We start from the raw sequence: 229979 nt of genomic DNA on the forward strand, positions 1-229979 counted from the left end.
CATGACCGGCGAGCGGCTGGAGCGGCTCAACTCCCGGCTGTCCGGCTTCGACCCGGAGACCACGTACGACATCGAGGGCGAGGACGGTCTCGGCCTCGGCCTGTACGTCGTGGCCCGGCTCGCCCACCGGCACGGGGTGCGGGTCAAGCTGCGCGAGCAGAAGCAGGGTGGCATCGCCGCGGTCGTCGTCCTCCCCGACCCCCTCCTGACCGCCGCCGCCCCCGGTGCGGTCCCGGCCTCCGTCGCCACCCCCGCGTACTCCCTCCCGGGCGCCGACGCCGAGGCCAACTCCAACGTGCTGCACGGCCGCGCGGAGTCGGACGACCCGCTGGTCGCCCTGGCGGAGAAGGCGGTACGCCACCAGGGTCTCCCCGACACCGGGACCCCGACGGACACCCCCGCGGACGACTCCGCCCCGGCCCGCGCCGGCGAGCCGACGCCGGGCCGTGCGGACGCCGCTGCGCCGGTCCGCGCCGACGAGCCGGCGGCGACCCCCGCGGAGACCTCCGCGCGGGCCCACGCGGGCGACCCGGCGGCCGGCCTCGAGGACGACGCGGACGGCTCCGAGGTTTCCGCGGATGCCTCCGGGCCGGATCGTGCGGCGCCGGTCACTGCCGACGAGCCGACGGTGAGCTCCGCGAGTCGCGCGGGTACCTCCGGCCCGGGCCTCGCGGACGACGCGGACGTCACCGAGCCGGCCCCCGCCGACGAGCCGGCGGCGACCCCCGCGGAGCAGTCCGAGCGGGCCTCCGGTGAGGGTGTCGCGGCCGAGGGCGGGGACGAGCGCGGGACCGGTGACGCCGGGCGCCGGGACGTGCCGTCCGAGCGGCCCGCCGAAATGACGATGGAGCTGCTGATCCCGGTGCAGCCGGCCGCTCCGGAAGCCGCCCGTCCGGGCGCCGGTCACGCGGACGTGCGTGACACCGGGCCCGCCGACGCGGCCGAGCAGCCGTCCGGCGTGGGCGCCGACGAGGCCGTACGCCCCGGTGCCGGTCACACCGCCGAGGACGAAGCCGCTCCCGGTGCCGGTCACCCGGCCGAGGACGAAGCCGCTCCGCCGACCCCCGCGGGCGGGAGCCCGCTTCCGCGTCGGCCGGTCGAGACGGCAGGGCGGGACGGCGGTACGGAGCACGCCCGGGCGGCCGACGGCGACGAGGAACCGGTGACCGCCAAGGGCCTGCCCAAGCGCACACCGAAGATCACCGCGCCCGCCGCGGCACCGCGCCGGCGCGCCGGGGCCGTGGACGCCGACGCGCTGCGGCGCAGGCTGGGCGGCTTCCGTCGGGGGGCGGACGCCGGGCGCCGGGACGTCGAGGCGGAACTCGCCGAGCGGACCGGTGACCACCGGACACCGTCCGGCCCGGACGCCGCAACCGAAGAGACCACGGGGGGCACTGTCGAGGAGGCAAGCAGTTGACCGCGCCCAGTAGTGTCGGACTGAGCAGTGAGGCCCGCAACCTGCACTGGCTGCTGAGCAACCTCGTCGAGGAGGTGCCCGGCATCCTCTCCGTCGCGGTCGTCTCCTCCGACGGCCTGCTCCTCCTCTCCTCCGACGACAACCGCAACGACGAGGCCCGGGTAGCCGGCACCGGAACCGGGACCGGGACCGGGAAGCGCACCGGCCCCCGCGGCTCCGCCGCCGACCTCGCCACCGTCGTCTCCGGCATCGGCAGCCTCACCGTCGGCGCCTCGAAGCTGATGGACTACGGCCCGGTCAAGCACACGATGGTCGCGATGGACGAGGGCAGTCTGTTCGTGATGTCCGTCAGCGACGGCTCGCTGCTCGGCGTGCACGGCTCCGCGGACTGCGACATGAGCGTGATCGCCTACCACATGGCCCTCTTCGTCGGCCGGGCCGGCCACGTCCTGACCCCCGAACTCCGCAGCGAGCTGCGCCAGTCCCTGGAGAACGAGTCCACCGGGAGTCCCCGATGAGCGGTAAGTCCAGGAAACACCTCCCGGTCCGCGGCGGTGACCGCAAACCCGCCCGGGTCCGCCCGTACTCGCTCACCGGCGGCCGCACCCGCTTCGGCCACGTCCTGCTCGTCGAGACGTTCGTCGGCAGTACGAACCCGGCCGCGCTGGAAGCCGCCGACGAGCGCAGGGAACTGACGAACGGCAACCTCACCTCCCGCGTGATGCCGGAGCTGCGGGCCATCGTCGAACTGTGCCGCCGGATGCGCACGGTGGCCGAGATCGCCGCGCTGCTGAAGATGCCGCTCGGCGTGGTCCGCGTCCTGCTGAGCGACCTCGCCGACCAGGGAAAGATCCGTGTCTACGGAACGGGGACCGGCCACGGCACGGGCCGCCCGGACCGCGTGCTGCTGGAAAGGGTGCTGAGTGGACTCCGTCGTCTCTGACGCCGCTCATGGCGTCTCCCCGCTCGTCGAGGACGACGAGCCCCTGCTGCCCTGGCAGCAGGACCGCACCCGTGCGCCCATCGCCACGAAGATAGTGGTCGCGGGCGGGTTCGCCGTCGGCAAGACCACACTGGTCACCACCGTCTCGGAGATCACGCCGCTGCAGACCGAGGCGCTGATGACCGAGGCGAGCGAGGAGACCGACGACCTCACCGCCACGCCGGACAAGCAGAGCACCACCGTGGCCATGGACTTCGGCCGCATCACGCTCGACGACGACCTGGTGCTCTACGTCTTCGGCACCCCCGGCCAGCAGCGGTTCTGGTTCATGTGGGACGACCTGGTGCGCGGCGCGATAGGCGCCGTCGTCATGGCCGACACCCGCCGGCTGAAGGACTGCTGGCCCGCGCTGGACTACTTCGAGAGCTGCGGACTGCCCTACGTCGTCGCCGTCAACCACTTCGACGGCAGCGAGCGGTTCGAGGTCGAGGACGTACGGGAGGCGTTGACGATCCCCGCGCACATACCTGTAATGATCATGGATGCGCGCCGTCGGATCTCGGTCATCGAGACCCTCCTGTCCCTCGTGGGCCACGCGCTGGACGAAACCCCCGAGTAGTCCCTTAGGAGCTCCCCCGTATGCGGAAGATACTCGTCGTCGGAGCCGGTCAGTCCGGCCTCCAGCTCGCCCTCGGACTCCAGTCGCACGGGTACGAGGTCACCCTGATGTCCAACCGGACCGCGGACGAGATCCGTACCGGGCGGGTGATGTCCACCCAGTGCATGTTCCACACCGCCCTGCAGCACGAGCGCGACCTCCAGCTGAACTTCTGGGAGTCGCAGGCCCCGAAGATCGAGGGGCTCGGCGTCTCGGTCGCGGCCCCCGGCTCCTTCGACCCGGGCCCGTCGCAGCGCGCCATCGACTGGCTGGGCAGGCTCGACGGGTTCGCGCAGTCGGTCGACCAGCGGGTGAAGATGGCCGGCTGGATGGAGACCTTCGCCCAGCGCGGCGGCCAGCTGGTCATCCACGGCGCGGCGGTCGGCGACCTCGACTACTTCTCCCGCACCTACGACCTCGTGCTCGTCTCGGCGGGCAAGGGCGAACTCGTCCAGATGTTCGGCCGTGACGCGGAGCGGTCCCCTTACAGCGAGCCGCAGCGCGCCCTCGCGGTGGCCTACGTCCACGGCATGGCGCCGCGCCCCGAGCACCCGGAGACGGAAGCGGTCCGCTGCAACCTGGTCCCCGGTGTCGGCGAGATGTTCATCATGCCGACGCTCACCACCTCGGGCCGCGCCGACATCCTGTTCTGGGAAGGCATCCCCGGCGGCCCGCTGGACGCCTTCAAGGACGTCAAGGACCCGGCGGAGCACCTCGCGCTGACCCTGGAACTCATGGAGAAGTTCCTCCCCTGGGAGTACGCGCGGGCCACCAAGGTGGAGCTCACCGACGCCGGCGGCACCCTCGCCGGCCGCTACGCCCCCACCGTCCGCAACCCCGTCGGCCGGCTGCCCTCGGGCGGACTGGTCCTGGGCGTGGCCGACGTGGTCGTCGCCAACGACCCGATCACCGGCCAGGGCTCCAACTCGGCCTCCAAGTGCGCCGCCTCCTACCTCGCCTCGATCCTCGAGCACGGCGAGAAGGAGTTCGACGAGACCTGGATGCGGGGGACCTTCGACCGCTACTGGGACACCGCGCGGCACGTCACCAAGTGGACGAACACCATGCTCGCCCCGCCGCCGGAGCACGTCCTGAACCTGCTCGGCGCCGCAGGTCAGCTCCAGCCGGTCGCCGACCGCTTCGCCAACGGCTTCAACAACCCGGCCGACTTCGAGAACTTCTTCTACGACCCGGAGAAGACCGGCGCCTACCTGGCCGAGGTATCCGGCGCCTGACCGGCGTCGTACCCCTCGTCCGACCCCTCCGTCACGCCCTCGGGGAGCTCCGGCGGCACATACCGCCGTAGGGGCTCCCCGTCCGGGTCGGGGCGCACGGCGCCCAGCACCGGGTTGGCCGCGACGGGGGAGACCTTGATCCGCGCGCCGGGGCGGGGCGCCTGCACCACCATCCCGTCGCCGAGGTAGAGGGCGACGTGCGTGGCCTCCGGGAAGTACACCACGAGGTCACCGGGCCGCAGCTCCGTCAGCGGCACCCGCTCCAGCCGCGCCCACTGCTCCTGGCTGGTGCGGGGGATCGGCGTCCCGGCGGCGCCCCACGCCTCGGAGGTCAGCCCCGAGCAGTCGTACGCGGCCGGTCCCTCCGCACCCCACTCGTACGGCTTCCCGAGCTGCTCCACGGCGTACCGCACGGCCCGTTCGCCCGCCGCCGACGGCGCGCCGCCGGCGCCCAGCGCGCCCGACGTCACCAGCGCGTCCTGCGCCTCGGCCACGTTGGCGCGCTCCAGCTCCGCCAGCGCGGCGAGCTGCCCGGGGGTGAGCGAGGCGAGCAGCGCCTCGACCGAGCGGAGCCGTTCGCCGACCTCGTCCCGCTGCTCCTTGCGCCGCTCGGTGAGGGCGAGTTGCCTGGCGAGGGCCTCGCGGGCGCGGCGGGCCAGCGCGCCGGCCTCCTTCTCGTCGCCGGTCAGCCGGCCCACCGTCTCCGCCCGCTCCCGCGCCAGCCGCCCGATCACATGCCCCTGCTCGAGCGCGTGCTGCGGATCGCGGGCGAGCAGCAGCCGTACGTAGGGGGAGATGCCGGTGACGCTCTGGTACTGCTGCCGGGCCAGCCGCCCGGCCGCGCCCCGGCTGTCCCGCAGGGAGGTACGGGTGCGGGCGAGGGCCCGGTCCAGCCGCACCGTCTCGGCGCGCTGCCGCTTCAGCCGCTCCTCGGTGGCGTTGTACGTCTCGGTGGCCTTCTCGGCCTCCCGGTACAGGGTCTGAAGCTCCGTCAGCAGCTCGGCGACACCGCGCTCGCCGGTGCCGCCGCCCGGTTCCGGGACGGCCGCCGCGGGCACCGGCGCGAGGACGGCCCCGGCTGCCAGCGCCGTGCACACCAGACGCAGAAAAATTACTGACACTCCGTCACCTCCGACGCGGGGGCGGCTCGTCCGCTCCGCATCGCGAGCATCAGGGGGGTCCGCGGGGTTCGCGCGCCGAGGCGGCGCGTTCGGCGCAAGCCCGTCACCCGTCGGCGTCGTCCGGCTTGCCCTTCGGCGTGGCGTCCTGGTCGCGCACGGGCTTCGACCACGGCCACTTCCGGCCCTGGCCGGTCCGCCCCGTGGGGTCGTACGAGTACTTCCAGCCGCGGGTCAGCCCGGTGTGGGCGCCCCGGGCGCGGGGCACCCGCCGGTAGACCAGCACCGTGGGCGGGCCGCCGTCCGGGGCCGGGACGGGGATGCGGTACGTCTTCGGCGGATGCCCGGTGATGCCCAGCAGCACGGGCAGGACGCGCCCGTCCATGGGCCCGCCCTCGAAGGGGGTGTCTTCGCTCTTCACGCCACCAGTGTCGGCGATGCGCCGGCCGTCAGAAATCCATGGCGAGCGCCCGGACCAGCGCCTCGGTCTGCGCGTCGCGCCGCGAGGTCACCTCCAGCACCGCCATGAACTGCTCCACGAGCCAGTCCCGCAGCTCGTCGAGCGGCGGCTGCTTCTCCTCGTCCAGCCAGATCAGCGAGGCCGCCTCCACGGCGGTGATCCACATCCGGATGGTCATCCGGAGCCGGGGACCCGGTTCGGGGACCCCGAGATGGCTGAGGATGTGCTCGGCGGCGGCCCGCCGCACACCGTCCACGATCGCGGTCGTACGGGAGGTCTCCACGACGCTGCCGCCCTGGAGCAGCGCGCTGAACCCGGTGTCGTGCTGGTCGACGAAGGCGAGATAGCGGTCGACGGCCCGGGACAGCCGGGGCAGCAGCGGGCCCTCGTGCGGCTCGTCGAAGCAGGTCCGCAGCTCGTCGGCGGCGGACCTGAGGGCCGCCTCGTACAGCTGCTGCTTGCCGCCGGGGAAGTAACGGTAGACCAGCGGCCGTGACACACCGGCTGCCTCCGCCACGTCGTCCAGGGACACGTCCTCCGGGGCGCGGTGGGCGAAGAGGGACAGCGCGGCCTCGAGCAGCTGGCCGCGGCGTTCCTCGACACTGAGCCGCCGGTAGGCGGGGGTGGGGGCCTGCGGGGTCATGCCCGCAGCGTAACCGCCCGTACGGCGCGCCGGTCTACGCGAGGAGCCCCGAGGACCGCCACAGCTGCCGGCCGACCCCGCGCAGCACGCCGATGTCGTCCAGGAAGTCCGTCAGCCGCTTCGACCCCTGCCGCATCACGTCCCGCCGGTGCCCGCTCGCCTTGACCTGGGCGACGGCCGCGCGCCTGTCCAGGCCGACGTTGGTGTACACCTCGGGGTTCACGAACGCCACGGAGAACACCCGGGCGAACTCGCCCGAGGTGACCCGGGTGAACTCCTGCGACCACTTCGGCGCCGTCACCATCTGGCGCCGCAGCTCCTCACGGGCGTAGCGCACGTGCCGCGCCTCCTCGACGACGTGGATCCGCGTGACGCCCCGGACCAGCGGCTGGACCCGCTCGTCCGGGAACGTCAGCCGCTGCATCCAGTCGAGGACCTCCTCGCCGAGCAGGGTCGCCGTGAAGGAGCCGGGGGTGGTGGAGATCGTCTTGAACAGCCGGCCGAGGTTCTGGTGCACCCGGCTCACCGGGTACCAGGGGGTGCCGCCGTGGGTGATCAGCCGGGCGAACATCTTGGAGTGCCGGCACTCGTCCTCGATCTCGGTGAGGGCGTAGCGGACGTGCGCGCTCGTGGCGGCCTTGTCGTAGATGTGCCGCACCAGCAGCTGCATCAGGATCAGCTCGAACCAGATGCCGAGCGAGGCCAGCGCCGCCGCCTCGTGCCGGGAGAGCAGCAGGCGCTGCTCCTCGCTCATCCGCTTCCACATCGGGGTGCCGTAGAGCGACACCAGCTCCGGCGGCCAGAACCACTTGCCCTCCTCGAAGGGCGCGTCCCAGTCCAGCTCCTTGTCCGGGTCGAAGGAGTGCTTGGCGGAGGACTCGAGCAGTCGCCGGGCGACCTGCTCCCGGTCCTTGAGCAGCCCCAGCGCGTCCCGCAGACCATCGAGCGCGTCGGTTTCCGACAGGGTCGTCATGACGTTCCACCTCAGGGGCGTCTCGGGGTTACCGGCCGGTCACCCATTTATGAGACTCCCTGTCAGCAAGCCCGTCAATCCCCGGGAAGGGACTTGTTGACGCCGGGTTCCACCGGGGCCGGTCTAGGGCTTCAGTACCGCCTCCATCACCGCCCGGGCGATCGGCGCCGCCGTGCCGCCGCCGCTGATCGTCCGTCGGTTCGCCGCGTCCTCGACGACCACCGCGACCGCCACCTTCGCCTCCATGTCCTCGCCGCCCTGCGCCCAGGAGATGAACCAGGCGTACGGCGTGCCGGAGTTGCCCAGACCGTGCTGTGCGGTGCCGGTCTTGCCGCCGACGACGGCGCCGGGGATCGCCGCCTTCTTCCCGGTGCCGTCCTCCACCACCCCGCGCATCAGCTCCCGCATCCGGATCGCCGTCGCCGGGAACATCGCCCGCCGCACCGGACGCGATCCGGCCGTCGACACCGTGCCGCCGCCCGCCCGTGTGGTCCGCTCCACCAGATACGGCTCCCGCACCTGCCCGCCGCCCGCCACGGCCGCCGCGACCATCGCCATCTGCAGCGGCGTGGCCCGCGTGTTGTACTGCCCGATCGACGACAGCGCGAGCTGCGCCCGGTCCACCGAGGTGTCGAAGGTGCTGCCCGCCACCCGGAACGGGATCCGCACGTCGCCGTCGTTGAAGCCGAAGCTCTCCGCCGTCTCCCTCATCCTGTCCACGCCCGTGGCCACGCCCAGCTTGGCGAACACGGTGTTGCAGGACAGGACGAACGCCTCCCGCACGGTCGCGTCGGCGCAGCCCTTGGCCCCGTTGACCAGCCGGGTGCGCGTCCCCGGCAGGGTGTACGGGTCGGGGGAGTCGGTCCGCTCGTCCAGGTCCTTCACCACGCCCGCGTCCAGCGCCGCCGCCGCGGTGACCACCTTGAACGTCGAACCCGGCGGATACGTCCGCTGCACCGCCCGGTTCAGCATCGGCCGGTCCGGGTCGGCGTTGAGCCGGGCCCAGGCGTCCCGCGCTGTAGCTCCGTTCCCGGACAGCAGCGCGGGGTCGTACGACGGGACGGACACCAGCGCCAGGATCCGTCCGGTCGACGGCTCGACCGCCGCCACCGCCCCCTTCCGCGAGCGCAGCCCCTCGTACGCCGCCCGCTGCGCCGCCGGGTCGATCGTCGTCACCACGTCGCCGCCTGCGTTGCGGGAACGCGTGAACTCGTTCCACAGCGGCAGGGGCGCGAGTACCGGCGCGACGCCGGACAGCAGCCGGTCCTCCGTGTGCTCCAGCTGTGTCGTGCCGTACTCCTGCGAGGCGAAGCCGGTCACCGGGGCGTACAACGGCCCCAGGGGATACGTCCGTTCGTAGCGCAGGTGCTCTCCGGTGTCCCGTGAGCCGGTGACCGGCCGGCCGTCGACCAGGATGTCGCCGCGCGGCTGCTGGTAGCGGGCGATGGTGTCCCGGCGGTTGGCCGGGTTGGAGTCGTAGGCGTCGGCGTGCAGGACCTGGACACGGGCGGCGTTCACCAGCAGGGCGACCAGCAGCAGGGCGCAGAAGACGGCGGCGTGCCGGATGTGCCGGGTCACCGCAGGGCACCTCCGTCGCTCTCCCGGGCGTCACGGGGCACCGGGCGCGGGCCCCCGGCGTCCTGCTGCCGCGCGGAGTCGCTCAGCCGGACCAGCAGCGCCACGATCGCCCAGTTGGTCACCACCGACGAGCCGCCCTGCGCCAGGAAGGGCATCGCCATCCCGGTCAGCGGGATCAGCCCGGTCACCCCGCCCGCGATCACGAACACCTGGAGCGCCACGAGCGAGGCCAGACCCACGGCGAGCAGCCGCCCGAACGGGTCGCGCAGGGCGAGCCCCGCCCGGTAGCCGCGCTCCACCAGCAGCCCGTACAGCAGGATGATCGCGGACAGCCCGGCCAGGCCCAGTTCCTCCCCGGCCGTCGCCAGGATGAAGTCGGACTTGACCGCGAACCCGATGAGCACCGAGTGCCCGAGCCCCAGCCCGGTGCCGAGCGTCCCGCCCTCCGCGAAGGCGAACAGGGACTGGGCGATCTGGTTCGGGCCCTCGCCCGCCTCGATGGAGGCGAACGGATGCAGCCAGGTCTCGATCCGGTGGTGCACATGCGGCTCCAGCCGGCCCACCGCCACCGCCCCCAGCGAGGCCAGCAGCAGCCCGACGGCGATCCATCCGGTGCGGCCGGTGGCGACGTACAGCATGACCACGAACAGGCCGAAGAACAGCAGCGAGGTGCCGAGGTCCCGCTCCAGCACCAGGACGACCACACTGACCAGCCAGACGGCGACGATCGGGCCGAGCACCCGCCCGGTGGGCAGTTGCAGCTTCCAGACGCGGCGGCCGGCGTAGGTGAGGGCGCTGCGGTTGGCCGCGAGGTACGCGGCGAAGAAGACCGCCAGCAGCACCTTCGCGAACTCGCCCGGCTGGATGGAGAATCCGGCGACCCGGATCCAGATCCGCGCCCCGTTCACCGCGGGGAACAGGATCGGGACCGTCAGCAGGACCAGCGCGACGGTGACGGAGACGTAGGTGTAGCGCTGCAGCACCCGGTGGTCCCGCAGCACCAGGACGACGCCGATGAACAGCGCCACCCCCAGCGTCGACCAGATCAGCTGGGTCGGGGCCGCCGGGTCGCCCGGTGTCTCCAGGTCGAGGCGGTAGATCAGCACCAGACCGAGGCCGTTGAGCAGCACCCCGATGGGCAGCAGCACCGGATCGGAGCCCGGGGCGCGCCAGCGCACCGCCAGATGGGCGACCAGCGCGAGCACGCCGAGCCCGGCGCCGTAACCGGCGGCGCCGGGCGGGACGGTGCCGTTCCTGGCGAGGCCGACGGCGCAGTAGCCGTACACCGACAGCAGGACGGCCAGGACGATCAGGGCGAGTTCGACGCCCCGGCGCCCGGTGAGGCGGGCGGTGGGCGGGGGCGGATCCGCCGACGCCAGGGTGTTACCGGCCTTGCTCATGTCCGGAACTTACCCAAATAGGGCGCCTTGAGTGCTTCGTGCGTCAGCACCAGCGTGGCGCGGGGCCGATGTTGTCGATGTGGGCGGCGGGGCCCCACGCCCAGGTGCCGTCCGTGAGGAGGTACCAGAGGGGGTTGCCCTTCACCTTCTCGCCCGGGACCTTGCAGAAGATCGAGACGACGTCGCCCTTGTGGGCGTACCGGATGATCTGCGAACCGCGGTTCGGGGCGCTGCGCAGCGCCAGCGACTTCGCGGTGACGACACCCTTGAACTGGCCCTGGTTGCCGTGATTGCCACCGGCCTGGTTGTCGAAGTCACCCTTGCCGGCTTGCTGGTTGGCGTTGCCTTGCTGAGTGGCGTTGCCCTGCTGGTTGGCGTTGCCTTGCTGGTTCCCGCCGCTCTGCTGGTTGCCGTTGCCGTTGCCGCTCTGGTTGCCGCCGCTCTGCTGGTTGGCGTTCCCCTGCTGGTTTCCGCTGCTCGGCTGGTTGCCGTTACCGGCCTGCTGGTTGGCGGTGCCTTGCTGGTGGCTGTTCCCCGCCTGCTGGTTGGTGCTGCCGGTCTGCTGCTGAGCGTTGCTGTTGCCGTTCTGCTGGTTGGCGGCGCCGTTCTGCTGCTGGGTGTTGCCCTGCTGGTTGGTGTGGCTGCCCTGCTGGTTGCCGTTGCCGCCCTGCTGGTTGGTGTTGCCGTTGTTGTGATTGTGGTGGTGGTGGTGGCCGTTGCCGCTCTGCTGTTTGCCGCCACCCTGCTGCTGGGTGTTGCCGTTTCCGCTCTGCTGGGTGTTGCCGTTTCCGTTGCCGCCGCCCTGCTGGCTCCAGTGCCCCTGGCCGCCGCCCTGGTTCGGGTCGTCGGCGGCGACGGCGGGAGTGACGGCGGCTGCGACCGCGAAGGCCCCGGCGGCGAGAGCTATGGGCAGGCGGCGGGCGAGCGGGGGACGCAGGGACATGACGGTACCTCCACATGCGGGGAAATCGGATCGAAGGTGACTTATCGCCACACTAGGAGCGGCCCTCCGCACCCGCCCGCCCTGCTGCGCCATCGGAGCCCCCCGAAGGCGGCGTGACCCGTCGCGCCTAATCCGTCAGCTCCTCCAGCAGCCGTGCCGTGGGCAGCCCCGCCCGGAGGTAGTCGACGAACAGGTCGTTGTGCAACGCCCAGGACGAGCGGCGGGAGCGGATCAGCCGGATCGCGGACTCCGCCGTGCGGCCCCGCCGCATCAGCGCGTGCGCCACCACCAGACCCGAGCGGTTGTACCCGTGGAAGCAGCGCACGAGGACCGTACGGCCGCCGTCCAGCGCCTCGCACGCCGCCTCGGCCAGCCGGATCACGCCCGCGAGCTGTGTCCCGTCGAGCGGCCCGTCCGGGATCGGCCACACCTGGTGCTCGACTCCGTGGCCCGGTCCGTGCCCGGGCAGCCGCAGCAGAGTTTGCACAAGATCGAACTGCCGGTTCACCACGGCGGACTCCAGCTGCCCGGAGAGGCCCCGGAACTCGTGCCCGCCCATCCACAGACCGGGCGCGATCTCGCTCCACGGACTGTCCGGAGCCGGTACGTCAGGTTGCTTCCCGCGGGTACGCAACGGCGCCTCCCCACCCCCACCGTCCGACTTCTCTCCAAGGTAACCGGCTTCTTGCCCCCGGAGCACCCGCCTGTTCCCATGGACGTGGGGTGATGGTGCATGGACGGACTGCGCGTCATACCGACCTACCGGCACGGCCGGGAATGGCTGTACGTCTGCCTCCCGGACGGCACGAACCTCGCCTGGTACGACCGCGGGGCGGCCAGGGTGAACCTGCTCGGCGAGGCGGCCCACGGCCCTCACGAGGAGGACGTCCTCACCGCGCTGGGACCGTTCCTGACCGGCCCGGTCTCGGTCGGACCGCCCCCGGTCCCCACCCCCGCCGAGCTGGCACGTCTCGCCCTCCACCCCGACGACGACCTCGCGCCCAACCGCCCCGGCGAGGCGCTCCTCGTCGCCCTCGACCGCGACCCCGCCCCTCCCCGTCGGCTCCGCCCCGACCCGCGCCGCCGGGCGCTCACGGCGGAGCGGACGGTGGGGGAGGCCCTGGACCGCATGGAGGGCGCCGGCCGGCACGTCCTGCACTCGATCCCGCTCCCCGGCGGCGACCGCGTCCACCATCTGCTGATCGGACCCGGTGGCCTCTACGCGGTACACGCCCTGTACGCCCACAGGCAGCGGGTGACGGTCGACGGCCCCTCGGTCGCCCTGGGCCGCCACGCACCGCGCCCCCTGCTGCGCCGCGTCCGTGCCGACGCCGACCGCGCCTCCTACGCCCTGACGGCCGAGGTCCGTCCCGTGCTCGTCCTGGTCGGCGCCTCGGAGGTGACCGTCCACGTCCCGCCCCGCGGGGTGCGCGTGCTCACCGACGCGGACGTGCCGGGCCTGGCCCGCCCGGGCGGGGTGCTGAAACCGGCCGACGTGGAGGCCCTGCACGCGGCCGCCCGGGACCGGCACACCTGGTCGCGCCTGTGAGCCGGGCGGCCGCGGACGGGACCGCTCACGGCAGCCGGCCGGCGTGCCCCGCGTCCAGCAGCGGCGCCAGCAGATCGCCGTAGTCCCGCAGCCGCGGCGCGATGTCCGGCGCCCGGATCAGCATCGGGTCCGGCGCCCGGCACCCCTCGACCTCGTCCCAGGTCACCGGCGCCGACACCAGCGGCTCGGCCTGCGCGCGCAGCGTGTACGGGGTGGCGGTGGTCTTCCGGGCCGCGTTCTGGCTCCAGTCGACGAAGACCTTGCCGGGCCTGAGGCTGCGGGTCATCCGGTGCAGCACCAGCCGGGGCATGGCCTTCTCCGCCTCCACGGCCAGCTCCTTGGCGTACTCCGACACCCGTTCGGAGGAGGAGCCGCGCACCGCCGCGAGCAGGTGCAGCCCCTTCGACCCGGACGTCTTGGCGTACGCCTCGATCCCGTCCGCCGCCAGCCGCTCCCGCAGCCACACCGCGACCTCGCAGCACTGCACGATCGTCGCCGGCGCCCCGGGGTCCAGGTCGAACACGATCCGGTCGGCGTGCCCGGGATCCCCGATGAGCCACTGGTGCGTATGGAACTCGGTGACCAGGTTGGCCGCCCACATCAGGCTCGGCAGATCCTGCACCAGCACCATCCGGGCCGGCCCCTCGGTCCTCGGAACCTCGGCGGTGGTGACCCACTCGGGCGTACCGGGCGGCACGTTCTTGGTGAAGAACACCTGGCCGTCGGGCCCGTCCGGATAGCGCAGGAACGACACCGGCCGCTCCCGCAGATGGGGCAGCAGCACGTCGGCGACGGTCGCGTAGTAGTGCAGTGCCTCCGCCTTGGTGAACCCCGTGGCGGGATACAGCACCTTCTCCAGATTGCTGAGCGCGAGCCGTCGCCCCTCCACCTCGGTGATAGGCGCCATACGATGAGAATCCCACGCGAACCGTGACAAACACCCCGACTGCGATCGGCAGACGACCGGAAAGGTGCTGCACGTGAGATCCATTTGGAACGGCGCGATCTCTTTCGGCCTGGTCAGCATCCCGATCAAGCTCGTGAACGCCACCGAGAACCACTCGATCTCCTTCCGCCAGATCCACACGGAGGACGGCGGCCGGATCCGGTACCGCAAGTTCTGCGAGCTGGAGGACCGCGAGGTCACCGGCCAGGAGATCAGCAAAGGGTACGAGGACGCGGACGGCACGATCATCCCGATCACCGACGAGGACCTGGCCGGCCTGCCGATCCCCACCGCCCGGACGATCGAGATCGTCGCCTTCGTCCCGGAGGACCGGATCGACCCGCTCCAGATGGATGCCGCGTACTACCTGGCGGCGGGCGGGGCGCCGGCGGCCAAGCCGTACACCCTGCTGCGGGAGGCGCTGAAGCGCAGCAACAAGGTGGCCATCGCCAAGTTCGCGCTGCGGGGCAAGGAACGGCTGGGCATGCTGCGGGTGGTCGGCGACGCGATCGCCATGCACGGCCTGCTCTGGCCGGACGAGGTCCGCGCCCCGGAGGGGGTCGCGCCGGACAGCAGTGTCACCGTCCGTGACAAGGAGCTGGACCTCGCGGACGCCCTGATGGACACCCTCGGCGAGGTCGACCTGGAGGACCTGCACGACGAGTACCGCGAGGCGGTCGAGGAGGTCATCGCCGCGAAGGCCTCCGGCGAGGCCCCGCCGGAGACCCCCGCGCCGGAGCGGGGCGGCAAGGTCCTGGACCTGATGGCGGCCCTGGAGAACAGCGTCCGCGCCGCCCGCGAGTCCCGTGGCGAGGAGCCGGAGGAGGAGGCCGAGGTCAAGCGCCTGCCGCAGCGCAAGACGTCCCGCTCGTCCCCCAAGGAGACCGGCGGCAAGAAGTCGACGTCGACGACGAAGAAGACGGCCTCCGGGGCCAGAAAGTCCACGGCGAAGACCTCCCAGCCCGAAAAGAAGACCACGGCGAAGAAGACACCCGCGAAGAAGACCCCGGCGAAGAAGTCGGCATCCCGCAAACGCCCAGCCTGACCCAACCCAGGCCAGCCCGGAGACCCGGCTGTGGGCAGTCGTTCCGCAGGGCGGTGGGGGTACCTCCCATGCCCTTCAGGCAATGGGGGAGGGTGGGCACAGCCCAACAACGCCGGGCAACGGACCTCACCCCGGGCAACCGCAGCCCCCCACCCCGCCTACGCGACCCGCCTCAGCGCCAGCACCGCGTTGTGCCCCCCGAACCCGAACGAGTTGCTCAGTACCAGGTCCCCCGCCCCCGTCAGCACCCGCGGCTCCCCCCGCACCACGTCAAGGCCGATCGCCTCGTCGACCTCCCCGCAGCCGACCGTGGGAGGCACCACCCCGTGGTGCAGCGTGAGCACCGCCGCGACGGCCTCCACCCCACCCGCGGCCCCCTGAAGGTGCCCCAGGTGCCCCTTCAGCGCGGTGACCGGCACCTCCCGCCCCCCGAGCACGCCCCGCAGGGCCCGCGCCTCCGCGAGGTCACCGTCGACCGTGGCGGTGGCGTGCGCGTTGACGTGGACCACGTCCGCCACCTCGCCCCCGGCGTCCCGCACCGCCCGCCGCAGCGCGAGCGCGATGCCGTCACCGGAGGGATCCGGCGCCGCGACATGGTGGGCGTCGGCGGACAGCCCCCACCCGGCCGCCTCGCAGTAGACGCGGGCCCCGCGGGCGCGGGCGTGCTCCTCGGACTCCAGGACGAGCACCCCCGCCCCCTCCCCGTTGACGAACCCGTCGCGGTCCTTGGCGAAGGGGTGCGACGGCGAACCGTCGGCCGGGTCCCCCTCGGCCAGCGCCCGCATCGCCGCGAACGACGCCATGATCGCCGGAGTGACCACGGCCTCCGCCCCGCCCGCGAGGGCGACGTCGACCCGGCCGTACCGGATGCGGTCGACGGCCTGCCCGATCGCCTCGGTGCCGGAGGCGCACGCGCTGGTCACGGTGCGCGCCTCCCCGGTGATGTGCAGGTCGAGCGAGACCTGCGAGGCCGCCTGCGAGGGCACCGTCATCGGCGTGGTGAGCGGTGACACCCCCCGCGGTCCCCGCTCCCGCAGCTTCCGGTCCCCGCCGACCAGCACCGACGCGTCCCCCAGGATGGCGCCGAGGCTCACCCCGACCCGCTCCGGGTCGAGCCCGCTCTCGCGGGTGCCGCCGTCCGCGTACCCGGCGTCGGCCCACGCCTCCCGCGCGGCCAGCACGGCGAACTGCGCGGCCCGGTTCATCCGCCGCGCCGTCTGCCGGGGCAGCAGTCCGGCCGGGTCCACCGGCACGGTCCCGGCGATCCGCACCGGCATCCCGGCGAACTCCTCGCCCGTCAACTCCCGTATGCCGTGGCGTCCTTCGAGCAGGCCGTCCCACAGCTCGGCCGTGCCGACGCCCAGCGGGGTGACCGCGCCGAGCCCGGTGACGACCACGCGCCGCGCACCCGTCGCCTCGGCCGCCCGCACCGGGCGCGGCTCGTGCCGTACGAGGTCGCCCTCCCGGTCGGCGGCGGCGGCCCACCGGCGTACGTCGTCGTCGGACGCGGGACCGGCCGCGTCCCCCTCGGCGGAGTCCCGGTGCCAGGCGCCCCAGCGGCGGACGTAGGCGACCTCCTCGGCCCGCGGGTCGACGGCCCGCAGCGTCCGCAGCCGGTCCCCGTCCCGGAACTCGACCCCGTCGAGCGCGGGCGAGCTCACCAGCGGGACCGCCGCCACGTCCATCCGTCGCCCGGCGACGGTCACCCGCTGTTCGCGGCGCAGCACTTCCTCGTGGTCCACCCCGCCGAGCGGCGGCCGCAGCGTGACCCGGATCACCTCCGGGCTCTCGGGCAGCGTGTGCGTCACGACATGCCACCGGTACCGCACCGCGTCCTCGTGGGACAGGGCGAGCAGATCACCGGGGACGACCTCGGCGGCGGTAACCGCGTACGGGCGTATGGGTACTTCAGGCGTTTCGGGGGAGTGGGCCATGGCCATGCATGCTCTCTTTGATCCGAACTGTCGTACTCAGGGCGGTTCCGAGTGTTCTGTACGAAGTGCGAACGGACCATTGTTGAATCGCGGGCATGTCCGGTTTGCCACGTTCTACCAGGTGGGTGACCGGCGCCACATCCATCAAGTCCTCAACACCGTAACCGACTTACCAAGACGTAACCGACGTGTGGAAAACGTCACGAAACGACCGCCGGTCATCCGGTGCGTACGGCCCACCCGTGCGCGTGATCCGGCCCACAGTGCGGGGTGCCGCGTAGGCGGGAAGGTCGGCTTCGGCGTCTGTCTCCGGGGGTGTGCTTCGATGTGCGCGACCCGCGAAACCTGAACGCGCGGCGGGAACAGCCGGGTTGCACGGGAAGACCGAGACACCGGTGGAGGGCATGACCGAGGAAGAGTTCGACGCTTTCTACGCGGCCGCGTTCCCCCGCCTGACCGGACAGTTGTACGTCTTCACCGGTGACCTCGGCGAGGCCCAGGACGTCGTCCAGGAGGCGTTCGTACGGGCCTGGGACCGGCGCGGGAGGCTGATCGCCGACGAGGCGCCCGAGGCGTGGGTGCGCACCGTCGCCATGCGGCTCGCGGTGAGCCGCTGGCGCCGCGCGAAACGCTGGCTGGAACTCGTACGGCACTCCCCGCCCCCGGAGACGACCCCCGGCCCGGGCCCCGACCGCACCGCCCTGGTCGCCGCGCTGCGCCAACTGCCCGAGCACCAGCGCATGGCCGTCGTCCTCCATCACCTGTGCGACCTCAGCGTCGAACAGGTAGCCTCCGAGACCGGCGCACCCGTGGGCACGGTCAAGGCCAGGCTCTCCCGCGGACGGGCGGCACTGGCCAGACATCTGGCGGTGGACGAGGCCGACGAGTCGGCCTGGAGGGAGGGCGGCCGGGTCGGATGAACTCACCGGCGCCCTGCGCGAGCTGGCGGCACGACACGAGGCCCCGCCGCGAATCGGCGCCGCCGAGGTCCGCGGCCGGGCCGGACGCCGCTCCCGCCGCCGCAGGGCGACCGCCGCGCTCGGCACGACGGCCGCCGCGGTCTGCGCGCTGACGGCCGTCGCCTTCACCCTGCACACCGAGGAGCCCGGACCGCACCACCGGACGCCCGCCGCCGGATCCGGCACCCCGGCCCGGCCGCCGGGGACGGCGGCCCCCGCCTCCGCCTCCGCCGGCGTCCTCGACCTGAGCCGCCGCACCCTCACCGTCGGCGAGCGCGTCATACGCGTCGACTCGCGCTCCTTCCCCCGCTTCGCCCCCGGCAGCCGGATGAAGGTGGTCGCCAAGTCCACCCTCAAGGTGCTGCCCCTGGAGAACGGCACGAGGGCCGGCACCGAGGTCAAGGTCCCGTACCTGGTCCAGCTGAGCGCCCCCGGCCGGCAGCCGGTCTACGCCGGCGCCCTCGCCGTCGACACCAAGGCGCTCGCCGCCCTCTCCGCCAGGTCGGGCTGGCTGGGCATGAACGTCGCGGACGCCAAGTGGTTCTACGCCCGGGCGCGGGCGGGCGACCGCATCGAGATCACGACGACCGCCACCGCGCGGCCGGCGACGCCGGACGCCGTGGGAGGCGGGGGCGGCTGACCACCTCCTACGCCCCCACCTGGGATTCTTACCCTCTGGTGACCAATCCGCGCCGCCCGCGGCCTCGGATTACGCCCGGAGACGTCCCGACCGCGGAGGGCCCACGTGAAAGAAGCAGTCCACATCGGCAGAAATCCCTCACGGGAGCCGGATCTGCAGGAGCTGATGGCCCGGGTCGCCCTGGGGGACGAGGAGGCGTTCGCCTCCGTCTACGACAGGGTCGTGAGCCCGGTACTCGGCGTCGTCCGCTCCGTGCTGCGGGACGGGGCCCAGTCCGAGGAGGTCGCCCAGGAGGTCCTGGTGGAGGTGTGGCGCACGGCCCCCGGATACCGCGCCGACCGGGGGACCGTCATCAACTGGATCCTCACCCTGGCCCACCGCCGCGCCGTCGACCGCGTGCGCTCCGTGGAGGCCGCCGCCGCCCGTGACCACAAGGCGGCCGCCCTGGACCGGATGCCCGAGTACGACGAGGTCGTCGAGCAGGTCGAGGCCCGTATCGAGCGCGAGCAGGTGCGCCGCTGTCTGAGCGGCCTGACCGAGATCCAGCACCAGGCCGTCACCCTCGCCTACTACCGCGGGCTGACCTACCGCCAGGTGGCGGAGGCGCTGACGCTGCCGCTGGGCACGGTGAAGACGCGGCTGCGCGACGGCCTCATCCGGCTCCGCGACTGCCTGGGGGTGACCGCGTGACCACCGCCGACCCGCACCTGCTGACCGGGGCCCACGCCTTGCACGCCCTCCCGGACGACGAACGCGCGACCTTCGAACGTCACCTCGCCGACTGCGAGCCGTGCGCCCGGGAGACCGCCGAACTCCACGCCACCGCCGCCCGCCTGGGCCTCGCCGTCGCCACGGCGCCCCGTCCGGCGATGCGCGAGGAGGTGCTGCGCCGGATCACCGCCGTCCGCCAGCAGCCGCCCGGCCCGCCTGCCGCGCCCCGCCGGGCCCGCGCCGCCCTGCGGGCGCACCGGCTGTCCCGCTGGACGCTGGCCGCCTGCCTGGCGGCGGCCGCCGCGCTCGGCGGCACGGCGGTGTGGCAGTACGAACGTGCCGAGGACGCCCAGCGGCAGGCCCGCCGCGCCGAACAGGGCACGGCGGAGATCGCCGCCGTACTGGCCGCCCCGGACGCCACGACCCGGGCCGCCGCCCTGGGCGACGGAGCCACCGGCACCGTCGTCGTCTCCCGCGAGCGGGACGAGGCCGTGTTCGTCGCCTCCGGGATGGCGCGACCGCCCGCCGGGAAGGTCTACCAGCTCTGGTACGACGACGGCGGCACCATGCGGTCCGCCGGTCTGATGGACCCCGGCCGCGCCGACCAGGCCGTCCTGATGGAGGGAGCCGTCGACGGCGCGTCGGCCATGGGCATCACCGTCGAACCCGAGGGCGGCTCCCGGCGGCCCACCTCCGACCCGGTCGCCCTGATGGGGCTCCCCACCTGAATCCGTAGCCGGAGCGCCCGCGGATTGGTCGCGAAAAACATTTCACCGAATTCGGTGATCGACCAATCCGCCGGCCCATCGGGGCCGGATTCCCCACGTGACCGACGACGAGAAGAAAACGCGAAAGGCCCACGGCGCGATCCGCCCGGCGCTGGGTGCGCTGAGCGGCGCGCTGGCGGGATTCGCAGCCCTCGCCGTCGCCGAACCGGTGGCCGCGTGGGTACGCCCGCAGGCCGCACCCGTCCTGGCGGTCGGGGGCGCGGCGATCGACCGCACCCCCGCCGCCGTCAAGGACTGGGCGATCCGGGAATTCGGCACCGACGACAAATTGGTGCTGCGCGCCGGAATTCTCGCCGTACTGGCACTGTCCGCCCTCGCGCTGGGAATTCTGGCGCTGCGATTCCGGCGCTCCGCCGCGTCGGGGGTTCTGCTTTTCGGCGCGATCGGCGGAGCCGCCGCCGTGGCCCGCCCGGACTCGGCCGGAATCACCGACGCGCTGCCCTCGGCCGTGGGCGCGGTGGCCGGAGCGGCCGTGCTGTTCCTCCTCGCGGGCCGTCTCCGCGCCCCTGCCGCCGAGGGCGGATCCGTCCCCGGCGACTGGGACCGCCGGGGGTTCCTCCTCGCGGCCACCGCCGCTGCCGCCGCCTCCGCCGGAACCGGCGCCCTCGGCCGCGCCCTCCAGGGCGTCGGCAGCCGCAACGCGGCGGCCTCCCGTGACCGCGTCGTGCTCCCGGCCCCCGCCTCGCCCGCCCCCGCGGTCCCCACGGGCGCCCGCCTGCGGATTCCCGGCATCAGCCCCTTCACCACCCCGAACGGCGACTTCTACCGGGTCGACACCGCGCTCGCCGTACCCGAGGTGGACGCCACCACCTGGCGTCTGCGCATCCACGGCGAGGGAGTCACCCGCCCGGTCACCCTCTCCTACGACGATCTGCTGCGCCGCGAGCTGATCGAACGCGACATCACCCTCACCTGTGTCTCCAACGAGGTCGGCGGCCCCTATGTGGGCAACGCCCGCTGGACCGGCGTACGACTCGCCGGCCTGCTCGCCGAGTGCGGGGTGCGGCCGCCCTCCCGGGGCGGACCGGCCGACCAGCTGGTGGCCCGCTCGGTGGACGGCATGACCATCGGCAGCCCCGTCGAGGACCTGATGGACGGCCGCGACGCCCTGCTGGCCCTCGGCATGAACGGCCGCCCCCTCCCCTTCGACCACGGATTCCCCGCCCGCATGGTGGTGCCCGGCCTCTACGGCTACGTCTCCGCCTGCAAGTGGATCGAGGATCTCGAACTCACCACCTTCGACGCCTACGACGCCTACTGGGTCAGGCGGGACTGGGCGCGCGAGGCCCCCGTGAAGACCCAGTCCCGGATCGACACCCCGAAGCCGTTCGCCCGCCCGAAGGCCGGACCGGTCATGGTCGCCGGGGTCGCCTGGGCACAGCACCGGGGCATCGACGGGGTCGAGGTCCGTGTCGACGACGGCCCCTGGCAGGAGGCCCGGTTGGCGGCCGAGGGCTCCCGCGACACCTGGCGCCAGTGGTCGTTCGCCTGGCAGGCGTCCAAGGGCTCCCACACCCTCACGGTCCGCGCCACCGACGGCACCGGAGAGGTCCAGCCGGAGCGCCGTACCCGCACGGTGCCGGACGGCGCGAGCGGCTGGCACTCGGTGGTGGTGACCGTCGAGTGACCCCGTGAACCCCCCTTTACTTTCCGACCCTTTGACCTTGACCGCTGCTCCCTGAGAAGCACACCCCCGAGGAGAACCGAAGATGAACACCCGTATCCGCCGTGCTGCGCTCGTCCTGACCGCGGCCGTGACCCTTCCGCTCACCCTGAGCGCCTGCTCCGACGACGGCGGCGACTCCGCCGCCTCGGAGTCGTCCGGCAAGGCGTCCGCGTCGGCGCCGGCGTCCGACGAGGGCATGGGCAACTCCGGCAGTGCCGCCCCGGCCGACGAGCCGTTCGGACCGGCCTGTTCCTCCGTCCCGGAGGACGGCGCCGGTTCCTTCGACGGCATGGCCAAGGACCCGGTGGCCACCGCCGCGTCCAACAACCCGGCCCTGTCCACGCTGGTGACGGCGGTGAAGAAGGCCGGGCTGGTCGACACCCTCAACAACGCAGAGAACATCACGGTGTTCGCGCCCACCAACGACGCCTTCGCGAAGATCCCCAAGGACACCCTGGACAAGGTCCTCGCGGACAAGGAGCAGCTGACGAACATCCTCACCTACCACGTGGTCGGCGAGCGGCTCGCCCCGAAGGACCTGGAGAACGGCTCCTACGAAACCCTCCAGAAGTCGAAGCTGACGACGTCCGGCTCCGGCGAGGAGTACACCGTCAACGACACGGCGAAGGTGGTCTGCGGCAACGTCAAGACCGCCAACGCGAACGTCCACATCATCGACACGGTCCTGATGCCGGCCTCCTGACGTCACCCACCCCGCCCCGGGCGCCGCGCACCACGGCGCCCGGGGCGGTCAGGCGGGCCTGTCCTTCGCCCACCACAGGAACGCGGCGGCGTGCTGCTGATTGGCGAAGCCCTCGCCGGCCAGCGAGAGCAGCAGGTCGTTGCTCCAGAGGATGAGCCGTCCGAGCGTCCAGTTCACCGACTCCGGCGCCGGCAGCTCCAGCCCGTACACGGTCCGGGCGATCTCCCGCTTGCCGCCGGCCTCCGTCGTGTACTTGAGGATCGTGAGGAACCGCTCGGGCCGCACCACGCACAGCACCCGGGTGAGCAGGGCCTCCTTGAAGCCGGTCATGGCGAACGACTCGGTGCCGGCCAGCAGTCGCTGCAACCTGTCACCGAGCGGGATGTCGTCCGGGCCGTACAGGAGGTACTCGATCGTCCTGCGGGTCGACTCCCCGGCGGCGGCGTCACCCAGTTCGTTCCAGGCGGAGTTGAAGGTGGCCTGGTTGCCGGGGCGGGCGCCGACCTCGGAGTTGGCGAAGTCCTTGAGGCGCCGGGGATCGCACGTCCGCAACCCGTCGGGGGAGAAGATCTCCTGGTACTCCGCCCAGTAGGCCGCGACCCGGGGGTCGAAGTCCGGCCGGACGGCCAGGTACTGCTCCTTGAGCCGGGCCACCCGGCGCAGCACGCCGGGCTCGACGTCCTCGGCCTTGGGGAAGCGCGCGGCGAGTTCCCCGAAGGAGTGCGTGGCCGGTGCGTTCCGCCGGGCGGCGGGCGCCGCGTCCCGCCACTCGTAGCCGCACCGGTGCCGGACGACCCGGCCTCCGTCCTCCAGGCGCCGCACCACATCGACGTCCTCGTCGTCGCTGCACAGCGGACACATGACAACGGCCATGCCCCCCACCCCCGTTCCCCGCGGGACCCCGGTCCCGCCCGCAAGCCGACGTGCTCCCCTTGAAGGGCTCACCCTTCCACACCGGGTCGTGCGCGGACGCGGGGCCGTAAGACCCGTCGCGCGGGGAACACAGCGGCGGCGGATCCGTCGGCCACATCTGCAGGTGTCTGCGGCCGCCGGTGCGGCGAAGAGCCCCGCGAGACCGCCGAAAACCGTTACCCTTAGACAATAATTGACGGGTGCTTACGATTTGCACCGCGGGCTTCGGTCGGCCGTCCCTGTGAACGGCCCGGAGGGCGTGTGCCGCGTTTGTGGAAACGAAGACGACCGAACGGGCCGAACGGGGAGGGCGACGGGGGCGGTGCGCGGGTGGAGGGCCCGGCCGAGGGGCTGAGGGCGTTCGCGGTGGGTCAGGACGACATCCTGACCATCGCCCGGGTGATCGGGCACGCGGAAGAACTCCTGACGGCGCGCAGCGGCAGTGACAGGGAGACGATCCGCAACGCGAGCGGCGCCGAGCTGCTGTCGCTGCTCTATCCCCGCATCGGACTGGTGATCGCCCGCGGCGGCAGCGGAGCGCCGATGCAGGTCTCCGAGATCCGGCACCTGGAGGCGGCGATCATCAATCTGGAGTCCTACGGCGGCCACGAGACGGTCCTGTGCGACGGCTACGCCCTCCTCGCGCGCTTAAGGGCGCGTTCGGGGGAGACCCGCGCCGCACGGACGGAGGACGGGATCCTCACCCTCCCCGACCCCGCTCCCCGCGCGCCCTGTCCGTGACCTCGGCCGTGGTCCCGGGGCGGTGATCGGCCCCCGGGGTTCCCCGCGGGCGGCTCGGCTCAGTGAGAAGGGTCTCCCTGCCGGACGGCCGCGTCCATGTTCTCGGCGAGGGGCAGGTAGTCGGCGGTGCCCGTGACCTGGAACAGACGTGTCACGGCCGGATGGAAGGGCCCGGCCACCGCGAGCAGCCGGCCTTCGGCCGAGTACCGCTCTTGTGCTTCGAGGAGCAGGTTGAGGAGACTGGAGTCGGCGAACACGGTCCCCGACAGGTCCAGCACCGTCACCGCGGCGCTCGCCCGCCACGCCCGGGCCATGGCCTCGTCGAGTTCGCCGACCGCGTCGACGTCTATCTCTCCGGAGATCACTACCACGAACGCCTGTTCGCTCTCCCTGACCGCCACCGGTCGTCCGTCGCTCATACTCCGCACTCTGCCAGCTCCTGCTCGTCGGCTCCAGGAGGGCCCCCAGGAGTGAAGTCGCCGCTCATGGATACGGTGCCTGCCAGTGGGTACCCATCCCGCCGTCGGAGCGGTTGCTCGGATATCAGGATTGCGGAATAGTTGTCACTCGGCAAGTGATGCGAACTGTGATGTGAGGTGAAGGGCCGAGACAGGGCCCTGTCCCATGGCCACTCTCCCGGAGAGCGCCGGTACGGACGTCGCCGGCGCGGCGACTCCCGGCGCCGCTCCCTACCCGGTCGTGGTCATGGACGCGGCCGGCTGCGTCGTGGAGCTCAACGACGCGGCCTCGGCCCTCCTGCCCGGTACGCGTCCCCACGAGCCACTGTCCTCACCCGCCTGGCTCGCCGCCGCACACCACGCCGGGACATCCAGCGAAGTCGGCGGGGAGATCGGCGACCGCGTCTTCTCGGCGCAGCAGTCCCGCCTCCCCGACGGCAGGACGGCATGGTGGCTGGTCGACGAGACCGCCTACCGCTCGGTGGTGGCCGAACTCGCCGCGGAACGTGAGCGCACCCGGTTCCTCGCCGAGGCGTCCAGCGCCCTGCTGGCATCCCTGAACCTCGACCGCTGCATGGAGGCCACCGCGGCCCTGGCCGCCGAGCACCTGGCCGATGCCGCGCTGGTCATCGCCCCGGCCAGGCCCCGCAAGCTGCCGCTGGTCGTCTGCGACCAGCAGGGACGTCTCACCAGGGCCACCGTGTCGGCCAAGCCGGAGACCGTACCGGGACTGGCCGAGGCCCTGCGCGGCTTTCCACCGGTGCCCTCGCGCTGGATAGACCCCGCCACCGCCCCGGACTGGCTCGTCCCCGAAGGCTTCGGGGAGGTCGGATCGCTGGTCATCACCCCGCTGCCCGGACACGGAGTGCCGGCGGGCGCGCTCATCCTGCTGCGCCGGGCACAGCAGAACGCCTTCAGCGGCTCGGAGGAGGCGTTCGCCGGACTGTTCGCCGCCCGCGCCGGAGCGGCCATGTCCGCCGCACGGCTGTACGCCGAGCAGAACGCGGTCGCCGACACCCTCGTACGCGCCCTCCTTCCCCCCACCCTGCGGCAGGTGGAGGGGGTGGACTTCGCGGGCGGCTACCGGGCCAGCGTCGACACCGACCTGATCGGCGGCGACTTCTACAACGTCCACCCGCCCGGCGAGGACTGCCCCGAGACCCTCGCCGTGCTGGGAGACGTGGCGGGCAAGGGGATCGAGGCCGCCGTGCTCACCGGCAAGATCCGCAACACGCTGCACGCCCTGCTGCCGATGGCCGACGACCACGCCCGGATGCTGCGGCGGCTCAACACCGCGATGCGCGACGGCGACCGCGTGCGCTTCGCCACACTCGTGCTCGCCTCCGTCCGCCGCGAGGACCGCGACGTCCGGCTGCGGCTGACCTCCGCCGGCCACCCCGTCCCGCTGGTCGTGCGGCGGGACGGCACCGTGGAGGAGGTCGACACCGAGGGCACCCTGATCGGCGCCCTCCCGACGATCACCTCGCGCACCGCACAGGTGCGGCTCGCGCCGGGCGAGACGTGCCTGCTGTACACCGACGGCGTCACCGAGGCCAGGGGAGGCCCGCTCGGCGACACCATGTTCGGCGAGCAGCGCCTCAAGCGGGCCCTGGCCGAATGCGCCGGCATCCCCGCCGCGGCCGTCGTCGAGCGCGTCCGGATGCTCATCGACGAGTGGATCGGCGACGGACGCCACGACGACATCGCCGTCCTGGCCATCACCGCACCCCGCGGCGCGCACCTCAGCGCGGTGGACGGAACGACGCGAGGCAGGTACACCGCATGACGACCGCCCCCGCCCCCGGCCGCGACGAGGGGTCCGTCCACCACGACGACACGGCCCCGCCCGCCGCTCCCGACCGGGACGAGTGGGCGGAAGAGTGGGCGGACAAGCTCTGGGCGGCGGTCCGGGCGGCCGACGAGTACACGGCCGCCGATGTGATCACCAACGCCCTGGAAGCCGGCCTGCCGGCGGAGACGGCGCTGCTCGACGTGATCGGGGCCGTCCAGCGCAGGGTGGGCACCGAATGGGCCGCCAACCGCATGAGCGTCGCCGACGAACACGCCGCCACCGCCATCAACGACCGCGTCATCGCCCTCCTGCCCAGGCAACGCCCGGCCGCCCCGCTCGGCAGGGTGACGGTCGCCTGCGTCGACAAGGAATGGCACGCACTGCCCGCACGACTGCTCGCCGAGACGCTGCGGCTGCGCGGCTGGGAGATCGGCTACCTCGGAGCGCAGGTCCCCACCGCCCACCTGGTCAGCCAGATCCACCGCAGCGGGGCGACCGCGGTGTGCCTGTCCGCGTCGCTGCCCACCCGGCTGCCCCCGGCGCACGCGGCGATCACCGCCGTCCAGGCCATCGGCACACCGGTCATGGTCGGCGGCCTCGCCTTCGGCGCCGACGGCCGCCACGCCCGCAGCCTCGGCGCCGACGCCTGGGCGCGCGAAGCCCGCGCCGCCGCCGACCGGCTCGCCGCCGGCCCCCTGCCCCGGCCCAGGCCGCCCCACCAGGCCGTCGACGACCTGCCGCACCTGGCGGACCAGGAATACACGATGGTCTCCCGCACCGCGCGCAGCCTCGTACGCGAGACCTTCCAGCGCCTGGAGCAGCGCTTCCCCGCGATGCGCGACTACGACGACGCCCAACGCGAACGGACGGCCGAGGACCTCGCCCACATCGTCGACTTCCTGGCCGCCGCCCTCTACGTGGACGACGCCGACGTCTTCACGGGCTTCCTCACCTGGACCGCCGACGTCCTCACCGCCCGCGGCGTCCCGGCCCGCTCCCTGCTGCCGGGTCTCGACCTGATGGAGGAACAGCTCCACGACTTCCCCCGCGCCCGTGGCCTCATCGAAAGCGGCCGCACCGCGCTCGCCCCGCACTCCTGACCCCCGACGCTGGAATCGACCCGTGCCCATAGCCCCTGACGCAGGCCCCCTGCGCACCTTGCCCCCGACCGACCCGCACACGCTGTGCATGGCCCTCGTCGGCGACCTGGACTACGAGGTCGGAGACGAGGTGCTGCACCAGGTCCGGCGAGCGCTGCGCGCACGGGAGGACCTGCGCGAACTGCGACTGGACTGCCGGGAACTCGCCACGACCGACTCCACGGGCCTGAGCGTCCTGCTCCAGCTCCACCGCGACGCGGGCAGGGACGGCATCGGCTTCCACCTGGACAACGTAGGCCCGGTCCTGGAACGCCTGCTCCGCGTCACCGGCACCTACGAGCACTTGCGCACCGGCCGGCCCGACGAGCTCCCGGCCGACCCCGAGGCGACGGCCGGGGAATCGGGCGCTCTCCTCTGACCCGTCCCCTCGAACCGCCCCGCCGGACGCCCCGTACGCCAGCCGGCGATGCGGACGCCGCGCACATGACCACGCCGGGACAGGGCAAGGGAGTGAGCGGAGGCAGGCGAGCGCGTTTCCGTGTCTCGCCTCACGGGGGAGGGGCGGAGCGGCATGGCCGAGCAGGTCCGGGAAACGGTCCCCCCGGCCACGAGCGCGGGCGGGGGCTGACGAGGTCATGGCAGGAAAACAGCTCCCCCGCCCCCGCACCCCGTCCGCCGGCGCCCGCGAAAGCGCCGCCCGCACCAGGTGGCCGCGAGCGCTGCGGCGCACACCCGTGTCCCTGTGGACGGACGACGTCACGGACTGGGCGGCCGCCCTCACCTACTACGCGATGCTCGCGATCTTCCCCGCGCTGCTGGTCACCCTGTCGCTCGTGGGACTCCGCGACCCCGACGACGTGCAGAACCTGATCCGGGAGATCGGCGCGCTGGTACCGCCCGACTCGCGCGACATCATCGAGGAGACCCTGCGGTCGATGGCCCGCCGGCGTTCGGCCGCGAAGCTCCTCCTCGTCCTCGGCACCGTGAGCGCGCTGTGGTCCGCCTCCAGCTACCTCGCCGTCTTCCGCCGCGCCCTGTACTCCATGTACCGGATCAAGGACCAGCGGCCCGTGTGGCGCACGGCGCCGAGGATCGTCGCCACGGCCGTTGCCCTGCTGATGCTGCTGGCCATCAGCGCCCTCGCGCTCACCGTGACCGAAGGGCTGGCCCGCGCGGCCGGACGGCTCGCCGGGGCGGGGGACGCCGCGGTGGCGGTGGGGCTGGCGTTCCGCTGGCCCGCCCTGCTGCTGGTGGCGACCGTGCTCGTCATGCTGCTGTTCCGGGCGGGACCCGAATCGACGCGCGGCGTACGGCGCATGGCGCCCGGTGGGCTGCTGGCGGTCGTCCTGTGGCTGGGCGCCTCGGTCGGCCTGTACCTGTACATGGCGCAGGTCGGCACGTACGACCGCCTCTACGGCTCCCTCGCCGGCCTGATCGTGTTCCTGATGTGGCTGTGGTTCTCCAACCTCGCGCTGCTGGCCGGCGCGCAGTTCAACGCCGAACTCGCCCGGACGCCGTGACCGCGAAGTTCATCCCGGTCACGGATGAAGGCCGGCGGACGGGGTATCCGGCTTGCCGCGAGTTCGTAGAATTCTGAAGGAGATTTCGTGACCGAGGACGCAGGCCTGGGCGTCGAGGTGTTTCTCATCGGACCGGACACCGCGATCCTCGCGATACGCGGCGAGTTGGACATCAGCACGGCCCCGGTGCTGCACCACCGGCTTGCCGAGCAGGTGGCCCACGGACGGCGTCACCTGCTGCTGGACGTCACGGAGATGCCGTTCATGGACTCCTCGGGGCTCAGCGTCATCGTCCGGACCGTCAACGAGGTACGCGACGTCGGCGGCACCATGTCCCTCTCCGGGGCGAGACCGGTGGTGCGCCGTCTGCTCGACCTCACCGGGGTGGGCCTGACCTGCCCCCTCTACGACAGCGTGGACGACGCCCGCCGGGCCCTGGCCGGCGAGCCGGGCGACACGGCCGCGGCCGTCCGTCAGGACGCGGCCACCCGCTGACGGCCTCCGGCCACCCCTCCGGCGCCGGCGCGTCCTGGCGGCAGGGGACGGATTACGCCGACAGGTGGTACACCCGGGACCCGACGACTGCACGGGGATCGCGCGGGTAGCCGAGTGACAGCCCGGACGAACGCCCACTCACCGACGGTGCCGTGAGCCCGCTCCGGTGGAGGCGGCCGCAGTGGGCCCCGCCGCACGCCACGAGGCGGACGAGACGGGGCGCACGAGGTGGCGCCGGCCGGGCTCTGAGCTCGATGCGCCCACGTCAGCGCGGCTCTTCTGAGCCGTCAGCGTACAGATCGGAGTGCCCGTTGATCACGATGACGTCGGCCGACGGAGACATCGGCGATGCCCGGCGGGCCGCCACGGCGTTCGGCTCCCGCGAGTGTCCGGACGCCGACCTCGGCGCGCTGGCACTGGTGGTGTCCGAACTCGTCACCAACGCCGCCCGGCACACCGGTGGTTGGTGGCGCCTGACCGTACGCGGAGAAGGCCGGCGGCTCGATGTGGAGGTCGAGGACCGGAGCTCCGCGGTACCGGCTCCGCGCACCCCGAGATTCGACGGGCGGGGCGGCCACGGCCTGAACATCGTCGGCGCGCTCGCCGGACCCCTGGAAGTGCTCCCCGGACCTCACGGCAAGACGGTCCGGGCACGCTGGGTCACCGGCCGACAGACATCAGCCCGCCCCCTGCCGGCCCCGGAGTCCCACGGCACGTCCCCTCTCATCGGCTACGAGCCGTAGCCCCGCACGCTGTCCGACGGACGGTGCGCGGCGCGCACGGCACGTCCGGCTTGGCCCGTCGACACCAGCCACTTCCCGCTTGCCACTTCCGGCGCGGGCAGGCGGATTCCGCTAGCATCGGCGTGCTTCGCTCCGCATCTCAACGAGAGCCGACCCCCACCATGGCTGAGACCGCCTACCTGTTCGTCCTGCCCGACCCGGGAACCCCACTGGGGGCGCCGGCCGTCGCAGTGGGCGACCTCGAGTGCATGGAAACCCCCGCCGTGCTGGCGTGGCTGCACGCCCACGACGTCACCGCCGACAGCGACCTGCTCAGGGTGCTCCCCCGGGAAGCGGACGGCAGCATCCCCGAGGACGCCGAACGTCTGCCCATCCCGCTCAGCGCGGACGAGGCCGACCGCGTACGCGGAGCCTGCGCACCCCGCTCCACCGCGGAAGTCGAGGCGGAACTCCGCGCCTTCCGCCACACGAACGCCGACCGCGACCGCCTGATCAGCCAGGCCCTGGCACGAGGCGTCCCCGCCCACCGCATCGCCCAGCTCACGGGCCTCGACCCGGCCGAGGTCGCCCAGATCACCGGCGCCTAGCGTCCACCGGACCCGCCGTCCCGCCCCCGCCGGTGTCCATCCCGCCGCTGGGCCGGGGCGCGGAGAACGGCGGAACGTCCTGCCGGCACGTGGCCCCGGTCGGCGGGAGGACACCGTCGACGAGGTACCGGCTCTCGTACGCGTCGACACAACTGCTGGGATTGAGCAGCGCCGTGTGCCCGTGCCCGCTGAGCGTGAGCAGCCGGGCGCCGGCCAGCTCCCGCGCCATGGCCCGGGCGGCTGAGTAGGGCGTCGAGGGGTCGTACGTCGTGCCGACCACCAGGACGGGATGCGCCGTCGGCGTGTTCCACGGCCCCCGATAGCGGTTGGCGGCCATCGCCGGCCAGTCCGCGCACACCTCTGCGGCCCAGGTCCAGTGCCGCCCGGCGTCACCCGCGCGGGCGGCGGAGGCCTCCTCCAGGGCGTGATAGACGGCGGGGTCCCGCGGATTGGGACTGTCGCCGCAGAACACGGCACTGGCCTGCTCCTCACCCAGGTAGGGATTCGGCTCCGGCACCGGCGGCGCGGGCGGGAACACGGGCGGCGCGGGGACCCGCCCCCGCCACAGCTCCTGCAGCCTCGCGGCCAGGTCCGTCCACCCGGGATGAACGACGTACAGACCGTTCACGACGGAGTCGACCGTACGGGCGTACGTCCACTCGCCCACCGGACGCGCCCGCAGCCGCCGCATCAGCTCGTCGAACTTCTCCCGGGTCGCTTCCGCGCCGCCCGCGGAGAAGGCACAGTGGTCGGTCGTGACGGACCCGCACAGGCTCAGGAACTGCTCCACGGTCACCGCCGCGGTACGGTCCGCGCCCAGCCGCAGGAAGGCCGTGGACCGGGGCTCCTCGTCGGACCCGCTATTCGTCCACGCCTGCGGGTCCCAGTCGCTGTCGAGGACCATGGCGCGGACCTTGCCGGGGAAGAGGTTGGCGTACGTCGCGCCGAGGAACGTCCCGTAGGAGATCCCGAGATACGTCAGCTGCGCATCGCCCACCGCCCGGCGCAGCTGGTCGAGGTCCCGGGCCGTGTCCGCGGTCGACACATGACGCAGCAGCTGCGGATCACGCTGCTCACAGCGCCGCCCGAGCTCCTCGTACGCGGCGACGAAGTCCCTCCGCTCCTCCGCGCCGACGGGGAACCCCTCCGGCTTGCTCGCCCTCCACTCGGCGGCCTCCTCCGCACTCGCGAAGCAGTTCACCGCGGTGCTGTTGCCGACCCCCCGGGGATCCCAGCTCACGATGTCGAACCGCTCCCGCACCTCCCGCGGGAAGGATCCGTAGTTCTGCGGCATCTGCACCGACCCGGGCCCACCGGGCCCACCGGGATTGAAGAACAGCGTGCCGACCCGCTTGCCCGGCCCCGTCGCCTTCCGCCTGACGACCGCCAGCTCGATCGCCCGCCCACCGGGGTCGCGGTAGTCCAGCGGCACCTCGGCGGTGGCACAGTCGAACGGACTGCCCTGCACACAGGGCCTCCAGTCCAGCTCCGGCGCGGGCACCAAGGGCGCCGGCCCTCCACCGGCGACGGCGGGCCCCAGCCCCGTGAACGCGGTCGAGCAGGCCACCACCCCGGCGACCACCGCGGCACAACGCCGCCGCCCGCCTATCGGTCCAGGTATACGCATCCCTGTTCCAACCTCACGCTAGAGCGCCCGAAGCCACCCCGACCGCGACCCCGGCACGCCTCCGCGTCCACCCCACCCCGCCCCACCGCCCCACGCGACCCCACAGCGTCCGACTGGCGGACGGAGCCCCTCACACTCCGAGGAATGACCATGGACCTGTCCGACGAGGGCGAGCCCCTCGCCCCCGAATGGACCGCCCTGGACAACAACCTGGCCGGCATCCTCCCCGGCCACCGAGACGCCTCCTACGCCGCCGAACGCTTCGTCCGCGTCGGCTGGAGATCGACCTCATCCTCCTGGCACGGCTACGAGGTCACCACCCGCTGGTGCGAACTCAACCTCGACCCCACCGACGACCACGGCGTCCTCCTGAACGGAGTCATAGCCCCCGATCACCTCACCACCCTGGCAGCCCTCCTCGACCGCTTCGAGCTCCCCTACTCCCTGGAGCTCTACGACGAGACCGGCACCTTGACCCGCGAACTCAACTCCGCTTCCGACCAGACACGTTGAAGCGACCGGATCCCGTCCCGGGCTTCGGGCAGGCACCGCGGCGGGCCGTACCGGCCACCCCTTGCGCCGGCCGGTTGCTCGGTCCTCACTGACGCTGCCGAGCCATGAGCGCTGGAATCATGGCGATCTTCTCTGCCGTGAGAGCCGACCAGTCCACGCCTGACGGTCGGTGAGGGCTCGGGCAGGCGATGGTTTCGTCAGGGGTCACGATCAGGTCGACGCTGACGTCGTGTTCGGTAGTAGGGATGGCGGTCTCGGTCACCTGCAGTGCGTGGACGGTGGTGACGACGATGGTCTCAGGCGTTACCAGGCCGGCCTCGGTGAGCAGGGCGAATTCGATGTCCGAGTAGCCGGCGCCCTTGCCGACGCGGGAGCCGTCGCGGTTGACGGCGACGCTGCCGAGGATGATGAGGTCCAGCGGTCGGAGGGCGTCGACCTCGACGGTGGGGGCGATGGCAGCAGCGGTGCGGCTGGCTGCCGCCTCGGCGGGTGGGACGGTGAGCGCAGCCGGGTCGAGGAGGTAGAACGGCTTGAGGGTGGCCAACTTCGGGACGGCCATGTAGACGGTCTTCCTCTCCTCCAAGGCCCTTGTCCGGACAGGGTGTTGAGCCTTGTCCGGTACGGCCTTGACGACGCTCGCGCGCTGCCAGGCCGGTAGTTCCGCGAGTCGGGACGCAGCTTGCTCGGAGCCTTTGAAGTGGGGGATGCGGCCGTGAACGGAGGAGTCGTGGACGGCGTCGGCGGCGGTCAAGACGTCCCAGACCTGTGTGCGTACCGCCTGCTTGAAGCGGTCCAGGGAGTTGACTGCCACGGTTTTCTCCTTCGCTTTTCTACGCTGCCGTCATCAGGCCGAACAGTCTGTCGTGGACCTCTGCGACGAACGGTTCCTGTCGCCAGGGACGTAGTTCTCGGGCGGCTCCGAAGACGATGTTCATGCCCCCGCCCCCACGTGTGGTCTCCAGCTCGGTGATGGCCTCGGTGAGGCTGGCGACTCCAGCTTCGACGTCGCGTTGGCGGATACGGGCGAGCGTAAGGTTTCCCAGCACGATCGCACGGGACTTTCGTCTGTCCCCGAGCTTCTCCGCCGTGTCGGCCAGCAGGAGCTCGGCCCGTCTGTGGTCACCGAGGGACAGGTAACAGGAGCCCGCGAGTCGGCCGAATTGGGTGGGCGACACCAGGTCGGCGGCGGCGTCGCCCGAGTCCACGTGATCGAGTCGGCGTTCCGCGCTGGAGAGTGCACGTTCGCAATCCGAGGCCGATCGCAGTATGGCGTGTGCCTCCGCGACGTGCAGGAGCGCCAGGCCGGAGAGGGCGGGACTCGTGCGGGCGGCCCTTTCCGCTGCCTGTTCCGCGAGGGCGAGACCGGCCCGCGTGTCGTGGGCGCCGTACAGCGCGACGTAGCAGGTGCGCAGTAAGGCGTGGGCTTCGAGGGTGGTGTCCCGTAGGCGGCGGGCGAGGTCTGCGCTCTGTTCGTAGTAGGTGGTCGCGGTGGCGTGGTCGCGGCGCTGAGAGGCGTCCCAGATCAGCTGACCCATGAGGGTGCACGCGTCGGCGTGCAGGGCGTGCAGTTCCCTCTGGACACGGCCGCGGGAGGAGCCGGCGGCGAACTGATCGATGCGATTGAGCTGCGCTGCCGCCTCCGCGATCAGACCGGCCGAAGGCACACGGTCATATCGCGCGGCGCAGTCGTCGAAGCATGTGCGGAGTGTGGCTACGGCGCGCAGGTCGATGCGGTCCGGGTGCAGGATCGCGTAATCGAGGGAGTCCTCTCCCGGCCTGCCAGTTGACGGCTGTGCTGTCAACAGGTCGTTGAGGCCCTCGGCATCGACGCGCAGAAGGCGAGCCAGCCGTGGACGCATCCAGGGCTGCGGGGCGGTGCGGCCTGCTTCCCAGCGGGTGATGGTGGAGCGGTCCACCCGCATGTGTTCGGCAAGAGCCTCTTGGGTGAGCCCCACAGTGCGGCGTCGCGCTGCGAGGCCGTTGCGATGGTGCGCCATGAGATGTCTCCCGTTCGCCGGCCCTGCCAGGGACGTGCGGCTGCGCGACTCCCCAGGTGAGGCGTGGGTGTGACACAGGGATGCCGCAATGGTGCGTCCATTGTGCTCTGGGCGTTGTCGCCCGGGGGCGGTTGTGTGGAACTCCGACGCACCCCCGCCAGGAAGGTTCGCCCTCCATGTCGCTCCGAACGCCCGCCCTCAAGTCCTCGTCTCTCCATGTCCCTTCCGACACCAGTGTCGTGTCATCCGCTCGTCGCACGGTGGTCGCGATCGTCCGTGGCTGGGACTTGCCGCTCGCGGAGGACGTGGTGGAGACGCTGGAACTGCTGACCGGCGAGGTGGTCGCGAACGCAGTGGTGCACACCGGGGAGGGCTGCCGGGTCACGGTGAGCTGGGACGGTACGCGGGTGCGGCTGGATGCCGAGGACGCGGCCGCTGGCCGCCTTCTGCAGTGCTCGCCGGCTGACCTGGACGGGGAGAGCGGTCGCGGACTGGAGTTGGTCAACGCTCTTGCTCACGCGTGGGGGTGCCGGCCGACCGCGGACGGAAAGGCGGTCTGGTTCGAGATCGACGCCCGTTCGCCCTCAACCTCCGGTCCGACACCGGAAAGCCAGGTACCCAGCGGCTCCCGTACGCACGTTGTCACCAACTGACCACTTGACCACCTGACTCGGGAGGCGCAAGTCCCGAGTCAGGTTCAGGCGCCCCGCACTGGATTCCACTACTGGTGGGACAGCCGGCGACGCCGCAACCAGGGGAGCGAGCGCCCCGCTCGCTTCCCGCAATCCCGCCCACACTGAAGGAGACAAAGCCATGCCCGAGCAGCACATCACCACGAACGGCAATCAGGAAGACCAGGGCCTGCTGGTCGCCCGCCGTCGGATCGCCGCCGCGCGCTCGCGGGCTGAGCAGCCCTCGGACGGCGGTTCCACCGGGCGATCCGACGGCAACGACTGAGAAGGGCCGTATCCGATGACCACCGACGTACCCGCGGTGGTCGCGCACCTGGGCGAGGAGTTCCTCGCCCAGGTGTACGGCCGCACCTACCGCCACTTTCCCGGTGCTCCCGGCCGCTTCGCCGGCCTGCTCGGCTGGGACGACCTGAACGCCCTGCTCACCCACCACCGGCTCGAGCTGCCCCGCCTGCGCCTCTCGGCCGGTGGCGAGGCGCTGCCCCAGCACGCCTACTCGGCACCTGTCACCACCCGTCGGAGCACCGTGTGGCACCGGCTCAGGCCCGCCGAACTGCACCGTCACCTCGCCGAGGGAGCCACTCTCGTCCTCGACGCCATCGACGAGTTGCATCCCGGCGTCGGCCACCTCGCCCAGGAACTGGAACGGCACCTACGGACGGGCGTCCAGGTCAACGCCTACGCCTCCTGGACCCCCGAGGAAGGCTTCGGAGTCCACTGGGACGACCATGATGTGCTGGTCCTCCAACTCGAAGGCGCCAAACGGTGGCGCATCCACGGCGCCACGAGGCAGGCCCCGCTCCACCGGGACACGGACGTACCTGAACCACCCCCGGACGAGCCACTCGCCGAACTGGTCCTGAACGCGGGGGACATGCTGTACCTGCCGCGTGGTTGGTGGCATGCGGTCGCCGCATCCGAAGGTGTGCACTCCCTCCATCTCACCTGCGGCATGCAGACGACGACGGGAGCCGACTTGCTCCAGTGGCTCTCCGAAGATCTGCGCCGCGAAACGAACGTGCGCAGCGACCTGCCGCGCTTCGGTACAGAGGAAGAGAAGACCGACTTCGTCCGATCGCTCGGCGACCTCGTGATGAAGCAGTTCGAGGACGGGACGTTGCTCGACCGCTTCCTCACCATGCGGGACGCCACCGACCGGGCCCGCCTTGTCCCCTCACTGCCGTACGTCGAGGGCGTACCGCCTGACCCTTCCCTCGTCGTTCACCTGGTGACCGCTCGTGCTCGGCTGCACCGCGACAGGGAGGGCCGCGTAGTGCTGATGGCAGGGGGAGAGGAGTGGACCTTCTCCCCGCAGGCCGCGCCCGTGCTGGCCCTCCTCGTGGACGGAGGCCGTCACCGCCTGGACACGCTCGCCCGCGCCGCCGGTCTTCGCGTCGGGCAGGTGGCGCACCTGGTGAGCGCATTGGTGGACGGCGAGGTCGCGGCCGTGGGACGCGCAGAATGAGTGCCCAACTGGTGGCGGGGACGTACCGGTGCCGTGACGTGCCGCGCTCGGTGGCCGCGGCGGTGAACGCCGGTGTGACATGGGTCGATACGGCGCCGAACTACGCGGCCGGTACGGCCGAGGCGTCTATGCGGCCGGTCATCGACGCTTGTCCACGGGTACGGGTGTCAACCAAGGTCGGCTTCGTCCCCGACTCCGACCGGCAGGCCGCTCGGGCCGACGGAGGGTTGCCCCACGGCCACGATCAGGACCACTGCCTGGCCCGCCCTTACATCGCCTGGCAACTGGCTCGTAGCCGGGCTCGCCTGGGTCGTGTCCCGGACCTGGTCTTCGTCCACAATCCGGAATGCGGCCGTACGGGCAGGGCCGATACGTTGCGGACGCTGACCGAGGCGTTCGAGGAACTGGAGAGCATGGCGGACGCCGGCAGTGTCGGCGGCTACGGTGTCGCGACCTGGGCGGGCCTATCGAGCGGCATGCTCACCATCTCTGAACTCATGACACTCGCGGAGACGGTGGGCGGGCCACGCCACCACTTCCGAGCTGTGCAGTTTCCGGTCTCACTCATTCAACTGGCCGTGGTGGCACACGCGCTCGACGGGCGGGGCGCCTTGGTGGAGGCACAGGAAGCAGGACTCGACGTTTTCGCATCGGCTCCGCTCGGAGGCGGCGAACTGCTCGGCGCGATGACGGAAGAATTGGTGCGTGTCATCGACCCCGCTGTCTCCGCCGCACAGGCCGCCCTCTTGGTCGCCCTGTCGGCACCCGGGGTGTCGCATGTGCTGCTGTCGGCGAGCACACCGGCACACTGGGCTGACGCCCTGGGCGCCGGGGCCCGCGAGTCATTGTCTCCCGATCGCTTGCGGAAGGTCATCGATGTCATCGGAACCTGACGATCCCGATGTCACCGCGCGGATGCGCAAAGCGCACACCGTGGCGTGTGGCTACCTCGGGACGGTTGTCAGCTCACGACCGTCCGACGCTGGCCCGAAAGAGGCGTGGGGGTGGAGAGGGCGCACGTTGGGCCGTCCCGTCGCCGGCCCGTACGGGCCAGGGTGGCTGCGTGTTGTCCATAGCCCGTTGGACAAGGCGAGCGGCAAGTTGTGGACGGGGCCGGAAGACGCCGAACGGATGGTGCCCCACCAGGTGCCGCGCCCGCGTCTACGCCTCGTACGGCAGTGGACGGAGGGAGACGACGCGTACAAGGCAGAGCTGTACGACCACGTCACTGGCGAGACTGTGTCGCCCACTCCAGCCCTCGTGACCGCCGCCCCCTCTCTGTCAGCAGCATGGTGGAGTGACCTGCGCAGGGTCATGTCTCGCCTTCCGGCGATCAGCACCGACCGCACGGCCGTCCGCCAGGCATACCTGGACCGCGCCATGCCGAAGTACCTCGCCTTCCTCGGCGGACCGGTCCCCACAGTGCCTCCCTCATGGTGCACCGCGCACGGTGACCTGCACTGGGCCAACCTCACCGGTCCCGACCTCACCATCCTGGACTGGGAAGGCTGGGGGATCGCCCCCGCCGGCTACGACGCCGCCATGCTGCACGCCTACAGCGTCGAAGTACCGGAGACGGCGGAGCGCGTGCGGCAGGAGCTTTCCGAGGTACTCGACAGCGAGAAGGGGTGCTTCGCAGAACTGGTGGTCATTACCGAACTCCTGCAGAGCGCCGAACGAGGAGACAACGTGGACCTCGTCACCGGTCTGCAACGGCGCGCGAAAGAGGTCTGGCACCGGATGAGGGCCGCTGGGGTGTCAAATTCTTCGTCGTCTGTCTGCGGGAGCATCTGAAGCTCGCTAGAGGTGATGCCCACTCGGATGAGTCGTGCAGCCTGGGTCGTCGGCTTTGGTCGCGCCAGGAACTCTTGCAAGCCCTCAACGTCAAGGGCGCCCCCGGTGGTGGGCTTACCGCGGTAGTCAGGGGTGTCGTGTAGCGATGTCGAACGCCTTCGGGCTACCCCGTGGGCGTTTCGAAATTCTTCGTTGCGGCCAGACTCAGCGTGGATGGGCATGAGTCGTAGGAGGTCTGACAGCTCGACAACGCGGTAGTCGCTTGCGTTCAGGCCCTTCCAGCCGTTGTCTATCACCAGTTGGCAAACAAGGATGATGGCGTCGCGAGCCCACTCGGGATCCTTGAGAGCCTTGACCTGGAAGCCGAGCCGCTTGAGCCAGGCCACGGACACGCCCCGTATCCGGCACCAAGCGGACGGGCTCCGGAACCCGACGCGACAGGCGGGGGCTCAAGGCTCGGGAGGTCAAGACCGAACGGCCGGTGCCCATCCCGCCCTTGCTGGTGGCGATGCTGCACGCCCACGTGCAAGAATTCGGCACCGCGAAAGACGGCCGGCTCTTCCAGAACGAGCGGGGCGGGCTGCTCGGTACCTCGAGCTATCAGCGTGTGTGGCAGGAGGCGCGGTCCTATGCGCTTCCCACCGGACAAGGTGGCATCGCCGCTTGAGCAACGGCCGTACGACCTGAGACACACCTGCATCAGCAACTGGCTGAACGCGGGTGTACCCGTTGCCGAGGTGGCCCGCCGAGCTGGCAACTCACCCGAAGTCATCCATCGCCGCTATGACGGCTACATCGACGGCCACGAAGAACTCAATAACCGGGGGATTGAGCAAGCCATGGGGTGGGAGGAGAGCACCAGGTGGCCCGGCGCAGCACGGCGGGCCTCGATGCCCACTTGCATGCCAACTTGATGCTCGATCTGTGACCGTGAGCACGACAGCGGCGGGACCCGAACGGGGTCCCGCCGCCGATATTCTTCCTTGCGCGGCGACGAATCACCGGAGTGTCAGGGAGAGATCCAGCCCTTCAGCTGATGACTTCGAGCGCCTTATCCGAGAGCAGTGAAGCCCGGGCGTTGAAGAACGCGACTGGATCGTCAGACCACGTACTGTCAGGCAGCATGGCCCGTTCGCAGATGTCACCGAACCTACCTGCGTCCATTCGCTCCCTGTAGATGCTAGGAGCCGCTCCACTTATAATTTTATTGTCGATGGAGGAAATGAAGGCGAAGTTGACCAGTGCGTTTTCGTTCACCGCCGGGTGAGCCTTCAGGAACTCTCGCGGGTAGATGTGGTGGTATTCGCTCCTGTTGTAATCTCGCAAAACTTCATCTAGAGCGATCTGCTGGCCACCGACAAAGCTAATCGGACGTTCTCGGGCGAGCAGCAGGATGAACGTTTTCGTGTTCACTGTGCCGATGTTCAGCGAATTCTCGAGGAAAAAATCGGGTGTGACGTCGCAGGTGAAGTCGCCTAGCTTTGACTCGTCTGGGGTATGGCGCAACTTGAACATCTCTTCGATGTCGGTCTTAAGGTTCCTCAGCACTCCACTGCTGTATCGGCGGGCGAAGCAAGTCCGCCAGAACCATCTCTCAAGTCTTGCACGTTGCTCACCCGTGGTTTTTACCGACTTGGATCCCTCCGCCGCGAAGAAAACAGACAACGGCACTAGGACGGTGCTGAAGGGCAGGCTTTTGATGCTGGCGCAGTGGAAATTCGTTTTGACGAAGTCGATGGCGCCCTCGATTCCGTTTCTGATCTCTTGGAAGCGTTTGCGTACGGAAGCGCCGTTCAGGCTCATCAAGGCCGCCGGACTGGCGTCACCGGCAATCACAGCGGAACAGCACCGCAGGAGCAGGTTGGGATCCTCGGAAAGTGAGTCGAATCCGAAGGGGCGTAGCTCGCTCCCGAGATGTTCGAACTGCTCGCGCAGGTCGAAATCTTCACTCCAGGACCAAGCAGCCAGCAACTGTAGTGCATCAATTGGGGTTCCGAGTCGATTCACTCGCTCAAATACGATCGCCACTTGACTCGGGTCGTCAGTCTCAAAGGTCTGCAGCGGAAGTGCAACCTGTAGAAATCTCTTTTGTATCCTATCCAGTCTCTCGGCTGTCACTTCGTTTAGGGGGCGAGTCTGGGCGCGATACGCCGTTGTGTCGAATAGAACTTTGAGAGGGAAGTGGCGTTCTTGGTCGACCTCGTCGTCTTTGAGCGCGAGGAACTGAGATTCTTGTGCGTCATCCGCGGCGCCCAAGTCGAAATAGATTGGCAGCCAGCCCTCTGCTTCCATAGGTTCGAGAGAAGTCTGAAAAACCCCAAAGATTGAAGTCAGGCGCTGCTGTCCGTCGAGGACATAGTCAATTGGGTACTCCGGATCCTTCACGGGGATCTCGTATGGGCCGACAGCCCTTTCAGTTCTGAGGGGCTTCTTGGTACGCCAGAAAAGAAGGCTTCCGTACGGGTAGCCCTTATAAAGGGAGTCCATAAGGTAGGCGACACGGTCGGCGTCCCAGACAAAGCCGCGCTGGAACGCTGGGATCCGTATTCTGCCATTCACAAGGCCGTTCATTGCGTCTTCGATACCTAGAGATTCCACGTGCTCCTCCTGAACCCGTTGCCGCCTGCGGTGCAGGGCAGCATATTCACTGGCTGGGTCGAACGGGCGCGCTTCGGCTAGTTGGCGAGAAATTGCGTCAGCGGCAGACCGTCTCGATGCCGATGGGAGCTGGTGCTGGCTGCGGCTGGTTCTCCGTCGCGAGGAGGAGGCGAGGACGATGCCTGAGCCTTAGCTGAGAGGAGGTGCTGAGTCGGCGGTGCCGCAACTGCGGCGATCTGGCCGTCATGAGGGATGGCACTGCAGGCTGGCGAGCCCGCGTGACTGACACGCCATAGACGCGCGACCAGTGCGGGACAACGACAAAGGGCAGGACCCAGTGAAACTGGGTCCCGCCCTTCATGCTTGGCACACTCGCAAGTCAGGCGACTGATCACCGTGAAGTCTGCTGCGTGCCCCCGGCAGGATTCGAACCTGCGCACACGGCTCCGGAGGCCGGTTCAGGCCGGGGTATACGCGCAGGTCACGCGCTGCTGGCCGATCCAATGACGCTTCCCGGTCCGCGGATGGTCCACGCGTTGCGGTAGCCGGGGGAGGAGGCCAAGAGGCCGGGGGTGTGTAGGGCTGACCACGGATGTCGGATGGCAGTCTAAGAGGTCATCTCAATTGGTGTGGACGCTCGCCTGTCAGAGTGCGGCGCAGGCGTGAGGGCTTGACCGTGATGTGAGACTTTCGGCATGGACATGGGGCGTGAGTCGCGGTGGGAGAAGGACGCGATGACGGTGGAGATCGTCTTCGCTCTGGTGACTGCCGCCGTGCTGGCTGGGTTGATTTTTGCCGTCTCCTGGACTCTCGCCCTGACCCTTGACCTGTCGGGATCGGCAGAGAGACACGTACTCGCGGGGGGTGCGCTGCTCGGAGCGGTGGCCGGAGTGTGGCGTCTTGTGCGGGTGCTGCTTCGGTTCGACAAGCAGCGCCGCTTGGGCCGCTGACCACGGATCTTCCTGTTGGGGTCGGTAGCCTCTCAGCGTGGGGATCGTTGAGCGCCTGGTGCCGGATGAGCTGTGGGAGCTGTTCCAGCGGGTGGTTCCGGAGGCGCCGTCACGGCCGCAGGGAGGCGGCCGGCGCCGACATGGCGACCGTGAGGTGCTGGCTGCGATCGTGTTCGTGGCAACCTCGGGCTGCACGTGGCAGCAGTTGCCGGCGGCGTCCTTCGGGCCGTCCGGCGCGACGGCCCACCGCAGGTTCACTGAGTGGACGAAGGCCAGAGTCTGGGCCAAGCTGCACCGCCTGGTCCTCGACGAACTCGGTGCCCGTGGCGACCTGGACTGGTCGCGGTGTGCGATCGACTCGGTGAACATGCGGGCCCTGAAAAGGGGGACCTGACAGGTCCGAATCCTGTTGACCGAGGCAAGTACGGCTCGAAGATCCACCTGATCACCGAGCGGACCGGTCTGCCCCTGTCCGTCGGCATCTCGGGTGCCAACGTCCACGACAGCCAAGCCCTGATCCCGCTCGTGAAGGGCATACCCCCGATCCGGTCCCGCCGAGGCCCCCGCCGGCGCAAGCCTGCCAACCTCCACGCCGACAAGGGCTATGACTACCACCACCTGCGGCAATGGCTGTCACGGCGCGGCATCCAGCACCGCATTGCTCGCAGAGGCGTTGAAGCCTCACAGCGACTCGGGCGGCACCGTTGGACCATCGAACGCACCATGGCCTGGCTCGCCGGCTGCCGCCGACTCCACCGCCGCTACGAGCGCAAAGCCGAGCACTTCCTCGCCTTCACCAGCCTCGCTTGCACTCTCATCTGCTACCGCAGACTCGCCAAATGAGATGGCCTGTAAGAGGCCGTTCTCTTTCCGAACCTCATGTGGCATCTTCGCTGGTCAGGCATGAAGGAGCCGCTGTCGCGGGAGCCTCGGTTTGTTGCCGGGCGAGGTGTCGTGGAGGTGGCGGATGCCGTCGATGCGCACGGTTCTGGAAACGCGGCAGAAGACCGCAGCCGCGCAGGTGAAGCAACTCGAAGCCGAGCTGGAACGGGTACGGGCGGCTCTGGCGGACGCCGAGGAGGTGCACCGGCGCCGGGTGATCGGCCTGGAGCAGTACTTGGAGGCGCTGGCCGAGGAGAACGCACCCGCCGACGTGGCCGGCGAGGTGTCGCGGAAGAAGCCGGTCGGACCGCGCCGGGCGGTGCCTCACCGGCGACACGCCACCGAGGTGAAAGAACTGTCGCCGGACTATCAGGCGTTGATGACCGCCGTGGTCGATGCGGGAGGCGACGGGCTCGGTGCCCGACGGGCAGCGGTGGTGCTGGGCTGGGACAGCGCGTCCGCCTCCCGCGTCGAAGGGGCGAGGGCCCGGCTGAAGCGGCTGGTGGAACGAGGCTGGCTGGTGGAGCAGAAACCGGGCAGGTTCACGCTGCCTCCCCAGATGTCGGAGCACGACGCTGCTGGCGGTGGGCGCCCAGGCGGCGGCTCATGAGCATGGCCATCGACCAGCAGATGACGGCTTCACTGGTGTCGGTGCGCCGCTCGTAGTCACGGACCAGGCGCCGGCTGCGCAGGCACCAGGCGAAAGACCGTTCCACGACCCAGCGGCGGGGCAGCGCCTGGAAGCCGCTGATGCCGTCGCTGCGGCGGACGATGTCGAGAACGACGCCGAGCTGTTCCGCACTCCAGTCGACGAGGTGGCCGGTGTAGCCGCCATCGGCCCAGACCCGTGTCAGCCGTCTGAAGCGATCCTTGGCCGCCGTCAGCAGGAGGCGTGCGGCATCCCGGTCGGTGGTCGACGCCGGCGTGACCAGCACGGCCAGCAGCAGATCGAGCGTGTCGGTGAGCAGGTGCCGCTTGCGTCCGTTGATCTTCTTCCCAGCGTCGAAGCCCCGCGCGACCAGGGCGACGGTGGCGTCCGCCTTCACCGACTGCGAGTCGATGACCGCCGCACTCGGCTCCTGGTCACGGCCCTCGGAATCGCGGACGGCCTCGCGCAGCCGGTCGTGCAGCTCGGCCACGAGTCCCGCATCCCGCCAGCGGGCGAAGAAGGCGTACACCCGTGGCCAGGGCGGGAAGTCGGCGGGCATCGCCCGCCACTTGATGCCGTTGTCGACGAGGTACCGCACCGCGTCGATCATCTGCCGGTGGCAGTAGCCCTCCGGCCGCCCGCCCCGACCTGCCAGCCATCCCGGCACCGGCAGCAGGTCCCGCACCAGGATCCACTCGGCATCGCTCATGTCCGAGCCGTACCGGGGCCGGCGCCCCGGCCGGTCGGCCGCCGTTCCCGAACCTGTGGGCGAGACAGTCACACCCAGGAGTGGACGGACTGGACCCGGCAACCGTGACCACCCGACACTTCGACAACAGGGCCTCTTGCTCCTCGCTGGACTCGACATCCGCGAGCTACCAAGAGGCCCTTCTTCCATGCATCGGCACCGGCCGACTCACCCGAACCAGGCCCCTGTTCGAATCCCACCCGGCCACCCGAGCGGATAGAGAACAGCCAGTAAGGCGTTGCCAGAGCCTCCATACCAGTCATGCCTGCAGGGGCTGTTCCCTCCCTGTCACCCGTCACCTCAAAGAGTGAAGCAGGGGTCGTTTAATCGTGAAGATGTTGTAGGATCCACGCACTGCCAGGGGTGGGGACCTCTTCGATGGCGGTGCTGAGGGATGTTCTCTTGGTGGGGGCTTGGCAGTGGCAAGAGGCAAGACATCGCTCCGGGGCGCGTCCACACTGGTCGGCGACAGGTGGCAGAAGCTGCCTGAGTGGGCGGCATGGTTCTCGGAGGTCGGGTATTGGGCGGCAGGCCTGCACAAGGAGGGCTCAAACGCGGTAGTGGCGCTGTCCGTTCCGACGCGTGACTACCTCGCGGTGCTGCTGACCTATGGGGTTGTGAACCGGGCGTCCCAGGCGGAAGTGGTCCCTGCGGAGTCGGAGCAGAACTTCGAGCAGGCCGAATGCCTTCCTGTCGGCAACTGCGTTCGAGTCATCCCGGTCAAGGGTCCCGGGCAGGGGCGGCGCGTTTACACGGGAGTGTTCGGCGGGGCGATTCAGAACCATCATGGGCGGGTCTACGAACTCGCAGGCAGCAAGAGTCCTGGACGGCGTCCTGGACCCATTTCGTGGTTTCCGGCAGACGACTACCGGCTCCAACTGCTTCGCTGGCCAGACCTGCCGGAGGACTACAGGGGTAGCAACCGCTTCAGTGAAGAGCTTGAAATACCCGTCGGCGCTGAGAACCTGTTGGCCGGACAGATGACCGACTTCTACGGACGCTGCTCGCTGCACAGCGTCGTGGTGGGGGTAAGGAACACGGTCCTGGCTGAGGCCCAGCTCGTCGTCGGGGCAGCCGGAGGACCGGCATTGCCCCTGCAGGAGCTGCTGCGTCTGCGCGCAGTCCGCTCGCCTGGATCCCACTACCGCAGTGTGGTGCTGTCGAGCCGGGGCGATCCGGAGGAGTACCGCGACGTAGTGCGGTCCTGCCAGCCGGTTGTGGCCGTGCTCGACGGTGCGTCAACGGTTCGGCGGTGGCTTGGAGCAAGTCTCGCGAGCGTGACGGTGGCCGTGGTCGAGCGCACCAGCCCGTCAGCGCTGGCCGCTGCGGACGGGCTCTACGAGAACCGATGGCGCAGCGTGGCCAACGTCGACGTGCCCAGAGACCTCGGCAGCCGTATTCCTCCGGGCGTTGAACTGCTGGCATGGAAGAGCAGGGGGGCGGCACCATGAGTTTGTGGGAGGTAGACAAGGTCTACCAGCATGCGGGCTGCGCTATCGAGGAGCAGCCTGTGCACCACTCAGGTGTGCACTCGTTCATGCGGGTAGCTTCGCAGTTTCTGCGTGCAGTAGGGGAGTTGGAGAGCTCTGACCTGTGGAGGCAGGCTTGCGTCGAGATCCGGCGGGTCCGGTGGCTCCTCGGTACCGTGCCGGTGCCCCTCAATAGCTTGCAGCTCAGGCTTCAGGAGACGGCGCACAGTTTGGCGGGCATTAGCGCGCGTTTGCGGCAGGCTGCGGATGCCGACCTGGTGCGCCAGCTGTCCGCCGTCGCGCAGGCCTTGACTCGCCTGGGAGCGGACACCTCCAATCCCCTTATGGCCGGGGTTATGACGTTCCTGTCGTCTGGCCGCAAGGGCACGCCGCTTGTGGCGGTGACCAACCGCTTCTACCAGGACGCCGTTGTCCGCGCGTTCGGCGTGATCCACTACCCAGTTGAAATTGGCCTGGTCAGTGACCTGTTGGGGGCTGAGGTGTATGACTCGGCGGTGGTCGTGGGACCGATCGGCTGGCTTCCGCCGGGTGTGCTGAATGCTCCCCGGGCGGCGCGGCTCGGACTGGTCCACTATGACTTCTACCGTGAGCCGCTGGACGTACAGCCGCTGTTCGACGAGGGGCCTGTGCTGCGCGGCACCATGCCAACGCGCGTACGCCGCCGCGACACGAGGACAGTCGGAGCACCGTCCGAGCTCACGGGTGGTACGACGCCTGAGACGACAGAGTCCCTGCTGACGGATCTCGATGTCGCTTCCCTGGCGCAGGATGCTGTCGCAGGACTTCCCATTGAAGCTCTGCGGGACGGTGCCACAGGCGGTCACGAGGGGGTGGAGGCCCGCGCGGCTCTGCTCGCCGACGGCTCGTATGTCCTGCTGCCCGCGGAATCCAGCGTTCACAAGATCCTTTTGGTTGAGTCGGATCCGGATGATGAGCCCTCTGTCGAGGCCGTCGACGGGGCCTCGATTTCGGTCGGCGACTACGTCGTACTTCGCGGTAGCTCCTACTATCAGAGCCTGATCGAGCGGGCCGACGTCGTCTTGGGCGACGACGCACCCATGCTGCGGGCGCTACAACAGGGGTGGAAAACGCAGCTGGGCGATCGTATTGCCCATCACCCAGATGGCCGTCGGGGGGTTGCGAAGGACTTGGTGGCGCGCGGCGCGGTGACAACCAACCTGGACTACTGGACGAGCTCTTGGTGCATCAGAACGCGGCGTAGAGATGACTTCGCTGTTGTCATGGCCTATCTGGGCCGCAGAGGGGAGGCGCAGGACGTCTGGGCCGCCCTCGGCCGAATCGACCATGCACACCGCAGTGCCGGGCGGGGCTACGCCGAGGCTGTGCAGCGTGCTGTCTCCGGGGATTTGTGGCAGCGGCTCTGGGTGGACCGCTGGTGCGAGATCCCCTTGGACGATACGGACTCGGGCGCGCGGGTGGCTCTGGTCGACGCCGTTCTCCCCGGACAGCTGCGCGTTCCCCCGCATTACCTCTGTCGGCTCCGCACTTCGGAGGTGCCCTGATGGCGCGCATGATCCCGTCGGCCTTCGATCCGGAAGTCACCCCTAGTCCCGGGGAGAAAGAGGTGTTCCAGCGGCTCCGCGATGACCCTGGCACGGAAGGTTGGGTGGTGCTGCATTCGCTGGGGATCGCCAACCACCCGCGGCAGATCCAGGGTGAGGCTGATTTCGTCATCATCGTGCCTGGGAAGGGGATCCTAGTCCTGGAGGTGAAGGCCCATCTGCAGGTCAGGCGCCTCCCGAGTGGCGAGTGGCGGCTGGGCAGCCAGCCACCAACCTTGAGGAGCCCATTCCAACAGGCCGATGAGGCCATGCATGCGGTCAAGGAGAAGCTCATAGGCCACGGCGGTGGGCTGGGAGCCGTGCCGATGACCTCCGCTGTGTTGTTCACGCACAGCCGGTTCGCGGTGTCAGGCCCCATGGAGTGGCACTCATGGCAGGCGATCGACACAGTGGCCCTGCACAGCCGTCCCGTTTCCGCTCTGATCACCGGGGTCCTGGACGCCCACCGCGCGCACCTCACCTCGACTCCCACAGCAGGCTGGTTCAACCCCGCATCCGCCGCTCCCGACGCCGGCCAGACCGAGCGGATTCTGGAGGCGCTGCGGCCCTCATTCGAGTTTGCCGAACCGCCCAAGCTGCGGCGGCAGCGGATGGAACGGGAGACTCAGACCTTTACTAAGCAGCAGTACGAGGTGCTCGACATGATCGCCGCCAATCGGCGGTGCCTGGTCCGCGGCGCCGCAGGAACAGGCAAGACTTTCGTTGCCGTGGAGGCGGCGCGGCGGTTCGCCGGAAGCGGTCTGAGAGTCTTGCTGTGCTGTTTCAACCGGCAGCTGGGCCGCTGGCTCAAGGAAGAGACCGCCGGGGTGGAGGGGATCACGGCCGCTCACCTTCACTCCTACATGGCGGGGCTGGTTCCCGCTGCACGCCCCGTGGCGAGCGGAGGTGACGGGTTCTTCACAGAGGAGCTTCCCGACCTCGCCCTGGAAGCCCTGCTGGAGCGCGACGGCCCGACGTTCGATGTGCTGGTGATCGACGAGGCACAGGACCTGATGCGCGAGTCCTACCTCAACGTCCTCGACTCCTCCTTGCGCGGAGGTTTGTCTAGCGGCCAGTGGCTGGCCTTCGGCGACTTCACGCGCCAGGCCCTTTATGACTCCGGCGGTGAGGGAATGGAAGCCCTCCACAGGCGGACGGTGGGCGAGCCAGCGGTATTCATACTGCGTCACAACTGCAGGAGCGTCCCCGACATCACCTTCTACGTGGAAGCGACGTCCGACCTTGACCCGGGCTACACCGGAACGCTGCGGCCTTCGAACGACCGGACCGCAGAGCACCTGTGGTGGACGGACAGCGAGGAACAGCAGCGGCTACTGGCGGACAGGCTCAGCCAGCTCACCCGCGAAGGGTTCCGGCCCGAGGACATCGTCGTCCTGTCACCGCTGCGCAATGACCAGAGCGCGGCCGGCAGCTGCCGGGACCCCCGCTGGCAAAACCGGCTCGTGCCCTTCGGCTCCCCGCGGCCGGGGGCGGTGCGATACGGGACAGTGCACGCTTTCAAGGGGCTGGACTCCCCGGCGGTCATCCTCACTGATATTGCCTCTTTTGGGTCGGCGCGTGACCAGACGCTCTTCTATGTGGGCGCTTCCCGTGCCAGGGACGAACTCACGGTGCTGATGTCCCAGAACGCACGCCCTGGCTTCCGCAAACAGGTCTTCAAGGAGAAGGCAGCATGACCATCAGCGACCACCTCGGTCCGCGTGAGGACGTTATCGACGCCCTGAGGGCCGAGCTGCTCGGTCCTGCACCCGCCGGCAAGTCTCTCGACCGGGAATCATTCGACAACTGGGAGGAAGCCCGCGGCCCTTGGGTGGACCCCGAGTCCGGAGAGGAGATCCTCGACCGGGCCCCGCTGGTGCGGTACGGCGTCGGCGTCCTGTACCCCGCCGAGAGCACCGCGCGGCCCACGGACGAGGATCGCACGGTCGTTGCCGGTCTCGTGGACGGTGAGCTCGACGAAAAGGTCTTCGAGGGCCTGCAGGAAGCTGCACAGCGCACGGTCGGCGGGCCGCCTGAGGACGACGACTTCGACCTCGCCGGCGCGAACGACCGACGTCCCAGCACGATGGGCCTGTCGTTCATGCTGGCGGGCGGGAGCGGTACGGCTCTCCGCATCGTTTTCACAGGTGGCCGCTATCGGCATCAGAGCGTGTCTGTGGCGGGCGATGCGCGGCGGTGGTGGGTACGCAGCCCCGTTACGGCGGTCTGGGAGCTGTCTGCGGACGAGATCGCCACGGCCAACCGGGTCCTGCGGAAGTTGCAGCCGGACGCGGACGCCTCGCGCAGCATTGACGGGCTCGACCTGGAGCTGATCGTCAACGTGCGCAGCCACCAGGACGGCAGGCTGATCACAGTTGCCCTCGTCAACCGGACGGTCCCCGGAAGTAAGCCACTCGATGCTGTGAGCCTGTTCCAGGCCGAGATGACCGTCGAGCCGCAGGGCGGGTGGCTCGCGCCGTACCCGGAGGCAGCCGAAGCCGAGACCCACCCGGACGACGCCTCGTTCAATCTGCTCTACCGGGAAGCACGGACCTTCGCTGTGGGGCACGGCTGCGCCGCGGACTGGGCCGACCCCACAGAGGGCCGGGCCGCCTGGGCCAAGGCCGACCCGCTGCCCTGGTACGAGGCACCCAGCATCACTCCCGACATCCGGCAGAACGGCAGCCCGCTCACTGTCTCCATGGAGCAGCTCTCTGGGGACGGCCCTGCTGGTCCTGAGCGCCTCGAGCAGGTCGTCGGCGCGTACGCGGAGTGGATCGAAGGGCTCGAAGAGAAGGCTGCCGGCCTCGACGAGCGGTTCCGGCTGACCGCCGCGCAGCACATCGAAGGCTGCCGCAAGGCTCTGGGCCGTATGAGGGAAGGGCTCGAACTGGTCCGTGACGCCCGGAGCGACGTGGGCCGTGCCTTTCGGATGGCTAACCGTGCCATGTTGCGCCAGCAGCTGCGCTCCGGGGCCGACCTGCGCCAGACGCAGTCCGTCGACGGGCGGTACCAGGTGGAGGGAGCCCAGCCGGATGAGAACGAGGCTCGCCGCAAGGGCAAGGGGAACTGGCGTGCCTTCCAGATCGCATTTCTCCTGGCCGCCGTCCCCTCAAGTGCCGATCCCCTCCATGACGACCGTGAGGTTGTTGACCTCATCTACTTCCCCACCGGCGGTGGCAAGACTGAGGCCTATCTCGGACTGTCTGCTTTCACGATGCTGCTCCGTCGTCTGCGCAACTCCGATGACACGAGTGTCACCGTCCTCATGCGCTATACGCTGCGTCTGCTGACCGCTCAGCAATTCCTGCGCGCCGCCGCTCTCGTCTGCGCGCTTGAGGAGTTGCGCGCAGACGCGCCGGACCTTGGAACGGTCCCCTTCTCGATCGGGATCTGGGTGGGTGGCGAGACCACTCCCAACCGGCGCGCGGATGCGAAGTCAGCACTTGGCAGGCTCTACCGCGGAGAGCAGGAGAACCCGTTTCTGCTGCTGCGCTGTCCCTGGTGCTCAGCTCAGATGGGCCCCGTTACCAGCCAGGAAGAAGACACCGCGCCCGGGCAGCGCCGCCGTAGGACCGGCCGACGCACCGGAGCGGCGGCCCGCACACCCGTAGCCGGCTACACGGAGTACCGCGGAACCGTGCGCTTCATCTGCCCGGATAATGAGTGCCGGTTCTCCACGGAGGACTCGCCACTGCCTGTCTACGTGGTTGACGAGGACCTCTACGAGCACCGGCCGACCCTCGTGATCGGGACGGTGGACAAGTTCGCCCTCATTGCCTGGCGGCCCAAAGCAAGGGCCCTGTTCGGCTTCGGATCCGACGGGCTCGGTTCGGACGGCTCCCGGGCCTACTCGCCACCTTCGTTGATCATCCAGGACGAGCTGCACCTCATCGCCGGTCCGCTCGGCTCCCTTACGGGCCTCTACGAGGGCGTTATCGAAGAACTGTGCACCGACCGGCGAGGCGGCACGCGCATTCTCCCCAAGATCGTCGCCTCCACCGCGACGATCCGGCGGCACGAGGAGCAGGTCAAGGCCCTTTACGGCCGTGAGCAGGTGCACCTTTTCCCGCCGCACGGCATCGACGCCTCCGACTCCTTCTTCGCCGTCTACGACCGCGATCCGGAGACCGGCACTCTCAAGCCGGGGCGGCGCTACATCGGCGTGCACGCCCCTGCCCTCGGCTCCATGCAGACCACACAGGTCCGCACGTTCGCCGCCCTGCTCCAGGCAGCCAAGGACCTTCCCGAAGGCCTCCGCGACCCCTGGTGGACGCTGCTCGCCTTCTTCAACAGCCTCCGTGAGCTCGGCAACTCGCTGTCGCTCATGCAGTCCGACATCCCCGACTACCTGAGGACCATCAACAACCGCTCAGAGACGGACCGCACCGGGATGCGCTACCTCAACTGGGTCGAGGAGATGACCAGCCGCCTCCGGCAGGACCAGATCCCCGAAGCCATCCAGAAGCTCGAGCGGCAGCTCACGGACGAACAGCGGGCCGTAGACGCCTGTCTGGCCTCCAGCCTGATTGAGGTCGGCATCGACATCCCCCGTCTCTCACTCATGGCCGTTGTCGGCCAGCCCAAGAGCACCTCCCAGTACATCCAGGTCACCGGTCGCGTCGGACGACGCATTCCCGGACTGGTCGTCACCCTGTACGGGGCAGGCAAACCCCGAGACCGCAGCCACTTCGAGCGCTTCCGCAGCTACCACGAACGCCTGTACGCGCAGGTCGAACCGACCAGCTCCACCCCATTCGCCCCGCCCGCCCTGGACCGGGCCCTGCGCGCAGTCGCGGTTGCCTACATCCGGCAGACCGGACCGGAGGCGCTTGAGCCTCAGCCGTTCCCCGCCGAAGGCTGGGAAGCGGCCAGAAAGCTTCTCCTCGACCGGGTCGACTTCTGCGACTCCGAAGAAGCCGACCGCACAGCCGACATCCTGGACAGGATGCGCAAGGAGTGGGAGGCGTGGCAGCCCGGGCACTGGGGCGACTTCGGGCCCATGGTCAGCAGCGACCAGCTCCTGCGCCCCCTTGGCCAGTACGCGGACGAGCAGGCCCAGAGTATGACCTGGGCCATCCCCTCCTCCATGCGCGGCGTCGACGCCGAATGCCAGATCGAGGTCACCTCGGAGTACGCGATCCAGGAAGGACAGTCATGATCCGCGGCAAGGTCCGGCGCTCCCAGATGGTCGCCCCGTTTGGCCCCGGGGCCATGCACGTGCTGTCCGACGGGACGTCAGTCATCACGGCAGGCCTCGACCACTGGTTTCCGCGCGGAGACGACCGCAACCAGGAAGAGTTCCGTATCCACGAGTGGCGCCTGGAACAGCATCTCGGTGTCGACGCGCTCTACTCTCCTCCGGACTACCGCACCCGTTCGGAGGATGGGGTCAACACCGGTCTCACCGTCCCGGTCCTTCGGTTCCCCACCTGGGGCTTCTGCCCGCGCTGCCGCAAGCTGGCCAAGGACCGGCTCCACCAGGAGAACCGCCCGGCCTGCAAGGAGCATGAGTCCTCCGGCCGCAAGCCCTTCTTCGCCCAAGTGCCCTTCGTCGCGATCTGTGAGCGAGGGCACCTCCAGGACTTCCCCTGGTTCGAATGGACGCATAAGTCAGCGACGCCCTCCTGCCGGGGGCACCGCCTCTCACTGCGGTCCTCCGGCGGCGGCACTCTGGCCTCCCAACGGGTGTCCTGTTCCTGCAACGCGACCCGCAGCCTGGAAGGCATCACATCAACAAGGAGTAGTGCCGAGAGCGGCCCTTCCACGTTCCTCTCGGAAGAGCTCGAGCCGGGCGGGCCGGCGTACCTGTGCCGCGGCGGGGCGCCCTGGCTGGGGATCGACCGCGAAGGGGAGCCGTGCGGGAGCCCTCTCCGCGGCAGCCTGCGCGGCGCCGCGAACGTCTACTACTCGCTCCTGAAGAGTTCCATTTTCGTGCCAGAGATGGCCGCGTCGACCGCCGATCCAAAGGTCCTCGCTGTCCTCCAGGACGGGGCGATCGTACAGGCCCGGCAGAGGGCAGCAGTCTTCCTTGACAAGGGAGAGGCTTTGCCTGTCCACATGCTCCGGAAAGCGGCCCAGGGGAACGCCTTCCTCCTCGACGACTTCAGCGACGAGGAGATCGCCCGTGCACTGGCCGTGCTGCAACAGTCCGAATCCGAAGCCTCAGAGACAGAGGAGCCCGGCTCTGCGCAGGACCCAGCTCCATTCCGCGCCACCGAGTACCAGACGCTGCGCGGTGCGATCGAGTCTGAGGAACTGGTCGTACGCGAGCCCCGCGGACAGTACGCGCCCAGCATTGCCTCCGCCTTCGCCCGCGTAAGGCTTGTAGAAAAGCTCCGCGAAACTCGGGTGCTATGGGGCTTCAACCGCGTTTTCGCCGAGTCCCCTTATGATGACGCGTCCCGCAAGGCACTGCTGCGCCGCACACCTGCGCGCCCGGGTGGCAACTGGCTTCCCGCATACGCTGTCAGCGGCGAGGGCATATACCTGGAACTCGACACGGCGTCTCTGGGCGCGTGGGAGGAGCGTCGGGCAGTTCTGGCGCAGGCTGAACTACTCACACAGCGCTTCTCGGACCTAGCCGAACAGCGCGGCCTGACCAAGCGAGAGTTGTCGCCGCGCTTCATCCTCCTGCACACACTGGCGCACCTGCTCATCAACCAGCTCACCTACGAGTGCGGCTACAGCTCGGCCTCACTTAGGGAGCGCCTCTACGTGAGCCCCGGCCCGGACGGCATGGCCGGCATACTCATCTACACCGCCGCCGGGGACTCCGAGGGCACCTTGGGCGGCCTGGTTCGAATGGGCGAGCCCGGCCGACTGGAGGGAGTGCTGGAGAACGCCCTGGCTCACGCTGCGTGGTGCTCCTCGGACCCGGTGTGCATCGAGAGCAAGGGCCAAGGTCCCGGGTCCTGCAACCTTGCCGCCTGTCACGGCTGCGCGCTGCTTCCTGAGACGGCGTGCGAGGAGTACAACCGCTTCCTTGACCGTGCCTTGGTGGTCGGTGGGCTCGGGAAGAGCGAGCTCGGATTCTTCGCTAGGAACTGAGAGCAGGTCGATGGTGTGCGCGAGCATCCCGCTCACGCACACCACCTTGGTCTGACACTGTGACTGAGCGGGTCCGGAGGCCCCATGCGCTTAACGGAAACCCGCTGGTCAGGGGCCTCTATGAGTCAACCTCGACGAGAGCCCGTTACGAGTAGTCCACGGCGTGTTCCGTGACTGAAAGTACGCGCTGCGACGCAGACACCTTCTACCCGGCACGCACTCTGTCACTCATGGTGACGGGGAGGTCGCGTGCGGCGAGAACGATCGTATTGCTTGATGAATGACCGCCAGCAAGCAGCAACGGTTTCGGGACTGTGTCTCAGGTTGATTGGGCATCTCCCCGGCCTCCCCGTCACGCAAGACCCGAGATCGCTCGCAGTGAGCGGGAGATTGGTCACGAGAGGCCGGACTCCGGGGAAGGCGCCGCAGAACGCAACGTAGGATCTTCACCTCAGGGTTCGTTGGCTGCAGGTCTGTGGGCGGATGAACGGGGCTCCACGACACGGCCCCACCCTCACGGATCCTGCTGTTGGGTCGGCGGAGTATCCGGTGTGCACAGTACTGTTTGCCCCGCGAGGCCGTTGCTTCGAGTGGCTGTCTGTGCTCTCCTGGTGCTCGTCGATCCCGTCTATGTAGGAGGGCTGTGCGGTGACGAAGGGGAAGTACGGTGTTCCCCTGGAACGGTCTGACTACCTGCGACTCGACCCCCACGACGATCACTGCAACGAGGACGGTTTTTCCGAGTGGCTCGGTCGTCATCAAGATGACCTCTTGGCCGTGGACCTGTTCACCGGTGCCGGTGGACTGAGCCTTGGCATCCAAGAAGCAGGTTGGACCATGGCTGCGGGTGTCGACTTCGACGAACGCGCCCTGGAGACCCACGCCCACAATTTCCCTGGTCTCAGCCTGCGGATGGACCTGGGTGACCCGGAGGTGCGCGACCACCTGGTGGAGCTGCTGTCTCAGGCGAAGATCGACCTCGTTGCAGGCGGGCCTCCCTGCCAGCCGTTCAGCCGGGCCGGCCGGAGCAAGATCCGGGATCTTGTACGCAACCATGGCCGGGATCCGCAGGATCACCGGAAGCAGCTCTGGCAGGCGTACCTGGACATCGTGACGCGCGTCCGCCCGAGAGCCGTTCTCATGGAGAACGTCCCTGACATGGGGTTGGGTGATGACTTCGCCGTCGTGCGGATCATCGAGGAGAAGCTCGAGGAGCTTGGGTACGCGACGCAGGTCCGCCTCGTCGACGCCTGGCAGTACGGCGTTCCACAGCACCGCAAGCGACTGATATTGCTGGCCCGCAACGACGTGGAGCGCTTCGACTGGCAGCCGAAAGTGGAAACGGCCGTCAACCTTCAGCAGGCGATCTCCGATCTCCCACGGTTCCAGGTGGAGGCACAGGAGCGCGTTGGGGAGCGGGAACTGCCCTATGTAGAACCCGCGGATCTGTCCGAGTTCGCCGGCAGGATGCGGGAGGGTGCTCCGGACGGCGTCATTCATGACCACATGACTCGACGGGTGCGTAGCGACGACTTGGAGATCTTCTCCGAATACATGACGTCGAAGACCTTGTACTCGGACCTGCCCGAGAAGTTGCGTCGCTACCGTGCGGACAATTTCACGGATAAGTACAAGCGTCTGGCCTGGAATGAACTCAGTCGCTCGATCACGGCCCACATTGCCAAGGACGGCTACTGGTACATCCACCCCGAGGACCACCGAACTTTGACGGTGCGAGAGGCTGCCAGAATCCAGACGTTTCCGGATAGATTCCGGTTCGCTGGTACGCGGAGCGATGCCTTCCGGCAAATCGGCAACGCGGTACCACCCCTCCTCGGGCACGCGGCTGCCAGCGTGGTTCTCCCTATCGAGGGAATGCCCGAAGACTCGGGGCTGGTTCCGCATTGGCGGCAGGTAAGGGACGACCTCGGCAAGTGGGCCGATGCCGCGCGGGAGCAGGAGGGCTGGTATCAGTTCCCGGGGGACGAGATGGAGGCGCCCCAAGCCGCGGTGATGGCTCTGCTGGCGGGAAGTCGCATGAAGAGCAGCGAGATCCGCGACATCATGGAAGTCGTCCGCGGCAGGAAGGCCGTGACCAGCCGAGTATTCGAACAGATCATCACGAAGGCCACCACGGCGTCGGCTAAGGACAGACTGAGTCGTCTGCAACCACTGGTCGACGACCGGAATGCATGGAGTGAGGCGAAGAAGAACAGTGTTCCGGAGCGTCTCGGCTTCAAGCCCGCCGAAGAGGCTCTATACACCCTCCTCTTGGGAGAGCAGGACCTCCTGCTCATCACACAGGGCGCACTCCGGGTCGCAGCCAGGGTCAACGGCAGCACGGGTGACCAGATCAACAAGCTGACCGACGGCCGCGTCGACTTGATCCGCCTCGTCGGCGCAGGCAAGGACTCGTCGCTGCGTATGGCCGCTCTCCGCGTGATCGGCAACGCGTACTGCAAAGCCACTCAGCCCGGCTGCCCGTGGTGCCCGCTGCGCAAGCACTGCATTGGCAAGCCCCCAGCGGACGATCTGTACAGCCAGACCTTCATCGAGGAGGACGGCAGCCGGGTCGCGTCGTGAACAAGGAGGGCGAGAGCCTGTTCCCCGAGGCGTCTCTGCCTCGGGAGCAGGCCCGTCATTTGTCGGCCTACGGCGCGAACGCGCTGAAGCCCTCCTCGATCGCCCTGTCGTAGACCTCCAACGCCTTCCTGACCTGGGCCGCCGTGATGGTGCCATTGGTTGCCAGCTTGGCGGCGATCATAGTGGCGATCTGCTGCTCGGCCAGCTCCAAGGCGCGTGTCTCCCGGGCCCAGTCGGCCAGCATCTCCCACTCGCTAAGCTCAATCTGCTTGAGCCGGGAGAGTTGCTCCTCCTCTTCCTCCCGGGTGTCCACAGCGAACTCGACGGGCCGCGCCAGCAGTTCCTCGGCCAGTTCGTCGGGAATGGTCCAGGGGATGCAGGAGACCTCCTCCCAGCACTTGCTGCTCTTCGCCCACTCGGTGACGTGCTTGCCATCCTGTATGACGATGTCCATGACCAGCGGACACAGGTCGTGGGCGGCTTGGACGACCGCATCGCTCACCTTCTGCTCCCGCCAGATGCGGTCGAGGTCGATGCGCCGCCCGGTCTCCTCGCAGAGGCGGGCCGTCGTGTAGGCCGTGATCAAGGCCTTGTGGCTTCCTGCGTCGTGGACCTTGGCCACCCTGTCGATCGCTTTGAAGAGGATGCCCATGGCGATCGTCCGACGGCAGTAATCCGCGTCGATGACTGGGGGCTGCTTCTTGACGTTATCCTGGAAGGCGGCGAAGTTCTTCTGCGCTCCGCGGCTCACTAGGTGCGGCAATCCGTTCCACGCGTTGACGAATTTGGCCAGGTCAGACTTGGCGAATCGCTGGGCGGCCGGGGTCTCGGCCTTGAACTTGCGCCGCGCGGCGACTGCGGTGTGCTTCGCTTCCTCCACCGCGTACGAGCCACGGGCCCGCTCGTAGAACCAGCGTGTCTGGGGACCGCCGGCGGTGGTTGGGGGCGCCCACAGGGTGCGACTGATTCGTTCGAACTCGACATGGAACTTGTCGTTGGCCGAGAGATCGACCAGCGTGACCTTGTTCTGAGTATTCGAGTACCGTGAGATGCTCGGGACGATTTTCATTAGATCGTCCGAGCTCATCAGCGTCAGCTTCATCTGGACGCTGACGCCGGCCAGATCCCTCTTGTCCCGTTTGAAGACATGGTGGAGGGTGGCGGTGGTCTGTCCGCCGTTCACGATCTGAAGGCCGGTGAGTCTGCGGATGCCGACGCGCCTGCCTTCGGCGTCCTCGACGAACTCCGCGTCGGTCGCCGTCGCCGTGATGCCGTTGTTGTAGGCCAGGAACCGCCCCGGCTCATTGAGCAGGGTCAGGCGGATACCCCGGTTGACCGTGCTACGGGCCTGTAGAAACGCGCGCACGTTAAGTTCGAGAAGACGCGTGCGGTGCTCCTCGTACAGCTCGGCGAGATGGCGTCCGGGAACGACGGCGAGAGTGACGGAGAGATTGGGCTCGATGCTCTGCACCGACAGGCAGCTGATTGGTGGGTCGAACTCCACAACGATCGGCTCGCTGGCGGCACCGGACGTCTGATGACGGTAGAGCCGGGCGAGGTCCCAGAGGTGATGCTCGACGGGGAGGCCCTGGAAGTCGGTGGGCTCCGGCTGCGTGCGGGCCGTCGACTCGCAGTTGCTGAACAGGAACAGGCGCACCTTCGAGGCGTTGGCTAGTAGCTTTTCGACGCCCTCGCACAGTTGGTGCACCTCGGTTGGCTGATCGAAGTTGCCTCGGATGCTGCTGGCCTTCTGCAGGAAGGCGAGCAGCCTGCGGAAGTGCCGTGTCACGTCGGCCTTGGTCAACCTGTCGGCCATGGGGTCGAGGCTGAAGTCGGTGGTGTAGAGGTCGAGGACCGAGCGGTCGTCGCTGTATCCGAAGCCGTACACCATGACGCCGTGCCCGCTGTGGTAGGCGACCGTCATGTTGGAGACGAAGCCGGACTCCTCCAGCTGCTCCAGCACCCAACGGGTGAACGTCTTCGGGATGGAGCCGTCCTCCGCTTCTGCCAAGGTCTGTATGTCGCCCGTGAGCGTACGGGCGTAGTCGGCAAGGGGCAGCTCAGCCATCAGTACCTCTGATTACTTCGGTGACCTGTTCGGTCGTGGTGCGGTGCTTCTCAAGCGCGATGACGCTGATGTCGTAGGCGCAGTTGCCGACCCCGTTGGGCAGGTCGGTCTCCACGATGCGCGGAAATCCTTCGTCGACGGCCCACAGATCGGCGCGACGAAGGGTGTAGCGCGGCTCGTCGTAAAGGTCCCGCTGGTGCGGCAAATAGCCGGACTGGATCAGGCGACTCTCGAACAGGGCGGATGCCGAGGCGAGGTCGGCGGCGGCACGGATGTCGTCCACCACCGAGTTGAGGCTCTCGCCCAGACCACCTCGGCGCTCGTCGAGAGCCAGGTGTACGAGCACCAGGCGGCCGACACCACGATCGTCGAGTTGCCGTTCGTTGGCGATCCGGACGGTGCTCGCGTTCTTCTTGGCGGTAGTTTTGACCTCGATGGCGACGGACGGGAGCTGAAAGTCCTGGTTGCTGCCCTCTGGCCCAGTCCACGCCTCCACCGCCGCACGCGTTGGGAGAGCGGCGAGCAGGTGGGTGCGCAGGTAGCGCAGCTCCCCGTAGAGCCCCAGTCGGGCCTCTCTGCCCAGTCCTTGGGATCCGACACTGCGCATGAGCTGTTGCCAGTACGCGAACCGTCGGACCGCCCGCTCGAGGACGGTCTCCGACGAGGCGTCCTTCGAGGTACGTGCGATGTCCTCCGCGAGGGGAGTGAACACCTCCCGCAGTTCACCGGCGGTGAGGGAGATCTGAAGTTCGAACTCGCGATTGCTCACCGAATTGCAGGACAGGCTCAGGCCGTGGGTCTCCCGCAGGTCGACAAGGAGGGGGCGCGCACGGTCGACCGCACGGGAACCACCTCTCACCAGCAGCATGCGTTGCCGCCCCGGGTGAGACACGCCCACATGGATGTCGTGCCCGCTCTCGGGGAACAACCGCCGGGTAGAACGCCCCCGGTTCGTTTGCGGTACCTCCAGCTCCTGCCACAGCGCTTCGTCGATCATGCGTCCTCGGCCCCGTCCTCGTAGCTGAGGTCGTCCGAGTCGTCCTTCCACCAGGGAGCGTTCACGACGTACTCGGTCGCGGTGTGGGCCTGGGAGAACGGGAAGCTGGCGGCGAATCCGATCAGCGGTATATCGAGGTTCGCCTCCTTCGGCGGCTCCATCATGTAGATGAGCAAGTGAGCTTGGTCTGGGCGGCGCTGCCAGCGAAGCGGCTCACCCGTCGGCAGGGTGGGTGCGAGCGGTTCGCCGTTGCGGTTCTTGCGTCCCGCAGCGGCCTTCTTCGTCGCCTCCCAGGCAGCGGCGTACTGCTCCGGGTCGAGATCGAGCGACTCGTCCTTGGGGTTCAGGATGCGCTTGATGGTGTGCTTCGTGGGGTCCGGGCGGGCGGTCTTGGAGGCCGCTCGTGTGACCGCGCCCAGAGTGTGTCCTGCGAGGTCGACGGGCATGTCCGCTCGTCGGCGGGAGACGACCCGGACGGTCCACCTGCCGAGCTCCCCGGCCTTGGCACACTGCTGGATGTAGGCAGAGAGGGCGTCCGGACGGATCCGGTTCGCCTCCGGCGCAGACTTGTAGGGGTCGAAAAAGCCGGACGCCACCACTTCTGCGGGAACGTCCAACCACACGAGGCTGCCAGTCTTCAGGTCAACCTCCGGTGAAGCCTGCTCCAAGAGCATGCCTGCGAATGCCTGCAAGCTGTCGAAGTTGTGCTTTGGCTCTCCATTGGTGAGAGGGAAGATGGTCGTCTCGGCGAGTTCGCCGGAGAAGCTGAGCCGCACCCGCGTGCCCTGACGCATCTTGTTGGCGGCTGTGATGCTCAGGCCTAGAGAGGAGGTACGCACCTTGAGACCGAACTCACGGGGGGTAAAGCCGATCGCTGCCATCTCCTCGATGTCCCGGCGGAGTTCGTCGGTCGCAGCCGTGATCTCCTCGTAGGCACCCACCAACTGTGCGGTCGTGTAAAGCCGGCACAGGTCCTCGTAGCCGGGCCGGTAGCCGAACCAGCGGCCCATCTGCAGCAGGGTGTCGTAGGTCTTGGCGAAGCGTAGGTAGTAGCTCACCGAAAGGCCCTCAAGGGTGAGGCCACGCGACAGCTTCTGTCCCCCGACAGCGATGACGTACATGCCTGTATGCCGGTTCGAGTAGTAGTCCAGCACGTCCTTGGCCACCCCGTTGATGGCTTTGACCTCGAGCTTCTGAATCGCGGGGAGAATCTCGGCGGCAGTCTGTTCCCAGGACAGCCGTTCGGCCTCGTCCGCGGTAAAGAACGCGGTGGTGGGCTCGAAATTTTCTTCCCACAGCTCTTGCAGTTCGTTCATGTACGCACGGGACGCGTCCCCGTACCGGTCCCTGAGGCCGTTCCGGAGCAGCCTCACGTAGTCGTCGATCTGGTCCCGGACCTGCCCCTGCACCTTGGTGAAGCGGGTGACGTGCACCAGCATCGAGTTGTGGACATCCACCTGCCCCCGCGCGCGGCGGGCGGCACAGGTCAGGACGAAGGAATGGATGGCGCGCCGCAATGAATCCGGCAGGTCGGCGGTCACTGTGAAGCCGGACTTGTGCTTCTCGGGAACCCAGTGCTCGGTGTCGTCGACATGGTGCACCAGCGGCAGCGGGTCGATGTCCTCTTCTTCCGCGTGAGCACGCAGACCGAACAGACGCTCCGGACCGAGGTAGTTGGACGGTGCCCGCAGCGTTCGGATGAAGCTCTCGGGGAACAGGTCGCCGCCGAGGCTGTCGTGGTCAGCATCCGGGTCTATGTAAATGTTCGCGTAGGGAGTCGCGGTGTATCCCACATAGGACGACTTGTCGAAACTGGTCAGCAGCTTACGGATGGCGGCGTTGATACTGGTGGGGTCAGCCCCGTCACCGGCCGTGTTGACGGACGCGTTGTCGGCCTCGTCGTCGATGACGAAGAGCGGGATGTCCTGCACTACCTTGCGGCCCGTCTTGGGGTCCTCGACGCCGTGGACCTCCGTGACCCAGGTACGCAGGTAGTCGATGATCCTCGGATGCTTCTTGATTACGAGAACCACCGGGAAGTTGCCGATCGGCAGATTCGCCTTGGAGGCAGTCTTCCGATCGAAGTCGCCCTTCTCAGTGCTGTTGGTCAGCGACGCGATGTGGAGACGGGGCTCACCGGCCATGGCACCGACGCCGATGTAACGGTCGGCGCCCTCTTGGTCGGACCGGAGCTGATACTGAGTGTCGAAGCCTAGCAAGCCCTCATCGATGCGGAGTTGGGTCTGGGCACGTAGGTCGTTGAGGACACCGGCGAAGACGACGATCAGCCGGTATCCGGCGTCGGCAGCCTTCGCCGCCAGACCGATGAACTGGCCAGTCTTCCCGGACTGTACCTGGCCGATCACCAACCCCATCCGACGCCAAGGGCCGGGCCGGTGCGGATCCTCCAGCTCCCCGAGAACCTCGTCCGTCGTCCGGTCGATGCTGTTCACCACCTGGAGTGGCATGCCTCGTGAATGCTTCAGGAACCGTTCGTACCGGGTCCAGAAGGCCCACGAGCGATCGTTCTTGGCATCAGGCAGCCACCGGACGTGGTCCTCACTGTTGCTCAGCCCCGCTGAACTCTCCTGAAAGGTGGTAGTGCGGGACTCGACCAGCTTGCGTAGCTCGACGACCTCCACCGTCACGCCGTTGAGGCCGGCGACCATCTTGGCTGTCTCAACAGCCTTGGTCACCTCGTCTGTAGTAGCCTGCCGGTCCTCCGGCAGAAACTGAATGGCCACTTTCAGCGCAAAGGACAGATCCTTGCTGACCGCCGGATCCACGGATGCCTCCCCCTGGAGATACGCAACTTGATGGTCGGGAACAGGAGGGTACGCCCCGCCTTGGACAACCGGTCACTTGTTCCAGAATCCATTTAGTTGGTCAAATGGTTGCATTGTGCGGATGACCTGTCGCGCCTCATCCGGAGAGCGGCCTTGGGTGACGAGTACGTCGAACATGCACTGGGCCACTTTGGTCGCCTCCTCGGTGGCCTTCCCCGGACCACCGAAGGGCTCAGGGTCGTCTGCTGTGTCGGTCTCGTGCAGCACACGCAGCGCCGGCACAGGCACGGTCTCCTCCAACAGCCGCAGCAGCGCCCGGATGTTCGCCGGATCGCCGCCCCCCTCCCGTAGAACCGCTTGAATCATGGGGTGCTTCCGGTTGATCCGGCAGTGGACCGTGTTCTCGTCCCGCCGTACGCTCCACGCGAATGACAGATTCTCGGCGCGCTGCCGTGCCGCTATCTGACCCCGGTTGCGGACGGTCTCGGCTGCGGCGGACCGGACCGTGCGCGCTATACGCTGGAGATGCTGGCGCAGTGCGACCGGCGGCACCACTGTCGCCTTCCGAACATCGACCTGCCACTGGGCGTCGGTCTCCGCCGGAATGTCGACGGCGATGCGGGCCAGGTTGTACCTCTCCTCGCGCCGGAGCCCGCGTATGCCCAGCCAACTCCCTGCAAGGATCAAACGGTTCCGGCGGTACACGTAGAAACCTTGCTGCCGGAGCCACCCCTTGGGTCCTCCGGCACGTTCCGCCTCGGCAGGGGTCAGCCGCTGCAGCCCGGGCAGGATGAACGGCTCGACCCTGACCTTGTGCCCTTCGAGCGGCAGGTTCTCCACCGGGTGGTGCATCACCGACGGGTGGCTGGACAGGAACGGGTCCCACGGCTCGACGGGCAGGCTTGTGACACGCAACGTCAACGCGGCCGAACCAGTGAGGAAGCGGGCGAAGACGAGACCGAGGTGGCTGCGGACCTTCTCGGCCTCGTCGTAGAACTGCCGCTGGGTCCTGCGGTCGGCCGCGGCGATCCCCCGGTACCCAGCGATGCGGTGCCACAGAACGATTGTGCCGACGGACCGTCCGGCGGTGAGTTGCTCCAAGGCCTTCTCAGCCTCGGCTGGTGGCCGACGGAGCAACCGCCACTCACCGGTCTGCTCGACTACATCCAAGTCCCATGTTCGTGAGCGCCAGGGACCGTCGGCCTCCGCGGTGCAGACCGTCAGCAGACGGCACTGAGAGAAGGAAGCAGACTTCAGCCCCACTCCGTACCGGCCCAGGTCCGTGGATGTGCGGTCTGTTGCTGACCAGCGGGCCGCGACGGTCATCGCGGTAACCAAGGCCTCCTCCGACATGCCATGACCATCGTCGACCACGGCGACCCAAGAGGCGCGTCCGTCCCAGGTGAACTCCACATCGATCGTCCCCGCCTTAGCCGAGACGCTGTTGTCTACCAAGTCCGCGATGGCGTCCGGCAGTGAGTAGCCCAGCGAACTCAGGGAGGCCACCATCCCAACGGGCTCGGGAGGCGCGAGATCATACGCCATGTGGTACTTGGTCCTGCCCTTCCGGTCCAAGACGGTTGGTTAATGAAGATATCCCCTCGTGGCTGGTCATGGTGCGTCTGTATGCAAGGTGAACCTGAGGTGAGGGGACCAGCTGGGCGCATCCTGCCTACACACGGCGTTGTTGAAGGAGCGACTAACCATCATGTCCGGGACATGCAAGGACGTCCATAGGGTCTCTGCAGGTGCGGATGACAGGTGCAGTCACGCGGCTTGTAGGGCCGTTATGATCCTGACGATTCGAACTCGATGGGGGGCAGCCGGCCGAGCGAGGTTCGTCTCCGGCGGCGGTACGTACTCTCGATCCAGGTCACGACCGCGATGCGGAGCTCCCGCGGGTGGCTCACGTTCGGCGGTCGAGGGCGTTGTTCTGCAGCAACGACTCCATGGCCGTTTTGTCGCCCGCCGCCCCAACTCTCCCTATCGAACCAACGATCCGGTGCGGGTCAAGTGCCCGGACGAACTTCGGTGACCGGCACTGCGGCCCGCGATCGCTGTGCAGAACGCACCCAGCGACGTTCTCGCGTCGAGCAACAGCGTTATGAGCCTTGCCGTGAGTGCTGCAACAGGAGCTCAGGTGCTGGGCTGTCCTTCTGACGCGGTGGTGCTCACCGACGCAGAGCCTGCTTGGGACCGTTCCAGGCGCCGCTGACGGGCACGGGCCACGCGAGCCGGGGACTGAAACAGGTCGTTCAGCACCTCATCCATGAGTGTCAAGACCTCTTCGGCCCCCTCGTGATCAACGGGGATGAGATCGTCAAGGGATCGCGACATCTACTGGCAGGATCGGGCAGGAAGCAACGAAGATTCTCGTATGACTGACGCGGTGGGACTCGGGGAATGGCTTCAGTACATCCAAACAGGCCGGTGGGGGCGCGAGGGCGAACCTCCTCCATCTGTACATTTTCCCTCCGAGCAACTGAGGGATGAATACCTGGCAACAGCGCCTGAAAGGTCTGACGCAGAAGTAAAAAATCTGCTTCGCAAATTTCTCGTGCGCAGCGGGACCTACTTCGCGGATAGGGTGTACCTCGAATCGGCGTTGCAGGCCGCTAAAAGCGGTGACCGTAGCCTTGTTTCTCTACTCGGCAAGAGGGAATTTGGTAAAAGATTGATTCGCTGGGGAGCTCGAAAAGAGGTGGCCGCATGGGAAGGGATCACATGGATTCTTGATCTTGTTCCTGATCAACCTGAAGAGGCTTTGAGGGTTTTGTCGAACTTCTATGCCGTCCATGCTCAGGAGCTGCCGGACCCCCTTCATGCTTCTTTCAGTGATGCAGCTGCGCTCATTCGATCCTGCTGGATCGATGTCGGCGCCACTAGTGAAGATGCACTTCAGGTGCTACACGGCCTCTCTGATCGAGATTTCGAGAAGCTGACCGCAGCGCTTTGGGAAAAACTGGGGTACGACACCGAAGTTACACCACCCCAAAGGGACGGGGGGTGGGACGTTACGGCGACCCAGACGGCTCTAGGTCACCGAATTACAGTGATTATCGAATGTAAGAAATGGACCGCCAAAAAGGTGGGTGTTGAGATCGTTGACAGGCTGGCTGGCGTTATGAATATGGAAAGAAAGTCTCATGGTGTTCTGGTTACAACTTCGGAATTTACTGCGGGGGCTCGCAGAAAGGAGAGGGGTGAGCCTCGTATTGAACTTATCGATGGTCTCACCTTTGTCGATATGGTGAATGACAAGTTCGGCCCGAGATGGACCTCCAGGATTGAGTATCTAATCCAGCGCAAGTGACGGGTGGACAGCCTTGCAGCCTGGCGGCAGAAGGCCCCAGTCCGCCTGAGGAGGGCAGCGCAGACAGGCCCTCAGCTTGGGATAAAGGCAGCTGGGCTGAACTGCGGCGGAGCAGTGTCGGCGCCTGTCGGGCAGTCGCCGGCTTCCTGGTTTTCCCGTGGCCCCCATACGATCGGGCGTATATGGCACGACCTCTTCATCCGGAAAGCGGGAAGGTCGAAGCTTTCGCTCGACCTGGCCACGGCATGTGACTAGTCGACTTCGCTAATCTTTGCGTACCGCTCTCGAAGTTGCTTCAACTTATCTTCATCAAAAGGGAAGTCGGATTCTTCCAGGCCCCAGCCATGGCGCAACTCAAAGAGCATTTCGGCATTGGAGGCCGGGAAGATTCTATTCTCCACAAGAAGATCCCACAGAGGCTCAACCGTTAGGGCGGCTCCGTAGCCGAGCTCGGGAACAGCGTGATTTGTAAGAAGGGAAGAGGTGACGACTCCAAGCAGCCACCCGTCTTCAGTGAGCACCGGACCTCCGCTGAAGCCCCCACGAGCCATCGGGGAAATCACGAACAGAGGATGTTTGGAGCCCACGTAAGGGTCGATGATCGCATTTACCTCTCCTCTCACTGCTACGAGTTCTGGTCGTGGTGAGGTGGGGATAGGGGGGTAACCGAAGGCTACAACCTTCATTAGAACCAGTCCGTCATCGATCCAGTCGTCAAGGTGCCCGCCGATCTCCACGTGATCGACTTTGCGTACGTCATCTCGCCCCCAATACTTAACGTGTGTCATGTAGTAGTCGAGTGAAAAGTCTGTCTTGAGCAGGGCCAAGTCGACCGTCGGGTCAGACGGGTAGATTACTTCGACAGAATCTAATGATACTTTCCCCTCCCGTGCCGGAATGAGCTTGGTCAAGCGGCGGCCTTCGATGACGTGCCGAGCGGTTACGAGATACCCGTCTCCAATGTGAAACGCCGTACCGATCCCGACTTCGTCATTTTTGTCGCGTGTTTCCACGCACAGCAGGCAGGGAGAGTAAAGCCGGTAGAAGCCGAGTTGGGAAGGTTGTGGCCTGTCTGAATTGCCCACACTTGCGCCTTTCACTTTCAGTTCAAACTGTTGGTTAATTGGTGGATCATTCGCGCCAGGGCTTTGAGGTTCGGGCGATCCCTCAGGGGCACTCCAGAGGTCCTGGGGAGCTGCCTTGAGCCGAACCGTATGGCAAAGCGAAGGTCGGCGGAGCGGGTTTGGCCGGTGGCCTGCCCGGTCTGGGGTCGAGCATGATCAGGGGGCCGTACGCTGGTTGGCAACTCGGGCAGGCTTTGGGCCTGACCGCAATGTGCACGAGTGGCCCCCTGGTCTTGCTCGACACGGGACCCGGACCGGGGAGGTGGCTAAAGCCGCGGAGCCGACCGCCCCAGCCACGACGTACCCCTTCTTTGGCATCAGGCGGCTGATTGCCTTGAGCGCGGCACGGGCGCCGGCCGGGCTGGAGCGGGGCGGAGACAGACATCCGATGCGGTTGATCAGTCAAGCGGTGCTGGGGAACGCGGTCTGCTCGTCGTAGGGGATGCGGTGGGTGAGGCAGTGGTGCAGGCAGCCCAGGAGCCGGTTGAAGAGGTTGCGTTGGGCCGCGACGTGTCGGTCTTCGGCTGAGCGGCGGCGGTCGTAGTGGGCTCGTGCTCCGGGGGATGCGGTGAGGGCGGCGAAGGCCCAGATATAGCCGGCTGAGGCGAGACGCTGGTTCTTGATGTGCCTGGCCAGGACGGTGGTCTTTCGTCCGGAAGATCTGGTGATGGGGGCAGATCCGGCGTAGGCCTTCAGTGCGCGTGGGCTGGTGAAGCGGGTGTGGTCGTCGCCGAGTTCGGCCAGGACGCGGGCTCCGGTGAGTGCGCCGAGGCCGGGGAAGCTGGTGATGATCTCGGCGTCCTGGTGGGTGGCGAAGGCGGTGGTGGTGACTGCTTCCAGGTCGTCGGCGCTGGCGCAGGCCGCGTTGAACTGACGCAGCAGAGCGAGGGTTTTCGTGCCCATGGCCTGCTCTATGAGGGCTGGCTGGTGCATCTGCGGTTCGCGGAGCAGGGTGTGGAGTCGTTCGACTTCACCGGTGATCTCGCGCTGGCGTCCGGCTTTCTTCAGGATCGCTCGCAGTTGCGGGCGGGTGAGCTGGGCGGCCTGGGTGGGTGTGGGGGCCGCGGCGAGCAGGGTGCGGGTGACGGGTGAGGCGAGGCCTTCGCGGAAGTGGCGGAAGACGGTGAGGAAGCCGGGGAAGTACTCGCGCAGGTGGGAGCGCAGCCGGTTGCCGGTCTGGACGCGGTCCCAGACGGCGTCCTGATGGGCTCGGGCCAGGACGGTGATGGCCTGGGCGAGGTGGCTGTCCGCGGGCAGGGGCCGGTGTTCTGCGGGGTCGGTGCGCAGGATGTTGGCCAGGACCTTGGCGTCGAGATGGTCGGACTTCTTGCGGCTGAGTGCGTAGCGGTCGCGGTAGCGGGCTGCGGTGAGCGGGTTGATCACGTAGATGGGTCTGCCGGTGGCGCGTAAGCAGGCGACCAGGAGTCCGTGGGAGGTCTCGATGGCGACCGGGACCGGGTTTTCTGGGTTGTCGCCGTGCTGGGCGAGCAGGTCCAGGAGCTGGCTGAGGCCGGCGGGGGTGTCGTCGATGCGGAGCTTCGCGAGGAGGGTGCCGGCCTGGTCGAGCAGTGCGATGTCGTGGTGGTCGGTGGCCCAGTCGATGCCGCAGAACACGCTGGTCATGGCGGGTGTCCTTGGGTGGGTGACGGTGGTGTGAGGTCGTCGCCGTGGCGGGGTTGCGCGTCTCCCTAATGGCAGGGCTCATAGGCCCGTCATCCGATTAGCCGTTCGCAATCCCAGCGGTCGCCAGGGGCCTCGGTCAGCTGTGGAACTGGAAGTGTTCGCCGAGCGGTGAGAGGTGTTCCCTGGCGGCGGCTTGGACCACGAGAGCCAACGATGCCGCTGTTTGTGTGCGAGCGGGGGTGGCGGGGCCGGTCCGCGCGGGACGAAGGCAGGAGCGCGGACCGGCCCCGCCACCCCCGGCGCTGCTCCACGGAGCGGGAAGGCATGTGGGGCCGGCTCTGTCTTGAGAGGTCAGGCCTCAGGAGCGACTACGGATCACCACATGCCCACCCGGTTACGGCACCATTAGGAGCGCAGGCCCGGCCGGGGGCCGGGCCTGCGCGGTGAGCGGAGCGAGCCGCCTTGAACCCGTGGAGAAGGTTGTAACTCAGTAGGACGCAGGTGCTGGTTGACCGGTCGGTCCCCTGGTTGCTGTGATTCTGCGTGCTTGTTCTGCTGCGCGCTGAAGTGCCTGGGCCACTTGGTCGGCGTCGTCGGCGTTTAGCAGGATCTCTTGTCTCCAAAGGATCGAGAGCCTGACGGTGCCGTCGTGCAGGTGTACGGCTACGTCGACTTCTGTGTCGTGGCCGGCTGCGTCCCGGATGTCGTCCAGGCCTGGTTCGCTTGCGAACGCGCTCATGCTCCGATGTTCCACAGCGGGGCGTCGTACTGGCCCGGTCGGCTGTGGATGAGAAGCCGGCGCAGCTCGTCACGCTGGGAGCCGCTGAGGTTCAAGGCCTCGGTGATGTGGCGGAACGTCGTGTGGGTGACTCCGCGGGCTCGGGCCTCACTCTGGAACTGGTCGAGTCGGGACAGTACGTCGTCGGGGTCCAGCTTCGTCGGTGGCCGCTCAGTGAGCCATGCTGCCTTGTTGCGTTCGTAGTCGATCTCCGAGAAGCCGCAGATCTCGCGGCTGTGTGCCTCGGCCTCGTCCAGGGTGGCGGTCGTCATGATGGCGCGGGCCAGGCTGTTGCGGCCGACCGCGTCGTCCAGGTCGACTTCGTGGACCGTGGGTCCTTCGTCAGTGAGGGGGACGGGAAGGCCGGCGTCGCGCACCTCGCAGATGCCGCGGGCTCCTCGGGCTGTTGCGGCGAGCATGGCGGTGGCCTCTGAGGGGTGCCATTCCAGGATGCTGCCGATCGTCTCCACGTCCTCGGCCGTGAAGGTGTGGACGGGAGTGCCGAATAGAGGGCGCAGGTCGTCGGGGGAGATCTCACCGTCCAGTCCGGGGCCTGCGACCAGGAGCCGGATCGGGGCGTTGACCTGGCAGCAGGCGGCGAGGGTGAGGGCGTCGGCGAGGGGGCTCTTGAGGGTGGGTTCGTCGCCCTGGGCGAGGATGTCGCCGCCGACGTCGAGTAGATCGATCGAGGCCGGCGCCAGGTGGGACACCAGCTCTTCGAGCTGGCGGGTGATGCCCTCGGCGCCGTGGTGCGGGTCGAGCAGAGCCAGTGTGTGCGGGATCTCTGCCGCGAGCCGGGGGAGTGTGGAGCCCGCCGGGGCGATCGGCTGGGCCTCGGCCGGCACCGACCGGACGGACTGAGTGACGGGTTCGAGTCCCGTGAAGCTGTCGGCTCCTCGCGGTCCCGGGAGTGGGTCGATCAGGAGGCGGTCCCACGCGTACGTGAGGATCACCGCCTGGTCCTCGTCGCCGTAGAGGGCGGCGTGAAGCATGGCGGCGGCGACTGCGTCGCCCCCTCCTCCTGCTGCGACGATCAACCGCGTCATGCGATCAGAGTACGGGTTCACGGGTTGGCCACTCACCCTATAGTGGCAAAAGGCCATAGCCACTTGGACGAGGAAGGGAGGGGAGATGCCGCAGATCGAAGAGGCACAGCCGAAGTATCTCCAGATCGCCCACTACATCCGTGACCAGATCCTTCGGGGTGACCTGCGGCCGGGGGACGAGGTTCCCTCGGAACGGCAGCTCGCCGCGGACTGGAAGGTGTCCCGGCCCACGGCTGCGAGGTCGTTGGAGGCGCTGAGCCATCAGGGCCTGGTCGAGAAGCGTCAGGGCTCGGGGACGTACGTGCGCAGCCTCGAAGTGAACCGGCGTGCACGCGAGTTGTACGGACGCGCACGGCAGACCGGGAAGATCTACACGCCCGGAGAGTATGCGGTGATCACCTCGACCGGTTGGCTGGAGGCTCCGGACTACGTCGCCGAGGCGCTGGGGCTGGTGAAGGATCGCCGAGCCGTGCACCGCCGGCGCGTGACCAACAACCAGGACGGCCCGATCAACCTGTCCACTTCGTGGTTCGCTGCGGATGTCGGCCAGCGGGCACCCAAGCTCCTGGACCCTGAGCGGATCCAGGAAGGGACGCTCATGTACGTCGAGCGGATGACCGGGCGTCAAGGCAGCTACGCAGAAGACCGGATGTGCGCTCGGGCTGCCACGGACGAGGAAGCGGCCGACTTGCAGTTGGAGCCGGAGTCCGCGGTCCTCATCGTCCATCACGTCGTCTTCGACCTCCAGGACCGGCCCCTGGAGTTCGCCGAAGCCACCTACCCGCCGCACCGCTGGGCGTTCGAACAGGGCTACCCGCTCACCTGACGACGACTCGCCAGTTCCGGCGAACCGCTTGCACCTCTCAAGTGGCTAATGCCACTATCCAGGAAGTGGCTAAGGCCACTTGAGGAGAAGGGGGCACGACGTGAGGAGTCGGCGGCCGGTACAGGGCGCGCAGTTAGCTTGCCGGGGGTGTCGGGGGCGTGGATGGAAGCGCGTCGGCTCCCGAACGGCGCTGGCGCTCTCCACGGCCAATGACCGCGACCGTGCCACGTCGAAGCGGCGCTGCCTCGACTGCGACGGCAGCGGCAAGGAGTGAGCACGCATGGCCTACACGATCGACCGCCACCCCTGTGAGGATTCGCCGCGGCTCGGAGCGATGACCTTGCATCCGGAGCCTGAGTCCGTATCTCGTGCGCGGCGTTGGTTCCGGAAGTTCATCGCTCCGTACAACCCGGCCTGCTCGATCGACGACTGCACGCTGATGATCTCGGAGCTGGTGACCAACGCCATCTGCTACGGGAAGTCGGATGACCCGTGGCTGGTGCGGGTCGAGTGGTACCGCGAGGGAACCTCGCTCCGCGTCGACGTGCACAACCCGGGCTTCCCGGCGAACGTGCGGCTGCGGCACCCGGAGGCGAACGACGCCCACGGGCGAGGGCTGCTCCTGGTGGACTCCATCGCGGACTCCTGGCACTCCGGGCCCAGCTGCTTCGGCGGAACGGTCGTCTCCTTCGTGGTCGCTGATGCCTGGCCGGCGTGATGGGATAGCTCACCTCTCCTACTGCCGGTGTGAAAGTGTCGCTAGGCTGGTTGACCAGTTGACTTGGCCAATCCCGACAGGCGGCGTTCATGGCGTATGAAGTGGAGCCACCGAAGTACGTGCGCCTCGCACAGACGCTTCAGCAGCGCATCGAGGACGGTACGTACGCGCCCGGCACCCGCGTACCGAGTGAGAACCAGCTGGTGCAGGCATTCGGGATGTCCCGCCCGACCGTCGTCCGGGCGCTGGAGCTGCTGAAGCGGGACGGCTGGCTCGAGTCCCGGCAGGGGTACGGCACGATCGTCCGCGGTCGACCGGAAGTCGTCGAGCAGAAGGACCGGCGGGGGCGTGAGGCGCTGGAGCGCGATGAGACGCAGGGTGCGGGGCGGCTGATCGAAGTCGGGCGTGTACCTGTCCCGGCTCGGGTCGCCTCGGCGCTCGGCCTGCCGAAGAAGACCGAAGTCCTCATGCGTCGCTTCCTGGTCGAGGAGGACGGTGAAGCTGTCGAGCTGGTCTCGTCGTACTTCCCCGCCGGCCTGGTCGAGGGCACTGAGCTGGGGACCGACGAGCCTCTGAGCGGGAGTGTTCGCGAACACCTCGAAACGCGGAAGAAGGTCCGCTTCGACCATGTGGTCGAGCGTGTGTCGGCCCGGCTGCCCGAAGCGAGTGAAGCCGAACTGCTGGATCTGCCGGACGGTATGCCCGTGCTGAGTGTCCTGGTCGTCGCCTGTGACGCCTCCGGCCGGTCCTTGCAGGTCGCTGACGTGCTCCTGCCTGCTGACCGGCAGGAACTCGAAGACACCTACCGCCTGAGCTGAGCCCCGTCCGGGAGTGAAACCCCGTGATAGCAGCTTGACAAGTCAACCTAGCATCCTTAGCTTCGAACTTGCTAAGTCAACTTGTCAGGTCGACGAGTTGATCAACTCTCAGAAGGAGCAATCCCTGTGCGTGTGATCCGCGTTGACGCCTCGGCCGCCACGATCCTGCTCACTGAAGCTCCGGCGCCGAAGGTGCGCGACCGGCAGACCGGTGAGATCGCCAAGGACGCGATGACCGGTGAGGCGCTGATGACCGTCGGCGTCGTCTACATCGACGAGGGCGAGTCGTCGCTGATCCAGGTCACCGTCCCGGAGAGCGGCGTGACCGAGGGCCTGACGGTCGGTGCTCCGGTCTCGCTTCCGGGTCTGGTGGCGCGGCCGTGGCAGAGCGTCTTCAACGGCCGGGAGCGGCACGGCATCGCCTACCGGGCGACTGCCGTTGCTCCGGGCGCCTTCTCGATGGCTCAGGCGGGCTGACCGCCGTGACGGATCTGGTGACGTGGGCCGAGCTGGGCGGTTCGCTCGCTGCGATAGGCGGCGCCGCCTACGCTCGGCACGCCCACCCGGCGGCGTACTGGTCCACGGTCGGGCTGCCGCTCTCGGTGGCCCGGCTGTTGGCCTCGTACTCCTCGACCATGGACGCCTGCGGCCTGACCGTCGAGCCGTCCCGGTGGCGGGTGCTGGCTGTCCGGGCGACCACCCGCCGTGAGGTCCGGCCGGTGCCTCCTCGCCGGGGCGTCATCCGTCCCACCACGACCGGCCTGCGCATACGGCTGCGGCTGGCCCCGGGCCAGGAGCCGGCGGACGTGGCGGCCTCCGCCGAACGCCTCCGGCACGCCTGGGGCGTCCACGCCGTCCACGTGCGGGACGTCAAGCCGGGCGTCGTCGAACTGCGGCTCGTCGGCTTCGACGTGCTGCGGAAGGTGCGGATGCCCCGTCGGCTCGACGGCGGCTCGCTTCGGATCCCGGTGGCGTTACGAGAGGACGCGACCGCGTTCGTACGGGACTACCAGGCCGTGCCGCATGAACTGGTGCTCGGCGCAACGCTCTCGGGCAAGTCCATGTACCTGCGGAACCTGCTGACCGGGCTCGCCGCCCAGCCGGTGGCCCTGGTCGGCATCGACTGCAAGCGCGGGGTCGAGCTGGCGCCCTTCGCACCCCGGCTCTCCGCCCTGGCGACCGACCCGGACCAGGCGGCCGAGCTGCTTCCCGCGCTCGTGAAGGAAATGGAGGACCGATACGACCTGATCAAGGCCCGGCAGGGCATCGCGCCCGGCACCCCAGAAGAGCTAATCACCTCGGACCTCTGGGGACTGCCGGAGGACGAACGCCCGGCCCCGATCGTGCTCTTCGTCGACGAGGTGGCCGAACTCTTCCTCGTCGCCACGCGGAAGGAGGAGGAACGGAGGGACGAGATGGTCACCCACCTCATCCGGCTCGCCCAACTCGGCCGGGCCGCCGGCATCTACCTCGAAGTCTGCGGCCAGCGCTTCGGCGCCGAACTGGGCAAGGGCGCGACCATGCTCCGCGCTCAGCTCACCGGCCGCGTCTGCCACCGCGTGAACGACGAAGCCTCGGCCAAGATGGCACTCGGCGACATCGCCCCTGAGGCGGTCCTCGCGGCCTGCGCCATCGCCCCCGAGCTGCCCGGCCTGGCCGTCGTCGGCGACACCTCCGGCGGCTGGTCCCGCATCCGCACCCCCTACCTCTCCCTCGCCGACGCCGCGGCCACCTGCCGCGCGACGGCTCACCTCGCCCCAGACGTACCGGCGCTCCACCCCCTCCGGCCGTACGTCCAGCCGATGCCGGTAGAGGCGTACGGGCCCGTAGCCACGGCCCGCCCGGTCATCGAGTAAGCGCACCCGCCCACGGCCGGCACGGCCGTCCCGTGCCACGTCCCTACCCCCTCCATGCCTGGAACCGGAAGGAGCTGCGCCGTGCGTGCCCTGTCCGTCCGCATCGACGCCGTACTCGTCCAAGCGCTGATTGCCGCCGCGCTGTCTTTCGCCCACCTGCATGACCTGGCGCTGGCCGCCGGACAGGACGGCTGGAAGGCCTGGGCCTACCCGGTCTCCGTCGACCTGCTGTTGGTCGCAGCCTGGCGGCGGCTGCGCTCCGGTGAGGCGAAAACGGCCGGGTGGTGCTGGTTCCTCGTCGCCCTGACCGCCTCGCTCGGCGCCAACGTCGCCACGGCCGGACTCCTCGACCTCGACGACGTGCCGGACTGGCTGCGCATCCTCGTCGCCGGATGGCCCGCGATCGCCTTCCTGGGCGGAACGCTGCTCGCCCACGGAGCAACCGCGGACGCCTCGACGGAGCAGCGCGAGTCGGCCCCGGAACCCATCGCGTCCGAAGCGCGCTCCTCTGCACCTGAGTTGCCCGCTGCGGAGCCGGAGCCGGCTCCACCCTCCACGCCCCCGGTCCCGCCGGCGCTCGTCACGCTCGCACGCAAGGTCGCCGACGAGCACCGCGCCCGCACCGGAACGCCCATCGACACCTCGACCCTTCGCTCCCGGCTCGGCGTCCCGCTGCCGCTGGCCCAAGCCATCTCCACCCACCTGACCTGACCCGGAGGACTTTCCCCCGTGCGCCCGTCCACGCTCCGCGCGCTGAAGCGTGCCGCCGAGCTGACCCGACAGAACCGCCTCACCGAAGCCGTGCTCATCGCCGAGCCCGTGATCCTCGCCGCCGACAGCTACGAGGGCGACGAGATCTTGCGCTGGCTGGCCGAGCACGTCACCGACTTCACCGGCCAAGACCTCAAGGAGACCCCCTGATGACCGCCAACCGCCGCTTCCGCCGCGTCGTCCGCATCGGCCCCGTGCAGGTCGCCACCTACTACGACGACCGGGGCCGCGAGAAGCACACCGCCGCCTGCACGGCTCCCCGCTGCGGCTTCGCCACCGACTACGACAGCCGCGCCGCCGCCGAGCTGGCCGCCCGTACTCACCGCTGCGCCGTCCGCTGAAGGAGCTTCCGTGACCGTCTCGCTGCCGCTCGTCTTCGTCCTCGGTGTCATCGCCTGGGCCGCGATCAAGTTTCTCGGCGTCCGGCTCTGGGTCGCCGTCGTGATCGCGCTTTTCGGCTTCTGGCTCTCGCACACCTTCCTCGCCCCCGCCATCGAGTCCGGCACCCGCTCCGGGGTCGACGTCGTCAACGGCACCCACGAGTGACAAGGAGATCCGCCGTGTTCCGTCCCAAGCTGCCCGACGTCCCGACCCTGCCGACAACGGCCGTCACGCATCAGCAGACGCAAGCTCCGGTTGCCTCGGCCGGTCGTCCGGTCGCCCCGTACGTGGGCATCGGTGCCGGCGCGGTCGGCGCCGTGGTCGTCGTCGGGATCGTGCTCACCGCGCTCCTGGCGGCGGTCGCCGTCTCGGCCGTTTCCGTGGCCATCGCCGCCGTGGTCCTGCGCTCGCTCGTCAACGGCGCACACAAGCGCTGACCGGCCACCGGGGCGGCAACAAGCCGCCAAGCATCCCGCCGCCCCGGGGCCGTCCCTTCCGAACCGTCACGACAGCCGAAAGGAACTCCCATCATCACCCGGCAGACTCCGCCTCCGCTGGCGGAACTCTCCATGCTGGCCTCCCTCGGCACCCTGCCCGAGCTGGGCCGCCAACTGTCCGGCCTGGGCGGCTGCACCCGCCCGGTACGCCTCGACGGCCACCGCACCGAATACGCGGTGGACCGGACCACCGGGGAGATCGGCCGCGTCCTGCACCACCTGGACTCCTCCGCCCTCCCGGCCGGCCAGCTCCTCGTCCGCTGCAACAACCGCCGCGCCACCCGGTGCGCGGCCTGCGCCGAGACCTACCGCCGCGACACCTACCACCTGATCACCGCCGGACTCCGCGGCGGCAAGGGCACCCCCGAACGGGTCGCCACCCACCCGCGCGTCTTCGCCACCTTCACCGCCCCCGGCTTCGGCCCGGTCCACAACCGCCCCTCCGGCGATCGCCCCTGCCGCTGCGGCATCCGCCACGACGGCCAGGACCCGGCCCTGGGCACGCCCCTCGACCCGGACACGTACGACTACGAAGCGGCCGTGCTGTGGAACGCGCACGCCGGGGCCCTCTGGCAACGCTTCTCGATCTACCTCCGCCGGGAAGTCGCCAAGCGAGCCGGCCTCACCCAGCGGGCCTTCCGCGACCATGCCCGGGTCTCCTTCGCCAAGGTGGCCGAATACCAGAAGCGTGGCGCCGTCCACTTCCACGCGGTCATCCGCCTCGACGGCCCGGAAGGCGGCGAGACCGCGCCCCCGGCCTGGGCGACGGCCGAGCTACTGACCGACGCCATCCGCGCTGCCGCCGCTGCCGCTCGCGTCGACGGCCCGGAGGTCGACGGCCGGCCGCACACCTTCGTCTTCGGCCGACAGCTCGACGTCCGTACGATCCGCTCTGCCGACTTCGGCGACGGCCAGGACCTGACCGAGCGGGCCGTAGCGGCGTACGTCGCCAAGTACGCCACCAAAGGCGCCGAGACGGCGACCGGCACCCTCGACCGGCCGATTCGCTTCCTCGCCGAGCTGGCACAAGCGAGGATCACCGACCACGCCCGGCGCATGATCCGCACCGCCTGGACCCTGGGCGCACGCACCGAGCTGGCAGACCTCCGCCTGCGGGCCTGGGCCCACATGCTCGGCTTCCGCGGCCACTTCTCCACCAAGTCCCGCCGCTACTCGACCACCCTCGGCGCCCTCCGCGACGCCCGCGCCGAATGGCGCCGCGCCCAAGCCGCTCCGGCCGTCGACACCGCCCAGGAAACGACTCTCGTCCTCGCGCACTGGGTCTTCGCCGGAACCGGCCTCTCCGGTGCTGAAAGCTGGCTCGCCGCCACCCTCGAACCCGCTCCCGGAACGGAAGGAGAACCGACATGGACCGCCGACGCGACGAACTCATGACCGTTCCGCAGATCCTTGCCGAGCTGGGTGGGGTGTCCCGGCGCACCTTCTACCGCTGGCGCGAATTGGGCCAGGGCCCCGCTGCGTTCAAGTTGCCCAATGGGGAGCTCCGGGTGTGGCGGAGTGACTTCACAACGTGGCTCCGGCAGTTGGAGGCGGCGGCGTGAAGTCTCTCGATGTGAAGGTCTGGAGCGTTCGTAAGCGGGACACCAAGACGCCCTCATATGGAGTCCGCTGGTCTGTTGCGGGCAACGTCTTCTCGGAGTCCTTCCGGACCAAGGCGCTCGCCGACCACTACCGCACGAAGCTCATGCGCGCGATGCGGGACGGCGAGGAGTTCGACACGGAGTCGGGCCTTCCGGCCTCGATGGAAGAGAAGAAGTCGGCCGTGTCGTGGTACGCCTTCGCTCTCAGGTACCTCGCCATGAAGTGGCCCCATGCCGCCCCCAACACACGGGACGGGATCAACGAAGCCCTCACCAGCGTGACGCTCGAACTCCTCGACGAGCGTGCTGGACGGCCGTCCGACGAGGTGATCCGCAGAGCACTGCGCAACTGGGCCTTCGTGCTGCCGGGGCCGGATGACCGGGAAGTCCCGGACGACGTGCGGAACGTTCTCCACTGGGTGTCCAAGGCGTCCCGGCCGCTCGCCGATCTCGCAGAACCGGCCACGGCTCGCGCGGTCCTCGACTCGCTGAAGCTCAAGCTCGACGGCACGGCGGCAGCGGCCGAGACGGTGCGGCGCAAGCGTCGGACGCTCGTCAACGCCGCGAATTACGCCGTCGATCTGGGGGAGCTGCGGGAGAACCCGATCACGGCTGTCCGCTGGCAGAAGCCAAAGGTGTCCAACCAGGTCGATCCGCGGGTCGTCGCCAACCCGGAGCAAGCACGAAACCTGCTGGCGGCGGTTTCCTACGTGGGCGGGTACCGGCGTGCCCGTGGTCGTCGCCTCGTGGGTCTGTTCGCCGCCATGTACTTCGGTGGTCTCCGGCCGGCGGAAGCGGTCGGCCTCGTCGAGACGGACCTGAACCTTCCCGGGCAAGGCTGGGGCTCGGCGCTGCTCCACCGGACACGTCCGTCCGTCGGCAAGCAGTGGACCGACTCGGGGGAGACCCATGACGACCGCGGGCTGAAGAACCGGCCGACCGAGGACGTCAGGCGGGTGCCCATCCCGCCCCACCTCGTCGCCGTGCTCCGCGAGCACCTGGCCGCCTTCGGCACGGCGGACGACGGGCGGCTGTTCTTCAGCGAGAAGGGCTCGGTCGTCCCGTCCTCGACCTACTACCGCGTGTGGCAGGAGGCCCGGCTCCTCGCGCTTCCGCCGGCCGTCGCGGCTTCGCCGCTTGCAAGTCGGCCGTACGACCTCCGACACTCGGCGCTGTCGACGTGGCTCAACGCCGGCGTCGACCCGACCGAGGTGGCCGAACGCGCCGGCAACAGCGTCGAGGTCCTGCTGACCCGCTACGCGAAGTGCCTCGACGGACGGCAGGACGTCGCCAACCGGCGTATCGAGGACCTCCTTCGCGAGTACGAGTGAGGCACATCGCACCCCATCGAGGCTCCGGGCATCTTGTCCGGGGCCTCTCTCGTTTTTGAGCCCTACCTGCTGCGATGCTTCGGGCTGAGAGCGGACGAGGGGGGGCTCGTGGAGCTGAAGGTCACGCGCTGGAAGCGGTACGGACATGATCGCCTGTACGCGAATCTGCCCGATGGGACCTCAGTAGGCTGGGCGGACGTGCGGACGGGAGACATCACCGTCTTGGTCGCTGAGTATCGCGACGACATGATCGCTGTGCTGGCACACCACTTACGGGACAGCCCCGAGCCGGTCTTGCCGCAGGAGGCACCTGAAGCTGAAGCCCGCCCGATGCTGCCGCCACTGACGCCGGCCGACGACCTGTCCACCAACCGTCCCGGTGAATCCCTCCGCGACCTGCTCGACAAATCTGGCCCGGGGCTGATCGAGCCAGTGGTCTCATGGATCCTGCGGCGCCCTACCGAGTGGGACTCATGGCGTAAGGGACTGGCGGGGGAGAGGCGAGTTGGAGCTGAGCTGAACCGTTTGGAGCGTCACGGATGGCGGGTCCTGCATTCCATCCCCCTGGCCAACCAGGTGGATATCGATCACTTACTGATCGGGCCTGGTGGGGTGTTCAGCATCAATACGAAGCACCACCACAAGAGGGCCGTGTGGGTCGGGGACGATTCCGTGAAAGTCGATCACGGGAAACCAGCGCCCTACGCGCGCAAGAGCCGGGCGGAGGCCAACCGGGTCGTCCGGGTGCTTGAGCGTTACTGCGACTTCTCGGTACCGGTGGAGCCGGTGCTCGTCTTCGTCGGTGTCTCCGAGCTGAAGGTGGTTGCCACACAGCTCAGTGTCCGGGTCTACGAGGAGCGCCAGGTAGCGGCACTCGCTCCGCTCTCAGGCGTGCTCACGGCTGACCAGGTGGAGCAGGTGTACAGCGTTGCTCGTCATCGTCAGGCTTGGGCCCGGGCCTGAGCCGGCGGCCCCGCGGCGTGACGCCTATGGGGTGGGGCGACCGACATTGATGCGGCCTCGCCTTTTCCCGGACCTCACCTGCGGCGATGCTCCAAGATCCCGTCCACGCCTCGTCCACAGACCCCGACATACGCCCGCTCAGAGCGGCATACACCTGCGCATACGCGAAGACCCCGGCCTCAGCGTTTCCGCTGGTGACGGGGTCTTTGGGCACCTAGTCCAAGGTGCCCCCGGCAGGATTCGAACCTGCGCACACGGCTCCGGAGGCCGTTGCTCTATCCCCTGAGCTACGGGGGCGTGTCCGTCGCGTGGTGATCGCGGCGACGGGTAGAACACTATCAGTTCCGCCGGGGTGGTCATGACCCGGTTTTCGTGGTGGTCCCGCGTGCGAGGGGTCGCCCGTGCGGGGTGGAAGTGGGGAAACGCCGGACGCGGTGGCCGGGTCCGACCTACTCTCGAGGTGTGCCAGGCGCGTCGGGCCGGGTTCTTGTTGTGGACGACAACAAGGTCATCCGGCAGTTGATCAGGGTCAACCTCGAGCTGGAGGGCATCGAGGTCGTGACCGCGGCCGATGGTGCCGAGTGTCTGGAAGTCGTTCATCAGGTGCGGCCGGACCTCGTCACCCTTGATGTGGTGATGCCGCGGCTGGACGGACTGCGGACCGCCGCCCGGCTGCGTACCGATCCCCGTACCAGTGATCTTCCGCTCGTCATCGTCAGTGCCTGCAGTCAGTACGAGATCGACAGTGGGCTGGACGTCGGGGTGGACGCGTTCCTCGCCAAGCCCTTCGAGCCCGCGGAACTCGTGCGGCTCGTGCAGGGGTTGATCGCGAGGCCCCTCGGGCGGGTGCACGGGCCGGGGGACGCCGAGCCCGCCGCGGGGCACGCCGGGGGGTGACACCGGGGAACACCGGGGGCGTCCACATCGCGGGACCGCGTCCAAACCGGTTCGCCTACCCACCCCCCTCCTCCCCTACGCTTGTCCCGTGACTCCCGTCGAGCTCTCCCGCACCGTGCTGCGCGCGGTGCGCTGTGCTGTCGACGAGGGAGAGCTGCGGGTGGCCGTGCCCGAGCGGGTTCGCGTGGCGCCGCCGGGGCCCGGGGGGTGCGGGGACTACGCGACCAACGTCGCCCTGCAGCTCGCGCGGCCGGCCGGGCGTCCGGCGCAGCATGTCGCCGAGGTTCTCCGGCCGCGCCTCCTCCGTGACCCCGGAGTCGGGGACGTCGTCATCACCGGGCCCGGGTTCCTCAACATCAGCCTCGCCGACGCCGCGCCCGTCGCGCTCGTGCGCGAGATCCTGCGGAGCGGTACGAGCTACGGCCACGGTGACGCCCAGAAGGGCCGTACCGTGCGGCTGCGCGCGGTGAGTGAGGCGCGGGCCGTCGTGCACTCCGATGTCGTCGCGCGTGTACTGCGCTCGCAGGGTGCCCTGGTCCACCTCGACGACCCCGCGGGCGTCCTCATCCGTCCGGTGCCCGCCCCCGCCGACCCCGCCCCCCTCGGCCCCGACGCCGGACGCTGGGCGCTGCTGTATCCGGCGTCGCACGACCGGCCGCGGATCGGTGGCGAGCATCTGGTGCAGCGGGAGAGCAATCCGCTGTTCCGGGTGCGGTACGCCCATGCCCGGACCCGGGCGCTCCTGCGCAACGCCGCCGACCTCGGGTACGGCCCCGAGCCCGGACCGGTGAGGGAGGCGGAGGCGCAGTCGCTGCTGCGGGTCCTCGCCGACCACCCCCGGGTCCTCGCGGCCGCGGCCGCGCAGCACGCGCCCGACCGGCTCGCCCGGCATCTCGTCGCCGTCGCCGACGCCCTACCGCCCCTGCTCCCCGCCGTGCTGCCGCTCGGTGAGGAGAAACCCTCGGCCGCCCACCGTGCCCGGCTCGCGCTCGCCGACGCGGCCGGGACGGTGCTGGCCGGCGGCCTGTCCCTGCTCGGCATCGACGCACCAGACCACCTCTGAGAGAGCGCAGAGAGACACACGACATGAGCCGTTCCGCACACCCCGCCGGGCCCCGTCACGCCGACGTCCTCCCCGAGGGGCACTACTCCGCACCGCCCACCGACCTCAACGCCCTCGACTCCAAGGTGTGGGCCGAGACCGTCACGCGTGACACCGACGGTGTGCTCACCGTCGGCGGGCTCGACGTCAGGCGGCTCGCCGAGGAGTTCGGCACCCCCGCCTACTTCCTCGACGAGGACGACTTCAGGGCCCGGGCGCGGTCCTGGCGTACCGCGTTCGGCGACGACGCCGACGTGTTCTACGCCGGCAAGGCGTTCCTGTCCCGGGCCGTCGTGCGGTGGCTGCACGAGGAGGGGCTGAACCTGGACGTGTGCTCGGGCGGCGAGCTGGCCACCGCGCTGTCGGCCGGGATGCCCGCCGAGCGGATCGCCTTCCACGGCAACAACAAGTCCACGGACGAGATCCGGCGGGCCGTCGAGGCCGGGGTCGGGCGGATCGTGCTCGACTCGTTCCAGGAGATCGTCCGCGTCGCGCACATCGCGCAGGAGCTCGGCACGCGGCAGCGGGTGCAGATCCGCATCACCGTGGGGGTCGAGGCGCACACGCACGAGTTCATCGCCACCGCCCACGAGGACCAGAAGTTCGGCATCCCGCTGGCCGGCGGGCAGGCGGCGGAGGCGGTGCGGCGGGCGCTGACGCTGGACGGGCTGGAGCTCATCGGGATCCACTCGCACATCGGGTCGCAGATCTTCGACATGTCGGGGTTCGAGGTCGCCGCGCACCGGGTCGTCGGGCTGCTCAGGGACATCCGGGACGAGCACGGGGTCGAGCTGCCCGAGATCGACCTCGGGGGCGGCCTCGGCATCGCGTACACCAGCGACGACGACCCCCGTGAGCCGCACGAGATCGCCAAGGCGCTCACCGAGATCGTCACCCGGGAGTGCGACGCCGCGCGTCTCGCGACGCCCCGCATCTCCGTCGAGCCGGGGCGCGCCATCGTCGGCCCCACCGCGTTCACGCTCTACGAGGTCGGCACCGTCAAGCCGCTCGACGGGCTGCGCACGTACGTCTCCGTGGACGGCGGGATGTCGGACAACATCCGCACCGCGCTGTACGACGCCGAGTACAGCGTCGCGCTCGCCTCCCGGGTCTCCGAGGCGGAGCCGATGCTGTGCCGGGTCGTCGGCAAGCACTGCGAGAGCGGGGACATCGTGGTGAAGGACGCCTTCCTGCCGGGGGACCTGGCGCCGGGCGACCTCATCGCCGTACCGGCGACGGGGGCGTACTGCCGGTCGATGGCCAGCAACTACAACCATGTCCTGCGTCCGCCCGTGGTCGCCGTCCGGGACGGTGAGGCGCGTGTGATCGTCCGCCGGGAGACGGAGGAGGACATCCTTCGGCTCGACGTCGGGTGAGCGCCGGCTCGGCGAACCGGTGCCGGGTGAGCGGCGTCGGCACCGGTTCGCCGATGTCGGACGAGTGATGACAGGGCCCTTGATCGTGTGACGGAAGATCTTCTGTCTTTTCGGTCACGAAAATGAAATAGATGTCTCACGATCCGGACTTAAGGAAGAAAGTCCCGTCCGGTGAGTGAGACTGGGGCAACCGAGACGGTAATCAGGAATCGAGGTCGGATGATGCGTACGCGTCCGCTGAAGGTGGCGCTGCTGGGCTGTGGAGTGGTCGGCTCAGAGGTGGCGCGCATCATGACGACGCACGCCGCCGACCTCGCCGCCCGGATCGGGGCTCCGGTGGAGCTGGCGGGCGTGGCCGTGCGGCGACCCGACAAGGTGCGCGAGGGCATCGACCCGGCCCTGGTCACCACGGACGCCACCGCGCTCGTCAAACGCGGCGACCTCGACATCGTCGTGGAGGTCATCGGCGGCATCGAGCCCGCCCGTACGCTCATCACCACCGCCTTCGAGCACGGCGCCTCCGTCGTCTCCGCGAACAAGGCGCTGCTCGCCCAGGACGGCGCCGCGCTGCACGCCGCGGCCGAGGAGCACGGCAAGGACCTGTACTACGAGGCCTCCGTCGCCGGCGCCATCCCGCTGATCCGCCCGCTACGCGAGTCGCTCGCCGGCGACAAGGTGAACCGGGTGCTCGGCATCGTCAACGGCACCACCAACTTCATCCTCGACAAGATGGACTCCACCGGCGCCGGCTACCAGGAGGCGCTCGACGAGGCCACCGCGCTCGGGTACGCCGAGGCCGACCCGACCGCCGACGTCGAGGGCTTCGACGCCGCCGCCAAGGCCGCCATCCTCGCCGGGATCGCCTTCCACACGCGCGTGCGGCTCGACGACGTCTACCGCGAGGGCATGACCGAGGTCACCGCCGCCGACTTCGCCTCGGCGAAGGAGATGGGCTGCACCATCAAGCTGCTCGCCATCTGCGAGCGGGCCGGGGACGGGGCGTCGGTCACCGCGCGGGTGCATCCGGCGATGATTCCGCTCAGCCACCCGCTCGCCTCCGTGCGCGGCGCCTACAACGCCGTGTTCGTCGAGTCGGACGCCGCGGGGCAGCTGATGTTCTACGGGCCGGGCGCGGGCGGCGCTCCGACCGCCTCCGCCGTGCTCGGCGACCTGGTCGCCGTGGGGCGCAACCTGGTCGGCGGGACCACCGGTCCGGGAGAGTCCGCGTATGCGGCGCTGCCCGTGTCGTCGATGGGCGAGGTCGTCACGCGGTACCACATCAGCCTGGACGTGGCCGACAAACCGGGTGTTCTCGCCCAGGTCGCGACCGTGTTCGCCGAGCACGGTGTCTCGATCGACACGGTCCGCCAGCAGGGCAAGGACGGTGAGGCATCCCTCGTCGTCGTCACCCACCGTGCGTCCGACGCGGCCCTCAGCGGCGTCGTCGAGGCGTTGCGCAAGCTCGACACCGTGCGCGGTGTCGCCAGCATCATGCGGGTTGAAGGAGAGTAACCAGCAATGACCCACCAGTGGCGCGGAATCATCGAGGAGTACCGGGACCGGCTGCCGGTATCCGACACCACGCCGGTCGTGACGCTCCGTGAGGGCGGGACGCCGCTCGTGCCCGCGCAGGTGCTCTCCGAGCGCACGGGCTGCGAGGTGCACCTCAAGGTCGAGGGCGCGAACCCGACCGGGTCCTTCAAGGACCGCGGTATGACGATGGCGATCTCCAAGGCGAAGGAGGAGGGAGCCAAGGCCGTCATCTGCGCCTCCACCGGCAACACCTCGGCCTCCGCCGCCGCGTACGGCGTGCGCGCGGGCATGGTCTCGGCCGTGCTGGTGCCGCAGGGCAAGATCGCGCTCGGCAAGATGGGCCAGGCGCTGGTCCACGGGGCGAAGATCCTCCAGGTCGACGGCAACTTCGACGACTGCCTCACGCTGGCCCGCGCGCTGAGCGAAAACTACCCCGTGGCGCTGGTCAATTCGGTCAACCCGGTACGTATCGAGGGGCAGAAGACCGCCGCCTTCGAGATCGTGGACATGCTGGGCGACGCCCCCGACATCCACGTCCTGCCGGTCGGCAACGCGGGCAACATCACCGCGTACTGGAAGGGCTACAAGGAGTACGCCGCCGACGGGATCGCCGGCCGGACGCCCCGGATGTGGGGGTTCCAGGCGTCCGGCAGCGCGCCCATCGTGCGCGGCGAGGTCGTCAAGGACCCGTCGACGATCGCCACCGCCATCCGGATCGGCAACCCGGCGTCGTGGAACCTCGCGCTCGCCGCGCGGGACGAGTCCGGCGGCGCCATCGACGAGGTGACGGACCGTGAGATCCTGCGCGCCTACCGGCTGTTGGCGTCGCAGGAGGGCGTCTTCGTCGAGCCCGCGTCCGCCGCGTCGGTCGCCGGTCTGCTGAAGGCCGCCGAGCAGGGCAAGGTCGACCCCGGGCAGCGGATCGTGTGCACCGTCACGGGCAACGGTCTGAAGGACCCCGACTGGGCCGTCGCCGGCGCCCCGCAGCCGGTCACCGTGCCCGTCGACGCCGCGACCGCCGCCGAGCGCCTCGGCCTCGTCTAGCCTGCCCGTCCCGCGCGGGACAGATGCGTGTCTTCCCGCGTGGGCCACACGGGCCCCCGCGTGGTTCACGCGGGGCGGACCGTGCGGGACGCACCGCCCGTGCCTGCGCGAAACGGCAAAACCGGCGTAAGGGTGCGCTCCTCCGGGAAAGTCCTCTTCAGGGGGTGCACAGGGGGCTTGCGACACGCATCGTGCGCCTCCTGTGCGCCCTATGTCGCCAGTCAACCTTCCTTCGATAGGCTGTACTGAACCCGCCCGCCGCATATGCCGCGGTATCGCGTCGTCCCCGTGGTCCGGAAAGCGGCCCGGAGCGACCCGGAAAGCGGCCGGCCACCCCGGTCGGCCGTCATCCCAGGGGTTTTCAGCCCTCGAATGTCCATCGAGTGCCACTCGGGTGTCCGCCGGGTGTCGTTCGACAGTCACGCAGCTCAAGGAGAGTCTTCGAGCGATGGCCGGTCCCGCCTTCCGCGCCGCCGCCGTCCGGGTGCGCGTCCCCGCCACCAGCGCCAACCTGGGCCCGGGCTTCGACGCCCTCGGCCTGGCGCTGGGTCTCTACGACGACGTGGTCGTCCGGGTGGCCGACTCCGGGCTGCACATCGACATCGCCGGTGAGGGCGGCGAGACCCTCCCGCGCGACGAGAGCCATCTGCTCGTACGTTCCCTGCGCACCGCCTTCGACCTGCTCGGCGGACAGCCGCGCGGCCTCGAGATCGTCTGCGCCAACCGCATCCCGCACGGCCGCGGTCTGGGCTCCTCGTCGGCCGCCATCTGCGCCGGCATCGTCGCCGCCCGCGCCGTGACCATAGGCGGCGAGGCCAGGCTCGACGACACCGCGCTGCTGGAACTCGCCACCGAGATCGAGGGCCACCCCGACAACGTCGCGGCCTGTCTCCTGGGCGGATTCACCCTGTCCTGGATGGAGGGCGGCGCGGCCCGTGCGATCAGGATGGACCCCGCCGAATCCATCGTTCCGGTGGTCTTCGTACCGGGGAAGCCCGTCCTCACCGAGACCGCGCGCGGACTGCTCCCGCGCACCGTGCCGCATGTCGACGCCGCCGCCAACGCGGGCCGTGCGGCCCTGCTCGTCGAGGCCCTGACCAGGCGCCCCGAGCTGCTGCTGCCCGCCACCGAGGACCGGCTGCACCAGGAGTACCGCGCCCCGGCCATGCCGGAGAGCGCCGCCCTGGTGGAGCGGCTGCGCGGGGACGGCATCCCCGCGGTGATCTCCGGCGCCGGACCCACGGTGATGGCGCTGGCGGACGCGGACACGGCCGACAAGGTCGAGGCATTGGCCGGCAACGACTGGGCCGCCAACCGGCTCAGCCTCGATGTGCGGGGAGCGAGCGTGCTTCCGCTCGCCACCTGACACGGTTGCCGGATTTCGAGAGGGGGAATGTTTGTTGGATCCGGTAGTGTTAACCTCAAGTCTGCACCCGACCCCACCATGGCGAGGTGCCTCGTGTCCCCGTCCGGGACAGACATTCTTCCGGGAGCTCCCCAAGCCGCACTGTGTTCTCTGCGACGTACGCGGGCAGTACGCCGTACGCGGACACTGAGCGGCCCGCCAGCGGGGGTATCCCCTCTGGGGGAGCTTCGGAACAGGTGCGACCACGCCACGTGACACCGGATGCCACGGCTCGGGGAAGCGCCGTCACCAGAAATCTCTTCCGCCGCTCAGGCGGACAACCGCCCCGGCACGATCCGCACAGCAAGGACCGATGCCGGACAGCACAACCGGTCGCCGAGCCAGACAGGCCGACGTCCGCTCCAGGGAAGGACCCTTCGTGAGCGACACCACCGATCTGATGGGCGCACGTGTCGAAGAGACCGCTGCCGCGCCCGCCACGGACGCTTCCGCGCCTGCCACCGGTGCCGGCTCCCGGCGGCGCCGCGGTACCGGCCTCGAGGGCATGGTGCTGGCCGAGCTGCAACAGGTCGCGTCCGGCCTCGGCATCAGGGGCACCGCGCGCATGCGCAAGAGCCAGCTGATCGAGGTCATCAAGGAGGCGCAGGCCGCCGGTGGCGCCGCCCCGGCCAAGGCCGAGTCGCCCGCCGCCGAGACCAAGCCCAAGCGCCGTGCCACCTCGCGGACCCGTACGGGTGACTCCGCCGAGAAGAAGGCCGACGCCAAGGACGAGCAGGCCCCCGCCGAGAAGGCCGCGGCCCAGCAGCAGATCGAGATCCCCGGCCAGCCCTCCCCGAAGGCGTCCGGCCAGCCCGAGCAGGGCGAGGAGGCCGCCCCCGCGGAGCGCCGCCGTCGTCGCGCCACCGCCGAGGCCGGTGCCCCGGCCGGCGCCGCGACCGAGACGATCGCCGCCGAGGCCAAGGCCGAGCCCAAGGCCGAGAACCCCGCCCAGCAGCAGTCGCAGCAGCAGGGCGACGCCAAGTCCGACCACGACGGCGGCGAGGGCCGCCGCCGCGACCGCCGTGAGCGCGGCCGCGACCGTGACCGCGGGGACCGTGGCGACCGCGGCGGCGACCGCGGCGACCGTGGTGACCGCGGTGACCGCGGTGACCGCCGGAACAAGGGCGACGACCAGCAGCAGAACCAGGGCGGCGGCCAGGGCCGTCAGCAGAACCAGCAGGGTGGCGGCGGCCGTCAGGACCGTCAGCAGCACGACGACGACGACTTCGAGGGCGGCCGTCGCGGCCGTCGCGGACGCTACCGCGACCGCCGGGGCCGTCGTGGCCGCGACGAGGTGCAGGAGCCGCAGATCAACGAGGACGACGTCCTGATCCCGGTCGCGGGCATCCTGGACATCCTCGACAACTACGCGTTCATCCGCACCTCCGGCTACCTGCCCGGCCCGAACGACGTGTACGTCTCCCTCGCCCAGGTCCGCAAGAACGGCCTGCGCAAGGGCGACCACCTCACCGGCGCGGTGCGCCAGCCCAAGGAGGGCGAGCGCCGCGAGAAGTTCAACGCGCTGGTCCGCCTGGACTCCGTCAACGGCATGGCGCCCGAACACGGCCGCGGCCGCCCGGAGTTCAACAAGCTCACCCCGCTGTACCCGCAGGACCGGCTCCGCCTGGAGACGGACCCCGGCGTCCTCACCACGCGGATCATCGACCTCGTGTCGCCGATCGGCAAGGGCCAGCGCGGTCTGATCGTGGCCCCGCCGAAGACCGGCAAGACCATGATCATGCAGGCGGTCGCCAACGCGATCACGCACAACAACCCCGAGTGCCACCTGATGGTCGTCCTCGTCGACGAGCGTCCGGAAGAGGTCACCGACATGCAGCGGTCGGTGAAGGGCGAGGTCATCTCCTCGACCTTCGACCGCCCGGCCGAGGACCACACCACGGTCGCCGAGCTCGCCATCGAGCGCGCCAAGCGTCTGGTGGAGCTGGGTCACGACGTCGTCGTGCTGCTCGACTCGATCACGCGTCTGGGCCGTGCGTACAACCTCGCCGCCCCGGCTTCCGGCCGCATCCTGTCCGGTGGTGTCGACTCGACCGCCCTGTACCCGCCGAAGCGCTTCTTCGGTGCGGCCCGCAACATCGAGGACGGCGGCTCGCTGACCATCCTCGCCACCGCCCTGGTGGACACCGGGTCCCGCATGGACGAGGTGATCTTCGAGGAGTTCAAGGGCACCGGCAACATGGAGCTCAAGCTCGACCGGAAGCTCGCCGACAAGCGCATCTTCCCCGCGGTGGACGTCGACGCGTCCGGCACCCGCAAGGAGGAGATCCTGCTCGGCAGCGACGAGCTGGCCATCGTCTGGAAGCTGCGCCGGGTGCTGCACGCGCTCGACTCGCAGCAGGCGATCGAACTGCTCCTCGACAAGATGAAGCAGACGAAGTCGAACGCCGAGTTCCTGCTGCAGATCCAGAAGACGACGCCGATGCCGGGCAACGGCGACTGACGTACGCCGTCTCCGCACGTCCGCCGAAAAGGGCCGCTCCCGCGAGGGGGCGGCCCTTTCGCGTGCGCCGAGAACTTCACCACAGCGACGGGCACGGCGGCCGGGGCGTGACCGTACGCCGCACCCGGAGGAAACCCCAGGTCACACCGGTGAGCACGGCCCCCGGGGCGGACGCCTCGGTCCCTCGGCGCGCACCGGTCCGGCACAGGGCGCCGTGCGAGGCTGTGCCGGGTTTCCCGTCCCACCCGACGGCGAGACGATGGGGTCACACGGACCGGACCCGGCCGTGTCTGGCACCGAGTGCAGGGGGTAGACGACCGCGGAAGAGCTGAGGAGCACATGCCTGCCGAGAGCACACCGGGCGGCCGGGGCAAGAGCCGCCGCCGCGCACCGCGCGACACGAGACGCAAAGGGCTGAAGGTCGCCGCCTGGACCGCCGCCGGCATCGTCCTCCTGGGCGGCACCGGCGCCGGATACCTGTACTTCAAGCTCAACGGGAACATCCAGAGCCTCGACATCGACCAGGCCCTCGGCACCGACCGGCCCGAGAAGGCCGACGACGGCTCCGAGAACATCCTGGTCCTCGGCTCCGACACCCGCTCCGGCGGCAACAGGAAGCTGGGCGGCGGCACCGACGACGGAAGCGCCCGCTCCGACACCGCGATGGTCGTGCACGTCCACAAGGGCCACAAGAAGGCCAGTGTGGTCTCCCTGCCGCGCGACACCATCGTCGACCGCCCCGCATGCACCGACACCGGGGGCGGCAGCCACCCCGCCGCGAGCGGCGTGATGTTCAACTCCGCCTACTCCACGGGCGGGGCGGCCTGCACGGTGAAGACCGTCGAGTCGATGACCGACCTGCGCATGGACCACTACCTGGAGGTCGACTTCAGCGGCTTCGAGAAGCTCGTCGACGAACTCGGCGGCGTCGAGGTCACCACGACCGAGGACATCGCGGACCCGGACAGCCACCTCGACCTGAAGGCCGGCACCCACCGGCTCGACGGGGAGCAGTCCCTCGGCCTGGTCCGCACCCGGCACGGCGTCGGCGACGGCTCCGACCTCGGCCGCATCCAGCTCCAGCAGTCCTTCGTCAAGGCGCTGATGCGGCAGGTCCAGGAGGTCGGCGTGCTCAGCAACCCCAAGAAGCTGTACGACCTCGCCGACACCGCCACCAAGGCCGTCACCACCGACTCCGGCCTCGGCTCGGTCAACTCCCTGATGTCCTTCGCCGACGGGCTGAAGGGCATCCGACCCGGCCACATGACCATGGCCACCATGCCGGTCCGGTACGACCCCGCCGACCCCAACCGGGTCCTGCCCGTCGAGGACGAGTCCCGGCTGGTGTGGGACGCCCTCAAGCACGACAGGCCGATCCCGCGGAGCGCCATGGAGAACCCGTCCGCGGGGGAGGCGCGGGGCGTGATCGACGCCGGGTAGCGGCGCGGGACCGCACCCCTGTGCGGCACCGACGTCAGGGCGCGGAAATCACCTCCGGACCGCGGGAACAAACGACGGCGGCCCCCGGTTTTGGGAGAAGGCGCCAGTCCTGGCAGACTGGTACGTCGGCCCCGGTTCACGCTCCCGCACCGAGCGGTGGCGACCCGGAGCCCTCCCGGAACCTAGGAGACACCTTGAAGCGCGACATCCACCCCGAGTACGTCGAGACGCAGGTCAGCTGCACCTGTGGCGCGTCGTTCACCACTCGCAGCACCATCGACAACGGCACCATCCGTGCCGAGGTCTGCTCCGAGTGCCACCCGTTCTACACGGGCAAGCAGAAGATCCTCGACACCGGTGGCCGCGTGGCCCGCTTCGAGGCCCGCTTCGGCAAGGCCGCCGGCTCCAAGAAGTAGCGAGCCTCCAACCGCCGGTCCACGGCCGCGCCCCCGCCCGGGGGCAGGCCGGGACCGGCGTTTTTGGTCGCCCGCCCTTCACCCACGTACCAGCAGGAGCCCAAGATGTTCGAGGCCGTCGAGGAACTCGTCGCCGAGCACGCCGACCTGGAGAAGAAGCTCGCCGACCCGTCGGTCCACTCCGACCAGGCCAACGCGCGCAGGCTGAACAAGCGCTACGCCGAGCTCACCCCGATCGTCGCCACGTACCGCTCCTGGAAGCAGACGGGCGACGACATCGAGACCGCGCGCGAACTGGCCGCCGACGACCCCGACTTCGCCGCCGAGGTCAAGGACCTGGAGAAGCAGCGCGAGGAGCTCACCGAGAAGCTCCGGCTGCTGCTGGTCCCGCGCGACCCCAGCGACGACAAGGACGTCATCCTCGAGATCAAGGCGGGCGCGGGCGGCGACGAGTCCGCCCTGTTCGCCGGCGACCTGCTGCGCATGTACCTGCGGTACGCCGAGCGCGTCGGCTGGAAGACCGAGATCATCGACGCCACCGAGTCCGAGCTGGGCGGCTACAAGGACGTCCAGGTCGCCGTGAAGACCAAGGGCGGCCAGGGTGCCACCGAGCCCGGCCAGGGCGTGTGGGCGCGGCTGAAGTACGAGGGCGGCGTGCACCGCGTGCAGCGCGTGCCGGCCACCGAGTCCCAGGGCCGTATCCACACCTCCGCTGCGGGCGTCCTGGTGACGCCCGAGGCGGAGGAGGTAGACGTCGAGATCAACCCCAACGACCTGCGCATCGACGTCTACCGGTCCTCCGGGCCGGGCGGACAGTCGGTGAACACCACCGACTCCGCCGTGCGCATCACGCACCTGCCGACCGGAGTCGTCGCCTCCTGCCAGAACGAGAAGAGCCAGCTGCAGAACAAGGAGCAGGCACTGCGTATCCTGCGCTCCAGGCTGCTCGCCGCGGCGCAGGAGGAGGCGGAGCGGGAGGCCGCCGACGCCCGTCGCAGCCAGGTCCGAACCGTCGACCGCTCCGAGAAGATCCGCACGTACAACTTCCCGGAGAACCGCATCTCCGACCACCGCGTCGGCTTCAAGGCGTACAACCTGGACCAGGTCCTGGACGGCGACCTCGCCGCGGTGATCCAGGCCTGCGTCGACGCGGACTCAGCCGCCAAGCTCGCCGCCGCGTAAGCCCCGAAGACAGTCCGGAGGACCAGCGTGAACCTGCTGCTCGCCGAGGTGGCCCAGGCCACCCAGCGGCTCGCCGACGCCGGCGTGCCCTCGCCGCGCACCGACGCGGAGGAACTCGCCGCGTTCGTACACGGCGTCAAGCGCGGCGAGTTGCACGCGGTGAAGGACTCCGACTTCGACGCCCGGTACTGGGAGGTCATCGCCCGCCGCGAGGCCCGTGAACCGCTCCAGCACATCACCGGCCACGCGTACTTCCGCTACCTGGAGCTCCAGGTCGGCCCCGGGGTGTTCGTGCCGCGGCCGGAGACCGAGTCGGTGGTCGGGTGGGCGATAGACGCCGTCCGCGCGATGGACGTCGTCGAGCCGTGCATCGTCGACCTGTGCACCGGATCGGGCGCGATCGCGCTCGCCCTGGCCCAGGAGGTGCCGCGCTCCCGCGTGTACGCCGTGGAGCTGTCCGAGGACGCCCTGCGGTGGACCCGCAAGAACATGGAGGGGTCCAGGGTCGAACTGCGCCAGGGGAACGCCCTGACGGCCTTCCCGGACCTCGACGGACAGGTCGACCTGGTGATCACCAACCCGCCGTACATCCCGCTCACCGAGTGGGAGTACGTCGCCCCGGAGGCCCGCGACTACGACCCGCAGCTCGCCCTCTTCTCCGGCGAGGACGGCCTGGAGCTGATCCGCGGCCTGGAGCGCACCGCGCACCGGCTGCTGCGCCCCGGCGGGGTGGTCGTGGTCGAGCACGCCGACACCCAGGGCGGACAGGTGCCGTGGATCTTCGCCGAGGACCGCGGCTGGACCGACGCCGCCGACCACCCCGACCTGAACAACCGCCCCCGGTTCGCCACCGCCCGCAAGGCGCTGCCGTGACCGCCCCGCATACTTCATCCCCCCAGCAGCACCCGTACGAGGAGGCCCGTTAGATGGCTCGGCGATACGACACCAACGACGCCACCGACCGCGCGACCGGTCTGCGCGAAGCCGCGTCCGCCGTCCGCCGGGGCGAGCTCGTGGTGCTGCCGACCGACACCGTGTACGGCATCGGCGCCGATGCCTTCACCCCGGACGCCGTCGGCGACCTGCTGGAGGCCAAGGGCCGCGGCCGCAACATGCCCTCGCCCGTCCTCATCGGCTCGCCGAACACCCTGCACGGCCTGGTCACCGACTTCTCGGAGATGGCCTGGGAGCTGGTCGACGCGTTCTGGCCGGGCGCGCTGACGCTCGTCGCCAGGCACCAGCCGTCGCTGCAGTGGGACCTCGGGGACACCCGGGGCACGGTGGCCGTGCGGATGCCGCTGCACCCGGTCGCCATCGAGCTGCTCACCGAGGTCGGGCCGATGGCCGTCTCGTCCGCCAACCTCACCGGGCACCCGGCGCCGGAGGACTGTGACGCCGCGCAGGAGATGCTCGGCGACTCCGTCTCCGTGTACCTGGACGGCGGTCCGACGCCCGGCAACGTGCCCTCCTCGATCGTCGACGTGACGCGGCCGGTGCCCGTGCTGCTGCGCGAGGGGGCGATCTCGCCCGAGGAGCTGCGCAAGGTCGTACCAGACCTCGAGGTGGCGAATTGACGGCCCCTGGGGCGGGGCGTGGCATACGCATCGGGGAATCCAGCGCGGAGGTGACGACGACCTTCGGCTTTCCGCGCGACACCTTTCGCATCCTCCACGTCAGCACCGGAAACGTCTGCCGCTCGCCGATCACCGAGCGACTGACCAGGCATTTCGTGAGCCAGCGGCTGGGGATCCTGGGGGGTGGGCTGATCGTGGAGAGCGCGGGGACGTGGGGACACGAGGGCGCGCCGATGGAGGCCCACGCGGAGACCGTGCTGGCGGAGTTCGGGGCGGACACGGCGGGGTTCGTGGGGCGGGAGCTGCTGGACGACCATGTGATCCGGGCGGATCTGGTGCTGACGGCTACGCGGGACCACCGGGCGCAGGTCATCTCCATGGGGCACTCGGCGGGGCTGCGGACGTTCACGCTGAAGGAGTTCACCCGGCTGGTGAACGCCATCGACCCGGCGACGCTGCCTTCGCTGGACGAGGGGCTGGTGATGCGGGCGCGGGCGCTGGTGCGGGCTGCCGCGGCGCTGCGGGGGTGGTTGCTGGCGCCGACTGCGGAGGCGGACGAGGTGTACGACCCGTACGGGGCGCCGTTGACGTTCTTCCGGTCGATCGGGGACGAGATACACCAGGCGCTGGATCCTGTGGTCACCGCGCTGACCGGGGTGCCTGCTCGGGCCTAGGCGGGCGGCTGTCGGGGTGGGTTTCAGGGCCTCCGGCGTTGTTCCGCTGTGCCCACCCGTTCCGCCCTGCGGAACGACTGCCCACAGCGAGGTGGGGCGTGTGCCCGCAGCGAGGGGGTGGGTGAGGGGCGGGTTTTGGCTGCTCGGCCTACATTGGGGGACATGACGGTCGGGCATGCTCTTGAGAGTGATGTTCTTCGGCGGCAGGACCCCGAGGTTGCCGAGGTGGTGGCGGGGGAGGGGGAGCGGCAGGCTGGGTCGCTCCAGCTGAACGCCGCCGAGAACTTCATGTCCCCGGCCGTGCTGGCCGTCCTCGGCTCACCGCTGGCCAACAAGTACGCCGAGGGCTACCCCGGCAACCGGCACCACGGCGGCTGCGAGATCGTCGACGTCGCCGAGCGCCTCGCCGTGGAACGGGCCACCGCGCTGTTCGGCGCCGAACACGCCAACGTGCAGCCCCACTCGGGCTCGTCCGCCGTGCTCGCCGCGTACGCCGCCCTGCTGCGCCCCGGCGACACCGTGCTGGCCCTCGGCCTGCCCTACGGCGGCCATCTCACCCACGGCTCGCCCGCCAACTTCTCCGGCCGCTGGTTCGACTTCGTCGGCTACGGCGTCGACGCCGAGTCCGGGCTCATCGACCACGACCAGGTGCGGACGCTGGCCCGCGCCCACCGCCCCAAGGCCATCGTGTGCGGCTCCATCGCCTACCCCCGCCACATCGACCACGCGTTCTTCCGCGAGGTCGCCGACGAGGTGGGCGCGTATCTGATCGCCGACGCCGCACACCCCATCGGACTGGTCGCCGGGGGAGTGGCGCCCAGCCCGGTGCCCTACGCGGACATCGTGTGCGCCACCACGCACAAGGTGCTGCGGGGCCCGCGCGGCGGCATGATCCTGTGCGGCGCCGAGCTGGCCGAACGCGTCGACCGCGCGGTGTTCCCGTTCAGCCAGGGCGGCGCCCAGATGAACAGCGTCGCGGCCAAGGCGGTCGCGTTCGGGGAGGCGGCGACGCCGGCGTTCGCCGCGTACGCGCACCGGGTGGTCGCCAACGCGCGGGTGCTGGCCGCCGCGCTCGCCGCCGAGGGGCTGACCGTCACCACCGGCGGCACGGACACCCATCTGATCACCGCCGACCCGGCGCCGCTCGGCGTCGACGGACGCACGGCGCGCGGCCGGCTCGCGGCGGCGGGGCTGGTCCTGGACTGCTGCGCGCTGCCGCACGGCGACGACCGCGGGCTGCGCCTGGGCACGGCGGCGCTCACCACCCAGGGCATGGGGGCGCCGGAGATGACGTTCGTCGCGGGGCTGCTGGCGAGCGTCCTGCGCGGCGGCACCGGGCCCGGGCGGGCCCGGGAGGACGTACGGGAACTGGCCGCGGCGTTCCCGCCGTACCCGCGCTGAGCGGCCCCGCGGGGGGTGGGCGCACCAAAATCACAGCCGCGCGTGCAACCATCGTCGCTACCCGGAAGTCCCCACCCGTATGCGCGCCTCGCTAGGGTGTGAGGCTGTGATGGCCAGCGAGATCTGTGGGGAAGCCCGTGCGTGAATACCTGCTGACGCTCTGTGTCACGGCCGCGGTGACGTACCTGCTGACCGGGCCGGTGCGGAAATTCGCGATCGTGGCCGGGGCGATGCCGGAGATCCGGGCACGTGACGTGCACCGGGAACCCACTCCGCGGCTCGGCGGTATCGCGATGTTCTTCGGGCTCTGCGCGGGCCTGCTGACCGCCGACCACCTCACCAACCTCAACCAGCTCTTCGAGAAGTCCAACGAGCCGCGGGCACTGCTCTCCGGGGCCGCGCTGATCTGGCTGATCGGTGTGCTGGACGACAAGTTCGAGATCGACGCCCTGATCAAGCTGGGCGGCCAGATGATCGCCGCGGGCGTGATGGTCATGCAGGGTCTGACGATCCTGTGGCTGCCCGTCCCGGGCGTCGGCTCGGTCGCGCTCACCCAGTGGCAGGGCACGCTGCTCACGGTCGCGCTGGTGGTCATCACCATCAACGCGGTCAACTTCGTGGACGGCCTGGACGGTCTCGCGGCCGGCATGGTGTGCATCGCGGCGGCGGCGTTCTTCCTGTACGCCTACCGGATCTGGTACTCGTACGGCATCGAGGCGGCCGCCCCGGCGACGCTGTTCTCGGCGATCCTGATGGGCATGTGCCTGGGCTTCCTGCCGCACAACATGCATCCCGCGCGGATCTTCATGGGCGACTCGGGTTCGATGCTCATCGGCCTGGTGCTGGCCGCGGGTGCGATCTCCGTCACCGGGCAGGTCGACCCGGACGCGCTGAAGCTGTTCGCCGGTTCGGAGAAGGAGGCCGTGCACCAGACGGTGCCGGTCTACATCCCGCTGCTGCTGCCGCTGACCATCATCGCGGTGCCGGCCGCCGACCTGATCCTGGCGATCGTGCGCCGCACCTGGCGGGGCCAGTCGCCGTTCGCGGCGGACCGGGGCCATCTGCACCACCGGCTGCTGGAGATCGGCCACTCGCACAGCCGGGCCGTGCTGATCATGTACTTCTGGTCGGCGCTGATCGGCTTCGGTGCGCTGACGTACTCGGTGAACTCGGCGTCGATGTGGATCGTGCTGAGCGTGGTGATCCTGTCGACGATCGGCCTCATCCTGCTTCTGCTGCCCCGCTTCACGCCGCGCGCCCCGCGCTGGGCGGAGGCCGTCGTGCCGCCCCGGTACCGGCGCCGGAGGGCCGCCGCGGCCGCTTCCGAGGCTTCCGGGGCGACGGCCGCGCACGAGGCGGCGGAGGTGCCGGGGGAGGCCTCCGAGGACCGCACACCGGTCGCCGCGGGCGTCTCCGGCGTCAACGGCGCGACCGCCGTCGGCTCCCGCGCACGCCTGGCCGACCGGTCACGGCAAAGGTAAGAATCCGGCTAGAGCATTGCCAAGTCGTGGGGCCCCTATGGGGCGGTGTTGGGTATATGAACCGCCCCAATATCAGACAAAGTGGCCGCGTTTTCGCTCAGCCGCGCGGAATCACTCTCATGTGTGACTGCGAGCACACCCAGCAGGTAAAGACTGCATCAAATAGTTTGTGATACCGTTCACGAGAACCCCGGACAGAGCCGAAGAACCGCAGTGCGACGGTTCACCGGTGCGAGGAATTCACCCTCGATCCGGGGGTCTACGCTCGTCCATGACGACACCCTGCCCCCTGTGAATTGCGGAGTTGCCGCCATGCCGTCCCCTGACGTCCGGATCCTGGCCCAGGCCGCCGTGCCCACGGCTGCCGCCGGCGCTGTCGCCGCCGTCGTCAGCGCGGTGGTCGCCGGTGGCAAGGGTGCGATCGGGGCGCTCGTCGCGACCGCGGTGGTGATCCTCTTCATGGGGATCGGCCTCTATGTGCTGCAGCGGACCGCGAAGACGCTTCCGCATCTGTTCCAGGCAATGGGATTGATGCTGTACGCGGCGCAGATCCTGCTGCTGTTCATCTTCGTCGCCGTGTTCCGGGACACCACGCTCTTCCACCCCAAGGCCTTCGCCCTCACGCTTGTCGGCACCACGCTCGTGTGGATCGCCGCACAGGCGCGCGCGCACATGAAGTCCAAGATCCTTTACGTCGAACCCGAGTCGACGACGGGCAACAAGCCCGGAAACTCGGGGCACTCGTCGTGAGGGGTAGGCCCGGGATAAAGAGGCTTGGGAACTCCTGCTATCGTCCGGTGCCAACTGCGGCATCGCGGGCGCGGGCATCCGAGCTGACGCCTGCTCCATGGCGAGGCGAGATGCCCCCCAGCCGCCCTCACATCCGTAACACCAGTCCCGTGCCGAACCGCGGCCGCGTGCCGCGCCGACACAACGAGGTTGCCGTACCTATGCGCCACGATGAAGGAGCCCGCGGTGAGTGCTGACCCGACGCAGGTGCTCGCCTTCGAGACCGACTGCCACCTGTTCGACGGTTGTGGCTTCCCGGCTCCGGGCCTGCACTCGTTCCTCTTCGAGCCGCTCTGGGGCAACGCAGACGGCAACGGCCTGTACTTCAACAAGCCGATGCTGCTCGCGCTGCTGGGTTCCATCATCGTGGTGGGCTTCTTCTGGGCCGCGTTCGCCAAGCCGAAGCTCGTCCCGGGCAAGCTCCAGATGATCGCCGAGGCCGGCTACGACTTCGTGCGCACCGGCATCGTGTACCAGACGCTCGGCAAGCGCGAGGGCGAGAAGTACGTCCCGCTGGCCGTCTCCCTGTTCTTCTTCGTCTGGATGATGAACCTCTGGTCGATCATCCCCGTCGCCGCCTTCCCGGTGACCTCGATCATCGCCTACCCGCTGGTCCTGGCGCTGATCGTCTACGTCACCTGGGTCTCGCTGACCTTCAAGCGGCACGGGTTCGTCGGCTTCTTCAAGAACGTCACCGGCTACGACAAGTCGCTCGGCGCGGTCCTTCCGCTGTCGATGACCATCGAGTTCTTCTCGAACCTGCTGGTCCGGCCGTTCACCCACGCCGTGCGACTCTTCGCGAACATGTTCGCGGGCCACACCCTGCTGCTGCTCTTCACGATCGCCAGCTGGTACATGCTCAACGGCATCGGCATCGCCTACTCCGCGGTGTCGTTCGGCATGGTCCTCGTCATGACGCTCTTCGAGCTCTTCATCCAGGCCGTGCAGGCCTACGTCTTCGTCCTGCTGACCTGCACGTACATCCAGGGCGCGCTCGCCGAGCACCACTGAGCGCCCCGGTTCCACCCCCGTAGTCGTCCGGTGGCCAACCCCCACCGGTCCGTAAAGAGAAGGAAGAACTGGCATGTCCAACCTTGCTGCTGTCACCGGTGACCTCGGTTCCGTCGGTTACGGTCTCGCGGCCATCGGCCCGGGCGTCGGCGTTGGCATCATCTTCGGTAACGGCACCCAGGCCCTGGCCCGTCAGCCCGAGGCCGCCGGCCTGATCCGCGCCAACCAGATCCTGGGCTTCGCCTTCTGTGAGGCGCTCGCCCTGATCGGTCTCGTCATGCCGTTCGTCTACTAAGACGAGCACTGACGACCGACCCTTTCGACGAAAGGCACTGATGTGAACTCCGCCCTGGTTTTCCTGGCGGCTGAGGGTGAGAAGGAGAATCCCCTCATCCCGCCGTGGCCGGAAGTTGTCATCGGCCTCATCGCTTTCGTCATCGTCTTCGGTTTCCTCGCCAAGAAGCTCCTCCCGACCATCAACAAGGTCCTGGAAGAGCGTCGCGAGGCCATCGAAGGCGGTATCGAGAAGGCCGAGGCCGCTCAGACCGAGGCCCAGAGCGTCCTTGAGCAGTACAAGGCTCAGCTCGCCGAAGCCCGGCACGAGGCCGCGCGTCTGCGCCAGGAGGCGCAGGAGCAGGGCGCGACGCTCATCGCCGAGATGCGGGCCGAGGGCCAGCGTCAGCGCGAGGAGATCATCGCCGCCGGTCACGCGCAGATCGAGGCCGACCGCAAGGCCGCCGCTTCCGCGCTGCGCCAGGACGTCGGCAAGCTCGCCACCGACCTGGCCGGCAAGCTCGTCGGCGAGTCCCTCGAGGACCACGCCCGGCAGAGCCGCGTGATCGACCGCTTCCTCGACGAGCTCGACCAGAAGGCCGAGGCCGCGCGATGAACGGAGCGAGCCGCGAGGCCCTGGCAGCCGCACGTGAGCGTCTCGACTCGCTGACGGACTCCACGTCCGTGGACGCGGCCGTGCTCGCCGACGAGCTGGCCGCCGTCACCACGCTGCTCGACCGCGAGGTGTCGCTGCGTCGGGTCCTCACCGACCCGGCGCAGGCCGGTGAGGCCAAGGCCGACCTGGCCCGGCGCCTGCTCGGCTCGCAGGTCGGCGGCCCGACCGCGGACGTCGTGTCCGGCATGGTGCGGTCCCGCTGGTCGCAGTCCCGCGACCTGGTGGACGCGCTGGAGCAGCTGGCCGCCGTCGCCGACCTCACCGCCGCTCAGAAGTCCGGCGCGCTCGACGACGTCGAGGACGAGCTGTTCCGGTTCGGCCGGATCGTCTCCTCGAACACGGAGCTGCGCGCCGCGCTGACCAGCCGGAGCGCCACCGCCTCCGCCAAGAGCGAGCTGCTGCGCAGCCTGCTCGGGGGCAGGGCGAACGCGGCGACCGAGCGTCTGGTGACACGTCTCGTGACCGTGCCGCGGGGACGTAGCCTGGAGTCGGGACTCGAGTCCCTGTCCAAGCTCGCCGCCGAGCGCCGTGACCGCATGGTGGCCGTCGTCACCTCCGCGGTGCCGCTGAGCGACCGGCAGAAGCAGCGCCTGGGCGACTCCCTCGCGAAGCTCTACGGCCGCCGGATGCACCTCAACCTCGACGTCGACCCCGAGGTCGTCGGCGGGATCCGGGTGCAGGTCGGTGACGAGGTCATCAACGGCTCCCTCGCGGACCGGCTCGAGGACGCCAGCCGCCGGCTGGCGAGCTGAGCAGCACAATTCTTCATAGGCAGTACGTAATTACGGCCCTGGTTGGGCCGTGCAGAGGATTCACCTCATATCGGGGGGAGTCCCCATACCCCCCAAGTGAAACTTCGGGCCCAACAAGGAGAGCAGGGAACTCAGATGGCGGAGCTCACGATCCGGCCGGAGGAGATCCGGGACGCGCTGGAGAACTTCGTCCAGTCGTACAAGCCGGACGCGGCCTCGCGCGAGGAAGTCGGTACGGTCACCCTTGCCGGCGACGGCATCGCGAAGGTCGAGGGCCTGCCCTCGGCCATGGCGAACGAGCTGCTGAAGTTCGAGGACGGCACCCTCGGCCTCGCCCTCAACCTCGAGGAGCGCGAGATCGGTGCCATCGTCCTCGGTGAGTTCAGCGGTATCGAGGAGGGCCAGCCGGTCACCCGCACCGGCGAGGTCCTGTCCGTCGCCGTCGGCGAGGGCTACCTCGGCCGTGTGGTCGACCCGCTCGGCAACCCGATCGACGGCCTCGGCGAGATCGAGACCGAGGGCCGCCGCGCCCTCGAACTGCAGGCCCCCACGGTCATGCAGCGCAAGTCGGTGCACGAGCCGATGGAGACGGGCTACAAGGCCGTCGACGCCATGACCCCGATCGGCCGTGGTCAGCGCCAGCTGATCATCGGCGACCGCCAGACCGGCAAGACCGCCCTGGCCGTCGACACGATCATCAACCAGCGTGACAACTGGCGCACCGGCGACCCGAAGAAGCAGGTCCGCTGCATCTACGTCGCCATCGGCCAGAAGGGCTCCACCATCGCGTCGGTCCGCCGCGCGCTGGAGGAGAACGGCGCGCTGGAGTACACGACCATCGTCGCCGCCCCGGCGTCCGACCCGGCCGGCTTCAAGTACCTGGCGCCGTACACCGGCTCGGCCATCGGCCAGCAGTGGATGTACGAGGGCAAGCACGTCCTGATCATCTTCGACGACCTGTCGAAGCAGGCCGACGCCTACCGCGCCGTCTCCCTGCTGCTGCGCCGCCCGCCGGGCCGTGAGGCCTACCCGGGTGACGTCTTCTACCTGCACTCCCGTCTGCTGGAGCGCTGCGCCAAGCTCTCCGACGACATGGGCGCCGGCTCGATGACCGGTCTGCCGATCGTCGAGACCAAGGCCAACGACGTGTCGGCGTTCATCCCGACCAACGTCATCTCCATCACCGACGGCCAGTGCTTCCTGGAGTCGGACCTGTTCAACGCCGGTCAGCGCCCCGCGCTGAACGTCGGTATCTCCGTCTCCCGAGTCGGTGGTTCCGCGCAGCACAAGGCGATGCGTCAAGTCTCCGGCCGTCTGCGCGTGGACCTCGCCCAGTTCCGTGAGCTGGAGGCGTTCGCCGCCTTCGGTTCCGACCTGGACGCCGCGTCGAAGGCGCAGCTGGAGCGCGGTCAGCGCATGGTCGAGCTGCTGAAGCAGAACCAGTACGAGCCGATGGCCACCGAGGACCAGGTCGTCTCCGTCTGGGCCGGCACCACGGGCCGCATGGACGACGTGCCGGTCGCCGACATCCGCCGCTTCGAGAAGGAGCTGCTGGAGCACCTGCACCGCAAGGAGCAGGGCCTGATGACCTCCATCAAGGAGGGCGCCAAGATGTCCGACGACACGATCCAGGCGATCGCCGACGCGGTGGCGGAGTTCAAGAAGCAGTTCGAGACGAGCGACGGCAAGCTGCTCGGCGAGGACGCCCCGGCCGCTGCCGCCAAGTGACGTAAGGAAGGGACCTGACTCATGGGAGCCCAGCTCCGGGTCTACAAGCGTCGCATCCGATCCGTCACCGCGACCAAGAAGATCACCAAGGCGATGGAGATGATCGCCGCCTCGCGCGTCGTCAAGGCGCAGCGCAAGGTGGCGGCCTCCACGCCGTACGCGAGGGAACTCACCCGCGCGGTCACGGCGGTCGGTACCGGTTCGAACACCAAGCACCCGCTGACCACGGAGGCGGAGAACCCGACCCGTGCCGCGGTCCTGCTCCTCACGAGCGACCGCGGTCTGGCCGGCGCCTTCAACTCCAACGCCATCAAGGCGGCGGAGCAGCTGACCGAGCGCCTGGAGCGCGAGGGCAAGCAGGTCGACACGTACATCGTCGGCCGGCGCGGTGTCGCCCACTACAACTTCCGTGAGCGCAAGATCGCGGAGATCTTCACGGGCTTCACCGACGAGCCCTCGTACGCGGACGCCAAGAAGGTCGCGGCCCCGCTGATCGAGGCGCTCCAGATGGAGACGGCGGACGGCGGCGTGGACGAACTCCACATCGTCTACACCGAGTTCGTGTCGATGATGACGCAGACGGCGGTCGACTCCCGGATGCTTCCGCTGCGCCTCGAAGAGGTCGCGGAGGAGACGTCCACCAAGGGCGAGATCCTGCCGCTGTTCGACTTCGAGCCCTCGGCGGAGGACGTCCTCGACGCCCTGCTGCCGCGGTACGTCGAGAGCCGGATCTACAACGCGCTGCTCCAGTCGGCCGCTTCGAAGCACGCCGCCACGCGGCGCGCGATGAAGTCGGCCACCGACAACGCGGGCGAGCTGATCAATACGCTCTCCCGTCTTGCCAACGCGGCCCGCCAGGCCGAAATCACCCAGGAAATCAGCGAGATCGTCGGTGGCGCCAGTGCCCTGGCCGACGCGAACGCGGGGAGTGACAACTAATGACCACCACTGTTGAGACCGCGACGGCCACGGGCCGCGTCGCCCGGGTCATCGGCCCGGTCGTCGACGTGGAGTTCCCCGTCGACGCGATGCCGGAGATCTACAACGCGCTGCACGTCGAGGTCGCCGACCCGGCCAAGGAGGGTGAGCTCAAGACGCTGACCCTCGAGGTCGCCCAGCACCTGGGTGACGGCCTGGTCCGCACCATCTCCATGCAGCCCACCGACGGTCTGGTCCGCCAGGCCCCGGTGACCGACACCGGCTCCTCGATCTCCGTGCCGGTCGGCGACTTCACCACCGGCAAGGTGTTCAACACCCTCGGCGAGGTGCTGAACGTCGACGAGCAGTACACCGGCGAGCGCTGGCCGATCCACCGCAAGGCGCCGAACTTCGACGAGCTCGAGTCGAAGACCGAGATGTTCGAGACCGGCGTCAAGGTCATCGACCTTCTCACCCCGTACGTCAAGGGTGGAAAGATCGGTCTGTTCGGTGGTGCCGGCGTCGGCAAGACGGTGCTCATCCAGGAGATGATCTACCGCGTCGCCAACAACCACGACGGTGTGTCGGTGTTCGCCGGTGTCGGTGAGCGCACCCGTGAGGGCAACGACCTCATCGACGAGATGAGCGAGTCGGGCGTCATCGACAAGACCGCCCTGGTCTTCGGCCAGATGGACGAGCCCCCGGGCACCCGTCTGCGCGTGGCCCTCGCCGGTCTGACCATGGCGGAGTACTTCCGCGATGTGCAGAAGCAGGACGTGCTGTTCTTCATCGACAACATCTTCCGCTTCACCCAGGCCGGTTCCGAGGTGTCGACCCTGCTCGGCCGTATGCCCTCCGCGGTGGGCTACCAGCCGAACCTGGCCGACGAGATGGGTCTCCTCCAGGAGCGCATCACCTCGACCCGTGGTCACTCGATCACCTCGATGCAGGCGATCTACGTCCCCGCGGACGACCTGACCGACCCGGCCCCGGCCACCACCTTCGCCCACCTCGACGCGACGACGGTGCTTTCCCGTCCGATCTCGGAGAAGGGCATCTACCCGGCCGTGGACCCGCTGGACTCGACGTCCCGCATCCTCGACCCGCGGTACATCGCGGCGGACCACTACAACGCCGCGATGCGCGTGAAGAACATCCTGCAGAAGTACAAGGACCTGCAGGACATCATCGCGATCCTCGGTATCGACGAGCTCGGCGAGGAGGACAAGCTCGTCGTCCACCGTGCCCGTCGCGTGGAGCGCTTCCTGTCCCAGAACACCCACGTCGCCAAGCAGTTCACCGGCGTCGACGGGTCGGACGTCCCGCTGGACGAGTCGATCGCGGCCTTCAACGCGATCTGCGACGGCGAGTACGACCACTTCCCGGAGCAGGCGTTCTTCATGTGCGGTGGCATCGAGGACCTGAAGAACAACGCCAAGGAGCTGGGCGTCTCCTGAGCATCGAGCTCACCGTGAACCCCTGAGGGTTCACACCCGAGGGGGCGGGTACGTCCCGCCCCCTCATCCACGCCCCTTAGACTTGTAACCAACACCCGGCACAACCGCCGGGTGGTGACCCGAGGAGCCACCTTGGCTGCTGAGCTGCACGTCGCGCTGGTCGCGGCCGACCGAGAGGTCTGGTCCGGCGAGGCCACCCTGGTCGTCGCGCGCACCACGTCCGGCGACATCGGCGTCATGCCCGGTCACCAGCCGCTGCTCGGTGTGCTGGAGTCGGGCCCGGTGACCATTCGTACGCGTGAGGGCGGGACGGTCGTCGCCGCGGTGCACGGCGGTTTCATCTCGTTCGCGGACGACAAGCTGTCGCTGCTGGCCGAGATCGCCGAGCTGTCGGACGAGATCGACGTCCAGAGCGCGGAGCAGGAACTCGCCCGAGCGAAGGCGGAGGACGACGCTGAGGCCCAGCGTCGTGCGGACGTCCGTCTGCGGGCGGCGTCGGCGGGGCGCTGATACCAGCCCCGTGAGTTGACGTCACTCAGCCGCGGCCGGCACCGGAGCGATCCGGAGCCGACCGCGGCTGAGGCAGATCTGGATGATTTTTCCGTTCCGTTACCTAGGAGACGAGGAGGTCGGTGTCGATGGTCCTCGCTCTGACTGTGTGCGGAATCGTGGTGGCGCTCGTGGTGGTGGGGCTCTTCGTCTTCGGCCTGCGCCGCCGGCTCATCCAGCGTTCCGGCGGGACCTTCGACTGCAGCCTGCGTTGGGACGCCCCCGAGGCCGCCGGTGACTCCGGCGGCAAGGGCTGGGCGTACGGGGTGGCACGTTACAACGGCGACCGGGTCGAGTGGTTCCGGGTGTTCTCCTACGCCCTCCGCCCGCGCCGCGTCCTGGAGCGCTCCGCGATCGAGGTGGCCGGCCGCCGCGTCCCCGAGGGCGAGGAGGAGCTGGCGCTCCTGTCGGACGCGGTCATCCTCGCCTGTCTGCACCGGGGTACGCGTCTGGAGCTCGCGATGAGCGAGGACGCGCTGACCGGTTTCCTCGCCTGGCTGGAAGCGGCCCCGCCCGGACAGCGGGTGAACGTCGCGTAGAGCGACGTTCAGGGCCCCGCTGGATGGGGGTCCCCCCGGCAGCGGAGCTGTTGGGGGAGGGTCAACGTGGCCTGAGGGCCCGCCGAGCACAGGGAACCGCCCCCGGACGTCGGCGTCCGGGGGCGGTTCTCGTCGTATGACGGGGGCGTGGGGTTACTTCAGTCCGCCGTCGATGGCGCCCACCAGCTCACCGTTCGCGGTGTCGCCGCTGAACTCCCAGAAGAAGGCGCCGCCCAGGCCCTGGCTCTTGGCCCAGGCCATCTTGGTGTTGATGGTCGCCGGGGTGTCGTAGGACCACCAGTTGTTGCCGCAGTGGGCGTACGCCGTGCCCGCGACGGTGCCGGTGGCCGGGCAGGAGTTCTTGAGGACCTTGTAGTCCTCGATGCCCGCCTCGTAGGTGCCGGTCGCCGGGCCGGTGGCGGTGCCGCCGGGAGCGGCCTGGCTGACGCCGGTCCAGCCGCGGCCGTAGAAGCCGATGCCGAGCAGCAGCTTGCTCGCCGGGACGCCCTTCGCGCGCAGCTTGGAGATCGCGGCCGCCGAGTTGAAGCCCTCCTTCGGGATGCCGTTGTACGAGTTCAGCGGCGAGTGGGGGGCGGTCGGACCGGCCTTGTCCCAGGCGCCGAAGTAGTCGTACGTCATCACGTTGTACCAGTCGAGGTACTGCGCGGCGCCGCCGTAGTCGGCCGCGTCAATCTTGCCGCCCGCGGAGCCGTCCGCGGTGATGGCGGCGGTGATCAGGTAGTCGTTGCCGAACTCGGCGCGCAGCGCCTGGGAGAGGTTCTTGAAGGCCGCCGGGCCGCTGGTGTCACAGGTCAGACCACAGGCGTTCGGGTACTCCCAGTCGATGTCGATGCCGTCGAAGACATCGGCCCAGCGCGGGTCCTCCACCACCTGCTTGCAGGACTTGGCGAACGCGGCGGGGTTCTGCGCGGCCTGGCCGAAGCCGCCGGAGTAGGTCCAGCCGCCGAAGGAGTACAGCACCTTGATGTGCGGGTACTTGGCCTTCAGCTGGCGCAGCTGGTTGAAGTTGCCGCGCAGCGGCTGGTCCCAGGTGTCGGCGGTGCCGCTGACGGACTGGTCGGCGGTGTAGGCCTTGTCGGTGGCGGCGTAGGAGTCGTCGAGCTTGCACTGGCCGTTGACGACGTTGCCGAACGCGTAGTTGATGTGCGTGATCTTGGCGGCGGAGCCGGACGTCACCAGGTTCTTGACGTGGTAGTTGCGGCCGTAGACGCCCCACTCGGTGAAGTAGCCGAGCTTGACCTTGTCGCCGGTGGGCGGCGGCTCCTCGGTGTTGCCGGTGGTGCGGACCTTCACCGCGCCGCTGGCCGGGCCGGTCTGGTCGGCGGTGTCCCGGGCCTGCACGGCGTACGAGTAGTCGGTGCCCTTGGCGAGACCGCTGTCGGTGTACGTGGTGCCGGTGACGGTGGCGACCTTCGCGCCGTCGCGCAGGACGTCGTAGTTCTTGATGCCCTTGTCGTCGGTCGCCGCCGTCCAGGACAGCTTCACCGAGGTGTCGGTGATGCCCGAGGCGGTGGGGGTGCCGGGCGCGGACGGGGCGTTGTCGCCCGGGACGGAAGTGCCGTCGCAGCCGCCGCCGTTGAGCTTGCAGCCCGAGGGGGAGCCGGTGCCGCTGCCGTTGAAGCCGAAGCTGACGGACGCCCCGGGGGCGAGGGTGCCGTTCCAGCCGACGTTCTTGGCGGTCCAGTGGTCACCGGAGCTGGTGACCGTGGCGTCCCAGGCGGAGGTGACCTTGGTGCCGGAGGGGAAGTCCCACTCGACGGTCCAGGAGTTGATGGTCGTGGTGCCGGTGTTCTTCACCGTCCACTTGCCCTCGAAGCCCGAGCCCCAGTCCTGGGTCTTGGCGTAGGTGGCGGTCGCCGAGGTCGCGGCCTGGGCGGGGCTCGCGAGGCCGACCAGGCCGGCGAAGGGGAGCAGCAGGGTCGCGAACCCTGCCGCGGCTCTGTGTCTGAAGCGCATGCTGCGCCTCCTTTTGGGGATGTCGGGGACGTGACTGAGCCATCACGCCCGCAGTGCCGCGAGAATAGAAAGGTCTGGACCACGGGTCAATAGGTCTGGACCACCGTCCCCGGAACTGGCCCCGTTCCGCTCAGATCCCCAATTCCTGTGCGAGCACCGCGGCTTGCACCCTGCTGCGCAGTTCCAGCTTGCCCAGCAACCGGCTGACGTGCGTCTTCACCGTGGCCTCGGCCATGTCGAGGCGGTCCGCGATGCCGGCGTTGGACAGCCCCTCGCCGAGACAGGACAGCACCTCCCGTTCGCGCCGGGTGAGGGAGTCCAGCACCGCCGGATCCGCCGTCACCGGCCGGGCGGGCTTCGCGGCGAACTCGGCGATCAGCCGCCGGGTGACGGCCGGTGCGACGATGCCCTCGCCGGCCGCCACCGTGCGCACCGCGGTGATGAGGTCCTTCGCCTCGGTGTTCTTCAGCAGGAACCCCGCGGCGCCGGCCCGCAGCGCCCCGAACACGTACTCGTCGAGGTCGAAGGTGGTCAGCACGAGCACATCGGCGAGGCCCTCCCCGACCACCTGCCGGGTCGCCGACACCCCGTCCAGGCGCGGCATCTGCACGTCCATCAGCACCACGTCGGGGCGCAGTTCGCGGGCGAGCGCCACCGCCCGCTCGCCGTCGCCCGCCTCGCCGACCACCTCGATGTCGGGCGCGCTGCGCAGGATGAGCACCAGTCCGGCGCGGACTGCGGACTGGTCCTCGGCGACCAGGACGCGGATCATTCCGTCTCTCCTCGGGGGATGTCGGTGGCGGGCAGGGTGGCGCGTACCACCCACAGCCCGCCGTCCGGGCCGCTCTGCGGCCCGGCGTCGAAGGTGCCGTCCAGCAGGGCCGTCCGCTCCCGCATGCCGACGAGACCCGCCCCGGAACCCGGCGCGCGGGGGGTGTCCCGGCCGCCGTACGGGCTGCTCACCCGGATGTCGAGGGCGTCGGCGTGCCGGCGCAGCCGCACGGTGACGGTCCCCGGCGCGGCGTGCTTCAGCGCGTTCGTCAGCGACTCCTGCACGATCCTGTACGCGGCGAGCTCGACGGGTGCGGGGACCGTGTCGTACCGGGCGTCCAGGGTGACGTCGAGGCCGTTGGCGCGGGCGCCCTCCACCAGGGCGCCTAGGCTGTCGAGGGTGGGCGTCGCGGAGGGTTCCCGGTCGTCGGAACCGTCCCGCAGGATGCCGATGAGCCGCCGCATCTCGGACAGCCCCTGCACGCTGTTCTCCCGGATCACCCCGAGCGCCTCACGGGAGGTCCGCTCGTCCTCCAGGGAGAGTGCGGCCGTGGAGTGGATGGCGATGGCGGACAGGTGGTTGGCGACCATGTCGTGCAACTCCCGTGCCATCCGGGCGCGTTCCGCGGTCACCGCCTGGGCGCGGTCCATCTCCGCGAGCAGCGCGGTCTGTTCGGCCCGCAGCCGGGCCGACTCGGCGGCGTCGCGGTGGTTGCGCACGATGAGGCCGGTCGAGGCGGGGGTGAACGTCACGGCGCCGATGACGAGACCGATCAGCAGTGCCTCCGGCACCCGCCACACGGCGTACGGCACCAGCGTCGCCGCGATGGTCAGCAGTCCGGTGATCCACGGCAGCCGGCGGGCGGTGGCGGGCGTGCCGTACAGGACGGCGGCGTACACCAGGTCGGTGTACATCACGATCGTGGCGATGCTGCCCTGCGTCACGACGTCCGCCGCCAGCGCCAGCGTGCCGGTCAGCAGGGCGGTGCGCGGGGCGGTGCGGCGCAGCAGTTCGCAGCCGGCGATCACCGCGAGCGGCACCAGGAGCGGCCCGCGGCCGTCGAGGAGGACCAGCGGGTCGTCGGCCTTCCGCACGCCGAGCCCGAACGCCCACAGCAGCAGCCCGCCGGCGAGTCCGGCGAGCGCGACCCCCACGTCGAAGCGGGGCGGGCGGGTCAGTCGTACGGCCATGGCACCATCCAACACGGTGCGCGCGGCCGCCGCCTGATCCCCGCGGAGGGTCCCGGACTGCATCCTTCGATGTACCGCGGGTTCGTCGGCGGCGACGACGAAACGGGCCGGTCACCACGGCAGCCTGAAAGGGTGACCGAGAGGAGCGAACCGTGATCGTCGCCTTGATCGCCGCCTGTGAGATCGGCTTCTGGGTGCTGCTGGCCGCCGGACTGGCCTGCCGGTACCTGCTGAGGATGCCGCGCACCGGGCTGGCGCTGCTGCTGTGCGAGCCGCTGCTGGAGGTTGTCCTGCTGGTGGTCACCGCACTGGACCTGAAGAACGGCGCGGAGCCGAACTGGACGCACGGGCTGGCCGCCCTCTACATCGGCTACACAGTGGGCCACGGCCACCGCACGGTGAAGTGGCTCGACGGCCACGCCGCCCACCGCCTGGCCGGCGCGCCCAGGCCGGCCGGGCCGCCGCGCTATGGCATGGCCCGCGCCCGGCACGAGACCAAGGTGTGGCTGGGCACGCTGACGGGCGCCGCGGTCGCCACCGTGCTGCTCCAGCTCGCCATCTGGTACGTCGGTGACCCCGGCCGCACCACCTCCCTGGAGGACTGGCGGTTCACGGCCTGGCGAGTGGCCGGTATCCACGGCCTGGTGGCCCTGGCCTACTGGATCTGGCCGAAGAAGGCCCCGGCGGGCGGGTCCGGGAACCGGCCCGCCGAGGTGGAGGAGAGGGCCCGCCGCTGAGGGCGGGCCCGGTTCAGCGCTCCCCGCCCGGCACCCACAGCACGTCCCCGGTCTCCTTGTTGGCGATGCGCGCCAGGATGAACAGAAGGTCGGAGAGGCGGTTGAGGTAGGTGGCGGTGAGCGGGTTCATCGTCTCGCCGTGGACCTCCATGGCGGCCCAGGTGGCGCGCTCGGCCCGCCGTACGACCGTGCACGCCTGGTGCAGCAGGGCAGCGCCCGGCGTGCCGCCCGGCAGGATGAAGGAGCGGAGCTTCTCCAGCTGGTCGTTGAAGCGGTCGCAGTCCGCCTCCAGCCGGTCGACGTAGAACTGCTCGACCCGCAGCGGCGGGTACTCGGGGTTCTCCGCCACCGGCGTCGACAGATCGGCGCCCACGTCGAACAGGTCGTTCTGCACGCGGGTGAGGACCTGGACGACCTCGTGTTCCAGACCGCCGAGCGCGATCGCCGTACCGATCACCGCGTTCGCCTCGTTGGCGTCCGCGTAGGCGGAGATCCGCAGATCGGTCTTGGCGACCCGGGACATGTCACCGAGATGGGTGGTGCCCTTGTCGCCGGTCCTCGTGTAGATACGCGTCAGGTTGACCATGCGACCAGCCTAGTTACGCTCCGGCCGTCCGGAAGACGCGTGTGCCCACTGTCACGGCGATCAGGGTGAGCGCGACGGCCACCAGCGAGCCGTACAGCATGTGCGCCGTCGCGTACGCGCCGACGTAGGCGTCCCGCACCGCGTCCACCAGGTAGCGGAACGGCATCAGGTGTGACAGGACGTCGAGCCAGCCGGGGCCGAGCGTCATCGGCAGCATGAGGCCCGACAGCAGCATGGACGGCATGGTCAGCGCGTTGACCGTCGGCCCGAAGCCCTGCGGGGTCGCGACCTTCATGGCGAGCGCGTAGGACAGCGCGGCCAGCGACACGGTCAGCAGGGCGACGAAGACGAAGCCGATCAGCACACCGGCCAGGGGGGCCCGCAGCCCCATCACCAGCGCCGCCAGGACCAGCAGCACCGCCTGGAAGACGAACACGGTGGCGTCCCGCAGGACCCGGCCCAGCAGCAGGGCGAGGCGGCTGACGGGAGTGACCCGCATCCGCTCGACCACCCCCTGCCCCTTCTCGAGAATGATCATGAAGCCGGAGAACGAGGCGCCGAACAGGCCGAGTTGCAGCAGCAGTCCGGGGACCAGCAGCTGCCAGGAGCTGCCCTGCCCGCCGAGCGGCAGATCGGTCAGCAGCGGACCGAAGAACAGCAGGTACAGCAGCGGCATCAGCACGCCGAAGAGCAGCGCGAAGCGGGACCGCAGGGACTGTCGCAGATAGCGCCCGTAGATGAGCGCGGTGTCGTGGAGCAGCACGGTCGTCGGTGTCCTATACGGCTACGGGGGCGGCGTCGGCCGGCGAGGTGTCGCGGCCGGTGATGGCGAGGAAGGTGTCCTGGAGGGAGGCGTCGGCCGAGCCGCCGTACCGCAGCTTCAGGGCGTCCGGGGTGCCCTCGGCGACGACGGCGCCGCCGTCGACGATCACCAGCCGGTCCGCGAGCGCGTCCGCCTCGTCGAGGTAGTGGGTGGTCAGGAAGACGGTGGTGCGGTGCTCGTCGCGCAGTCTGCGCACCAGTTCCCAGAGGTCGGCGCGGCTGCCGGGATCGAGGCCGGTCGTCGGTTCGTCCAGGAACAGCACCTTCGGGCGGTGGGTGAGCGCCATCGCGATGTCCAGGCGGCGCCGCTGCCCGCCCGAGAGGGTGGCGCACTTGCGGTCGAGCAGCCCGGTCAGGTCCAGGTCGGCGGCCAGCTCCTCGGCGCGCTCGGCCGCGCGGGCCCGGGTGAGCCGGTAGAGCCTCCCTTGGGTGACGAGTTCCTCCCGCACGGTGATCTGGGGATCGACGCCGCCGGACTGCGCCACGTAGCCGCAGACGCGCCGCACCGCGTCCGGTTCGGTCGCGAGGTCGTAACCGGCGACGGTGGCCGCGCCCCCGGTCGGCGCGAGCAGGGTGGTGAGCATCCGCAGGGTGGTGGTCTTGCCGGCTCCGTTGGGGCCGAGGAAGCCGAGGATCTCCCCTTCGCGGACGGTCAGGTCGATGCCGCGCACCGCGTCCACCGGGCCGCGTTTCGTCTGGAAGGTACGGGCCAGACCGGCCGTACTGATGATGGTCATGACCCCAGAAAAACAGAGGCATTGAAATTTTGCAACGCCTCCAAGTTTTGAGAGATGTCAGTGATCTTCGGGACTGCCTACGATGAGGGCATGGCAGAGGGGCTCAGGGAGCGCAAGAAGCGTGAGACCAGGCAGCGGATCTCGGACATCGCCACCGGGCTCTTCCTGGAGCACGGCTTCGTGACCGTGACGATGGCGGAGGTGGCGGAGGCCGCCGACGTGTCCGTGAACACGGTCTACAACTACTTCCCCGCCAAGGAGGACCTCTTCTTCGACCGCTCCAGCGGCGTCGTCGACCAGCTCGCCCGCTGGGTCCGCGCCCGTGACACGGGCGAGTCCGCGGCCCGGGCGGTCCTGCGCGAACTGCGCGCCGACATCGAGGCGGTGTCGCCCCGGGTCGGCCTGATGGAGGGCTACGACCGCTTCATGCGGGTGATCCACGACTCCCCGCAGCTGCGCTCCCGCCTCTGGAGCCTGCAGCAGGAGGTCCAGGACAACCTGGAGGCGGCGCTCAGGGAGGAGACGGACGCCGCGTCCGGCGATCCGCTGCCGGGGCTGGTGGCCGGTCAGATCTGCTGGATCCACAGCACGGTGTTCACCGCGATCGGCCGGGAGATGGTCAAGGGCCGCGCGCCGGCCGAGGTGTCGCGCGAGATGCTCGCGCTGGTCGACGACATCGAGGAACTGCTCGGCGACCGGGTGCTCGGTTACGCGGTGCGCGGCTGAACCGGGCCGCGTCCGGGCGGCACGGCGGGCCGGCTCGCCGCTGTGCGGGAGTGGCCCGCCGTGCCGTCGGGCGGTGCGGGTGGGGCAGGGTCGGTCAGATCCCGCAGGAGGGCGCGGACCAGTACGGGGACGGGTCGAAGGCCACGTGGGTGTGGTCGTTGTGGCCGGGGTAGCCCGGGCCCAGGATCTCGGAGAAGCCGTGGACGCGGGACTGGCGGGCCAGGGTGCAGAAGCTCGGCGAGCCGACGAGGTCGGCCGCGTCGCCGTAGAGGTGACGGCTGCTGGACGCGCCGCCGACCGCGTTGTTGCAGGCGTAGGAGCGGAAGCCGCTGGAGATGTTGATCGGCACGTCACCGAGGGCGTGCCGCATCGCCTCCAGCTTCCACATGGTCTTCAGGGCGTTCGACTTGGCGGTGGCCGCCGAGACCGCGCCGCCCGACCAGTCGGAGTTGCACTTGTTGAGCTCGGAGTAGCTGAAGTGGACGGGCGTGCAGTCGGCGTCCTGCAGCGCGTAGATCTTGCTGAAGGTCGCGGGGCCCGCGACGCCGTCGGCGGCCAGTCCGTAGGCCGCCTGGAACTTCTTGACGGCCGCCGCGGTGCGGGCGCCGTAGCTGCCGTCGTACGCGAGCCGTTCGCCCGAGGTCACCCAGCCGGCCACCCGGATCTGCAGCTGCGTCACATCGCTGCCGGAGGAACCCTGGGACAGGGTGCGGTTCCAGGTGTAGCAGGTGTCGGCCTGGGCGGTTCCCGCCGTGGCGCCGACACCCAGGACCGTGCCAGCCATGACCATGACAATGGAAAGAAGGGTGCGTGTTGCGCGTCTGAGCATTCCGGACTCCCGACATCTTCGCCGAATGGATGTGCGCGGCCGCCTGAGCGGCAGCTTCCGACAGACTGCGGCAGAGTGCTACGCGCGTCAACAACACCGGGGTGAACGCGGGGGGTTGGCGGCCGGGGGAGAGTGCGGCCGTGACCTGCTCGCGCGGGCGTTCCGGCCCTCCGCGCGGACCGGGGGAACGCGGGCGCGCCGGACCCGCCCGACGTGATGGGTGTCTCACCCCGTGAGACCGTGACACGCATTACTAACCCCTCACACGGCCTCCCGCTGCCGCTAATGTCCGCCAGTGACGTACAGAAACAGTGTGTGAGCGTGTCGAATTCAAAGGGGAGTCGCACAGTGGCTGGGAAGCTCGCCGTCATCGGGGCCGGTCTCATGGGGTCCGGAATCGCCCAGGTCTCCGCGCAAGCGGGCTGGGACGTCGTACTGCGGGACGTCACCGACGAGGCGCTCACGCGCGGTACCGACGGGATCAAGGCGTCGTACGACAAGTTCGTGAGCAAGGGCAGGCTGGAGGCGCACGACGCCGACGCCGCCCTGGCCCGGATCACCGCGACCACCGACCTGGACGCCTGCGCGGACGCCGACGTCGTCGTCGAGGCCGTGTTCGAGAAGCTCGAGGTCAAGCACGAGATCTTCCGGGCCCTCGACAAGATCGTGCGGGAGGACGCCGTCCTCGCCTCCAACACCTCCGCCATCCCGATCACCAAGATCGCGGCCGTGACGGAGCACCCGGAGCGGGTCGTCGGCGCCCACTTCTTCTCCCCGGTCCCGATGATGCAGCTGTGCGAACTGGTCCGCGGCTACAAGACCAGCGACGAAACCCTCGCCAGGACCCGCGAGTTCGCCGAGTCGGTCGGCAAGACCTGCATCGTCGTCAACCGCGACGTCGCCGGCTTCGTCACCACCCGCCTCATCGCCGCCCTCGTCGTCGAGGCCGCCAAGCTCTACGAGTCGGGCGTGGCGAGCGCCGAGGACATCGACCTCGCCTGCAAGCTGGGCTTCGGCCACGCCATGGGACCGCTGGCCACCGCCGACCTCACCGGCGTCGACATCCTGCTGCACGCCACCGACAACATCTACACCGAGTCCCAGGACGAGAAGTTCGCCGCTCCCGAGCTGATGCGCCGGATGGTTGACGCCGGTGACATCGGCCGCAAGAGCGGGCAGGGCTTCTACGGGCACTGACACCGCGCACCCACCCCGGCGTGCATCACACGCCGGGGTGAATTCGGTATCGGTTCGCTTACAGGTAGCAACCTCCGCCGCCGCCACGCAGTCAGAGGTTGCATTACCGGCCATCAGAAAACGCGGAGCACGAGACGCATCAAGGGGAGTGCATATGTACATCAGGGGCGACCAAGCCGAACTGGTCGTCGGGGGCCGCCTCGACGTCCGCAGCGCGGCGGACGCCCGTACGGTCCTGCACTCGGCGGTCGACGACGGAGTCGGCGACCTGGTGCTGGACCTGTCCGACCTGGACTCCTGGGACGCCACCGGACTCGGTGTGATCATGGGGGCCCACCGGCGGGCCGGCCGCTGCGGCCGGCGCCTGGTGCTGCGCGACGTGCCGCCGCAGATGCAGCGCCTGTTGGTGGCCACCCGGCTGCACCGGATCCTGGCCATCGAGGGAGGCATCGGGGTGGACACACTGCCCCGCGTATGAGGTCGTACAGGTGTACCGGTGACGAACGGCGGTACCCGGACCGGCCTCGGCGAACCGTGCGACGCGCGCACAATCCTCACGAGACCGTGATGTCTCGGACCGCGCGGTACCCCGGACTGTCGTAGATACTGGGCGAAGGTTTAGGGTTCGGCTGCCCGCTGCCTTGCAACCCCTGAGCGGGCCCGGACCAGAAGCGACAGCGCGGTGTGCAGCAAGGCCGGGAGGGGCTTCAGGCACACGACGCTTTTGGGGGGCTAGGACCTATGGACCCGAACAACCCGGGACCCGAGGAGTACGGCCGGGAAGGTGACGGTCCAGCGCCGCGCCCGCGTCCTCCCAGGGAATCCCTCACTTCCGACTTCGGACAGCACGCGCCCGCGCTCGCCCGCACCGTGCAGCTCGTCTCCGGCGACTTCCTGCTGACCGTCAACCCCGTCGACGGCAGCGAGATCGAGCCCTGCCCGCCCGCCGAACGGCCGGCCCGCCCCGTGAAGCTGACCGAGGCCGAGCGCGCCGAGGCGGAGCGCGCCGCCAGGCCGCCCGTCCCGCCCGGCCCCGCGCAGCCCGTGCTGCCGTTGCTGGCCCGTCAGGACGAGCGCGAGAAGCTGGTCCGGCTGCTCGCCCGCGGCCGCTCCGTACGCCTCACCGGCCCCGCCGGCTCCGGCCGCACCCGGCTCCTCGACACCGTCGCCGAGGACTGCGCGGACCTCGCCCCCGACGGCGTCGTCCGGCTGAACGGCCTCCGCCGCTCCGCCGACGACCTGCTGCACGACCTCTTCTACGCCGTCCACGACGCGCCCCTGCACCGCCCGGACCGGGACGAACTCGTCGGCCACGTCCGGGAGATCGGCGCCGTCGTCGTCCTCGACGACCTGGAGTTCGGCGGCGCCGCCCTGGACGGGCTGCTGGACGCCACCCCCGAGTGCGCCTTCCTGCTCGGCGCCACCCCCGACGTGCCCGAGCCGTCCGCCGACGCCGGCGTCGAGGAGGTCGTCCTCGAGGGTCTCGACCGTGCGGCCGGACTCGACCTGCTGGAGCGCGCCGTCGGCCGCGCCCTCACCGAGGACGAGTCGAACTGGGCCGGCGACCTCTGGTTCGAGTCCGAGGGCCTGCCGCTGCGCTTCGTCCAGGCCGGCGCCCTGCTGCGGCAGCGCGACCGGCTCCGGGCCGGCGCGGACGCCGTCGACGAGTTCGGCGTCTTCGAGGACGTATGGCCCTCCGACACGCCCCAGGACGCGGTGGAGGCCGACGAGGTCCCGCTGCCCTCGCTCGGCGAGGCCGCCGCGCCCGCCCCGCTGCTCGCCTCCCGGCTCAGCGCCTCCGCCCGCGCCACCCTGCGGTTCGCCGTCGCGCTCGGCGGTGAGGTGCCCCACCAGGCGCACCTGCCCGCCCTGGTGGGCGACACCCACGCCGACGCCGCCCTCGGCGAACTGGCCGTCTGCGGACTGGTCTCCCCGGTCGGCTCCCGCTACCGGCTCGCCGCCGGGGTGCCCGCCCAGCTGGAGGCCGCCGGCTACGCCGACGACGCCGAGGAGCAGGCCCGCGCCGCGGCCGAGCACTACGCCTGGTGGGCCGGGCACCCCTCGGTCACCCCGGAGCGGGTGTGCGCCGAGGCGGACGCGGTGCTCGCCGCCCTCACCGTGCTGTCGCCGCTCGCCCCGGACGCCGCCGAGGACGAGCAGGGCACCGCCGTCCGGCTGGCCCGCGCCGCCGCGCCCGCGTTCGCCTCGGGCCTGTACTGGGGCGCCTGGGAGCGGGCGCTGCGGGCCGGCGCGGAGGCCGCCCGGCTCGCCGGGGACGTGCCGGAGCAGGCCTACTTCCACCACGAGCTCGGCATCCACGCGCTGTGCGCCGGACAGCTCGACCGGTCGCGCGCCGAACTGGAGGCGTCCATCGCGCTGCGCGGCGCCCTCGCCGACAAGCGCGGCACCGTCGCGGGCCGCCGTGCGCTGGCCCTCGTCGCCGACCGCTCCGGCGTCCCGCTGGCGCTGATGCCGACCGCGGGGGAGGAGGTGCCCGAGGCCCAGTACGAGGAGTCGGCCCCGCCGCCCCGCGGGGCGCCGACGGCCTTCCCCGAGCTCCAGCCGCCCTCCGAGACCGGCCTGGTCGTCCACCGCACGGTGCCGTCCCCGGTCGCGCCGCCGGCGAAGGCGGGCGGTGGGCTGAAGGGCCTGGCCCGGCGCAATCTGGTGGCGGCCGGCGCCGGCGCGCTGCTCGTCGCCGTCCTTGGCACGGTGGTCACGCTCGGCGCCACGTCGGAGAACGACGCCGGCACCCCGTCCGAGAACGTCGGCGTCAACCCGTCCGCCAGCCAGGGCGTCGACGACGGCAGCCTCGGCGCCGACCCGGCGGCCGGTGACGACACCGGCGACACCGGCGAGGCCACCAGCCGGCCGACCGACCCGGGCCCGGACGGCACACCGGGCACCGCGGACGACCCGACCCCGACGCCCACCTCCTCGGGCGGGGCGTCGGACGGGCCGGGCGGGCCGACGGAACCGGACGACCCGACCGAGTCGCCGTCCAAGTCGCCTTCGAAGTCGCCGACCTCGAAGCCCACGACACCCAAGCCGCCCACGTCTTCCGGCACCACCACGCCGGAGCCGACCGAGACCGAGACCACGCCGGAGCCGACCGAGACGGAGACCACGCCGCCGGAGGAACCGTCCACCACCGACACCGCGAGCGGCCCCGCCTCGTCCGCTCCGGTGGAGACGAGCGCGAGCGCCCCGCAGGGCGGCGACACCGGCCCGTCCGGCGGTCCGGAGCAGGTGATCTGATCCCGTAGGCACGCGGAAGGGCCGGGTTCCCGACGGAACCCGGCCCTTCCGTATGCCGTGGGTCAGAACAGGCGCAGCTTGTCGTCCTCGATGCCGCGCATCGCGTCGTAGTCGAGGACCTGGCAGCCGATGCCCCGGTCCGTCGCCAGGACCCGTGCCTGCGGCTTGATCTCCTGCGCGGCGAACACGCCCCGCACCGGCGCCAGATGGGGATCGCGGTTCAGCAGCTCCAGATAGCGCGTGAGCTGCTCGACGCCGTCGATCTCGCCGCGCCGCTTGATCTCCACCGCGACGGTCCGCCCCTCGGCGTCCCGGCACAGGATGTCGACCGGTCCGATCGCCGTCATGTACTCGCGGCGGACGAGGGTGTAGCCCTCGCCCAGGATCTCGATGCGATCGGCGAGCAGTTCCTGGAGGTGCGCTTCCACGCCGTCCTTGATCAGGCCGGGGTCGACGCCCAGTTCGTGCGAGGAGTCGTGGAGGACTTCCTCCATCGTGATGATGAGCTTCTCGCCCGCCTTGTTGACGACGGTCCAGACGCCCTCCTCCTCGCCGGCGCCCTCCTTCAGTGTGCAGGGGGGCGACATCCAGTTCAGGGGCTTGTAGGCCCGGTCGTCGGCGTGGATCGAGACGCTGCCGTCCGCCTTGACCAGGATCAGACGGGGTGCCGACGGCAGGTGCGCGGTGAGCCGCCCGGCGTAGTCCACGGAGCAGCGGGCAATGACGAGACGCATGGTCGGCAACGCTACTCGACCGGCCGGGGTCGGCGCGATCCGCCCTCTCACCCGCCCCGGGCGACCCACGGGACGCGTCCTGAATCTCCTGGAAAACGCGTGTTCGGCGATGGCCGATTACCGGCCCACAGGAAGTTCCGCATCCACGCATTCTCCTGGTGCCGTCACCGTCCGGTGCTTACGGTATTGAACGGGAGGTCGCGAACTGTGTACGCAGCGTGTCCGATGTCGCGCACTCCCCTATCTGTCAGGCAACCCCTGTTCTTCGGGGGTGCGAGAGGAGAACCCATGTCGCTCGACGTCTCACCGGCCCTACTCGAACAGGCCGAGCGAGGCGAGGTCGACGAAGCTGAATTCGTCGACTGCGTCCGGACCTCCCTGCCCTTCGCATGGGAGATGATCAGCTCCCTGGTGGCCCAGCTGAAGGTGGACGGCGGACCCTTCGCCGACAACCAGACGCCCCCGCCGGACGAGCAGGCACGCGGTCAGCTGCTGCGTGCGCTCGCGAGTGACGCGATACGCGGTGCGCTGCAACGGCACTTCGGTGTACGGCTGGCCTTCCAGAACTGCCACCGGGTGGCCGTGTTCCCGCTTGACTCCTCGGTCGACGAGAAGCTGGCCCGCTTCACCTCGGTGCGCAGTCAGGTGCTCAACCAGTCGGCGGAGCTCCGCGACTGCTGACGCGCTCCCTCGTTGCTTGCCGCTCCGTACGCGGGAGGTGCAGTCTGTACAGGGGCGGCAAGCCTCCGTGGAAACCGCCGGCTCAGGCCAGCCGGGGCAGCACCTCGGCCCCGAGCCGGCGTACGTTCTCCTCCGTCGCCGCCAGATCGCCGGAACCCTCGACGAGCAGGGCGAAGCGGGAGATGCCGGTGCGCTCGCTGGTCGCGGCGAGCCGGTCGGCGCACAGCCGCGGGGTGCCCACCGGGTGCAGCCCGCAGAGCAGTTCGGTGTACGCCAGCGGGTCGCGCATCCGCCGCTCCCGGCCGTCGACCGTGACATGGGCCTCCAGCCCCTGCCTCAGCCAGCCGGGCATCGCCTTCAGCAGCGTCTCCGCCGCGTCCGTGCGCCGGTCCGCGATCTGGCAGACACCGGCCGAGACATGGCCCGCGCCGTGGATCTCCCGCGCCGGCCGCCCGCAGGCGCGCGCGTGGCTCCGCCACAGGGCGACCATCTCGGCCTTCTCCTCGTCCCCGATGTGCATCCCGAGCAGCATCGGCAGTCCGCGCTCGGCGGCCAGCCGCACGCTCGCCGGGGAGGTGCAGGCGACCACGACCTCGGGGCCCTCCGCCTCGTCCAGGTCCTCCGACGGGCGCGGGACGACGGGCACCTCACGGAAGCGGAACCGCTCGCCGTCGGCCGCGACGGACGGCTCGCGCAGCCAGCGCACCAGCAGATCGAGTGATTCCGGGAACCCGCTCTCGTACGCCTCCAGTCCGGCCCCGAACACCTCCAGGTCGACCCACGGCCCGCCGCGCCCGAGGCCCAGCGAGAACCGGCCGCCGCTCGTGAGGTGCAGCAGCGCGGCCTGTTCGCCGAGGGCCACGGGGTGGACGGTGGGCAGCACGCTGACCGCCGTGCCGACCCGCAGCCGGCGGGTGCGGCCGAGCAGCAGCGCGGCCAGGGTGACGGCCGACGGGCAGGTGCCGTAGGGCACGAAGTGGTGTTCGGCCAGCCAGACCGTGTCGAGCCCGGCCTCCTCGGCGACCTCGGCCGAGCGGACCGCGCGGTGCAGCGCCTCCCCCTCGCCCTGCCCGGGGAACTGGGCGGCCAACACGAAACTTCCAACGCGCATCACTTTTCCTGCTTCCTTGGCTCCGACGCGGAGCTCCCCCGCAGGGAATAACCGTCTGACACGTGCCGAGGACACGGCCGGGCGGGGGACTTTGCGGATTGTCTGCAGAATCGGCCGCTCGGAAGGGGGGAGCCGCATCACCGCGGAGGGGACTTGTGGCGGATTGGTGCCGTACGTGTACCCCTGCTCGCGCCGCGTAGGCTGGGAAGCGGCCCCAGCATCCTGTATAGCCCGGTGAGGTGTCCTGTGTCCCCGCGTCGCAACCGACCCAACGGAACCGGTTCGTCCGGCCCGAGCGCCGAGGACGACCGTTCCGGCCGCTACGGCGGCTGGCAGTCCACGGAGAGCTGGCGGGGCGAGGAGTGGAGCGTGCGTCACGTGGCGGGCGCCAGCGCCCACGGCAAGGCCTACCGCTGCCCCGGCTGCGACCAGTTGATCCCGGACGGTGTGCCGCACGTGGTGGCCTGGCCCGAGCACGCGGGCGTCGACGACCGCCGGCACTGGCACAAGGCGTGCTGGAACGCCAAGGACCGCCGCACCACGCGGGTGCAGCGGTCCCGGAACGCGCCGAGGTTCTGATACGCCGTTACACGTCCCGCTTCTCCAGCAGGGCGAAGGCGCCGGCGAGCGCGGCCGCCGCGGCGACCAGCATGATCCACAGCGGGTCCCAGCCGGACGGGCCGGACTCCGTCAGGGAGTTGGCGTAGAAGATGCTCATCTGGTTCGGGATGGAGTACTCGAACAGCGCCTGCTGCACGTCCTGCAGCGAGGACGAGAACATGAACAGCGCGATCACCAGCGGGGCGAGCACGGCACCGATCATGAGGGTGATGGCGCCCGCCGAGTGCCGGATGATCGACCCGATCGCCAGCGACAGCGTGCCGAGCAGCGCGACGTAGAGCGAGACGCCGACGGTGCCCTTCAGCCACTCCTCGCCGGACGGCGCCGTGGCGTTGTGGCTCTCCAGCAGCGCCACGTGCAGGAAGCCGACCAGCGTGGCGCAGACCAGGGTGACCACGAAGGCGATCAGGAAGAACACCAGGGCCTTCGCCGTGAGCACGCGGGCGCGCGACGGGCAGGCGACCATCGTGGTGCGGATCATGCCGGTGCCGTACTCCGAGGCGGTCGTCAGCACGCCCAGCGTGATGATGCACATCGCGCCGAGCAGCAGTCCGAAGAAGCCGAGGGCCAGCGGGCTCTCGCCGCCCAGGTCGGGGTCGGAGCTCGACACCACCAGGCCGGTCAGCGTGCCGATGCCGAGGACCAGCAGCGCGAACACGCCCAGCGTCCACACCGTCGAGCGCACGGACTTGATCTTCGTCCATTCGGAGACGAGCGCGTGCCCGAGGTGGGTGCGCACCACCGGGATCGGCGAGGTGTAACCGGGCTGCGGGGCGCCGGCGGACGCCTGCCAGTCGGGTGCGGCGGTCTGCGGCATCGGGGGCGGGGGCGTGCTCATCGGGCGTCCTCGGGCTTGGTCGGGGCCGCGGCGGGAGCGGCCGGGGGCGCGGCGGGCGGGACCGCCGGGGCCTGCGGCGCCTGGGGCGCCTGCGGGGCGTGCTGCGCGTACGGGTTGGGCGCGGGGGCGCCCGGGGCCGCTCCGGGGGCGCCCGGAGCGCCGTACGGGCCCGCGGGGGCCTGGACCGGCGCGCCCTGCGGCGCGGCGAACGGCTGACCGCCCTGCTGGGGCGGCGGCGGCGCGTACCAGCCGGGCTGGCCCTGTCCCGGCACCGGCATCGGCGGCTGCGCGCCCGGCGGCAGCGGCTGCTGGAGCCCCTGCCGCTGGTCGGTCGTCGACCGGTAGTCGACGGCGCCCTGCGTCATCCGCATGTACGCCTCCTCCAGCGAGGCCTGGTGCGGCGAGAGCTCCCACAGCCGTACGTCGGCGGCGTGGGCGACGTCGCTGATGCGCGGCAGCGGCAGTCCCGTCACCCGCAGCGCGCCGTCCTGCTCGGGCAGCACATGGCCGCCGGCCTCGGTGATCGCGGCCGACAGCTTCTCGCGGTGCTGCGGCTCGGTGTCGGGGGTGCGCACCCGGGCGAAGTCGGCGGAGTTGGCGGAGATGAACTCCGTCACGCTCATGTCGGCGAGCAGCTGTCCGCGACCGATGACGATGAGGTGGTCGGCGGTCAGCGCCATCTCGCTCATCAGGTGGGAGGAGACGAAGACCGTGCGGCCCTCGGCGGCCAGCGCCTTCATCAGGTTGCGCACCCAGAGGATGCCCTCGGGGTCGAGGCCGTTGACCGGCTCGTCGAACAGCAGCACCTGGGGGTCGCCGAGCAGCGCGGCGGCGATGCCGAGGCGCTGGCCCATGCCGAGGGAGAAGCCCTTGGACCGTCTGCGCGCCACGTCGTGCAGGCCGACCACGCCCAGCACCTCGTCCACGCGGCGGGCCGGGATGCCCGACAGCTGGGCCAGGCTCAGCAGGTGGTTGCGGGCGGACCGGCCGCCGTGCACCGCCTTGGCGTCCAGCAGCGCGCCGACCTGACGGGCGGCGTTGGGCAGCCTCCGGTAGGGGTAGCCGCCGATCGTCACCTGTCCCGCGGTGGGGTTGTCGAGGCCGAGGATCATCCGCATCGTCGTCGACTTGCCCGAGCCGTTCGGACCCAGGAACCCGGTGACGGCGCCGGGCCGTACCTGGAAGGAAAGGTTGTACACAGCGGTCTTGTCGCCGTACCGCTTGGTCAGGCCGACTGCCTCGATCATGCTCCGCACCCATCAAAAGGTTCAGGACAGCGGGGCACACGCCCCCGTAAGGGTTAGGAGGATATCGAGGCGCTGACGGTTCCGCTCAAGCGGAGGTAAAAACCGCTGCCGCGCGGCCGCTCACTGCGCGTCCCGCCTCCTCAGCAGTACGTAGCCCCCGGCGACCGCGGCGAGCACCCACAGCGCCATGATGCCCAGGCCGCCCCAGGGCCCGTACGGGGTGTCGTCGTCCAGGGGCGGCACCACCTGCATGATCTTGCTGCCCGCCTGGTCGGGCAGGAACCGGCCGACCTTCTTGGTGACGTCGACGTTGCCGAGGATGTTGGAGATCAGGAAGAAGAACGGCATCAGGATACCCAGCGACAGCATGGGGGAGCGCAGCATCGCCGCGACGCCCATCGAGAACAGCGCGATCAGCGTCATGTAGAGGCCGCCGCCGATCACCGCCCGCAGCACCCCGTCGTCCCCGAGGGACGCCCGGTGCTCGCCGAGCATCGCCTGGCCCAGGAAGAACGCGGCGAAACTGGTGGCCATCGCGACCACGAGGGCGAGCGCCGTGGCCACCGCCAGCTTGCTGAACAGGAACGTGCCGCGCCGCGGGACCGCGGCGAGCGAGGCGCGGATCATGCCGGTGCTGTACTCGTTCGACACCACCAGCACCCCGAACACGATCATCGCCAGCTGTCCGAGGCTCATCCCGGCGAAGCTGATGAAGGTCGGGTCGAAGGAGAGCCGGTCCCGGGCGCTCATGGTGTCGAACTCGTTCTTCGACAGCGCCGAGATCAGCATGCCGAGCGCGATGGTGACGACCACCGCCAGGGAGAGCGTCCACACCGTGGACGCCACCGACCGGATCTTGGTCCACTCCGACCGGACGACCTGTGCTGCCGCCATGCTCAGCCCCTCTCCCAGTCGGCGCCCCACCGCTGCGGGGGCTCGGGCGTGCCGGCGCCGGTGTGCGCGTGGTACTCCACCGACTCCGCGGTCAACCGCATGAACGCCTCCTCCAGGGACGCCTGCTGCGGGCTCAGCTCGTGCAGCACCAGCTGGTGCCGGGAGGCCAGCTCCCCGATGTACTCGGCCTTGGAGCCGTCCACCTCCAGCGCCCCGTCTTCGTCCTCCACGGCGGTGATCCCGGACTGGTGCAGCACGTCCAGCAGCCGCTCGCGCTGCGGGGTGCGGACCCGGACGTAGGAGCGGGAGTTGTGCTCGATGAACTCGGCCATCGAGGTGTCGGCGAGCAGCCGGCCCTGGCCGATCACCACGAGGTGGTCGGCGGTCAGCGCCATCTCGCTCATCAGGTGGGAGGAGACGAAGACCGTACGGCCCTGGGCGGCGAGGGACTTCATCAGGGTGCGGATCCAGTGGATGCCCTCGGGGTCGAGGCCGTTGACCGGCTCGTCGAACATCAGGATCCGCGGGTCGCCCAGCAGCGCGGCCGCGATGCCGAGCCGCTGCCCCATGCCGAGCGAGAACCCCTTGGCCTTCTTCCGCGCCACCGCTGTCAGCCCGACCGTGTCCAGTACCTCGCGCACCCGCCGGTCCGGGATGCCGTTGCTCTGCGCGAGGCACAGCAGATGGTTGTAGGCGCTGCGGCCGGGGTGCACGCCCTTGGCCTCCAGCAGGGCGCCGATGTACGTCAGCGGGTCCGTCAGCCGGTCGTAGTGCGTGCCGTCGATCCGCACGTCCCCGGCGGTCGGGTGGTCGAGGCCCAGGATCATCCGCATGGTGGTCGACTTGCCGGCGCCGTTCGGGCCGAGGAAGCCCGTGACGATGCCCGGTCTGACGGTGAAGGTCAGATCGTCGACCGCCACCTTCTCGCCGTACCGCTTGGTCAGCCCCTCGAGCTCGATCATGCGGCCACGCTAGAACGGGACGAAGCCCTCTGCCACCGCAGTGGCAGAGGGCTTCGCGAGGTGCGGTCGCCGGGCGGCCGGGGTGTTACCGGGACTGCTGGGCCGGAACCCCGCGGGAGATCGGCTCGTCGTCCGTGGCGGGAGCGCCGGTGGCGGCCACCGCGGCACCCGTGAGCGTCGCCAGCATCTCGCGGACGTTGGTGAGCTGGGCGTTGATCGAGTCGCGGCGGTTGGTCAGCGCCGCGAGCTCGCGCTCCGATTCCGAACGGATCCGGTCGGCCTTGGCGTTGGCGTCGGCCACGATGTCCTCCGCCTGACGCTGGGCCGTCTCCACCGTCTGGCGGGCACGGCGCTCGGCGTCGGTGCGCAGCTTCTCGGCCTCCAGGCGCAGCTGCTCCGCGCGGTGCTCGATCTCCGCGAGGCGCTTCTCGGCCTTCTGCTGACGCGACGCGAGGTCGCGCTCGGACTGCTCGCGGCGCTTGGCGAGGTTCGTCTCGAAGTCGGCGGCGGCCTGCGCGGCCTTGGCGCGGGTCTCCTCGAAGAGGGCGTCCGCCTCCTCCCGCTTGGACTGCGCGTCCTTCTGCGCGTCGGAGCGTAGCTGGGACGCCTCGCCCTGAGCCTTCTCGACGATCCGGACGCCCTCGTCCTCGGCCTTCGCCTTGCGCTCGGCCGCGTACGACTCGGCGTCGTTGCGCACCTGCTGGGCGGCCGACTCGGCGAGCTCGCGGTGCTGCTCCGCCGCGCGACGGGCCTCCTCGCGCAGGTCCTTCGCCTCCTCCTCGGCGAGGCGGAGGATCTTCTCCACGCGCGCGCCGAGACCCGCGTACGACGGCTCGGCGTCGTTGACCTGGGCCTGGGCGTTCTGCGTCTCGAGGTGAAGCTCCTCGATGCGCTTTTCCAGAGCGGTGATGCGGGCGAGAGCGCTGTCACGGTCGGAGACGAGCTTGGAGATCCGTTCGTCCACCTGAGCGCGGTCGTACCCACGCCGCACAAGCTCGAAGCCGTAGGGGGAAGTGTCGCTCATGGGGTTCCTGTCGAAAGAGACCGGTGAGGTGATAGGTGGAATCCTAGGGGCCGAAGCGCTGTGTCATCGAGCGGATGCACGTTTGATACGGAGAATGACACCTCTTTTGAGTGGCTCGCCGACGGAAGGCTTGCCAAAGCCTTGGGCAAAGCCCTCCGCCGACAGGTGATTTGGTCCGCTTTGCTAGCTATCGGATGACTTGCCGCCGGTGCGGGGCGCACCGGCCGCGGCACCCGCCTTGACCCCGTTGTCCTTGGCGCCTCCGGGAGCCTCGAAGGACTCCAGCGCCTCCAGCACGTCCTGCACCCGGGAGATCTCGGTGTTGATGTCCTCCCGGCGCCGCACCAGCACCTCGAGCTCCCGCTTCCCCTCCTCGACCGTGCGCCGCGCCTCGCGGACCGCCTCGGCCTTCAGCTCCTCGGCCTCCTTCACCAGCGAGGCCTTCTTCTGCTCCGCCTCCTTGAGCAGGCCCTCGGCCTTCTTCACGGCGGCGATGCGCACCTTGCCCGCCTCGGAGTTGGCCTCGGACACGATCTCCTTGGCCTTCGCCTCCGCCTTGGCCAGCTGCTCCTCGGCGGCCTTGATGAGCGCGTCGCACCGGTCGCCCGTCGACTTCATCGTCTCCGCCGCCTCACGGCGGGCCCGCTCGTGCAGCTCCTCGATCTCACCGGTGATGCGGTCGCGCAGCTCCTCCGCGCGCTCCCGGATCTGCGTCGCGTCCCGGCGTGCGCCGACCAGCAGCTCGTCCGCGTCCGTACGGGCCTTCTCCACCCGCGAGTTGCCCTCGACGGTCGCCTGGGAGACCAGCCGGTCCGCCTCGGTGCGGGCCGCGCCGACCATCGAGTCCGCCTGCGCCTCGGCGTCCGCCGTCGTCTTCTGCGCCTGCTGCTGCGCCTCGGTGAGCAGCTTGTCCGCCTCGGCGGTGGTCTCCGTGATGAGCGTGTCCACCTGCTCGGCCGCCTCGGAGCGCCGCTTGTTGGCGTCCTTGCGGGCCTCGTCCAGCGTCCGCTCCGCCTCCTCGCGCGCCGCCGACACCATCCGCTCGGCGTCCGACTCCGCGCCGGCCCTGACCCGCTCGGCCTCCTGACGGACCCGCTCCGCGTGCTGCTGCGCCGAGCCGACCGTCTCCGCGGCCTCGGCGCGCAGCCGCTCCGCGTCCCCGGTGGCGTCCGCGATCAGCTTCTCCGCCTTGGCGACCGACTCCGCGCGCACCCGTTCGGCCTCGGCGACCGTCCCGGTGCGCAGCCGGTCGGTCTCCGCCAGGGTCTCGTCGGTGAGCCGCTCGGCCTCGCTGCGGGCCTCGGTGATGAGCGTGTCCGCCTGCGTCGCCGCGTCCGAGCGGATCCGGTTGGCGTCCTCCCGGGCGTCCGCCCGGGTGCGCGACGCCGCCTGCTCGGCCTCCGCGATCGCGTCCGACGCCTCCGTGCGCACCCGCTGGGCGTGGTCGGACACCTCCGCGCGGATCCGTTCGGCCTCCGTGATGGCCTCGGACACCGTCCGCTCGGCCAGCGTCTTCGCGGCCTCCGTCTCGTCCCGCGCCTCGCGCCGCAGCCGGCCCGCGTCCTCGGACGCCCGCTCCCGCTCCGCGTAGGCGTCGGTGCGGACCCGGTCGGCCTCCTCCTCGGCCTCGCGGCGGGTCCGGTCCGCCGAGTGCTCGGCGGCGGAACGCAGCCCGGCGATCTCCTCCTGCGCCTGCTCGTGCAGCCCCGCGACGGAGTCCCGCACCTGCTGGGCGTGCTGCTCGGCCGCCGACACCATCTCGGTGGCGCGCCGGTCCGCCTCCTCGACCAGGCGTACGGCCTCGGCCTGCGCCTCCTCCACCCGCGTGCGGGCCGAGGCCAGCAGCTCCTCGCTCTGCTCCCGCGCCCGCTCGCGCTCCTGGCCGGCCTCCTGCCGCGCCGCGCCGAGGAGTTCCTCGGCCTCGCGGCGCCGCCGGGCGGCCTCCTCCTGGGCGGCGGCCAGCGTCTCCGACGCCTCGGCGCCGATCCGCTCGGCGGCGGCCTGCGCCTCCGCGCGCATCCGGTCGGCGCTGTCCTGCGCCTCCGACTTCAGCCGCTCCGCCTCGGCGGCGGCCTCCGAACGCAGCCGTACGGCGACGGACTCGCCCTCCGCGCGGGACGCCGAGGCGTCCGCGGCGGCCTCGTCGCGCAGCCGTTCGGCCTCCGCCTCCGCCTGCTGCTGGAGCGCACGGATCCGCTCGGCGGCCTCCGCGCGCAGCCGCTCGGCCTCCTCGGACGCCTCCCGGCGGATCCGGGCGGCCTCCTCACGCGCGTCGCTCAGCGCCTGTTCGGCGGCGGCGAGCCGCTCCTCGGCCTCGGTGTGCAGCCGGGTCAGTTCGCCCGCGGCCTCCGTGCGGCGGGCCTCCACGGCCCGCTCGGTCTCCTCGCGCAGCTCGCGCGCGGCCCGTTCGGCGTCCTCCTTGAGCGCGTCGGCCTGCTCGACGACGTCCGCGCGGTGCCGCTCGGCCTCCTTGCGGGTGCGCTCCAGCGTCTCCTCGGCCTGCCGGCGCAGCGTCGTGGCGCGCTCGATGGCCTCGGTGCGCACCTTCTCGCTGTCCGTCTGCGCGTTCGACCGCAGCTCGTCGGCGTCCGCCTTCGCCTTGGCGAGCAGTTCCTCGGCGGACCTCGCCGCCTCCTCGATCTGCGCCACGGCCTCCTTGCGGGCCTCCGCGCGGATCTTCTCGCCCTCGGCGACCGCGTCGGCGCGCAGCTGCTCGGCCTCGCCGCGCAGCCGGCGGGCCTCCTCCTGCAGCTCGACCGTCTTGGCGCGGTACTCCTTGGTGTCGTCCTTCGCCGCGCCCTTGAGCTGCTCGGAGATGTCGTGCGCCTCGGCGCGCAGCCGGTCCGCCTCGGTCTCGGCCTCCCGGCGGATCCGCTCGGCCTCCTCGGCCGCCGCCTTGGTGGTCCGCTTGGCCTCCTCGGACGCCTTGTTGAGCACGTCCTCGGCGGTCTTGGCCGCCTTGGAGAGCTGGGTGGCGGACTCCTCGGCGGTGAGCGTGCGGGCCTTCTCGGCGGCCTCGGCGACGATCTTCTCGGCCTCCGCGCGGGCGTCCGCGACCAGCTGCTCGGCGTCCGCCTTGGTGGACTCGGCCTCCTTGGTCGCCTCGCTGACCAGCCGCGCCACCTGTTCCTTGGCGGTGCGCGTACGGGTCTCGTTGGCGGACTCGGCGGAGGAGAGCGCCTTCGCGGCGGACTCCTTCGCCTCGGCGAGCACCTTCTCCGCCTCGGCGCGGGCCTCGCGCAGCGCGGTGTCCGCCTCGGACAGCCGCTGCTCGGCGGCCCTGCCGAGCTCCTGCGCCTGACGGCGCGCGGAGTCCGACTCGCTCGCCGTGGACGTGCGCAGCTGCTCGGCGTGGTCGGTGGCCTCCTGGGCCTGGGTGGACGCGGCGTTCAGCAGGCGCTCGGCGTCCGTGCGGGCCCGGCGCAGGATCTGCTCGGCCTCCGCGCGGGCCGACTCGGCCTCGCTCTGCAGCCGCTGCCGGGCCTCGGAGGTCAGCCGCTCCGCCTCCGCGCGGGCGGCGGCCAGCGCCTGCTCGGTCTCCGCGCGGGACTCCTCCAGGAGCCGGCGGGCCTGCTGCTCGGTGCGGGCGCGCAACTGCTCCGCCCACGACACGTTCTCGTTGACGTGCGCCTCGACGGTCTGCCGGCGCTCCGCCAGCTCCTGGTCGAGCTGCTGGCGCCGGGTCACCGCCTCCTGGTGCAGCTCCGCCTGGAGCCGGGCCGCCTGCTCCGCGTGCTCCTGGAGGATCCGCTGGGTCTGCGCCCGCGCCTGGCTCAGCTCCCGCTCGGCGTCCGCGCGGAGCTGGTCGGCCTGCAGCTGGGCGTTCCGCAGCAACTGCTCGGCCTGGTAGCCGAGGTCACCGCCGTCGTACGCGGGCCGGGACATGATGGTGCGCCGCGCCTCGTGCAGCTTCGCGCGCAGCACCTCGACCTGGTAGCCGAGGTCCTCGGCGTGCTGGATCGCCTTTTCCCGCTCCGTCCTCAGCCGCTTCATCTCGGCTTCGAACCGAGAGAGGTGGTCGACGTCAGCCGCCGGCTCTCGCTCCTGGCTCTCGTAGCCCCGCACTGCGCGGTCCCATCCGTCCCCTGGTCGCAAGTCTGGCCGAGCCCCGTCCATCCGCCGAACGGGGCCCCCGGGGAATGGTGTCAGATCAACGGCGGAACGTGGGCTGCTGCCCTGCCCCAGCCCCCCGAAACCCGGACCCCGGCGATCCCGCCGCCGAAAACGGCGGGACCCGGTCACCACGCATCGAGCGGCGACCAGGCCCAACCCTACCGGCCCTTATGTACGTCGGTCAGTGCTCCGATGACTCAACAGCCGCCGAAGTGACCAGTTCTGTCAGTACGCCATGGCAGTCCTTGGGGTGCAGGAAGGTGATTCGTGACCCCATGGAGCCGCGCCGGGGCTCTTCGTACAGAACGCGTACGCCCTTGTCCTTGATGCCGGCGGCCTCCGCGTCCACATCCGCCGTACCGAAAGCGATGTGGTGGACCCCCTCGCCGTTCTTCGCCAGCCACTTGGCGACGGTGGAGTCCTCGCGGGTCGGCTCCAGAAGCTGCAGGTAGGAGGCGCCCCCGTCGGAGGTGTCGTTGATCTTGAGCATGGCCTCGCGCACGCCCTGCTCCTCGTTGACCTCGGAGTGGAACACCTCGAAGCCGTAGGTGGCCCGGTAGAACTCCACGGTCCTGTCCAGGTCGAAGCAGGCGATCCCGATGTGGTCGATTCGCGTCAGCATGGTTTCAGTGCAGCGCGGCCGCGGTGGTTACGCAACGTGCGCGCGATCACACCGAAAGGCCGATGACGTGGTCCACCGCACGTCAGTACATTCGAAGTAAACCCTCGTTCACTCCTCGGCTGTGCAGCCGGAAGGGGATCGCAGCTCATGTCTTCCGCAACTTCCGCATCATCCGCAACGAACGGCACCACCTCCGTCATCGTCGCGGGCGCCCGCACCCCCATGGGGCGGCTGCTCGGCTCGCTGAAGTCCTTCTCCGGGGCCGACCTCGGCGGCTTCGCGATCAAGGCCGCCCTCGACCGTGCGGGGATCGGCGGCGACCAGGTCCAGTACGTGATCATGGGCCAGGTGCTCCAGGCCGGCGCGGGCCAGATCCCGGCCCGCCAGGCCGCCGTCAAGGCCGGCATCCCGATGAACGTCCCGGCGCTCACCATCAACAAGGTGTGCCTCTCCGGCCTCGACGCGATCGCGCTGGCCGACCAGCTGATCCGGGCCGGCGAGTTCGACGTGGTCGTGGCCGGCGGCCAGGAGTCCATGACCAACGCCCCGCACCTGCTCCCGAAGTCCCGCGAGGGCTACAAGTACGGCGCGGTGCAGATGCTCGACGCCATGGCGCACGACGGGCTGACCGACTCCTTCGAGAACATCGCCATGGGCGAGTCCACGGAGAAGCACAACACCCGCCTCGGCATCGCCCGCCCCGAGCAGGACGAGATCGCCGCGCTGTCCCACCAGCGCGCCGCCGCCGCCCAGAAGAACGGCATCTACGAGGCCGAGATCACCCCGGTCGAGATCCCGCAGCGCAAGGGCGACCCGGTCCTCTTCAGCAAGGACGAGGGCATCCGCGGCGACACCACCACCGAGTCCCTCGGCAAGCTGCGCCCGGCGTTCTCGAAGGACGGCACGATCACCGCGGGCACCTCCTCGCAGATCTCGGACGGCGCGGCGGCCGTGGTCGTGATGAGCAAGGCCAAGGCGCAGGAGCTGGGCCTGGACTGGATCGCCGAGATCGGCGCCCACGGCAACGTGGCCGGTCCCGACAACTCCCTCCAGTCGCAGCCGTCCAACGCGATCCGGCACGCGCTGAAGAAGGAGGGCCTGGAGGTCTCCGACCTCGACCTCATCGAGATCAACGAGGCCTTCGCGGCGGTCGCCGTGCAGTCAATGAAGGATCTCGGCGTTTCCACCGAAAAGGTGAACGTCAACGGCGGCGCCATCGCCCTGGGTCACCCGATCGGGATGTCCGGAGCCCGGCTGGTGCTGCACCTGGCGCTGGAGCTGAAGCGGCGTGGCGGCGGCGTCGGCGCGGCGGCGCTGTGCGGCGGCGGCGGCCAGGGCGACGCGCTGATCGTGCGGGTGCCCAGGGCCTGAGCCGGGCCTTCTCCGCAGGTGTGCGGTGCCTTCTGTCGTGAAGTCTCGTGAACTCTCGTGAACGGAGCTGTGATGCAGGACGTCTCCTCGCTGGTCGCCCAGGCCAGGGAAGGCAGGCCGCGGGCCGTGGCCCGGCTGATCTCCCTGGTGGAGGGGGCGTCCCCGCAGCTGAGGGAGGTCATGGCGGCCCTGGCGCCGCTCACCGGCAACGCGTACGTGGTGGGCCTCACCGGCTCTCCGGGCGTCGGCAAGTCCACGTCGACCTCGGCCCTGGTGACGGCGTACCGCAAGCAGGGCAGGCGGGTCGGCGTCCTGGCCGTCGACCCGTCGTCCCCCTTCTCGGGCGGCGCCCTGCTGGGTGACCGCGTCCGCATGTCGGAGCACGCCTCCGACCCGGGCGTCTACATCCGCTCCATGGCCACGCGGGGCCATCTGGGCGGCCTCGCCTGGGCCGCGCCGCAGGCCATCCGCGTCCTGGACGCGGCGGGCTGCGACGTGATCCTGGTCGAGACGGTGGGCGTGGGCCAGTCGGAGGTGGAGATCGCCTCCCAGGCCGACACCTCCGTGGTCCTGCTGGCCCCCGGCATGGGCGACGGCATCCAGGCGGCGAAGGCCGGAATCCTGGAGATCGGCGACGTCTACGTCGTCAACAAGGCCGACCGCGACGGCGCCGACGCCACCGCCCGCGAGCTGAACCACATGCTGGGCCTCGGCGAGTCCCGCGCCCCCGGCGACTGGCGGCCCCCGATCGTCAAGACGGTCGCCGCCCGCGCGGAGGGCGTCGACGAGGTCGTCGAGGCGCTGGAGAAGCACCGCGCGTGGATGGAGGAGCACGGCGTCCTGACGGCCCGCCGCCTGTCCCGCGCCTCCCGCGAGGTCGAGACCATCGCGGTGACGGCCCTGCGCGAACGCATCGGCGACCTCCACGGCGACCGCCGCCTGGACGCACTGGCCGAACGCATCATCGCCGGCGACCTGGACCCGTACCGCGCCGCGGACGAACTGGTGAAGGGCCTGACCTCGACAAACCCGTCGGGCGTGCATTAGCCCGCCGGTCACCAGGCAGCCCGTTCGGCGTCAATCAGCCCGTCCGGCGATTGAGGACAAGGCCCGTCCAGGGCCGGAGGGGGCCCGGGGCGCAGCCCCGGGGACGGGACGGGAAGGGGCGGCGGGGGCGAAAACCCCCCACCGCCCGCCCCTCGCACTCAGTCGTCGTCGGAGTCGCCCCGGTCGGCGGTCACCTTCCCGCTGCCCAAGTCCACCCGCCAGTCCCGCTCACCCCCACCGGAGGCACGCGTCTCGGCCTCCCACCCCCGGTCGTCGTCGTCCAGCTCCACCGACGTCACGACCCCCTTGCCGGCCGCCGCCCGCGCGGCCTCTCCGGCGGTCACCGAAGAACCCTTCAGCGCGGCCCGCACCTCGCGGGCGTCGTCCTCGTCGTCCGCCGAGGCCCCCAGCACCTTCCCGCTGCCAGGGTCGACCTGCACGCTGTGCCAGCCGTCGTCGTCCCCGAGGACGTCGACCTCCCAGGCCCCGTCGTCCAGTTCGGCGGCGACGGCCGTGCCCGGCGTGTGCTTCAGCGCCGCGGCGAGTGCTTCGGCGGCGGTCACGTCACCGGAGACGGCGCGCTCGTCGCGGTCGTCACCCCGGTCGTCGCTCCGGTCTTCACCCCGGTCGTCCCGGTCGTCGCGGTCCTCGTTCCGGTCGTCCCGGTCGTCGTCCCGTCCGTCGTCGTCCCCCGCCCGGGCCTCCGCCCGCGCCACCGATGCCCCCCGGTCGTCGTCCCCCGAGACCGCGAGGGCCGTGGCGGTACCGCCCCCGACCAGAGCCGCGGCCGTGACGACGGCGATCACGATGTTGCGCTTCATGCGATGTCCTCCCGAGTCACTGCGTTACGCACTGTCCGGCATCAATCTCGCCGACCGACGCTGAGAGGAACCTGAACCCTCCTGAAGCGATCTTCAGCTTCGTTTTGCGACCCTTGCGCCATGCGCCCGCCCGTCACCCACCACCACCCTGCCGGAGGCGCTGCGCGCCGCCCCTATCGACTCTTGATCGTGGAGGACGAGAAACGCCTCGCTCTCTCCCTCGCCAAGGGACTCACCGCCGAGGGCTACGCCGTGGACGTCGTCCACGACGGCCGGGAGGGCCTGCACCGGGCCACGGAGGGGACGTACGACCTCCTCATCCTGGACATCATGCTGCCCGGTCTCAACGGCTACCGGGTCTGCGCCGCGCTCCGCGCCGCCGGACACGACGTGCCGATCCTGATGCTCACGGCCAAGGACGGCGAGTACGACGAGGCGGAGGGCCTGGACACCGGCGCCGACGACTACCTCACCAAGCCGTTCTCGTACGTCGTCCTCGTCGCCAGGATCAAGGCGCTGCTGCGCCGCCGGCCGGCCGGGGCCTCCCCATCCATGTCCACGGCGACCTCAAGGTGGACACCGCCGCCCGCCGCGTCTTCCTGGGCGAGGACGAAGTGGCGCTGACCGCCAAGGAGTTCTCGGTCCTCGAGCACCTGGTGCTGCGGGCCGGCGAGGTGGTCTCCAAGGCCGACATCCTGGAGCACGTCTGGGACTTCGCCTACGAGGGCGACCCCAACATCGTGGAGGTCTACATCAGCGCCCTGCGCCGCAAGCTGCGCGCCCGGCTCATCCGCACCGTGCGCGGCGCCGGCTACCGGCTGGAGACGGCCCCGTGAGCCGGCTGTTCGGCTCGGTCCGCGCGCGGGCGACGCTCGGCGCCACCCTCGTGGTCGCGGTGGCCCTCGTCGCGGCCGGCACCGCCGTGGTGCTGTCGCTGCGCTCCAATCTGACCGGCGAGGCGGGCACCCAGGCGGAGCGTTCCGCGCGGGCGGTCGCCGCCGAACTCGCCGTGCGGACGCCGTACGACAAGCTGTCGGGGCTGGACGGCGACGACGGCCCGGTGCAGATCGTCGACGAGGACGGGCGGCTGGTCGCGGCCAGCGACGACCTGGAGCGGATCAGCGGCACGGCGACGGCCGACGTGACGCCGCGGCCGGCGGACCCGGACGGCGACGACGATGACGACGACTCGGACGGCGACTCGGACGGCGACGACTCCGGTGACGACTCGCGCGGCTCCGACGACTCCGGCGAGTCCCTCGAACCCGGCGAGATCGCCCGCGAGACCACCTTCAGCAACGGCTCCGCCACCATCGACGGCGACGCCGAGGACTACCGCTTCGCCGCCGTGAGCGTCGAGACCCACGACCGGGGCCGCCTCACCGTCCACGCGGGCGCCCCACTGGCCGCCGAGCACAGCGCCGTACGGACCGCGCTGACCGTGATGCTCATCGGCTTCCCGCTGCTCCTGGCGGTCGTCGCCGGCGTGACCTGGCTGGTCACCGGACGCGCCCTGCGCCCGGTGGAGGGCATCCGCCGCGAGATGGCCGCGATCACCGCCTCCGAGGACCTCGCCCGCCGCGTCCCCGAACCCGCCACGCACGACGAGATCGCCCGTCTCGCCCGCACCACCAACGAGACCCTCGCCGCGCTGGAGGCGTCCGTGGAGCGGCAGCGGAGCTTCGTCGCCGACGCCTCGCACGAGTTGCGCAGCCCGATCGCCTCCCTGCGGACGCAGTTGGAGGTGGCGGCCGCCCACCCCGAGCTGCTCGACCTGGAGGGCGCCGTCGAGGACACCGTGCGCCTCCAGCACCTCGCCGCCGACCTGCTGCTGCTCGCCCGCCTGGACGCGGGGGAGCGTCCCGCCGGCGCCCGGGTCGACCTGGCGGCGCTGGCCCGCGAGGAGGCCGCGGGACGTCCCGGGGTGACGGTGGACGCGGAGCCCGCAGAGGTGTCCGGCTCGCGGGGGCAGCTGGGGCGGGTGCTCGCCAACCTGCTGGACAACGGCCGGCGGCACGCCCGTGAGCGGGTGACGGTGACCGTGCGGCAGGAGGGCGGCTCGGCGGTGCTCGCGGTCGCCGACGACGGCGAAGGCGTGGCCGAGGCCGACCGGGAGCGGATCTTCGAGCGGTTCGTGCGGCTGGACGCCGCCCGCAGCCGCGACGACGGCGGCGCGGGACTGGGGCTCGCGATCGCGAGGGATGTCGCCGTACGGCACGGCGGGACGCTCACCGCGGGCGCGGCGCCGGCCGGCGGAGCCCTGTTCGAACTCCGCCTGCCGCTCGCCGGGCGGGAATGAGGACGGGTCAGTGACGTCCCCGCTGGCCCCGCAGGTGCTCGGCGATGGGCTTGAGGGCCTTGTCGAGTTCGGTGAGCGCCTCGGGGGAGAGCAGGTCGATGAAGTGCCGCCGTACGGACGCCACATGGTGGGGCGCGACCTTCAGCATGGTCTCCATGCCGTGCTCGGTGAGGACCGCGTAGAGCCCGCGGCGGTCGGACTCGCAGTTCTCCCGCCGGACCAGGTCCGCGTTCTCCATACGGGTGATCTGGTGCGAGAGGCGGCTCTTGGACTGCAGGGTCGCGGCGGCGAGGTCGCTCATCCGCAACCGCCGGTCCTCCGACTCGGACAGGTTCACCAGGATCTCGTAGTCGTTCATTGTCAGGCCGAACGGCTGCAGATCCTTCTCGAGCTGGTACGTCAACAGCCTGTTGACCTCCAGGTGGGTGCGCCAGGCGCACTGCTCCGCATTGGTCAGCCAGCGAGTGGCCGTCTCGGTCTCCATGAATGAAGTCTACCTAAGGAAGTTGAATGGCGAACTAATAACGCTTCCGGGTGACACCGGGCTCAGGCGTTCGACGTCACACCCCGCACACTACCGCTCACAGCCCGAAGCGACGCTGGAGGTCGCCCAGCTGTCCGGGAAGGCGCGGTGCGCCCGCGCCCTGCCCGTGGCCACCCGGGACACCGCCCCCGGGTACCCCCGGCTCATGCGGAGGGACCCCCGTGGCCTGCTCCGCCATCAGCGCCTCGGACGACTGGAGCAGCACCGTGCCCGCCCCCACGAACTCGAACTGGTGCTCCTCGCCGGAGGCCCCGCCGAGACCCGTCATCGCACGTAGACCGCCCATGACACCGGTCAGGTAGCCGTGGTCGTAGTGATGGCACGGGGACGGGCAGTCCGCCCAGCCGACCAGAGCCTGCGGGTCCACCCGGATGGGGGGTTCCATGAACACCACCGGACCGTTCGACGCGGCCACGAACTTTCCGGTTCCGATCAGCGTCAGGAAGCCCGGCACGATCGACTGCTTGAGCGCGAGACTTGGCTGAAAAGCGAGGAGATTGCCCGAGCGAATGGTCAGGTTGCCGTCCTCGAGGTCGTACGAATTGACGTCGAAGGCCCGGTCGGCGAGGAGCATCTTGCCCGAGCCCTCCGCCACGACCCAGTCGCTCGCGTGCAGTGGCGAATGGAACGACGTGCGGACGAGTCGGTCGAGTCGCCCGTGTCCGACGCCGTTGAAGTCGATCGAGCCGTAGTAGGCGATCATCTTCCCCTTCTGCATGAACCACTGGGTGCCCTTGAGCTCCACGCAGAAGGTGTAGTGATCGACGTTGTCGTCGGCCGGCAGCGTCATCGGGTCGAAGACCGCGGGCCCGGCGCCGGGGGTTCCGTACGTGCTCACAGCTTCTCCTCCGACGCCTGGACGTACACGGCTCCGCTGCCGCTCAGCTCCAGCTGGAAGGCCTCGCCGGAGCCCCGGCCCACCATGTCCCGCCAGCCGAGGGCGGTCGACAGCCTGTTGCGGACGTCGCCGTGGTGGGCGACGTAGGCCTGCGGGTCGACGTGCACCGGCCGCTGCGGGGTGATCGGGACCTCGATCACCCCTCCGTGGGCCATCACGGCGACCGAGCCGTGCCCCTTCAGCGACGTGGTGAACAGCCCCTGCCCCGATACCTGGCCCCGGACCATGCCCATCACCCCGCCCTGGGAGCCGAGGAACACCGTGCCCTGCTCCAGGGTGCCCTCGAAGGCGAGCAGCCGGTCGGCCTCGACGTAGAGGGTGTCCCCGGAGAGGTCGATCACCTGGATGTGGTGGCCGCCGTGCCCGAACAGCACGGTCCCGCTCCCCTCGACGGTCATCAGTGGCGTGTCCTCGTTGGCGACCCGCCGCCCGATCATCGACATCACCCCGCCCTGGCCGCCGCGCAGGTTGGGGGTGAAGCTCACCTCCCCCTTGTACGCGAGCATCGCGCCGCGCTGGCTGAACAGCCGCCGGCCCGGTTCCACGGTCGCCTCGATCATCTTCGGGTTGATCTCCCGGAAGCCCATCTCACACGTCCCCCGCGATCGTGTTCCGTTCACTGGGCTGGACGTAGACCAGTCCGTCGCCCTCGAACCGGATCTGGAAGGCCTCGCCGCCGCCCTCTCCCACGAAGGTGCGGAAGGTCACACCCGACTGGAACGACTGCCGCAGGTTCCCCTGGTGGGCCACATAGGCGCCGGGGTCGACCGTCAGCGGGTACTGCGGGCTGACCCGCAGCAGCACGGCCGGCCCGTCCGACATGATCGCCGCCTGGCCGTGCCCCTCGATCGTGGTCGTGAACAGCCCGTTGCCCTGCGAGGCCCCTCGCAGGCCGGTGAAACTGGTCCCGGTGCGCAGCCCGCCGTCGGTCGCCAGCAGGTTGCTCGACTCCACGAACAGCTTGTCCCCCTGCAGACCCACCAGATTGATCTCGGAGGCACGGTCCGCGAAGAAGCAGGTCCCGTGCCCTTTCACCTCCATCAGCGTCATCTGCTCACCCGTGAGCCGCCGGGTCACCATCCCCCGTAGCCCCTCACCGCCACCACTGAGCTTCTTGAAGGCCATCTCGCCGTCGTACGCCACCATCGAGCCGTTCTTCGCCTTCACGGCATCCCCGGTCATGTCGACGGCGAGCACCTTGCTGCTCTGAAGTCGGAACATAGCCACGCTTGCGACGGTAGCGGCACCTTTGCCCGCGCCGACAGAGCCCGACGGGGGAGTCGGACCCCGACCCGACCCGGAGATGACTCCCTGGACCCCCTCCGGTGATCGCGGACGGCGTTTGTCACAATGGCCGGGACGCTTGTGCGTGTGTTCACAAGCCGTCCGAACCGTGCGAACCATCGACGCCGACGTCTCTCCCACCGAAGGTGACCCGTGGACATCAAGACCGCCTCCGCCCTCCGCCGCCTCCGCCTGGTCTCGGGCCCCGAAGCGATCTCGTTCCTGCTGCTGCTCGTCTGCTCCGTCCTGAAGCGCACCACGGACTTCAACGCCGTCCCGGTGATGGGCGCGGTCCACGGATTCCTCTTCGTCCTGTACGTGCTCTTCTGGGCCGACGCCTGGAACCGCGCCAAGTGGCCGCTGAAGACCGCCGCCTTCTACTTCCTGATGTCGGTCCTGCCGACCGGCGGCTTCTTCGCCGACCGCCGGCTCAAGCGCGAGGCCGAGGACGCGGTGATCGCCACCCGCGCCCGCAACGAGGGAGTGGTGAGCGCGTGATCGTCGCCTTCTCGGTGACACCGCTGGGCGTCGGCGAGGACGTGGGGGAGTACGTCGCCGACGCCGTGCGGGTGGTCCGCGAGTCCGGCCTGCCGAACCGCACCGACGCGATGTTCACCTCGGTGGAGGGGGAGTGGGACGAGGTCATGGACGTGGTGAAGCGCGCCGTGGCCGCGGTGGAGGCACGCGCGCCGCGCGTCTCCCTGGTCCTGAAGGCCGACATCCGCCCGGGAGTGGAGGACGGTCTGACGTCCAAGGTGGAGACGGTGGAACGGCACCTGGCCCGCGACGACGGCTGACCCGCGGGGACCGAGGGGCGAGACGGAGCTGACCGCCATATGACCGGCCGGTAGGGTCTGCTTCGTGTCGAAGCCGCTCAGTCTCTCGTTCGATCCCATCGCCCGCGCCGACGAGCTCTGGAAGCAGCGCTGGGGCAGCGTGCCGTCGATGGCCGCGATCACCTCGATCATGCGGGCGCACCAGATCCTGCTGGCCGAGGTGGACGCGGTGGTGAAGCCGTACGAACTCACGTTCGCGCGGTACGAGGCGCTGGTGCTGCTGACCTTCTCCAAGTCCGGCGAGCTGCCGATGTCCAAGATCGGCGAGCGCCTGATGGTGCACCCCACGTCGGTGACGAACACCGTGGACCGCCTGGTCCGCTCCGGCCTGGTCGCCAAGCGCCCCAACCCCAACGACGGCCGCGGCACCCTCGCCACCATCACCGACAAGGGCCGCGAGGTGGTCGAGGCGGCCACCCGCGACCTGATGGCCATGGACTTCGGCCTGGGCGCGTACGACGCCGAGGAGTGCGGAGAACTCTTCGCGATCCTCCGCCCCCTGCGCCTGGCGGCGGGCGACTTCGAGGGGGAGTGACCGCTGCAGCCAGCGGTTGACCGGGAAGTACCGCTTATCGGTGATTTCTTCCCCTGCTGATCTGCAGAAACGCTTGGCCGTCGGCTCTTCCAGGGATCCTGTCGACCTGCCTTACAGCGGGCGATCGTCGCCCGTGCCGGTCAGCGGGAGCCTGTACATGCGTTTTCTCAATACTGTTCGTGGCGCGGTGGCCGCCCTCGGGGTGTGCGCCTTGGCCGCTGCCGGGTCCGTGGGGGCCGTGGCACCGGCTCACGCCAGCGCCACCGGGTCCGCTGCCATCGGCAGTTTCACCTACGAGGTGCGCGGTGCCACGGTGAAGGTGCCGGTCGGTTGCTTTCTGACTCACGCCGTCAAGGGATCGGGCAAGCGCATCACCAGCCAGCTCGCCGGTGTCGATTGCGTGGGTGTGGCGGCGACCTTCTCCCAGTTCTGCAACTGGAGGATCGACTTCGCCTACGCCGACACGAACAGCAAGACCTACAAGACATCACGTGGGGCCACGCATGCGGAGTGTGCGGGGGCCCCGCTGAGGAACGCCGCGCCGCAGACACTGCCGGTATACGGCAAGACGTGCGCGAAGTTGTACCTCAACGGCAAACTCCGCGCCGCGCAGTGTCACTACGTCACGAAGTGAGTGTCGCCGCTCTGGAAAAGCGGACGTCAGGCCGTCGCGGCTGCCGCGTCGGCCTGCTTCGCGATGAGCGGCTCGGCCTCGCGCGTCACCCGGCGCTCGACGAAGAAGGCGGCCGTCGGAATGGTGCCGGCGAGCAGGACCCAGAGCTGGCGCCCCACCGGCATCTTCATCTTGCTGCCGAGGTCGAAGGCGAAGATCAGGTACAGCACGTACAGCCAGCCGTGAGCGATTCCGACCACCGTGACGAAGCTGTCGAATCCGTCCAGGCCCAGGAGGCGTTTGCCGATCACGCCCACGGTCAGCAGAACCAGCAGGACTGCGGTGATGTAAGCCATCACTCGGTAGCGGGTCAAGACGCTCTTCTTCATGGCTCCGAGGGTAGCTGGTGCGTTGTGGTGGCCTGCGCGCATGTCCTGGCCTGCAACGCTGTCCATTACTAGGACGTCCTAGTAAATTTGAAGGCATGGACGCTGACGCCATCGAGGAGGGCCGCCGTCGCTGGCAGGCCCGGTATGACGCCGCGCGGAAGCGCGACGCGGATTTCACCACGCTCTCCGGCGATCCCGTGGAGCCGGTGTACGGGCCCCGGGACGGGGACACCTATGAGGGGTTCGAGCGGATCGGGTGGCCGGGGGAGTACCCCTTCACCCGGGGGCTGTATCCGACGGGCTACCGGGGGCGGACGTGGACCATCCGGCAGTTCGCCGGGTTCGGGAACGCCGAGCAGACCAACGAGCGGTACAAGATGATCCTCGGCAACGGCGGGGGCGGGCTCTCCGTCGCCTTCGACATGCCGACGCTGATGGGCCGCGACTCCGACGACCCCCGCTCGCTGGGCGAGGTCGGTCACTGCGGGGTGGCGATCGACTCGGCGGCCGACATGGAGGTGCTGTTCCGGGACATCCCGCTCGGGGACGTCACCACCTCCATGACGATCAGCGGGCCCGCCGTGCCCGTCTTCTGCATGTACCTGGTCGCCGCCGAGCGCCAGGGCGTCGACCCCGGCGTGCTCAACGGCACCCTGCAGACGGACATCTTCAAGGAGTACATCGCGCAGAAGGAGTGGCTCTTCCAGCCCGAGCCCCATCTGCGCCTCATCGGCGACCTGATGGAGCACTGCGCGGCCGGCATCCCCGCCTACAAGCCGCTGTCGGTCTCCGGCTACCACATCCGCGAGGCCGGTTCGACGGCCGCGCAGGAGCTGGCGTACACGCTCGCCGACGGCTTCGGGTACGTGGAGCTGGGGCTCAGCCGCGGCCTCGACGTCGACGTCTTCGCGCCCGGGTTGTCCTTCTTCTTCGACGCGCACGTCGACTTCTTCGAGGAGATCGCCAAGTTCCGCGCCGCCCGCCGCATCTGGGCGCGCTGGATGCGGGACGTGTACGGCGCGAAGAGCGAGAAGGCGCAGTGGCTGCGGTTCCACACCCAGACCGCCGGTGTCTCGCTGACCGCGCAGCAGCCGTACAACAACGTCGTGCGGACCGCCGTGGAGGCGCTGGCCGCGGTGCTCGGCGGGACCAACTCGCTGCACACCAACGCCCTCGACGAGACCCTCGCGCTGCCCAGCGAGCAGGCCGCCGAGATCGCCCTGCGCACCCAGCAGGTGCTGATGGAGGAGACCGGCGTCGGCAACGTCGCGGACCCGCTGGGCGGTTCCTGGTACGTCGAGCAGCTCACCGACCGCATCGAGGCGGACGCCGAGAAGATCTTCGAGCAGATCAAGGAGCGCGGGCTGCGCGCTCACCCGGACGGCAAGCACCCGATCGGGCCCATCACCTCCGGCATCCTGCGCGGCATCGAGGACGGCTGGTTCACCGGCGAGATCGCCGAGTCGGCGTTCCGCTACCAGCAGGCGCTGGAGAAGGGCGACAAGCGGGTCGTCGGCGTCAACGTCCACACCGGTTCCGTCACCGGCGACCTGGAGATCCTGCGGGTCAGCCACGAGGTGGAGCGCGAGCAGGTGCGGCTGCTCGGCGAGCGCAAGGCCGGACGCGACGACGCGAAGGTGCGCGGCGCGCTCGACGCCATGGTCGCCGCCGCGCGCTCCGGCGCCAACATGATCGAGCCGATGCTCGACGCCGTACGCGCGGAGGCGACCCTCGGCGAGATCTGCGGCGTCCTGCGCGACGAGTGGGGCGTCTACACCGAGCCCGCCGGGTTCTAGCCCAGGGACCGGCCGGCCCGCAGGCTACGGCTTGCGGGCCACCGCTCCGTAGAGCGAGATCACCGCGTGCTCGTCGGTGGTCTCGCCCTCCGCCAGCTCGGGACGCCAGTCGGTCAGCTGGACCAGGCCGGGCTCCACCAGATCCAGCCCCTCGAAGAAGCGGGCGATCTCCGCACGGGTGCGGGGCGCGAGCGTGACGCCGCCCGCCTTGTACATCTCGACCCCGCGGCCGACCGCCACGGGGTCGAAGTCGGCGGTGAGCTGCGACAGCACCAGGTGGCTGCCCGACGGCAGCGCCTCGACCAGCCGCGCCACCAGTCCGTACGGGTCGTCCTCGTCGCCGAGGAAGTGCGTCAGCGCCACCAGGGACAGCGCCACCGGCCGGCCGAAGTCCAGGCTCTCCCTGGCCTGTTCCAGGATGCGGCCGGGTTCGCGCACATCGGCCTGGACGTAGTCGGTGACGCCCTCGGGGGTGCTGTGCAGCAGCGCCTCGGCGTGCTTCAGCACGATGGGGTCGTTGTCGGTGTAGACGACCCGGGACTCCGGTGCGAAGCCCTGGGCTATCTGGTGCAGATTGGGCTCGGTGGGGATGCCGGTGCCGATGTCCAGGTACTGGCGGACGCCCGCCTCGCCGGCCAGCCAGCGGGTGACCCGCTGCATGAACCAGCGGTTGGTGCGGGCGATGTACTGGGCCGTGCCGTCGACGCTCATGATCTGGCGGCCCAGTTCCTCGTCCACGGGGTAGTTGTCCTTGCCCCCGAGGAACCAGTCGTAGACACGGGCCGGGTGCGGCCTGGAGGTGTCGATCCGTGCGGTGACGCGTTCGGTCCCGGTCATACGAGCCTCCCCGGCTGCTCGGTGTCCCCTGTGTCCCGGTGCGGGATGATCACGATCCTCGCAGCGCGGCCGGGGCCGACGACAGGTGACTACCGGCCGACCGTGGCCGGTTCGCGGCAGTCCGGAGTCACCCGGAGCCGGGATCGGGGGCGGCGGAGAGCCCCGACAGCAGCACCCGGGTGAAGCCGTGCACCCACTCCTCGTCGGCGGGTTCCGCGCTCACCAGGGTGCGGTGCACCACCGCGCCGGCCACCATGTCGAAGATCAGGTCGACGGTGCGCGCCGCCTCGCCGGCGTCGGACTCCGGCGGCAGTTCGCCCCGCGCCTGCGCCCGTGCCCGGCCCGCGAGGACGAGCCGCTTCTGCCGGTCCACGATCGAGTCGCGGATCCGCTCGCGCAGCGCCTCGTCGCGGGTGGACTCCGAGACCACCGCCATCAGCCCGCTGCGGGCCTCCGGGCGGGCCAGGATCGCCGCGAACTGGAGCACCACGCCCTCGATGTCGGCGGCCAGCGAGCCGCGGTCGGGCAGGACCAGCTCGTCGAAGAGCTCCGCGACCGCGTCCACCACCAGTTCGTTCTTGCCCGCCCAGCGCCGGTAGAGGGTCGTCTTCGCGACCCCGGCGCGGACCGCCACGTCCCCCAACGTGAGCTTGGACCAACCCAGTTCGACCAGAGCCTCGCGGGTCGCGGCCAGGATCGCGGCGTCCGCGGCGGCGCTGCGCGGACGCCCGGTGCGACTGGCTGGGGTGCGGCTCTGCATGGCACGACGATAACGGCGGATTCCGCGCGGCCGCGCGTGAGGGAGATCACCGGGGAGGGCTGTTCCGCGAGCACCCTCCGGCATTACGCTACGACTCGTAGCGAAAGCGCGCGGGACCGGTGTGCCCGAGCGACGACCACCGGCGTGGGGTGGGGACCCGGCGCCCAGCAGGACACGCACAGCAGCACGGGAACGTCCGGCATTCCCCGGGCGTTTTCACACACGCGCGCCGTACGGGGGAGGATAGACGCATGCAGCCACGGAACATGTCCATGAGCGGGGTCGTCGACCTCGCCGCGGTGAAGGCGGCCCAGGAGGCCAAGGCGAAGGCGGAGCAGGCGCGCGCCGAAACGGCCCGGCAGGGCGGCGGGGGCGCCGTCTCCCCGGCCGATCTCGTCATCGACGTCGACGAGGCCGGGTTCGAGCAAGACGTCCTGCAGCGCTCCACCGAGGTCCCGGTCGTCATCGACTTCTGGGCCGAGTGGTGCGAGCCCTGCAAGCAGCTGAGCCCCCTGCTGGAGCGGCTCACCGTCGAGTACAACGGTCGGATCCTGCTCGCCAAGATCGACGTCGACGCCAACCAGATGCTGATGCAGCAGTTCGGGATCCAGGGGATCCCGGCGGTCTTCGCGGTGGTCGCCGGACAGGCCCTGCCGCTCTTCCAGGGGGCCGCGGGCGAGGCGCAGATCCGCCAGACCCTGGACCAGCTGGTGCAGGTCGGCGAGCAGCGCTTCGGCCTGACCGGTCTCTCCGTCGACCCCGAGGCCGAGCCGGGCGGCGGCGGTGCCCAGGCGGCTCCCGCCGAGGCGGTGGGCCCGTACGACGCCCTGCTGGAGGCCGCGGTGCAGGCCCTGGACAGCGGCGACCTTGCCGGTGCCGTCCAGGCCTACAAGAACGTGCTCGCCGACGACCCGGGCAACCCGGAGGCCGCGCTGGGCCTCGCCCAGGCCGAACTGCTCCAGCGGGTGCAGGGCCTGGACCCGCAGCGGGTGCGCCAGGACGCCGCCGAGAAGCCGGCCGACGCCGCCGCGCAGATCGCCGCCGCCGACCTGGATCTGGTGGGCGGTCACGTCGAGGACGCCTTCGGCCGGCTCATCGAGACGGTGGCGCGCACCGCGGGCGACGACCGGGACGCCGTACGGGTGCGGCTGCTGGAGCTGTTCGAGGTGGTCGGCGCCGAGGATCCGCGGGTGATCGCCGCACGCCGGGCGCTGGCGCGGGCCCTGTTCTGAGCCACCCGGACTCCGCGCCCGATTCCGGCTGTTTTGCCGGGCGTTCAGGGCGCTGGGGTCCGAGTTGCCGATTGGCTCACGGATGCCGCTGCGGCCGCGCTTTGCCAAAACTTGGTAATCGCGGCCGCTGTTACTGCGAGTAAGTCGCGGGCGGTGGTCTGTCGGATTATGTCCATCGATCAATAGTTTTGTACGACACCCACAGTGCACCCAGCGTCGCTGAGCGGGCCCTGTGCGCCGCCTCACGGTTATCCGGCCGTTACTAGCGAGTAACGAACCCCCTTGTGTCGACGGCGAGAATGCACCACGATCGGCGACGCTCGGTCCATTCCCCGTACCCCGACAGCCGGTCGGGCGGCGGGAACCTCTGGGTCCCCACCGAGCAGGACCGGCGGCAGTGGCGCCGGTCCTTGGACAGGGGGGTCTTCGCCCACCCGGTGAAGCCTGTCCAGCAGGGTTGTGCGTGATGCGTGTCAGGCGCGACCAGTGGTTGTCGCTCGGGGGTGATCGCCGGTGATTCGGGTGCGTCGTACGCGCCGTCGAGTTCGGGCGCTCTCCTTCCCGAGGACGTAGCACTTCTCCCATCCCTGCCCGGCTGAGCCGCCGTTGATGGCGACGAGTCAGGGGCAGGAGATGTACGTCCGAGAAGGAGGAAATATGGAGTCCCAGGTGCGTGGCGGGACCAGATGGAAGCGGTTCGCCGTTGTCATGGTGCCCAGCGTGGTCGCCACGGCGGCGGTGGGTGTCGGCCTGGCACAGGGCGCTCTCGCGGCCTCGTTCAGCGTCTCCGGCCAGCAGTTCAAGGTGACGGCCGGTCACCTGCACGGTGAGGGTTTCGCCCAGTACGGCGGCATCGACAGCGTCTACACGTCGACCGACGGCAAGACCAAGACGCAGGTGCCCGTCGCGATCTCGTCGTTCGACGACGCGACGATCAGCAAGATGTGCCAGTCGGTCAAGACGGAGATTCCCCTCATCGGGAAGACGATCTACCTCCGTCTCGAGGCCGGCAACGACGCGAAGAAGCCGGTCGAGGCCAAGAACCTCTACATCGACGTCGCCCAGCTCGACGCCGATGCGACGTTCAAGAACATCGACATCGGTGTCGCGATCAAGGACAAGACGCGCGGCCCGGCGAACAAGGACGAGAAGACCACCCTGCCGGGTGGCTTCGCGCAGCAGGCCGAGACGGCCGACCTCTACGGCGTCAAGCAGACGGCGTGGGCGACCACGGCCGGCACGTTCAAGCTGAGCGGCCTGTCGATGCGTCTCGGTACGGACGCCAAGATGGAGTGCTACTGACGGCTCCGTCACCGGGGTGTTCCCGGGGTGGCTGAGCCGCCCCGGGGGGCGGGGAAGTTCTGGCTTCTCCGCCCCGCCGGCCCGGCAGGTCCGCGTGCCGGGCCACCTCACAGACTTCCACCTTCCGGCTTCTCCACGCCTACGGCCGAGCCGGTACGTACTTCCACCGGACCCAGGGAGCTTTTTCCATGAGTGCCGAGACTCCGGGCGAGAGCGCCGGGAACTTCGACCGGTTGCGTCTGCGATTTCGCGACTGGCGGGGCACCCGGCCGTTCTGGGCCGGTCTGTTCACGCTGCTGGGCGGAATCCCCATCGCGTACTTCCCCTACGCCACGCTCAAGCTGGGCCACATGTCGCTCGCCATGGCGACGACCGCGGGCGCGGGATCGCTGATCATCGGCGTACTGCTGGTCACGCTGGGCCTGACCATGTGGTTCCAGTCGGCCACCCGGGTCTTCGCCGGTGTCGCGGCGATCCTGCTGGCCCTGGTGTCCCTGGTGGTCTCCAACATAGGCGGCTTCCTGATCGGCTTCCTGCTGGCGCTGGTCGGCGGCGCCCTCGCCCTCTCCTGGGCGCCGGGCAGGCCGCAGGACGAGGCGCCCGGGGAGCACGGCGGTTCCGACGCGCCCACGGCGCACGGCGCCACCGGCGATCTGCCCGAGGACCACGTCGCGGAGCGGCACTACCCGGCTCCCTCGTTCGAGAAGCACGACGGCGGGGAGGCCGACGGGGTCCGGGCCGCCGTCCACGACGGGGGGCACCGTGTCGGCTGAAGAGGTGCGCGGGCCGCGTCACGCGGCCCCCAGGAAGCCGCTGTTCACCAGATTCCACGTGCCGAGCGGCAAGGCGATAGCCCTGGCGGCGATGCCCACCGCCGTCCTCATGGGCATGGGGTTCACCCCCACGCTGGCCCTCGCCGACGGCAACGACGCGACGCCGCCCGCGAACAGCCTGACCGCCGACGAGTACAAGGACTGCATCGAGGTCCTGAAGGGTGACGAGAAGGACGACGCCACCGCGTCGCCCTCGCCGTCCGCCTCGGCGAGCGAGAGCGCGGCCGCGGACGAGGAGTCGGCGGAGCCGGCCCCCGAGACCCCCGAGCAGAAGGCCCCGGAAGCGGACAAGGACACGCCCTCTTCGTCGGATTCAGGTTCCGACGACAAGGACGAGCCGGCTCCCGCTCCCTCCGCGACCGCGGGCGGGGACGACTCCGCCGGGCAGGACGAGCCCGCCCCGTCGCCCTCGGAGACCGAGCGCAACGTCCTCGAGGACCTCGGGGACGCCATCAAGGACGTCTTCACCCCGAAGGAGAAGGAGGCCGAGGCGAGCCCCACCCCGTCCGCCTCCGCCTCCGCCGAGGAGGAGGCCGGCGGCGCGGTCGAGGACGCGGCCGGCGCCGTGCAGGAGACCACCGAGAAGGTCGCCGAAGCGGCGAAGGACACCGCGGAGGACACCGCGGGCAAGGCGTCGGAGGCCGCCGAGGACGCCACGGAGACGGTCGAGGAGGTTGCCGAGGAGGCGACCGCCTCGCCGAGCCCCTCCGAGTCGGAGTCGGACGCCGTCGACCCCGAGGACTGCCCGGTCGCCACCGACGCCGAGGGCGGGGTCGACAACAAGATCCTGCTGCCCGAGGACGCCTGGACCCTGAACGCCAGTTCGCTGACGCTCAAGGGCGCCTCGTACAAGGGCATCGTCGAGGTGCGGACCTCCAGCGGCGCCACCAAGAAGGTGCTGAAGTACGTCATCTCCGGCGGCACCGACATCGGCGACCTGCACCAGACCGTCAAGGACGACCTGTCCGGCAAGACCCACCACGTGCAGGCCGCCAAGGGGTCGACGTCGACCATCCGCGACGGCGACACCGTGATGTACACCGAGAGCATCTCCGGCAACCTGCTCGGGCTGATACCGATCACGTTCGACCCGGAGAACCCGCCCCCGCTGGACATCCCGCTCATCTACTTCACCAAGGTGACGGTGAAGCAGGCCGGCCAGTTCGGCGGCACCCTCCACGTACCCGGGCTGCAGCAGTACATCACCGACTGAGCACCCGTCAGGACCCTTCCGGGAGCCGCGGAAACACCGAGGGCGCCCCCTGCGCGCAGGGGCGCCCTCGGTGCCGTACGGGCCCTTGGCGGGTCAGCTCGTCGAGCCGCCCAGGTGGTGCACGCGGACCATGTTGGTGGTGCCGGGGACACCGGGGGGCGAGCCCGCCGTGATGACCATGGTGTCGCCCTTGCTGAAGCGGTTCAGCTTGACCAGCTCCTGCTCCACCAGCTCGACCATCTCGTCGGTGCTGTTCACGAACGGCACCACGTGCGGCTCCACGCCCCAGCTGAGCGCCAGCTGGTTGCGGGTCGACTCGTCGGTGGTGAACGCCAGGATCGGCTGGGCGACCCGGTAGCGGCACAGCCGCCGGGCGGTGTCGCCGGACTGGGTGAAGGCCACCAGGCCCTTGCCGTCGAGGAAGTCGGCGATCTCGCAGGCGGCGCGGGCCACCGAACCGCCCTGGGTGCGCGGCTTCTTGCCCGGCACCAGCGGCTGCAGGCCCTTGGAGAGCAGCTCCTGCTCGGCCGCCTGGACGATCTTCGACATCGTCCGCACGGTCTCCACCGGGTACGCGCCCACGCTCGACTCGGCGGAGAGCATGACCGCGTCGGCGCCGTCCAGGATCGCGTTGGCCACGTCGGAGGCCTCGGCGCGGGTCGGCCGGGAGTTGGTGATCATCGACTCCATCATCTGGGTCGCCACGATCACCGGCTTGGCGTTGCGCCGGCACAGCTCGATCAGGCGCTTCTGCACCATGGGGACCTTCTCGAGCGGGTACTCGACGGCGAGGTCGCCGCGCGCGACCATCACACCGTCGAACGCCATCACGACGTCCTCCATGTTCTCCACCGCCTGCGGCTTCTCCACCTTGGCGATGACGGGGACCCGGCGGCCCTCCTCGTCCATCACGCGGTGGACGTCCGCGACGTCCTTGGCGTCCCGGACGAAGGACAGCGCGACCAGGTCGCAGCCCATCCGCAGGGCGAACCGCAGGTCCTCGACGTCCTTCTCGGACAGCGCGGGCACGTTCACCGCCGTGCCGGGCAGGTTGATGCCCTTGTGGTCGGAGATGACACCGCCCTCGATGACGATCGACTTCACCCGCGGGCCCTCGACGTCCAGCACCTTCAGCTCGACGTTGCCGTCGTTGATGAGGATCTGGTCGCCGCGGGACACGTCGCCCGGCAGGCCCTTGTAGGTCGTGCCGCAGATCGTCCTGTCGCCCGCGACGTCCTCGGTGGTGATGGTGAACTCGTCACCGCGCACCAGCTCGACGGGACCCTCGGCGAAGGTCTCCAGGCGGATCTTCGGGCCCTGGAGGTCGGCGAGGACGCCGATGGCCCTGCCCGTCTCCTTGGAGGCGGCACGGACCCGGTCGTACCGGCCCTGGTGCTCGGCGTGCGAGCCGTGGCTGAAGTTGAAGCGGGCCACGTTCATGCCGGCTTCGATCAGGGCGACAAGCTGCTCGTGGGAGTCGACCGCGGGGCCGAGAGTACAGACGATTTTCGAACGGCGCATGGGGCGATCCTATCGGTTTGTTTCGCTCCGGAATATTCCGTCTGGCGGAATGTGCAAATGAGAAAGTCCCTGCTCAGTTGTTCTTTCCGACCAGTGCGTATGTCTGCTGTGCGATCTCCATTTCCTCGTCCGTCGGCACCACCGCGACCGCGACCCGCGCGCCCTCGGGCGAGATCAGCCGCGCCCCGCCGCCCCGTGCGGCGTTGCGCCCCGCGTCGACCGCCAGGCCCAGCCCCTCCAGGCCCGCCACGGCCGCCTCCCGCACCGGAGCGGCGTTCTCGCCGACCCCGGCGGTGAAGACCACCGCGTCCACCCGCCCGAGAACGGCGTAATAGGCGCCGATGTACTTCTTCAGCCGGTGAATGTAGATGTCGAACGCGAGCTCCGCCCGCGCGTCGCCCTCGTCGATCCGGCGCCGGATCTCCCGCATGTCGTTGTCACCGCACAGCCCGACCAGACCGCTCTTCTTGTTGAGGAGAGTGTCGATCTCGTCGGCGGACATTCCGCCAACACGCATCAAATGGAAGATGACGGCCGGGTCCATGTCTCCCGACCGCGTACCCATCACGAGCCCCTCCAAGGGCGTCAGCCCCATGGAGGTGTCCACGCAGCGCCCGCCCCGCACGGCCGAGGCGGACGCCCCGTTGCCCAGGTGCAGCACGATGACGTTGACCTCCTCCGGCGCCCTGCCGAGCAGTTCCGCCGTCGCCCGGGAGACGTAGGCGTGCGAGGTGCCGTGGAAGCCGTAGCGGCGGACCCGGTGCTCGTCGGCGGTCTTCACGTCGATCGCGTAGCGGGCGGCCGACTCCGGCATCGTGGTGTGGAAGGAGGTGTCGAAGACGGCGACCTGCGGCAGGTCCGGGCGCAGCGCCATCGCCGTGCGGATGCCGGTGAGGTTGGCCGGGTTGTGCAGCGGCGCCACCGGGATCAGCCGCTCGATCTCGGCCAGCACCGGCTCGTCGATCACCGTCGGCTCGGTGAAGTGCATGCCGCCGTGCACCACACGGTGTCCGATCGCGGCCAGCTCGGGGGAGTCCAGCCCCAGCCCGTCGGCGGCGAGCTCCTCGGCCATCGCCTTCAGGGCGGCGTCGTGGCCGTCGACCGGGCCGGTCCGCTCCCGGGTCTCCCCGCCCGACGCCAGCGGCGTGTGCCGGACGAGGGAGGTCCGCTCGCCGATCCGCTCGACCAGCCCGGCGGCCAGCCGGCTGCTGTCGCGCATGTCCAGCAGCTGGTACTTCACCGACGACGAGCCGGAGTTGAGGACGAGTACACGGGAGGGGCTCACTGGACGGCTGCCTTCTCGCTCGGGACCGGGGCGGGGGACTGGGCCTGGATCGCCGTGATGGCGACGGTGTTCACGATGTCCTGGACGAGGGCGCCGCGGGACAGGTCGTTGACCGGCTTGCGCAGCCCCTGGAGCACCGGGCCGACGGCGATGGCGCCGGCCGAGCGCTGCACGGCCTTGTAGGTGTTGTTGCCGGTGTTCAGGTCGGGGAAGATCAGCACCGTCGCCTGCCCCGCGACCTCCGAGCCCGGCAGCTTGGTCGCCGCGACCGACGGCTCCACGGCCGCGTCGTACTGGATCGGCCCCTCGATCCGCAGATCGGGCCGGCGCGAGCGCACCAGCTCGGTGGCCGTGCGCACCTTGTCGACGTCGGCGCCGGAACCGGACGTGCCCGTCGAGTACGACAGCATCGCGATCCGCGGCTCCACCCCGAAGCGCGCCGCCGTCACCGCGGACTGCACGGCGATGTCGGCGAGCTGCTCGGCGTCCGGGTCCGGGTTGACCGCGCAGTCGCCGTAGACCAGCACCTTGTCGGCCAGGCACATGAAGAAGACGGAGGAGACGATGTCCGCGTCCGGCTTGGTCTTGATGATCTCGAACGCCGGACGGATCGTCGCGGCCGTGGAGTGCACCGAGCCGGACACCATGCCGTCGGCGAGGCCCTCCTGCACCATCAGCGTGCCGAAGTAGTTCACGTCCGAGACGACGTCGTAGGCCAGCTCCACGGTGACGCCCCGGTGGGCGCGCAGCGCCGCGTACTTCTCGGCGAAGGAGTCCCGCAGCTCGGAGGTGGCCGGGTCGATCAGCCGGCTGTCGCCGAGGTCGACGCCCAGGTCGGCGGCCTTCTTGCGGATCAGGTCGACGTCGCCGAGCAGGGTCAGCTCGCACACGCCCCGGCGCAGCAGCACCTCCGCCGCGTGCAGCACCCGCTCCTCGGCGCCCTCGGGGAGCACCACCCGGCGCAGGTCGGAGCGGGCCTGTTCGAGCAGCTTGTGCTCGAACATCATCGGGGTGACACGGTCGCTGCTGGGCGCGGAGACCCGCTTGGTGAGGTCGGAGGTGTCGGCGTACCGCTCGAAGAGGCCGAGGGCCCGCTCCGCCTTGCGCGGGGTGGCCGCGTTGAGCTTGCCCTCCAGGGAGAAGAGCTGCTCGGCGGTGGGGAAGCTGTTGCCGGGCACCGAGAGCACCGGGGTGCCGGGGGCGAGCCGGTCCGACAGGGTGAGGATGTCCTCGTCGGGCTCCTCGCCCAGGGTGAGCAGCACCCCGGCTATCGGCGGGGTGCCCGCGCTGTGCGCGGCCAGCGCGCCGACGACCAGGTCGGCGCGGTCGCCGGGGGTGACCACCAGACAGCCCGGGGTCAGGGCGGCGAGGAAGTTCGGCAGCATCGCGCCGCCGAAGACGAAGTCCAGCGCGTCGCGGGCCAGCCCGGAGTCGTCGCCGAGCACCACCTTCGCGCCGAGGGTGTGCGCGATCTGGGAGACGGTCGGGGCGGAGAGCGCCGGCTCGTCGGGAAAGACGTAGCAGGGCACCGGCAGCCGGTTGGTCAGCCGCTCGGCGATCTCGTCCCGGTCGTCGCGGGCGACCCGGTTGACCGCCATGGCGAGCACGTCGCAGCCCAGGGTGGCGTAGGCGCGGTAGGCGTTGCGGGTCTCGGCGCGCACCGACTCGGCGGTCTGCCGGCGGCCGCCCACCACCGGGATCACCGAGGCGCCGAACTCGTTGGCGAGCCGGGCGTTCAGCGACAGTTCGTCGGGGAGCTGGGTGTCGGCGTAGTCGGTGCCGAGGACGAGCACGACGTCGTAGTCGCGGGCGACGCGGTGGAACCGCTCGACGAGGGTGGACACCAGCTCGTCCGTGCCCCGCTCGGCCTGCAGCGCGGACGCCTCGTGGTAGTCGAGACCGTAGACGGTCGCCGGGTCCTGGGTGAGCCGGTAGCGGGCCCGCAGCAGCTCGAAGAGGCGGTCGGGCCCGTCGTGCACCAGCGGACGGAAGACCCCCACCCGGTCGACCTGCCGGGTCAGGAGCTCCATGACCCCGAGCTCGACGACCTGGCGGCCGTCGCCGCGGTCGATACCGGTCACGTACACGCTGCGGGTCACGCGCGCTCTCCGTTTCGTCGGGGGCCGCAAGAGGCATCGTCGGGCCAGAAAAATCGCCCACCGAGGTGAGCAGATCCCTCTTGACAATACCTCCGGCGCTGGTTAAGACGCCCGCCCATGGGGCCTCGGCGCGGGAGCGGGGGACATGAAACAATCGAAGCCGGCTCACCGGAACCGACATCGACCAGGAGACAGAGCACGATGCGTATAGGAGTCCTCACCGCAGGCGGCGACTGCCCTGGGCTGAACGCGGTGATCCGGTCGGTCGTGCACCGCGCGGTCGACAACTACGGCGACGAGGTCATCGGCTTCGAGGACGGCTACTCCGGCCTGCTGGACGGCCGCTACCGACCGCTCGACCTCAACGCGGTCAGCGGCATCCTGGCCCGCGGCGGCACGATACTGGGCTCCTCCCGGCTGGAGCGCGACCGGCTTCGCGAGGCCTGCGAGAACGCCTCCGACATGATCCGCGACTTCGGCATCGACGCGCTGATCCCGATCGGCGGCGAGGGCACGCTGACCGCGGCCCGCATGCTGTCCGACGCCGGTCTGCCGGTGGTCGGGGTCCCGAAGACGATCGACAACGACATCTCCTCCACCGACCGCACCTTCGGCTTCGACACCGCCGTGGGCGTCGCCACCGAGGCGATGGACCGGCTGAAGACCACCGCCGAGTCCCACCAGCGGGTGATGGTCGTCGAGGTCATGGGCCGGCACGCGGGCTGGATCGCCCTGGAGTCCGGCATGGCCGCCGGCGCCCACGGCATCTGCCTGCCCGAGCGTCCCTTCGACCCGGCGCAGCTGGTGAAGATGGTCGAGGAACGCTTCGCCCGCGGCAAGAAGTTCGCCGTCATCTGCGTCGCCGAGGGCGCCCACCCCGCCGACGGGACCATGGACTACGGCAAGGGCGAGATCGACAAGTTCGGGCACGAGCGCTTCCAGGGCATCGGCACGGCACTGGCGCACGAGCTGGAGCGGCGGCTCGGCAAGGAGGCGAAGCCGGTCATCCTCGGACACGTCCAGCGCGGTGGCACGCCGACGGCGTACGACCGTGTGCTCGCGACGCGGTTCGGGTGGCACGCGGTGGAGGCGGCGCACCGGGGCGACTTCGGCAAGATGACGTCCCTGCGGGGGACCGACATCGTGATGGTGCCGCTGGCGGAGGCGGTGACCGAGCTGAAGACGGTTCCTGGGGACCGGATGGACGAGGCGGAGTCCGTGTTCTAGGAAGGGTGTCCGGGCCTGTGGGGCGGGGCCGTGTGCCGACACGGCCCCGTGTCTCCTACAGGGTCCCCGTCGCCGCCCAGAAGTGGTCGACGATCCTGTCGAGGTACTCGTCGCCCGCCTCGTCGGGTCCGCTGCTGCCCCAGTTGAGGGTGGCGGCCATATGGGCCCGGTAGTCCTGGTGCAGTTGGTGGAGGGCCGCTTCCAGGCTGCGGCGGTCCATGGGCACGAGCCTGGCGACCGGGCGGACGTAGGCCCCCCAGCGGGTGGTCGCCGCGCCGCGCAGCAGCTCCGCGAGTTTCTCCTCCCGGCCGGTGACGGTGACGACGTCGGCCAGGGACAGTGCCAGCAGCCGGGCCAGGGCGGCGACCTGCCGGTCGGTGCCGCGCCAGCGGCCGGTCTCCTCCATCCGCAGATAAGCGTGGAGTTCGTGGCCGACCGTGCGGGCCACCTCCTCGGGCGACAGTCCCCGTGCGACCCGGTGTTCGCGCAGGGTGCGCGGCCGCCCGATGAGATCACCCGGCGAGCACCACAACGCGCACGCCAGCGCGGCGAGTTCGGTGTGGGAAGGGGCGGCGCTCCGGCGTTCCCAGGCGTCGACGAGAGCGGACGTGACGTACGGCAGCCCGTAGGAGACGCGCAGGGCGTGGGCCACCTGTTCCGGGCCCATGCCGAGTCCGGTACGGAGCCGTCGGGCGGCGGGGGCGTTGAACGGCGGGGGCGGATGGCGGTCCCCGGCAGCGGAAGGTCGGCGCACGGCCCACAAGCTAGGGCCGCCGGGCGGGGCTGACTACACTCTGTTCGGCCAGGATTACGGAGTGTGGAACGGCCCGGCCGGCGGCGTGCGGCCGTTAACGATCATTCACGCATATGCCCACTGACCTTGCCGTTCCTGGACCGCTCCTACGGCGGCGCAGGCGTCCTGCACGCCCCGGACAGGCCCGTTCGCCGCACGGCGCGCGGCGCAAACCCGCCGCCCCGCTCACCCCTTCACCGCCCCGCCCAGCGCGAACCCCCCTCCCAGCCGCCGCGCGATCAGCACGTACAGCAGGATCACGGGCGTCGAGTAGACGATCGAGAACGCGGCGAGCTGCCCGTACGCCACCATGCCGCGGTTGCCGAAGAAGTCGTTGATGCTCACGGAGGCCGGCATCTGGTCCGGGGTGAGCAGCAGCATGAAGGGGACGAAGAAGTTCCCCCACATCATCACGAACGAGAAGACCGTCACCACCGCCACGCCCGGCCCCATCAGCGGCAGCACGATCCGGGCCAGGGACTGCAGGGACGACGCCCCGTCCGTCCAGGCCGCCTCCTCCAGCTCTTTGGGCACGCCGTCCATGAAGTTCTTCATCAGCCAGATCGCGAAGGGCAGTTGGGAGGCGGCGAAGAAGAAGACGGTGCCCTGCATGGTGTCGATCAGATCCACCCTGACGAACAGCGCGTACACCGGCACCATGATCGCGGTGATCGGCAGGCTGGTCGCGAAGAGGATGGTCAGCAGGAAGGGGCGGTTGAGGCGGGAGTGGAAGCGGGAGAGCGGATAGGCGGCGAGCGCGGCGCACACCACGGTCAGCGCGGTCGCGCCCCCGCACAGAACGAGGCTGTTCAGCAGCGGGGTGAAGGTGATCTCGTCGGTGAGGATCGCGTCGAAGTGGTCCAGGGTGAGACCGTCGGGGGCCTTCACCCGGAGACCGGCGCGCGGATCGAGCGCGGACAGCACCACCCAGGCGAGCGGCAGCACGAACGCGGCGGCGACGGCCAGCAGCCCGGCGTCCGCGGCGAGGCGCCGGGCGGTGCGGCGTGAGGAGAGGGCCATGACGGGTCAGACCTCCGTCCGCAGCAGACGCAGATAGACGAGCGAGAACAGCGAGCCGACCAGCAGGAGCAGCAGCGCGACCGCCGTCCCGTAGCCGATCAGGCTGTTCTGGAAGGCCTGTTCGTACATGAACAGCGGCAGCGTCTGGCTCTTGCCGCCGGGGCCGCCCCTCGTCATCACCCAGATCAGCCCGAACACCGAGAGCGTCTGGAGCGTGTTGAGCATCAGGTTGGTGCCGATGGAGCGGCGGATCATCGGCAGGGTGATGTGCCACATCCGGCGCCAGCCGCCGGCGCCGTCCACCTCGGCGGCCTCGGTGATCTCCTTGGGGATCTCGTCGAGGGCGGCCGAGTACACCAGCATCGAGAACGCCGTGCCGCGCCAGACGTTGGCGAACGACACCGCCAGGATCGGCAGGGTGTACAGCCAGTTCTGCGACGGCAGGTGCAGGAGGTCCAGGACGGCGTTGAGCGTCCCCTCGCGGCGGAAGAAGGCGTACAGCAGGAACCCGGCCACGACCTCCGGCAGCACCCACGCCGTGACCACGATGCCGCCGGTGAGCGTGCGCACCGGTTTGGACGCCCGCCGCATCAGCGAGGCCAGCGCCAGCCCGAGCGTGTTCTGCCCGACCAGCGACGACAGCACGGTGAACACCACCGTCAGCCATACGGCGTTGAGGAAGTCCTCGTCCCCGAACGCCCGCCGGAAGTTCTCCAGGCCGACGAACGACTCCTCCGCCTGACCGGTCAGCTGGAGATCGGTGAAGGCGATCAGGACGCAGTACGCGATCGGCCCGGCGAGGAACAGGAGCAGCAGGGCCAGCGCGGGGGTGAGGGGCAGGAAGCGGGGGAGGAGCCGGCGCGCCCCGTCGCTCACCTCTCGACGACCTGGTTGTCGGTGGCGTCCCTGAGCGCGTCGTCGTAGCCGCGCGCGGCCTCCTCGACCGACATGTCACCCGTGGTCACGCCCTCCATCGCCTCCTGGATGGCCGTCGAGACCTTCGGGTACGCCGGGTACGCGGGCCGGTAGTGGGTGTGCTCCACCAGGCCGGTGAAGAAGCTGATGCCGGGCTGGGCCTCGGCGTACGCGGGGTCGTTCGCGACGTCCTCGCGGACCGCGATGCCGGAGTTGGCGACGTACCACTTCTGCGCGTTGGCCTTGGTCTGCATCGTCTTGATGAACTCGAAGGCCAGGTCCGGGTTGCCCGCCTTGGCCGGGACCGCCCAGGTCCAGCCGCCGGACATGCTCACCCTGCCGGGGGCCTGCCCGTTCTGCGTCGGCATCGCGGCGAGACCCAGCTCCTTCGACCACTCGGGCCACTCGTGCCCGCTGCCCTCCAGCCAGTCCTGCGGCAGCCAGGAGCCGTCCAGCGCGATACCGAGCCTGCCCTGCGGCAGCCACTCGCCGCGCACCCGGGTGCCGACGTTGGGATCGAGGGCGTCGGAGACCTCCGGGCCGAGCTTCTCCCGGTAGACCGTCTCGACGAAGGCGAGGGAGTCCTCGAACCCCTTCCCCGAGGTGATCCACTTCTTGCCGCCCTTGTCGTAGAGCGGGTCGGACGTGGCGTCGCCGGTGCCGTAGAGCAGCATCTCGAAGGTCTGCATGGTGGCCGCCTCACCGACCGGCTTGCCGGTGTAGACGTTCAGCGGGATGACGTCCGGGACCTTCTCCTTGATGGTGCGGGCCGCCTCCAGCACCTCGTCCCAGGTCCTCGGCTGCCAGTCGGTGGGGAGTCCGGCCTTGGCGAAGACGTCCTTGCTGAACCACAGCCCCCGGGTGTCGGTGCCGTCCGGGACGCCGTACGTCTTGCCGTCCTCGCCCTTGGCCGCCGCCTTCGCGGTGTCGATGAACCGCTCCCAGTCCTTCCACTTCGCCAGATACGGGTCGAGGGGCTTCAAGTACCCGCTGGTGATGTCGGAGTTGATGAGGAAGGTGTCCTCGTAGACCAGGTCGGGCGCGGTCTTGGGGGAGCGGAGCATCTGCTGGAGCTTGGTGTAGTACTCGGCGTCCGGGGCCTTGATGGGGACGAGCTCCACCTTCTTGCCGGGGTTCGCCTTCTCGAACTGCTCCTTGATGTCCGCGAGATAGGTGTCCATCACCTTGATGGAGTTGTCCGTGGACTGCTTGAACGAGACCTTGACGGTGTCGGGATCACTGCCGGAGCCACCGCCGCAGGCGGTGAGCGTGGCCGCGGCGGCGAGGGTGAGGGCGAGAGCGGTGGGGAGGGCGGCGGTGGGGCGCACGGGCATGACCTCCTGCGGACGCACTTCGTTGTGGCGCGGGAACGGCTGCCCGGTGAACGTAGGTTGAGTGGTCTAGTCAGGTCAATGCGTCTGCGGAGAATCGCGTGCCGACCGCTGCGGCCGGAGGGTCACCGCGCCGAGGCCCGCGCCGACGCCCCCGCGGAAGCCACCGAGGCCCGCGCCCGGGCCGTGCGACTGGGCCGCTCCTCCCTCAGCGCCCCTTCTCCGCCTCCCTGACCCACCGGTACTGCAGCTCCGGCCGGCCCACCGTGCCGTACTGCGGGCGGCGGGCCGCGCGGCCGGCGTCGACCAGGTGTTCCAGATAGCGGCGGGCCGTGATGCGGGAGATGCCGACCGCCTCAGCGACCCCGGCAGCCGTCAGGCCCTCCCCGGCGTCGCGCAGGGCCACCGTCACCCGCTCCAGCGTGGGGGCGCTGAGGCCCTTGGGCAGGGCGGCGGGGCCGGGGGCGCGCAACGCCGCCAGCGCCCGGTCCACCTCGTCCTGCCCGCTGGCCTCGCCCACCGCCGCGTGGAACTCGGCGTAGCGCACCAGCCGGTCCCGCAGGGTCGCGAAGGTGAACGGCTTCAGGACGTACTGCACGACCCCCAGCGACACCCCCTCCCGCACGACCGCGAGGTCCCGCGCCGAGGTCACCGCGATCACGTCGGCGTGGTGGCCGGCCGCCCGCAGCGAGCGGGCCAGCTGGAGTCCGTGCACATCGGGCAGGTGCAGGTCGAGGAGGAGCAGGTCGACGGGGGTGCGGTCCAGGGCCCGGCGGGCCTCCGCGCCGGTGTGCGCCTTGCCGACCGCGACGAAGCCCGGCACCCGTCCGACGTACATCACATGGGCGTCGGCGGCGACCGGATCGTCCTCGACCACCAGCACTCTGATGGGCTCCCCGGTCATACGGCGCCTCCCGGAGACCGCACGAGGGCGACGGACCGGAGCGGCAGCCGGGCCTCGAAGGACGCGCCGCCCTCCGGGGCGGAGTCGACCGACAGGCGTCCGCCGTGCCGGGACACCGCCTGGCTGACCAGGGCGAGCCCCAGGCCGCGCCCGCCCGGACCGGACGGCTTGGTCGTGAAGCCGCGCCGGAAGAGCTCCTCCGTGTGGTCCGGGTCCACGCCGGGGCCGGTGTCGCACACCCGCAGGATCAGCTCCGAGCCGTCCTTCGTCAGCGCCGTCACCGTCACCCTCGGGCGCACCCCGCCCTGCGCCGCGTCCACGGCGTTGTCGATCAGGTTGCCGAGGATGGTGACCAGGTCCCGGGCGGGCAGCGAGTCCGGCAGCAGTCCGTCGTCCATCCGGCTGTCGGGCGACACCACCAGCTCCACGCCCCGCTCGTTGGCCTGGGCGGTCTTGCCGAGGAGCAGCGCCGCCAGCACCGGCTCGCTCACCGCCGCCACCACCTGGTCGGTGAGCGCCTGCGCCAGCTCCAGCTCGGCCGTCGCGAAGTCCACCGCCTCCTCGGCCCGGCCCAGCTCGATCAGCGAGACCACGGTGTGCAGCCGGTTCGCCGCCTCGTGCGCCTGCGAACGCAGCGCCTGGGTGAAGCCGCGCTCGGAGTCCAGCTCGCCCATCAGCGACTGGAGCTCGGTCACGTCCCGAAGGGTCACCACCGACCCGCGCCGCTGGCCGCCGGTGACCGGCGAGGTGTTCACCACCAGCACCCGGTCCGCCGTCAGGTGCACCTCGTCCACCCGGGGCTCGGAGGCGAGCAGCGCGCCCGTCAGCGGCGCCGGAAGGCCCAGCTCCGCCACCGATCTGCCCACCACGTCCTCCTCCTGGTCCACCCCGAGCAGCACCCGGCCGCCGTCGTTGATCAGCGCCACCCGGTACTGCCCGTCCAGCATCAGCAGCCCCTCGCGCACGGCGTGCAGCGCGGCCTGATGGTAGTCGTGCATATGGCTGAGCTCGTCCGCGTTCATCCCGTGGGTGTGCCGGCGCAGCCGCGCGTTGATGACGTACGTGCCGACCGCGCCGAGCCCGAGGGCGCCCGCCGCGACCGCGAGCAGCGCCGTCAGCTGCCCCTGGGCGCGCTGGCTGATCTGCTCGACCCTTATGCCGGCGCTGACCAGTCCGACGATCCGGTCGCCGTCGCGGATCGGGGTGACCGCGCGGACCGACGGGCCGAGGGTACCGGTGTAGGTCTCGGTGAAGGTGCGGCCCTCGAGCGCCGCGGCGGTGTTGCCCTGGAAGACCAGGCCGATCTGGCCGGGGTCGGGGTGGGTCCAGCGGATGCCCCGCGGATCCATGATGGTGACGAAGTCGACCTCGGTGTCCCGCACCACCGCCTCCGCGTAGGGCTGGAGCCGTGCCGAGGGGTCGGAGGTGCGGATCGCGCTGTTCACGGAGGGGGAGTCGGCGACCGAGCGGGCCACCGCGGTGGCGTGGCGGCCCGCCGCGTCCTCGGCCTGGCTGCGGTTGCTGACGAAGGTGAACAGCGCGTACCCGGCCACGACCACCGCGATGAGGACGGCCTGCATGGCGAAGAGCTGGCCCGCGAGACTGCGGGGCCGAGGGACGGGGATGCGCATGCCGCCAGTCTGCCTCCCGGTTCGCCGGTGAACTAAATGAACGGAAGGGTGACCGCACTCACAGGGCGCGACATAGTCACGGCGTTCCCCGAAAACCCATCCCCCGGACGTGAGCCGCACGCCGGTGATGCCGACGACGTCGTCAAGGAGGGCCGCCGTGACCAGCACATCCGCTACGGCACCTGCCGAACCCAAGGCCAAGCGGGACCGCACGCACTATCTCTACATCGCGGTGATCATCGCGGTCGCCCTCGGTATCGCCGTCGGTCTGATCGCCCCCGACTTCGCGGTCGAGCTCAAGCCGATCGGCACCGGGTTCGTCAATCTGATCAAGATGATGATCTCGCCGATCATCTTCTGCACGATCGTGCTGGGCATCGGCTCGGTGCGGAAGGCCGCCAAGGTCGGCGCGGTCGGCGGTATCGCCCTCGGCTACTTCATGGTGATGTCGGTCGTCGCGCTCGGCATCGGCCTGGTCGTCGGCAACATCCTCGACCCGGGCACCGGCCTCGCGATCACCGACGCGGTCAAGGAGACCGGTCACGCGCAGATCGACGCGGAGGCGAAGGACACCACCGAGTTCCTGCTCGGCGTGATCCCGACCACGATCGTGTCCGCCTTCACCCAGGGCGAGGTCCTGCAGACCCTGCTGATCGCCCTGCTGTGCGGCTTCGCCCTGCAGGCCATGGGCAACGCCGGCCAGCCGGTGCTGCGCGGCATCGAGCACATCCAGCGCCTCGTCTTCCGCGTCCTGGCGATGATCATGTGGGCCGCCCCGATCGGTGCCTTCGGCGCCATGGCCGCGGTCACCGGCTCCGCCGGACTGGAGGCCCTGAAGAGCCTCGCGGTGCTGATGCTCGGCTTCTACGTCACCTGTGTGCTGTTCATCTTCGTGGTGCTCGGCGCGATGCTGCGGATCGTCGCGGGCCTGAACATCTGGACCCTGTTCAAGTACCTGGGCCGTGAGTTCCTGCTGATCCTCTCCACCTCCTCCTCCGAGTCGGCGCTGCCGCGACTGATCGCGAAGATGGAGCACCTGGGCGTCAGCAAGCCGGTCGTCGGCATCACCGTCCCGACCGGCTACTCCTTCAACCTCGACGGCACCATGATCTACATGACCATGGCCTCGCTGTTCATCGCCGACGCCATGGGCACGCCGATGTCGATCGGCGAGCAGATCCCGCTGCTGCTGTTCCTGCTGGTGGCCTCGAAGGGCGCCGCCGGTGTCACCGGCGCCGGCCTCGCGACCCTGGCCGGCGGCCTGCAGTCGCACAAGCCCGCCCTGGTGGACGGCATCGGCCTGATCGTCGGCATCGACCGCTTCATGAGCGAGGCCCGCGCCCTGACGAACTTCGCGGGCAACGCCGTCGCCACGGTGCTGATCGGCACCTGGACGAAGGAGATCGACAAGGAGCGGGTGGCCGAGGTGCTGGCCGGCCGGGCCCCGTTCGACGAGAAGACGCTGCTGGACGACCACGGTTCCGACGGCTCGCACGACGACGCCGAGGCGCCCGCGCCGGGCGGCGACAAGGAGCTGGCCAAGGCCTGACGGCCCGCTCCCCACGGACCCGGGCGGCTGGGAACTCCCCCCCGTCACTCAGCCGCCCGGCCGCCGGAGACCCTCCCGGTCCCGGACGCACCACCGCTCCACGGCCGCCGGACGGCCGGGCTCCTCCCCGTGAGCCCGGCCGTCCGGCTTCGTGCTGCCCGCCCTTGCCTTGACGCCGAGGTCAAGGCTTACGTTCGTTCCCATGCGAATCGGCGAGCTGGCCGCACGCGCCGGGACCACCACGCGGACGCTGCGGTACTACGAGTCGCGCGGACTGCTGACCGCGCGGCGCTCGGGCAACGGTTACCGGACCTACGACGAGAACGATCTGAAGCTGCTGCGGCAGATCCGGACGCTCCAGGACTTCGGCTTCGACCTGGAGGAGACCCGCCCGTTCGTGGAGTGCCTGCGGGCCGGTCATCCCGAGGGCGACTCCTGCCCGGCCTCGCTGCGGGTCTACCGGCGCAAGCTGGACGAGCTCGACGCGCTCATCGGCGAGCTGCGGGCGGTGCGGGCCAAGGTCGGCGAGCAGCTGGCGCGGGCGGAGTCGGCGCGGGACGGGCTGGCCGCCGGTGCGGCGGTTCCGGGAGGTCCGGAACCGGTGTGCGAACTGGGAGGGGAACTGCGGTGAAGGGTGTGCCCGAGGTGAGTGACGGGGACTTCGCGGCGGAGGTGCTCGGAGCGGAGCTGCCGGTGCTGGTGGAGTTCACCGCCGACTGGTGTCCGCCGTGCCGGCAGATGGCCCCGGTGCTGAGCGCGCTGGCCGCCGAGGAGAACGGCCGGCTGAAGGTCGTCCAGCTGAACGTGGACGCCAATCCGGACACGACCAACGCGTACAAGGTGCTGTCGATGCCGACCTTCATGGTGTTCCGCGACGGGGAGCCGCTGCGGTCGATGGTGGGGGCCAGGCCCAAGCGGCGGCTCCTCGAGGAGCTGGCCGACGTGCTCTGATCCGCCGGACGGCCGGACCACCGGCACGAGAAAACCCCCGGGCAATTGCGCCCGGGGGTTTTCTCTGCGTATATTCATGGATTCGCGACTTCGTAAGAAAGAAGCCGCAAATGAAGTTCGATGACCACAGTATATCCGGGCGGGAGCGGAATTGTCAAACACCGAATTTCCGGACGAGGAATTGCGGCAGGAACAGCAATTCGTCGACGGACTGTACGCACGCGTGGACGCCCTGCGCGGCGACGCCGAGGTGTCCGTCACGGAGGCCCTCGCCCAGGGCCACACCCCCCGGCAGGCCAGGCTGGAGCGGGACATCCTGGTCGCCGAGCGCTCCGGGCTGCTCGCCGCGCTGAACGCCGTGGACGGCTCCCTCTGCTTCGGCCGCATCGACCTCGCCTCCGGCGACACCCACCACATCGGCCGCATCGGGCTGCGCGCCGACGACGCCGAGCGCACCCCCGTCCTCATCGACTGGCGGGCCGAGGTCGCCCGCCCCTTCTACCTGGCGACCGGCCACACCACGATGGGCCTCCGCCGCCGCCGGCACATCTCCACCGAGGGCCGCCGGGTCACCGCCCTGCACGACGAGATCCTCGACCTCGGCGACGAGACCCGCACCGGCCACGAGGACCCGGCCGGCGACGCGGTGCTGCTCGCCGCACTGAACTCCGCGCGCACCGGACGCATGGGCGACATCGTGCGCACCATCCAGGCCGACCAGGACCGCATCATCCGCGCACCCCACCGCGGGGTCATGGTCGTCGAGGGCGGCCCCGGCACCGGCAAGACCGCGGTCGCCCTGCACCGCGCCGCCTACCTCCTCTACGAGCACCGCGAGCTGCTGGCCCGCCGCGCCGTCCTGATCGTCGGCCCCAACCCGGCCTTCCTGGGCTACATCGGCGAGGTGCTGCCCAGCCTCGGCGAGACCGGCGTGCTGCTGGCGACCGTCGGCGAGCTGTACCCCGGTGTGCGGACCACCCGGACGGACACCCCCGAGGCCGCGGCCGTCAAGGGGCGCGCGGAGATGGCCGGTGTCCTCGCCGACGCCGTGCGCGACCTGCAGACGCTGCCCGACCCGGTGATCGCGATCGAGCACGACCGCGAGGTCCTGATGCTCGACGACGGCCTGGTCAACGTCGCCCGCGAACGCACCCGCGCCGCGAAGCTGCCGCACAACGTGGCCCGCGAGCACTTCGAGGGGCACATCCTCAACGCGCTCACCGACATGGTCGCCGAACGCATCGGCACCGACCCCTACGACGGCGGCAACCTGCTCGACCCCAGCGACATCACCCAGATCCGCGACGAGCTCGCCGACAACCCCGAGGTCTGGTCCGCCGTCGACCGGCTGTGGCCGAGGATCACCCCGCGGCGCCTGGTCGCCGACTTCCTCGCCGCCCCCGAGGAGTACCTGTCCGAGGAGGACGCCGCCGCCGTCCGCCGCCCGGTCACCCGGCACTGGACCGTCTCCGACGTGCCCCTCCTCGACGAGGCCGCCGAACTCGTCGGCGTGGACGACCGGCTCGCCCGCGCGCGGGCCGAACACGAACGGCAGACGCAGATCGCCTTCGCACAGGGCGTGCTGGACGTCTCGTACGCCTCCCGCACCTTCGAGTTCGAGGACAAGGAGGACGACGATCCCGAGTCCTCCGAGGTGCTCTCCGCGCACGACATCATCGACGCCGAACGCTTCGCCGAGCGGCACGAGGAGGACGACCACCGCAGCGCCGCCGAACGGGCCGCCGCCGACCGCACCTGGGCGTTCGGGCACATCGTCGTCGACGAGGCGCAGGAACTCTCCCCGATGGCCTGGCGGCTGCTGATGCGGCGCAGTCCCACCCGGTCCATGACCCTGGTCGGCGACCCGGCGCAGACCTCGGAGGCGGCCGGGGTCGGCGCCTGGGCGGACATCCTCGACCCGTACGTCGGGGACCGCTGGGAGCACACCCGGCTCGGCGTCAACTACCGCACCCCCGCCGAGATCATGGACGTCGCCGCCGCGGTGGTCCGTGCCGGGCACCCCGGCTTCGAACCGCCCGGCTCGGTCCGCTCCACCGGGGTGCGCCCCTGGGCCCGCGCCACCGACGACCTGCCGGGCGCCGTCGCCAAGGCCGTCACCGAACTCGCCCCCGGTGAGGGCCGGCTCGCCGTCATCGCCCCGCGCGAGCTGCACCGGGCCCTGGCCGCCCGGCTGGACGGGGTGACGGCGGGCGGCGAACCCGATCTGTCGCACGACGTCGTGCTGCTCGACCCGCGCCAGGCCAAGGGCCTGGAGTTCGACTCGGTCCTCGTGGTCGAGCCGGGCCGCTACGGCACCAGCGACCTGTACGTGGCGCTCACCCGGGCCACCCAGCGGCTCGGCGTCCTGCACACCGGGCCGCTGCCGGAGCCGCTGGCCGACGCCCTCGGCTGAGAGCGTCCCCGGCCCTCAGGCCGGGCGCAGCCACACCGTCGCCAGGGGCGGCAGGGTCAGCCGGACGCTCGCCGGGAACCCGTGCCGTCCCTGCGGCTCCGGCTTGACCGGGTCCGGGTGGACGACGTCACCGCCGCCGTACCGGCCGGCGTCGGTGTTCACCGCCTCGTGCCAGGCGGGCACGTCGTCGGGGACGCCGATCTGATAGTCGTGGCGGACCACCGGGGCGAAGTGGGACACCGCGAGCAGCGGCGAGCCGTCGGCGTCGTACCGCAGGAACGCGAACACGTTGTCCTCGGCGGCGTCCCCGGTCACCCACCGGAAGCCGGACGGCTCGGTGTCGCACCGCCACAGCGCGGGGGTGTGCCCGTAGACGGTGTTGAGGTCCCGCACCAGATCGCGCACCCCGCGGTGGTCGGCCTCGGCGCCGTAGTGCGGGTCCAGCAGCCACCAGTCCGGGCCGTGCGCCTCCGACCACTCGGCGCCCTGCGCGAACTCCTGCCCCATGAAGAGCAGTTGCTTGCCGGGATGGGCCCACATGAAGCCCAGGTAGGCCCGCAGGCCGGCGCGCTGCTGCCACCAGTCGCCGGGCATCTTCGACACCAGGGACCGCTTGCCGTGCACCACCTCGTCGTGGGAGATCGGCAGCACGTAGTTCTCGCTGTACGCGTACACCATCGAGAAGGTCATCTCGTGGTGGTGGTGCCGCCGGTGCACCGGGTCGTGGCTCATGTACGCGAGCGAGTCGTGCATCCAGCCCATGTTCCACTTCAGGCCGAAGCCGAGCCCGCCGAAGCCGCTGGGCCCCTTGTGGTGGGTGGCCCGGGTGACGCCGTCCCAGGCGGTGGACTCCTCCGCGATCGTCACGACCCCCGGCACCCTGCGGTACACGGTCGCGTTCATCTCCTGCAGGAACGCCACCGCGTCCAGGTTCTCCCGGCCGCCGTGCTCGTTCGGCGTCCACTGGCCCGGCTCGCGCGAGTAGTCGAGGTAGAGCATGGAGGCGACCGCGTCCACCCGCAGTCCGTCGATGTGGAACTCCTCGCACCAGTACAGCGCGTTGGCGACCAGGAAGTTGCGCACCTCGCGCCGCCCGAAGTCGAACTCCAGGGTGCCCCAGTCGGGGTGGGCCGCCCGCAGCGGATCCTCGTGCTCGTACAGCGGCCGCCCGTCGAACTCGGCGAGCGCCCACTCGTCGCGCGGGAAGTGCGCCGGCACCCAGTCCATGATCACGCCGATACCGGCCCGGTGCAGGGCGTCGACCAGGTACCGGAAGTCGTCCGGGGTGCCCAGCCGTGCGGTCGGCGCGTAGAACCCGGTGACCTGGTAGCCCCAGGACGGCCCGAAGGGGTGCTCGGCGACCGGCATCAGCTCGACGTGGGTGAAGCCGAGGTCCTTGACGTACGCCGGGAGCTGATCGGCGAGTTCGCGGTAGGTCAGGCCGGGCCGCCAGGACGGGAGGTGCACCTCGTACACCGAGAGCGGCGCCCGGTGCGCGGGCACCTCCGCCCGCCGCTCCAGCCACCGCGCGTCGCCCCACTCGTACGCCGACGACGTGACGATCGACGAGGTGGCGGGCGGCACCTCGGTGCGGCGGGCCATCGGATCGGCGCGCAGCGTCTTCGAGCCGTCGGGGCGGGTGATCTCGAACTTGTACAGCTCCCCGTCGCCGATCCCCGGCACGAACAGCTCCCACACCCCCGTCGAGCCCAGCGACCGCAGGGGGAAGCCGGTGCCGTCCCAGAAGTTGAAGCCGCCGGCCACCCGCACCCCGCGCGCGTTCGGCGCCCACACCGTGAAGCGGGTGCCGGCGACGCCCTGGTGGGTCATCGGATGCGCGCCCAGCACGGTCCACAGCTCCTCGTGCCGGCCCTCGGCGATCAGGTGCAGGTCGAGCTCGCCGAGGGTGGGCAGGAAGCGGTACGCGTCCTCGGTCTCCTGCACCGCCGACTCGTACGTCACGAGCAGCCGGTACGCCGGGACCTCCCGCAGCGGCAGCAGCCCCGAGAAGAACCCGTCCCCGTCGTCGTGCAGCTCGACGGTGACGCCCCCGGAGACGACGGTCACCGCACGGGCGTACGGCCGGAACACCCGGAAGACCACACCGCCGGGCACCGGATGCGCGCCCAGCACGGAGTGCGGCGCGTGGTGCGTGCCGCTCAGCAGCCGCTCGCGGTCGGCGGCGTCGACGGCAGGGGAGACGGCGATCTCCATGTCGGGCGGGAGGGGCTGCGGCGGGGGAGCGGTCTCCGGTACGGCGGTCGTCCCGGCCGGAGCCTTCGCGTCCGGCGCCTTCCCCGCCTTCGTCTTCTTCGCCCCCGCCTTCTTGTCGGCCGCCTTCTTCTCCGACGCCTTCTTCTCCGCGTCCTTCTTGCCGGCGGCCTTCTTCGCCGCGGCCGTGGCCGCCTTCGCCGCCGTCGTCTTCCTGGTCACGGCCTTCGCCGCCGACGACGCGGCGGTCTTCTTCGCGGACGTCTTCTTCCGCGCGGGCGCCGGTGGCTCGGCGCTCCGCCGCTCGGCGGGCTGCTCCGGATGCGAACCGCTGGACTCGGGGCGGGGGGTCACGGGCGAAGCCTCCTGGACGCGGGTTCGGATGGGTCAGATCTGCTCGGACGAGGCGAGCCGGCGCACGGCGGCCAGCGGTACGGGAAGCCACTCGGGCCGGTGCCGGGCCTCGTACACGACCTCGTAGACCGCCTTGTCTGTCTCGCACGCGCGCAGCAGCACCGGGTCGGTGCGCGGGTCCCGGCCGGCCGCCTCCGCGTAGCCGGAGCAGTACGCCGCCCGGCACCGCACGGCCCATTCCGGGTGCGGCCGGTCCGCCGAACGCGCCGCGTAGTCGAAGGACCGCAGCATGCCCGCCACGTCCCGCACGGCCGGCTGCGGCATCCGCCGCTCGGCCATCGGGCGGGCCGGCTCGCCCTCGAAGTCGATCAGCGACCACTCCCCGGCGGGCGAGCGCAGGCACTGTCCGAGGTGCAGATCGCCGTGCACCCGCTGGGCGGTCCAGGTGCGGCCCCCGGCGGCCAGGTCGTCCAGCGCCGTGAACGCCGAGCGCAGCCCCGGCGCGTACGGCCGCAGCGCGGGCACCGCGTGCACCGCCGCCTCCAGCCGCTCGCTCATCCCGTCGACCATGGAGCGCAGCTGGGGGTGGCCCAGGGTGACCGTCGGCAGCGCACGGGCCAGCGCGGTGTGCACCTCCGCGGTGGCCCGCCCGAGCGCGCGTGCCTCGGCGACGAAGTCCTCGCCCTTGGCCAGCTCCCGCAACGCCAGCTCCCAGCCGTCCGTCGCGCCCTGCACGAACGGCTGGAGCACCCCCAGGACGTACGGCTCGGCCTGGGGCGGCGGGCCGGGCGACTCGTCGGGGTCCGCGACCAGCCAGGCCGTCGGCGGCGGCACCCGGGGGCAGCCCTCGCGGGCCAGCGCCAGCGGCAGCTCCAGATCCGGGTTGATCCCGGGCACGACCCGGCGCAGCAGCTTCAGGATGAACGTATCTCCGTAGACGACCGACGAATTCGACTGCTCGGCGGTCATCAGGCGCGGCACCAGGCCGGGCCGGATCTCCTGGCGCGGGTCCCGGTCGAAGCGGAGCCCGCCGATCCGGGCCCGGGTGCGCAGGGCCTCCAGGAGCAGTTCGGCGGGCCGGGTGTCGTGCAGGGCCTCGTAGACCGTCCGTCCGGCCAGCGGGCCCCGGGTGACATGACCGATCAGCGCGGGCGCGAGCCGGGGCGGCAGCGCCTCGCGCACGCCTATGAGCAGCTGGTAGCAGTCGCCGGGCTGCTCCGGGCCGCCGTGGCCGGGCAGCAGCGGCTGATGTGCGCGCACCAGCAGGTGGTACAGGCCCAGCTTGGCCGTGGGCGGCAGCAGTTCGGTGGCCGCGACCAGGGTGAACCCGGTGACGGGGCGGCCCTTGCCGGCGAACCAGCGCTGCCGCGGCAGCCATTCCCTCAGCAGTGGATCCAGTGACGCAAGGAGGCCGGGCGGTGTCGTGACGGTGCGTGTGACGGCTTCCGACATGGCGTCGCGTCCTCTCCCCTCTTACGGCGCGCCACGAGGGGGGCGCCGCCGGTGGGCGGGGTGTTACTCATGCGTGCCCCGGGCGGAGCGGGGGAAACCGCCCCGCCCCGGGTTCTAGGCGGCGTCCTTGCGGAGCCGGAACCAGTAGAAGCCGTGCCCCGCCAGGGTCATCAGATACGGCAGCGCCCCGACGGCCGGGAAGCGCACCCCGCCGAACAGCTCGACCGGGTGGCGCCCCTCGAAGGCGCTGAGATCGAGCTCCGTGGGCTGTGCGAAGCGTGAGAAGTTGTTCACGCAGAGCACCAGGTCGTCCTCGTACTCGCGGAGGAAGGCGAGGACCGCGGGGTTGGAGGAGGGCAGCTCGGTGTAGGTGCCGAGGCCGAACGCCGGGTTCTGCTTGCGGATCTCGATCATCCGGCGGGTCCAGTGCAGCAGGGAGGACGGGGAGGCCATGGACGCCTCGACGTTGGTGACCTGGTAGCCGTAGACCGGGTCCATGATGGTGGGCAGGAAGAGCCGGCCGGGGTCGGAGGAGGAGAAGCCGGCGTTGCGGTCGGGGGTCCACTGCATGGGGGTGCGGACGGCGTCGCGGTCGCCGAGCCAGATGTTGTCGCCCATGCCGATCTCGTCGCCGTAGTACATGACCGGAGAACCGGGCAGGGCGAGGAGCAGGGCGGTGAAGAGCTCGATCTGGTTGCGGTCGTTGTCGAGCAGGGGGGCGAGGCGGCGGCGGATGCCGATGTTGGCGCGCATGCGGGGGTCCTTGGCGTACTCCGCCCACATGTAGTCGCGTTCCTCGTCGGTGACCATCTCCAGGGTGAGCTCGTCGTGGTTGCGCAGGAAGATGCCCCACTGGCAGCCGGACGGGATGGCGGGGGTCTTGGCGAGGATCTCGGAGACGGGGTAGCGGGACTCGCGGCGGACCGCCATGAAGATGCGGGGCATGACGGGGAAGTGGAAGGCCATGTGGCATTCGTCGCCGCCGGCGGCGTAGTCGCCGAAGTAGTCGACGACGTCCTCCGGCCACTGGTTCGCCTCCGCCAGCAGCACCGTGTCCGGGTACTGGGTGTCGATCTCCTTGCGCACCCGCTTCAGGAACGCGTGGGTCTCCGGGAGGTTCTCGCAGTTCGTCCCCTCCCGCTGGTAGAGGTACGGCACCGCGTCCAGCCGGAACCCGTCGATGCCCAGGTCCAGCCAGAACTTCAGCGCGGAGATCATCTCCTCCTGGACGGCCGGGTTCTCGTAGTTGAGGTCCGGCTGGTGCGAGAAGAACCGGTGCCAGTAGTACTGCTTGCGGACCGGGTCGTACGTCCAGTTGGAGGCCTCGGTGTCGACGAAGATGATCCGGGCGTCCTGGAACTGCTTGTCGTCGTCGGCCCAGACGTAGTAGTCGCCGTAGGGCCCGTCGGGGTCCTTGCGGGACTCCTGGAACCACGGGTGCTGGTCGCTGGTGTGGTTCATGACGAAGTCGATGATCACGCGCATGCCGCGGTGGTGCGCCGCGTCGACGAACTCGACGAAGTCGGCGAGGTCGCCGAAGTCGGGGAGGACGGCGGTGTAGTCGGCGACGTCGTAACCGCCGTCGCGCAGGGGGGACTTGAAGAAGGGCGGCAGCCAGAGGCAGTCGACGCCCAGCCATTGCAGATAGTCGAGTTTGGCGGTCAGACCCTTCAGGTCGCCGATGCCGTCACCGTTGCTGTCCTGGAAGGAGCGGACGAGCACCTCGTAGAAGACGGCTCGTTTGAACCAGTCCGGGTCCCGGTCCTTGGCGGGTGTGTCCTCGAAGGTGTCCGGGACGGGTTCGTTGACGATCATGTGGTGGGTGACCCTCCGATCGGCGGGCTGGACGGTCGCAGGCCCCGGTCGTGCTCACCCGGGGGCCGGGCCCCGGACTCCCGGCCGACGACGAGCACATGCGCTCCCCCCGGCTCCAGGCGCACATAGTTGGACCTGCCCCATTGATAGGTCTGGCCGGTGAGCTCGTCGCGCACCGGTACCGACTCGTGCCACTCCAGGCCGAGTTGCGGCATGTCCAACGAGACCGTCGCCTCCTGGGTGTGGTGGGGGTCGAGGTTGGCGACCACCAGAACCGTGTTCGAACCCCGCCGCTTCGCGTACGCGATGACCTCCTCCTTGTCGGCGTGGTGGAAGTGCAGGTCGCGCAGTTGCCGCAGGGCCGGGTTCTCGCGCCGGATGGTGTTGAGGCGGGTGATGAGGGGGGCGAGGGTGCGGCCCTCGCGGGTGGCGGTGTCCCAGTCGCGGTGTCTGAGCTGGTATTTCTCGCTGTCGAGGTACTCCTCGCTGCCGTCGCGCAGGGGGGTGTTCTCGCAGAGTTCGTAGCCGCTGTAGATGCCCCAGGTGGGGGAGAGGGTGGCGGCGAGGACGGCGCGGACCTCGAAGGCGGGCCGGCCGCCGTGCTGGAGGTAGGCGTGCAGGATGTCGGGGGTGTTGGCGAAGAAGTTGGGCCGCATGTAGGAGGCGGCGTCCCCGGAGAGTTCGGTGAGGTACTCCGTCAGTTCCCGCTTGGTGTTGCGCCAGGTGAAGTAGGTGTAGGACTGCTGGAAGCCGATCTGGGCCAGGGTGTGCATCATCGCGGGGCGGGTGAACGCCTCGGCGAGGAAGATCACGTCGGGGTCGGTGCGGTTGACCTCGCCGATCACGCGTTCCCAGAAGAGCACGGGTTTGGTGTGGGGGTTGTCGACGCGGAAGATCCGCACGCCGGTGCCCATCCAGTGCCGCAGGACCCGGACGGTCTCGGCGACCAGGCCGTCGAGGTCGGCGTCGAAGGCGACGGGGTAGATGTCCTGGTACTTCTTGGGCGGGTTCTCGGCGTGGGCGATGGAGCCGTCGGGGCGGTGGTGGAACCACTCGGGGTGCTTGTGCACCCAGGGGTGGTCCGGGGAGCACTGCAGGGCGAAGTCCAGGGCCACCTCCAGGCCGAGTTCGCCGGCCCGGCGCACGAAGCGGGTGAAGTCCTCCAGGGTGCCCAGCCGGGGGTGGACGGCGTCGTGGCCGCCCTCGGGGGAGCCGATCGCCCAGGGCACGCCGACGTCGTCGGGGCCGGCGTCCAGGGTGTTGTTGGGTCCCTTGCGGAAGGTGGTGCCGATGGGGTGGATCGGCGGGAGGTAGACCACGTCGAAGCCCATCGCCGCGATCGCCGGGAGGCGGCGGGCGGCGGTGTCGAAGGTGCCGTGGGGCTGGGCGGGGGTGCCCTCGGAGCGGGGGAAGAACTCGTACCAGGCGCCGTACAGGGCACGCTCGCGTTCCACCAGCAGCGGCAGCGGGTCACTGCTGGTGACCAGCTCCCGCAGCGGATGCCGGGCCAGCACCGCGTCCACCTCCGGCGTCAACGCCCCCGCCAGCCGGGTGGCCGCCGGACGGCGTTCGTCGCGCAGGGCGTCCACGGCGGCGAGGAGCACGCCCCTGGGCCCGGAGCCGGGCACGTGGGCCGCCGCCCGCTCGTACAGCCGGGCGCCCTCCTCCAGCATGAGCTCGGTGTCCATGCCCGCCGGGACCTTGATCTGCGCGTGGTGCCGCCAGGTGGTGACCGGATCACCCCACGCCTCCACCGTGTACGTCCACGGGCCGGGCTCCCCGGCGGTGACGGTCGCCCCCCACCTGTCCGTGCCCGGCGCCAGCTCCCGCATCGGCGTGAACGGTCCCGGGCGTCCCTCCGGATCTCTCAGCACCACGTTGGCGGCCACCGCGTCGTGCCCCTCCCGGAACACCGTGGCGGAGATCTCGAACGACTCCCCGGTCACGGCCTTGGCGGGCCGGCGCCCCTGCCGGACCAGCGGCCGGACGTCCAGGACCGGGATGCGCCCCACGGAGGTGGCCGGGTCCGTGGCCGGTGGCGGGGGACCGGTGTCGGCGGGGCGGTCGGGAGGGGATCCGGAGCCGTGATCCACGGGCGTCCGGGCGCCGGGCGTCGGGGGGGATGGCGAGTGGTGCTTGGCGGGCATGACCGCTCCTGTCCGCGTCAACGTGGGTGGGCGGATGACTGTGGGGAGGTGGGTCCTGCGTGGTGTTGTTGAGGGTTACCCGCAGGAGCCTTCCCACACTGTTCGGGTGGGCAATCCGGCACTTTGTTAACTACTCACGCGTATGTCGACACACAAGACCGGCCCCTTCCGGAGCGGGCCGGACCGGTCGCCGGTGGGCCCGCTCCCACGGCTGCCGGGGCCGTCCCGGACGGCCGGCGCCCGCCGTCTCGCGGGGCCCGTGCCACGCGCGGGGAACCCGGAGCGGCCGCCGCGGCGGACCACGCCCGCGCCCGCTCGCCCCTCCGCCCGCCGCGCCCGCTGAACAGCGGGTTCGCCACTCGCGCCGGGGCCGGCCGCCGGCGCCAGGCGCGGTACGGCGCCGCCGCGCCCGCCGGGCTCGGGCGGCGCGAGGGCGTGCCCGCGCGGGTGCCCCGCGCGATGCCGCCCGCGGTGGGGAGCGAGGTGACCGGGACACCTGGAGTGAAGGGGCCGGGGGCGGAACCGGAGGCGGAAAAGGCCGGTTTCTTGTCCTGCCGCGCGGCGGCGCGAGCCCCGCGGGTGACACCGGGGACGGCGGAGGCGCGAGCGGCGGCTCCCCGGCCGTTGCCGCCGACATGTGCGCGGCGGCCTCGCACGCGGGGTGAAGCGTGACAAGGGCGCCCATGGGGGTGGAATCAGCCATATCCGTCATGGTGTGAATCGTTTGGGCAGGGGCACGGAGGTACCCGTGTCCCCCGGCTTCCCGCGCGGACCGTGTCCGCGCCGGTACTGTCGGCAGCGATGCCCGGACGCACACCGCGTCTCCGACGAACGCGCCGAGGTGGCTTGTGAAGGCGATCCGTCGATTCACCGTCCGACCCGTGCTCCCCGAACCCCTCCGGCCCCTGAGCGACCTGGCCCGCAATCTGCGCTGGTCCTGGCACGCCGGGACCCGTGACCTGTTCCGCTCCGTCGACCCCGAACGCTGGGCCGCCGCCGGCGGCGACCCCGTACGGCTGCTGGGCAGTGTGGCGGCCGCGCGGCTCACCGAGCTGGCCGCAGACCGTGACTTCCTGGACCGCCTCGGCGCGGCCGCGGCCGATCTGGACGCCTATATGACCGGCGAGCGCTGGTACCAGGCGCAGACCGACCGGCTGCCCGCCGCCGTCGCCTACTTCTCCCCGGAGTTCGGCATCACGGCCGCCCTGCCGCAGTACTCCGGTGGACTCGGCATCCTCGCCGGCGACCATCTCAAGGCCGCCAGCGACCTCGGCGTCCCGCTCGTCGGCGTCGGCCTGCTCTACCGGCACGGCTACTTCCGCCAGACCCTGTCCCGGGACGGCTGGCAGCAGGAGCACTACCCCGTCCTCGACCCCAACGAGCTGCCCCTCGACCAGCTCAAGGAGGCCGACGGCACCGCCGCCCAGGTCGCCCTCGCCCTGCCCGGCGGCCGCTCGCTGCGCGCCCGGATCTGGCTGGCCCAGGTCGGCAGGGTCCCGCTGCTCCTGCTGGACTCCGACATCGAGGAGAACGACCTCGGCGAACGCGGCGTCACCGACCGCCTCTACGGCGGCGGCAGCGAGCACCGGCTGCTCCAGGAGATGCTGCTGGGCATAGGAGGGGTCCGCGCGGTGCGCGCGTACTGCGCGCTGACCGGGCACCCCGAGCCCGAGGTGTTCCATACCAACGAGGGGCACGCCGGGTTCCTCGGCCTGGAACGGATCGCCGAACTGCGCGCCGAGGGGCTGGACTTCGACGCGGCCCTGGAGGCGGTCCGGGCGGGGACCGTGTTCACCACCCACACCCCCGTCCCGGCCGGCATCGACCGCTTCGACCGCGAACTGGTCGCCCGGCACTTCGGCCCGCAGGCCGAGCTGCCGGACCTGGAGGTCGACCGGATCCTCCGGCTCGGCATGGAGACCTACCCCGGCGGCGAGCCCAACCTGTTCAACATGGCCGTGATGGGCCTGCGGCTGGCCCAGCGCGCCAACGGCGTCTCCCTGCTGCACGGCAACGTCAGCCGGGAGATGTTCGCCGGGCTCTGGCCCGGGTTCGACGCCGAGGAGGTGCCCATCACCTCCGTCACCAACGGGGTGCACGCGCCCACCTGGGTCGCCCCCGAGGTGTACCGGCTCGGCGCCCGGCAGATCGGCGCCGAGCGCGCCGAGGAGGCGCTGAGCGTCGGCGACTCCGACCGCTGGGACTCCGTCGCCGACATCGCCGACCAGGACATCTGGGAGCTGCGCCGGTCGCTGCGCGAGCTGCTGGTGCTGGAGGTGCGGGAGCGGCTGCGGGCGTCCTGGCGGCAGCGCGGCGCGGGGACGGCGGAACTCGGCTGGATCGACGGGGTGCTCGACCCGGACGTGCTGACCATCGGCTTCGCCCGGCGCGTCCCGTCGTACAAGCGGCTGACGCTGATGCTGCGCGACCGGGACCGGCTGATGAACCTGCTGCTGCATCCCGAGCGGCCGGTGCAGTTCGTGATCGCGGGCAAGGCGCACCCGGCGGACGACGGCGGCAAGCGGCTCATCCAGGAACTGGTCCGCTTCGCCGACGACCCGCGGGTGCGGCACCGGATCGTGTTCCTGCCCGACTACGGCATGGCGATGGCGCAGAAGCTCTACCCCGGCTGCGACATCTGGCTGAACAACCCGCTCCGGCCGCTGGAGGCGTGCGGCACCAGCGGGATGAAGGCCGCGCTCAACGGCTGTCTCAACCTGTCCGTGCTGGACGGCTGGTGGGACGAGTGGTTCCAGCCCGACTTCGGTTGGGCCATCCCCACGGCGGACGGCGCGGGGACGGACCCGGACCGGCGCGACGACATAGAGGCCGCGGCGCTGTACGACCTGCTGGAGCAGCGGATCACGCCGTCCTTCTACGAGCGCGGGCGCGGCGGGCTGCCGGACCGGTGGATCGAGATGGTGCGGCGGACGCTGAGTCTGCTCGGGCCGAAGGTGCTGGCCGGACGGATGGTCCGGGAGTACGTCGAGCGGCTGTACGCGCCCGCCGCCCGCGCCCACCGGGCGATGGACCCGGACTCGGCGCGGGCGCTCGCCGCGTGGAAGGCGCGGGTGCGCTCCGCCTGGCACGGCGTGACCGTCGACCACGTCGAGACGTCCGTGACGGCCGCCACCGCGGAGCTCGGCACCACGCTGGGGCTGCGGGTGCGGGTGGGGCTCGGTGACCTCGGCCCCGACGACGTCGAGGTGCAGGCGGTGTCGGGACGGGTCGACGAGGAGGACCGCCTCACCGACGCGGCGGCGGTGCCGCTGAAACCGGTGGGGTCGCCGGATGCGGAGGGGCGGTGGATGTACGAGGGGCCGCTGTCGCTGGACCGTACGGGGCCCTTCGGGTACACGGTGCGGATCCTGCCCGGGCACCGTCTGCTGGCGTCGGGGGCGGAGCTGGGGCTGCTGGCGGTGCCGTCGGAGGACCTGGCGGGGGCGGGGCTGCTGATGCGGTGAGAGGAGGGTGCCGGGGCGGGGGGCTCAGTACTCGTCGAGGCCCCGGGTGGCGAGGCGGCGCAGGACCTTGCCGCAGCGGCGGGCGTAGGCCTGCTGGAGGCCCCGGGTGGCGGGGCCGCCCGCGCGGGAGTACCAGCGGGCGGGCCTGCTGAACGCCTCGACGGTCAGCCACACCGTCCCGTCACCCGTGCGGTCCACCACGAAGGACTCCTCGCCGCTCTCCGGGTGGCCGGCCAGGGTGCCGTACGCCCAGCCGGCCCTGCGGTGCTCCTCCACCGTCCAGACCACCCGGCAGGGCGCCCGGACGACGCCGGCGAGGGTGATCGTGACGTCGACGTCCGGGGCCGCGCGGTCGGCGGCGGTCTCGACGCCGACCCCCAGCTCCCGGTGCAGTTCCCAGCCGAGCAGCGCTTCGGCGGCCTGCCGGAAGACCGCCTCGCCCTCGCCGAGGCGGGTGCGCACGCGCATCGGGTGGAAGCCGGGAGGGCAGAAGCCCGGCTCACGGGTCGCGCCGACGTGGTCGTAGGTGAAGTCCGCCGAAGACATGGGACCCAAGACTAGGGGGCCCGGAGCTCGGGGGACGTGTCCGGGGCGGTGCCCGGCGCGCTTCCGCGCCCGGCACCGCCCCGGTCCGGGGGACGGATCAGCTGACGTTGATGGCGGTCCAGGCCGCCGCGACCGTCTTGTACTCGGTGCTGGTGGAGCCGTACAGCGCCGACGCCGCGTTCAGGGTGCCCGTACGGGCCGCCTTGTAGTTGGTCGTGGACGTGAAGTACGTGGTCAGCGCCTTGTACCAGATCTGCAGCGCCTTGGCGCGGCCGATGCCGGTGACGGTGGAGCCGTTGTACGTCGGCGAGTTGTAGGACACGCCGTTGATGGTCTTGGAGCCGCTGCCCTCGGCCAGCAGGTAGAAGAAGTGGTTCGCCGGGCCCGAGGAGTAGTGCACGTCGACCGAACCGAGGCCGGCGGACCAGTAGTCCTTCGAGGCGCCGTCCTTGCTCGGCTTGTCCATGTAGCGCAGCGGGGTGCCGTCGCCGTTGATGTTGATCTTCTCGCCGATGAGGTAGTCACCGGCGTCGGAGGAGTTGGCCGCGTAGAACTCCGCGCCCGTGCCGAAGATGTCGCTGGTCGCCTCGTTCAGGCCGCCGGACTCGCCGCTGTAGTTGAGGCCCGCGGTGTTGGAGGTGACGCCGTGGCTCATCTCGTGGCCGGCCACGTCCAGCGAGGTCAGCGGGTGGGTGTTGCCCGAGCCGTCGCCGTAGGTCATGCAGAAGCAGCTGTCGGACCAGAAGGCGTTGACGTAGGAGCTGCCGTAGTGGACCCGGGAGTAGGCCGCCGCGCCGTTGTTCTTGATGCCGTTGCGGCCGAAGGTGTTCTTGTAGAAGTCCCAGGTCACCTGGGCGCCGTAGGCGGCGTCCACGGCCGCGGTCTGGTCGGTGGAGGAGCTGGAGGCGGTGCCGGTGCCCCAGGTGTCGTCCGCGTCGGTGAACAGGGTGCCGGTGCCGGAGGTGCCGCGCGCCAGGTTGTAGGTCTTGTGACCGCCGCGGGCGGTGTCGTACAGCTGGTACGTCGTCCCCGACTTGTAGGTGCCGAGGGTGACCGTGCCCGAGTAGAGGCCCTTGCCGGTGCCGGTGTGCACGCCCTGCCACTCGTGCAGCTTCTCGCCGGTGGCGGCGTCGGTGATCACGTGCAGCTCGTTGGGGGTGCCGTCCTCCTGGAGCCCCCCGACGACGGTCTCGTAGGCCAGGACGGGCTTGCCGTCGGCGGCCCAGACCACCTTGCGGGGCGCGGAGTCCGCCTCGGTCTTCTCCGACCCGGCCGCCTTCGCGGCGGCGAGCGCCTGCTTCTCCGCCTTGCCCGCGGCGATCCCCGGCTTCAAGGAGGACAGCTTGACGGCCGTCCTGACGGCCTTGGTCACGCTTCTGGCCCCGCCGGAGGCCGGCTCGTGCACGACCAGGTCGCCGCCGAGTACGGGCAGCCCGTCGTAGGTGCGCTCGTAGCGGGTGTGGACCGTGCCGTCGGCGTCCTTCACGACGTCCTTGACGACCAGCTTCTCCTTGGCGCCGAGACCTATCTCGCCGGCGGTCTCGGCGGCCGACGCCTGCTGCTCCTGGATGAGGGAGGTGCGGGCGGCGGCGGACAGAAGCACCGGGGCCCCGGCCAGGGCCGGCTTGCCGGCGGGCGCGGAGTCGGCGGCTGCGGTACCGGTGGTCAGACCGGTGGCGAGCAGGGCTCCGGCCGCGACGGTGGTGGCGATGGCCAGAGCGGTGCGCTGGTGACGCGCGTAGAGGGGGGTCACTCGAGCTCCTCGTGTCAAGTGGGGGTGTCCGGACGGTTGGGGGCCGGCCGGGGGTGGTGCGCCGAGCGAGGGAAGAGTGACACCCAGGGCGCGTACATGTCAGGAGGGTCGAATGATGTTGGCCGAAAACAGTCGGCGAGATGAACGTTGCGTGCGTGTGAACCGGCCTGACCTGTGTAAAAGCGCAACCGCCGGTGTGTATGGGCTCGGCAAAAAAGCGGCGTCGCCCCGGGCGGTGTGAACCACCCGGGGCGACGCTCTGACCACGGCTGTTTACGGGAAGGTCAGCTTCCACCCGCTGATGTAGCCGGTGTCGTACCGCGCCATGTCCTGCACGCGCAGCTTCCACGTGCCGTTGGCGGTCTCGGCCGACGCATTGACCGTATAGGTCTCATTGATGTTGTCCGCCGAGCCGCCGGTGCGGCTCCTCAGCGGGTACACCGTGCCGTCGGGGGCCACCAGGTCGACGACCAGGTCACCGCTCCAGGTGTGCACGATGTCCACCGAGACCTGGAGGTTGGAGGGCGCGTTGCCCGTCCGCCCGGTGACGTTGATCGAGGAGGTCACCGCGGAGCCGGCGTCCGGGATCGTCACGTCGGCGGTGTTCTCGAACGAGGTGCCGCCGCCACCGCCGCCACCGGAGCGCGTGCCCACGTTGATGCCCGCCCAGGCGTCCTGCACCGCCTTGTACTCGGCGCTGTCCGTGCCGTAGAGCTCACCGGTCGCCGCCAGGGTGCCGGTGCGGGCGCCCGCGTAGTTGGTGGTGGAGGTGAACTTGGTGGTCAGCGCGCGGAACCAGATCTTCTCCGCCTTGGCGCGACCGATGCCGGTGACCGGGAGGCCGTCCGAGGTGGGCGAGTTGTAGGTGACACCGTTGATGGTCTTGGTGCCGCTGCCCTCGCTCAGCAGGTAGAAGAAGTGGTTGGCGGGGCCCGACGAGTAGTGCACGTCGATGCTGCCGATGCCGGAGTACCAGCTGTCCTTGGACGCGCCGTCCTTGCTCGGCTTGTCCATGTAGCGCAGCGGCGTGCCGTCGCCGTTGATGTCGATCTCCTCGCCGATGAGGTAGTCACCGACGTCGGAGGAGTTGTTGGCGTAGAACTCGACCGTCGAGCCGAAGATGTCGCTGGTGGCCTCGTTGAGGCCGCCGGACTCGCCGCTGTAGTTGAGGCCCGCGGTGTTCGAGGTGAGACCGTGGGTCATCTCGTGCGCGGCGACGTCGATCGCGGTGAGCGGGTTGGCGTTGCCGGAGCCGTCGCCGTAGGTCATGCAGAAGCAGCTGTCGGACCAGAAGGCGTTGACGTAGTTGTTGCCGTAGTGGACCCGGGAGTAGGCGCCCACGCCGTCGCCGCGGATGCCGCTGCGGCCGTGCACGTTCTTGTAGTAGTCCCAGGTCAGCGCGGCCCCGTAGTGGGCGTCGGCGGCGGCCGACTCCAGGTTGGACGGGCTGCCGTTGCCCCACACGTCGTCGGACCCGGAGAACAGCGTGCCGGTGCCGGAGGTGCCGCGGTTGAGGTTGTACGTCTTGTGCCCGCCGCGCGCGCCGTCGGTGAGGTTGTACGTCGAACCGGACTGCGTGGTGGTCAGGTCGACCGTGCCGCTGTAGACGGTGTTGCCGGTCCCGTTCTGGACGGCCTCCCACTCGTACAGCTTCTCGCCCGTGGTGGCGTCGGTGACGACGTGCAGCTCCTGGGGGGTGCCGTCGTGCTGGAGGCCGCCGACGACCGTCTCGTACGCCACGACCGGCTTGCCCCCGGCCGCCCAGATCACCTTGCGCGGGGCGCGGTCGACGTCGGCGCCCTCGGCCTTCTCCGCCTTCGCGGCGGACAGGGCCTGCTGCTCGGCCTTGGCGGCCGGCACCTTGGCGGTGGTGGTCGCGGGCTTCACCGCGGCCCGGGTCGCCTTGACGACGGAGTCGGCCCGGCCGGCGCTGTCGCCCTGGACGACCAGGTCGCCGCCGAGGACGGGCAGGCCGTCGTAGGTGCGCTCGTAGCGCACGTGCACGGTGCCGTCGCCGTCCTTGAGGACGTCACGGACGACGAGCTTCTCCTTCGCGCCCAGGCCGAGGTCCTTGGCGGTGGCCGCCTTGGCGGCGTCCGCCTCGCGGATCAGCGCGGCGCGCTGGGCGGGGGTGAGCTTGACCGACTCCGACCCCGGCTTCGCCTTGCTCGCGGCCGCGGGCGTCTGCTCCGGGGCGGCGGTGGCGGTGCCGGACTGCACGGCCGTGGCGATCAGCGCGGCCACCCCGGCGAGGGCGACGGCGGCGGCACGGCGGTGCGTGGTGTGGGGGGTACGTCTGTGGGACGACCTGCTTCTCACGCTGGCTCCTTCTGCGTGGCCGCGGGGTGCGCGGCCTGGGGAGACCGGTCGGCTGGTGAGCCGTCCGGGCAGAACGGAAGTGCGAAGTGCTCCGAGCTGTGGCCGTCGTGCGGCGGTGGGTGACGCGGTGGGGTTGCTGTACGGCGGCCGTGGGGAAGAGTGGCAGGGGATCGCGGTTGCTGTCAGGAGCGCGTCAAGACTTTGGCCGGAAATCGTTCGTTGTCCGGGAGTTCAGGTTCGGTATGCGAACGGTTGGGGTGGCGGGGTGGGGGGTGGTGGGGGTGAGGGTGGTCCGGTTCTCGCCCCCGCCGCCCCTTCCCGTCCCGTCCCCGGGGCTGCGCCCCGGACCCCCTCCGGCCCTGAACGGGCCTTGTCCTCAAACGCCGGACGGGCTGAAAGAGTCGGGCGGGCTGGATGGGGCGGGCGGGTCGGGAGTGGGGGTGCCGTGCCAGGAGTTCCAGAGGGAGGCGTAGGTGCCGCCTGCCGCCACCAGGGTTTCGTGGGTGCCGAGTTCGGTGAGGTGGCCGTCCTCCATGACGGCCACCCGGTCCGCGTCGTGCGCGGTGTGCAGCCGGTGTGCGACGGCGATGACCGTACGGCCCTCCAGGACGGCGGCCAGCGCGCGCTCGGTGTGCCGGGCGGTCGTCGGGTCGAGCAGGGCGGTCGCCTCGTCGAGGATCAACGTGTGCGGATCGGCCAGCACGACCCGGGCCAGCGCGAGTTGCTGCGCCTGCGAACCGTCGGTCGAGTGCCCTCCCTCGCCGAGCTCGGTGTCCAGCCCCCGCGGCAGCTCCCGCACCCACGGCGCGGCGCCCACCACGTCCAACGCCGCCCACAACTCCTCGTCCTCCGCGTCCGGTTCGGCGATCCGGAGGTTGTCGCGCACCGACCCGAGGAACACATGGTGCTCCTGGGTGACCAGCACCACCTGCCGGCGCAGCCGCTCCGCGTCCAGCCCGGCCACCGGCACCCCGCCCACGGTCACCCTCCCCGCGGTCGGCGCGTCCACGCCCGCCAGCAGCCTGCTCAGCGTGGTCTTGCCGGCGCCGGACGGCCCCACCACCGCCAGCCGTTCGCCCGGTGTCACCGTCAGATCGACCCCGCGCAGCACCTCGCCGCCGCCGTCGTACGCGTAGCGCACCCCGGTGACGTCGATGCGGCCGCCGGCCGGGTCGGGGCCGGCGCCCCGCTCCACCTGGCGCGGCGCCCGGGCCAGCCCCTCCACCCGGGCGAAGGAGGCCCCGCCGGCCTGCAACTGCTCCAGCCGCATCAGCACCTCGTCCAGCGGCCCGGTCAGCTGCAGCAGATACAGCGAGGTGGCCACCACCGCCCCGAGGCTCACCGTGCCCTGCTGGTGCAGCCACCCGCCGAGCAGCAGCACACCGGCCACCGGCACGACGTAGGACACCTCGACCACGGGGAAGAACACCGTGCGCAGGAACAGCGTGTGGAACCGGGTGCGCCGGGACGTCTCCAGCGCCTCCCGGCTCGCCCTGATCCGCCGCTTCTCCAGCCGGAACGCCTCCACCGTACGGGCACCCGCCGCCGTCGCCGCGACGATCTCCGCCACGTCCGAGTTGGCCGCGCCCTCGGCGAGGTAGGCGTCGCGGGCCCGGCGCAGATACCAGCGCAGCACCAGCCAGATCGGCGTCAGCCCGAGCAGCCCGAGGGCGCCCAGCAGCGGGTGCACCACCAGGACCGCGGCCATCAGGAACAGCGACTGCACGGCGTTGACCAGCAGCGCGGGACCGGCGTCGCGCAGCGTCGTCCCCACGGCGGTGACGTCCGCCGTGCCCCGCGCCGTCAGATCACCCGTGCCGGCCCGCTCCACCACCGACGACGGCAGCGCCAGCGCCCGGTCCACGAACCGCTCCCGCACCCGGGCCAGCGTCCGCTCCCCGAAACGGTGCCCCACGTACCGGGCCCAGCGGGACAGCAGCAACTGCGTGACGGCGCACAGCAGGATGACCGGCGCCAGCCGGTCCACCACCGCCACCCCGCCCCCGTCGCGCACCTCGTCGATGATCCGCCCGAGCAGCCAGGGCCCGGCCAGCCCGGCCAGGGCCGCCAGCCCGTTCAGCGCCAGTACGCCGGCGAAGGCCCGCCGGTCCGCGCGCACCAGCCCCGCGGCGGCCCGCCGCACATCGGCGGACTCGGCGAGGGGAAGCCGGTCCCCGCTCATCCCGGAACCTCCTCATCGGCACGCTCGCCGGCGTCCCTTGCCACCAGCTCCCGGTATCCGGGCTCACTGTCGAGCAGTTCACGATGGCCGCCGCTCGCCACCACCTTGCCGTCGACCAGGTAGAGCACCTGGTCGGCCCGGTCGAGCACCAGCGGCGAACCGGTCGCCAGCACCGTCGTACGCCCCTTCCTGACCGCGCGCAGCCGGTCGGCGGCCGTGGCCTCGGTGTGCGCGTCGAGCGCCGAGGTCGGCTCGACGGCCAGCAGCACCTCCGGATCGGCCAGCAACGCCCGTGCCAGCCGGACCCGTTGCCGCTGACCGCCGGAGAGGCTGCGTCCCTGCGCGGACACCGTCGAGGCGAGCCCGTCGGGCAGCCCCTGGACGATGTCGTCGGCGGCGGCCGCGTGCAGCGCCCGCAGCACGTCCTCGTCGGACGCGTCCGCGCGCCCGGCCACCACCTCCCGCAGCGGGCCGGCGAACAGATCGGCCTCCGGGTCGGCGACCAGGATCCGCTCCCGCACCCGCGCGAGCCCGATCTCGTCCAGCCGCACCCCGCCCCAGGTCGCCTCCGACGGCGTGTACCGGCCGAGGCGGTCCACCACGGCGAGCGCGTCGGCGGGGCGCGCGGAGGTGAGCGCGGTCAGCCGGCCCGGCAGGATGCGCGCCCCCGACTCGGGGTCGTACAGCGCGGACGGCTCGGCCGGCGGATCGGCGGTGGCCGCGTCGGCCGGCGGCTCCAGCCGCAGCAGCGCCGCCACCCGGCGGCCGGCCACCACGCCCCGGCTCAGCTGGTAGCCGCACTCGATGAGGAACATCACCGGCCACACCAGGACGGTCACATAGCCGTACACCGAGACCAGTTCGCCCACCGTGATCTCGCCCTGCGCGGCCAGCCGGGCCGCGATCCAGGTCACCACGGCGAGGAACAGCGCCGGCAGCCCCACGGTGAGGGCCTGGATCCAGCTGGTCACCGCCCCGACCCGGTAGCCCTGCTCCCGCAGCCGCCCCGAGTCCCGGCGGAACGCGTCCGAGACCAGGCTCTTCCCGCCCAGCCCGCTCAGCACCCGCAGCCCGCCCGCGAGATCACCGATCCGCGCCGTCAGCACGCTCTGCCGCTCCCGGTACTCCGTCTCCGTGCCCCGCAGCCGCCCCGCCAGCGGCCCCACCACCAGCCCGATCACCGGCACCCCGAGCAGCACCACCACCGCCAGCACCGGCGACACCGACAGCAGCAGCCCCGCCACCACCGCGTACGCCACGACCGCGCCGATCCCGGGTCCGACGGCGGTGAGCGACTGGGCGATCATCTGCACGTCGCCCACCCCGATGGTGACGACCTCCCCGGCCCCGGTCCGCCGCTCCAGCGAGGCGCCGAGCCGCACCGTGTGCCCCACGACCACCTTGACGGTCCGGAAGTTGGCGTCCATCCGCACCCGCGTCATCGTGCGGTGCCGCATGATGCTCAGCCACGAGTTGAACCCGTTCACCACGAACAGCGCGCCGGTCCACAGCGCCAGCGCCCCCATGTCCCCCGGCTCCAGCCCGTCGTCCACGGCGCGCGACATCGCGTACGGCGTCGCCGCCAGCAGCACCATCCACACACTGCCGAACACGGCTCCCGCCGCGCACCGCCCCGGCTGCCGCCGCACCAGCCACCACAGATAGCGGGCCCCGCCCCGGCAGTCCGGCGTGCCGGGATCCCCGTACGCGTCGATCACCGCTCGCTCCCCCCTCGCACGCCGCCGGACCTACGCCAGACTGTCCCGCCAGGCCCGGTGCAGGTCGGCGAACCTGCCCGTGCCCGCGATCAGTTCGGCCGGGCTGCCGTCCTCCACGACCCGCCCGTGCTCCATGACCAGCACCCGGTCGGCGATCTCCACCGTCGACAGCCGGTGGGCGATCACCACCGCCGTACGCCCCTTCAGCACCGTCGCCATCGCCCGCTGCACCGCCCGCTCGCCGGGGATGTCCAGGGAACTGGTCGCCTCGTCCAGGATGAGCACCGCCGGGTCGGCCAGCAACGCCCTCGCGAAGGAGACCAGCTGGCGCTGACCGGCGGAGATGCGGCCGCCGCGCTTGCGTACGTCGGTGTCGTAGCCGTCGGGCAGGGCGGCGATGAAGTCGTGGGCGCCGATCTCCTTCGCCGCCTGCTCGACCTCCGCACGGGTGGCGTCCGGCCTCCCGATCGAGATGTTCTCGGCGACCGTCCCGGAGAACAGGAACGCCTCCTGCGTCACCATCACCACCTCGCGCCGCAGCGCGGGCCCCGTGAGGTCGCGCAGGTCCAGGCCGTCGAGCAGCACCCGGCCGTCGGTGGGGTCGTAGAACCGGGCGAGCAGCTTGGCCAGCGTCGACTTGCCCGCGCCGGTCGACCCGACGACCGCGACGGTCTGCCCGGCCGGCAGGGTGAGGCCGAAGCGGGGCAGCACCTCGCCGCCGGTGCGGTACGCGAACCGCACGTCGTCGAAGACCACCTCGCGGCCCGGGAGCCCGGTCCGCCGCTCCGGAAGCTCCCGCGGGGACGCCGGCTCGGGCACCGACGGGGTCTGCGCCAGCAGACCGGCGATCTTCTCCAGCGAGGCCGCCGCCGACTGGTAGGAGTTCAGGAACATGCCGAGCCGGTCGATCGGGTCGTACAGCCGGCGGAGGTACAGCACCGCCGCCGCCAGCACACCCAGCTCCAGCGTGTCGTCCGCGACCCGCTGGGCGCCCCACAGCACGATCAGCGCGACCGTGGTGTTGGCGGTGATCCGGGAGCCGACGACATAGCGGGCCATCTCGAGGAGCGCGTCGCCGTTGCTCCGTTCATGCCGCCGGTTCAGCACCGCGAAGTCGGCGTCGTTGGCGGCCTCCCGGCGGAACGCGCGCACCGGCCGGATGCCGTTCATCGTCTCGACGAACTTCACGATCACCGACGCGATGGCCGTCGACCGCTTCCGGTACACCCGCCCCGCCCGGCGCTGGTACGACCGTACGAGCAGGTACAGCGGCACGAACGACGCCACCGCCACGGCACCCAGCCCCAGGTCCAGCCAGAGCAGCAGCACCGAGATGTAGACGGCCGACAGGACGACCATGACGAGTTCCTGCAGCCCCTCCTCCAGCAGCTCCCGCAGCGACTCGACGTCGGTGGTGGAGCGGGAGATGAGCCGCCCGGAGGTGTAGCGCTCGTGGAAGTCGACGCTCAGCGCCTGCGCGTGGCGGAAGATACGGCCGCGCAGATCGAGCAGCACGTCCTGGCTGACCCGGGCGGAGGCGGTGACGAAGCCGTACTGCAGGGCGCCGGCCGCCACCGCGCACAGCAGATAGCCCACCGCGACCGCGATCAGCGGCCCGTGGTCGTTCCCGCGGAACGCGGGCACGGCACGGTCGATGGCGTACGCCACCAGCAGCGGGCCGGCCTGCACCGCGGCCTGCTGGAGCAGCAGCAACAGCGCGGTCACGGCGACCCTGCCCCGCAGGGGCGACAGCAGCGAACGCAGGAGTACGCCGGTGGCTCCCGGGGGAGCGGGCAGCTGGTCCCGGTCGAACGGGTCGCCGCCCGCCGGTGTCCGGCCGTCGTCCTCGTCCTCGTCCCGGACGGGTGCGGTGGTGGCCGCCGTCATCGCTGGTCCTCCTGTTCCCCCGCCGGGTCGCCGGACATCAGGTGCGCGTACTCGGGGTTGGTGTGCAGCAGTTCGTGGTGGGTGCCGACCGCGGTGATCCGGCCGCCGGACAGCAGGGCGACACGGTCGGCGAGCAGGACCGTGGAGGGCCGGTGGGCCACGATGAGGGCCGTGGTGTCGGCGAGCACCCGGCGCAGGGCGGCCTCGACGGCGGCCTCGGTGTGCACGTCGAGCGCGGACAGCGGATCGTCGAGCACCAGGAAGTCGGGCCGCCCGACCACCGCCCTGGCCAGCGCGAGCCGCTGCCGCTGCCCGCCGGAGAGGCTGAGTCCCTGCTCGCCGACCTGGGTGTCCACGCCCCGCGGCAGCGCGTACGCGAAGTCGGCCTGTGCGACGCCCAGGGCGCGCTCCAGGTCCCCGTCGCCGGCCGCGCCGCCTCCCATCAGCACGTTCTCGCCGACGCTGGCCGAGAACAGGGTGGGTTCCTCGAAGGCGACGGCGACGCGGGCGCGCAGCTCCTCGCGGGACATGGCGGTGATGTCCGTCCCGTCGAGCGTGATCCGCCCGGACGACACCTCGTGCAGTCGCGGGACGAGTGCGGTGAGCGTGGTCTTGCCGCTGCCGGTGGCCCCGACGAGGGCCAGGGACTCGCCGGGGCGGATGTGGAGGTCGATCCGGTCGAGCACGGGCGGGGAGTCGGAGGGGGCGTCGGGGTAGCGGAAGCTGACACCCCGGAAGGCGAGCCCGCCCACGTCTCCGCCGTCTCCGGCGTCCCGACTCCCCGCAGCCAGGGAATCCTTGGATTCCCGGGGGGCGTCCAGTACCTCGAAGTAGCGTTCTGTGGCCGTTGCCGCTTCCTGGCTCATCGCCAGCAGGAAGCCGATCGAGTCGACCGGCCAGCGCAGCGCCAGCGCCGTGGACAGGAAGGCCACCAGGGTTCCCGCGGACAGCGTCCCGTCCGCCACCTGCACCGCGCCCAGCACCAGCGCCGCCCCGATGGCGAGTTCCGGCAGCGTCACGATGACGCCCAGGATCGTCGCCAGCAGCCGCGCCTTGTGGAGCTCCGTCCCCCGCAGCTTCCCCGACAGCTCCCGGAACGCCCGCGCCTGACTCCGGTGCCGCCCGAACCCCTTGATGATCCGGATGCCGAGCACGCCCTCCTCGACGACCGTCGTCAGGTCACCCACCTGGTCCTGGGCCAGCCGGGCCGCCCGCGAGTACCGCTTCTCGAAGACGACGCACGTGATCATCACCGGCACGGCGGGCACCAGGATGACCAGCCCCAGCGTCCAGTCCTGCACCAGCATGATGATCACGCCGACGAGGATCGTGACCCCGTTGACCAGCAGGAACGTCAGCGGAAAGGCAAGGAACATGCGCAGCAGCATCAGATCCGTGGTGGCCCGCGACAGCAACTGCCCCGACGGCCACCGGTCGTGGAAGGCGACCGGTAGCCGCTGCAGGTGCCGGTACAGCTCCGCCCGCATCTCCGCCTCGACGTGCGACAGCGGACGCGCCACCAGCCACCGCCGGAACCCGAACAGCAGCGCCTCCGCCAGTCCGAGCAGCAGCAGGTACAGCGCGCCGAGCCACACCCCCGCCGGATCCCGGTCGGCGATCGGCCCGTCCACCATCCACTTCAGGACGAGCGGGATCACCAGCCCGATGCAGGAGGCGAGGACGGCGATGAACGCGGCGGTGAACAACCGCGCCCGCACGGGCCGCACGAACGGCCACAGCCGCAGCAGCGTGCGCACGGCGGAGCGGGCTTCCGGGGGAGAAGGTGTAGTGGGCATCAGCAGCGAGCCTACGGTTCACCACTGACACTGCCCACCGAGTTTTGGCCGGACCGTCCTCCACCGCTGGTCCTACGACCTGCGGCTACGGGAAGGTCGTACCCGCACATCAGCCGATCGGCCGATACCCGTTCGAGCGGGACGGCCGATGTACCGGGCGTCCCCGCGCGGCGACGCTGGAGCCATGTCCGTCATCGACGTCACCGACCTGCGCAAGTCCTACGGAGACCGTGCGGCCGTCGACGGTGTCGCCTTCACCGTCGAGGAGGGCGAGATCTTCGGGATCCTCGGCCCGAACGGCGCGGGCAAGACCACCACCGTGGAGTGCGTCGAGGGCCTGCGCGTCCCCGACTCCGGACGGGTGCGCGTGGCGGGCCTCGACCCGGTCGCCGACCACCAGGAGGTCGCCCGCCTCCTCGGCGCCCAGCTCCAGCAGAGCGAACTCCAGCCCAAACTCACCGTCCGTGAGGCCCTGGAGCTGTACGCCTCCTTCTACCCGCGCCCCGCCGACTGGCGCCCGCTGGCCGAACGGCTCGGCCTGGCACCGAAACTGACCACCCGGTTCGCCAAGCTGTCCGGTGGCCAGAAGCAGCGCCTGTTCATCGCGCTCGCCCTGATCGGCGACCCGCGCGTGGTGGTGCTGGACGAGCTGACCACCGGCCTCGATCCCCGCGCCCGGCGCGACACCTGGGAGCTCATCGAGGACATCCGGGCGGGCGGCGTCACCGTCCTCCTCGTCACCCACTTCATGGAGGAGGCACAGCGGCTGTGCGACCGGGTCGCGGTCATCGACCGGGGCCGGGTCGCCGCGCTGGACACCCCGGCCGGGCTGATCCGCCGCTCCGCGGGCGCCACCGTCATCGGCTTCACCCCGTCCGCCCCGCTGGACGACGCGGAGCTGGCCGCGCTGCCCGGACTGGCGTCGGTGCGCAGGCAGGACGGCCGGCTCACCCTGTCCGGCACCGACGAGACGGTCGACGCCGTCCTCACCCTCCTCGCCCGCACCCGCGTCACCGCCCACCAGCTCCGCGTCACCGACGCCACCCTGGACGACGCCTTCCTGGACCTCACGGAGACCACGGCATGAGCACCGGCATCCTCGACACCGCCGTACTGCGAACGGAGATCCGGCTCTTCCGGCGCGAACCCGGCGCCGTCTTCTGGATCCTGCTCTTCCCGCCCCTGCTGCTGGTGATCCTCGGCTCCATCCCGTCCTTCCGCGAACCCGACCCGTCCTTCGGCGGCATCCGCCCGGTCGACGCCTATGTGCCGGTGACCGTGCTGCTCGGGCTGATCCTCGGCGGGCTGCAAGGCATGCCGGGGACCCTCACCGGCTACCGCGAACGCGGCATCCTGCGCCGTATGTCCACCACACCGGTACGGCCCGCGGCCCTGCTGACCGCGCAGATGCTGGTGTTCGGCGGGGCCGCCCTGTTCGCGGCCCTCATCGCGCTCGCGGCCGGCCGGCTCGCCTTCGGCGTCCCCCTTCCGCGGCAGCCGTTCGGCTACCTCCTCGCGCTGCTGACGGCCGTGCTCGCCTCCCTCGCCCTGGGCGCCCTGGTGTCCGCCCTGTCCCGTACGACGAAGATCGCCGGCGCGATCGGATCGGCCGCGATGTTCCCAGCGATGTTCTGCGCGGGAGTGTGGCTGCCGGTGCGGGCCATGCCGGACGTGCTCGCCCGGATCGTCGGCTTCACGCCGTTCGGCGCCGCCGCGCAGGCCCTCGACGAGGCCGCCGCCGGCGGCCGGCCGGACGTGACGCACCTGGTCGTGATGCTCGCCTGGACGGTCCTGCTCGGCGCGGCGGCCGCGCGCTGGTTCCGCTGGGAATGACCACGGGCGTGGCCCACACTGACGGGATGCGGGACGTGACGACGCTGGACGAGCGGTGGGCGGTGTTCCACCGCTGGGGGCCGTACGCCCTGCTGGCCATGGCCTCGGCGGTCTCCCTGGCGGCCGCCGACGCGCTCGGCATGACCGGCGGTGAGCGGCGGGCGAGCGTCGTTCTGATCGCCGCCGCCCTGCTGCTCCAGCTCTGGTGGAACCGGGCCGCCCGCACCCGCCCGGGCCCCTCCCCGGCGGGCGCCTGCTACTACGCCGTCCGCTGGGCCCTCGGCTTCGCCCTCACCTGGCTGAACCCGCTGTTCGCCTTCTACGCGGCCATCGGCTACTTCGGCGCCGAGCACCTGCTGCCCCGACGCCTGCACCTGCCCGCCCTGTTCGCCACCGCCGTGACGCTCGCCGGCTCCCAGTCGGGCGGACTGCCGCCGAACGGGCCGACGGGCTGGGCGCTCTTCGGCGCGATCCTCGCCGTCAACGCCGTACTGGTCGCCCTCTTCGGCCACTTCGCCGCGCTGGAGGAGGCCCGCTCCCGCGCCCGTGTCGAGACCATCACCGAACTGGAGCGCACCAACACCGCGTTGCAGCAGGCCCTCGACGAGAACGCGGCCCTGCACAGCCAACTCCTCGTCCAGGCACGGGAGGCCGGGATCGCCGACGAGCGACGGCGGCTGGCCGCCGAGATCCACGACACCCTCGCCCAGGGACTCACCGGCATCATCGCCCAGCTCCAGGTGGCGGCGAACACCCCCGAACCCGCCGTCGCCCACGTGCACATGGACCGGGCCCTCGCCCTGGCCCGGCACAGCCTCGGCGAGGCCCGCCGCTCCGTGCACAACCTGGCCCCGGTCGCCCTGGCCGACGAAGGGCTGCCCGAGGCGCTGCGGGAGACCGTCACGGAGTGGTCCGAACGCACCGGGGTACGCGCCGGGTTCACGGTCACCGGCGCCACCGAGCCGCTGCACGACGAGGTGGCGGCCACCCTGCTGCGCATCGCCCAGGAGGCACTGTCCAACGCGGCCCGCCACGCCCGTGCCGGCCGGGCCGGCGTCACCCTGTCGTACATGGGCGACGAGGTCACCCTCGACATCCGCGACGACGGACGGGGCTTCGACCCGCTCGCCGCCCGGGAACGCGCCCGCACCCGCGCCGGCGGGTTCGGCCTCGACGGCATGCGGGCCCGCGCCGAGCGCGTCGCCGGGGCGCTCACGGTCGAGTCGGAACCCGGCCAGGGAACCGCCGTATCGGCTCGCGTACCGTTGGTCCGCCATGACCCATGACGCCGTGACCGAGGACGCAGTGATCACGCTCCTCGTCGTCGACGACCACCCCGTCGTACGCGACGGTCTGCGCGGCATGTTCGACACCGCGCCCGGATTCCGCGTCCTCGGCGAGGCGGCCGACGGCGTCGGGGCATTGGAACGGGCCGCCGTCCTCGACCCCGACGTGATCCTGATGGACCTGCGGATGCCGGGCGGGGGCGGTGTCGACGCCATCCGGGAACTGACCCGCCGGGGCGCCCGCGCCAGGGTGCTGGTGCTGACCACGTACGACACCGACTCCGACACGATCCCCGCGATCGAGGCGGGCGCGACCGGCTACCTCCTCAAGGACGCGCCCCGCGAGGAGCTGTTCACCGCGGTCCGCGCGGCGGCGCGGGGCCGTACCGTGCTCTCCCCGGCCGTCGCCTCCCGCCTGGTCTCCGCCGTCCGCACCCCCAGGGCGCCCGGCAGCGAACCCCTCTCCGCCCGCGAGCGCGAGGTGCTGGCCCTGGTCGCCCGGGGCACCTCCAACCGGGAGATCGCCCGCGAGCTGTTCATCAGCGAGGCGACCGTGAAGACCCACCTCACCCACGTGTACGCCAAGCTCGGCGTCAACGACCGCGCGGCGGCGGTGGCGGTCGCGTACGACCGGGGCATCCTCGGCTGAACGGCCGTACCCAGCACCGCCATTACCCCTGAGGGAATCGCCCGCCCGGGCCGCCCGGCCGACACTGGAGCAGTCCGGTCCGGGAGACGCCCGGCGACATCACCGAGGGGGACCCCGTGTTCTTCGAGACCTACGACGGCACACGGCTCGCCTACGAGGAGCACGGCGAGGGCGAGCCCCTGCTGTTCGTCGCCAGTTGGGCGCTGAACGGCGACATGTGGGAGTACCAGATCCCGTACTTCGTCGAGCGGGGCTACCGCTGCGTCACCCTGGACCGGCGCGGCCACGGCCGCTCCGAGCGCCCCTCCGAGGGTTACGACCTCGACGCCTCCGCCGACGACATCGCCGCGCTGCTCGACCACCTCGGCCTGCGGGACGTGACGATGATCGGCCACTCGGTCGGCGGCGCCGAGGTGGCGAGGTACCTCGCCCGGCACGGAAGGGAGCGGGTGGCCCGGGTGGCCTTCGTCTCCGCCGTCCTGCCGTTCCTGCTGCTCACCGACGACAACCCGGAGGGAGCGCCGGAGGCCGCGCTGGAGGCGACGCTGCACGCCTTCCGCACCGACCGGCCCAAGTGGTTCGCCGACCGGGCCCAGCCCTGGTTCGCCACCCACCTCGGCAACGACGTCTCGCCCGCGCTGATCGACTGGACCATGGGGCAGTGCCTGTCCACCGCGCCCTGGGCCCTCGCGCGGCTCTTCGAGGCGGCGTTCCGGTACGACCACCGCGAGGCGCTGGCCGCCCTCGACGTGCCCGCCCTCGTCGTGCACGGCGCCGCCGACGCCTCCGCCCGGATCGAGCGCACCGGCCGGCGCACCGCCGCACTGGTGCCGGGCGCGGAGCTGCGCGAGTACCCCGACGCGGGCCACGGCCTGTTCATCACCCACCGGGACCGGTTCAACGCGGACCTGCTGAAGTTCCTCAAGCGCTGAGCCGCGCTCAGCCGGCCCGCAGCAGCAGCACCGACCTCCCCGGCACCGTGATCCGGGTCCCCGCGCGGTGCTCCACGCCCGGCGCCCGGTCCTGCTCCTCCCGCGCGGTGTCCACGACCACCTCGTACCGCTCCGCCCACGGCGGCCCCGGCAGCTCGAACTCCACCGGCCCTTCCCCCGCGTGCAGGACGGCCAGGAAGCTGTCGTCGAGGATCTGCGCCCCCCGCTCGTCGCGCCCCGGGATGTCCCGCCCGGAGAGGTACATGCCGAGCGTGGCGGCCGGCGCGTACCAGTCGCCCTCGGTCATCTCCGTGCCGTGCGGGGTGAACCAGGCCAGGTCGCGCAGCCCGTCCGCGGAGTGCGCGCGGCCCGAGAAGAAGGCCCGGCGGCGCAGCACCGGATGGCGGTGGCGCAGGGCGATCAGCCGGGAGGTCAGCTCCAGCAGCCGGCGCCACTCCGGGTCGTCCAGGAGCCCCCAGTCCACCCAGCCGCTCTCGTTGTCCTGGCAGTAGGCGTTGTTGTTGCCGCGCTGGGTGCGGCCCATCTCGTCGCCCGCGACCAGCATCGGCACCCCCGTCGACAGCAGCAGCGTGGTCAGCAGGTTCCGCAGCTGCCGCCGCCGCAGGGCCCGTACGTCCGGGTCGTCCGTCTCGCCCTCCGCGCCGCAGTTCCAGGCGCGGTTGTCGTCCGTGCCGTCGCGGTTGCCCTCGCCGTTGGCCTCGTTGTGCTTGCGGTCGTACGACACCAGGTCGCGCAGGGTGAAACCGTCGTGCGCGGTGACGAAGTTGACCGAGGCGTACGGCCGGCGCCCGCCCCAGGCGTACAGGTCGCTCGACCCGGACAGCCGGTAGCCCATCTCCCGCACGTCCGGCAGCGCGTGCCGCCAGAAGTCCCGTACGGCGTCGCGGTACCGGTCGTTCCACTCCGTCCACAGCGGCGGGAACGCGCCCACCTGGTAGCCCCCGGACCCCACGTCCCACGGCTCGGCGATCAGCTTCACCCGGCGCAGCACCGGGTCCTGGGCGATCACCGCGAGGAACGGCGACAGCATGTCGACGTCGTGCATCGAACGGGCCAGCGCCGCCGCCAGGTCGAAGCGGAAGCCGTCGACGCCCATCTCCGTCACCCAGTAGCGCAGCGAGTCGGTGATCAGCCGCAGCACCTGCGGCTGCACGACGTGCAGCGTGTTGCCGCAGCCCGTGTAGTCGGCGTATCTGCGCGCGTCCGGCTGGAGCCGGTAGTAGCCGCGGTTGTCGACGCCCTTCAGCGACAGCGTGGGCCCCAGCTCGCCCGCCTCGGCGGTGTGGTTGTAGACCACGTCGAGGATCACCTCGATGCCCGCCGCGTGCAGGGCCCGCACCATCCGCTTGAACTCGCCGACCTGCTGCCCCGCCGTCCCGGAGGCGGCGTAGCCGGCGTGCGGGGCGAAGTAGCCGATGGAGTTGTAGCCCCAGTAGTTGCTCAGACCGCGGCGCAGCAGATGGTCCTCGTGCGCGAACTGGTGCACCGGCAGCAGCTCGACCGCCGTGACGCCCAGTGCCACCAGGTGCTCGACCGCCGCGGGGTGCGCGAGACCGGCGTAGGTGCCGCGCAGCTCCTCGGGGACGCCCGGGTGCCGCCGGGTGAAGCCCTTGACGTGCAGCTCGTAGATGACCGAGTCCGCCCACGGCGTCTTCGGCCGGCGGTCGTCCGCCCAGTCGTCGTCGTCATGGACGACCACGCCCTTGGGGACGTACGGCGCGGAGTCCCGGTCGTCGCGCACGGTGTCCGCGACATGCTGCTCCGGCCAGTCCCTGACGTGCCCGTACACCTCCGGCGGCAGCCGGAAGTCGCCGTCCACCGCACGCGCGTACGGGTCCAGCAGCAGCTTCGCCGGATTCCAGCGGGCGCCGGTCCACGGGTCCCAGCGGCCGTGCACCCGGAAGCCGTAGCGCTGCCCCGGCAGCACCCCCGGCACGAAGCCGTGCCAGATCTCGTGCGTCAGCTCGGTGAGCCGGGCCCTGCTCTCCCTGCCCCGCTCGTCGAACAGGCACAGCTCGACCCCCTCCGCCCCGCCCGCCCACAACGCGAAGTTGGTGCCCGCCACCCCGTCCGGCCCGACCCGGAACCGGGCGCCAAGGGGCGTCGGCCGGCCCGGCCGCACCGGCACCGTGGCCACGGGCGGCGACGGGCGCACGCCGTTCACGACGGCGGCCGGGCGCCCGTCCCCGGTGGCCCGCTCTCCGGCCACCGCCTCCTGCTCGGCTGCGCTGGACACCTGTCAGCCTCCCGCGGCTCGTGGGGGACGACGGCGGACAGGGGTCGGCGGCCCGTCTCATCGGCTCCGGCCGCGGCTCCCGGCGTGTCGTCCTCCCACTGTTCTGCCCAGACCGCGCCTCGCACTCACGTTTCCCCGGGGGGCGGCATGGTCGTTTCCCGGAGGCGAGGACCGTCGTTGGGTACCGCGTGAGGTACGTACAAGGGCGCGCGCGGCGCGCGAGGGCCGCGCTGGCCGCCGTAGTGACATGGGCAGGACTGCTGACCGGAGCCGCCGGCTGCACCGCGGACGGCACCGCCGTCCCGGGCGCGCCCGGGCCCCCGGCCCCCGGGGACGCCATCCGCGTCTCGCCCGAGGACGGCAGCGAGGACGTACGTCCCGGCTCCCCGCTGCGGGTACGGGTGCCGGACGGGCGGCTGGAGTCCGTGGAGGTCGTCGTGTCGCAGGACGCGCGGGAGACCCCGGTGCCCGGGCGGATCTCCGGTGACGGGCTGACCTGGAAGCCCGACGACGAACGGCTGTCGCTGGCCGCGAAGTACACCGTCGACGCGGTGGCCGTGGACGGCGCCGGACGCCGCTCGGCCCGCCACACCGAGTTCACCACCCATGTCCCCCGGGAGCGCTTCATCGGCTACGTCGCCCCCGAGGACCGCTCCACCGTCGGCACCGGGATGATCGTCTCCCTGGAGTTCAACCGGAAGATCGCGCACCGGGCGGCCGTCGAGCGCGCCGTCACCGTCACCGCCCGCCCCGCCGTCGAGATCCGCCCGCACTGGTTCGGCGACTCCCGCCTGGACTTCCGCCCCGAGCGCTACTGGAAACCCGGCACCAGGGTCACCGTCGACCTGAACCTGCGCGACGTCGAGGGAGCACCGGGCGTCTACGGCCTTCAGCGCCGCACCTTCACCTTCACCGTCGGCCGCAGCCAGGTGTCGGTGGTCGACGCCGCCGCCCACACCATGCGGGTGCGCCGCGACGGGGAACTGCTGGCCACCGTGCCGGTCACGGCGGGCGCGCGGAAGACGCCCACGTACAACGGCAAAATGGTGATCACCGAGATGCTCGAGGTCACCCGGATGAACAGCCGCACGGTCGGCTTCGGCGGCGAGTACGACATCCCCGACGTCCCGCACGCCATCCGCCTCACCAGCTCCGGCACCTTCCTGCACGGCAACTACTGGGGCGGCGACGCCTTCGGCAACCGCAACATCAGCCACGGCTGCGTCGGCCTGCGCGACGTGAAGGGCGGCGGCGCGGACACCCCGGCCGGCTGGTTCTTCGACCGCAGTCTGGTCGGCGACGTCGTCGAGGTGGTCAACAGCAAGGACAAGCAGGTCGCCCCGGACAACGGCCTCGGCGGCTGGAACATGAACTGGCGGGAGTGGACGGCGGGCGGCGCGGTGACGCGACGCTGACCCCAACCCTCGGGCGGGCCGTCGTACTTGGAACGGAACGGTGACAATCCCGCCGCCGCAAACCCCTCTGGCCTGTGGTTACTATGCCCGAGCGCGCGAGGGGCGCGCGGGGGCGCGGGCCCGGCCAGGCAGGCCGGGACCGCCGAGGGGAGAAACAAGTGAACGTGGGGCCCATATCGGGGGCGGCGCCGGACGGCGCGCGGGGGCACGGCGGCAGGAGGCTGGCGGCGCTGGCGATCGGCGTGATGCTGGCGGTCACCGCGTGCGGCGGCGGAGGATCGGAACAGGGTTCGGGCGACGGCAAGGGCAGCGGCACGGGCAAGGGGTCCACCGCGGCGCAGAGCAAGCAGTCCGAGGCCGTGGTGAGCATCGCGCCCGAGGACGGCGCGAAGTCCGTCGAGACCAGCGGCGCGCTGAAGGTGAACGCGAGCAAGGGCAAGCTGACCGAGGTCGTCGTCAAGAACCGGGACGGCGACCGGATCGACGGGGAGATATCCGGCGACGGCGCCACCTGGACGCCGTCCACCCATCTGGCCGCCTCCACCACGTACACGGTGCACGCGGTCGCCAAGGACTCCGAGGGCCGCACCGCCGCCGAGGACTCCGACTTCACCACCCTGACCCCGGAGAACACCTTCATCGGCAGCTTCACCCCCGAGGACGGCTCCAAGGTCGGCGTCGGCATGCCGTTCTCCCTCCGCTTCACCCGGGGCATCACCAACCCCGAGGACGTCGAGAAGGCCATCCGCATCACCACCGAGCCGGCCGTCGAGGTCGAGGGCCACTGGTTCGGCAACGACCGCCTCGACTTCCGCCCGGAGAAGTACTGGAAGGCCGGCACCAAGGTCACCGTCGACCTCAACCTCGACGGCGTCGAGGGCCGCGACGGCGTCTACGGCAAGCAGTCCAAGAAGGTCTCCTTCACCATCGGCCGCGAGCAGGTCTCCGTCGTCGACGCCAAGAAGCTCACCATGAAGGTCAAGCGGGACGGCAAGGTCGTCAAGACCATCCCGGTCACCACCGGCGCGCCCGGCTACGAGACCTGGAACGGCAAGATGGTCATCAGCGAGAAGCTGACGGTCACCCGGATGAACGGCGAGACGGTCGGCTACGGCGGCGAGTACGACATCAAGGACGTTCCGCACGCCATGCGCCTGTCCACCTCCGGCACCTTCATCCACGGCAACTACTGGGGCGGCGACGCCTTCGGCAACCGCAACGCCAGCCACGGCTGCGTCGGCCTGCGCGACGTCCGCGGCGGCTGGGACAAGGGCGCCCCGGCGGCCTGGTTCTTCAACAACTCCCTCCTCGGCGACGTGGTCGAGGTGAAGAACTCCGACGACGCCACGATCGCCCCGGACAACGGCCTCAACGGGTGGAACATGTCCTGGGAGAAGTGGAAGGCGTAAGGGGCCTGCCCGGTCCGACAGCCAAGGGAGCGACGCATGACGCGGTACCTGATCTCGTTCGACGACGGCGCGATGACCTTCCCCGAGGAGGAGCTGCCCGCGGTGGCCGAGGCCTCGCAGGCGGTGGTGCGGGAGGCCCGGGACGCCGGCGTGTGGGTCTTCGGCGGCGGACTGGAGAGCCAGCGGGCGAGCGTCGTGGCCACCGACGGGACCGTCGCCGACGGCCCGTACCCGGAGACCAAGGCGGTGCTCGGCGGCTTCTCGGTCATCGACGTGCCCTCCCGTGAGGAGGCCCTGGAGTGGGCCGCCAGGATCGCCGCCGCGTGCCGCTGCGCGCAGGAGGTCCGGGAAATCATGCCCGACCCGACCGACTGACCGGTCCGGGCCCGCCACGGCGGGCCCGGTGCGGTCCCCGGCCGGTCACCCCTCGCCGGGACACGGCGTGAGGGGTGGCCGGCCGCGGGCGTTCTTCCGTGCGGCACCCGTGGTGTCCCCGGGTGTGAACGCCCGCTAACCTGCGGGGCATGACCGTACATCTCGAAGTCGCCGAAGGTGTTGGCACGCTGCGGCTGGACCGGCCGCCGATGAACGCGCTGGACGTCGCCACGCAGGACCGGTTGAAGGAGCTCGCCGAGGAGGCCGCGCGGCGCGAGGACGTGCGTGCCGTGGTGATCTACGGCGGGGAGAAGGTGTTCGCGGCGGGCGCGGACATCAAGGAGATGCAGGCCATGGACCACGCGGCCATGGTGCTGCGGTCCAAGGCGCTCCAGGACTCCTTCACCGCCGTGGCCCGCATCCCCAAGCCGGTCGTGGCCGCCGTCACCGGCTACGCGCTCGGGGGTGGCTGTGAGCTGGCGCTCTGCGCCGACTACCGGATCGCCGGGGAGAACGCCAAGCTGGGCCAGCCGGAGATCCTGCTCGGCCTGATCCCGGGTGCGGGCGGCACCCAGCGGCTGTCCCGGCTGATCGGGCCCTCCAGGGCCAAGGATCTCATCTTCACGGGCCGCCAGGTGCGGGCCGACGAGGCGCTGGCGCTGGGCCTGGTGGACCGGGTGGTGCCCGCCGAGGAGGTCTACGCGCAGGCGCACGCGTGGGCCGCGAAGCTGGCCCAGGGGCCGGCGATGGCGCTGCGCGCGGCGAAGGAGTCGGTCGACACCGGACTCGAGACCGACATCGACACCGGCCTGGCCGTCGAGCGGAACTGGTTCGCGGGCCTGTTCGCCACCGAGGACCGGGAGCGGGGGATGCGCAGCTTCGTCGAGGAGGGACCCGGCAAGGCGAAGTTCCTGTAATCGCGCGGGAATTTCGCTACCGGGCTTGCAATTGACACGATGTCTGATTCGGCTCTCTCGGCGGGGCGGATTATGGGAGCCTTGGTGCACCCTTAAGCCGTTCGTGTCGAGGGAGCCCGTCGATTGCCGGAGAGCGAGCCGTTTCCGCAGGCAGGGCGGGCCTTCGAAGGCCCGGAAGTGCCACAGGCATATGCCGGTGGCTCCTTGCCGGACGAGGGCGCAGGGGGGGCGTATTCCCCGGGAACCGCCCCGGAGCCCCCCTCGCGCGGCCATGATGGGGGCATGGCGGGGCTGGAGGGCAAGGAACAGCCGCGGGGAGACGGACGTGTGACCGTGTCGCGCTGGTCGCCGACGGTCGAGGACGAACGCGCCCTGAAGGCGCTGGAGTTGTACGGCAACCCGACGGAAGCCGAAGTTCCGCTGCCGTCCCGTCCCGAGTCCGCCGCCACCGCCCGCCGGCTCGTCCAGGTGGTCGTCCTGCGGGAGTGGGGCCTCACCCCCGCCCTCACCGAGGACGCCGTCCTGCTCGTCTCCGAACTGGTCGGCAACGCCGTACGGCACACCGGCGCCCGCGTCTTCGGCCTCCGGATGCGCCACCGGCGCGGCTGGATCCGGATCGAGGTCCGCGACCCCTCCCGCGGACTGCCCTGTCTCATGCCCGTCCAGGACATGGACGTCAGCGGCCGGGGCCTCTTCCTCGTCGACGAGCTCGCCGACCGCTGGGGCGTCGACCTGCTGCCCCGCGGCAAGACCACCTGGTTCGAGATGCGGGTCCTGGACCGCTGACGGCGGCGCGCCGTCCCAGGGCTGTCTGACAATTGCCGCCTGCCAGGCATGTCCTAGCGGCGCAGGAACAGCGCCTCCGAGCCGACCGGCCGGTATCCGGCCGCCTGGAACGCCCGCAGACTGCGCGCGTTGCCCGGCGAGATCTGCGCCCACACCGGTTCGTCCCCGGCCAGCCGCCGGGCCGCCAGCGCCAGCCGCCGGCCCAGGCCACGGTGCCGCGCCTCCTCCGGCACCTCCACGGCCGCCTCCAGCCGTCCGGCGATCCCGCGGCCCAGCACCAGCACACCGCCCTCCGCCGTCCACACCCGTACGTCGTCCCGGCGTGCCCGGGCGCTCACCACCCGGGGGTGCGCGGGGTCGCCGACCTCCTCCAGGGCGAGCGGGGGGCCGTCCGGCAGCGGTGGCGCCACCGTCATCACGTCGATCGTGTCCGTACGGCGCCCGGTGCGCTCCATGAAGGCGGCCAGGAAGCGGACGTTCATCGTGGCGGCGAGCGCGTCGCAGTCCGCCCCTGCCAGCGTGCGCCGCACCCACGCCGGGTCCTCGTCCGTGAAGACCACCGAGTGCGCCGTGAACGCCAGCACCCCCGCGTCCCGCCCCGACGGCTGCGGCACCACCGTCGTACCGCCGTCCGTCGCCGGGAAGACGCCCCGTGCGGCCGCGTCGAGAATGGTCCGCAGTGTGTCCCTCACCCGTGCTCCTTGAGTCTCCACCCACTGGAAGGCACAGACTCGCAGACATGATCGACGACGGCACCGGACTTCTCACCATCGGCGAGCTCGCCCGGGCCACCGGACTGTCCGTGCGCACCATCCGCTACTGGTCCGACGAGGGCGCCCTGCCCCCGGTGACCCGTTCCGCGGGCGGCTACCGGCTCTACGACGCCGGGTCCGCCGCCCGTCTGGAGCTGATCCGCACCCTGCGCGAGCTGGGCCTCGGCCTGCACGACGTACGCCGGGTGCTCACCGGTGAGACCACGGTCGCGCGGGTCGCGGCGGCGCACGTGACCGCGCTGGACGCGCAGATCCGGTCACTGAGGGTGACGCGTGCGGTGCTGTCGACCGTGGCACGACGCGGCTCGAACGCTGAGGAGATGACGCTCATGAACAAGCTGGCCCGACTGTCGACGGCCGAGCGCAGACGCATCATCGAGGACTTCATGGCGGAGGTCTTCGACGGCATCGACGCGGCGGACCCGGACATCCGCCGGCGTCTGCGGTTCGCCGCGGCCGACCTGCCCGACGACCCCACCCCCGAGCAGGTGGACGCCTGGGTGGAGCTGGCCGAGCTGATCCAGGACCCGGAGTTCCGGGCGACGATGCGCAGGATGATCGAGTTCAACGCGGCGGACCGGGGGCCGGACGTCCCCTCCGGCAGCTCCCTGTGGTTCATGAGCCGGCTGGTCCGGCTCGCGGGCCAGGCCGTGCGGGAGGGCGTCGCGCCGGATTCGGCGCGGGCCGCCGGTGTGCTGCGCGAGCTGATCGGGGACGCCGACCCGGCCGTCGTGCTGGAGCGTCTCTCGGCGGCGACGAACGTACGCCTCGCCCGCTACCGCGAGCTGTCCGCGCTCGTGAACGGCCTGGAGCCGCCGTCGTCCCACGAGGCGGAGTTCGGGTGGGTGGTCGCCGCACTGAGGGCTCGGACCGCCGGATAATCTGACCTACGTCAGCACGGCGAAGTACGGGATGAGGGGCGGATCGGTGGCGGACATCGAGGAAGCGCGCAAGCAGTTCGAGCGGATCGACACGGACGGGGACGGGTTCATCACCGCTGCCGAGTTCAAGGCCGCCCTGGCCCAGGGCGGCGACTGGAACGTCACCGAGGCGGTCGCGGAGGCCGTGATCGGGTCCCGGGACCTGAACGGGGACAAGGTCCTGTCGTTCGACGAGTTCTGGGCCCACTTGAACAAGTAGGTCCGGAATAGCCCGCCCGTCCCGGGGGTTGGTGTCGACCATGACGGTTCCCGTAAGGAACCGAAGCGGACACCGATCCCCGGAAGGGCGAGGCGAGCGACATGAAGATCGGCATCATCGGGGCGGGCAACATCGGGGGCAACCTCACCCGGCGGCTCACCGCCCTCGGCCATGACGTCTCCGTCGCCAATTCACGCGGCCCCGAGACGCTCACCGGCCTGGCGGAGGAGACCGGCGCGACACCGGTACGGGCCGAGGACGCGGCGCGCGGCGCCGAGATCGTCGTCGTCACCGTCCCGCTGAAGGCCGTCCCCGACCTGCCGTCCGGCCTGTTCGACGAGGCCGCGGAGGGTGTGGCCGTCATCGACACCGGCAACTACTACCCCCGGCAGCGCGACGGCAGGATCGCGGGCATCGAGGACGAGGGCGTCACGGAGAGCCGCTGGACGGAACGGCAGATCGGCCACCCCGTGATCAAGGCCTTCAACGGCACGTACGCCCAGGACATCCTGGACCGCCACCGCCCCGCCGGCGACCCCGGCCGGATGGCGCTGCCCGTCGCCGGTGACGACGAGGCGGCCAAGCGCAAGGTCCGGGCCCTGATCGAGGAGCTCGGCTTCGACACCGTGGACGCGGGCGGCATCGACGACTCCTGGCGCCAGCAGCCCGACACCCCGGTCTACGGACTGCGCGCGGACGTCGTGTCCGTCACCAAGGCGCTGGCCGAGGCCTCGCCGGAGCGCAAGCCGGAGTTCAGGGGCTAGTCCGCTCCGGCCCATTCCCGCAGCGCCGACCTGCTGGAGAAGTCCGCCACGTTCTTGTCCAGCGGGTCGTCGGTGTACTGGTGGAAGCGCCACTTCGCCCGGATGCGGGGCTCCCCGGCGGTGACGTAGTCGGCGATCCACAGGCCGTCGCCGGCGTAGGAGGTGGTGTCGACGTTGAGCCAGAAGTGCCTGTTGGCGTAGAGGATCACCCGGTGATGGGGCCGTAGTTCCTTCACCTTGCGGATGAAGCGGTCCTTCTCCGCGTTGCTCGCGTGGGTGCCCTCGCCCGTGGTCTCCCAGTCGACGGCGAGGATGTCGCCCCGCTTCTCCGGGGCCTTGCTCACGAAGTACTCCGCCTGGGCCGTGAGGTTGCCCGGCCAGAGGAAGTGGTAGAAGCCGACGACCAGTCCGGCGTCGCGGGCCGTCTTCGTCTGGGCGGCGAGTCTTGGGCTGGTGTACGAACGGCCCTCCGTCGCCTTGATGAAGACGAAGGACAGGCCGTCGGTGTCGTACGAGGACGACTGATACGCACTCACGTCGATACCGCGCAGCATGGAGCTCCCTGAGGTGCTGGTGGAGGGAGGGGAGTTGAATGATTCCTTCCCCGTCCCGGCACGGGCGACCCGTCCGGGGAGGGGGATTCTTCTCCCTCAGCCGTCACCGTGGACCCTGGTGTCACTCCCAAGTCGCTTCTCCGTCATGTTCTGCTCACCTCGCACATATGAACTAGCCATAGGAATGGCGTGAGTTGGTGCAACGACGAGAGCGCGGAGAGACGACATGGCCGAACCGGCCGAGGTGGTGGCGTTCACCGCGCCGATCGACACGCTCCTCGCCGCCGCCGTCGCCAGGCGCTTCTACCTGGAGAACCGGTCGAAGGTGGAGATCGCCGAGGAGTTCGGCATCAGCCGGTTCAAGGTGGCCCGTCTGCTCGACGCCGCCGTGGCCCACGACATCGTGCGGATCGACATCACCGTCCCCGCCGAGATCGACGTCCCGCTCGGGCGGGCGCTGAGCGAGCGGTTCGGGCTCCGGCACGGCATCGTCGTCAACGTGTCCCGCGGCGAGGGCGGCGCGACGGCGCCCGCGGACCAGCGCCACACCGGCCGCTGGCTCGGCACGGCGGCGGCCCGGCTGCTCTCCGAGATCGCCGAGGAGGGCGACGTCCTCGGGCTGGACGGCAGCCACGCCGTGGACGCGCTCAGCGAGGCGGTCACCCGGCTGCCGCTGTGCGACGTGGTCCAGCTGACCGGGGTGCGCGGGCGGGACCTCGCCCACGACGCCGCGATCGCCGCGGTCCGCCGTACCGCCGCGGCGGGCGGCGGCAGGGCGTACCCGCTCCACACCCCGCTCCTGCTGCCCGACGCGACGACCGCCGCGGTGCTGCGCAGCCAGCCCGCGACCGCTGACACCCTGGAACGCTTCGGCCTGGTCACCAAGGCCGTCGTCGGCATCGCCGCCTGGGACGGCCCGCACGCCACGGTGTACGGCGCCCTGTCCGAGCCGGAGCGGGAGACGCTCCGGGAGGCGGGGGCGTGCGCCGAGGTGGGCGGACAGGTCCTGGACGCGGCCGGCCTGCCGGTCGCCACGGAACTGGACGCCCGCATGATCTCCGTGAGCGCCGCCCGACTCCGGGGCGTGAACGAGCTGATCGGCGTCTCGGCCGGCGGACGCGGCACCGCGGCGGTCCGCGCCGCGCTGAGGTCCGGACTGCTCACCGGCGTCGTCATGGACGCCACGACCGCGCGCCGCCTGCTCTGGCAGGACGGCCCGGACGACCCGCCGGGGACCGCCCCGTCGCCCCGAACCACCGAACGAGGACCGCGATGAGCTTGCAGGACGAGGAGCTTCCGCCCGTTCCGGACGACATCCGCGAGGCGGGCCGCCTCGCCCCCGACCACTGGCTGGGCGTGGTCGACCCGATGTGGTCCGGGGAGGGCAAACCCCCGGAGTGGGCGATGACCGGACGGTGGCGGTCCGGCCTCGACGGCGAGATCGTCGAGTGGGAGGACAACCCCGATTACCGGCCGTCCCCGCGTGCGCTGGACTGGCTCGTACCCGAGGACGAGGTGGACCGCGCCGTCCAGCTCGCCTCCACCGGATACGGGCCCGGGGAGGCGGTGCCGGCCGCGCTGGCGGGCCGCGAGGTGGCCGTGCTGACGGCGCCGGGCGGCGGGCCCCTGAGCGCGACGGCGCCGGACGGGACGCCGGTGGTGCCGGTGTTCACCTCGTCGGTGTTCCTGCACACGGCGGGACGCTACGCGTTCGAACTCGTCGGCACCGAAGACCTTCTGGAGCGCGTCCCCGAGGGACACGTGCTGTACCTGAACCCGTCGGCGGTGGTGAGCATGCTGCTCGACCCCGACACGGTGCGCGAGGCGGTGCGGGCCGGTGCGGCCGGGGAGCGGCCGCCCGCGCCCGCCGCCGCCGTCGGCACCGCGCGGGTGCTCACCGAGGCGGTCCGGCCGATCCGGGGGACGGACGCGTGAGCCGCTGGTCGTCGGTGCTTCCCGGCCGGGGGCGCAGGTCGGGTCCGGGCGCCGGGCGCGGTCCGGGGAGCCCGGCCGCCGGCAACGGCGGGAACGGCGGGAACGGCGGGGGCTCCGGAAGCGCCGGGGGCGGTGCGGGTGGTGCGGGCGGTGGTCCGCCGGTCGAGGACGTCGACGGGGTGCTGCTGGTGCGCTCGGTCGAGGACGACTCGTTCCCCCTGGAGGTCCTCGCCGAAGTGGCGGGCGCCGTCGGCCGGGAGGAGGACGTCGTCACGGTGATCGTCGGCTCCGCCGACGGGGGCGGGGCGCCCGGCGCCGACCACTGGGCACGGCTGGGCGCGCTGCTGGACTCCCTCCGCGCGCGCGGCACCGGCAGGATCCGGCTCGTCATGTCCGGCGCCGGTGACGACCGGCCGGACCGGCCCTGCGTCGCCCGCCGGATCGCGGACGCCTGGGAACTGGAGGTGACCGCCCCGGACGGGGCCGTGCTGATCACCCCCGGGGGCGCGCTGTTCGTCCACGGCGACTCCCGCCCCGGATGCGGCTGGTGGCGGTTCGCGCCCGGCGCGGAACCCCGGAGACTGGGGCGGCGTGCCCCGGCGCCCGACTGGGAGGAGGCGCTGGACGGGGTCCCCGTGCGCACGTCCGGCGGCTGCGTAGTGGAGCGCGTACCGGCGGGCGTGCTGATCCGCCCGGCCGAGGCGCCCGGCCCCGCCCCCGACGACCTGTGCTTCTCCGTGCCCGTCGACTTCGAGCGTCTCACGGTGCTGGTGGGCGCCCCGCACGCGGAGGACGTCGCGGCCGACGAGGTGGCCGCGGTGCTCGCCGGGCTGCCGGCGGCGGAGCGCTCCCGCGCACGGCTCGCGCCGGGCGGCCGGCGCGATCTGCTCCGGCTCGGGCAGTCGGTCGCCGACCGGCTGGGAACCGAGGTGGAGGTACTCACCGGCCTGCCGCTGCTCGACGACCACGCACCGCCCGGCACGGCCGCCCGGCCGACGCTGGTGGGGCGGGACGGCAGGCCCAGCTGGCGGCCGTTCGTGTCGGCCGTGGTCTGCGGACCGGTCGACGCCGAGGGGCGGGCCCCCGTGCCCAGGCCGGTGGGACTCCACCCGCCCGACTGGATACTCGGCGGCAGCGAACGGGGCACGGTACGGCTGACGGACCGCTGGCAGGCGTCGGTGACCCGGGCCGGCCTCGCCCTGTGGGCGCCGGACGGCCCCCGGCCCGGTCCGCTCGGGCCGGCCGTCGACCCGGAGGTGTGCGCCATCGAACTGGGCATGCCGGGGCAGCCGTTGGACGGCTCCCTGCTGCCCGCGCTGTCCCGGCTGCTGCGCGGCCTCGGGACGGACGTCCGGTCACGCACCACCCTGCTGGTCCGCGGCAGGCTCCTCACCGGCGACGGCGCGCTGCGCCGCCTGGCCGCCGAGCACGGCATCCCCGGCATCCGCTACGTCACGGCCGGCAGGCCGGCCGTGACAGCCGGCCGCCCGGGCCCCGCCGCTGGTGCGGCCGCCCGCCGCCCCGGCAGCGGCGGCGACCCGGTGACGGTCGGGTCCGGGGAGGCTGCGCAGACTCGCGGGCATGCGGGGAGGGTTGCTGCGGGCGGCGCTGCCGAGCCGGGGGTTGAGCCTGGTCAGGCCGGGGCGTCGGGTGTTGCGGCTCCTTCCTCCGTCATGGCCGCCGGTACATCCGGGCGTGGGGTCGCCCCCGGACCGGGCACGGCTGCCGCTCCGCCGGCTGGGCCTCGCCCCTCCGGCGGCGACCCGGCGCGGCGGGCTGCGGCGGGCGGCGCTGGTGCGTCCGGCGGTGGGGCGGCTCGACGCCCGGGTGCGGCTTCCGACGGTCCGCACGCCATCGAGCCCGGCCGGGGTTCATCGCCCGGCGCGGTGGCCCGCGAGTCCGGTACGGCGGCTGCTGCGCCGTCGGTCGAGCCCCGCGGTGGGGTCGGTGGCGGCCGGGGGGCCGCCGAGTCCGGCCAGACCGCGCCGTCCCGCCGGGCCGGTTCGGGCGCCGAGGCGCCCACGTCCGCCGCGGCCCCGGACGGAGGGCCGGCCGAACTCCCCGTTCAGCCGGGCGATTCCGCTGAAGAGAACACGGAAGCCGCGGGTTCGTCGGCGGCAGGCCCCGGGGAGACGGTGAGCTCTCCTGCGGAGGGCGCGGACGGTGCCGCCGGACGGCCGGGCGTGCCCGGCGCGGCGGGGGAGGGGAAGCTCGCCGAGGCGGACCCGGCCGCCGCAACGCCGGACGTCGTGGAGGAACCCCGGCCGCGCGTTGCCTCTGCGGACGGGTCGCGCGCCGGTGCTGACAGTGAGCGGGGTCGGGCCGTCGGTGTCGGCGTACCGCCGGACGTTGTGCGGGAAGGCCCGCAGGGGGCGGTGGTCCGGACGGGCCCTGCCCCTGCAGCCGGGGCGCGTGCCGGGGATGACAGCGGGGCGACCGCGGGCGCTGGTGGAGGCGGGGCGCCGGATGTCGTGGAGGAAGGCCCGGTCGGGGCTGGGGCCCGGTCGGGTGTGGTGTCCGCGGTCGGGGTGCGTGCCGGGGGTGACGGCGGGGTGGCCGTGGGCGCTGGTGGTGAGCGGGCCGGTGGTGTCGGGGTGTCGTCGGACGTTGTGTCGGAAGGTCCGCAGGAGCCGGTGGCCGGAGGGGCGGTGGTCCGGGCGGGCACTGCCTCTGTGGCCGGGGTGCGGTCGACCGGGTGGGGGCGGGGTCGTGCGGCTCTGCCCTTTGTGCCGGGGCATGTCAGCGGGGTGGCCGAGCGTGCCGCGTTTCGGGATGCCGCGGCCGGTGCCTGGGAGGGGCACGCCGCCGCGGTGTCCCGGGTGCTCACCCGCATGCCCGCCCTGCGCGGCCACGAACTGGAGGCCGCCCGTACCGATCTGGTCGCCGCGCACGCCTACCTCACCGCGGACGAAGGGCCGCTTCACCACCGCGAGTTGACCCGCGACCTGCGTGCCGGCGAGGGGCGGCTGCTGCCCTACGCCGGCTGTCTGGCGTCCGCCCTGCGGCGGCTGCCCTCCTACCGGGGCGTAGCCCTGCGCGGCGGGGACGCCGACGGACCCGAACCCCCGGTCGGCGCGCTGCTGCAGGACCCCGCCCCGGTCAGCGCCCTGGCCGGCACCTCGGCGGTCCCCGCCGGAGCCGGCGTGCGGTACGCGATCTGGTCCGTCACCGGGCGCAAGGTACGGCAACTGCTCGACCGGCCGGGCGGTGACCCGGAGTCGTACGAGGAGATCGTCTTCGTGCCGGGGACCGGCTTCCGGGTGCTGGCGGTACGGACCGTGCCCGCCGGCCCCTCCGTCGTACTGCTGCGTGAGCTCCCGGGCAACGCGACCGCCTACATGGACGGGTCGGAGGAACTGAGCGGCCTGGACCTCAAGGCGCTCGCGCACCTCGAGGAGGCGCTCGCCAAGGGCTTCCGGGCCGGCGGGGCGACGGAGTGGCCGGAACGCTGCTCCGGACCCGTGGGCCAGGACGGATAGCGAGCGGCGAGCACCGCACCACCGCCGTTCGCCCCCCACAACTCAAGGAGAATGATGGCACCACAGAAACCGCCGTCCCCCGAAGGGCCGGACGGCACGGGCGGTTCGTCCGTCCGCAGGGCCGTCTCCCTCGGGTCGGCGGCAGCCGACCCCGGACCGATGCTGGCACCGGCCGCGCGGCGCACCGCCGCCCCGGAGCCGGGCGAGGGCGGGAACGAGGGAGCGCAGACCGCACGACCGGCCCCGGAGACCCCCGAGAGCGAGGCCGCCCCCGAGCGGCCCGCAACCACGGCCGCGGCCGCCGAGGAACCGGACACCACGGCCGCCCCCGCCGAGCCCGCCGCCACCGGGCAGGCCGCCCCCGACACCCGTGCCCGCGGGGTCGGCGGAGCGGACGGGGCGGCCACAGCCACCGCCACAGCCACCGCCACCGCGTCCGGTGCGGACGGGCCGCCGTCCGGCAACCCGAAGAAGCCCCTGCTCGCCGCGGCCGGCATCGCGGGCGTGGTCCTCCTCGCGGTACCGCTGCTCATCTGGGCCACGGACGACTCGGAGCCGAAGAAGGACAACGTGGCGGTGGCCGCCGGGTCGGACACCCTCCTCGAGGAGGAGCCCCTGGAGGCGCCGAAGGGCGACTACGCCCCGGCGGAGCCCACACCGGAGCCGTCCACCGCGAAGCCGTCCGCCGCGCCGAGCAGCTCCGTCGTCAAGAAGTCCGCGCCGAGCACGCCGAGTTCGGCCCCGGTCGAGAAGCCGACCGAGGTGGCGACGGAGAAGGCCGAGACCCAGGTGCGGGAGCGCAAGGCCCCCAAGCTCCCGCCGAACACCGCCGCTTACGCCGTCCAGCGGATGGCCGCGTCGAACCCCGGTCGGCACATCTGCTACCGGGTCCACGTGAAGGGCTCCGGCTGGACCGCCCCCGTGTGCGACGGGGCCACCGCGGGCCAGGAGGGCAAGGGGCGGCCCATCACCGCCATCAACATCGCGGTGGCGGACGCCAAGCGGGTGAACGGCAACGAGTTCATCCAGAAGGACGGCTGGACGACCGAGTGGTCGGGCGCCGCCGACGGCACGGACCTGTACCTGGGCAGCGCCGCCGCCGGCGCGCCGAACCTCAGCGGCTTCACCATCGGCGTCGAGGCGGGCAACGTCTGCCAGAACCACAAGCTGGGCGAGCGCGGCTGGGGCGGCCTGGCGTGCGAGTCGTCCAAGGGCTGGGTGTTCGGCGGTTCGACGGAGCCGCAGTTCTGGCTGGAGGCCGTCAGGTTCAACGTGTGAGGGGCGCCCCGGCGCAGCGGACGCCCGCCGGCGCGGACCGGCGGGCGTTCCCCTTCAGCGGATCACAGGGCGGCCCCCTGCCGCCGCCCCGGCGGCAGATCCTGCGGGAGCAGCGTGGTGAGGTCGGCGAGGCTGGGCGAGGCCAGCCCGCCCAGCCGGCGGGCCTGGCTCGTCATCATCGACTCCAGCAGCTGCCGGGCGAGCCGCGCGTTGCCGAAGGACCGGTCGCGCGGGATGCCGTCCACATGGGCGCGCAGCGCCGCGAGGGTCGGCTCGGCGCACTCGTACCCGGAGGCGGCGGCGTGCCGGGACACGATGGTGACCAGCTCGTCCGTGCTGTAGTCCTCGAACGTCACGAACTTGGAGAACCGCGACGTCAGGCCGGGGTTGGAGGCGAGGAAGCGCTCCATCTCACCGGTGTACCCGGCGACGACGACCACGATCTCGTCGCGGTGGTCCTCCATCAGCTTCAGCAGGGTGTCGACGGCTTCCCGGCCGAAGTCGTTGGACGACCCCTCGGGGGTCAGGGTGTACGCCTCGTCGATGAACAGCACGCCGCCCAGCGCGCCGGTGAAGACGTCCTTGGTGCGCTGGGCGGTGTGGCCGACGTACTGGCCCACCAGGTCCGCCCGGGCCACCTCCACCAGGGAGTCGCGGGGGAGCACTCCCAGCGAGTGCAGGAGCCTCGCGTACAGCCGGGCGACGGTGGTCTTGCCGGTGCCGGGCGGCCCGCTGAAGACGAGGTGGTTGCTGATCCGGGGGGCGGGCAGCCCCGCCGCGACCCGCTGCCGGGCGTTGGTCAGCAGACTGACCAGGTCGGACACCTCCCGCTTCACGGCGGCGAGCCCCACCATGGCGGTGAGTTCGGCCATCGGGTCGGACGGGTCGGCGGCGTCCTCCGCGGTCCCGCCGACGGCCGCCGCCTCCGCGTCGCCGACGTCCGCCGGCAGCAGCAGGGTCAGATCGTTCTCGGCCGGGTCGGTCATGGCCGCGAGCCGGAACGCCTGCCGGTCCACCATGTCCTCGAACACGGCGCGGGCCGCGCGGCCGTTGCCGAAGGTCGCGTCGCGCGTCATCCGCTCGAAGCGCACGGCGAGGGCCTCCCGGGTGAGCGGACCGAGCTCGAACTGGTGGCGGTGGCAGAGGCTTTCGGTGATCGTCACCAGTTCGTCCACCGCGTAGTTGCCGAACTCGACGGTGCGGGTGAAGCGGGAGGCGAGTCCGGGGTTGGCGGTCAGGAACGACTCCATCTGCTCGGAGTAGCCGGCCGCCACCACGACCACGTCGTCGCGGTGGTCCTCCATCAGCTTCAGCAGGGTGTCGACGGCCTCCCGGCCGAAGTCGTTGGACGTCCCCTCGACGGTGAGGGTGTACGCCTCGTCGATGAACAGCACGCCGCCCAGAGCGCTGTTGAACGCCTCGGTGGTCTTGATGGCCGTGCCGCCGATGACCTGCGCGACCAGGTCGGCGCGGGCGACCTCGACCAGATGCCCGCTTCTGAGCACACCCAGGTCGGCGAGGATGCTGCCGTAGAGGCGGGCGACGGTGGTCTTGCCGGTGCCGGGCGGCCCCGCGAAGATCAGGTGCCGGCTCATCGACGGGACCGGCATGCCGAGCCGGCGCCGGCGCTCCGCGAGCTGGTTCAGGTTGACCAGCGTGTTCACCTGGTGCTTGACGTTGTCCAGGCCGACCAGCGACTCCAGTTCGGCCAGCGGGCCCTCGGGTTCCCGCGCCTCGCCGGGGCCGCCCGGGGCGCCGTCCTCGCCGCCGGCCCCGGCCGACTCGCCCCAGCTGTCCGGCAGGCCGTTGTCCGCGCTGGTCAGCAGCTCGACCGTGAGACGTTCACCCGCGCGGCTCTGGCGCAGTCCCGCGCCGCGGTTGTCGCGTACGACGCAGCGGGTGACGTCGACCGGCTCGGCGCTGTCTATCCGCACGCCGTCGCCCGTACTGCCGCTGATCTCGCAGGAGTTGAGAGTGGCCCGGCCGCCGCGCGACACCTGGACGCCGTGCGCCCTGGAACCGTGCACCCGGACCCGCTCCAGGGTGATCTCCGCGCCGTCCCGCACGCTGACCCCGGCGTCCGCGCTGTCGCCGATCTCGCAGTCCCGCAGGGTGCCCCGGCCGCGTTCGCCGACGAGGACGCCCGAGCGGGCGGCCGAGGTGAGCACGGTGTCGCCGATCTCGGGGTCGGAGTCGTCGTCGATGCTCAGCGCGCAGCCCCCGGCGGACTCGACCTCGCAGTGCTCCAGGCGGCCCCGGGCGTCGTCGCCGAACTCGATGCCGTGGCCGCCGGATCCGGTGACCCGCGCGCGGCGCAGCAGGGGGTTGGCGGCGGTGCGCACCGAGATGCCGACGCCCGCCGCGTCCAGGACCTCCAGGCGCTCGAACTCGGCCGTGGAGTCGTCCCAGAGCTGCACCGCCCCGGCGGTGTCGGCGCAGTCGCTCACCACGGTGTCCCGCAGCAGCGGGGCGCTGCCCTCGACGACCCGCACGGCGGCCTCGGTGGATCCGTGGAAGGAGCAGCCCTCCAGGGTCCCGCGCGAACGGTCCAGGACCAGCAGCCCGCTGGTCTTGGTGCGCCGGGTGACGCAGCCGCTGAGCACCGGGTCGGCGCCGCCGGAGATGACGATGCCGCTCTGCGCGATGGACTCGAAGGACGTCTCCTCGATCTCCGGGCGGGACATGCTGGTCACCAGCAGGCCCACCGAGGTGTGGTGCACGGCGCACCGCAGCACGCGGGTGGAGCTGTGGCCCTCCAGGGCGATGGCGGGCTTGTCGGTGCCGGAGATGTCGCAGCCCTCCACGGTGCCGCGGGCCTCGCCGCTCGCCAGGACGCCGTTGGCCCGCGCGCCCCGGATGCGGCAGTCGCGGACGAGGGGCGCGGCGGTCTCGCCGATCACCACCGCCGAGGTGCCGAAGTTCTCGAACACGCAGTCCTCGACGATGCTTTCGCTCTCCGACGAGTCGACGAGTCCGGCGCCGCCCGGGTTGCCGATCCGGCAGCCGCGGGCGGCCAGCGAGCCCTTGCCGCGGACCAGGAGCGCCGTCCAGCCGGCGCCGGTCACGGTGCAGCCGTCGAGGGCGGCCTGACCGGCCGGTACGTCGACGACCGCGGCCTCCTTGTCGCGGCCCCGGAGGGTCAGGGCGCTGAGCATCACGGCGTCGGCCATGAGGGTGACGGCGGTGCCGTCCCGCGGGCAGAGCTCGACGGTGCCCGGATCGCCCTCGCCGACGATCGTCACCCGGTGCCGGATGACGAGGTTCTCGGCGTAGCGGCCGGGACGGACCCGGATCACCGCCCCGGTGCGGGCCTGGGCCAGTGCCTCACCGATCGTCTGGAAGCCGTCCGACCGTTCCGGGCCGACCGTGAGTATTTGCCGTGCCACGCCTCGAACCTCCTTGTGCTGCTGCGGTAGTTGGCGTTGTGCGCCGAACATCTTGTGTGCATATCATGCGGGCTATGCGGAATGTGATGAAAGGTCGGGGTGCGGGCCTCGTGCTGGCGGTCGCCGTGGCCCTGCCGGCCACCGTCGGACCGGCCTACGCCCTCCCCGCCGCGCCCGCCGCGCCGTCGGCGGGTCCCGGTGCCGACGGCCCGGGCGCCACGCTGCTGCCCCCGCTGCCCGTCCGGCTCGGCGAGGGCAACCCGTGCACCGGGGCCTCGGACCGGACGGCCGCCGGAACGGCGTGGTCGCAGACGGCGCTCGGCCTGTCCCGGGCCCAGCGGATCTCCCGCGGCGGCGGGGTGACCGTCGCGGTCGTCGACAGCGGAGTCGCCTCCGGCGTCCCCAGCCTGTCCGGCAGGGTGGAGGCCGTCGGCGGGGCGGACGAGGACTGCCTGGGCCACGGCACGTTCGCCGCCGGGCTGATCGCCGCCGCCCCGGAGAAGGGCAGCGGCATCACCGGGGTCGCCCCGCAGGCGGAGATCCTCGCCCTGTCCGGCACCGACGACCGCGGGGCGCCCTCGCCGGCACGCGTGGCCGCCGGGATCCGGACGGCGGCGGACCGCGGCGCGCAGGTCATCTACGTCGGGCAGGCCCTGCGCACCGGCAAGGCCGAACTCACCGCGGCCGTCGCCCACGCCACACGGCGGGACGCGCTGGTCGTCGCCCCCGCAGCCCCGGACGCCGTGCCCCGCGAGGAGCTCGGGCCCGACGGCGAGATGCCCGAGGGGCCGTACTGGCCGGCCGCCGCGCCCGGAGCGCTGGCCGTCGTGGACTTCGGCCCCGGCGGCGCACGGCAGGAGAACGCGCCGCCCGCCCACGACCCGGAGCTGTCCGCGCCGGGCAGCGAGGTGGTCAGCGTCGGCCCCGAGGGCTCCGGCCACTACATCGGCTCCGGCGCCTCGCTGGCCGCGGCGGGCGTCGCGGGCGCCGCGGCCCTCGTCCGCGCGTACCACCCCGAACTCACGGCGGAGGAGGTCACCCGCCGGCTGCTCGACACCGCCTACCCGTCGGACATCCCCCGCCTCGACCCGTACGCGGCCCTGTCCCTCCTCGGCGACCGCACGGCGCCCCCCGCCCACACTCCGGCCCCCGCGCAGATGCCGCCCGCCACCGACCCGACCCCCCACAACCGTGCCCTGACGATCGCGGCCGCGGCCCTGGCAGCGGTCCTCCTCCTGGCAGCCCTGGCAGCAGTGATCCCCCGAGGCCGCACCCGCAACTGGCACCCCCCGACAACCCCCTAGCCACCCCACCCCCACGGCCCTACATACCCCCACGGGCTCCCACGCCCCCGTCCCCGCGGGCTTCCGCGCGGTCGTCCCTGCGGGCTCCCGCGCCCCCGTCTCCGTGGGTTTCCGCGCGGTCGTCCCCGCGGGCTTCCGCTCTCGCTCTTGCGTTCCCGCGGGCAGTCGTGCCGCTGGGGCGGCACGGGTGGGCGCGACGGCACCCCGTGAGCGCCGGGCCGCGCGACCACCCCCCGGCCCACCCCCACCCGGCGCACCCCACGAGCCCCGGCCCACCCGGCACCCGCACCCATACACGCACCGGCCCCCGCCGCCAACGGCACCACCGGCCCGCCTCACCACGCACCCTCGACGAACCCCGTCTGCACCTGCAACGTCTTCCGCCGGGCGATCCGAACCGCCCGCCCCGGAATCAGCTCCCGCCCCTTCACACTCCCGAACAGATACCCCTCACTCGGCGGGCACGACATCAGCAGGCCCGGCGTGTTGACCTCCTGCAGCCGCCGCAGCAACGCCTCGTTGAGCCCCCGCCCGGCCCCCGCCGACGACCGCGCCACCACCAGGTGCAACCCCACCTCGTGCCCCAGCGCCAGATGGTCCAGCAGCGGAGCGAACGGCTGCGCCATCGGCCCGCTGCCCACCATGTCGTAGTCGTCGACCAGGATGAACAGCCGCGGCCCCTGCCACCAGTCGCACAGCCGCATCCGCGACGGAGCGATGTCCTCCCCGGGAACCCGCTGCTTGACCGCCCGCGCCGCCCCGTCCACCAGCTCCCGCAGCATGTCGAGGGAGACCGCATGCCCGAGCCGGTACGCCTCCGGGACGCTCTCCACCAGCTCCCGCCGGTAGTCGACCGTCATGATCCGCGCCTCGGCCGGCGTGTACCGCTCGGTGATGCCCCGCGCGACCAGCCGCAGCAGGTTCGTCTTGCCGCTCTCCGTGTCACCCACCACGATCAGATGCGGGTTCTCGGTGAAGTCGTGCCACACCGGCGCGAGTTCGTTCTCGTCGAGTCCGATCGCGATCCGCAGACCCTGCTCGCCCTCCGGCTCCGGCAGCTCCTCCACCGGCAGGTTCGCCGGCAGCATCCGCACCCGCGGCGCGGCAGGACCCGTCCAGTTCTCGCCGATCGCGGCGACCAGCCCCGCCACCCCGTCCGCGAGGTCGTCGGCGTCCTCCACCCCGTCGACGCGCGGCAGGGCCGACAGATAGTGCAGCTTGTCCGAGGTCAGCCCCCGCCCCGCGCTGCGCGGGATGGTCGCCGCCTTCCGGGAGTCGATCTGCGAGTCCATCGGATCGCCCATCCGCAGCTCCAGCCGCGTCCCGGTCTGGTCGCGCACCGAGGACGACAGCTCCACCCAGCGGGCGGTGGTGACCAGCAGATGGACGCCGTAGTTGAGCCCGCGCGCGGCGAGCGCGTTGAACGTGGGGATGTGCCGGTCGAAGTCCTGGCGCACGGTGGCCCAGCCGTCGATGGCGAGGAAGACGTCCCCGTGCGGCTCGTCGGCGAACTCGCCCGCCGCGCGCCGCTTGCGGTAGGTGGCCATGGAGTCGATGCCGTGCTCCAGGAAGAACCTCTCCCGCCGGGCGAGCAGCGTGGTGACCTCCGCGATCGTCCGGCCCACCCGTTCGGTGTCGACCCGCGCCGCGACGCCGCTCATGTGCGGCAGCTCGTCCAGCGCGGCCAGTGTGCCGCCGCCGAAGTCCAGGCAGTAGAACTGCACTTCGCGCGGCGTGTGGGTGAGGGCCAGCGCGGTGATGAGGGTCCGCAGCAGGGTGCTCTTGCCGCTCTGCGGGCCCCCGGCGATGGCCACGTGGCCGCCGGCCGCCGACAGGTCCACCGTCAGCAGGTCGCGCAGCTGGTCGAAGGGACGGTCCACGACCCCCACCGGCACGGTGAGCCGCCCCCGCAGCGGCCAGTCCGCCGTGGTGAGGCCGTACCGCGGATCGGGTGACAGCGGGGGCAGGATCTGGTCCAGGGTGGCCGGCCGGCCCAGCGGCGGCAGCCACACCTGGTGGGCGGGCGGTCCCGCACCGCGCAGCCGGTCGAGCGCCACCGACAGCAGCGTCTCCCCGCCGCCGTCCCCACCGTCCCCCTCGCCGTCCGGCTCGGCCTCCGGCGGCGTACCGTCGGGGTCGCCCGCGAGGTCCGGGTCGGCGGGCGCGCGCGGCACCACCCACTCCGCCGTCCACGGCACCACCTGGCGCGCCACCTGCGCCCGCACGACGGCCCGGCGCCGCTCGTACGGCCCCGACACGTACGCGGCCCGGAACCGGGTCAGCGCGTCGACGCCGCTCTTGAGGAACCCGGCGCCCGGCTGCGCGGGCAGCTCGTAGGCGTCCGGCACGCCCAGCACGCCCCGGCTCTCCATCGCGGAGAACGTCCGCAGACCGATCCGGTACGACAGATGGCTCTCCAGCTGGTGCATCCGGCCCTCGTCCAGCCGCTGCGAGGCGAGCAGCAGATGCACCCCGAGGCTGCGCCCGAGCCGGCCGATCATCACGAACAGCTCCATGAAGTCGCGGTGCGAGGCGAGCAGTTCGCTGAACTCGTCGACCACCACGAACAGGCTGGGCAGCGGCTGCAGGGGCGTCCCGGACTGCCGTGCCTTCTCGTACTCCAGCGCGGAGGTGTAGTGGCCGGCCGCGCGCAGCAGCTCCTGCCGCCGGATCAGCTCCCCGTGCAGGGCGTCCTGCATCCGGGCGACCAGCGCCACCTCGTCGGCGAGGTTGGTGATGACCGCCGAGGTGTGCGGGAGTTCGTCGAGGCCGAGGAAGGTGGCGCCGCCCTTGAAGTCGACGAGGACGAAGTTCAGCGTCTCGGAGGAGTTGGTCAGCGCCAGCGCCAGCACCAGGGTGCGCAGCAGCTCGCTCTTGCCGGAGCCGGTGGCGCCGATGAGCATGCCGTGCGGTCCGGTGCCGCCCTGCGCGGACTCCTTGATGTCCAGCTCCACCGGCCTGCCCTCACCGCTCACCGCGATCGGCACCCGCAACCGGGCACTGCCGGTCGCCCGCTCCCACAGCGTGGCCGGGTCGTGCCGGTGCAGGTCCGGGATGTTGAGCAGCGAGGTCAGCTCGACGTCGTTGGCGAGCGGCTTGGAGTCGTCGCCGCCCACACTCATCCGGTACGGCGCCAGCAGCCGGGCGAGCGCCAGCGCGCCGACCGTGCTCAGCCGGTCGGGCCGGCCGAGCACGGTCGACTGCTCCTTGCGGTCGCGGTCGGTGCGCACCAGCGCGACCCCGTCCCCGTCCACCTCCAGGCGCAGCGTGGTCCGCCCCGGCTTCCAGGCGAGTGCCCCCGTCAGGTCGAGCACCACCGCGTTGCGGAAGCCGTGCCCGTCGAAGCGGTGCCCCGCCGGCACCGTGCAGCCGTCGATCACGACGACCGTGTACGGCTCCTCGCGCCCCGGCACCGCGTCCGGGTCGGCGCCGGGACGCTCCAGGAACTCCGCGCCGAGCAGGTTCTCCAGCTCGGTGAAGGCCGAGGCGATCAGGCGGGCCGGTCCGGCGCCGTCCTCCTCGTGCCGGTGCAGACTGTGCGGCAGCCACTTCGCCCACTCCCACTCCGCGCGCCGCTCGTCCGAGACGCACAGCGCGATCCACAGGTCGTCGGGGGAGTGGAACACCGCCAACTGCGCGAGCAACGCCCGGATCTGGGCGCGTATCCGCTCCTCGTCCCCGCGGAACAGCACCTTCGACCAGGCCCGCAGATAGATCGCGATGGGCTGGTCCCGGACGGTGGAGTACGCCCGGGTGAAGCTGCGTAGCGCGTGCGCCGACAGCGGCTCCAGGTCCTCGACGGGCTTGGTCGACAGCGGCGTCAGCTTCATCGCCAGACGCTGGTCGCCCACGCCCATCCGGACCTCGCCGAAGTCCTCGTCGGACGCCCGCCGTTCCCACAGCCGGGTGCTGCGCACCAGCGACGACAGCGCGTCGGGCTCGGGATGCCGCCAGGCGAGAGCGCGCTGCTGCTCCACGATGGACGCCCGCACCATGCGCCGGGTCTGCCGCAGATAGCGCAGGTAGTCGCGGCGCTCGCCCTTCATCCGCTGCTTGCGCTCGCCGTTGCGGCGCATCACCTGGCCGAGCATCATGCCCGCCGACGCGATCACCATCACACCGAGCGCGATGTAGATGAATCCGCCGCTGTCCCGGCTCATCCCCGGCCGCATGAACATCAGCATCATCGAGACCGACATCAGCGCCATCGGCAGATACGTCCACACCGCGGAACTGTCCGGCACTACTTCCGGAAGCGTCGGCGGCTCCTGCAGACTCAGTTCCCCCGACGGCATTTCCGGTCCTTTACGGCGGGCCGGCCGGCGGAACAGGATCACGCTCAACGAACGTCCTCCTCAATGATTTCGGAAGGAAATTCCACGGGAACGTCGCGGGTACGTCGCGGGATTTTCGTAAAGTGTCAGGGTCCCGCGCGACGGCGGCGGGAAAATGGCCATGGGGTTCCGTAACGCTGAACTCCCGGAGTGGTGTTGCGAAAAGCGCGGCGTACGGTCAAACTCGTCGGCGCATGCCCCGTCCGACTTTTCCGTCGCGTTCGGCGACCGACCGGTGTGCCGCTGCCACCTTCCAGCCACCGCGTAGTTGCGTGGTCCGCCAGAAAGTGTGAATCCCGAGCCCATGACTGAGACTCAGACGGCAAGCCTGTGCCGCGTCACCGTACGTGCTCCGGCCAGGACCGTCGACCTGGCCGTGCCCTCCGACGTCCCCGTCGCCGATCTGCTGCCCGCTGTGATCGGTTACGGAGGGGACGACCTGGAGGAATCCGGTCTGGAGCACGGTGGTTGGGTGCTCCAACGCCTCGGCGGTCCACCGCTCGACCCCGAGAGTACCTTGGACTCCCTCGGTCTGCGGGACGGAGAGGAGCTTTATCTGCGGCCCCGCACCGAGGCCCTGCCCGAGGTGCACATCGACGACCTCGTCGACGGCATCTCCGACGGCATGGGCCGCAGACCGCACGGCTGGAGCGCGGAGGCCGGGCGGCGGCTGCTGCGCGGACTGGCCGTGGCCACCCTCGCGCTGGGCATCGTGCTGCTGGCCATGCCGGGGACGGCGGGCTGGATGCGGGCGGTCGCCGCCTCGGCCGCCGGACTGCTGCTGATCGCCGGGGCCGGCTCCGCCTCCCGTGCCGTCGGGGACGCCGGAGCGGGTTCGGTGCTCGGCCTGATGGCGGCCCCCTACTTCGCGCTCGCGGGCTGGCTGCTGCCCGGCGGAGAACTGGGCGGCGCCGACGGCGAGGCCGTGCTCGGCGCGCGGCTGCTGGCGGCGTCCGCGGCCGGCGGCGCGGGGGCGGTGCTGGCCCTGGCTGCGGTCGGCGTGTACCCGGCGCTGTTCATCGGCGCGGCCTGCGTCGCGGCGGCCGGGGCGCTGGGCGCCGGTCTGATCACCCTGGACCTGGCGCCGGAACAGGCGGCCGGAGTGGTCGCCGTCGTGGTGGTGCTCTTCGGCGGTTTCGTGCCCTCCCTGTCGTTCCGGCTGGCCGGCATGCGGATGCCGCCGCTGCCGACCAACGTCCAGCAGCTGCAGCAGGGCATCGACCCGTACTCCTCCTCGGACGTCGACGCCCGGTCGGCGCTGGCGGACGGCTGGATGACCGCCCTCTACGGCGCCATCGGCCTGGTGTGCCTGCCCTGCCTGGTGGCGCTGATGTCCGCGCCCGGCCTCGCCGAGATCCTCACCGTGGTGGCCCTGTCGCTCCTGCTGCTGCTGCACAGCCGGGGGCTGGGCAACGTCTGGCAGCGGCTGGCGCTGACCACCGCCGGCGCCTGGGGCGTGGCCCTGCTGCTGTTCACGTCCGCGCGCTCCGTCGCCCCGGCGGACCGGCTGACCCTGACGGCCGGGCTGATGGGGCTGGCGGCCGCGATCGTCATCGCCTCGTGGACCGTGCCCGGGCGCCGGCTCGTCCCCTACTGGGGCCGCGCGGCCGAGCTGCTGCACTCGCTCGCCGCCATCAGCATCCTGCCGCTGACGCTCTGGTCGATGGGCGTCTACGGCCTGCTCCGCGGCATCAACGGCTGACCCGGGAGAACGGCGACCATGCACAGCAAACGCGACCAGGTGCAGGCGCACCTCTTCATCATGGGGCGGCTGGCCTCGGCCATGCTGCGCGCCGAGCCCGACGCCCCGGAGAGCCCGCTGGGCCGGACCAACCGCGGCGCGGCGATAGGCGTGATCATCGCCGTGCTGGTGTGCGCCGGCGCGTTCGTCTTCGGACTGATCAGGCCCGGCGGCAACGACTCGTGGCGGTCGGGGGAGAACCTGATCGTCGACAAGCAGACCGGCGCGCGCTACCTCTACCTGGACGGGCGGCTCCGCCCGGTGCGCAACCACGCGTCGGCCCGGCTCGTCACCGGCGGCGAGATCGGCGTCACGACGGTGGGCACCTCCTCGCTCGCCGGCACCCCGCACGGCACGCCCGTCGGCATCCCCGACGGGCCCGAGGCCCTGCCGGCCACGGACGACCTGGACCGCACGCCCTGGCTGGTGTGTTCCGGCGTCCTTCCCCGGACGACGGGCGTGGTCACGGCGACCACGACGCTCGCCCTCGGCGCCGACGCGCCGCAGGACGTGCCCGGCGGCAGACAGCTGGGCGAGGGCGACGGCCTGCTGGTGGCGGGCCCGGACGACTCCACGTATCTGCTGTGGCAGGGCAGCCGGCTGCGTCTGGACCGCGGGGCGAAGGCCGCCGAGGCCCTCGGGTACGGCGGTGTCACCCCGCGCCCGGTGTCCGCGGCGTTCCTCGACGCCTTCCCGCTGGGCCCCGACCTGGCCCCCGCCGAGGTGCCCGGACAGGGCGAGAAGGGACCCGAACTGGCCGGGCGGAGCACCAGGATCGGACAGCTCTTCCGGGTCGACGTGCCCGGCTCCGCCGCCCGCTACCACCTGCTCACCCGGGAAGGGCTCGTCCCGCTCACCGACACGGGCGCGACCCTCCTGCTGGGCGACCCGCGGACACGCGAGAAGGCGTACGACGGCGGGGCCGCGACCGTGGCGACGCTCGGCGCGGACACCCTGGCCGGGCATCTCGCCCCCGACGCGGGCGCCTCGGGGGCGGGTTCGTCCAGGCTGCCGGCGAAGCCGCCGAAGGCGGTCTCCGTCGCCACCGGCTCCGTGGCCTGCGCCGAGGTCGACTCCGCGGCCGCCGGTGTGCGGGTGGGCGCCTCGGTGCTGCCCGGGAGCGCCCTGCCCGAGGCCGTGCAGGCGCCGGCGCCCGAGGTCGAACCCGGTTGCCTGAAGGTCGACTCCATCGCGGTGCGGGCCGGGAAGGGCGCGCTGGTGCGGGCGTTGAGCGCGAGCGGCAGCGCACTGGGCGACACCACGTACCTGGTGACGGACGAGGGCGTGAAGTACCGGCTGCTGTCCCAGGAGGCGGTGAAGGCGCTGGGGTACGAGGGCGTCGAGGCGCGGACGATGCCGTCCCCGATGCTGGCCATGCTGCCCAGCGGCCCGGATCTGACCCCCGAGGCGGCGGCCGCGGGCGAGGCGCGGGTGACGCTGCGCTGCCCCGGGCGGTAGCGGGCGCGGGAGGGCCCGTCCGGGCCCTCCGGCAATGGGCCGGAAAGCGAATTCTTGGCGGCCGCCCGGTCACCTCGCGTTAAGCCGGGCACCCGGCGGCGTCCGCGGGGCGACGCCGATGCCCGATCTGTCCGGCCCCCTTGGCCGCCCCGCTCACCTGAGCGGCGTGAATTCCCATTCCTCGCTCAATTGAGCTTTCCGGCAGAGGGTTTCGAGATTTGGCAGGCAATTGCCAAACAACTTGCGGCCTGCATAGCATCTGGCCGTCCCATGGCCCCGCGAGTCAGTCGTGAGCGCGGGAACACCCTGTCTGCCCGCGGGGTGACATGGGGTCACCGCCCGGTGAGTTCCGCCGTAAAGGGAGTTTCCTCATGGCCATGCAGCAGTCCGAAGAACGCGCCACCCGTAATGGGATCATGGCGCTGGAGCAGGCCTTCAGTGGAGTTCAGCGCTGTCAGCAGGACGTCCAGTCCACGTCGCACACCCTCGCCTCCAACTACGGGGGTGCGGACGGCGGGAAGTACAAGAAGTTGCTGGAGCAGTGGGACGAGCACGTCGACACCATCCTGATCAACCTGGACCGGATGGTCGACGAGCTCAACGGCACCCTCCGCGAGCACGGACTCGTGCAGGGATCCAGCAACGACGCGATCGACGCGGAGTACTCGCGCTCCACGGCGGTCTTCGACGAGCTCAACGGCACCAACACGTCGACGAACTGATTCGGGGATTTGAGATGGACTTCTCAGACGGCTACATCTACGTCGACTACAACCACGCCGAAGGCGCGGCGGACGACATGGTCGGCCAGTCGCAGGCGATCATGGGCATTCTGGCCAATCTGGAGATGGAGCTGGCCGAGCTCCGCAACAGCTGGATCGGTGACGACAGGGACGTCTACAGCGAGGTCCAGGCGAAGTGGGACAACGCTGTCGAGAACATCAAGAACCTGCTCGCCAACCACTCCGGGCTTCTCACCGAGATCTCCTCCAACTACCGCTACACGGAGCAGAACCTGTCGCAGCGGTGGGGCGACATCAGGATCGGCAGCCGCTGACGCCGGCCGGTGACGGAAGGGTGATCACGTGGCCGTCACGGTCCTCGACAGCACATTCCTGAAGAATTTCATCAACAACCAGATCGACGGCTTCCGTACGACGCTGGAGAACATCCTCAAGGACAGCCCGACCGCCGGACCAGCGATCTCGTTCATCGCGGACAGCATCTCGACCACGACGATCGACGCGGCGAAGCCGCTCGTCATCGGCCTCATGGCGGGCGAGAACAGCGCGGTGGGCGGTGGTGCCCTGAACAAGGTCATCCAGCAGGGCGCGGGCGAGGTGGTGCGCATCCTGGAGGACCAGACGATCCTCTTCGAGGACCTCGAACAGGCGTTGTGGGACACCATCGACGAACTGGCCAAGAGCCAGGGCAAGAATCTCGAGAGCATCACCGCGGACGATTTCATGGACATCTTCGAGGATGTCGACAGTGATCTCGACAACCCGGGTGGCAACCAACAGGAAGAGTAGCGGAGTTCGGCGATGGCCAACCCCGAGGACAACAACAACGACAACTGGAAGAAAGCGGTTGACCTGCTCACCGGCTATGTTCTGCCGGAGCGGAAGACGTTGTTCGACGATCTGAAGGGTAATGACGGCATCCCGCTGATTCACGTCCGGCTCGACAAGCACGGCGGCCCGGAGTACTCGTCGGGCTTCCTGTCCTCGAGCGGATGGAAGACGCACAACACCGACTACACCATTCCGTTCTACCGCCCCAGCGACGACTCCCAGGACGTGTCCGCGGGCAAGTACCTCTACCGGTATCGCGCCTACATCACCTTCCTCGCGTCCGGCCAGTCCTGGCCGCCGAGCGGCGACGACGTGATCCCGGACTACACGAAGACGAGTGAGCGCCTGAAGGACAAGGGCGGCTGGAACAAAGAGGGCGAGAAGCTCGACTGGAACACCAACGCGCTGGTCCGGTACGTCTACGGCTCCCGCGACGCCCTCTCGCAGATCACCATGTGGCCCTACTCGACCCACGGTTTCAAGAACCGCGGCTACCCGGTGGACGACGCCGACTACGTCGACCTGCGCACCTTCACGGACGCGGCCAAGGCCTTCGACCGGGTGGTGAAGTTCTTCGAGGACAGCGCGGTCACCGTCGGCAAGTGGGACACCGAGAACATCGGAGAGGGCAGCGACTCCTGGGACGGCACCTCGGCCGCCATCTTCAAGGAGCTCATCCACAAGCTGGCCCGCAACTACGAGGGGTACGCCGACCAGCTCAACGGCAGGGGCGGCGACGACAAGAGCGCCGTCACCGTCGACGGCGTGACGGTGACCTCCGAGCCGGCCCGCGCCCTCGCCGACGCCCAGGGGGTTCTCCTCGCGCAGGCGCAGAAGCTCCACGACGCCTGGGAGGCGTGGAAGGCCGAGAGCAATCCGCAGCGGTGGCTCTACGACATGCTGCAGAACGCCCGGCTCACCCTGTTCGACACCCAGTACGACAAGACGGACATCGACACGGTGTCCAGCGGCTCCGGGCCGTACACCTCCTGGCACAACTACGTGGTGTCGACCGACGGCTTCCAGAACGAGATCGTCATCGAGGGCAAGTCGTACGGCAAGCCGAGCGAGATGACCACGTGGAAGGCGATCGCCGACGAGGCGGTGCGCCGCTGGGAGCAGTCCGTGCAGGACTGGCTCAGCACGGCGGGCGCCGAGGCCATCGTCGCGATCCACAACGCGTTCAAGACCGCCGAGAAGGCCTTCGACACCAGCATCACCGACAAGGACGACCGTCCCCTCTCGGAGATCTCCGCCGAGGCGGAGGCGGAGGCCGAGAAGAAGAAGGCCGCGGCCGAGGCGGCTGCCGCCAAGGCGGAGGCGGAGAAGGAGAAGGCCGAAGCGAAGGCGGAAGCCGAGAAGGAGAAGGCGGAGGCCAAGGCCGAGCGGGACGCGGA

The 229979-nt window shown here is 70.8% G+C and carries 199 protein-coding genes, 1 tRNA gene and 3 pseudogenes (2 of these 203 cut by a window edge); 127 read left to right on the forward strand and 76 right to left on the reverse strand.

What is annotated here, in order from left to right:
* The 5 genes in view from CNQ36_RS24065 to CNQ36_RS24085 are tightly spaced (at most 20 nt apart) and all read left to right on the forward strand, a layout consistent with a single transcriptional unit that may run on beyond the window.
* Positions 1-1417: the final stretch of a sensor histidine kinase gene (locus CNQ36_RS24065; protein WP_228313053.1), read on the forward strand. It extends 1880 nt beyond the left edge of the window; 1417 of the gene's 3297 nt are visible here — the last part of the coding sequence; its start codon lies beyond the left edge, outside the window; its stop codon occupies positions 1415-1417.
* The gene (locus CNQ36_RS24070; protein WP_121547502.1) at positions 1414-1935 is read left to right on the forward strand and encodes a roadblock/LC7 domain-containing protein; all 522 of its coding nucleotides are present in this window, start codon (positions 1414-1416) and stop codon (positions 1933-1935) included. The genes CNQ36_RS24065 and CNQ36_RS24070 overlap by 4 nt, the downstream gene beginning before the upstream one ends.
* The gene (locus tag CNQ36_RS24075; RefSeq protein WP_004925724.1) at positions 1932-2360 is read left to right on the forward strand and encodes a DUF742 domain-containing protein; all 429 of its coding nucleotides are present in this window, start codon (positions 1932-1934) and stop codon (positions 2358-2360) included. Before CNQ36_RS24070 ends, CNQ36_RS24075 begins: the two co-directional genes overlap by 4 nt.
* Positions 2341-2979 carry a GTP-binding protein gene (locus tag CNQ36_RS24080; RefSeq protein ID WP_121547503.1) on the forward strand — a complete coding sequence of 213 codons (639 nt, stop codon included), beginning with the start codon at positions 2341-2343 and terminating at the stop codon, positions 2977-2979. Before CNQ36_RS24075 ends, CNQ36_RS24080 begins: the two co-directional genes overlap by 20 nt.
* A 20-nt stretch (positions 2980-2999) precedes the next feature.
* Entirely contained in the window at positions 3000-4253 is a 1254-nt protein-coding gene (locus tag CNQ36_RS24085) for a styrene monooxygenase/indole monooxygenase family protein (RefSeq protein ID WP_121547504.1), read from the forward strand.
* Here the strand turns inward: CNQ36_RS24085 and CNQ36_RS24090 are convergent.
* The 8 genes from CNQ36_RS24090 to CNQ36_RS24125 all read right to left on the reverse strand — a co-directional run bounded on the left by CNQ36_RS24090 (position 4226) and on the right by CNQ36_RS24125 (position 12002).
* Positions 4226-5374 (reverse strand): C40 family peptidase, encoded by a 1149-nt coding sequence (locus tag CNQ36_RS24090; protein ID WP_121547505.1) that lies wholly within the window; start codon positions 5372-5374, stop codon positions 4226-4228. The genes CNQ36_RS24085 and CNQ36_RS24090 overlap by 28 nt on opposite strands.
* A 103-nt stretch (positions 5375-5477) precedes the next feature.
* Positions 5478-5792 carry a hypothetical protein gene (locus CNQ36_RS24095; protein WP_121547506.1) on the reverse strand — a complete coding sequence of 105 codons (315 nt, stop codon included), beginning with the start codon at positions 5790-5792 and terminating at the stop codon, positions 5478-5480.
* 28 nt (positions 5793-5820) lie between these two features.
* A complete protein-coding gene (locus tag CNQ36_RS24100) occupies positions 5821-6474 on the reverse strand; it encodes a TetR/AcrR family transcriptional regulator (RefSeq protein ID WP_121547507.1) in 654 nt (217 codons plus the stop codon).
* A gap of 34 nt (positions 6475-6508) precedes the next feature.
* Positions 6509-7447: an AurF N-oxygenase family protein gene (locus tag CNQ36_RS24105; protein ID WP_121547508.1), complete on the reverse strand. Its 939-nt coding sequence runs from the start codon at positions 7445-7447 to the stop codon at positions 6509-6511.
* Positions 7448-7570: 123 nt separating this feature from the next.
* Positions 7571-9025 (reverse strand): penicillin-binding transpeptidase domain-containing protein, encoded by a 1455-nt coding sequence (locus tag CNQ36_RS24110; RefSeq protein WP_004925707.1) that lies wholly within the window; start codon positions 9023-9025, stop codon positions 7571-7573.
* On the reverse strand, positions 9022-10425 hold the full coding sequence (locus CNQ36_RS24115; RefSeq protein ID WP_121547509.1) for an FtsW/RodA/SpoVE family cell cycle protein: 1404 nt from the start codon (positions 10423-10425) through the stop codon (positions 9022-9024). The genes CNQ36_RS24110 and CNQ36_RS24115 overlap by 4 nt, the downstream gene beginning before the upstream one ends.
* A gap of 43 nt (positions 10426-10468) precedes the next feature.
* The gene (locus tag CNQ36_RS24120; RefSeq protein WP_121547510.1) at positions 10469-11368 is read right to left on the reverse strand and encodes an SH3 domain-containing protein; all 900 of its coding nucleotides are present in this window, start codon (positions 11366-11368) and stop codon (positions 10469-10471) included.
* 127 nt (positions 11369-11495) lie between these two features.
* Entirely contained in the window at positions 11496-12002 is a 507-nt protein-coding gene (locus CNQ36_RS24125) for a protein-tyrosine phosphatase family protein (RefSeq protein ID WP_121547511.1), read from the reverse strand.
* Positions 12003-12101: 99 nt separating this feature from the next.
* On the opposite strand from CNQ36_RS24125, the gene CNQ36_RS24130 reads away from it, so the two are divergent.
* Entirely contained in the window at positions 12102-12917 is an 816-nt protein-coding gene (locus CNQ36_RS24130) for a nuclease-related domain-containing protein (protein WP_121547512.1), read from the forward strand.
* 25 nt (positions 12918-12942) lie between these two features.
* Here CNQ36_RS24130 and ligD read toward each other — a convergent pair whose 3' ends face one another.
* On the reverse strand, positions 12943-13824 hold the full coding sequence (gene ligD / locus CNQ36_RS24135; protein ID WP_121547513.1) for a non-homologous end-joining DNA ligase: 882 nt from the start codon (positions 13822-13824) through the stop codon (positions 12943-12945).
* A 73-nt stretch (positions 13825-13897) separates the two neighbouring features.
* Here ligD and ku point away from each other — a divergent pair, with 73 nt between their 5' ends.
* Complete coding sequence (gene ku, locus CNQ36_RS24140) at positions 13898-14908, forward strand: non-homologous end joining protein Ku (RefSeq protein ID WP_449336579.1); 1011 nt, start codon at positions 13898-13900, stop codon at positions 14906-14908.
* 158 nt (positions 14909-15066) lie between these two features.
* Here ku and CNQ36_RS24145 read toward each other — a convergent pair whose 3' ends face one another.
* Positions 15067-16842 carry a beta-ketoacyl-[acyl-carrier-protein] synthase family protein gene (locus CNQ36_RS24145; protein WP_121548571.1) on the reverse strand — a complete coding sequence of 592 codons (1776 nt, stop codon included), beginning with the start codon at positions 16840-16842 and terminating at the stop codon, positions 15067-15069.
* Between the two features lie 404 nt (positions 16843-17246).
* On the opposite strand from CNQ36_RS24145, the gene CNQ36_RS24150 reads away from it, so the two are divergent.
* From CNQ36_RS24150 to CNQ36_RS24175, 6 genes are all read left to right on the forward strand, one after another.
* Positions 17247-17762 carry a SigE family RNA polymerase sigma factor gene (locus CNQ36_RS24150; protein WP_206278499.1) on the forward strand — a complete coding sequence of 172 codons (516 nt, stop codon included), beginning with the start codon at positions 17247-17249 and terminating at the stop codon, positions 17760-17762.
* Between the two features lie 367 nt (positions 17763-18129).
* Entirely contained in the window at positions 18130-18441 is a 312-nt protein-coding gene (locus CNQ36_RS35365; protein WP_240659444.1) for a hypothetical protein, read from the forward strand.
* Between the two features lie 105 nt (positions 18442-18546).
* Positions 18547-19131, forward strand: a complete 585-nt coding sequence (locus CNQ36_RS24160) for a sigma-70 family RNA polymerase sigma factor (protein ID WP_121547516.1) — start codon at positions 18547-18549, stop codon at positions 19129-19131.
* Entirely contained in the window at positions 19128-19880 is a 753-nt protein-coding gene (locus tag CNQ36_RS24165; RefSeq protein WP_004925673.1) for an anti-sigma factor, read from the forward strand. Before CNQ36_RS24160 ends, CNQ36_RS24165 begins: the two co-directional genes overlap by 4 nt.
* 97 nt (positions 19881-19977) lie before the next feature.
* Positions 19978-21567, forward strand: a complete 1590-nt coding sequence (locus CNQ36_RS24170) for a sulfite oxidase (protein ID WP_121547517.1) — start codon at positions 19978-19980, stop codon at positions 21565-21567.
* An 82-nt stretch (positions 21568-21649) separates the two neighbouring features.
* Positions 21650-22309 carry a fasciclin domain-containing protein gene (locus CNQ36_RS24175; RefSeq protein WP_004925667.1) on the forward strand — a complete coding sequence of 220 codons (660 nt, stop codon included), beginning with the start codon at positions 21650-21652 and terminating at the stop codon, positions 22307-22309.
* Positions 22310-22357: 48 nt separating this feature from the next.
* Here CNQ36_RS24175 and CNQ36_RS24180 read toward each other — a convergent pair whose 3' ends face one another.
* Positions 22358-23182: a hypothetical protein gene (locus CNQ36_RS24180; RefSeq protein ID WP_121547518.1), complete on the reverse strand. Its 825-nt coding sequence runs from the start codon at positions 23180-23182 to the stop codon at positions 22358-22360.
* Between the two features lie 369 nt (positions 23183-23551).
* On the opposite strand from CNQ36_RS24180, the gene CNQ36_RS24185 reads away from it, so the two are divergent.
* On the forward strand, positions 23552-23962 hold the full coding sequence (locus tag CNQ36_RS24185) for a hypothetical protein (RefSeq protein ID WP_228322586.1): 411 nt from the start codon (positions 23552-23554) through the stop codon (positions 23960-23962).
* A gap of 59 nt (positions 23963-24021) precedes the next feature.
* Here CNQ36_RS24185 and CNQ36_RS24190 read toward each other — a convergent pair whose 3' ends face one another.
* A complete protein-coding gene (locus CNQ36_RS24190; RefSeq protein WP_121547519.1) occupies positions 24022-24381 on the reverse strand; it encodes an STAS domain-containing protein in 360 nt (119 codons plus the stop codon).
* A 205-nt stretch (positions 24382-24586) separates the two neighbouring features.
* Between CNQ36_RS24190 and CNQ36_RS24195 the strand changes: the two genes are divergently transcribed.
* The 7 genes from CNQ36_RS24195 (at position 24587) to CNQ36_RS24225 (ending at position 30657) form a co-directional block, all read left to right on the forward strand.
* The gene (locus tag CNQ36_RS24195) at positions 24587-26206 is read left to right on the forward strand and encodes a PP2C family protein-serine/threonine phosphatase (protein ID WP_121547520.1); all 1620 of its coding nucleotides are present in this window, start codon (positions 24587-24589) and stop codon (positions 26204-26206) included.
* A complete protein-coding gene (locus CNQ36_RS24200) occupies positions 26203-27312 on the forward strand; it encodes a cobalamin B12-binding domain-containing protein (RefSeq protein ID WP_121547521.1) in 1110 nt (369 codons plus the stop codon). Before CNQ36_RS24195 ends, CNQ36_RS24200 begins: the two co-directional genes overlap by 4 nt.
* Positions 27313-27370: 58 nt before the next feature.
* Positions 27371-27730, forward strand: coding sequence for an STAS domain-containing protein (locus CNQ36_RS24205; protein WP_228313056.1), 360 nt, complete (start codon positions 27371-27373; stop codon positions 27728-27730).
* A 316-nt stretch (positions 27731-28046) separates the two neighbouring features.
* The gene (locus CNQ36_RS24210; RefSeq protein ID WP_228329337.1) at positions 28047-28832 is read left to right on the forward strand and encodes a YihY/virulence factor BrkB family protein; all 786 of its coding nucleotides are present in this window, start codon (positions 28047-28049) and stop codon (positions 28830-28832) included.
* Positions 28833-28919: 87 nt separating this feature from the next.
* On the forward strand, positions 28920-29327 hold the full coding sequence (locus CNQ36_RS24215; RefSeq protein WP_228313057.1) for an STAS domain-containing protein: 408 nt from the start codon (positions 28920-28922) through the stop codon (positions 29325-29327).
* A gap of 320 nt (positions 29328-29647) precedes the next feature.
* Positions 29648-30070: an ATP-binding protein gene (locus tag CNQ36_RS24220; protein WP_121548575.1), complete on the forward strand. Its 423-nt coding sequence runs from the start codon at positions 29648-29650 to the stop codon at positions 30068-30070.
* 161 nt (positions 30071-30231) lie between these two features.
* Positions 30232-30657: a DUF6003 family protein gene (locus tag CNQ36_RS24225; protein ID WP_121547524.1), complete on the forward strand. Its 426-nt coding sequence runs from the start codon at positions 30232-30234 to the stop codon at positions 30655-30657.
* Here the strand turns inward: CNQ36_RS24225 and CNQ36_RS24230 are convergent.
* Positions 30644-32125 carry an alpha/beta hydrolase gene (locus tag CNQ36_RS24230; protein WP_228313058.1) on the reverse strand — a complete coding sequence of 494 codons (1482 nt, stop codon included), beginning with the start codon at positions 32123-32125 and terminating at the stop codon, positions 30644-30646. The genes CNQ36_RS24225 and CNQ36_RS24230 overlap by 14 nt on opposite strands.
* Positions 32126-32428: 303 nt before the next feature.
* On the opposite strand from CNQ36_RS24230, the gene CNQ36_RS24235 reads away from it, so the two are divergent.
* Complete coding sequence (locus CNQ36_RS24235) at positions 32429-32797, forward strand: hypothetical protein (RefSeq protein ID WP_121547526.1); 369 nt, start codon at positions 32429-32431, stop codon at positions 32795-32797.
* A gap of 85 nt (positions 32798-32882) precedes the next feature.
* On the opposite strand, the gene CNQ36_RS24240 is transcribed toward CNQ36_RS24235, so the two are convergent.
* Both CNQ36_RS24240 and CNQ36_RS24245 read right to left on the reverse strand, forming a co-directional pair.
* Positions 32883-33608, reverse strand: a complete 726-nt coding sequence (locus CNQ36_RS24240; protein WP_121547527.1) for a 5-formyltetrahydrofolate cyclo-ligase — start codon at positions 33606-33608, stop codon at positions 32883-32885.
* Positions 33609-33627: 19 nt separating this feature from the next.
* On the reverse strand, positions 33628-34794 hold the full coding sequence (locus tag CNQ36_RS24245; protein WP_121547528.1) for a helix-turn-helix transcriptional regulator: 1167 nt from the start codon (positions 34792-34794) through the stop codon (positions 33628-33630).
* Positions 34795-34970: 176 nt separating this feature from the next.
* On the opposite strand from CNQ36_RS24245, the gene CNQ36_RS24250 reads away from it, so the two are divergent.
* From CNQ36_RS24250 to CNQ36_RS35725, 6 genes are all read left to right on the forward strand, one after another.
* On the forward strand, positions 34971-35447 hold the full coding sequence (locus CNQ36_RS24250; RefSeq protein WP_228313059.1) for an ATP-binding protein: 477 nt from the start codon (positions 34971-34973) through the stop codon (positions 35445-35447).
* A 160-nt stretch (positions 35448-35607) separates the two neighbouring features.
* Positions 35608-35751, forward strand: a complete 144-nt coding sequence (locus CNQ36_RS34835; protein WP_163013357.1) for a hypothetical protein — start codon at positions 35608-35610, stop codon at positions 35749-35751.
* 15 nt (positions 35752-35766) lie between these two features.
* Positions 35767-36951: a cupin domain-containing protein gene (locus CNQ36_RS24255; protein ID WP_121547530.1), complete on the forward strand. Its 1185-nt coding sequence runs from the start codon at positions 35767-35769 to the stop codon at positions 36949-36951.
* The gene (locus CNQ36_RS24260) at positions 36948-37844 is read left to right on the forward strand and encodes an aldo/keto reductase (protein ID WP_121547531.1); all 897 of its coding nucleotides are present in this window, start codon (positions 36948-36950) and stop codon (positions 37842-37844) included. The genes CNQ36_RS24255 and CNQ36_RS24260 overlap by 4 nt, the downstream gene beginning before the upstream one ends.
* Positions 37845-38265: 421 nt before the next feature.
* Positions 38266-38745: a phosphotransferase gene (locus CNQ36_RS35370; protein ID WP_228313060.1), complete on the forward strand. Its 480-nt coding sequence runs from the start codon at positions 38266-38268 to the stop codon at positions 38743-38745.
* A gap of 481 nt (positions 38746-39226) precedes the next feature.
* The gene (locus CNQ36_RS35725) at positions 39227-39412 is read left to right on the forward strand and encodes a hypothetical protein (RefSeq protein ID WP_323135680.1); all 186 of its coding nucleotides are present in this window, start codon (positions 39227-39229) and stop codon (positions 39410-39412) included.
* A 362-nt stretch (positions 39413-39774) separates the two neighbouring features.
* On the opposite strand, the gene CNQ36_RS24275 is transcribed toward CNQ36_RS35725, so the two are convergent.
* Positions 39775-41343 (reverse strand): DUF262 domain-containing protein, encoded by a 1569-nt coding sequence (locus tag CNQ36_RS24275; RefSeq protein ID WP_206278500.1) that lies wholly within the window; start codon positions 41341-41343, stop codon positions 39775-39777.
* 695 nt (positions 41344-42038) lie between these two features.
* On the opposite strand from CNQ36_RS24275, the gene CNQ36_RS24280 reads away from it, so the two are divergent.
* The 3 genes from CNQ36_RS24280 (at position 42039) to CNQ36_RS24290 (ending at position 43785) form a co-directional block, all read left to right on the forward strand.
* Entirely contained in the window at positions 42039-42293 is a 255-nt protein-coding gene (locus tag CNQ36_RS24280; RefSeq protein WP_206278501.1) for a DUF6332 family protein, read from the forward strand.
* 43 nt (positions 42294-42336) lie between these two features.
* Positions 42337-43136, forward strand: a protein-coding gene (locus CNQ36_RS24285) for an IS5 family transposase (protein ID WP_163013435.1) whose coding sequence is annotated in 2 segments (ribosomal slippage) — positions 42337-42676 and positions 42676-43136 — 801 coding nt in all. Because the reading frame shifts where the segments join, the coding sequence is not laid out codon by codon here.
* 133 nt (positions 43137-43269) lie between these two features.
* Positions 43270-43785, forward strand: a complete 516-nt coding sequence (locus CNQ36_RS24290) for a hypothetical protein (RefSeq protein ID WP_048459277.1) — start codon at positions 43270-43272, stop codon at positions 43783-43785.
* On the opposite strand, the gene CNQ36_RS24295 is transcribed toward CNQ36_RS24290, so the two are convergent.
* Positions 43718-44533 carry an IS5 family transposase gene (locus CNQ36_RS24295; protein WP_228313061.1) on the reverse strand — a complete coding sequence of 272 codons (816 nt, stop codon included), beginning with the start codon at positions 44531-44533 and terminating at the stop codon, positions 43718-43720. The two genes, CNQ36_RS24290 and CNQ36_RS24295, sit on opposite strands and share 68 nt — an antisense overlap.
* A 452-nt stretch (positions 44534-44985) precedes the next feature.
* On the opposite strand from CNQ36_RS24295, the gene CNQ36_RS24305 reads away from it, so the two are divergent.
* The 6 genes from CNQ36_RS24305 (at position 44986) to CNQ36_RS24330 (ending at position 57257) form a co-directional block, all read left to right on the forward strand.
* Complete coding sequence (locus CNQ36_RS24305; RefSeq protein ID WP_163013358.1) at positions 44986-46023, forward strand: hypothetical protein; 1038 nt, start codon at positions 44986-44988, stop codon at positions 46021-46023.
* Positions 45996-47585: a hypothetical protein gene (locus CNQ36_RS24310; protein ID WP_121547535.1), complete on the forward strand. Its 1590-nt coding sequence runs from the start codon at positions 45996-45998 to the stop codon at positions 47583-47585. Before CNQ36_RS24305 ends, CNQ36_RS24310 begins: the two co-directional genes overlap by 28 nt.
* A complete protein-coding gene (locus CNQ36_RS24315; protein WP_053077001.1) occupies positions 47585-49321 on the forward strand; it encodes a nuclease-related domain-containing DEAD/DEAH box helicase in 1737 nt (578 codons plus the stop codon). The genes CNQ36_RS24310 and CNQ36_RS24315 overlap by 1 nt, the downstream gene beginning before the upstream one ends.
* Complete coding sequence (locus tag CNQ36_RS24320) at positions 49318-52785, forward strand: helicase-related protein (protein ID WP_048459187.1); 3468 nt, start codon at positions 49318-49320, stop codon at positions 52783-52785. The genes CNQ36_RS24315 and CNQ36_RS24320 overlap by 4 nt, the downstream gene beginning before the upstream one ends.
* The gene (drmB, locus tag CNQ36_RS24325) at positions 52782-54674 is read left to right on the forward strand and encodes a DUF1998 domain-containing protein (protein WP_048459188.1); all 1893 of its coding nucleotides are present in this window, start codon (positions 52782-52784) and stop codon (positions 54672-54674) included. Before CNQ36_RS24320 ends, drmB begins: the two co-directional genes overlap by 4 nt.
* 648 nt (positions 54675-55322) lie before the next feature.
* Positions 55323-57257 carry a DNA cytosine methyltransferase gene (locus tag CNQ36_RS24330; RefSeq protein ID WP_048459189.1) on the forward strand — a complete coding sequence of 645 codons (1935 nt, stop codon included), beginning with the start codon at positions 55323-55325 and terminating at the stop codon, positions 57255-57257.
* A gap of 67 nt (positions 57258-57324) precedes the next feature.
* Here CNQ36_RS24330 and CNQ36_RS24335 read toward each other — a convergent pair whose 3' ends face one another.
* The 5 genes and pseudogenes from CNQ36_RS24335 to CNQ36_RS35375 all read right to left on the reverse strand — a co-directional run.
* Positions 57325-59325: an AIPR family protein gene (locus tag CNQ36_RS24335; RefSeq protein WP_121547536.1), complete on the reverse strand. Its 2001-nt coding sequence runs from the start codon at positions 59323-59325 to the stop codon at positions 57325-57327.
* Complete coding sequence (locus CNQ36_RS24340; RefSeq protein WP_048459191.1) at positions 59318-60322, reverse strand: PD-(D/E)XK motif protein; 1005 nt, start codon at positions 60320-60322, stop codon at positions 59318-59320. The genes CNQ36_RS24335 and CNQ36_RS24340 overlap by 8 nt, the downstream gene beginning before the upstream one ends.
* Entirely contained in the window at positions 60319-63108 is a 2790-nt protein-coding gene (locus CNQ36_RS24345; protein ID WP_048459192.1) for a Z1 domain-containing protein, read from the reverse strand. The genes CNQ36_RS24340 and CNQ36_RS24345 overlap by 4 nt, the downstream gene beginning before the upstream one ends.
* 72 nt (positions 63109-63180) lie before the next feature.
* Complete coding sequence (locus CNQ36_RS24350) at positions 63181-64653, reverse strand: ATP-binding protein (RefSeq protein WP_121547537.1); 1473 nt, start codon at positions 64651-64653, stop codon at positions 63181-63183.
* A 242-nt stretch (positions 64654-64895) separates the two neighbouring features.
* Positions 64896-65212, reverse strand: a pseudogene (locus CNQ36_RS35375) (hypothetical protein); the annotation flags it as partial.
* Positions 65213-65485: 273 nt separating this feature from the next.
* On the opposite strand from CNQ36_RS35375, the gene CNQ36_RS24355 reads away from it, so the two are divergent.
* Entirely contained in the window at positions 65486-66421 is a 936-nt protein-coding gene (locus CNQ36_RS24355; protein ID WP_228313062.1) for a restriction endonuclease, read from the forward strand.
* Positions 66422-66672: 251 nt separating this feature from the next.
* On the opposite strand, the gene CNQ36_RS24360 is transcribed toward CNQ36_RS24355, so the two are convergent.
* From CNQ36_RS24360 to CNQ36_RS24375, 4 genes are all read right to left on the reverse strand, one after another.
* Entirely contained in the window at positions 66673-67434 is a 762-nt protein-coding gene (locus CNQ36_RS24360; protein ID WP_159020915.1) for a S1 family peptidase, read from the reverse strand.
* A 513-nt stretch (positions 67435-67947) separates the two neighbouring features.
* Positions 67948-69168 carry an IS110 family RNA-guided transposase gene (locus CNQ36_RS24365; RefSeq protein ID WP_006140529.1) on the reverse strand — a complete coding sequence of 407 codons (1221 nt, stop codon included), beginning with the start codon at positions 69166-69168 and terminating at the stop codon, positions 67948-67950.
* 487 nt (positions 69169-69655) lie between these two features.
* Positions 69656-69907 (reverse strand): hypothetical protein, encoded by a 252-nt coding sequence (locus tag CNQ36_RS24370; RefSeq protein ID WP_078895230.1) that lies wholly within the window; start codon positions 69905-69907, stop codon positions 69656-69658.
* Positions 69904-70992, reverse strand: coding sequence for a DUF1152 domain-containing protein (locus CNQ36_RS24375; RefSeq protein ID WP_078895231.1), 1089 nt, complete (start codon positions 70990-70992; stop codon positions 69904-69906). Before CNQ36_RS24375 ends, CNQ36_RS24370 begins: the two co-directional genes overlap by 4 nt.
* A gap of 85 nt (positions 70993-71077) precedes the next feature.
* On the opposite strand from CNQ36_RS24375, the gene CNQ36_RS24380 reads away from it, so the two are divergent.
* From CNQ36_RS24380 to CNQ36_RS24445, 14 genes are all read left to right on the forward strand, one after another.
* Entirely contained in the window at positions 71078-71818 is a 741-nt protein-coding gene (locus CNQ36_RS24380; RefSeq protein ID WP_048459195.1) for a GntR family transcriptional regulator, read from the forward strand.
* A gap of 280 nt (positions 71819-72098) precedes the next feature.
* Complete coding sequence (locus CNQ36_RS24385) at positions 72099-72536, forward strand: ATP-binding protein (protein WP_048459196.1); 438 nt, start codon at positions 72099-72101, stop codon at positions 72534-72536.
* Between the two features lie 89 nt (positions 72537-72625).
* Positions 72626-73354 carry a GntR family transcriptional regulator gene (locus tag CNQ36_RS24390; RefSeq protein WP_048459197.1) on the forward strand — a complete coding sequence of 243 codons (729 nt, stop codon included), beginning with the start codon at positions 72626-72628 and terminating at the stop codon, positions 73352-73354.
* 126 nt (positions 73355-73480) lie between these two features.
* A complete protein-coding gene (locus CNQ36_RS24395; RefSeq protein WP_024884492.1) occupies positions 73481-73831 on the forward strand; it encodes an SCO3933 family regulatory protein in 351 nt (116 codons plus the stop codon).
* A 5-nt stretch (positions 73832-73836) separates the two neighbouring features.
* The gene (locus CNQ36_RS24400; protein ID WP_121547538.1) at positions 73837-75210 is read left to right on the forward strand and encodes an FtsK/SpoIIIE domain-containing protein; all 1374 of its coding nucleotides are present in this window, start codon (positions 73837-73839) and stop codon (positions 75208-75210) included.
* Positions 75211-75291: 81 nt separating this feature from the next.
* Complete coding sequence (locus CNQ36_RS24405; RefSeq protein WP_031039444.1) at positions 75292-75921, forward strand: DUF2637 domain-containing protein; 630 nt, start codon at positions 75292-75294, stop codon at positions 75919-75921.
* Between the two features lie 18 nt (positions 75922-75939).
* A complete protein-coding gene (locus CNQ36_RS24410; protein ID WP_019527053.1) occupies positions 75940-76131 on the forward strand; it encodes an RING finger protein in 192 nt (63 codons plus the stop codon).
* A complete protein-coding gene (locus CNQ36_RS24415; protein WP_031039443.1) occupies positions 76131-76322 on the forward strand; it encodes a mobile element transfer protein in 192 nt (63 codons plus the stop codon). Before CNQ36_RS24410 ends, CNQ36_RS24415 begins: the two co-directional genes overlap by 1 nt.
* A gap of 10 nt (positions 76323-76332) precedes the next feature.
* The gene (locus tag CNQ36_RS24420) at positions 76333-76527 is read left to right on the forward strand and encodes a hypothetical protein (protein WP_023588145.1); all 195 of its coding nucleotides are present in this window, start codon (positions 76333-76335) and stop codon (positions 76525-76527) included.
* Between the two features lie 14 nt (positions 76528-76541).
* On the forward strand, positions 76542-76799 hold the full coding sequence (locus CNQ36_RS24425) for a hypothetical protein (RefSeq protein WP_031039437.1): 258 nt from the start codon (positions 76542-76544) through the stop codon (positions 76797-76799).
* A gap of 132 nt (positions 76800-76931) precedes the next feature.
* The gene (locus tag CNQ36_RS24430) at positions 76932-78254 is read left to right on the forward strand and encodes a replication initiator (protein ID WP_121547539.1); all 1323 of its coding nucleotides are present in this window, start codon (positions 76932-76934) and stop codon (positions 78252-78254) included.
* Positions 78227-78421: a helix-turn-helix transcriptional regulator gene (locus CNQ36_RS24435; RefSeq protein ID WP_031039432.1), complete on the forward strand. Its 195-nt coding sequence runs from the start codon at positions 78227-78229 to the stop codon at positions 78419-78421. The genes CNQ36_RS24430 and CNQ36_RS24435 overlap by 28 nt, the downstream gene beginning before the upstream one ends.
* Positions 78418-79791 carry a tyrosine-type recombinase/integrase gene (locus CNQ36_RS24440; RefSeq protein ID WP_121547540.1) on the forward strand — a complete coding sequence of 458 codons (1374 nt, stop codon included), beginning with the start codon at positions 78418-78420 and terminating at the stop codon, positions 79789-79791. Before CNQ36_RS24435 ends, CNQ36_RS24440 begins: the two co-directional genes overlap by 4 nt.
* Before the next feature lie 108 nt (positions 79792-79899).
* A complete protein-coding gene (locus CNQ36_RS24445) occupies positions 79900-80754 on the forward strand; it encodes a nuclease-related domain-containing protein (RefSeq protein ID WP_048459205.1) in 855 nt (284 codons plus the stop codon).
* A 225-nt stretch (positions 80755-80979) separates the two neighbouring features.
* On the opposite strand, the gene CNQ36_RS24450 is transcribed toward CNQ36_RS24445, so the two are convergent.
* Positions 80980-81051, reverse strand: a tRNA-Arg gene (locus CNQ36_RS24450).
* Positions 81052-81216: 165 nt separating this feature from the next.
* On the opposite strand from CNQ36_RS24450, the gene CNQ36_RS24455 reads away from it, so the two are divergent.
* The 25 genes from CNQ36_RS24455 (at position 81217) to CNQ36_RS24575 (ending at position 107432) form a co-directional block, all read left to right on the forward strand.
* Entirely contained in the window at positions 81217-81651 is a 435-nt protein-coding gene (locus CNQ36_RS24455; protein ID WP_121547541.1) for a response regulator, read from the forward strand.
* A gap of 88 nt (positions 81652-81739) precedes the next feature.
* Entirely contained in the window at positions 81740-82714 is a 975-nt protein-coding gene (gene nrtL / locus CNQ36_RS24460) for an ArgS-related anticodon-binding protein NrtL (protein WP_121547542.1), read from the forward strand.
* Positions 82715-82737: 23 nt separating this feature from the next.
* The gene (gene lysA / locus CNQ36_RS24465) at positions 82738-84129 is read left to right on the forward strand and encodes a diaminopimelate decarboxylase (protein WP_121547543.1); all 1392 of its coding nucleotides are present in this window, start codon (positions 82738-82740) and stop codon (positions 84127-84129) included.
* Between the two features lie 219 nt (positions 84130-84348).
* Positions 84349-85641, forward strand: a complete 1293-nt coding sequence (locus CNQ36_RS24470; RefSeq protein WP_040906124.1) for a homoserine dehydrogenase — start codon at positions 84349-84351, stop codon at positions 85639-85641.
* A gap of 6 nt (positions 85642-85647) precedes the next feature.
* A complete protein-coding gene (gene thrC, locus CNQ36_RS24475; protein WP_121547544.1) occupies positions 85648-86706 on the forward strand; it encodes a threonine synthase in 1059 nt (352 codons plus the stop codon).
* A gap of 448 nt (positions 86707-87154) precedes the next feature.
* The gene (thrB, locus tag CNQ36_RS24480; RefSeq protein ID WP_004925538.1) at positions 87155-88072 is read left to right on the forward strand and encodes a homoserine kinase; all 918 of its coding nucleotides are present in this window, start codon (positions 87155-87157) and stop codon (positions 88070-88072) included.
* A gap of 418 nt (positions 88073-88490) precedes the next feature.
* On the forward strand, positions 88491-90572 hold the full coding sequence (gene rho, locus CNQ36_RS24485) for a transcription termination factor Rho (protein ID WP_121547545.1): 2082 nt from the start codon (positions 88491-88493) through the stop codon (positions 90570-90572).
* Positions 90573-90911: 339 nt separating this feature from the next.
* Positions 90912-92012 carry an LCP family protein gene (locus tag CNQ36_RS24490; protein ID WP_121547546.1) on the forward strand — a complete coding sequence of 367 codons (1101 nt, stop codon included), beginning with the start codon at positions 90912-90914 and terminating at the stop codon, positions 92010-92012.
* A 194-nt stretch (positions 92013-92206) separates the two neighbouring features.
* Complete coding sequence (gene rpmE, locus CNQ36_RS24495; RefSeq protein ID WP_004925529.1) at positions 92207-92428, forward strand: 50S ribosomal protein L31; 222 nt, start codon at positions 92207-92209, stop codon at positions 92426-92428.
* Positions 92429-92533: 105 nt separating this feature from the next.
* Entirely contained in the window at positions 92534-93610 is a 1077-nt protein-coding gene (gene prfA, locus CNQ36_RS24500) for a peptide chain release factor 1 (protein WP_004925526.1), read from the forward strand.
* 27 nt (positions 93611-93637) lie between these two features.
* The gene (prmC, locus tag CNQ36_RS24505; protein ID WP_121547547.1) at positions 93638-94483 is read left to right on the forward strand and encodes a peptide chain release factor N(5)-glutamine methyltransferase; all 846 of its coding nucleotides are present in this window, start codon (positions 93638-93640) and stop codon (positions 94481-94483) included.
* A 53-nt stretch (positions 94484-94536) separates the two neighbouring features.
* Entirely contained in the window at positions 94537-95184 is a 648-nt protein-coding gene (locus CNQ36_RS24510) for an L-threonylcarbamoyladenylate synthase (protein ID WP_004925513.1), read from the forward strand.
* Positions 95181-95858, forward strand: coding sequence for an arsenate reductase/protein-tyrosine-phosphatase family protein (locus CNQ36_RS24515; protein WP_004925510.1), 678 nt, complete (start codon positions 95181-95183; stop codon positions 95856-95858). Before CNQ36_RS24510 ends, CNQ36_RS24515 begins: the two co-directional genes overlap by 4 nt.
* A gap of 162 nt (positions 95859-96020) precedes the next feature.
* On the forward strand, positions 96021-97259 hold the full coding sequence (locus tag CNQ36_RS24520) for a serine hydroxymethyltransferase (RefSeq protein ID WP_121547548.1): 1239 nt from the start codon (positions 96021-96023) through the stop codon (positions 97257-97259).
* 137 nt (positions 97260-97396) lie between these two features.
* A complete protein-coding gene (locus CNQ36_RS24525) occupies positions 97397-98740 on the forward strand; it encodes an MraY family glycosyltransferase (RefSeq protein WP_121547549.1) in 1344 nt (447 codons plus the stop codon).
* Positions 98741-99052: 312 nt separating this feature from the next.
* On the forward strand, positions 99053-99490 hold the full coding sequence (locus CNQ36_RS24530) for a Cg1360 family ATP-synthase-associated protein (RefSeq protein ID WP_121547550.1): 438 nt from the start codon (positions 99053-99055) through the stop codon (positions 99488-99490).
* A gap of 210 nt (positions 99491-99700) precedes the next feature.
* Complete coding sequence (gene atpB / locus CNQ36_RS24535; protein ID WP_004925499.1) at positions 99701-100540, forward strand: F0F1 ATP synthase subunit A; 840 nt, start codon at positions 99701-99703, stop codon at positions 100538-100540.
* Positions 100541-100613: 73 nt separating this feature from the next.
* On the forward strand, positions 100614-100835 hold the full coding sequence (atpE, locus tag CNQ36_RS24540; RefSeq protein WP_004925497.1) for an ATP synthase F0 subunit C: 222 nt from the start codon (positions 100614-100616) through the stop codon (positions 100833-100835).
* A 42-nt stretch (positions 100836-100877) separates the two neighbouring features.
* Positions 100878-101429, forward strand: a complete 552-nt coding sequence (locus tag CNQ36_RS24545) for a F0F1 ATP synthase subunit B (RefSeq protein ID WP_004925494.1) — start codon at positions 100878-100880, stop codon at positions 101427-101429.
* Entirely contained in the window at positions 101426-102241 is an 816-nt protein-coding gene (locus CNQ36_RS24550) for a F0F1 ATP synthase subunit delta (protein WP_004925492.1), read from the forward strand. Before CNQ36_RS24545 ends, CNQ36_RS24550 begins: the two co-directional genes overlap by 4 nt.
* Before the next feature lie 135 nt (positions 102242-102376).
* Positions 102377-103969 carry a F0F1 ATP synthase subunit alpha gene (gene atpA, locus CNQ36_RS24555; RefSeq protein ID WP_121547551.1) on the forward strand — a complete coding sequence of 531 codons (1593 nt, stop codon included), beginning with the start codon at positions 102377-102379 and terminating at the stop codon, positions 103967-103969.
* 21 nt (positions 103970-103990) lie between these two features.
* Positions 103991-104908 carry a F0F1 ATP synthase subunit gamma gene (locus CNQ36_RS24560; protein WP_121547552.1) on the forward strand — a complete coding sequence of 306 codons (918 nt, stop codon included), beginning with the start codon at positions 103991-103993 and terminating at the stop codon, positions 104906-104908.
* Positions 104908-106344, forward strand: a complete 1437-nt coding sequence (gene atpD, locus CNQ36_RS24565; protein WP_004925486.1) for a F0F1 ATP synthase subunit beta — start codon at positions 104908-104910, stop codon at positions 106342-106344. The genes CNQ36_RS24560 and atpD overlap by 1 nt, the downstream gene beginning before the upstream one ends.
* 132 nt (positions 106345-106476) lie before the next feature.
* A complete protein-coding gene (locus CNQ36_RS24570; protein WP_004925483.1) occupies positions 106477-106854 on the forward strand; it encodes a F0F1 ATP synthase subunit epsilon in 378 nt (125 codons plus the stop codon).
* Between the two features lie 128 nt (positions 106855-106982).
* A complete protein-coding gene (locus CNQ36_RS24575) occupies positions 106983-107432 on the forward strand; it encodes a DUF2550 domain-containing protein (RefSeq protein WP_040906116.1) in 450 nt (149 codons plus the stop codon).
* Positions 107433-107585: 153 nt separating this feature from the next.
* On the opposite strand, the gene CNQ36_RS24580 is transcribed toward CNQ36_RS24575, so the two are convergent.
* The 3 genes from CNQ36_RS24580 to CNQ36_RS24590 all read right to left on the reverse strand — a co-directional run bounded on the left by CNQ36_RS24580 (position 107586) and on the right by CNQ36_RS24590 (position 111371).
* Entirely contained in the window at positions 107586-109409 is a 1824-nt protein-coding gene (locus CNQ36_RS24580) for a glycoside hydrolase family 18 chitinase (protein WP_004925477.1), read from the reverse strand.
* A gap of 130 nt (positions 109410-109539) precedes the next feature.
* The gene (locus tag CNQ36_RS24585) at positions 109540-110181 is read right to left on the reverse strand and encodes a response regulator (RefSeq protein WP_004925473.1); all 642 of its coding nucleotides are present in this window, start codon (positions 110179-110181) and stop codon (positions 109540-109542) included.
* On the reverse strand, positions 110178-111371 hold the full coding sequence (locus tag CNQ36_RS24590) for a sensor histidine kinase (RefSeq protein ID WP_121547553.1): 1194 nt from the start codon (positions 111369-111371) through the stop codon (positions 110178-110180). Before CNQ36_RS24590 ends, CNQ36_RS24585 begins: the two co-directional genes overlap by 4 nt.
* 152 nt (positions 111372-111523) lie before the next feature.
* Here CNQ36_RS24590 and CNQ36_RS24595 point away from each other — a divergent pair, with 152 nt between their 5' ends.
* A complete protein-coding gene (locus tag CNQ36_RS24595; RefSeq protein WP_121547554.1) occupies positions 111524-112108 on the forward strand; it encodes a hypothetical protein in 585 nt (194 codons plus the stop codon).
* Between the two features lie 13 nt (positions 112109-112121).
* Here the strand turns inward: CNQ36_RS24595 and CNQ36_RS24600 are convergent, their stop codons facing one another.
* From CNQ36_RS24600 to CNQ36_RS24610, 3 genes are read right to left on the reverse strand one after another with little or no spacing between them, the layout of a single operon-like run.
* Entirely contained in the window at positions 112122-112694 is a 573-nt protein-coding gene (locus CNQ36_RS24600) for a cob(I)yrinic acid a,c-diamide adenosyltransferase (protein WP_121547555.1), read from the reverse strand.
* A gap of 13 nt (positions 112695-112707) precedes the next feature.
* Positions 112708-113457, reverse strand: a complete 750-nt coding sequence (locus tag CNQ36_RS24605) for an ABC transporter permease (RefSeq protein ID WP_121547556.1) — start codon at positions 113455-113457, stop codon at positions 112708-112710.
* A 13-nt stretch (positions 113458-113470) separates the two neighbouring features.
* A complete protein-coding gene (locus CNQ36_RS24610) occupies positions 113471-114253 on the reverse strand; it encodes an ABC transporter ATP-binding protein (protein ID WP_004925460.1) in 783 nt (260 codons plus the stop codon).
* A gap of 90 nt (positions 114254-114343) precedes the next feature.
* Here CNQ36_RS24610 and CNQ36_RS24615 point away from each other — a divergent pair, with 90 nt between their 5' ends.
* The gene (locus CNQ36_RS24615) at positions 114344-114979 is read left to right on the forward strand and encodes a TetR/AcrR family transcriptional regulator (RefSeq protein ID WP_121547557.1); all 636 of its coding nucleotides are present in this window, start codon (positions 114344-114346) and stop codon (positions 114977-114979) included.
* 94 nt (positions 114980-115073) lie between these two features.
* On the opposite strand, the gene CNQ36_RS24620 is transcribed toward CNQ36_RS24615, so the two are convergent.
* The gene (locus tag CNQ36_RS24620) at positions 115074-115808 is read right to left on the reverse strand and encodes a D-Ala-D-Ala carboxypeptidase family metallohydrolase (RefSeq protein ID WP_121547558.1); all 735 of its coding nucleotides are present in this window, start codon (positions 115806-115808) and stop codon (positions 115074-115076) included.
* Positions 115809-116156: 348 nt separating this feature from the next.
* Here CNQ36_RS24620 and CNQ36_RS24625 point away from each other — a divergent pair, with 348 nt between their 5' ends.
* The 3 genes from CNQ36_RS24625 (at position 116157) to CNQ36_RS24635 (ending at position 120263) form a co-directional block, all read left to right on the forward strand.
* On the forward strand, positions 116157-117005 hold the full coding sequence (locus tag CNQ36_RS24625) for a 3-hydroxyacyl-CoA dehydrogenase family protein (protein WP_004925452.1): 849 nt from the start codon (positions 116157-116159) through the stop codon (positions 117003-117005).
* 154 nt (positions 117006-117159) lie between these two features.
* Positions 117160-117483 (forward strand): STAS domain-containing protein, encoded by a 324-nt coding sequence (locus tag CNQ36_RS24630; RefSeq protein WP_004925450.1) that lies wholly within the window; start codon positions 117160-117162, stop codon positions 117481-117483.
* Positions 117484-117746: 263 nt separating this feature from the next.
* Positions 117747-120263: an ATP-binding protein gene (locus CNQ36_RS24635; protein ID WP_121547559.1), complete on the forward strand. Its 2517-nt coding sequence runs from the start codon at positions 117747-117749 to the stop codon at positions 120261-120263.
* Positions 120264-120325: 62 nt separating this feature from the next.
* Here the strand turns inward: CNQ36_RS24635 and nucS are convergent, their stop codons facing one another.
* Complete coding sequence (gene nucS / locus CNQ36_RS24640) at positions 120326-120997, reverse strand: endonuclease NucS (RefSeq protein ID WP_040906110.1); 672 nt, start codon at positions 120995-120997, stop codon at positions 120326-120328.
* Between the two features lie 288 nt (positions 120998-121285).
* Between nucS and CNQ36_RS24645 the strand changes: the two genes are divergently transcribed.
* Positions 121286-121678 carry an SCO5389 family protein gene (locus CNQ36_RS24645; protein ID WP_004925443.1) on the forward strand — a complete coding sequence of 131 codons (393 nt, stop codon included), beginning with the start codon at positions 121286-121288 and terminating at the stop codon, positions 121676-121678.
* An 82-nt stretch (positions 121679-121760) separates the two neighbouring features.
* Here the strand turns inward: CNQ36_RS24645 and CNQ36_RS24650 are convergent, their stop codons facing one another.
* Positions 121761-122789: an LLM class flavin-dependent oxidoreductase gene (locus CNQ36_RS24650; RefSeq protein ID WP_121547560.1), complete on the reverse strand. Its 1029-nt coding sequence runs from the start codon at positions 122787-122789 to the stop codon at positions 121761-121763.
* A 246-nt stretch (positions 122790-123035) separates the two neighbouring features.
* Here CNQ36_RS24650 and CNQ36_RS24655 point away from each other — a divergent pair, with 246 nt between their 5' ends.
* Positions 123036-123368, forward strand: coding sequence for an ATP/GTP-binding protein (locus CNQ36_RS24655; RefSeq protein WP_121547561.1), 333 nt, complete (start codon positions 123036-123038; stop codon positions 123366-123368).
* Positions 123369-123375: 7 nt separating this feature from the next.
* Here the strand turns inward: CNQ36_RS24655 and CNQ36_RS24660 are convergent, their stop codons facing one another.
* From CNQ36_RS24660 to mce, 7 genes are all read right to left on the reverse strand, one after another.
* A complete protein-coding gene (locus CNQ36_RS24660; RefSeq protein WP_121547562.1) occupies positions 123376-124248 on the reverse strand; it encodes an ABC transporter permease subunit in 873 nt (290 codons plus the stop codon).
* Positions 124245-125495 carry an ABC transporter ATP-binding protein gene (locus tag CNQ36_RS24665; protein WP_121547563.1) on the reverse strand — a complete coding sequence of 417 codons (1251 nt, stop codon included), beginning with the start codon at positions 125493-125495 and terminating at the stop codon, positions 124245-124247. The genes CNQ36_RS24660 and CNQ36_RS24665 overlap by 4 nt, the downstream gene beginning before the upstream one ends.
* Before the next feature lie 120 nt (positions 125496-125615).
* Positions 125616-126389 carry an ABC transporter permease gene (locus CNQ36_RS24670; protein ID WP_004925434.1) on the reverse strand — a complete coding sequence of 258 codons (774 nt, stop codon included), beginning with the start codon at positions 126387-126389 and terminating at the stop codon, positions 125616-125618.
* Positions 126390-126391: 2 nt separating this feature from the next.
* Positions 126392-127351 (reverse strand): ABC transporter ATP-binding protein, encoded by a 960-nt coding sequence (locus CNQ36_RS24675; RefSeq protein WP_121547564.1) that lies wholly within the window; start codon positions 127349-127351, stop codon positions 126392-126394.
* An 85-nt stretch (positions 127352-127436) separates the two neighbouring features.
* A complete protein-coding gene (locus CNQ36_RS24680) occupies positions 127437-128375 on the reverse strand; it encodes a coiled-coil domain-containing protein (RefSeq protein WP_004925430.1) in 939 nt (312 codons plus the stop codon).
* Between the two features lie 183 nt (positions 128376-128558).
* Positions 128559-132440 (reverse strand): polarized growth protein Scy, encoded by a 3882-nt coding sequence (scy, locus tag CNQ36_RS24685; protein WP_121547565.1) that lies wholly within the window; start codon positions 132438-132440, stop codon positions 128559-128561.
* A gap of 229 nt (positions 132441-132669) precedes the next feature.
* Positions 132670-133110, reverse strand: coding sequence for a methylmalonyl-CoA epimerase (gene mce / locus CNQ36_RS24690; RefSeq protein ID WP_004925424.1), 441 nt, complete (start codon positions 133108-133110; stop codon positions 132670-132672).
* 147 nt (positions 133111-133257) lie between these two features.
* Between mce and CNQ36_RS24695 the strand changes: the two genes are divergently transcribed.
* Positions 133258-134481 (forward strand): acetyl-CoA C-acetyltransferase, encoded by a 1224-nt coding sequence (locus CNQ36_RS24695; RefSeq protein ID WP_121547566.1) that lies wholly within the window; start codon positions 133258-133260, stop codon positions 134479-134481.
* 72 nt (positions 134482-134553) lie between these two features.
* Positions 134554-135528 carry a methylmalonyl Co-A mutase-associated GTPase MeaB gene (gene meaB / locus CNQ36_RS24700; protein ID WP_004925419.1) on the forward strand — a complete coding sequence of 325 codons (975 nt, stop codon included), beginning with the start codon at positions 134554-134556 and terminating at the stop codon, positions 135526-135528.
* A 158-nt stretch (positions 135529-135686) separates the two neighbouring features.
* Here the strand turns inward: meaB and CNQ36_RS24705 are convergent, their stop codons facing one another.
* Positions 135687-136349: a PepSY domain-containing protein gene (locus tag CNQ36_RS24705; protein WP_121547567.1), complete on the reverse strand. Its 663-nt coding sequence runs from the start codon at positions 136347-136349 to the stop codon at positions 135687-135689.
* Between the two features lie 120 nt (positions 136350-136469).
* On the opposite strand from CNQ36_RS24705, the pseudogene CNQ36_RS24710 reads away from it, so the two are divergent.
* Positions 136470-137185, forward strand: a pseudogene (locus tag CNQ36_RS24710) (response regulator transcription factor).
* Positions 137182-138648 carry a sensor histidine kinase gene (locus tag CNQ36_RS24715; RefSeq protein ID WP_121547568.1) on the forward strand — a complete coding sequence of 489 codons (1467 nt, stop codon included), beginning with the start codon at positions 137182-137184 and terminating at the stop codon, positions 138646-138648. Before CNQ36_RS24710 ends, CNQ36_RS24715 begins: the two are co-directional and overlap by 4 nt.
* 7 nt (positions 138649-138655) lie before the next feature.
* Here the strand turns inward: CNQ36_RS24715 and CNQ36_RS24720 are convergent, their stop codons facing one another.
* From CNQ36_RS24720 to CNQ36_RS24735, 4 genes are all read right to left on the reverse strand, one after another.
* The gene (locus tag CNQ36_RS24720) at positions 138656-139132 is read right to left on the reverse strand and encodes a MarR family winged helix-turn-helix transcriptional regulator (protein ID WP_004925412.1); all 477 of its coding nucleotides are present in this window, start codon (positions 139130-139132) and stop codon (positions 138656-138658) included.
* Positions 139133-139229: 97 nt separating this feature from the next.
* Positions 139230-140030, reverse strand: a complete 801-nt coding sequence (locus CNQ36_RS24725; RefSeq protein WP_121547569.1) for an AIM24 family protein — start codon at positions 140028-140030, stop codon at positions 139230-139232.
* Positions 140027-140677 carry an AIM24 family protein gene (locus CNQ36_RS24730; protein WP_004925408.1) on the reverse strand — a complete coding sequence of 217 codons (651 nt, stop codon included), beginning with the start codon at positions 140675-140677 and terminating at the stop codon, positions 140027-140029. The genes CNQ36_RS24725 and CNQ36_RS24730 overlap by 4 nt, the downstream gene beginning before the upstream one ends.
* A 1-nt stretch (position 140678) precedes the next feature.
* Positions 140679-141311: an AIM24 family protein gene (locus CNQ36_RS24735; protein WP_121547570.1), complete on the reverse strand. Its 633-nt coding sequence runs from the start codon at positions 141309-141311 to the stop codon at positions 140679-140681.
* Positions 141312-141527: 216 nt separating this feature from the next.
* On the opposite strand from CNQ36_RS24735, the gene CNQ36_RS24740 reads away from it, so the two are divergent.
* The 4 genes from CNQ36_RS24740 to CNQ36_RS24755 all read left to right on the forward strand — a co-directional run bounded on the left by CNQ36_RS24740 (position 141528) and on the right by CNQ36_RS24755 (position 143379).
* Positions 141528-141872: a DUF3817 domain-containing protein gene (locus CNQ36_RS24740; RefSeq protein WP_004925401.1), complete on the forward strand. Its 345-nt coding sequence runs from the start codon at positions 141528-141530 to the stop codon at positions 141870-141872.
* Positions 141869-142171: an MTH1187 family thiamine-binding protein gene (locus tag CNQ36_RS24745; RefSeq protein ID WP_004925398.1), complete on the forward strand. Its 303-nt coding sequence runs from the start codon at positions 141869-141871 to the stop codon at positions 142169-142171. The genes CNQ36_RS24740 and CNQ36_RS24745 overlap by 4 nt, the downstream gene beginning before the upstream one ends.
* Positions 142172-142235: 64 nt before the next feature.
* Positions 142236-142745, forward strand: coding sequence for a MarR family winged helix-turn-helix transcriptional regulator (locus tag CNQ36_RS24750; protein ID WP_004925395.1), 510 nt, complete (start codon positions 142236-142238; stop codon positions 142743-142745).
* A 40-nt stretch (positions 142746-142785) separates the two neighbouring features.
* Positions 142786-143379 (forward strand): hypothetical protein, encoded by a 594-nt coding sequence (locus CNQ36_RS24755; protein WP_228313065.1) that lies wholly within the window; start codon positions 142786-142788, stop codon positions 143377-143379.
* Between the two features lie 26 nt (positions 143380-143405).
* Here the strand turns inward: CNQ36_RS24755 and CNQ36_RS24760 are convergent, their stop codons facing one another.
* Entirely contained in the window at positions 143406-143747 is a 342-nt protein-coding gene (locus tag CNQ36_RS24760) for a DUF3817 domain-containing protein (protein WP_121547572.1), read from the reverse strand.
* Positions 143748-143842: 95 nt separating this feature from the next.
* Between CNQ36_RS24760 and CNQ36_RS24765 the strand changes: the two genes are divergently transcribed.
* Entirely contained in the window at positions 143843-145543 is a 1701-nt protein-coding gene (locus CNQ36_RS24765; protein WP_004925373.1) for a coenzyme B12-dependent isobutyryl-CoA mutase large subunit, read from the forward strand.
* A 24-nt stretch (positions 145544-145567) separates the two neighbouring features.
* Here CNQ36_RS24765 and CNQ36_RS24770 read toward each other — a convergent pair whose 3' ends face one another.
* Positions 145568-146380 (reverse strand): SAM-dependent methyltransferase, encoded by an 813-nt coding sequence (locus CNQ36_RS24770; protein ID WP_121547573.1) that lies wholly within the window; start codon positions 146378-146380, stop codon positions 145568-145570.
* Positions 146381-146507: 127 nt separating this feature from the next.
* Positions 146508-147140, reverse strand: coding sequence for a TetR/AcrR family transcriptional regulator (locus tag CNQ36_RS24775; protein ID WP_004925366.1), 633 nt, complete (start codon positions 147138-147140; stop codon positions 146508-146510).
* Positions 147141-147391: 251 nt separating this feature from the next.
* Here CNQ36_RS24775 and CNQ36_RS24780 point away from each other — a divergent pair, with 251 nt between their 5' ends.
* The 4 genes from CNQ36_RS24780 (at position 147392) to CNQ36_RS24800 (ending at position 151720) form a co-directional block, all read left to right on the forward strand.
* On the forward strand, positions 147392-148372 hold the full coding sequence (locus CNQ36_RS24780) for a tetratricopeptide repeat protein (RefSeq protein ID WP_004925363.1): 981 nt from the start codon (positions 147392-147394) through the stop codon (positions 148370-148372).
* Positions 148373-149029: 657 nt separating this feature from the next.
* Positions 149030-149674, forward strand: coding sequence for a DUF6230 family protein (locus CNQ36_RS24790; RefSeq protein WP_004925361.1), 645 nt, complete (start codon positions 149030-149032; stop codon positions 149672-149674).
* Positions 149675-149862: 188 nt separating this feature from the next.
* Positions 149863-150447, forward strand: a complete 585-nt coding sequence (locus CNQ36_RS24795) for a DUF6114 domain-containing protein (protein ID WP_121547574.1) — start codon at positions 149863-149865, stop codon at positions 150445-150447.
* Positions 150437-151720 (forward strand): hypothetical protein, encoded by a 1284-nt coding sequence (locus tag CNQ36_RS24800; protein WP_121547575.1) that lies wholly within the window; start codon positions 150437-150439, stop codon positions 151718-151720. The genes CNQ36_RS24795 and CNQ36_RS24800 overlap by 11 nt, the downstream gene beginning before the upstream one ends.
* Positions 151721-151813: 93 nt before the next feature.
* Here CNQ36_RS24800 and pyk read toward each other — a convergent pair whose 3' ends face one another.
* The 3 genes from pyk to pta form a co-directional block, all read right to left on the reverse strand.
* Positions 151814-153241 (reverse strand): pyruvate kinase, encoded by a 1428-nt coding sequence (pyk, locus tag CNQ36_RS24805; protein WP_121547576.1) that lies wholly within the window; start codon positions 153239-153241, stop codon positions 151814-151816.
* Positions 153242-153314: 73 nt separating this feature from the next.
* Entirely contained in the window at positions 153315-154526 is a 1212-nt protein-coding gene (locus CNQ36_RS24810; protein WP_004925350.1) for an acetate kinase, read from the reverse strand.
* Positions 154523-156625: a phosphate acetyltransferase gene (gene pta, locus CNQ36_RS24815; RefSeq protein ID WP_121547577.1), complete on the reverse strand. Its 2103-nt coding sequence runs from the start codon at positions 156623-156625 to the stop codon at positions 154523-154525. Before pta ends, CNQ36_RS24810 begins: the two co-directional genes overlap by 4 nt.
* Before the next feature lie 201 nt (positions 156626-156826).
* On the opposite strand from pta, the gene CNQ36_RS24820 reads away from it, so the two are divergent.
* A complete protein-coding gene (locus CNQ36_RS24820; RefSeq protein ID WP_004925343.1) occupies positions 156827-157852 on the forward strand; it encodes an ATP-dependent 6-phosphofructokinase in 1026 nt (341 codons plus the stop codon).
* Positions 157853-157907: 55 nt separating this feature from the next.
* Here the strand turns inward: CNQ36_RS24820 and CNQ36_RS24825 are convergent, their stop codons facing one another.
* The 6 genes from CNQ36_RS24825 to CNQ36_RS24850 form a co-directional block, all read right to left on the reverse strand.
* Positions 157908-158615, reverse strand: a complete 708-nt coding sequence (locus CNQ36_RS24825) for a helix-turn-helix domain-containing protein (protein WP_121547578.1) — start codon at positions 158613-158615, stop codon at positions 157908-157910.
* A gap of 216 nt (positions 158616-158831) precedes the next feature.
* Complete coding sequence (locus CNQ36_RS24830; RefSeq protein ID WP_121547579.1) at positions 158832-159665, reverse strand: carbohydrate ABC transporter permease; 834 nt, start codon at positions 159663-159665, stop codon at positions 158832-158834.
* Between the two features lie 6 nt (positions 159666-159671).
* Entirely contained in the window at positions 159672-160541 is an 870-nt protein-coding gene (locus tag CNQ36_RS24835; RefSeq protein WP_121547580.1) for a carbohydrate ABC transporter permease, read from the reverse strand.
* Positions 160538-161914: an extracellular solute-binding protein gene (locus CNQ36_RS24840; protein WP_121547581.1), complete on the reverse strand. Its 1377-nt coding sequence runs from the start codon at positions 161912-161914 to the stop codon at positions 160538-160540. Before CNQ36_RS24840 ends, CNQ36_RS24835 begins: the two co-directional genes overlap by 4 nt.
* A 205-nt stretch (positions 161915-162119) precedes the next feature.
* Positions 162120-162815, reverse strand: a complete 696-nt coding sequence (locus CNQ36_RS24845) for a response regulator (protein ID WP_004925330.1) — start codon at positions 162813-162815, stop codon at positions 162120-162122.
* Positions 162812-164446: a sensor histidine kinase gene (locus tag CNQ36_RS24850; RefSeq protein WP_121547582.1), complete on the reverse strand. Its 1635-nt coding sequence runs from the start codon at positions 164444-164446 to the stop codon at positions 162812-162814. The genes CNQ36_RS24845 and CNQ36_RS24850 overlap by 4 nt, the downstream gene beginning before the upstream one ends.
* A 157-nt stretch (positions 164447-164603) precedes the next feature.
* On the opposite strand from CNQ36_RS24850, the gene CNQ36_RS24855 reads away from it, so the two are divergent.
* The 4 genes from CNQ36_RS24855 to CNQ36_RS24870 all read left to right on the forward strand — a co-directional run bounded on the left by CNQ36_RS24855 (position 164604) and on the right by CNQ36_RS24870 (position 169359).
* Positions 164604-165995: a cation:dicarboxylate symporter family transporter gene (locus CNQ36_RS24855; protein ID WP_121547583.1), complete on the forward strand. Its 1392-nt coding sequence runs from the start codon at positions 164604-164606 to the stop codon at positions 165993-165995.
* Positions 165996-166197: 202 nt separating this feature from the next.
* The gene (locus tag CNQ36_RS24860; RefSeq protein WP_004925319.1) at positions 166198-166626 is read left to right on the forward strand and encodes a MerR family transcriptional regulator; all 429 of its coding nucleotides are present in this window, start codon (positions 166198-166200) and stop codon (positions 166624-166626) included.
* Between the two features lie 5 nt (positions 166627-166631).
* Positions 166632-166946, forward strand: a complete 315-nt coding sequence (locus tag CNQ36_RS24865) for a thioredoxin family protein (protein WP_040908481.1) — start codon at positions 166632-166634, stop codon at positions 166944-166946.
* A gap of 181 nt (positions 166947-167127) precedes the next feature.
* Positions 167128-169359: a HelD family protein gene (locus tag CNQ36_RS24870; RefSeq protein WP_206278577.1), complete on the forward strand. Its 2232-nt coding sequence runs from the start codon at positions 167128-167130 to the stop codon at positions 169357-169359.
* A 15-nt stretch (positions 169360-169374) separates the two neighbouring features.
* Here CNQ36_RS24870 and glgB read toward each other — a convergent pair whose 3' ends face one another.
* The 4 genes from glgB to CNQ36_RS24890 form a co-directional block, all read right to left on the reverse strand.
* Positions 169375-171924, reverse strand: coding sequence for a 1,4-alpha-glucan branching enzyme (gene glgB / locus CNQ36_RS24875; protein ID WP_163013359.1), 2550 nt, complete (start codon positions 171922-171924; stop codon positions 169375-169377).
* A 33-nt stretch (positions 171925-171957) separates the two neighbouring features.
* Positions 171958-173376, reverse strand: a complete 1419-nt coding sequence (locus CNQ36_RS24880) for a maltokinase N-terminal cap-like domain-containing protein (RefSeq protein ID WP_121547585.1) — start codon at positions 173374-173376, stop codon at positions 171958-171960.
* A 114-nt stretch (positions 173377-173490) separates the two neighbouring features.
* Entirely contained in the window at positions 173491-175191 is a 1701-nt protein-coding gene (gene treS, locus CNQ36_RS24885) for a maltose alpha-D-glucosyltransferase (RefSeq protein ID WP_121547586.1), read from the reverse strand.
* The gene (locus tag CNQ36_RS24890) at positions 175188-177338 is read right to left on the reverse strand and encodes an alpha-1,4-glucan--maltose-1-phosphate maltosyltransferase (RefSeq protein ID WP_163013360.1); all 2151 of its coding nucleotides are present in this window, start codon (positions 177336-177338) and stop codon (positions 175188-175190) included. Before CNQ36_RS24890 ends, treS begins: the two co-directional genes overlap by 4 nt.
* Positions 177339-178186: 848 nt before the next feature.
* Between CNQ36_RS24890 and CNQ36_RS24895 the strand changes: the two genes are divergently transcribed.
* The gene (locus CNQ36_RS24895) at positions 178187-180802 is read left to right on the forward strand and encodes a glycosyltransferase family 1 protein (RefSeq protein WP_121547587.1); all 2616 of its coding nucleotides are present in this window, start codon (positions 178187-178189) and stop codon (positions 180800-180802) included.
* A gap of 24 nt (positions 180803-180826) precedes the next feature.
* On the opposite strand, the gene CNQ36_RS24900 is transcribed toward CNQ36_RS24895, so the two are convergent.
* The 7 genes from CNQ36_RS24900 to CNQ36_RS24935 all read right to left on the reverse strand — a co-directional run bounded on the left by CNQ36_RS24900 (position 180827) and on the right by CNQ36_RS24935 (position 193003).
* A complete protein-coding gene (locus CNQ36_RS24900) occupies positions 180827-181348 on the reverse strand; it encodes a DUF1990 family protein (protein WP_163013361.1) in 522 nt (173 codons plus the stop codon).
* 97 nt (positions 181349-181445) lie between these two features.
* On the reverse strand, positions 181446-183101 hold the full coding sequence (locus tag CNQ36_RS24905; protein ID WP_121547589.1) for a M4 family metallopeptidase: 1656 nt from the start codon (positions 183099-183101) through the stop codon (positions 181446-181448).
* A 273-nt stretch (positions 183102-183374) separates the two neighbouring features.
* Positions 183375-185420, reverse strand: a complete 2046-nt coding sequence (locus CNQ36_RS24910; RefSeq protein WP_121547590.1) for a M4 family metallopeptidase — start codon at positions 185418-185420, stop codon at positions 183375-183377.
* 376 nt (positions 185421-185796) lie between these two features.
* Positions 185797-187602, reverse strand: a complete 1806-nt coding sequence (locus tag CNQ36_RS24920) for an ABC transporter ATP-binding protein (RefSeq protein WP_121547592.1) — start codon at positions 187600-187602, stop codon at positions 185797-185799.
* Positions 187599-189320 carry an ABC transporter transmembrane domain-containing protein gene (locus CNQ36_RS24925; RefSeq protein WP_121547593.1) on the reverse strand — a complete coding sequence of 574 codons (1722 nt, stop codon included), beginning with the start codon at positions 189318-189320 and terminating at the stop codon, positions 187599-187601. Before CNQ36_RS24925 ends, CNQ36_RS24920 begins: the two co-directional genes overlap by 4 nt.
* A gap of 30 nt (positions 189321-189350) precedes the next feature.
* Positions 189351-191207, reverse strand: coding sequence for an ABC transporter ATP-binding protein (locus tag CNQ36_RS24930; protein ID WP_121547594.1), 1857 nt, complete (start codon positions 191205-191207; stop codon positions 189351-189353).
* The gene (locus CNQ36_RS24935; protein WP_121547595.1) at positions 191204-193003 is read right to left on the reverse strand and encodes an ABC transporter ATP-binding protein; all 1800 of its coding nucleotides are present in this window, start codon (positions 193001-193003) and stop codon (positions 191204-191206) included. Before CNQ36_RS24935 ends, CNQ36_RS24930 begins: the two co-directional genes overlap by 4 nt.
* Positions 193004-193187: 184 nt before the next feature.
* Here CNQ36_RS24935 and CNQ36_RS24940 point away from each other — a divergent pair, with 184 nt between their 5' ends.
* The 5 genes from CNQ36_RS24940 (at position 193188) to CNQ36_RS24960 (ending at position 197703) form a co-directional block, all read left to right on the forward strand.
* On the forward strand, positions 193188-194090 hold the full coding sequence (locus CNQ36_RS24940; RefSeq protein WP_163013362.1) for an ABC transporter ATP-binding protein: 903 nt from the start codon (positions 193188-193190) through the stop codon (positions 194088-194090).
* Entirely contained in the window at positions 194087-194836 is a 750-nt protein-coding gene (locus CNQ36_RS24945) for an ABC transporter permease (RefSeq protein WP_121547597.1), read from the forward strand. The genes CNQ36_RS24940 and CNQ36_RS24945 overlap by 4 nt, the downstream gene beginning before the upstream one ends.
* A complete protein-coding gene (locus tag CNQ36_RS24950; RefSeq protein ID WP_121547598.1) occupies positions 194833-196122 on the forward strand; it encodes a sensor histidine kinase in 1290 nt (429 codons plus the stop codon). The genes CNQ36_RS24945 and CNQ36_RS24950 overlap by 4 nt, the downstream gene beginning before the upstream one ends.
* A complete protein-coding gene (locus CNQ36_RS24955; RefSeq protein ID WP_121547599.1) occupies positions 196112-196771 on the forward strand; it encodes a response regulator in 660 nt (219 codons plus the stop codon). Before CNQ36_RS24950 ends, CNQ36_RS24955 begins: the two co-directional genes overlap by 11 nt.
* A gap of 116 nt (positions 196772-196887) precedes the next feature.
* Positions 196888-197703: an alpha/beta fold hydrolase gene (locus CNQ36_RS24960; RefSeq protein WP_121547600.1), complete on the forward strand. Its 816-nt coding sequence runs from the start codon at positions 196888-196890 to the stop codon at positions 197701-197703.
* 7 nt (positions 197704-197710) lie between these two features.
* Here the strand turns inward: CNQ36_RS24960 and glgX are convergent, their stop codons facing one another.
* Complete coding sequence (gene glgX / locus CNQ36_RS24965; protein WP_121547601.1) at positions 197711-199960, reverse strand: glycogen debranching protein GlgX; 2250 nt, start codon at positions 199958-199960, stop codon at positions 197711-197713.
* Positions 199961-200148: 188 nt separating this feature from the next.
* Between glgX and CNQ36_RS24970 the strand changes: the two genes are divergently transcribed.
* From CNQ36_RS24970 to CNQ36_RS24990, 5 genes are all read left to right on the forward strand, one after another.
* On the forward strand, positions 200149-201375 hold the full coding sequence (locus CNQ36_RS24970; protein WP_121547602.1) for a L,D-transpeptidase: 1227 nt from the start codon (positions 200149-200151) through the stop codon (positions 201373-201375).
* A gap of 158 nt (positions 201376-201533) precedes the next feature.
* Positions 201534-202784: a L,D-transpeptidase gene (locus CNQ36_RS24975; protein ID WP_206278503.1), complete on the forward strand. Its 1251-nt coding sequence runs from the start codon at positions 201534-201536 to the stop codon at positions 202782-202784.
* A 36-nt stretch (positions 202785-202820) separates the two neighbouring features.
* Positions 202821-203159 carry a YciI family protein gene (locus CNQ36_RS24980; RefSeq protein WP_121547603.1) on the forward strand — a complete coding sequence of 113 codons (339 nt, stop codon included), beginning with the start codon at positions 202821-202823 and terminating at the stop codon, positions 203157-203159.
* A gap of 149 nt (positions 203160-203308) precedes the next feature.
* Positions 203309-204076, forward strand: coding sequence for an enoyl-CoA hydratase/isomerase family protein (locus tag CNQ36_RS24985; protein WP_004925262.1), 768 nt, complete (start codon positions 203309-203311; stop codon positions 204074-204076).
* A 177-nt stretch (positions 204077-204253) separates the two neighbouring features.
* Positions 204254-204862: an ATP-binding protein gene (locus tag CNQ36_RS24990; protein WP_163013363.1), complete on the forward strand. Its 609-nt coding sequence runs from the start codon at positions 204254-204256 to the stop codon at positions 204860-204862.
* A gap of 53 nt (positions 204863-204915) precedes the next feature.
* Here CNQ36_RS24990 and CNQ36_RS24995 read toward each other — a convergent pair whose 3' ends face one another.
* Positions 204916-205554: a GNAT family N-acetyltransferase gene (locus CNQ36_RS24995; protein WP_121547605.1), complete on the reverse strand. Its 639-nt coding sequence runs from the start codon at positions 205552-205554 to the stop codon at positions 204916-204918.
* 47 nt (positions 205555-205601) lie between these two features.
* Between CNQ36_RS24995 and CNQ36_RS25000 the strand changes: the two genes are divergently transcribed.
* From CNQ36_RS25000 to CNQ36_RS25010, 3 genes and pseudogenes are all read left to right on the forward strand, one after another.
* The gene (locus tag CNQ36_RS25000) at positions 205602-206516 is read left to right on the forward strand and encodes a helix-turn-helix domain-containing protein (RefSeq protein WP_121547606.1); all 915 of its coding nucleotides are present in this window, start codon (positions 205602-205604) and stop codon (positions 206514-206516) included.
* Between the two features lie 46 nt (positions 206517-206562).
* A complete protein-coding gene (locus CNQ36_RS25005) occupies positions 206563-206775 on the forward strand; it encodes an EF-hand domain-containing protein (RefSeq protein WP_121547607.1) in 213 nt (70 codons plus the stop codon).
* An 89-nt stretch (positions 206776-206864) separates the two neighbouring features.
* Positions 206865-207539, forward strand: a pseudogene (locus CNQ36_RS25010) (NADPH-dependent F420 reductase); the annotation flags it as partial.
* Here the strand turns inward: CNQ36_RS25010 and CNQ36_RS25015 are convergent.
* Positions 207536-208093 (reverse strand): glycoside hydrolase family 25 protein, encoded by a 558-nt coding sequence (locus tag CNQ36_RS25015; RefSeq protein WP_121547609.1) that lies wholly within the window; start codon positions 208091-208093, stop codon positions 207536-207538. The pseudogene CNQ36_RS25010 and the gene CNQ36_RS25015 overlap by 4 nt on opposite strands.
* 226 nt (positions 208094-208319) lie before the next feature.
* Between CNQ36_RS25015 and CNQ36_RS25020 the strand changes: the two genes are divergently transcribed.
* From CNQ36_RS25020 to CNQ36_RS35610, 4 genes are read left to right on the forward strand one after another with little or no spacing between them, the layout of a single operon-like run.
* Positions 208320-209369 carry a sugar-binding transcriptional regulator gene (locus tag CNQ36_RS25020; protein WP_121547610.1) on the forward strand — a complete coding sequence of 350 codons (1050 nt, stop codon included), beginning with the start codon at positions 208320-208322 and terminating at the stop codon, positions 209367-209369.
* Positions 209366-210028: a type VII secretion system-associated protein gene (locus CNQ36_RS25025; protein ID WP_121547611.1), complete on the forward strand. Its 663-nt coding sequence runs from the start codon at positions 209366-209368 to the stop codon at positions 210026-210028. Before CNQ36_RS25020 ends, CNQ36_RS25025 begins: the two co-directional genes overlap by 4 nt.
* Positions 210025-213507 (forward strand): hypothetical protein, encoded by a 3483-nt coding sequence (locus CNQ36_RS25030; protein ID WP_163013364.1) that lies wholly within the window; start codon positions 210025-210027, stop codon positions 213505-213507. Before CNQ36_RS25025 ends, CNQ36_RS25030 begins: the two co-directional genes overlap by 4 nt.
* A gap of 54 nt (positions 213508-213561) precedes the next feature.
* Positions 213562-214785 carry a hypothetical protein gene (locus CNQ36_RS35610; protein WP_163013365.1) on the forward strand — a complete coding sequence of 408 codons (1224 nt, stop codon included), beginning with the start codon at positions 213562-213564 and terminating at the stop codon, positions 214783-214785.
* A gap of 62 nt (positions 214786-214847) precedes the next feature.
* Here the strand turns inward: CNQ36_RS35610 and CNQ36_RS25040 are convergent, their stop codons facing one another.
* Entirely contained in the window at positions 214848-218171 is a 3324-nt protein-coding gene (locus CNQ36_RS25040; protein ID WP_121547614.1) for a right-handed parallel beta-helix repeat-containing protein, read from the reverse strand.
* A gap of 74 nt (positions 218172-218245) precedes the next feature.
* Here CNQ36_RS25040 and CNQ36_RS25045 point away from each other — a divergent pair, with 74 nt between their 5' ends.
* Entirely contained in the window at positions 218246-219475 is a 1230-nt protein-coding gene (locus CNQ36_RS25045) for a S8 family serine peptidase (protein ID WP_228313068.1), read from the forward strand.
* Between the two features lie 335 nt (positions 219476-219810).
* Here the strand turns inward: CNQ36_RS25045 and eccCa are convergent, their stop codons facing one another.
* Complete coding sequence (gene eccCa / locus CNQ36_RS25050; RefSeq protein ID WP_121547616.1) at positions 219811-223770, reverse strand: type VII secretion protein EccCa; 3960 nt, start codon at positions 223768-223770, stop codon at positions 219811-219813.
* Between the two features lie 343 nt (positions 223771-224113).
* Between eccCa and eccD the strand changes: the two genes are divergently transcribed.
* The 6 genes from eccD to CNQ36_RS25080 all read left to right on the forward strand — a co-directional run.
* Positions 224114-225511 (forward strand): type VII secretion integral membrane protein EccD, encoded by a 1398-nt coding sequence (gene eccD, locus CNQ36_RS25055; RefSeq protein ID WP_121547617.1) that lies wholly within the window; start codon positions 224114-224116, stop codon positions 225509-225511.
* Between the two features lie 18 nt (positions 225512-225529).
* On the forward strand, positions 225530-227008 hold the full coding sequence (eccB, locus tag CNQ36_RS25060; RefSeq protein ID WP_121547618.1) for a type VII secretion protein EccB: 1479 nt from the start codon (positions 225530-225532) through the stop codon (positions 227006-227008).
* A gap of 371 nt (positions 227009-227379) precedes the next feature.
* Positions 227380-227730 (forward strand): hypothetical protein, encoded by a 351-nt coding sequence (locus CNQ36_RS25065; RefSeq protein WP_040906091.1) that lies wholly within the window; start codon positions 227380-227382, stop codon positions 227728-227730.
* A gap of 14 nt (positions 227731-227744) precedes the next feature.
* Positions 227745-228065, forward strand: coding sequence for a WXG100 family type VII secretion target (locus CNQ36_RS25070; protein ID WP_121547619.1), 321 nt, complete (start codon positions 227745-227747; stop codon positions 228063-228065).
* A gap of 28 nt (positions 228066-228093) precedes the next feature.
* Entirely contained in the window at positions 228094-228540 is a 447-nt protein-coding gene (locus CNQ36_RS25075) for a type VII secretion system-associated protein (protein WP_121547620.1), read from the forward strand.
* A gap of 12 nt (positions 228541-228552) precedes the next feature.
* Positions 228553-229979 carry the beginning of an AAWKG family protein gene (locus CNQ36_RS25080; protein ID WP_121547621.1) on the forward strand. The gene runs 1855 nt beyond the window's last position, so 1427 of the gene's 3282 nt are visible here — the first part of the coding sequence; its start codon is at positions 228553-228555; the stop codon falls past the right edge of the window.

The organism is Streptomyces fungicidicus (assembly GCF_003665435.1).
In the GTDB taxonomy this organism is placed as follows: domain Bacteria; phylum Actinomycetota; class Actinomycetes; order Streptomycetales; family Streptomycetaceae; genus Streptomyces; species Streptomyces fungicidicus.

Bases quoted from the DNA above. Each gene is read 5' to 3' on its own strand.
- CNQ36_RS24075 (WP_004925724.1), top strand. From the start codon at position 1,932: ATGAGCGGTAAGTCCAGGAAACACCTCCCGGTCCGCGGCGGTGACCGC.
- CNQ36_RS24085 (WP_121547504.1), top strand. From the start codon at position 3,000: ATGCGGAAGATACTCGTCGTCGGAGCCGGTCAGTCCGGCCTCCAGCTC.
- CNQ36_RS24100 (WP_121547507.1), bottom strand. From the start codon at position 6,474: ATGACCCCGCAGGCCCCCACCCCCGCCTACCGGCGGCTCAGTGTCGAG.
- CNQ36_RS24105 (WP_121547508.1), bottom strand. From the start codon at position 7,447: ATGACGACCCTGTCGGAAACCGACGCGCTCGATGGTCTGCGGGACGCG.
- CNQ36_RS24115 (WP_121547509.1), bottom strand. From the start codon at position 10,425: ATGAGCAAGGCCGGTAACACCCTGGCGTCGGCGGATCCGCCCCCGCCC.
- CNQ36_RS24120 (WP_121547510.1), bottom strand. From the start codon at position 11,368: ATGTCCCTGCGTCCCCCGCTCGCCCGCCGCCTGCCCATAGCTCTCGCC.
- CNQ36_RS24130 (WP_121547512.1), top strand. From the start codon at position 12,102: ATGGACGGACTGCGCGTCATACCGACCTACCGGCACGGCCGGGAATGG.
- ligD (WP_121547513.1), bottom strand. From the start codon at position 13,824: ATGGCGCCTATCACCGAGGTGGAGGGGCGACGGCTCGCGCTCAGCAAT.
- CNQ36_RS24145 (WP_121548571.1), bottom strand. From the start codon at position 16,842: ATGGCCCACTCCCCCGAAACGCCTGAAGTACCCATACGCCCGTACGCG.
- CNQ36_RS24150 (WP_206278499.1), top strand. From the start codon at position 17,247: ATGACCGAGGAAGAGTTCGACGCTTTCTACGCGGCCGCGTTCCCCCGC.
- CNQ36_RS35365 (WP_240659444.1), top strand. From the start codon at position 18,130: ATGAAGGTGGTCGCCAAGTCCACCCTCAAGGTGCTGCCCCTGGAGAAC.
- CNQ36_RS24175 (WP_004925667.1), top strand. From the start codon at position 21,650: ATGAACACCCGTATCCGCCGTGCTGCGCTCGTCCTGACCGCGGCCGTG.
- CNQ36_RS24180 (WP_121547518.1), bottom strand. From the start codon at position 23,182: ATGGCCGTTGTCATGTGTCCGCTGTGCAGCGACGACGAGGACGTCGAT.
- CNQ36_RS24190 (WP_121547519.1), bottom strand. From the start codon at position 24,381: ATGAGCGACGGACGACCGGTGGCGGTCAGGGAGAGCGAACAGGCGTTC.
- CNQ36_RS24195 (WP_121547520.1), top strand. From the start codon at position 24,587: ATGGCCACTCTCCCGGAGAGCGCCGGTACGGACGTCGCCGGCGCGGCG.
- CNQ36_RS24200 (WP_121547521.1), top strand. From the start codon at position 26,203: ATGACGACCGCCCCCGCCCCCGGCCGCGACGAGGGGTCCGTCCACCAC.
- CNQ36_RS24220 (WP_121548575.1), top strand. From the start codon at position 29,648: ATGACGTCGGCCGACGGAGACATCGGCGATGCCCGGCGGGCCGCCACG.
- CNQ36_RS24225 (WP_121547524.1), top strand. From the start codon at position 30,232: ATGGCTGAGACCGCCTACCTGTTCGTCCTGCCCGACCCGGGAACCCCA.
- CNQ36_RS24235 (WP_121547526.1), top strand. From the start codon at position 32,429: ATGACCATGGACCTGTCCGACGAGGGCGAGCCCCTCGCCCCCGAATGG.
- CNQ36_RS24245 (WP_121547528.1), bottom strand. From the start codon at position 34,794: ATGGCGCACCATCGCAACGGCCTCGCAGCGCGACGCCGCACTGTGGGG.
- CNQ36_RS24250 (WP_228313059.1), top strand. From the start codon at position 34,971: ATGTCGCTCCGAACGCCCGCCCTCAAGTCCTCGTCTCTCCATGTCCCT.
- CNQ36_RS34835 (WP_163013357.1), top strand. From the start codon at position 35,608: ATGCCCGAGCAGCACATCACCACGAACGGCAATCAGGAAGACCAGGGC.
- CNQ36_RS24255 (WP_121547530.1), top strand. From the start codon at position 35,767: ATGACCACCGACGTACCCGCGGTGGTCGCGCACCTGGGCGAGGAGTTC.
- CNQ36_RS24260 (WP_121547531.1), top strand. From the start codon at position 36,948: ATGAGTGCCCAACTGGTGGCGGGGACGTACCGGTGCCGTGACGTGCCG.
- CNQ36_RS35370 (WP_228313060.1), top strand. From the start codon at position 38,266: ATGTCTCGCCTTCCGGCGATCAGCACCGACCGCACGGCCGTCCGCCAG.
- CNQ36_RS24280 (WP_206278501.1), top strand. From the start codon at position 42,039: ATGGACATGGGGCGTGAGTCGCGGTGGGAGAAGGACGCGATGACGGTG.
- CNQ36_RS24290 (WP_048459277.1), top strand. From the start codon at position 43,270: ATGCGCACGGTTCTGGAAACGCGGCAGAAGACCGCAGCCGCGCAGGTG.
- CNQ36_RS24295 (WP_228313061.1), bottom strand. From the start codon at position 44,533: ATGAGCGATGCCGAGTGGATCCTGGTGCGGGACCTGCTGCCGGTGCCG.
- CNQ36_RS24310 (WP_121547535.1), top strand. From the start codon at position 45,996: ATGGAAGAGCAGGGGGGCGGCACCATGAGTTTGTGGGAGGTAGACAAG.
- CNQ36_RS24315 (WP_053077001.1), top strand. From the start codon at position 47,585: ATGGCGCGCATGATCCCGTCGGCCTTCGATCCGGAAGTCACCCCTAGT.
- CNQ36_RS24320 (WP_048459187.1), top strand. From the start codon at position 49,318: ATGACCATCAGCGACCACCTCGGTCCGCGTGAGGACGTTATCGACGCC.
- drmB (WP_048459188.1), top strand. From the start codon at position 52,782: ATGATCCGCGGCAAGGTCCGGCGCTCCCAGATGGTCGCCCCGTTTGGC.
- CNQ36_RS24335 (WP_121547536.1), bottom strand. From the start codon at position 59,325: ATGGCTGAGCTGCCCCTTGCCGACTACGCCCGTACGCTCACGGGCGAC.
- CNQ36_RS24340 (WP_048459191.1), bottom strand. From the start codon at position 60,322: ATGATCGACGAAGCGCTGTGGCAGGAGCTGGAGGTACCGCAAACGAAC.
- CNQ36_RS24350 (WP_121547537.1), bottom strand. From the start codon at position 64,653: ATGGCGTATGATCTCGCGCCTCCCGAGCCCGTTGGGATGGTGGCCTCC.
- CNQ36_RS24355 (WP_228313062.1), top strand. From the start codon at position 65,486: ATGACTGACGCGGTGGGACTCGGGGAATGGCTTCAGTACATCCAAACA.
- CNQ36_RS24365 (WP_006140529.1), bottom strand. From the start codon at position 69,168: ATGACCAGCGTGTTCTGCGGCATCGACTGGGCCACCGACCACCACGAC.
- CNQ36_RS24370 (WP_078895230.1), bottom strand. From the start codon at position 69,907: ATGAGCGCGTTCGCAAGCGAACCAGGCCTGGACGACATCCGGGACGCA.
- CNQ36_RS24375 (WP_078895231.1), bottom strand. From the start codon at position 70,992: ATGACGCGGTTGATCGTCGCAGCAGGAGGAGGGGGCGACGCAGTCGCC.
- CNQ36_RS24380 (WP_048459195.1), top strand. From the start codon at position 71,078: ATGCCGCAGATCGAAGAGGCACAGCCGAAGTATCTCCAGATCGCCCAC.
- CNQ36_RS24385 (WP_048459196.1), top strand. From the start codon at position 72,099: ATGGCCTACACGATCGACCGCCACCCCTGTGAGGATTCGCCGCGGCTC.
- CNQ36_RS24390 (WP_048459197.1), top strand. From the start codon at position 72,626: ATGGCGTATGAAGTGGAGCCACCGAAGTACGTGCGCCTCGCACAGACG.
- CNQ36_RS24415 (WP_031039443.1), top strand. From the start codon at position 76,131: ATGACCGCCAACCGCCGCTTCCGCCGCGTCGTCCGCATCGGCCCCGTG.
- CNQ36_RS24430 (WP_121547539.1), top strand. From the start codon at position 76,932: ATGCTGGCCTCCCTCGGCACCCTGCCCGAGCTGGGCCGCCAACTGTCC.
- CNQ36_RS24435 (WP_031039432.1), top strand. From the start codon at position 78,227: ATGGACCGCCGACGCGACGAACTCATGACCGTTCCGCAGATCCTTGCC.
- lysA (WP_121547543.1), top strand. From the start codon at position 82,738: ATGAGCCGTTCCGCACACCCCGCCGGGCCCCGTCACGCCGACGTCCTC.
- CNQ36_RS24470 (WP_040906124.1), top strand. From the start codon at position 84,349: ATGATGCGTACGCGTCCGCTGAAGGTGGCGCTGCTGGGCTGTGGAGTG.
- thrC (WP_121547544.1), top strand. From the start codon at position 85,648: ATGACCCACCAGTGGCGCGGAATCATCGAGGAGTACCGGGACCGGCTG.
- thrB (WP_004925538.1), top strand. From the start codon at position 87,155: ATGGCCGGTCCCGCCTTCCGCGCCGCCGCCGTCCGGGTGCGCGTCCCC.
- CNQ36_RS24490 (WP_121547546.1), top strand. From the start codon at position 90,912: ATGCCTGCCGAGAGCACACCGGGCGGCCGGGGCAAGAGCCGCCGCCGC.
- prfA (WP_004925526.1), top strand. From the start codon at position 92,534: ATGTTCGAGGCCGTCGAGGAACTCGTCGCCGAGCACGCCGACCTGGAG.
- CNQ36_RS24510 (WP_004925513.1), top strand. From the start codon at position 94,537: ATGGCTCGGCGATACGACACCAACGACGCCACCGACCGCGCGACCGGT.
- CNQ36_RS24520 (WP_121547548.1), top strand. From the start codon at position 96,021: ATGACGGTCGGGCATGCTCTTGAGAGTGATGTTCTTCGGCGGCAGGAC.
- CNQ36_RS24530 (WP_121547550.1), top strand. From the start codon at position 99,053: ATGCCGTCCCCTGACGTCCGGATCCTGGCCCAGGCCGCCGTGCCCACG.
- atpB (WP_004925499.1), top strand. From the start codon at position 99,701: ATGAAGGAGCCCGCGGTGAGTGCTGACCCGACGCAGGTGCTCGCCTTC.
- atpE (WP_004925497.1), top strand. From the start codon at position 100,614: ATGTCCAACCTTGCTGCTGTCACCGGTGACCTCGGTTCCGTCGGTTAC.
- CNQ36_RS24550 (WP_004925492.1), top strand. From the start codon at position 101,426: ATGAACGGAGCGAGCCGCGAGGCCCTGGCAGCCGCACGTGAGCGTCTC.
- atpA (WP_121547551.1), top strand. From the start codon at position 102,377: ATGGCGGAGCTCACGATCCGGCCGGAGGAGATCCGGGACGCGCTGGAG.
- CNQ36_RS24560 (WP_121547552.1), top strand. From the start codon at position 103,991: ATGGGAGCCCAGCTCCGGGTCTACAAGCGTCGCATCCGATCCGTCACC.
- atpD (WP_004925486.1), top strand. From the start codon at position 104,908: ATGACCACCACTGTTGAGACCGCGACGGCCACGGGCCGCGTCGCCCGG.
- CNQ36_RS24575 (WP_040906116.1), top strand. From the start codon at position 106,983: ATGGTCCTCGCTCTGACTGTGTGCGGAATCGTGGTGGCGCTCGTGGTG.
- CNQ36_RS24580 (WP_004925477.1), bottom strand. From the start codon at position 109,409: ATGCGCTTCAGACACAGAGCCGCGGCAGGGTTCGCGACCCTGCTGCTC.
- CNQ36_RS24585 (WP_004925473.1), bottom strand. From the start codon at position 110,181: ATGATCCGCGTCCTGGTCGCCGAGGACCAGTCCGCAGTCCGCGCCGGA.
- CNQ36_RS24590 (WP_121547553.1), bottom strand. From the start codon at position 111,371: ATGGCCGTACGACTGACCCGCCCGCCCCGCTTCGACGTGGGGGTCGCG.
- CNQ36_RS24600 (WP_121547555.1), bottom strand. From the start codon at position 112,694: ATGGTCAACCTGACGCGTATCTACACGAGGACCGGCGACAAGGGCACC.
- CNQ36_RS24610 (WP_004925460.1), bottom strand. From the start codon at position 114,253: ATGACCATCATCAGTACGGCCGGTCTGGCCCGTACCTTCCAGACGAAA.
- CNQ36_RS24615 (WP_121547557.1), top strand. From the start codon at position 114,344: ATGGCAGAGGGGCTCAGGGAGCGCAAGAAGCGTGAGACCAGGCAGCGG.
- CNQ36_RS24620 (WP_121547558.1), bottom strand. From the start codon at position 115,808: ATGCTCAGACGCGCAACACGCACCCTTCTTTCCATTGTCATGGTCATG.
- CNQ36_RS24630 (WP_004925450.1), top strand. From the start codon at position 117,160: ATGTACATCAGGGGCGACCAAGCCGAACTGGTCGTCGGGGGCCGCCTC.
- CNQ36_RS24635 (WP_121547559.1), top strand. From the start codon at position 117,747: ATGGACCCGAACAACCCGGGACCCGAGGAGTACGGCCGGGAAGGTGAC.
- nucS (WP_040906110.1), bottom strand. From the start codon at position 120,997: ATGCGTCTCGTCATTGCCCGCTGCTCCGTGGACTACGCCGGGCGGCTC.
- CNQ36_RS24645 (WP_004925443.1), top strand. From the start codon at position 121,286: ATGTCGCTCGACGTCTCACCGGCCCTACTCGAACAGGCCGAGCGAGGC.
- CNQ36_RS24650 (WP_121547560.1), bottom strand. From the start codon at position 122,789: ATGCGCGTTGGAAGTTTCGTGTTGGCCGCCCAGTTCCCCGGGCAGGGC.
- CNQ36_RS24660 (WP_121547562.1), bottom strand. From the start codon at position 124,248: ATGAGCACGCCCCCGCCCCCGATGCCGCAGACCGCCGCACCCGACTGG.
- CNQ36_RS24665 (WP_121547563.1), bottom strand. From the start codon at position 125,495: ATGATCGAGGCAGTCGGCCTGACCAAGCGGTACGGCGACAAGACCGCT.
- CNQ36_RS24670 (WP_004925434.1), bottom strand. From the start codon at position 126,389: ATGGCGGCAGCACAGGTCGTCCGGTCGGAGTGGACCAAGATCCGGTCG.
- CNQ36_RS24675 (WP_121547564.1), bottom strand. From the start codon at position 127,351: ATGATCGAGCTCGAGGGGCTGACCAAGCGGTACGGCGAGAAGGTGGCG.
- CNQ36_RS24680 (WP_004925430.1), bottom strand. From the start codon at position 128,375: ATGAGCGACACTTCCCCCTACGGCTTCGAGCTTGTGCGGCGTGGGTAC.
- mce (WP_004925424.1), bottom strand. From the start codon at position 133,110: ATGCTGACGCGAATCGACCACATCGGGATCGCCTGCTTCGACCTGGAC.
- CNQ36_RS24695 (WP_121547566.1), top strand. From the start codon at position 133,258: ATGTCTTCCGCAACTTCCGCATCATCCGCAACGAACGGCACCACCTCC.
- meaB (WP_004925419.1), top strand. From the start codon at position 134,554: ATGCAGGACGTCTCCTCGCTGGTCGCCCAGGCCAGGGAAGGCAGGCCG.
- CNQ36_RS24705 (WP_121547567.1), bottom strand. From the start codon at position 136,349: ATGAAGCGCAACATCGTGATCGCCGTCGTCACGGCCGCGGCTCTGGTC.
- CNQ36_RS24720 (WP_004925412.1), bottom strand. From the start codon at position 139,132: ATGGAGACCGAGACGGCCACTCGCTGGCTGACCAATGCGGAGCAGTGC.
- CNQ36_RS24730 (WP_004925408.1), bottom strand. From the start codon at position 140,677: ATGGGCTTCCGGGAGATCAACCCGAAGATGATCGAGGCGACCGTGGAA.
- CNQ36_RS24735 (WP_121547570.1), bottom strand. From the start codon at position 141,311: ATGTTCCGACTTCAGAGCAGCAAGGTGCTCGCCGTCGACATGACCGGG.
- CNQ36_RS24760 (WP_121547572.1), bottom strand. From the start codon at position 143,747: ATGAAGAAGAGCGTCTTGACCCGCTACCGAGTGATGGCTTACATCACC.
- CNQ36_RS24765 (WP_004925373.1), top strand. From the start codon at position 143,843: ATGGACGCTGACGCCATCGAGGAGGGCCGCCGTCGCTGGCAGGCCCGG.
- CNQ36_RS24770 (WP_121547573.1), bottom strand. From the start codon at position 146,380: ATGACCGGGACCGAACGCGTCACCGCACGGATCGACACCTCCAGGCCG.
- CNQ36_RS24775 (WP_004925366.1), bottom strand. From the start codon at position 147,140: ATGCAGAGCCGCACCCCAGCCAGTCGCACCGGGCGTCCGCGCAGCGCC.
- CNQ36_RS24780 (WP_004925363.1), top strand. From the start codon at position 147,392: ATGCAGCCACGGAACATGTCCATGAGCGGGGTCGTCGACCTCGCCGCG.
- CNQ36_RS24790 (WP_004925361.1), top strand. From the start codon at position 149,030: ATGGAGTCCCAGGTGCGTGGCGGGACCAGATGGAAGCGGTTCGCCGTT.
- CNQ36_RS24795 (WP_121547574.1), top strand. From the start codon at position 149,863: ATGAGTGCCGAGACTCCGGGCGAGAGCGCCGGGAACTTCGACCGGTTG.
- pyk (WP_121547576.1), bottom strand. From the start codon at position 153,241: ATGCGCCGTTCGAAAATCGTCTGTACTCTCGGCCCCGCGGTCGACTCC.
- CNQ36_RS24820 (WP_004925343.1), top strand. From the start codon at position 156,827: ATGCGTATAGGAGTCCTCACCGCAGGCGGCGACTGCCCTGGGCTGAAC.
- CNQ36_RS24830 (WP_121547579.1), bottom strand. From the start codon at position 159,665: ATGGCCCTCTCCTCACGCCGCACCGCCCGGCGCCTCGCCGCGGACGCC.
- CNQ36_RS24840 (WP_121547581.1), bottom strand. From the start codon at position 161,914: ATGCCCGTGCGCCCCACCGCCGCCCTCCCCACCGCTCTCGCCCTCACC.
- CNQ36_RS24845 (WP_004925330.1), bottom strand. From the start codon at position 162,815: ATGACCGGGGAGCCCATCAGAGTGCTGGTGGTCGAGGACGATCCGGTC.
- CNQ36_RS24850 (WP_121547582.1), bottom strand. From the start codon at position 164,446: ATGCGCATCCCCGTCCCTCGGCCCCGCAGTCTCGCGGGCCAGCTCTTC.
- CNQ36_RS24860 (WP_004925319.1), top strand. From the start codon at position 166,198: ATGCGAATCGGCGAGCTGGCCGCACGCGCCGGGACCACCACGCGGACG.
- CNQ36_RS24880 (WP_121547585.1), bottom strand. From the start codon at position 173,376: ATGTCGGAAGCCGTCACACGCACCGTCACGACACCGCCCGGCCTCCTT.
- treS (WP_121547586.1), bottom strand. From the start codon at position 175,191: ATGATCGTCAACGAACCCGTCCCGGACACCTTCGAGGACACACCCGCC.
- CNQ36_RS24890 (WP_163013360.1), bottom strand. From the start codon at position 177,338: ATGCCCGCCAAGCACCACTCGCCATCCCCCCCGACGCCCGGCGCCCGG.
- CNQ36_RS24900 (WP_163013361.1), bottom strand. From the start codon at position 181,348: ATGTCTTCGGCGGACTTCACCTACGACCACGTCGGCGCGACCCGTGAG.
- CNQ36_RS24920 (WP_121547592.1), bottom strand. From the start codon at position 187,602: ATGAGCGGGGACCGGCTTCCCCTCGCCGAGTCCGCCGATGTGCGGCGG.
- CNQ36_RS24930 (WP_121547594.1), bottom strand. From the start codon at position 191,207: ATGACGGCGGCCACCACCGCACCCGTCCGGGACGAGGACGAGGACGAC.
- CNQ36_RS24935 (WP_121547595.1), bottom strand. From the start codon at position 193,003: ATGCCCACTACACCTTCTCCCCCGGAAGCCCGCTCCGCCGTGCGCACG.
- CNQ36_RS24940 (WP_163013362.1), top strand. From the start codon at position 193,188: ATGTCCGTCATCGACGTCACCGACCTGCGCAAGTCCTACGGAGACCGT.
- CNQ36_RS24945 (WP_121547597.1), top strand. From the start codon at position 194,087: ATGAGCACCGGCATCCTCGACACCGCCGTACTGCGAACGGAGATCCGG.
- CNQ36_RS24950 (WP_121547598.1), top strand. From the start codon at position 194,833: ATGACCACGGGCGTGGCCCACACTGACGGGATGCGGGACGTGACGACG.
- CNQ36_RS24955 (WP_121547599.1), top strand. From the start codon at position 196,112: ATGACCCATGACGCCGTGACCGAGGACGCAGTGATCACGCTCCTCGTC.
- CNQ36_RS24980 (WP_121547603.1), top strand. From the start codon at position 202,821: ATGACGCGGTACCTGATCTCGTTCGACGACGGCGCGATGACCTTCCCC.
- CNQ36_RS24985 (WP_004925262.1), top strand. From the start codon at position 203,309: ATGACCGTACATCTCGAAGTCGCCGAAGGTGTTGGCACGCTGCGGCTG.
- CNQ36_RS25000 (WP_121547606.1), top strand. From the start codon at position 205,602: ATGATCGACGACGGCACCGGACTTCTCACCATCGGCGAGCTCGCCCGG.
- CNQ36_RS25015 (WP_121547609.1), bottom strand. From the start codon at position 208,093: ATGCTGCGCGGTATCGACGTGAGTGCGTATCAGTCGTCCTCGTACGAC.
- CNQ36_RS25020 (WP_121547610.1), top strand. From the start codon at position 208,320: ATGGCCGAACCGGCCGAGGTGGTGGCGTTCACCGCGCCGATCGACACG.
- CNQ36_RS25025 (WP_121547611.1), top strand. From the start codon at position 209,366: ATGAGCTTGCAGGACGAGGAGCTTCCGCCCGTTCCGGACGACATCCGC.
- CNQ36_RS35610 (WP_163013365.1), top strand. From the start codon at position 213,562: ATGGCACCACAGAAACCGCCGTCCCCCGAAGGGCCGGACGGCACGGGC.
- CNQ36_RS25045 (WP_228313068.1), top strand. From the start codon at position 218,246: ATGCGGAATGTGATGAAAGGTCGGGGTGCGGGCCTCGTGCTGGCGGTC.
- eccCa (WP_121547616.1), bottom strand. From the start codon at position 223,770: ATGCCGTCGGGGGAACTGAGTCTGCAGGAGCCGCCGACGCTTCCGGAA.
- eccD (WP_121547617.1), top strand. From the start codon at position 224,114: ATGACTGAGACTCAGACGGCAAGCCTGTGCCGCGTCACCGTACGTGCT.
- eccB (WP_121547618.1), top strand. From the start codon at position 225,530: ATGCACAGCAAACGCGACCAGGTGCAGGCGCACCTCTTCATCATGGGG.
- CNQ36_RS25065 (WP_040906091.1), top strand. From the start codon at position 227,380: ATGGCCATGCAGCAGTCCGAAGAACGCGCCACCCGTAATGGGATCATG.
- CNQ36_RS25070 (WP_121547619.1), top strand. From the start codon at position 227,745: ATGGACTTCTCAGACGGCTACATCTACGTCGACTACAACCACGCCGAA.